Annotated in this window: 169 protein-coding genes, 3 pseudogenes and 1 riboswitch (2 of these 173 only partly in view); of the genes and pseudogenes, 82 read left to right on the top strand and 90 right to left on the bottom strand. The window is 72.3% G+C overall.

Annotated features, from left to right (window positions below; genetic code table 11):
* The 11 genes from GA0070618_RS24200 to GA0070618_RS24150 all read right to left on the bottom strand — a co-directional run.
* Positions 1–859, bottom strand: partial view of an RNA ligase RtcB family protein gene (locus GA0070618_RS24200; RefSeq protein WP_088985795.1) — the 5' portion only. 326 nt of this gene lie to the left of the window's left edge; 859 of the gene's 1,185 nt are visible here — the first part of the coding sequence; its start codon is at positions 857–859; the stop codon falls past the left edge of the window.
* 239 nt (positions 860–1,098) lie between these two features.
* Positions 1,099–1,626: a P-loop NTPase family protein gene (locus tag GA0070618_RS24195; RefSeq protein WP_088985794.1), complete on the bottom strand. Its 528-nt coding sequence runs from the start codon at positions 1,624–1,626 to the stop codon at positions 1,099–1,101.
* A 79-nt stretch (positions 1,627–1,705) separates the two neighbouring features.
* Entirely contained in the window at positions 1,706–2,530 is an 825-nt protein-coding gene (locus tag GA0070618_RS24190) for an ABC transporter ATP-binding protein (protein ID WP_088983671.1), read from the bottom strand.
* On the bottom strand, positions 2,527–3,636 hold the full coding sequence (locus tag GA0070618_RS24185; RefSeq protein WP_231931435.1) for a FecCD family ABC transporter permease: 1,110 nt from the start codon (positions 3,634–3,636) through the stop codon (positions 2,527–2,529). Before GA0070618_RS24185 ends, GA0070618_RS24190 begins: the two co-directional genes overlap by 4 nt.
* Positions 3,633–4,787 carry an ABC transporter substrate-binding protein gene (locus tag GA0070618_RS24180; protein WP_088983670.1) on the bottom strand — a complete coding sequence of 385 codons (1,155 nt, stop codon included), beginning with the start codon at positions 4,785–4,787 and terminating at the stop codon, positions 3,633–3,635. The genes GA0070618_RS24185 and GA0070618_RS24180 overlap by 4 nt, the downstream gene beginning before the upstream one ends.
* Positions 4,788–4,812: 25 nt before the next feature.
* Positions 4,813–6,141 carry an MFS transporter gene (locus tag GA0070618_RS24175; protein ID WP_088983669.1) on the bottom strand — a complete coding sequence of 443 codons (1,329 nt, stop codon included), beginning with the start codon at positions 6,139–6,141 and terminating at the stop codon, positions 4,813–4,815.
* Positions 6,142–6,199: 58 nt separating this feature from the next.
* Entirely contained in the window at positions 6,200–7,510 is a 1,311-nt protein-coding gene (locus GA0070618_RS24170) for an ATP-grasp domain-containing protein (RefSeq protein ID WP_231931434.1), read from the bottom strand.
* A 9-nt stretch (positions 7,511–7,519) separates the two neighbouring features.
* Positions 7,520–8,818 carry an aminotransferase class V-fold PLP-dependent enzyme gene (locus GA0070618_RS24165; protein ID WP_088983668.1) on the bottom strand — a complete coding sequence of 433 codons (1,299 nt, stop codon included), beginning with the start codon at positions 8,816–8,818 and terminating at the stop codon, positions 7,520–7,522.
* The gene (locus tag GA0070618_RS24160) at positions 8,818–10,164 is read right to left on the bottom strand and encodes a pyridoxal-phosphate dependent enzyme (RefSeq protein ID WP_088983667.1); all 1,347 of its coding nucleotides are present in this window, start codon (positions 10,162–10,164) and stop codon (positions 8,818–8,820) included. Before GA0070618_RS24160 ends, GA0070618_RS24165 begins: the two co-directional genes overlap by 1 nt.
* Complete coding sequence (locus GA0070618_RS24155) at positions 10,161–11,705, bottom strand: type III PLP-dependent enzyme domain-containing protein (protein WP_088985791.1); 1,545 nt, start codon at positions 11,703–11,705, stop codon at positions 10,161–10,163. The genes GA0070618_RS24160 and GA0070618_RS24155 overlap by 4 nt, the downstream gene beginning before the upstream one ends.
* Before the next feature lie 168 nt (positions 11,706–11,873).
* Positions 11,874–12,812 carry an ATP-binding protein gene (locus GA0070618_RS24150; protein ID WP_088983666.1) on the bottom strand — a complete coding sequence of 313 codons (939 nt, stop codon included), beginning with the start codon at positions 12,810–12,812 and terminating at the stop codon, positions 11,874–11,876.
* A 199-nt stretch (positions 12,813–13,011) separates the two neighbouring features.
* On the opposite strand from GA0070618_RS24150, the gene GA0070618_RS24145 reads away from it, so the two are divergent.
* Positions 13,012–13,740, top strand: a complete 729-nt coding sequence (locus GA0070618_RS24145) for a SanA/YdcF family protein (protein ID WP_231931433.1) — start codon at positions 13,012–13,014, stop codon at positions 13,738–13,740.
* 10 nt (positions 13,741–13,750) lie between these two features.
* Here GA0070618_RS24145 and GA0070618_RS24140 read toward each other — a convergent pair whose 3' ends face one another.
* Positions 13,751–14,515: a sulfite exporter TauE/SafE family protein gene (locus GA0070618_RS24140; RefSeq protein ID WP_088983664.1), complete on the bottom strand. Its 765-nt coding sequence runs from the start codon at positions 14,513–14,515 to the stop codon at positions 13,751–13,753.
* 170 nt (positions 14,516–14,685) lie between these two features.
* On the opposite strand from GA0070618_RS24140, the gene GA0070618_RS24135 reads away from it, so the two are divergent.
* The 5 genes from GA0070618_RS24135 to GA0070618_RS24115 all read left to right on the top strand — a co-directional run bounded on the left by GA0070618_RS24135 (position 14,686) and on the right by GA0070618_RS24115 (position 21,078).
* Positions 14,686–15,054, top strand: a complete 369-nt coding sequence (locus tag GA0070618_RS24135) for an SCP2 sterol-binding domain-containing protein (RefSeq protein ID WP_088983663.1) — start codon at positions 14,686–14,688, stop codon at positions 15,052–15,054.
* Positions 15,047–17,134: an amylo-alpha-1,6-glucosidase gene (locus tag GA0070618_RS24130; protein ID WP_088985790.1), complete on the top strand. Its 2,088-nt coding sequence runs from the start codon at positions 15,047–15,049 to the stop codon at positions 17,132–17,134. The genes GA0070618_RS24135 and GA0070618_RS24130 overlap by 8 nt, the downstream gene beginning before the upstream one ends.
* A gap of 10 nt (positions 17,135–17,144) precedes the next feature.
* Positions 17,145–17,747, top strand: coding sequence for a cysteine hydrolase family protein (locus GA0070618_RS24125; protein WP_088983662.1), 603 nt, complete (start codon positions 17,145–17,147; stop codon positions 17,745–17,747).
* Between the two features lie 210 nt (positions 17,748–17,957).
* Complete coding sequence (locus tag GA0070618_RS24120) at positions 17,958–19,313, top strand: PP2C family protein-serine/threonine phosphatase (protein WP_197701623.1); 1,356 nt, start codon at positions 17,958–17,960, stop codon at positions 19,311–19,313.
* A 91-nt stretch (positions 19,314–19,404) separates the two neighbouring features.
* Positions 19,405–21,078: a PP2C family protein-serine/threonine phosphatase gene (locus tag GA0070618_RS24115; RefSeq protein ID WP_088983661.1), complete on the top strand. Its 1,674-nt coding sequence runs from the start codon at positions 19,405–19,407 to the stop codon at positions 21,076–21,078.
* A 123-nt stretch (positions 21,079–21,201) separates the two neighbouring features.
* Here GA0070618_RS24115 and GA0070618_RS24110 read toward each other — a convergent pair whose 3' ends face one another.
* From GA0070618_RS24110 to aceA, 3 genes are all read right to left on the bottom strand, one after another.
* Positions 21,202–22,584, bottom strand: a complete 1,383-nt coding sequence (locus GA0070618_RS24110) for a glycosyltransferase family 2 protein (protein WP_088983660.1) — start codon at positions 22,582–22,584, stop codon at positions 21,202–21,204.
* Between the two features lie 341 nt (positions 22,585–22,925).
* Entirely contained in the window at positions 22,926–24,527 is a 1,602-nt protein-coding gene (gene aceB, locus GA0070618_RS24105) for a malate synthase A (RefSeq protein ID WP_088983659.1), read from the bottom strand.
* Positions 24,524–25,795, bottom strand: a complete 1,272-nt coding sequence (gene aceA / locus GA0070618_RS24100) for an isocitrate lyase (RefSeq protein WP_088983658.1) — start codon at positions 25,793–25,795, stop codon at positions 24,524–24,526. Before aceA ends, aceB begins: the two co-directional genes overlap by 4 nt.
* Before the next feature lie 184 nt (positions 25,796–25,979).
* Between aceA and GA0070618_RS24095 the strand changes: the two genes are divergently transcribed.
* On the top strand, positions 25,980–27,374 hold the full coding sequence (locus tag GA0070618_RS24095; protein ID WP_197701622.1) for a short-chain fatty acyl-CoA regulator family protein: 1,395 nt from the start codon (positions 25,980–25,982) through the stop codon (positions 27,372–27,374).
* A 57-nt stretch (positions 27,375–27,431) separates the two neighbouring features.
* Here the strand turns inward: GA0070618_RS24095 and GA0070618_RS24090 are convergent, their stop codons facing one another.
* The gene (locus tag GA0070618_RS24090; protein ID WP_088983657.1) at positions 27,432–28,811 is read right to left on the bottom strand and encodes a M23 family metallopeptidase; all 1,380 of its coding nucleotides are present in this window, start codon (positions 28,809–28,811) and stop codon (positions 27,432–27,434) included.
* 290 nt (positions 28,812–29,101) lie between these two features.
* Here GA0070618_RS24090 and GA0070618_RS24085 point away from each other — a divergent pair, with 290 nt between their 5' ends.
* A complete protein-coding gene (locus GA0070618_RS24085) occupies positions 29,102–31,465 on the top strand; it encodes a helix-turn-helix domain-containing protein (protein ID WP_088983656.1) in 2,364 nt (787 codons plus the stop codon).
* Between the two features lie 50 nt (positions 31,466–31,515).
* Here GA0070618_RS24085 and GA0070618_RS24080 read toward each other — a convergent pair whose 3' ends face one another.
* The 6 genes from GA0070618_RS24080 to GA0070618_RS24055 form a co-directional block, all read right to left on the bottom strand.
* Positions 31,516–34,761, bottom strand: a complete 3,246-nt coding sequence (locus GA0070618_RS24080) for a S8 family serine peptidase (protein ID WP_088983655.1) — start codon at positions 34,759–34,761, stop codon at positions 31,516–31,518.
* A 319-nt stretch (positions 34,762–35,080) separates the two neighbouring features.
* Positions 35,081–36,541, bottom strand: coding sequence for an FGGY-family carbohydrate kinase (locus GA0070618_RS24075; RefSeq protein WP_088983654.1), 1,461 nt, complete (start codon positions 36,539–36,541; stop codon positions 35,081–35,083).
* A gap of 63 nt (positions 36,542–36,604) precedes the next feature.
* Positions 36,605–36,808 (bottom strand): ferredoxin, encoded by a 204-nt coding sequence (locus tag GA0070618_RS24070; RefSeq protein WP_088983653.1) that lies wholly within the window; start codon positions 36,806–36,808, stop codon positions 36,605–36,607.
* Between the two features lie 8 nt (positions 36,809–36,816).
* A complete protein-coding gene (locus GA0070618_RS24065; RefSeq protein ID WP_231931432.1) occupies positions 36,817–37,974 on the bottom strand; it encodes a cytochrome P450 in 1,158 nt (385 codons plus the stop codon).
* Positions 37,975–38,292: 318 nt separating this feature from the next.
* Complete coding sequence (locus tag GA0070618_RS24060; RefSeq protein ID WP_088983651.1) at positions 38,293–40,917, bottom strand: discoidin domain-containing protein; 2,625 nt, start codon at positions 40,915–40,917, stop codon at positions 38,293–38,295.
* Between the two features lie 167 nt (positions 40,918–41,084).
* Complete coding sequence (locus GA0070618_RS24055; protein ID WP_088983650.1) at positions 41,085–42,311, bottom strand: ROK family transcriptional regulator; 1,227 nt, start codon at positions 42,309–42,311, stop codon at positions 41,085–41,087.
* A gap of 295 nt (positions 42,312–42,606) precedes the next feature.
* Between GA0070618_RS24055 and GA0070618_RS24050 the strand changes: the two genes are divergently transcribed.
* The 3 genes from GA0070618_RS24050 (at position 42,607) to GA0070618_RS24040 (ending at position 45,758) form a co-directional block, all read left to right on the top strand.
* Positions 42,607–43,902 carry an ABC transporter substrate-binding protein gene (locus GA0070618_RS24050; protein ID WP_197701620.1) on the top strand — a complete coding sequence of 432 codons (1,296 nt, stop codon included), beginning with the start codon at positions 42,607–42,609 and terminating at the stop codon, positions 43,900–43,902.
* 64 nt (positions 43,903–43,966) lie between these two features.
* Positions 43,967–44,926 (top strand): carbohydrate ABC transporter permease, encoded by a 960-nt coding sequence (locus GA0070618_RS24045; RefSeq protein WP_088983649.1) that lies wholly within the window; start codon positions 43,967–43,969, stop codon positions 44,924–44,926.
* The gene (locus tag GA0070618_RS24040) at positions 44,919–45,758 is read left to right on the top strand and encodes a carbohydrate ABC transporter permease (protein ID WP_088983648.1); all 840 of its coding nucleotides are present in this window, start codon (positions 44,919–44,921) and stop codon (positions 45,756–45,758) included. Before GA0070618_RS24045 ends, GA0070618_RS24040 begins: the two co-directional genes overlap by 8 nt.
* Positions 45,759–45,950: 192 nt before the next feature.
* Here the strand turns inward: GA0070618_RS24040 and GA0070618_RS24035 are convergent, their stop codons facing one another.
* A complete protein-coding gene (locus tag GA0070618_RS24035) occupies positions 45,951–46,892 on the bottom strand; it encodes an NADP-dependent oxidoreductase (RefSeq protein WP_331253091.1) in 942 nt (313 codons plus the stop codon).
* A 102-nt stretch (positions 46,893–46,994) separates the two neighbouring features.
* Between GA0070618_RS24035 and GA0070618_RS24030 the strand changes: the two genes are divergently transcribed.
* On the top strand, positions 46,995–47,978 hold the full coding sequence (locus tag GA0070618_RS24030) for a GlxA family transcriptional regulator (protein WP_088983647.1): 984 nt from the start codon (positions 46,995–46,997) through the stop codon (positions 47,976–47,978).
* A 146-nt stretch (positions 47,979–48,124) separates the two neighbouring features.
* Positions 48,125–48,718, top strand: a complete 594-nt coding sequence (locus GA0070618_RS24025; RefSeq protein ID WP_157748998.1) for an RDD family protein — start codon at positions 48,125–48,127, stop codon at positions 48,716–48,718.
* A 5-nt stretch (positions 48,719–48,723) separates the two neighbouring features.
* On the opposite strand, the gene GA0070618_RS24020 is transcribed toward GA0070618_RS24025, so the two are convergent.
* The 5 genes from GA0070618_RS24020 to GA0070618_RS24000 form a co-directional block, all read right to left on the bottom strand.
* Positions 48,724–49,365 carry a hypothetical protein gene (locus GA0070618_RS24020; protein WP_088983645.1) on the bottom strand — a complete coding sequence of 214 codons (642 nt, stop codon included), beginning with the start codon at positions 49,363–49,365 and terminating at the stop codon, positions 48,724–48,726.
* Positions 49,362–51,737: an FHA domain-containing protein gene (locus tag GA0070618_RS24015; protein WP_088983644.1), complete on the bottom strand. Its 2,376-nt coding sequence runs from the start codon at positions 51,735–51,737 to the stop codon at positions 49,362–49,364. The genes GA0070618_RS24020 and GA0070618_RS24015 overlap by 4 nt, the downstream gene beginning before the upstream one ends.
* 22 nt (positions 51,738–51,759) lie before the next feature.
* Entirely contained in the window at positions 51,760–53,628 is a 1,869-nt protein-coding gene (locus GA0070618_RS24010) for a serine/threonine protein kinase (protein WP_170107878.1), read from the bottom strand.
* 93 nt (positions 53,629–53,721) lie between these two features.
* On the bottom strand, positions 53,722–55,251 hold the full coding sequence (locus GA0070618_RS24005) for a hypothetical protein (RefSeq protein WP_088983642.1): 1,530 nt from the start codon (positions 55,249–55,251) through the stop codon (positions 53,722–53,724).
* A 141-nt stretch (positions 55,252–55,392) separates the two neighbouring features.
* Positions 55,393–55,782 (bottom strand): hypothetical protein, encoded by a 390-nt coding sequence (locus GA0070618_RS24000; protein ID WP_088983641.1) that lies wholly within the window; start codon positions 55,780–55,782, stop codon positions 55,393–55,395.
* A 311-nt stretch (positions 55,783–56,093) separates the two neighbouring features.
* Between GA0070618_RS24000 and GA0070618_RS23995 the strand changes: the two genes are divergently transcribed.
* Positions 56,094–57,815 carry a class I adenylate-forming enzyme family protein gene (locus GA0070618_RS23995; RefSeq protein WP_197701619.1) on the top strand — a complete coding sequence of 574 codons (1,722 nt, stop codon included), beginning with the start codon at positions 56,094–56,096 and terminating at the stop codon, positions 57,813–57,815.
* Between the two features lie 83 nt (positions 57,816–57,898).
* The gene (locus GA0070618_RS23990) at positions 57,899–60,049 is read left to right on the top strand and encodes an MMPL family transporter (protein ID WP_231931431.1); all 2,151 of its coding nucleotides are present in this window, start codon (positions 57,899–57,901) and stop codon (positions 60,047–60,049) included.
* Positions 60,050–60,122: 73 nt separating this feature from the next.
* Here GA0070618_RS23990 and GA0070618_RS35375 read toward each other — a convergent pair whose 3' ends face one another.
* Positions 60,123–62,612 carry a hypothetical protein gene (locus GA0070618_RS35375; protein WP_331253090.1) on the bottom strand — a complete coding sequence of 830 codons (2,490 nt, stop codon included), beginning with the start codon at positions 62,610–62,612 and terminating at the stop codon, positions 60,123–60,125.
* 38 nt (positions 62,613–62,650) lie between these two features.
* Complete coding sequence (locus GA0070618_RS23975) at positions 62,651–64,294, bottom strand: fatty acyl-AMP ligase (protein ID WP_088983638.1); 1,644 nt, start codon at positions 64,292–64,294, stop codon at positions 62,651–62,653.
* Between the two features lie 214 nt (positions 64,295–64,508).
* On the opposite strand from GA0070618_RS23975, the pseudogene GA0070618_RS23970 reads away from it, so the two are divergent.
* Together GA0070618_RS23970 and GA0070618_RS33645 are read left to right on the top strand one after the other, a co-directional pair.
* Positions 64,509–70,109 (top strand): annotated as a pseudogene (locus tag GA0070618_RS23970) (SDR family NAD(P)-dependent oxidoreductase); the annotation flags it as partial.
* An 80-nt stretch (positions 70,110–70,189) separates the two neighbouring features.
* The gene (locus tag GA0070618_RS33645; protein WP_143740363.1) at positions 70,190–70,384 is read left to right on the top strand and encodes a hypothetical protein; all 195 of its coding nucleotides are present in this window, start codon (positions 70,190–70,192) and stop codon (positions 70,382–70,384) included.
* An 8-nt stretch (positions 70,385–70,392) separates the two neighbouring features.
* Here the strand turns inward: GA0070618_RS33645 and GA0070618_RS23965 are convergent, their stop codons facing one another.
* The 3 genes from GA0070618_RS23965 to GA0070618_RS23955 are packed head-to-tail and all read right to left on the bottom strand — an operon-like array spanning position 70,393 to position 73,159.
* Positions 70,393–70,863 carry a type II toxin-antitoxin system RatA family toxin gene (locus GA0070618_RS23965; protein WP_088983636.1) on the bottom strand — a complete coding sequence of 157 codons (471 nt, stop codon included), beginning with the start codon at positions 70,861–70,863 and terminating at the stop codon, positions 70,393–70,395.
* A gap of 29 nt (positions 70,864–70,892) precedes the next feature.
* Positions 70,893–71,918: an SDR family oxidoreductase gene (locus GA0070618_RS23960; protein ID WP_088983635.1), complete on the bottom strand. Its 1,026-nt coding sequence runs from the start codon at positions 71,916–71,918 to the stop codon at positions 70,893–70,895.
* Complete coding sequence (locus tag GA0070618_RS23955) at positions 71,915–73,159, bottom strand: aspartate aminotransferase family protein (RefSeq protein ID WP_231931430.1); 1,245 nt, start codon at positions 73,157–73,159, stop codon at positions 71,915–71,917. Before GA0070618_RS23955 ends, GA0070618_RS23960 begins: the two co-directional genes overlap by 4 nt.
* Before the next feature lie 128 nt (positions 73,160–73,287).
* Between GA0070618_RS23955 and GA0070618_RS23950 the strand changes: the two genes are divergently transcribed.
* Positions 73,288–74,121, top strand: a complete 834-nt coding sequence (locus tag GA0070618_RS23950; protein ID WP_088983634.1) for an enoyl-CoA hydratase-related protein — start codon at positions 73,288–73,290, stop codon at positions 74,119–74,121.
* Between the two features lie 16 nt (positions 74,122–74,137).
* Complete coding sequence (locus GA0070618_RS23945; protein WP_170107879.1) at positions 74,138–74,620, top strand: SRPBCC family protein; 483 nt, start codon at positions 74,138–74,140, stop codon at positions 74,618–74,620.
* 84 nt (positions 74,621–74,704) lie between these two features.
* Here the strand turns inward: GA0070618_RS23945 and GA0070618_RS23940 are convergent, their stop codons facing one another.
* Genes GA0070618_RS23940 through GA0070618_RS23920 form a run of 5 tightly spaced genes read right to left on the bottom strand, consistent with a single transcriptional unit; the run spans position 74,705 to position 79,255 of the window.
* Entirely contained in the window at positions 74,705–75,439 is a 735-nt protein-coding gene (locus GA0070618_RS23940) for an ABC transporter ATP-binding protein (RefSeq protein WP_197701618.1), read from the bottom strand.
* Positions 75,429–76,184, bottom strand: a complete 756-nt coding sequence (locus tag GA0070618_RS23935; protein WP_088983633.1) for an ABC transporter ATP-binding protein — start codon at positions 76,182–76,184, stop codon at positions 75,429–75,431. Before GA0070618_RS23935 ends, GA0070618_RS23940 begins: the two co-directional genes overlap by 11 nt.
* The gene (locus GA0070618_RS23930; RefSeq protein ID WP_143740364.1) at positions 76,181–77,242 is read right to left on the bottom strand and encodes a branched-chain amino acid ABC transporter permease; all 1,062 of its coding nucleotides are present in this window, start codon (positions 77,240–77,242) and stop codon (positions 76,181–76,183) included. The genes GA0070618_RS23935 and GA0070618_RS23930 overlap by 4 nt, the downstream gene beginning before the upstream one ends.
* Positions 77,239–78,108 (bottom strand): branched-chain amino acid ABC transporter permease, encoded by an 870-nt coding sequence (locus GA0070618_RS23925; protein ID WP_088983631.1) that lies wholly within the window; start codon positions 78,106–78,108, stop codon positions 77,239–77,241. The genes GA0070618_RS23930 and GA0070618_RS23925 overlap by 4 nt, the downstream gene beginning before the upstream one ends.
* Before the next feature lie 13 nt (positions 78,109–78,121).
* Entirely contained in the window at positions 78,122–79,255 is a 1,134-nt protein-coding gene (locus tag GA0070618_RS23920; protein WP_157748997.1) for an ABC transporter substrate-binding protein, read from the bottom strand.
* A gap of 470 nt (positions 79,256–79,725) precedes the next feature.
* Between GA0070618_RS23920 and GA0070618_RS23915 the strand changes: the two genes are divergently transcribed.
* The 9 genes from GA0070618_RS23915 to GA0070618_RS23875 all read left to right on the top strand — a co-directional run bounded on the left by GA0070618_RS23915 (position 79,726) and on the right by GA0070618_RS23875 (position 92,090).
* Entirely contained in the window at positions 79,726–85,182 is a 5,457-nt protein-coding gene (locus GA0070618_RS23915) for an ATP-binding protein (RefSeq protein WP_088983629.1), read from the top strand.
* Between the two features lie 143 nt (positions 85,183–85,325).
* Complete coding sequence (locus GA0070618_RS23910; protein ID WP_143740366.1) at positions 85,326–85,604, top strand: hypothetical protein; 279 nt, start codon at positions 85,326–85,328, stop codon at positions 85,602–85,604.
* Positions 85,601–86,767, top strand: coding sequence for a sensor histidine kinase (locus GA0070618_RS23905; RefSeq protein WP_088983627.1), 1,167 nt, complete (start codon positions 85,601–85,603; stop codon positions 86,765–86,767). Before GA0070618_RS23910 ends, GA0070618_RS23905 begins: the two co-directional genes overlap by 4 nt.
* Positions 86,764–87,417 carry a response regulator transcription factor gene (locus GA0070618_RS23900; RefSeq protein WP_088983626.1) on the top strand — a complete coding sequence of 218 codons (654 nt, stop codon included), beginning with the start codon at positions 86,764–86,766 and terminating at the stop codon, positions 87,415–87,417. Before GA0070618_RS23905 ends, GA0070618_RS23900 begins: the two co-directional genes overlap by 4 nt.
* A 155-nt stretch (positions 87,418–87,572) precedes the next feature.
* Positions 87,573–88,619 (top strand): FecCD family ABC transporter permease, encoded by a 1,047-nt coding sequence (locus tag GA0070618_RS23895; RefSeq protein WP_088983625.1) that lies wholly within the window; start codon positions 87,573–87,575, stop codon positions 88,617–88,619.
* On the top strand, positions 88,616–89,701 hold the full coding sequence (locus tag GA0070618_RS23890; RefSeq protein WP_231931429.1) for a FecCD family ABC transporter permease: 1,086 nt from the start codon (positions 88,616–88,618) through the stop codon (positions 89,699–89,701). The genes GA0070618_RS23895 and GA0070618_RS23890 overlap by 4 nt, the downstream gene beginning before the upstream one ends.
* A 58-nt stretch (positions 89,702–89,759) precedes the next feature.
* Positions 89,760–90,641 carry an ABC transporter ATP-binding protein gene (locus GA0070618_RS23885; RefSeq protein ID WP_088983624.1) on the top strand — a complete coding sequence of 294 codons (882 nt, stop codon included), beginning with the start codon at positions 89,760–89,762 and terminating at the stop codon, positions 90,639–90,641.
* A complete protein-coding gene (locus GA0070618_RS23880) occupies positions 90,641–91,585 on the top strand; it encodes an ABC transporter substrate-binding protein (RefSeq protein WP_088983623.1) in 945 nt (314 codons plus the stop codon). The genes GA0070618_RS23885 and GA0070618_RS23880 overlap by 1 nt, the downstream gene beginning before the upstream one ends.
* Positions 91,586–91,721: 136 nt before the next feature.
* Entirely contained in the window at positions 91,722–92,090 is a 369-nt protein-coding gene (locus tag GA0070618_RS23875; RefSeq protein WP_088983622.1) for a hypothetical protein, read from the top strand.
* Positions 92,091–92,146: 56 nt separating this feature from the next.
* Here the strand turns inward: GA0070618_RS23875 and GA0070618_RS23870 are convergent, their stop codons facing one another.
* On the bottom strand, positions 92,147–92,890 hold the full coding sequence (locus GA0070618_RS23870; protein ID WP_088983621.1) for a MerR family transcriptional regulator: 744 nt from the start codon (positions 92,888–92,890) through the stop codon (positions 92,147–92,149).
* Complete coding sequence (locus tag GA0070618_RS23865; RefSeq protein ID WP_088983620.1) at positions 92,887–94,182, bottom strand: MFS transporter; 1,296 nt, start codon at positions 94,180–94,182, stop codon at positions 92,887–92,889. Before GA0070618_RS23865 ends, GA0070618_RS23870 begins: the two co-directional genes overlap by 4 nt.
* 302 nt (positions 94,183–94,484) lie before the next feature.
* On the opposite strand from GA0070618_RS23865, the gene GA0070618_RS23860 reads away from it, so the two are divergent.
* Positions 94,485–96,047, top strand: coding sequence for a pectate lyase family protein (locus GA0070618_RS23860; protein ID WP_088983619.1), 1,563 nt, complete (start codon positions 94,485–94,487; stop codon positions 96,045–96,047).
* Positions 96,048–96,105: 58 nt separating this feature from the next.
* Here the strand turns inward: GA0070618_RS23860 and GA0070618_RS23855 are convergent, their stop codons facing one another.
* Together GA0070618_RS23855 and GA0070618_RS23850 are read right to left on the bottom strand one after the other, a co-directional pair.
* Complete coding sequence (locus tag GA0070618_RS23855; RefSeq protein WP_143740367.1) at positions 96,106–97,023, bottom strand: aminoglycoside phosphotransferase family protein; 918 nt, start codon at positions 97,021–97,023, stop codon at positions 96,106–96,108.
* Positions 97,024–97,123: 100 nt separating this feature from the next.
* Positions 97,124–98,527 (bottom strand): aminotransferase-like domain-containing protein, encoded by a 1,404-nt coding sequence (locus GA0070618_RS23850; protein ID WP_088983617.1) that lies wholly within the window; start codon positions 98,525–98,527, stop codon positions 97,124–97,126.
* Between GA0070618_RS23850 and GA0070618_RS23845 the strand changes: the two genes are divergently transcribed.
* Both GA0070618_RS23845 and GA0070618_RS23840 read left to right on the top strand, forming a co-directional pair.
* Entirely contained in the window at positions 98,526–99,443 is a 918-nt protein-coding gene (locus GA0070618_RS23845) for a DMT family transporter (protein ID WP_088983616.1), read from the top strand. The two genes, GA0070618_RS23850 and GA0070618_RS23845, sit on opposite strands and share 2 nt — an antisense overlap.
* 101 nt (positions 99,444–99,544) lie before the next feature.
* On the top strand, positions 99,545–100,885 hold the full coding sequence (locus GA0070618_RS23840; RefSeq protein ID WP_088983615.1) for a sensor histidine kinase: 1,341 nt from the start codon (positions 99,545–99,547) through the stop codon (positions 100,883–100,885).
* A 13-nt stretch (positions 100,886–100,898) separates the two neighbouring features.
* Here GA0070618_RS23840 and GA0070618_RS23835 read toward each other — a convergent pair whose 3' ends face one another.
* A complete protein-coding gene (locus GA0070618_RS23835; RefSeq protein ID WP_197701617.1) occupies positions 100,899–102,092 on the bottom strand; it encodes an RNA-guided endonuclease InsQ/TnpB family protein in 1,194 nt (397 codons plus the stop codon).
* Between the two features lie 168 nt (positions 102,093–102,260).
* Here GA0070618_RS23835 and GA0070618_RS23830 point away from each other — a divergent pair, with 168 nt between their 5' ends.
* From GA0070618_RS23830 to GA0070618_RS23820, 3 genes are all read left to right on the top strand, one after another.
* The gene (locus tag GA0070618_RS23830; protein WP_088983613.1) at positions 102,261–102,926 is read left to right on the top strand and encodes a response regulator; all 666 of its coding nucleotides are present in this window, start codon (positions 102,261–102,263) and stop codon (positions 102,924–102,926) included.
* 208 nt (positions 102,927–103,134) lie between these two features.
* Entirely contained in the window at positions 103,135–103,872 is a 738-nt protein-coding gene (locus tag GA0070618_RS23825; protein WP_414467610.1) for an ABC transporter ATP-binding protein, read from the top strand.
* Position 103,873: 1 nt separating this feature from the next.
* On the top strand, positions 103,874–106,354 hold the full coding sequence (locus tag GA0070618_RS23820; RefSeq protein ID WP_088983611.1) for an ABC transporter permease: 2,481 nt from the start codon (positions 103,874–103,876) through the stop codon (positions 106,352–106,354).
* A 126-nt stretch (positions 106,355–106,480) separates the two neighbouring features.
* On the opposite strand, the gene GA0070618_RS23815 is transcribed toward GA0070618_RS23820, so the two are convergent.
* Entirely contained in the window at positions 106,481–107,311 is an 831-nt protein-coding gene (locus tag GA0070618_RS23815) for a MerR family transcriptional regulator (protein WP_088983610.1), read from the bottom strand.
* Positions 107,312–107,370: 59 nt separating this feature from the next.
* Between GA0070618_RS23815 and GA0070618_RS23810 the strand changes: the two genes are divergently transcribed.
* Entirely contained in the window at positions 107,371–108,528 is a 1,158-nt protein-coding gene (locus GA0070618_RS23810) for a GlxA family transcriptional regulator (RefSeq protein ID WP_231931428.1), read from the top strand.
* Here the strand turns inward: GA0070618_RS23810 and GA0070618_RS23805 are convergent.
* Together GA0070618_RS23805 and GA0070618_RS23800 are read right to left on the bottom strand one after the other, a co-directional pair.
* A complete protein-coding gene (locus GA0070618_RS23805) occupies positions 108,473–114,121 on the bottom strand; it encodes an RHS repeat domain-containing protein (RefSeq protein WP_088983609.1) in 5,649 nt (1,882 codons plus the stop codon). The genes GA0070618_RS23810 and GA0070618_RS23805 overlap by 56 nt on opposite strands.
* 14 nt (positions 114,122–114,135) lie before the next feature.
* Positions 114,136–120,138 carry a LamG-like jellyroll fold domain-containing protein gene (locus tag GA0070618_RS23800; RefSeq protein ID WP_088983608.1) on the bottom strand — a complete coding sequence of 2,001 codons (6,003 nt, stop codon included), beginning with the start codon at positions 120,136–120,138 and terminating at the stop codon, positions 114,136–114,138.
* Between the two features lie 386 nt (positions 120,139–120,524).
* On the opposite strand from GA0070618_RS23800, the gene GA0070618_RS23795 reads away from it, so the two are divergent.
* From GA0070618_RS23795 to GA0070618_RS23765, 7 genes are all read left to right on the top strand, one after another.
* The gene (locus GA0070618_RS23795) at positions 120,525–121,211 is read left to right on the top strand and encodes a hypothetical protein (RefSeq protein ID WP_197701616.1); all 687 of its coding nucleotides are present in this window, start codon (positions 120,525–120,527) and stop codon (positions 121,209–121,211) included.
* Positions 121,212–121,220: 9 nt separating this feature from the next.
* Entirely contained in the window at positions 121,221–121,805 is a 585-nt protein-coding gene (locus GA0070618_RS23790) for a MauE/DoxX family redox-associated membrane protein (protein WP_088983606.1), read from the top strand.
* Positions 121,802–122,356 (top strand): TlpA family protein disulfide reductase, encoded by a 555-nt coding sequence (locus GA0070618_RS23785; protein WP_197701615.1) that lies wholly within the window; start codon positions 121,802–121,804, stop codon positions 122,354–122,356. Before GA0070618_RS23790 ends, GA0070618_RS23785 begins: the two co-directional genes overlap by 4 nt.
* Positions 122,353–123,285: a peptidoglycan-binding domain-containing protein gene (locus tag GA0070618_RS23780; RefSeq protein WP_088983605.1), complete on the top strand. Its 933-nt coding sequence runs from the start codon at positions 122,353–122,355 to the stop codon at positions 123,283–123,285. The genes GA0070618_RS23785 and GA0070618_RS23780 overlap by 4 nt, the downstream gene beginning before the upstream one ends.
* Positions 123,282–123,464 (top strand): hypothetical protein, encoded by a 183-nt coding sequence (locus GA0070618_RS23775; RefSeq protein WP_088983604.1) that lies wholly within the window; start codon positions 123,282–123,284, stop codon positions 123,462–123,464. The genes GA0070618_RS23780 and GA0070618_RS23775 overlap by 4 nt, the downstream gene beginning before the upstream one ends.
* 114 nt (positions 123,465–123,578) lie before the next feature.
* Positions 123,579–124,049 (top strand): hypothetical protein, encoded by a 471-nt coding sequence (locus GA0070618_RS23770; protein ID WP_197701614.1) that lies wholly within the window; start codon positions 123,579–123,581, stop codon positions 124,047–124,049.
* Between the two features lie 79 nt (positions 124,050–124,128).
* Positions 124,129–125,445 carry a TIGR04013 family B12-binding domain/radical SAM domain-containing protein gene (locus GA0070618_RS23765; protein WP_088983603.1) on the top strand — a complete coding sequence of 439 codons (1,317 nt, stop codon included), beginning with the start codon at positions 124,129–124,131 and terminating at the stop codon, positions 125,443–125,445.
* Between the two features lie 67 nt (positions 125,446–125,512).
* Here GA0070618_RS23765 and GA0070618_RS23760 read toward each other — a convergent pair whose 3' ends face one another.
* The 3 genes from GA0070618_RS23760 to gdhA form a co-directional block, all read right to left on the bottom strand.
* On the bottom strand, positions 125,513–126,703 hold the full coding sequence (locus GA0070618_RS23760) for a hypothetical protein (RefSeq protein ID WP_088983602.1): 1,191 nt from the start codon (positions 126,701–126,703) through the stop codon (positions 125,513–125,515).
* 176 nt (positions 126,704–126,879) lie between these two features.
* Complete coding sequence (locus tag GA0070618_RS23755; protein WP_088983601.1) at positions 126,880–128,496, bottom strand: right-handed parallel beta-helix repeat-containing protein; 1,617 nt, start codon at positions 128,494–128,496, stop codon at positions 126,880–126,882.
* Positions 128,497–128,749: 253 nt separating this feature from the next.
* Complete coding sequence (gene gdhA, locus GA0070618_RS23750) at positions 128,750–130,093, bottom strand: NADP-specific glutamate dehydrogenase (protein ID WP_088983600.1); 1,344 nt, start codon at positions 130,091–130,093, stop codon at positions 128,750–128,752.
* A gap of 274 nt (positions 130,094–130,367) precedes the next feature.
* On the opposite strand from gdhA, the gene GA0070618_RS23745 reads away from it, so the two are divergent.
* Complete coding sequence (locus GA0070618_RS23745; protein ID WP_094978030.1) at positions 130,368–130,586, top strand: hypothetical protein; 219 nt, start codon at positions 130,368–130,370, stop codon at positions 130,584–130,586.
* A 32-nt stretch (positions 130,587–130,618) separates the two neighbouring features.
* Here the strand turns inward: GA0070618_RS23745 and GA0070618_RS23740 are convergent, their stop codons facing one another.
* Entirely contained in the window at positions 130,619–131,224 is a 606-nt protein-coding gene (locus tag GA0070618_RS23740; protein WP_088983598.1) for a hypothetical protein, read from the bottom strand.
* A gap of 377 nt (positions 131,225–131,601) precedes the next feature.
* Here GA0070618_RS23740 and GA0070618_RS23735 point away from each other — a divergent pair, with 377 nt between their 5' ends.
* Genes GA0070618_RS23735 through GA0070618_RS23725 form a run of 3 tightly spaced genes read left to right on the top strand, consistent with a single transcriptional unit; the run spans position 131,602 to position 134,803 of the window.
* Positions 131,602–132,549 (top strand): carbohydrate ABC transporter permease, encoded by a 948-nt coding sequence (locus tag GA0070618_RS23735; RefSeq protein ID WP_197701613.1) that lies wholly within the window; start codon positions 131,602–131,604, stop codon positions 132,547–132,549.
* Complete coding sequence (locus GA0070618_RS23730) at positions 132,546–133,379, top strand: carbohydrate ABC transporter permease (protein ID WP_088983597.1); 834 nt, start codon at positions 132,546–132,548, stop codon at positions 133,377–133,379. Before GA0070618_RS23735 ends, GA0070618_RS23730 begins: the two co-directional genes overlap by 4 nt.
* A gap of 20 nt (positions 133,380–133,399) precedes the next feature.
* On the top strand, positions 133,400–134,803 hold the full coding sequence (locus GA0070618_RS23725) for an ABC transporter substrate-binding protein (protein WP_088983596.1): 1,404 nt from the start codon (positions 133,400–133,402) through the stop codon (positions 134,801–134,803).
* Between the two features lie 63 nt (positions 134,804–134,866).
* Here the strand turns inward: GA0070618_RS23725 and GA0070618_RS23720 are convergent, their stop codons facing one another.
* Positions 134,867–135,757 (bottom strand): hypothetical protein, encoded by an 891-nt coding sequence (locus GA0070618_RS23720; RefSeq protein ID WP_088983595.1) that lies wholly within the window; start codon positions 135,755–135,757, stop codon positions 134,867–134,869.
* Positions 135,758–135,880: 123 nt separating this feature from the next.
* On the opposite strand from GA0070618_RS23720, the gene GA0070618_RS23715 reads away from it, so the two are divergent.
* Entirely contained in the window at positions 135,881–136,927 is a 1,047-nt protein-coding gene (locus GA0070618_RS23715; RefSeq protein WP_231931427.1) for a hypothetical protein, read from the top strand.
* An 815-nt stretch (positions 136,928–137,742) separates the two neighbouring features.
* Positions 137,743–138,924, top strand: a complete 1,182-nt coding sequence (locus GA0070618_RS23705) for a macrolide family glycosyltransferase (protein ID WP_170107937.1) — start codon at positions 137,743–137,745, stop codon at positions 138,922–138,924.
* 130 nt (positions 138,925–139,054) lie between these two features.
* On the opposite strand, the gene GA0070618_RS23700 is transcribed toward GA0070618_RS23705, so the two are convergent.
* Together GA0070618_RS23700 and GA0070618_RS23695 are read right to left on the bottom strand one after the other, a co-directional pair.
* Entirely contained in the window at positions 139,055–140,329 is a 1,275-nt protein-coding gene (locus GA0070618_RS23700) for an aminotransferase class V-fold PLP-dependent enzyme (protein WP_088983593.1), read from the bottom strand.
* 44 nt (positions 140,330–140,373) lie between these two features.
* Positions 140,374–140,494: riboswitch (SAM riboswitch) on the bottom strand.
* A gap of 166 nt (positions 140,495–140,660) precedes the next feature.
* Complete coding sequence (locus GA0070618_RS23695; protein WP_088983592.1) at positions 140,661–141,611, bottom strand: sulfite exporter TauE/SafE family protein; 951 nt, start codon at positions 141,609–141,611, stop codon at positions 140,661–140,663.
* Between the two features lie 381 nt (positions 141,612–141,992).
* Here GA0070618_RS23695 and GA0070618_RS23690 point away from each other — a divergent pair, with 381 nt between their 5' ends.
* The 3 genes from GA0070618_RS23690 to GA0070618_RS23680 all read left to right on the top strand — a co-directional run bounded on the left by GA0070618_RS23690 (position 141,993) and on the right by GA0070618_RS23680 (position 146,281).
* A complete protein-coding gene (locus GA0070618_RS23690) occupies positions 141,993–143,576 on the top strand; it encodes a low temperature requirement protein A (protein WP_088983591.1) in 1,584 nt (527 codons plus the stop codon).
* Positions 143,577–143,708: 132 nt separating this feature from the next.
* Entirely contained in the window at positions 143,709–144,152 is a 444-nt protein-coding gene (locus GA0070618_RS23685; RefSeq protein ID WP_197701611.1) for a hypothetical protein, read from the top strand.
* Between the two features lie 74 nt (positions 144,153–144,226).
* Complete coding sequence (locus GA0070618_RS23680) at positions 144,227–146,281, top strand: tetratricopeptide repeat protein (protein WP_088983590.1); 2,055 nt, start codon at positions 144,227–144,229, stop codon at positions 146,279–146,281.
* Between the two features lie 96 nt (positions 146,282–146,377).
* Here the strand turns inward: GA0070618_RS23680 and GA0070618_RS23675 are convergent, their stop codons facing one another.
* Positions 146,378–148,192, bottom strand: coding sequence for a putative bifunctional diguanylate cyclase/phosphodiesterase (locus GA0070618_RS23675; protein WP_231931426.1), 1,815 nt, complete (start codon positions 148,190–148,192; stop codon positions 146,378–146,380).
* Entirely contained in the window at positions 148,189–148,995 is an 807-nt protein-coding gene (locus GA0070618_RS23670) for an SAM-dependent methyltransferase (RefSeq protein ID WP_088983588.1), read from the bottom strand. Before GA0070618_RS23670 ends, GA0070618_RS23675 begins: the two co-directional genes overlap by 4 nt.
* Before the next feature lie 478 nt (positions 148,996–149,473).
* Here GA0070618_RS23670 and GA0070618_RS23665 point away from each other — a divergent pair, with 478 nt between their 5' ends.
* Complete coding sequence (locus tag GA0070618_RS23665) at positions 149,474–150,067, top strand: hypothetical protein (RefSeq protein WP_088980942.1); 594 nt, start codon at positions 149,474–149,476, stop codon at positions 150,065–150,067.
* Between the two features lie 222 nt (positions 150,068–150,289).
* On the opposite strand, the gene GA0070618_RS23660 is transcribed toward GA0070618_RS23665, so the two are convergent.
* Entirely contained in the window at positions 150,290–151,309 is a 1,020-nt protein-coding gene (locus GA0070618_RS23660; protein WP_231931425.1) for an acetylserotonin O-methyltransferase, read from the bottom strand.
* A gap of 966 nt (positions 151,310–152,275) precedes the next feature.
* On the bottom strand, positions 152,276–153,070 hold the full coding sequence (locus GA0070618_RS23655; protein WP_170107888.1) for an IclR family transcriptional regulator: 795 nt from the start codon (positions 153,068–153,070) through the stop codon (positions 152,276–152,278).
* 300 nt (positions 153,071–153,370) lie between these two features.
* On the opposite strand from GA0070618_RS23655, the pseudogene GA0070618_RS23650 reads away from it, so the two are divergent.
* From GA0070618_RS23650 to GA0070618_RS23620, 7 genes and pseudogenes are all read left to right on the top strand, one after another.
* Positions 153,371–153,630 (top strand): annotated as a pseudogene (locus tag GA0070618_RS23650) (IS110 family transposase); the annotation flags it as partial.
* Between the two features lie 319 nt (positions 153,631–153,949).
* A complete protein-coding gene (locus tag GA0070618_RS23645; RefSeq protein WP_143740386.1) occupies positions 153,950–155,071 on the top strand; it encodes an ABC transporter substrate-binding protein in 1,122 nt (373 codons plus the stop codon).
* A gap of 25 nt (positions 155,072–155,096) precedes the next feature.
* Positions 155,097–156,425, top strand: coding sequence for an amidohydrolase family protein (locus GA0070618_RS23640; protein ID WP_088983584.1), 1,329 nt, complete (start codon positions 155,097–155,099; stop codon positions 156,423–156,425).
* Positions 156,422–157,240 (top strand): ABC transporter ATP-binding protein, encoded by an 819-nt coding sequence (locus GA0070618_RS23635; protein WP_088983583.1) that lies wholly within the window; start codon positions 156,422–156,424, stop codon positions 157,238–157,240. The genes GA0070618_RS23640 and GA0070618_RS23635 overlap by 4 nt, the downstream gene beginning before the upstream one ends.
* The gene (locus tag GA0070618_RS23630; RefSeq protein WP_088983582.1) at positions 157,233–158,072 is read left to right on the top strand and encodes an ABC transporter permease; all 840 of its coding nucleotides are present in this window, start codon (positions 157,233–157,235) and stop codon (positions 158,070–158,072) included. The genes GA0070618_RS23635 and GA0070618_RS23630 overlap by 8 nt, the downstream gene beginning before the upstream one ends.
* A 179-nt stretch (positions 158,073–158,251) precedes the next feature.
* The gene (locus GA0070618_RS23625; RefSeq protein ID WP_157748996.1) at positions 158,252–159,520 is read left to right on the top strand and encodes an amidase; all 1,269 of its coding nucleotides are present in this window, start codon (positions 158,252–158,254) and stop codon (positions 159,518–159,520) included.
* Positions 159,521–159,603: 83 nt separating this feature from the next.
* A complete protein-coding gene (locus GA0070618_RS23620; RefSeq protein ID WP_170107887.1) occupies positions 159,604–161,109 on the top strand; it encodes a CoA-acylating methylmalonate-semialdehyde dehydrogenase in 1,506 nt (501 codons plus the stop codon).
* Between the two features lie 166 nt (positions 161,110–161,275).
* On the opposite strand, the gene GA0070618_RS23615 is transcribed toward GA0070618_RS23620, so the two are convergent.
* From GA0070618_RS23615 to GA0070618_RS23585, 7 genes are all read right to left on the bottom strand, one after another.
* On the bottom strand, positions 161,276–161,986 hold the full coding sequence (locus GA0070618_RS23615) for an AroM family protein (protein ID WP_088983579.1): 711 nt from the start codon (positions 161,984–161,986) through the stop codon (positions 161,276–161,278).
* On the bottom strand, positions 161,986–163,758 hold the full coding sequence (locus tag GA0070618_RS23610) for an ABC transporter ATP-binding protein (RefSeq protein WP_088983578.1): 1,773 nt from the start codon (positions 163,756–163,758) through the stop codon (positions 161,986–161,988). Before GA0070618_RS23610 ends, GA0070618_RS23615 begins: the two co-directional genes overlap by 1 nt.
* Before the next feature lie 46 nt (positions 163,759–163,804).
* Positions 163,805–164,761: a DUF1177 domain-containing protein gene (locus GA0070618_RS23605; RefSeq protein ID WP_231931424.1), complete on the bottom strand. Its 957-nt coding sequence runs from the start codon at positions 164,759–164,761 to the stop codon at positions 163,805–163,807.
* Positions 164,758–166,083: a M20 family metallopeptidase gene (locus GA0070618_RS23600; RefSeq protein ID WP_088983577.1), complete on the bottom strand. Its 1,326-nt coding sequence runs from the start codon at positions 166,081–166,083 to the stop codon at positions 164,758–164,760. Before GA0070618_RS23600 ends, GA0070618_RS23605 begins: the two co-directional genes overlap by 4 nt.
* 106 nt (positions 166,084–166,189) lie before the next feature.
* Positions 166,190–167,767: an ABC transporter substrate-binding protein gene (locus GA0070618_RS23595; RefSeq protein ID WP_197701610.1), complete on the bottom strand. Its 1,578-nt coding sequence runs from the start codon at positions 167,765–167,767 to the stop codon at positions 166,190–166,192.
* 74 nt (positions 167,768–167,841) lie between these two features.
* Positions 167,842–168,750 carry an ABC transporter permease gene (locus tag GA0070618_RS23590; protein ID WP_088983575.1) on the bottom strand — a complete coding sequence of 303 codons (909 nt, stop codon included), beginning with the start codon at positions 168,748–168,750 and terminating at the stop codon, positions 167,842–167,844.
* A complete protein-coding gene (locus tag GA0070618_RS23585) occupies positions 168,743–169,750 on the bottom strand; it encodes an ABC transporter permease (protein WP_197701609.1) in 1,008 nt (335 codons plus the stop codon). The genes GA0070618_RS23590 and GA0070618_RS23585 overlap by 8 nt, the downstream gene beginning before the upstream one ends.
* Positions 169,751–169,916: 166 nt before the next feature.
* On the opposite strand from GA0070618_RS23585, the gene GA0070618_RS23580 reads away from it, so the two are divergent.
* Both GA0070618_RS23580 and pepE read left to right on the top strand, forming a co-directional pair.
* Positions 169,917–170,744 carry an IclR family transcriptional regulator gene (locus GA0070618_RS23580; RefSeq protein ID WP_088983574.1) on the top strand — a complete coding sequence of 276 codons (828 nt, stop codon included), beginning with the start codon at positions 169,917–169,919 and terminating at the stop codon, positions 170,742–170,744.
* 43 nt (positions 170,745–170,787) lie between these two features.
* The gene (gene pepE, locus GA0070618_RS23575) at positions 170,788–171,534 is read left to right on the top strand and encodes a dipeptidase PepE (RefSeq protein WP_088983573.1); all 747 of its coding nucleotides are present in this window, start codon (positions 170,788–170,790) and stop codon (positions 171,532–171,534) included.
* A gap of 88 nt (positions 171,535–171,622) precedes the next feature.
* Here pepE and GA0070618_RS35235 read toward each other — a convergent pair whose 3' ends face one another.
* Entirely contained in the window at positions 171,623–173,851 is a 2,229-nt protein-coding gene (locus GA0070618_RS35235) for a S8 family peptidase (protein WP_269148436.1), read from the bottom strand.
* 134 nt (positions 173,852–173,985) lie between these two features.
* Complete coding sequence (locus GA0070618_RS23565; RefSeq protein ID WP_088983571.1) at positions 173,986–174,660, bottom strand: flavin reductase family protein; 675 nt, start codon at positions 174,658–174,660, stop codon at positions 173,986–173,988.
* A 65-nt stretch (positions 174,661–174,725) separates the two neighbouring features.
* Here GA0070618_RS23565 and GA0070618_RS23560 point away from each other — a divergent pair, with 65 nt between their 5' ends.
* The gene (locus GA0070618_RS23560; protein ID WP_088985775.1) at positions 174,726–175,571 is read left to right on the top strand and encodes an ArsR/SmtB family transcription factor; all 846 of its coding nucleotides are present in this window, start codon (positions 174,726–174,728) and stop codon (positions 175,569–175,571) included.
* Positions 175,572–175,786: 215 nt separating this feature from the next.
* Here the strand turns inward: GA0070618_RS23560 and GA0070618_RS23555 are convergent, their stop codons facing one another.
* From GA0070618_RS23555 to GA0070618_RS23515, 9 genes are all read right to left on the bottom strand, one after another.
* The gene (locus GA0070618_RS23555; RefSeq protein WP_088983570.1) at positions 175,787–178,252 is read right to left on the bottom strand and encodes a M14 family metallopeptidase; all 2,466 of its coding nucleotides are present in this window, start codon (positions 178,250–178,252) and stop codon (positions 175,787–175,789) included.
* Between the two features lie 491 nt (positions 178,253–178,743).
* Positions 178,744–180,663: a hypothetical protein gene (locus GA0070618_RS23550; RefSeq protein WP_197701608.1), complete on the bottom strand. Its 1,920-nt coding sequence runs from the start codon at positions 180,661–180,663 to the stop codon at positions 178,744–178,746.
* The gene (locus GA0070618_RS34850) at positions 180,660–184,346 is read right to left on the bottom strand and encodes a vWA domain-containing protein (RefSeq protein WP_231931423.1); all 3,687 of its coding nucleotides are present in this window, start codon (positions 184,344–184,346) and stop codon (positions 180,660–180,662) included. Before GA0070618_RS34850 ends, GA0070618_RS23550 begins: the two co-directional genes overlap by 4 nt.
* Entirely contained in the window at positions 184,343–185,533 is a 1,191-nt protein-coding gene (locus tag GA0070618_RS23540; protein WP_172900323.1) for an ATP-binding protein, read from the bottom strand. Before GA0070618_RS23540 ends, GA0070618_RS34850 begins: the two co-directional genes overlap by 4 nt.
* Before the next feature lie 55 nt (positions 185,534–185,588).
* Positions 185,589–190,631, bottom strand: coding sequence for a DNA-binding protein (locus GA0070618_RS23535; protein WP_088985772.1), 5,043 nt, complete (start codon positions 190,629–190,631; stop codon positions 185,589–185,591).
* A gap of 5 nt (positions 190,632–190,636) precedes the next feature.
* Positions 190,637–191,494 carry a DUF4132 domain-containing protein gene (locus tag GA0070618_RS23530; RefSeq protein ID WP_088983568.1) on the bottom strand — a complete coding sequence of 286 codons (858 nt, stop codon included), beginning with the start codon at positions 191,492–191,494 and terminating at the stop codon, positions 190,637–190,639.
* Between the two features lie 389 nt (positions 191,495–191,883).
* Positions 191,884–192,306, bottom strand: a complete 423-nt coding sequence (locus tag GA0070618_RS23525) for a pyridoxamine 5'-phosphate oxidase family protein (protein ID WP_088983567.1) — start codon at positions 192,304–192,306, stop codon at positions 191,884–191,886.
* A gap of 188 nt (positions 192,307–192,494) precedes the next feature.
* Positions 192,495–192,893, bottom strand: coding sequence for a (R)-mandelonitrile lyase (locus GA0070618_RS23520; RefSeq protein ID WP_088983566.1), 399 nt, complete (start codon positions 192,891–192,893; stop codon positions 192,495–192,497).
* Between the two features lie 162 nt (positions 192,894–193,055).
* Positions 193,056–194,606: an MFS transporter gene (locus GA0070618_RS23515; protein WP_088983565.1), complete on the bottom strand. Its 1,551-nt coding sequence runs from the start codon at positions 194,604–194,606 to the stop codon at positions 193,056–193,058.
* A 109-nt stretch (positions 194,607–194,715) separates the two neighbouring features.
* Between GA0070618_RS23515 and GA0070618_RS23510 the strand changes: the two genes are divergently transcribed.
* Entirely contained in the window at positions 194,716–195,300 is a 585-nt protein-coding gene (locus tag GA0070618_RS23510) for a TetR/AcrR family transcriptional regulator (RefSeq protein ID WP_088983564.1), read from the top strand.
* A gap of 136 nt (positions 195,301–195,436) precedes the next feature.
* Here the strand turns inward: GA0070618_RS23510 and GA0070618_RS23505 are convergent, their stop codons facing one another.
* From GA0070618_RS23505 to GA0070618_RS23490, 3 genes are all read right to left on the bottom strand, one after another.
* The gene (locus GA0070618_RS23505; protein ID WP_088983563.1) at positions 195,437–197,311 is read right to left on the bottom strand and encodes an adenylyl cyclase; all 1,875 of its coding nucleotides are present in this window, start codon (positions 197,309–197,311) and stop codon (positions 195,437–195,439) included.
* 456 nt (positions 197,312–197,767) lie between these two features.
* Positions 197,768–198,961: an NAD(P)/FAD-dependent oxidoreductase gene (locus tag GA0070618_RS23495; RefSeq protein WP_088983562.1), complete on the bottom strand. Its 1,194-nt coding sequence runs from the start codon at positions 198,959–198,961 to the stop codon at positions 197,768–197,770.
* Positions 198,962–199,101: 140 nt separating this feature from the next.
* Entirely contained in the window at positions 199,102–200,895 is a 1,794-nt protein-coding gene (locus tag GA0070618_RS23490) for an ABC transporter ATP-binding protein (protein WP_088983561.1), read from the bottom strand.
* A gap of 79 nt (positions 200,896–200,974) precedes the next feature.
* Here GA0070618_RS23490 and GA0070618_RS23485 point away from each other — a divergent pair, with 79 nt between their 5' ends.
* Complete coding sequence (locus tag GA0070618_RS23485; RefSeq protein ID WP_231931422.1) at positions 200,975–201,400, top strand: MarR family winged helix-turn-helix transcriptional regulator; 426 nt, start codon at positions 200,975–200,977, stop codon at positions 201,398–201,400.
* Between the two features lie 107 nt (positions 201,401–201,507).
* Here GA0070618_RS23485 and GA0070618_RS23480 read toward each other — a convergent pair whose 3' ends face one another.
* From GA0070618_RS23480 to GA0070618_RS23470, 3 genes and pseudogenes are all read right to left on the bottom strand, one after another.
* Positions 201,508–202,044 (bottom strand): peptidase associated/transthyretin-like domain-containing protein, encoded by a 537-nt coding sequence (locus tag GA0070618_RS23480; RefSeq protein ID WP_088983559.1) that lies wholly within the window; start codon positions 202,042–202,044, stop codon positions 201,508–201,510.
* Positions 202,045–202,269: 225 nt separating this feature from the next.
* Positions 202,270–202,683, bottom strand: a pseudogene (locus tag GA0070618_RS23475) (ABC transporter ATP-binding protein); the annotation flags it as partial.
* A gap of 134 nt (positions 202,684–202,817) precedes the next feature.
* Positions 202,818–203,522 (bottom strand): VOC family protein, encoded by a 705-nt coding sequence (locus GA0070618_RS23470; RefSeq protein ID WP_088983558.1) that lies wholly within the window; start codon positions 203,520–203,522, stop codon positions 202,818–202,820.
* A gap of 95 nt (positions 203,523–203,617) precedes the next feature.
* Here GA0070618_RS23470 and GA0070618_RS23465 point away from each other — a divergent pair, with 95 nt between their 5' ends.
* Positions 203,618–204,472, top strand: a complete 855-nt coding sequence (locus tag GA0070618_RS23465; RefSeq protein WP_088985770.1) for a GNAT family N-acetyltransferase — start codon at positions 203,618–203,620, stop codon at positions 204,470–204,472.
* 171 nt (positions 204,473–204,643) lie between these two features.
* Here GA0070618_RS23465 and GA0070618_RS23460 read toward each other — a convergent pair whose 3' ends face one another.
* Positions 204,644–205,468: an SDR family oxidoreductase gene (locus GA0070618_RS23460; protein ID WP_088983557.1), complete on the bottom strand. Its 825-nt coding sequence runs from the start codon at positions 205,466–205,468 to the stop codon at positions 204,644–204,646.
* 90 nt (positions 205,469–205,558) lie between these two features.
* On the opposite strand from GA0070618_RS23460, the gene GA0070618_RS23455 reads away from it, so the two are divergent.
* The 3 genes from GA0070618_RS23455 (at position 205,559) to GA0070618_RS23445 (ending at position 207,812) form a co-directional block, all read left to right on the top strand.
* Positions 205,559–206,515 (top strand): helix-turn-helix transcriptional regulator, encoded by a 957-nt coding sequence (locus tag GA0070618_RS23455; RefSeq protein WP_088983556.1) that lies wholly within the window; start codon positions 205,559–205,561, stop codon positions 206,513–206,515.
* A gap of 228 nt (positions 206,516–206,743) precedes the next feature.
* Positions 206,744–207,625: a helix-turn-helix domain-containing protein gene (locus tag GA0070618_RS23450; protein ID WP_088983555.1), complete on the top strand. Its 882-nt coding sequence runs from the start codon at positions 206,744–206,746 to the stop codon at positions 207,623–207,625.
* The gene (locus GA0070618_RS23445; RefSeq protein WP_231931421.1) at positions 207,618–207,812 is read left to right on the top strand and encodes a DUF397 domain-containing protein; all 195 of its coding nucleotides are present in this window, start codon (positions 207,618–207,620) and stop codon (positions 207,810–207,812) included. Before GA0070618_RS23450 ends, GA0070618_RS23445 begins: the two co-directional genes overlap by 8 nt.
* Positions 207,813–207,956: 144 nt before the next feature.
* Here GA0070618_RS23445 and GA0070618_RS23440 read toward each other — a convergent pair whose 3' ends face one another.
* Positions 207,957–209,189 carry a trypsin-like serine peptidase gene (locus GA0070618_RS23440; protein WP_088983553.1) on the bottom strand — a complete coding sequence of 411 codons (1,233 nt, stop codon included), beginning with the start codon at positions 209,187–209,189 and terminating at the stop codon, positions 207,957–207,959.
* Positions 209,190–209,423: 234 nt separating this feature from the next.
* On the opposite strand from GA0070618_RS23440, the gene GA0070618_RS23435 reads away from it, so the two are divergent.
* Positions 209,424–210,209: a hypothetical protein gene (locus GA0070618_RS23435; RefSeq protein WP_088983552.1), complete on the top strand. Its 786-nt coding sequence runs from the start codon at positions 209,424–209,426 to the stop codon at positions 210,207–210,209.
* A 17-nt stretch (positions 210,210–210,226) separates the two neighbouring features.
* Here the strand turns inward: GA0070618_RS23435 and GA0070618_RS23430 are convergent, their stop codons facing one another.
* The 3 genes from GA0070618_RS23430 to GA0070618_RS23420 all read right to left on the bottom strand — a co-directional run bounded on the left by GA0070618_RS23430 (position 210,227) and on the right by GA0070618_RS23420 (position 212,124).
* Positions 210,227–210,982, bottom strand: coding sequence for a HEAT repeat domain-containing protein (locus GA0070618_RS23430; protein ID WP_143740384.1), 756 nt, complete (start codon positions 210,980–210,982; stop codon positions 210,227–210,229).
* A 43-nt stretch (positions 210,983–211,025) separates the two neighbouring features.
* Positions 211,026–211,415, bottom strand: coding sequence for an MmcQ/YjbR family DNA-binding protein (locus GA0070618_RS23425; protein WP_088983550.1), 390 nt, complete (start codon positions 211,413–211,415; stop codon positions 211,026–211,028).
* Between the two features lie 187 nt (positions 211,416–211,602).
* The gene (locus tag GA0070618_RS23420) at positions 211,603–212,124 is read right to left on the bottom strand and encodes a hypothetical protein (protein ID WP_088983549.1); all 522 of its coding nucleotides are present in this window, start codon (positions 212,122–212,124) and stop codon (positions 211,603–211,605) included.
* A 180-nt stretch (positions 212,125–212,304) separates the two neighbouring features.
* Between GA0070618_RS23420 and GA0070618_RS23415 the strand changes: the two genes are divergently transcribed.
* Positions 212,305–213,027: a TOPRIM nucleotidyl transferase/hydrolase domain-containing protein gene (locus GA0070618_RS23415; protein ID WP_231931420.1), complete on the top strand. Its 723-nt coding sequence runs from the start codon at positions 212,305–212,307 to the stop codon at positions 213,025–213,027.
* Between the two features lie 245 nt (positions 213,028–213,272).
* Positions 213,273–215,000, top strand: coding sequence for an alpha-lytic protease prodomain-containing protein (locus GA0070618_RS23410; RefSeq protein WP_143740383.1), 1,728 nt, complete (start codon positions 213,273–213,275; stop codon positions 214,998–215,000).
* Between the two features lie 129 nt (positions 215,001–215,129).
* Here GA0070618_RS23410 and GA0070618_RS23405 read toward each other — a convergent pair whose 3' ends face one another.
* From GA0070618_RS23405 to GA0070618_RS23390, 4 genes are read right to left on the bottom strand one after another with little or no spacing between them, the layout of a single operon-like run.
* Entirely contained in the window at positions 215,130–215,792 is a 663-nt protein-coding gene (locus tag GA0070618_RS23405; protein WP_088983547.1) for an amino acid ABC transporter permease, read from the bottom strand.
* Positions 215,792–216,496, bottom strand: coding sequence for an amino acid ABC transporter permease (locus GA0070618_RS23400; protein WP_088983546.1), 705 nt, complete (start codon positions 216,494–216,496; stop codon positions 215,792–215,794). The genes GA0070618_RS23405 and GA0070618_RS23400 overlap by 1 nt, the downstream gene beginning before the upstream one ends.
* 20 nt (positions 216,497–216,516) lie before the next feature.
* The gene (locus tag GA0070618_RS23395; RefSeq protein WP_088983545.1) at positions 216,517–217,392 is read right to left on the bottom strand and encodes a substrate-binding periplasmic protein; all 876 of its coding nucleotides are present in this window, start codon (positions 217,390–217,392) and stop codon (positions 216,517–216,519) included.
* Between the two features lie 53 nt (positions 217,393–217,445).
* Entirely contained in the window at positions 217,446–218,225 is a 780-nt protein-coding gene (locus GA0070618_RS23390; RefSeq protein ID WP_088983544.1) for an amino acid ABC transporter ATP-binding protein, read from the bottom strand.
* A 321-nt stretch (positions 218,226–218,546) separates the two neighbouring features.
* On the opposite strand from GA0070618_RS23390, the gene GA0070618_RS23385 reads away from it, so the two are divergent.
* From GA0070618_RS23385 to GA0070618_RS23335, 11 genes are all read left to right on the top strand, one after another.
* Positions 218,547–218,999: a cupin domain-containing protein gene (locus GA0070618_RS23385; RefSeq protein ID WP_157748994.1), complete on the top strand. Its 453-nt coding sequence runs from the start codon at positions 218,547–218,549 to the stop codon at positions 218,997–218,999.
* Positions 218,996–219,988, top strand: coding sequence for a flavin reductase (locus tag GA0070618_RS23380; protein ID WP_088983542.1), 993 nt, complete (start codon positions 218,996–218,998; stop codon positions 219,986–219,988). The genes GA0070618_RS23385 and GA0070618_RS23380 overlap by 4 nt, the downstream gene beginning before the upstream one ends.
* 102 nt (positions 219,989–220,090) lie before the next feature.
* Positions 220,091–221,128, top strand: a complete 1,038-nt coding sequence (locus GA0070618_RS23375) for an LLM class flavin-dependent oxidoreductase (RefSeq protein WP_088983541.1) — start codon at positions 220,091–220,093, stop codon at positions 221,126–221,128.
* Entirely contained in the window at positions 221,128–222,597 is a 1,470-nt protein-coding gene (locus GA0070618_RS23370; RefSeq protein ID WP_088983540.1) for an aldehyde dehydrogenase family protein, read from the top strand. The genes GA0070618_RS23375 and GA0070618_RS23370 overlap by 1 nt, the downstream gene beginning before the upstream one ends.
* Positions 222,594–224,228 carry an amidohydrolase gene (locus GA0070618_RS23365; RefSeq protein ID WP_088983539.1) on the top strand — a complete coding sequence of 545 codons (1,635 nt, stop codon included), beginning with the start codon at positions 222,594–222,596 and terminating at the stop codon, positions 224,226–224,228. The genes GA0070618_RS23370 and GA0070618_RS23365 overlap by 4 nt, the downstream gene beginning before the upstream one ends.
* The gene (locus tag GA0070618_RS23360) at positions 224,225–224,512 is read left to right on the top strand and encodes an NIPSNAP family protein (RefSeq protein ID WP_088983538.1); all 288 of its coding nucleotides are present in this window, start codon (positions 224,225–224,227) and stop codon (positions 224,510–224,512) included. Before GA0070618_RS23365 ends, GA0070618_RS23360 begins: the two co-directional genes overlap by 4 nt.
* A gap of 14 nt (positions 224,513–224,526) precedes the next feature.
* Positions 224,527–226,365, top strand: coding sequence for a helix-turn-helix domain-containing protein (locus GA0070618_RS23355; RefSeq protein ID WP_094977981.1), 1,839 nt, complete (start codon positions 224,527–224,529; stop codon positions 226,363–226,365).
* A gap of 29 nt (positions 226,366–226,394) precedes the next feature.
* Positions 226,395–226,793 carry a hypothetical protein gene (locus tag GA0070618_RS23350; RefSeq protein WP_143740382.1) on the top strand — a complete coding sequence of 133 codons (399 nt, stop codon included), beginning with the start codon at positions 226,395–226,397 and terminating at the stop codon, positions 226,791–226,793.
* Between the two features lie 239 nt (positions 226,794–227,032).
* Positions 227,033–227,860 (top strand): peptidoglycan-binding domain-containing protein, encoded by an 828-nt coding sequence (locus GA0070618_RS23345; RefSeq protein WP_088983535.1) that lies wholly within the window; start codon positions 227,033–227,035, stop codon positions 227,858–227,860.
* 49 nt (positions 227,861–227,909) lie between these two features.
* Entirely contained in the window at positions 227,910–228,872 is a 963-nt protein-coding gene (locus GA0070618_RS23340) for an exonuclease/endonuclease/phosphatase family protein (RefSeq protein WP_143740381.1), read from the top strand.
* A 221-nt stretch (positions 228,873–229,093) separates the two neighbouring features.
* A protein-coding gene (locus tag GA0070618_RS23335; protein ID WP_088983533.1) for an AfsR/SARP family transcriptional regulator crosses the window boundary here: on the top strand, positions 229,094–230,686 show its 5' portion. Its footprint extends 1,179 nt past the window's final position; 1,593 of the gene's 2,772 nt are visible here — the first part of the coding sequence; it begins with the start codon at positions 229,094–229,096; its stop codon lies off the right edge, out of view.

The raw sequence follows: 230,686 nt of genomic DNA, 5'->3' as shown, positions 1-230,686 counted from the left end.
CCGACCAGTTGGCATCCGGCCCGGCGTGGGCGGCCACCAGGTAGGAGCAGGTGCCCCGGGTGCCGGCGACCAGGACGTCCCGGCCGTCACCCGGGGCTGCGCCCTTGCGGTGCAGGTAGACCCCGTCGCGGATCTCGACGAGGTTGTGGCACTGGTCGACGATCGGGGCGGTCGGCCGGGCGCCCAGGGCGTGCGCGACCCGGGCGGCGATCAGCCGACGGTTGACCGAACCCCAGCGCACCGCGGCGTCGTGCCGGGCCAGGTACGCGGCGGGGTCGGCGGCGGGACCCGCGCCGTGCCGCTCGGTGTGCGCCCGCAGGATCCGCTCCCCCAATCCCCGGGATCCGCTGTGCACGATCAGGACGGCCTGGCCGGCGGCGAGCCCGAGGCGGGCGGCGTGCCCCGGGTCGAGGACGTCCCGGACCCGGGCCAGCTCGACGAAGTGGTTGCCCCGCCCCACCGTCCCCAGTCCCTCGACGTATCCGGCGGGGATGTCGCCGTCCACGACGGACCAGGCCGGGTCGTCGGCGTCCCGGCCGGGGTCGAGGGCGTGGTCGAGGTCGGGGAACCGGTTGGCGAGCTGCTCGGGTACGACGCGCTTCAGGTCGACGGGGAAGACGGCGATGCCGCAGCCGATGTCGGAGCCCACCAGGTGCGGGTACAACACGGTCGACGCCATCGCCGCGCCGATCGGGGCACCCTTGCCGGGGTGCAGGTCCGGCATGCCGGCGACGTGGATCATGCCGTCGAAGGCCGCCACCTGGTGGCACTGCGTGACGGCGTCGGACTCGATCCAGCTCTGGGGGCCGGCGAAGACGGTGACGGTGGCGGTTCCCGGGGTCGGGACGGACGACGGCAGGGACCCCTGCCGGGGCTGGTGCTGGGACAAGGTGACGCTCTCTCGTTCGCGAGGAGGGGACGGACGGCACGACGGCTCTCCCGAAGGCGCGGTTCGGCGCGGCGGGAGCGTCGGCTCGACGAGATGGTGTCCGTCAGTACGTCATGCCCCCACGGTGGCGCAGCCCGCCCCACCCGGCAAGTGGTTTTCCCCGCCCGGCCGGTCGACCACAGGTGGCGACGACAGGAGCGGCTGAAGGGCTACCGGGGCAGGTCGGCCAGCCAACGGTCCAGAGCTGCTGGGGACCGGAACAGCAGCACCGGCGGTCCGGACGGGTCGGCCTGCCAGGCACGCATCCGTCGCCGGGCCCGGCCGAACGCGGTCACGTGCCAGGCCAGGACCGAGTCCCGGGAGAGCACACTGCCCAGCGATTCCCGGTTGCCGTTGCAGATCTCCTCCCCGCTGGACAGCCGACGCAGGGTGCGGCGCAGCAGCCGCCAGAAGGAGAGCCAACGCGGGTAGTCCAGGCCGACGACCAGGTCGGCGCGGGCCAGCGGCACGTCCCGCCACCCGTGGTACGCCCCGTCGAGGATCCACCGATCCCGCCGGCAGATCGCCTCGATCCGGCTGCGCTGCTGCGGGACCGGCACCTCCACCCAGCCGGGCTGCCAGAGCAGATCGTCGACCGGATACCACGGCAGCCCGAGCCGGTCGGCCAGCCGGGCGGCGAGCGTGGACTTGCCGGCCCCGTACACGCCGTAGACCAGGATGCGGGCCGGTGGGCTCATCGCGGCAGCGTACGGCACCCGGGCCAGCGGCCCCGGGACGACGAGCCCGGGGCCGGGTCGGCCCCGACGCGGACGCGCGTCAGGGTCGGACGGACGCGGGCGGACGGTGAGCGGGCAGGACCCGGTCGGTGACCGGCGCGTGCGTGTCGGCGGGGGCGACGGTGACGTCGGTGCTGGTGGTGAGCGCCCCCACCGAGGGGTACAGCCTGGTCACCAGGTCGGTGGTGACCACCTCCCGGGGCGTGCCGTCGGCCAGGAGCCGACCCTGGCGGCCCAGGGCCACCACCCGGTCGCAGAACCACAGCACGTGGTTGGGCTCGTGGGTGCAGACCAGCACCGCCCGTCCGGCGCGGGCCAGGTCGCGCACGGTTCGCCAGACCCACATCTGGTTGCCGAAGTCGAGGCTGGCGGTGGGTTCGTCCAGCAGCAGCACGTCACAGTCCTGCGCCAGGGCGCGGGCGATCAGCACGAGCTGGCGCTGCCCGCCGCTGAGGGTGTGGTAGTGCCGGTCCCGGTCGGCGGCCAGACCGACCTGCTCCAGCACCCGATCGCAGGCCTCGACGTCACGCCGCCGGGGGCCGAACACCCCGCCGAGGTGCGGGGTACGGCCCATCAGCACCATGTCCAGCACGGTGAACGGGAACGGGTTGGTGTGCTGCTGCGGCACGTACGACACCCGGCGGGCGACCTCGGCGGGGCGCAGCCGGCCCAGATCGGTGCCGTCGAGGGTGACGGTGCCGCCGTGGCGCAGGTGCCCGAGGAGGCACCGGTACAGGGTGGATTTGCCGCTGCCGTTCGGGCCGAAGAGCGCGCACAGTTCGCCGGCCCGCAGGTCGAGGTCGATGCCGTCGAGCACCGGCCGGTCGCCGTAGGCGAAGGAGAGTCCCCGTACCCGCAGGGTCACGACTGCGCTCCCAGGAAGGTGGACCGGGTGCGCAGCAGGTAGACCAGGTACGGCGCCCCGAGGATGGAGGTGATGATGGTGATCGGCACCTCGCCGGAGTGGATGGTCCGGGCGATGTCGTCGCAGACCATGACGAAGACCGCGCCCAGGGTGGCCGACAGCGGGACGACGAAGCGGTGGTCCGGTCCGACGAGCAGCCGGGCGGCGTGCGGGACGAGCAGCCCCACCCAGGCGATGATGCCGGAGACCGAGACGGCCAGCGCGGTCAGCGCGGTGGCCAGGACGATCACCCACCGGCGCAGCGGTTCGGGGTCGACGCCGAGGGACCGCGCCTCGTCGTCGCCGAGGCTGAGGATGTTCATCCGCCAGCCGGTCCGCCAGAGCAGCAGGCACCCGAGCACCGAGGCCGGCACGACCACGGCGACGTCGCTCCAGGTGGCCCGGTAGAAGCCGCCCATGATCCAGAAGACCAGGCGGCGGAGCTGCTCGTCGGTGCCGACGTACTGGAAGAGGGAGAAGATCGCGGAGAAGAACGAGCCGACCACCACCCCGGCGAGGATCAGGGTGACGGTGGGGCGTTCCCCGCGTACCCGGGAGAGGCTGTAGGTCAGTCCGACCGCGACCATGCCGAAGACGAAGGCCATCACCTGCATCGACAGCGGCAGGTCCACCATGACGGACACGCCCGCGCCGAAGGCCGCACCGGCGCTGACGCCGAGGATGAACGGCTCCACCAGGGGGTTGCGGAAGGTGCCCTGGTAGGCCGCTCCGCTACAGGCGAGGGCCGCGCCGACGGCCCCGGCGAGCAGCACCCGGGTCAGCCGCAGGTCCCACACCACGGCGTCGTGCAGGTTGTTGGTGTCGTCGGTCAGTCCGACCCGGGCGGCGAGCACGGCCAGCACGTCGCCGACCGGGACGACGTACGCGCCGACCATGATGGAGACCACCGCCACCACGCCGACGAGCACGGTCGTGGTCGCCAGCAGCAGGATGCGGACGCGGTTGCCACGCGCGGCGGTGCCCTCGCGCGGCGGGCCGCCGCCCTCTCCCGGGGCCGGCGGGCCGGGCACCGGGGAGAGGGCGGCGCGGGATACGGACGGGGTCACTTGACCTCCAGGTCCCCGACGTACTTCTGCGCCTCGATGGCCTCCCGGGCCCGCTGCTCGTCCATGCCGTAGACCTCGCGGTAGAAGGCGACCTCCTCGGCGGCGACGTCGACGTCGGCGAAGCGGTCGGGGTACGCCAGCTTCGCCATCTTCAGCAGGGCGATCGGGGTCTCCACGGTGGCCCGCCACTCGTCGTAGCCGAGCGCGACGAGGCGCTTGTTCCGGATGGCCCGCATCTCGCCGAGGTTGGCCCAGTTCAGGCCGGCGTGCCGCCCGGCATGGATCAGGGCCGGGTCGAGGTAGCCCTCGTGTCCGGCGACCACCATGGCCTCCGGGTCGAGGGCGAGCAGCTTCTCCTCGGAGACGGTGACGAAGGTGCCCGCGCCGGCCACGTTGCGGGCCCCGACGATCTCGGTGAGCAGGTACGACTGGATGCTCTTCGTCCCCATCACGTTGTTGATCGTGGCGAAGTACGCCACTGGGGTGCGCTCGGCCTCCGGGATGTCGCGGGTCCGGGCGGTGACCTTGTCGAGGCCGGCCTGGAGCCGTCCGACGAGCTTCGCGGCCTCCGCCTGCTTGCCGAAGACCGCACCGGTGATGGTGATGTGTTCCCAGGCGGTCCGGATGTCGGGCTGGTCGAAGTTGGACGGCGAGAGGAGGACCACCACGGGGACGCCGAGGGACTCGATCTTGTCGACCACCTCCTGGTGCAGGGTCCGGTTCTCCTCGCTGGCCACCCAGGCTTCCAGGAACACGACGTCGGGCTTGAGGCCGACGAGGCGCTCGTAGTTGACCCCGCTCCACGGGGAGCCGAGCGCCTCGGCCCGGTCGATGCTGGGTACGAGCTTGGCGCGGTAGCCCATCTTCTTCGTGGCGGTGTCGACGCCGACCAGGGTGTCCTCGACACCGAAGATCCGCATGGACTTGGTGATCAGACCTTCCCACTCCAGCACCACGACGCGCTTCGGGTTGGCCGGCACCTCGACGGTGCGCTTCCAGTGGTCGGTGACGGTGACCGGCTTCGCGGTCGACCCGGCCGAGGTGGCCGCGCTGTCGGAGCCGCACCCGGTGAGGGTGAGGCCGAGGACGAGCGCCAGCAGCCCGGCGAGTGCCGCACGGGGACGGCGACGGGCGATGTTCGGGGCGTTCATCGGTACCTTTCGGAGAAACGGAAATTCAGGGGACCTGCACCGGGTCGGCCGGTTGGTCGACCACCTCGCGGACACGACGCGGGGCCAGCACCCCCGGCCAGGCAGCCAGCACGGCCGCCGCCGCGGCGGCCCCGGCGCAGGCCAGGAAGCCACCGGCCGCCCCGGCCGGTCCGTCGACGATCGCGCCGGTCACCGCGGAGCCGAGCGCGGCCAGCGACAGGTTGACGGTGGTCAGCCAGGTGTACGCCTCGGTGAGCATCGACGCCGGGGCGATCCGGGCCATCAGTCCGGCCTGCACGGTCATCGCCGGGGCGATCACCGCCCCGCTGAGCAGCAGCACCCCGCCGAGCACGGTGCTGTTGGGCGACAACGCCCAGGCCGCGTAGCCGGCTGAGAGACCGGCCAGCAGCCAGGTCAACTGCCGGGTCAGCGGGGTCTGCCAGGTCCGGGCGCCGTACCAGAGCCCGGCGGCGGCGCTGCCGAGGCTCCAGACGGCGATCAGCACACCGGTGACCGCCTCGGCGCGGTCGCCGTCGTGCTCGGTGGCGAAGGCGGCCACCGCGACCGGCGACGCGCCGAAGGAGAAGGCGACACCGGCGGCGCAGAGCAGCAGCGCCGGCATCCGGGGCGAGCGCAGCGGCCCGAGCCCCCGGGTCGGGGTGCCTCCATGCGGGCGTAGCTGCCGCAGCGCCCGGCCCCGGGCGAGCACCGCCGTGCCGCCGCCGGCACAGACGGCGGCCAGGACGATCGCGGCGGCAGGGCCGGCGATCCCGGACCGGGAGCCGGTCAGCGCGGCGAGCGGGTCGGCGACGAGCATCGCCGCCGACAGCAGCAGCGGGCCGACGACGAAGACCAGTTCGAAGAGCGTCGACTCGGCCGCCATCGCGGTGCTGCGGACGTCCTCGCGGCCGGTGCCCTGTCCGGTCAGCACGGTCCAGGCCGCGCGCAGTGCCGGGCTGATGGCCGGGAAGACCGCCCCGGACAGCGCGGCGAGGACGCAGAGCAGGGGCACCGGCTGCCGGGTCAGGGTGGCCGCCAGCAGCAGCAGTTGGGCGGTGGCGTAGGCCGCGCCGTAGAGCGGCAGCACCCGGTGCGCGCCGAAGCGGTCGGCCAGCCGCCCCCCGATCGGCGCGGTGACCGCCGTGGCCAGCGACACCGACGCCCCGACCAGTGCCGCGTCGGCGAACGAGCCGGTGGTCTCACGGACCAGGAGGATCCAGGCGAGCACGGTGACCCCCTGGCCGAGCCGGGCCACCACCCCGCCGACGAGCAGCAGCGGCGCTCCCGGCACCCGCCACAGTCGCGCGTAGCGGGAGGCTGGCCGGCTTCGGGCTGGCGCGGACGGCGCGGTCATCGGGGACCTCCGGCAAGCGCTCCGGTCGCCGTCCGCCGGGGCCGCGCCGTCACCGCGTTCACGCGGCGCTCGCGGTGGTCTCGGGCTCCAGGTCGTAGAAGCCGTACCCGTCCAGCCAGCCCACCGTGGCCAGGTCGCGTTCGACCACCTCGGCGCGGGGGTGGGCGAGGACGACCATCATCGGTTCGGTGGTGTCGTCCACGGTCAACGGCAGCCGCTGGCCGGGGTGCACCCCGATCTGGATCTCGTGCAGGCTCTCCAGCTCGCGGACCCGTTCCAGCAGCGGGTAGCCGCGCAGGGTTCCGGTGACCGGGGCGGTGAGGAAGGCCATCGCCACGTGCCGGCGCAGTTGCTGGGGGTCGTCCACGGCGGCCAGGAAACCGGCCGGGTCGAGGTAGGCCTGGACGGTGCGTTCGACCTGGGACTCGCCGAGGGCCAGCAACGCCTGGGCGGCGGTGTCCGCGCCGCACAGCCGCACCCCGACCTCGACGAGGCGGGGCCCGTCGGCGGTGAGCATGATCTCGTGGTGTGCCGGGCCGTGCCGCACGTCGAGGGCGTCGAGGACGTCGGCGGCGTACCGGACCAGGGTGTCCCGCACCGGCGCGTCGGGCGCCACCAGGACCGCGCCGCTGATCCGGTCGCGGACCCCGTTGGCGGAGATCTTGGTGTACCGCCAGACGTCGGTGGCCCGGTGCCGGCCGTCACGGCTGACGGTGTTGACCACGTACTCGGTGCCGGTGAGGTACTCCTGGGCGACCACGGCGTCGTTGGGCAGGGAGAAGATGTTGCGGGCCCCGGCCACCGCCCGGTAGGCGGCCACCGACTCGGCCGGGGTGTCGCAGAAGGCCACCCCGTCGTTGCCGGCACTGCGCACCGGCTTGACCACCACGCGGGCGCCCAGGTCGCGGTGCCAGTCGGCCAGTTCGTCGGCGTCGGTAACGAGCAGCTGGCGGGCGGTGGGCAGCCCGGCCGCCCGGACGGCCTCGATCTGGCGGTACTTGTCCCGCCGGGCCGCGCTGTGACGCGTCCCGTTGCTGGTCAGGCCGAGCGTCTCGCTCAGCCGGTCGGCCAGTTCGACGCCCAGTTCACCGCCGGTCACGACGGCGACCGGGTCGTGGTCGGCGACCGCCTTGCCGGTCGACTCGACGTCGCCGGAGTGGACGATGGTGTCGACGAAGAGCGCCTCGGCGGCCGGGTCGGCGTGCCCGGCGTACACGGCGGGGATCTCCGGGGTGCTGCGCACCCGGACGACGGCGCAGCCGGCGTCGGCGAAGGCCCGGGCCAGCCGCATGGTCGGCGCGTACACGTCGACCATCACCACGGTACGGGTGCCGGTCGGCGGTGGCGGGTTCTGCACGGACGAGGTCAATGGTGCTCCTCAGTGGTGGGACGGGGTGGTCAGGGCGGTGTCGAGGCGGGCCAGCACGTCGAGGAGCCGGTCCACCTCCTCGACGGTGTTGTAGGCGTGCAGGCTGACCCGTACCGAGTTCTCCCGTTCCCCCGCCGGGCCCTGGCAGTGGGCGTTGGCACGCACCATCAGCCCGTGGTCGGCCAGCACGAACCCGAGGTCGGCGGCGCTGATCCCCGGGTGTCGGAAGGTCACCGGGCCGTGCCGGCGCTGCACGGTCGAGTCCAGGGTCAGGCTGTCCTGGCAGCCGAGGACACGGACGTCGCGCAGCCGGCTCAGCCCGTCGGTCAGCCGGGCGCCGAGGGCCACCGTCCAGCGGGCGATCCGCGCCACGTCGGTCGCCTCGAACCAGTCCACGGCCGCCGCCAGGCTCACCGCGCCGACGGTGTGCGGGCTGCCCGGCCAGCCCCGGTGCTCGTAGCGGGGACCACGGCGGTTGCGGGCCCAGAGCACCCCGATGCCGGGCAGCGCCATCGCCTTGTGCCCGGAGAACGCCAGGAAGTCGACGTCCAGGTCGGTCACCGAGACCGGCAGGTGTCCGACGCTCTGCGCGGCGTCCAGGCAGATCACCACGTCGTCGCCGACGAGCCGGCGGATCCGGTGCACGTTCATGTCCACCCCGTAGACGTGGTGGACGTGGGTGACCGCGACCAGGCGGGTCCGTTCCCCGACCAGCGGGGCGAGCGCGGCGACGTCGTAGTCGCCGGAGGGTTCGTACGGCATCTCCACCAGGCGTACGGTGACGCCACGGCGGGCCGCCGCGTCCCGTGCCTCCTGCCAGGGGATCACGTTGGCCAGGTGGTCGGCGGCCGGCACGACGATCTCGTCGCCGTCGGCCAGGGTGTCGACGAGCCAGTCCAGGGCCACCCGGCGCAGCGCCTCGGTGGTGCCGCCGACCAGGTGCACGCCGGACCGTTCCGGGTCGGGGTCGTCGATCAGGTCGCCGACCCGCTCCCGGCACCGGTGCAGCAGCGCGGTGGTCCGGTTGGCCCACCGGTAGGTGCCGCGCCCGGCGTTGGCGTTCTCGCCGGTCAGGTAGCGCTGCACGGCGTCGAGCACCACCTGCGGCTTCTGGGCGGTGGCGGCGCTGTCCAGGTACGCCTCGTCGGTGCCGGTCAGGATGGGGAACTGGGCGCGGACGGCGCGCTGCCAGTCGGCCAGTTCGGCGAGCACCCGGTCCGGGTGCCCGCCGGGCAGCGTCGCCGGGGCGGCACCGGTGCCCCCCGCCGGCGCGCCGGAGGTGCTCGGAGTGGTCGTCGGGGCGGCCATCAGGCGCGCACCAGGGGGGCGTCGGCGTCCCGCCAGGCCACCACCCCGCCGTCGAGGCTGCGGGCGTCGGTGTGTCCCATCCGGGTCAGCAGGGCCGCGTACCGGCGGGACTTCTCCCCCACCGGGCAGGCCAGCAGGACCGGCCGGCCCCGGTCGAACGGCAGGCCCCCGCGCAGCAGCTCGTCGAGGAGCTCGTCGACGATGTTGACCGAGCCCTCGATGTGCGCGGCGGTGTAGGCGAAGGTGCCCCGCAGGTCGACCACGAGCGGCTGCGCCTCGGCGATCCACCTCCGGGCGGCGGGTACGTCCACGGTGCGGGCCGCGTCCGCCTCGGCGTCGGTGACCGTGGCGACGGCACCGACCAGGGCGGGCTGGTGGAGCAGTTCCGGCCGGCGGCGGCGGATGTAGCTGAGGTAGCTCTCCACCCGGTCGCAGACGATGAACACGGCGCTGCGGCGGCGGGGTTCCCGCCCGGCCGCGGCCTCGGCGGCGAGCGCGGCGTCGACCCGCCGCAGGTGCCGCACCGCCCCGGTGTACGCGCCACCTCCGGTCGGCCCGGCCAGCACCCCGCAGCGGCGGTTGAGCGTCAGCAGGCCGTCGATCGCCTCGTCGGCGGAGACCGACTCGATGGTGTCGTAGGTGTCCGGGTCGAACAGACCCACCTCGTGGACCTCGTCGATGTTGCGGATGCCGGGGATGAAGTCGGACTTGGCGGCGACCAGGCCGACCACGGTGACCGACGGGTCGTGCTCACGCAGCACCCGGGCCACGCCGGTGGACGATCCGGCGGTGCCCACGCAGGCGACGAAGTAGTCCGGCACGCGCCCGTCGAGATCCTTGACGATCTCCGGCCCGGTGCCCTCGACGTGTGCCTGGGTGTTGCGGGGGTTGTAGTACTGGTCGGTGTGCAGGTACGCCGAGCCGGACTCGCTGATCGTGCGGTGGATCCGGGTCAGCGGGTCCTCGGTGTTCGTCGGGTCGAGGCACTCGGCCTGCCCGGGCAGTTCCTCGATGGTGGCGCCGAGAAGGAGGAGCAGGTCCTTGATCTCGGGGACCTTCATCCGGTTGGTGATGCTGGTGAACGGCAGCCCGTGCATGCCGGCGATCACCGCCAGGGCCTTCGCGGTGTTGCCGCTGGAGAGTTCGACCACGGTGGCGCCGGCCTCGCGGGCCTCGGCCAGCCGGGGCGCGGCCATCGTCCAGGCGGCCCGGTCCTTGACCGATCCGAACGGGTTGAGCAGCTCCAGCTTGGCGTAGAGGTCGACGTGGGCGAGCCCGTGCACGGCGGGGTCGATGCGGAGCAGCGGGGTGTTGCCGATGGCGTCGGTGATGGTGTCGTATCTCATGCGGCTGCGGTCTCCTGGCGACGCGGACCGGGGATGGACCGGCCGGCCGTGGTGGTGGGGGTCGACTCGTGGCTGGACGGTCGCCGCCCGGTGTCGAGGGGCCAGTACTGCTCGTCGAGGCACCAGCGCCACGTGCCGGCGTCCTGCCAGGCGGCCACCATCCGGGCCACCGGCTGGTGCAGGGCGTGGTCGGCGCTGAAGTCCATGAAGTAGCCGGCGGTGTTGGCGAAGGCGAGCAGGTCGCCGGTGCGGGGCAGGGTGGGCAGGAAGACCATGCGCCGGGTGATCAGGTCGGCTTCCAGGCAGAGGTTGCCCAGCAGGTAGACCGGATGGCCGTGCGGCGCGGCGTCGCCGGACGCGACCGGGTCCGCCGGCAGCAGCACCGGGTCCATCATCACGCCGTGTTCCTCCAGGCTGACGTCCCCGGCGTTGAGGTCGAGCCGGACGAGGTGACAGCCGGCGGCGGTGGGCCGCACCTCCAGCACCCGGGCGAGCACGACGCCGCACTGGTCCACCAGCGCGCGGCCCGGCTCGACCCACAGGTCGTGCAGGTGTTCCTGGAGCAGCGTGGCGAGGGTGCGTCCGCCGAGGCCGGTGGCGCTGGTGTCGAGCAGCTCCGCCAGGTAGCGGTGGCCGGAGGAGGGCCGGTGCGCCGGGTAGAGGCCCAGGGCGCCGCGCAGCGTGCCCGCCTCGGCCCGCCAGCCGTAGCCGTGGCCGCCCCAGGTCAGCTCCGGGCGACGGCCGAGCACGGCCAGGGCCAGCTCGCTGGTCCACCGCTCCCACTGCGCGCCGTCGGCGAGGTAGTCCACGCCGAAGCCGCCGCCGACGTCGACGATCCGGGGGCGCAGGCCGTGCCGGTGCGCGTCGGCGAGGACGGTCAGGCACGCCTGGAGGGCGACCGCCTTCTCGGCCACGCCGATGGTGTCGAGGTGGTACGCGACCCCGACCAGTTCGACCGCGTCGCGCGTCTCGGCGAGGCGGGCCAGCAGCCGGTCGGCCTCGGCCAGCGGGGTGCCGAACCGGCTCGGTCGGGACAGGATGGTCGCCCCGGCCGAGCCGAACGCCGACAGGCGCGCCAGGACGCGGACCGGCGGCAGTCCGTGCCGGCGGACGAGGGCGACGAGGTCGTCCAGTTCGGCGGGGGAGTCCAGGTTGACGGTGATGCCGCAGCGGGCGGCGAGCCACAGGAACTCGCGGGTCTTGGGGCCGGTGGCCATCACCCGCCCGGGGGTGAAGCCCGCGCCGAGCGCGTGCTGCAACTCCCCCAGGCTCGCCACGTCGATGCCGGCGGGTGTCGCCGCCAGCCGGCGCAGCAGGGCCGAGGAGCGGTTGGCCTTGTGGGCGAAGAACACCTCGCCGCGCAGGTGGTGTCGCCGGTGCACGGCGCCGAACGCCTCGACGTTGTCGGCGATCTGGTCGGGCAGCACGACGTTGAGCGGTGAGCCCAGCGCCCGGACCAGGTCGTGCAGCAGGCGTGGCTGGTCCAGCAGCTGTTCCAGTCGGCCGTCGACCCGCGGACGCAGGTACAGCGGGGAGTCCATCGGCACATCCCTCCAATCAATACTCGGAGATGATAATCGTTATCAACACCGAGGGGAAGTCCCGATGGGAACGACACGCGGCCCTCCGGTGGGCAGACGCGGAACCGGGTGCCCCGCCCGCCCACCGTGGCGCTCACCGCCGGCGGCGGCCCCGGGCACGCGGAAGGGTCACGCCGGCACCGGGCCGAGCTGGGTGGTGACGTCGCCATGGGCGCTGCGGACCCAGTTCTGACCGGCGAGACGCAGGTGCAGGGCGCGCAGCATGGCCTCCCGCCGCTCCGGAGCCATCGGACGGGCCCGGGCACGCTCGGCAACGCGCGCCAGCGGGGTGACGTCGTCGAGGTCCCCCAGGCTCGGGCACGCGCCGGCCTGCCGAGCCCGGCGCAGGCCGACCTGGACGGAGAGCGCCGCCAGCGGGGTGACACCGAGTTCCCGGGCCAGGTAGTCGCGATCGACCTCGTCGACCACCTTGTTGCCCACCACGGCCAACAGGTCCGCCACCCCGGCCGCCGCCGCCAGCTCCCGGTAGCGCCGGGCGACCGAGACGGACTCCGGGGTCGGCTCGGCGACCACCACGATCACGTCGAACTGGGCGTGCAGCGAGTTGGCGAAGGCGTCCGTTCCGGCGACCATGTCGCAGACCACCCAGTCGCCGGCGTCGAGCCGCAGGTGGGACAGGAGGTTCTCCAGGACCGCCAGGTGCCCGTGGTAGCAGCCCGCGCCGATGTCGTCGGGTTCGTACGTGCCGACGTGCAGCACGTGCGTACGCGGATCGAGCGCTGCCGCGTGGCGGACCAGGACCGGGTCGTCGGCGTCCAGGGTGACCAGCCGCGAGCCGGGGCCGGGTGGAGTGGTCGGCACGAAGTGCTCGACGCCGGCCACCCTCGGGTTGCTGCCGAGCAGGTGACGCCGCACCCGCCGGGCGTTGTCCGGGTGGGACAGCGCGCCCTCCGGGCCGGCCTCGACCCCGAGCAGGGGCGCGAGGTGCACGTTCACGTCCGCGTCGACGGCGAGCACCCGGTGCCCGGCCGCGCGCAGGTATCCCACGAAGAGGGCGGCGAGGGTGCTCTTTCCGCTCCCGCCCTTCCCAGTAAAAGCGATTCTCATTTTCATTACGGTAGGCGACGCGCCACCCGGGCCACAAGGACGACGCGCCGGGCGGCGCGGCCCAGAGCGCGCCCACCCGCCACCACCCGGCGACGACTTCATGGCAATGCTAACCAATTTCATTAGATGGTCGGTGTCCCCCGGGAAGGACGGGCCCCGCCTACGATGGGCCGGTCGTCGACCGGAGAGGACAGTCGGGGTGGATACGGAAGACCCTGCCGGGGCGGCACCCGCCGGCACGGGGAGCGACCGGTCGCCGCGCCGCTCCCGGCGCCGTCGACGACTCACCCGCCTGGCCGCCGCCGGTGTTGCGGCGCTGCTCCTCGCCAGTGCCCCCTGGGCGTGGACGAAGGTCGCCGCACACGGTCACCTGCACCCCGAGGCCACCGCTCCGGCTGTGGACGTCGTCATCGTCCTCGGCACCGGGGTGGCCCCGGACCGACAGCAACCGGGCGAACGGCTGGCCGGCCGCCTCCAGACCGCCGCCGCGCTCGTGCGCGCCGGACGCGCCCGCGTCGTCCTCGTGTCCGGCGACGGCAACGGCGCGTCGGGCGACGAACCGACGGTGATGACGTCGTACCTGGCCGGACTCGGCGTGGATCCGCAGCGGGTGGTGGCCGACCCGTTCGGGCTGGACACCTACGACACCTGCGCCCGAGCACGTCAGGTGTACGGGGTGACCCGGGCGCTGATCGTCACCCAGTCCTACCACCTGTCGCGGGCGGTGACACTGTGCCGGCACCTCGGTGTCGACGTCGACGGAGTGCCCGCCCGCTGCGCCGGATGCCCGCCCACCCTCCTCGCCGGCAAGGCGGTCCGCGACTACCTCGCCAGCCCCAAGGCGGCGTGGGACGCGGCCCGCCGCAGACCTCCGGCGGTGCGCTCACCGGAGAACACGGACATCCGGGACGCGCTGCGCGGCACCTGAGGGCCGGCGGTCACGGCTGCCGGAGGTTCTGCCAGAGCAGCACCAACCCGAAGGACGTCCCGAACACGACGATGACCACCCTGGCCAGCTTCTCCGGGAGCCTCCGGACGAGCCGCGCACCGCCGTAGCCGCCCACGATCGTGGCCGGCACCAGCAACGCCACCGCCGACCACTCGACGTGCCCGAGAACGACGAAGAGCACCACCGCCGTGAAGGACACGGCGGCCAGGAGCAGGTTCTTGACCGCGACGGTCCGGGCGAGCGCCTCGTCCTGGAGGAACGCCAGGCTCGCGAGCAGGACGATGCCGAAGCTGGCACCGACGTAACCGCCGTACACCCCGCCCACGGCGACGAGCGCCTGCCGGGCCGCCGGATGCCGTCGGCGGTGGCCGGCGGTACGGGCGACCCACCCCGCCAGCCGGCTCCGCAGCGCGAGGACGGCCGAGGCGGCGAGGACGAGGAACGGCACGATCAGCTCGAAGACACCGGTGGGTGTCAGCAGGAGCAGCACCGATCCGAGGACGCCACCGAGCAGCGCCGCCGGCAGGATACGGACGGCCTCCCGCCGGGCCGGCAGGTCCCGGTAGCCACCCGCGACGCTCGCCACGTTCCCGGGGAACACGGCGACCGTGTTGGTCATCTTGGCGGTGAGCGGCGGTATCCCCACCCCGATCAGCGCCGAGAAGGCGATCAGGGACCCCCCACCGGCCAACGCGTTGAGAGCCCCCGTGAGGAGACCGGCGGCGAGGAGCAGCGTGGCCTGGATGGGATCCATCAGATGTCAGGCTAGTGCCGTCGACTACCCCGCGTGACGGTGTCCGGTGGGCAGCAGACCGGGTGTGACCTGCGGGTAGAGGATCCGGCCCGGCGAGGGGAAGTTCACCCCCTCCGGGTGAGGCGGAGACGTCTCGTCGGAGCGCAGAGTGGCCCTGAGGAGGGTTCGCCATGGCTGACGCCACCCGGGATTTCTTCCACAGCCTGGCCCGGCGGGGGCACGATCCCCGGCTGAAGGCGATCGGCGCGGGCAGTGTCCGTTTCGACGTCAGCCGGGCCGGGCAGGTCGACCACTGGCTGGTCTCCATCGGCGACGGCGACGTCACCGTCGCCGAGGAGCCCACCGGAGGGGACGCCGTCGTCCGGGCGGACCGGGCGGTCTTCGACCGGATCGCCAGCGGGGAGGCGTACTTCCTGACGACCGTCCTGCGCGGCGAGGCGACCGTGGAGGGCAGCCCCCGGATCTTCGCGGTGATCCGCCGGCTGTTTCCGCCACCACCCCCGTCCGGGGCGCGACGGCGAGGAGGTGGCGATGCCTGAGGACCACATCGGCATCCTGGACGGCACGACCTTCCTCGTGTGCGACGAGGCGGGCGACATCCTGGCCTCGCCCGACGAGCCGGTCGGCCTGTTCGCCCACGACACGCGGCTGCTGTCGAAGTGGGTGCTGACGGTCGACGGCGCCCGACTCAGCACCCTCTCCATCGACGACATCCACTACTTCGAGAACAAGTTCTACCTGGTCCCGGGCCACCAGGACGTCTACGTGAACAGCACCCTGTCGGTGGTGCGCCGACACACGCTCAGCACCGGCCTACAGGAGGACCTGACCATCATCAACCACGGCGGCCAACCGGTCGACCTCACCGTCCGGGTCGACGTGGACGCCGACTTCGCGGACCTCTTCCAGGTCAAGGACGCGACACCGGACCGGAAGGGACGCCACTACCGCCGGGTCGACGACGATCGGCTCGTCCTCGGCTACGAACGGGAACGGTTCCGGCGGGAGACGATCGTCTCGGTCACGAGCCCCGCACACCTGGACGAGGCCGGGGTGACCATCGAGGTCCACATCGAGCCGCACAGCACGTGGCACACCCGGCTCAGCGCCCTGCCGGACCTGCCCGTACCCAGAGGCCTGGACCGGCTGGTCATCCCCCGTCGGGAGGCACGGGACCCGGTGGACAAGGAACACCGGCTCATGGAGTGGCTGAACCAGGCGCCACGGCTCCAGTCGGACTGGGAGCCCCTCAACGAGACGTACCGGCAGAGCCTGATCGACCTGGCCGCGCTGCGTTTCAGCCCCTTCCTCGCCGAGGACAAGAGCGTGCCCGCCGCCGGTCTGCCCTGGTTCATGTGCCTCTTCGGGCGGGACAGCATCCTCACCAGCCTCCAGGCACTGCCGTTCGCCCCCGACCTGGCCGCCACCACCCTGAAGGTGCTCGCCTTCCGCCAGGGCAGCCGGGTCGACGACTTCCGGGAGGAGCAACCCGGGCGGATCCTGCACGAGATGCGCTACGGCGAACTCACCGCCTTCGACGAGACCCCGCACAGTCCCTACTTCGGCAGCGCGGACGCCACTCCCCTCTTCCTCGTGCTGCTCGACGAGTACGAACGGTGGACCGGCGACGTCGAGTTCGTCCGCTCCGTCGAACAGGAGGCCCGGGCGGCGATCGACTGGATCGACGACTACGCCGACCTGACCGGCCGCGGCTACATCTCCTACCAGCGGCGCAACACCGAGAACGGGCTGGAGAACCAGTGCTGGAAGGACTCGTGGGACGGCATCTGCCACCGCGACGGCCGGCTGCCCACCTTCCCCCGGGCGACCTGCGAGTTGCAGGGGTACGCGTACGACGCGAAGCGGCGCACCGCCCGGCTGGCCCGACGCCTGTGGGGCGACCCCGCCTACGCCAACCGGCTGGAACGGGAGGCGGCCGAACTCAAACAGCGTTTCAACCGCGACTTCTGGGTCGCCGACGGCGAGTACATGGCCCTCGCCCTCGACGGCGACGGCCGCCAGGTGGACGCCCTGTCGTCGAACATCGGACACCTGCTGTGGAGCGGCATCGTCGAGGAACAGAAGGCCCCCGCCCTGGTCCGCCACCTGATGTCACCCGCCCTCTTCAGCGGCTGGGGGGTCCGCACCCTGGCCGAGGACCAGGGCCGCTACAACCCGATCGGCTACCACGTCGGGACCATCTGGCCGTTCGACAACTCGTTCATCGCCTGGGGCCTGCGGCGTTACGGGTACGCCGACGAGGCGGCCCGGATCGCCGCCGGCATCCTCGACGCCGCGACCTTCTACGACGGCCGGCTGCCCGAGGCGTTCGCGGGATACAGCCGGAGCAGCACCAAGTACCCGGTCAACTACCCCACGGCGTGCAGCCCGCAGGCATGGTCCGCCGGGGCGACGCTGCTGCTCCTGCGGACCATGCTCGGCCTCCAGCCGGTGGGCGAGGATCTCGTGATCAGACCGGCACTTCCGGCTAACCTCGCTTACATGGCCTTGCTCGACATACCCGGACGGTGGGGACGTCTCGACGCCTTCGGGAGGGGTTCGGCCGCGACGGAGGGGCGACGGTACCAAGCCGCGCCCCATCAGATCTCCGCTCCGTGACGGAGGGACCATGCCCGATCTCGACCCGGCCCGCACCGCCGTCGTCAACATCCACTGGCAGCACGAGGTCGTCAGCCCGGAAGGGACGTTCGGCCCCTTCTTCGCCGAACAGGTCATCCGGCGCCGCGTCGCGTCGTACGCCGCCCGGCTCGTCGCGGCTGCCCGGTCCCGGGGCAGCCTGATCGTCTACACCCAGACCGTCCACCGACCCGGCTACCCCGACCTGATCGCCAACACCCCCCTCTTCGCGATGATCGCCGAGCACCAGGCCTTCCTCGGCGGCACCCCGCAGGCCCAGATCATCGACGAGCTCGCGCCCGAACCCGAGGACGTCCTCATCCACCAGGTGCGGCTCAGCGGCTTCTTCGGCACCGAGCTGGACACGGTCCTGCGGGGCAGGGGCATGCAGACGCTCCTGTTCACGGGTGTGGCCACCAACCTCGCGGTGACCCACACCGTGTTCGACGCGATCAACCTCGGGTACCGACCGGTGATCGTCTCCGACGCGTGCACCGCCGCCAGCGACCAGGCGCACCAGGCGAGCCTGGAAACCCTGGGGCTGCTCTGCCCGGTGCTCGACACCGAGGGCGTCCTCCGACAACTGCCGGGCTGACGCGCCCCCGCCCGCCGACCCGGACCGCACCCACCCGACCCCGACCCGAGCACCGAACCCGCACGATCACCCTCCGTAGCCATCCGGCGTGCAGTTGCTGGGCGACAAACAATGCGGTCAGAATGGCCAGGTGATGGTGGCCGAGACGAGTGAAAACACGCCTCCGCAGCGATCCACGCCCGGGCGCTACCGGCCCGCCGGCCCGCCACGGTGACCCCACCGACGAGGCCGCAACCCCGGCAACCCCTCAGCGACGACACGGCCCCGGACCGCCCGCCCCTGCCGACGGCCGTCTCCGACCCCGCCCGGCTGGCCGCCGTACGGCGCACGGGCCTGCTGGACACCGCCCCGGAGGAACCCTTCGACCGGCTGACCCGACTGGCGGCGTCCCTGCTCGGCACGCCGTTCGTATTCGTGACCGTCGTCGACGCCACCCGCTCCTTCTGGAAGAGCTCCACCGGCTTCGACGACATCGACCCCGAAAAGCGGCAGACCCCCGTCGAGCAGTCGTTCTGCCGGTACGTCATCGATGCCGACGCCGAACTGGTCGTCACCGACGCCCGCGCCGACCCCCGCACCCACGACAACCCGTCCATCGAACTGACGGGCGTCGCGGCCTGGGCCGGCTTCCCGGTGCACTCCGTCGACGGCCACGTGCTCGGCACCTTCTCCGCCATGGCCACCGCGCCCCGGGAGTGGACCCCCCGCGACATCGAGGTGCTGCGCACCCTGTCCCACGCGGCCGCCGGTGAGATCGCGCTCCGCGACGCCCTGCACGAGGCACGGGCCGCCACCCAACGCGCCGAACACGCCGCCACGCAGGCCTCCACGCTCGCCCTCACCCTCCAGGAGAGCCTCCTGCCCGCCCGCCTCCCCCAGATCCCCGGCGTGCGGGTCGCCGCCCGGTACCGTCGCGGCGTCGGCGGCGACGAGGTCCTCGGCGACTTCTACGACGTCTTCCCCTCCACCCGCAGCGCCTGGGCCGCGGTCGTCGGCGACGTCTCCGGCAAGGGCCCCCGGGCCGCGAAGACGACCGCGCTGGCCCGCTACACGCTGCGCGCCGCCGCCGCACGCAGCTCCATCCCCAGCCACAACCTCGCCACCCTGAACACCGCGCTGCGGGAGTGGTACACCGACGACAGCCAGTACCTGACCGCCGTCTACGCCACCCTGCGCGTCAACGACACCGGCGTCAACGTCCAGGTCAGCTGCGGCGGTCACGACCCGGCTCTCGTCCGCCGCGCCGACGGCACCATCGAGACCCTCGGCCGGTACGGACTCGTCCTCGGCTGGCTGCCCGAGCCGCCGCTGCGCGACCAACGCGTCCAACTGCACCCGGGCGACAGCCTGCTGCTCTACACCGACGGTGTCACCGAGGCCCGCCGCCCCACCGACCGCGCGCTGTTCGGCATCGACCGGCTCCGTCAGGTCCTCGCCGACACGACCGACGCCGACGCCGAGCAGCTCGCCGCGGCGGTCGAGACGGCGGTGCTCGACTTCACCGGGCACCAGCCCGGCGACGACACGGCGATCCTGGCCCTGCACGTCCCGGCCCTGCCGGACTGATCCACGTCGGCCCGGCAGGCATGCTGACCTGCGAGAAGGCGATCACCGGTGCAGTCCGGCGACGGTCCACCAGCAGGGCTATCGTCGGCCCGTGGACGAACTCTTCGACGCGGCGGGGTCGCTGCGGTCGGCCTACGCGCGGGTCGACTGGGCAGCGACCTCGCTCGGCCCGGTGCCCGGCTGGAGCCGGACGCTGCGCGCCGCCGTCGACATCACCCTGCACACCCGGTTCCCGGTGACCCTGTTCTGGGGTCAGGAGTTCGTCATGCTGTACAACGAGGCCTACGTCGACCTGATCGGGAAAAAGCACCCGGCGGCCCTCGGGGCGCCGGCGGCCCAGGTGTTTCCGGAGATCTGGGACGAGATCGGGCCGATGCTGGCGTCGGTCCGCACGACCCAGCGGGCGACCTGGACCCGGAACATGCGGCTGTTGATGGACCGGCACGGCTACCCGGAGGAGTGCTTCTTCACCTTCTCCTACTCCGCCGTCCTCGGGGCCGGCGGGCAGGTCGAGGGTGTCGTCGACATCGCGTCGGAGACCACGGAGCAGGTGCTGTCCCAGCGGCGGCTGATCCTGCTCGCCGAACTCACCGACGCCCTCGGGGAGCTGGACGAACCCGACCAGATCCTCGACCGGACGGTGACCGTGCTCCGCCGGGATCCCCACGACCTGCCGGACGTGGACGTCCTCCTGCCCCGCGCGGCCGGCCGGTCGTCGCCGGTCGTGCCGTCGGCCCTGTTCGACGCGGGCGACGTCGTGGTCGACGACTCGGCCGGGATCGCGGTGGTCTGGGTTCGGCTGCCCGACGCGTCCGGGACCGCCGACGACGCGGTACTCGTGGCGCAGTTGAGTCAGCACCTGCCGGTCGACGAGAGTTACGTGCGGTTCGTACGGCTGGTCGGCGCGGCGGTGACGCAGGCGCTCCACCGGGCACAGACCCGCCAGGCCGAACGCCGGGTGGCGAGCCTGGAGCGGGAGCTGTCCGAGAAGCTGCAACGCAGCCTGCTGACCCCGCCCGCCCAACGCGAGGGCCTGGAGGTGGCCGTGCGGTACCGGCCGGCGACCGAGCGCGCCCGCCTCGGCGGCGACTGGTACGACTCCTTCCTGCAACCCGACGGATCTCTCGCCCTGGTCATCGGCGACGTCGCCGGCCACGACCGGCAGGCCGCCGCGACCATGGCACAGATTCGGAACCTGCTGCGCGGGGTGGCGTACGGCACTCGGGAGTCCCCGGCAGCCGTACTGGCCGATCTCGACACCGCGATGAGCGGCCTGCGGGTCGACGCCTTCGCCACGGCGATCCTGGCCCGCGTCACGCAGGACGAGCCGCAGAACCAACCCGGCCGGCACCTCCTGGTCTGGGCCAACGCCGGCCACCTGCCACCCGTGCTGGTCGCCCCCGACGGAACCGCCGGCCTGCTTCAGGCGCCGCCGGAGATCCTGCTCGGCATGGACAGCGGCGGCGTCGTGCGTCGTGACCACCGCGTCACCCTTGCCCCGGGCAGCACCGTCGTCCTCTACACCGACGGCCTGATCGAGCGGCGCGGCAGCCTCCTGGACGAGGGCCTCGCCCATCTGGTCGGCGCCCTGACCGACCGGCACGGGATGACCGCCGAGCAGGTGTGCGACCACCTGCTCGACCGCTTCCCGGCCAGCGGCGACGACGACGTCGCCCTGGTGGTGCTGCGGGTTCTGCCGGCACCGGCCGAGGCCAGCCCGATCGCCCGGACGAGGGCACGGAACGGCGCCGACTCCCACCGTTGACGTACGGGCCATCGACCGGGCCGGTGGTGCCAGGTGTGCTGCCGGCACGACGCGCGGCGCACACCCCGTAGAGCATCCTAGGCAGCTAGCCGACATGCGGTCCCCCGCCCGGAGGCCGTCCACTCAGAACCGTCGGCGTCGCCGCGCCCCGGCACCGGCACCGGCACGCAGGTGCAGCGCCCAGCACCCGTCGGGCTGATCGGCCTCCAGCACGCTGACCTCGAAGCTGTGTCGAAACGCCCGGGTCAGGTACCGCACCTGCTCCGGACCGGGCGGCGGGCCGGCCGAGAGGTGCGTGTCCGTGCCGACCAGGTAGACCTCCGCGCCCAGACGGACCGACGAGCCCACGAACGAACAGAGTTCCTGCCAGTGCAGGTAACGCCAGAAGTCGACGCTGACGACCGCGTCCAGACTGCCCGGCGTGAAGGGCGGGTCGATCCCGACGAGGTGGTAGTTCCGGCCTCCGGCCGGAACGCCGTAGTCGAACGTCACGGCCCGGTCCCCGAGGGGCACCTCGGCGCTGCCCGTGCCGACCCACAACACCCGGGGACCGGGCAGCCGGTCCCGCAGCCAACGCCACGCGGGCGCGACCCGGCATGCCTGCCGGTCCACACAGTCCGCGATGGCCTCCCGGTACCGGGCGAGGATCTCCGCCGAGTAGATCGTGTCGACGATGCCGACGAACTCCCAGTCGATGGTCGGGTACTTGGCCAGCACCATCTTGCGGTTGCCGGTGTAGTCCTGGAGGTTCTGCAGCATGTTGCGGTAGTGCGGCAGGTGGTAGACCAACGCGTCGGGGTCGTACCGGAACGCCCGCTTCTCCGGGCCGAGGTGGCGGTCGATCCGGTAGAACAACTCGGTGTCCTCCCACCCCCAGCGGGTGCCGAAGTCCTCGTCGAACCCGCCGACCGCGGTCACCACCTCGCGTGGCGCGGAGATGTTGTGGCCGTGCGCGAACATCCACATGGCACCGAGCCAGTGGTCCCCCGTCGGCAGTCCGTTGGGGAAGCGCGTGTCTCCCCCGTCGTCGGCGCGCACGTCGGAGTCCGGCGTGACCGGCCCACCGGCGAGCACCGCGTCGAGGTGCCGCCGGCCGAGTTCGTTGCGCCGGCCGATCAACACGTGGGGCGTGCCCGAGGCGGCGTGGAAGGCCACGTGTCGTTCGAGGAGGGTCGGAGTCGCGTACGAGTCACTGTCGAGGAACAGGATGGTGTCCGCAGTGGCACGTCGGATCCCCTCGTTGCGCGCCACGGACCGCCCACCACGGGCCGGAAGCGCGACCATCTGGAGATCGAGGGACTTGCCGTGGTCCGCCACGGCGGTGTAGTCCTCGGCCCCCTCGGCTCCACCGTCGCGCACCACGATCACCTCGAACCGGTCGGCCGGTAGTGACTGCCGACTCAGCGAGCGCAGGGTCAGCTCAAGGCTCTGGGCGTCCTTGAAGGTCGGTATGACGACGCTGAGCGATGGCGCGTGCCCGCCGGTCTGCGACGTCGGCGTAACCATGATCTGCGGTGTCCTTCCAGCTCGTTGGTGCCGGCGATGGCCGTCGTCCCGCCGGGCCACGAACCGACCCCCTGCCCCGGTCGTTGTCGTACCGGGGGCGGGAGGTGGCCCGCCAGGGCTGGGGCTCGGTGGGAGGGGTTGCGGTCCCTCCGTGTCGAGCTGACGTCCCTTGTGCGCGGTCGCACGGCGGCAATCTAGCTACCCACCCCGACGAAATGAAATTCCTTCATTTGAATCTTGGCGAAAACTTGACCTGCCGAGGCGGGATCGGGCCGCCGTCCGCAGACGCGGAGCCGGGGAGGGCGATGCCCTCCCCGGCTCCCTGTCGGTCGGGTTCGCGGTCAGGCACCGGTCCGGTGGGACGGTCCGAGGTGCCGGGCGTACGCGTCGGTGGTGAAGAACGCCGGCAGGTCCTCGCCGAGCGCGGTGTCCTCGATGATCCGCGCCGCCGCCTCGGCGCGCGCCCGTCCGGCGTCGTCCCGTCCCTCGACCAGGGCGGCCAGTTCCTCGGTGAGGATCGACCGGACCAGGTCCCCGGTGACGCAGCCGCCGTCGGCCAGCGGCGTGCCGTGGTGCGTCCACTGCCACACCTGGCAGCGGGCGATCTCGGCGGTCGCCGCGTCCTCCATCAGGTTCCACAGTGCCACCGCGCCGGTGCCGCCGAGCCAGGCGTCGACGTACCGCAGCGCCACCGCGACGTTGGACCGCAGCCCGGCGGCGGTGACCTGGCCCGGGGTCTTGTCGACGGCCAGCAGGTCGGCCGTGGTGACCTGCACGTCCTCGCGGAGGCGGTCGAGCTGGTGCGGGTGGTCACCGAGCGCCCCGTCGAACACCTCACGGCACACCCCGACCAGGCCCGGATGGGCCACCCAGGAACCATCGAATCCGGCGTCGGCCTCGCGCTGCTTGTCGGCCCGCACCCGGGTCAGGGCGGTCTCGTTGACCGCCGGGTCACGGCTGGGGATGAACGCGGCCATCCCGCCGATGGCGTGCGCGCCCCGCTTGTGGCAGGTCCGCACCAGCAGCTCGGTGTACGCGCGCATGAACGGCACGGTCATGGTGACCTCGGACCGGTCCGGCAGGACGAAGTCCGGCCACTGCCCGAAGTTCTTGATCACGCTGAAGATGTAGTCCCACCGGCCCGCGTTCAGTCCCGCCGAGTGTTCGCGCAGCTCGTAGAGGATCTCCTCCATCTCGAACGCGGCGGTGATCGTCTCGATCAGGGTGGTGGCCCGGATCGTCCCGACCGGCAGGCCCAGGTAGTGCTGGGCGAAGACGAAGATGTCGTTCCAGAGCCGCGCCTCCCGGTGGGTCTCCAGCTTCGGCAGGTAGAAGTACGGGCCGGCCCCGGCGTCGAGTTGCCGGCGCGCGCAGTGGAAGAGGTAGAGCCCGAAGTCGACCAGGCTGGCCGAGACCGGTCGCCCGTCGACCGCGATCCCCTTCTCCACGAGGTGCCAGCCACGCGGTCGGACCACGATCGTCGCCAGGTCCTCGCCGAGGGCGTACCGCTTGCCGCGCGCGTCGGTGAAGTCGATCCGCCGGTCCAGGGCGTCGATCAGGCTGAGCTGGCCGCCGATGACGTTGTCCCAGGTGGGGGCGGTGGCATCCTCGAAGTCGGCGAGCCACACCCGGGCCCCGGAGTTCAGCGCGTTCACGGTCATCTTGCGGTCGGTCGGCCCGGTGATCTCCACCCGCCGGTCGACCAGCCCCGGGGCGGGCGGGGCCACCCGCCAGGTGGGATCGGCGCGGACGTGCGCGGTCTCCGGAAGGAAGTCGGGCAACTGGCCGGTGGCGTACCGGGCCCGGCGGGCCCGCCGGGTGTCCAGCAGCGCCACCCGGCGGGCGGCGAACTCGCTGTCCAGCGCGACCAGAAACTCCAGCGCCTCGGCGGTGAGGACCTCGTCGAAGCGGTCCGCCAGCGGACCGATGATCTCGTATCTCACGCGAACTGCTCCTCTTCGGTGGAGCCGCGCAGGGCGGTGGTCTCGGCGGCCGGGTTGAGCACGGTGCTGATCAGGTCGAAGTAGCCGGTGCCCACCTCACGCTGGTGCTTGACCGCGGTGTAGCCGGCCGCCTCGGCGGCGAACTCCCGCTCCTGGAGCCCGACGTAGGCGGGCATGCCGTCGGCGGCGTAGCCGCGCGCCAGGTCGAACATCGAGTAGTTCAGGGCGTGGAAACCGGCCAGGGTGATGAACTGGAACTTGTACCCCATGTGCCCGAGCTCCCGCTGGAACTTGGCGATGGTCGCGTCGTCGAGGTGCTTGCGCCAGTTGAACGACGGCGAGCAGTTGTAGGCGAGGAGCTGGTCCGGGTACTGGTCCTTGATCGCCTCGGCGAAGCGGCGGGCGACCTCCAGGTCCGGGGTGCTGGTCTCCATCCAGAGCAGGTCGGCATGCGGGGCGTACGCCAGCCCCCGGGCGACGCACGGCTCGATGCCGTTGCGGACCCGGTAGAAGCCCTCGGCGGTCCGGTCGCCGGTGACGAAGGGCCGGTCCCGCTCGTCCACGTCGGTGGTGAGCAGCGTGGCGGCCTGCGCGTCGGTCCGGGCGATGACGACGGTCGGCACCCCGGCCACGTCGGCGGCGAGCCGCGCCGCCTCCAGGGTGCGGATGTGCTGCCCGGTGGGGACGAGCACCTTGCCGCCCAGATGGCCGCACTTCTTTTCGGCGGCGAGCTGGTCCTCCCAGTGCACGCCGGCGGCGCCGGCCGCGATCATCGCGGTCATCAGCTCGTACGCGTTGAGCGGGCCACCGAAGCCGGCCTCGGCGTCGGCGACGATGGGGGCCAGCCAGTCGGTTCCGGCGGTGTCCCCCTCGGCGGTGGTGATCTGGGCGGCCCGGAGCAGCGCGTTGTTGATCCGCCGCACCACCGCCGGGACCGAGTTGGCCGGGTAGAGGCTCTGGTCGGGGTAGGTGTGTCCGGCGAGGTTGGCGTCCGCCGCCACCTGCCAGCCGGAGAGGTAGATGGCCTTCAGGCCGGCCCGGACCATCTGCACCGCCTGGTTGCCGGTGAGCGCGCCGAGCGCGTGGACGTAGTCCTCGCTGTGCAGCAGGCGCCACAGACGTTCCGCGCCGTGCCGGGCCAGGGTGTGCTCCTCCTGGATCGCGCCGCGCAGCCGGACCACGTCCTCGGCGCGGTAGCTGCGCCGCACTCCCTGCCAGCGCTGGTCGTTCTCCCAAACGTGTCGCAACTGCTCGACCGCGGTCTGCATGGTCCTCGCTCCCCTCGGGTGCCGGTGTATCGGTGTGCCGCCCACGGTCACACGGGTCCGGCGGGTGGGTCGAGGGACGGAAGAAGCCAATTATTGAAAAGTAGGAGCGCCGTTTTGCCAACGTGCGAAGACCCATCTTTACAGCGGTGTTAATGTCGACGGACCAGGCCCGACGTAGGGGGAGGTGAGGGCGATCACCAAGACCTTCGGCGGCGCCCGGCTGCGCCGGATGCGCCAGGACCGCGCGCTGAGTCAGGCGGATCTCGCCCGGCTGTTGAACATCTCGCCGAGCTACCTCAACCAGATCGAGCACGACTCCCGGCCACTGACGGTCCCGGTGCTCATGCGCATCACCGAGGTCTTCGGCGTCGACCCGACCGTCTTCGCCCCGCACGACACGCCCCGGCTGGTCGCCGGGCTGCGGGAGGCGCTGGGCGGCCGGGTCGGCATCGCCGACCTCACCGAGCTGGCCAACCGGCTGCCCGAGGCGGCCGAGGCGGTGCTCGAACTGCACCGTCGTCACCAGCAGCTCGACGAACAGCTCGCCGAGCTGGTCGGCGACCGGGACCTGGTCGGCCGCAGCCCGCACGACCAGGTCACCGAGTTCTTCTACCGGCGGCAGAACTACGTACCCGACCTGGACGAGGCGGCGGAGCAGTTGGCCACGCGGATCGGGCTGCGCCGGGGCGAGGTCCGCGCCGTCCTGCGGGACCGGTTGGCGCAGCGGCACGGGATCCGGATCTCCCGCGAGGAGGCCGGCCAACTCGGCGGTGAACTGCACCGGTACCGACCGCAGACCCAGACCCTGCACCTGTCCACGTCGCTGCGCGGCGGGCAGGAGGCGATGCGGATGGCCGCGCAGATCGCGCTGCTGGAGTACGCCGACGTGATCGACGAGATCGTCGAGGAGGAACGGTTCGACGACACCCAGACCCAGATCCTCACCCGGGTCGGCCTGGCGAACTACTTCGCCGCGGCGCTGATCCTGCCGTACGGGCAGTTCCTGGCCGCCGCCGAGCGCCGCCGGTACGACATCGACCTGCTCACCGAGCACTTCGCGATGGGGTGGGAGACGGTCTGCCACCGGCTGAGCACACTGCAGCGGCCCCGGGCCCGGGGCGTGCCGTTCTCGTTCGTCCGGGTCGACCGGGCCGGCAACATGTCGAAACGGCAGTCCGCCACCGGCTTCCCGTTCTCCCGCACCGGCGGGACCTGTCCGCTGTGGAACGTCTACGAGGCGTTCAGCTCACCGGGCCGGGTGGTCACGCAGGTCGCCGCCATGCCGGACGGGCAGCGCTACCTGTGGATCGCCCGCACGATCACCCGCCACCACGGCGGCTACGGCCAGCCCGGCAAGGCCTACGCGATCGGGTTGGGGTGCGAGATCCGACACGCCGGCCGGCTGGTCTACTCGGCCGGGATGGACCTGCACGCCGCCGAGGCCGCGACGCCGATCGGGCCGGGCTGCAAGACCTGCGAGCGGATGAGCTGCCCCCAGCGGGCCGCGCCGCCGATCAGCCGGCGGCTCGACCTGGACGAGAACCGCAGCACCTTCATCCCGTACCCGCTGCGGGACTGAACGGGCGACGGCCAGACGGGCGGGGTCGTGCGCCGACCCCGCCCGACCGACCCGCCGTCAGGCGGCGTAGAGGATCTTCACGCCGTTCAACGTCAGGGCGGAGACGGTCGAACCGCGTACGCCGGAGTTGAGGTTGCGCCAGCCGTTGTCGCTGGCCGCCTCGTGCACCGCACCACCGATCACGGTGTAGACGTGCTTCACGCCGTTCACGCTGATCGCCGCCAACGCCGAACCACTCACCCCGGAAATCCCCGAGTTCAAATTCCGCCAGCCGTTGGCGCTGTGGGCCTCGTGCACCACGCCACCGACCACCGTGTACACGTACTTCACACCATTCACCGCGATCGCCGCCAACGCCGAACCACTCACCCCGGAAATCCCCGAGTTCAAATTCCGCCAGCCGTTGGCGCTGTGGGCCTCGTGCACCACACCGCCGACCACCGTGTACACGTACTTCACACCATTCACCGCGATCGCCGCCAACGCCGAACCACTCACCCCGGAAATCCCGGAATTCAGATTCCGCCAACCATTCGCACTCGACGCCTCATGCACCCAACCACCGACCACCGTGTACACGTACTTCACACCATCCACGGCGATCGCCGCCAACGCCGAGTTGCTCACCCCGGAGATGCCGGTCCAGAGATTGCGCCAACCGGTGTTGCTGGCCGCCTCGTACACCCGGCCGTCCTGCACCGTGTAGACGATCTTCACGCCGTTCAGCTCGATCGCGGCGGTGGCCGAGCCGACGACCGGCCCGGCCGCGCCGCTGACCGGCAGCGCCCGCCAGCCGGCGTTACTGGCCGCCTCCCACACCTGCCGGGCCGCCGCACCACAGTTGTTGCTGACCACGCTGCGGGGAGCCGACACGGGCCCGGAGACGTAGAGCGGTCCGGTGTGCGGGCTCCCGTCCGAGGTGATGCCGGACGGGACTCCGTTGAACCACGCCTCGGTCTTGACCCCGTCCCGCGTCTGCTCGTAGTGCAGGTGCGGGCCGGTGGAGTTGCCGGTGCTGCCGACCCGGCCGATCTGCTGGCCGGTAGCGACCCACTGGCCGGCCCGCACCGGCGGCGCCTCGATCATGTGCAGGTAGGACGTCCGCCAACCGGCACCGTGGTCGAGGACGACGTACCAGCCACCGCCGTTGCCCCAGCCGGCGAAGGCCACCGTGCCGCTGTAAGAGGCGAGGATCGGCCGACCGCTGCTGGCGCCACCGTTCCAGGTCATGTCGATGTCGTAGTCGTCGTGGCCGTAGTAGGTGGCCAACCGCCACGACTCCCCGCAGGGGAACGGCAGTTGGAAGTCCGGCCGTGGGCCCGCCGCCTGGGCCGCCGTGCCGAGCACGGCCGGGCCGACCGCGGGCACCACCGGCACCGCGACGACGGCGAGCGCCAGGCCCGCCACCGCGAGGACACGGGCAACGATGCTCCTCATGGAGCTCCCTTCCGGGCTGGTCAGAGAGATCGAGACAGACGCCGACCATACCGCTGGACGATCATCGTCGATATAGACGACCTTCCCGGCGGCCCGGCACCGCCGGCGCCGACGCCCCGGCCCGACGGGGCCGCCGAGCCCGCCGGGCCGGCCGGAGAGGTCGCAGATTCCCTGCTCGTCTCAGGTGACGTGCGGCGCGGGAGGCATGGCATGATCGGGCACGTGCCGCAGGTGATCGACTCGTCCCGCACGGAGCGCCGTGCCCACGAGGCGATCCTGCCGCCCGTCTGATGGGCTCCCCCGGCGGTGGCCCACCGCCCGACGCCGACGCGGAGGCGACACCACGCCATCCGGCCGCACCGGGCCGGCCCGACCCGCCGGCCGCCGAGCCGAACCGGTTCGGCCTGCTGCTGCGCCGGCACCGCACCGACACCGGCCTGACCATCGAGGAGTTGGCCGCCGCGTCGCGGATCAGCGTCCGGGCGATCAGCGACATGGAACGGGGACGCAGCCGGGTGCCGCAACGCCGTACCGTCGAGGCGCTCGTCCGGGCGCTGGACCTGCCGGACGGCGCGGCCACCGCGCTGCGGGAGACGGCCCGTGCCGGCCGGCGCGTCACCCGGACGGCCCCGGCGCTGGCCCCGCCCCGGACCGTCGCCGACTTCACCGGCCGACACGACGAACTGCGCTGGTTGGGCGATCTCGTCGCCCGCAGCGCCGAACCGCCCGACCGGCCGGGCACCCCGGTGGTGGCGGTCGTGTCCGGGCCACCCGGTCTGGGCAAGACGGCGCTCATGGTGCAGGCCGCGGCCCGGTACGCCGAGTCGTTCCCGGACGGTGTGCTCTTCGTCGACCTGCGCGGCCTCGACGCCGACCCGCCACGCCCGGACGACCTGCTGCTCCGGCTGCTGACCGCGCTCGGCGTGGAGGAGACCGGGGTGCCGGGCGACGAGCACGCACGCAGCGCCCGGTACCGGGCGCTGCTGCGGGACCGGCGCATCCTGCTGCTGCTCGACAACGCGGCCGACGAGGCACAGGTCCGCCCGCTGTTGCCGGGTGCCGGCGGCACGATGACGATCGTCACCAGCCGGCGTGCCCTGGCCGGCCTGGAGGCGGTCGAGCGGCGCACCCTGCCCACCCTCACCGGGGGCGAGGCGGTCGCCCTGCTGCACCGGATCATCGGAGCGGACCGCGCCGCCGCCGAGCCGGACGCCATGCTGCTCGGCCTCGTGCGGGCCTGCGGTCACCTGCCGCTGGCGCTGCGGATCGCCGGCAACCGTCTGCTCAGCCGTCCGGACTGGAGTGTGGCGTACCTGTTGCGCCGGCTGGCCGACCAGGACGACCGGCTCGACCTGCTGGTCGCCGGGGACCTCCAGATCGCGGCCCCGTTCATGCTCTCCTACCGGCAGTTGTCCGTCGCCGCCGCCCGTACGTTCCGGCGGTTGTCCCTGATCCCCGGCCCGGACGCCGGCCTGGACCTAGCCGCGCAGGCCGCCGGCCTGGGCGTCCGGGCGACCGAGACGGCCCTGGAGGAACTGGCGGAACTCGGGCTGCTCCAGCCGGCCACCGACGGCCGCTACCGGTTCCACGACCTGATGCGGCTCTTCGCCCGGGCCCGGCTGGCCGCCGAGGAGAGCGCGCAGGCGCGACGGGAGAGCGAGGACCGCGTGGTCACCTGGCTGCTCGACACCGCGGTGGCCGCCGGGCGGTGGTTCGAGCCGGGCCACACCGGCGGGACCGGTCACGGCCCGGCCTCGGCCGAGGAGGCCGGCCGCTGGATCGAGCAGGAGAGCCGGAACTGGCTCGGCGCGCTGCGCACGGCCTTCGGGGCGGGACGGCACGCCGAGGTGATGGCGGTCGCCGACGCCATGCACTGGTTCTCCGACCGGTGGACGCACTGGCGGAACTGGCTGGAGGTGTACCAGATGTCGGCGGCCTCGGCCGAGGCGCTCGGCGATCCTCGCGGCCAGGCCGTCCACCTGAACTACGTGTCGTGGGCGTACAGCACCTGCGCGCTGCGTCCCGACCTGGCCGAGGCGCCGGCCCGGGAGGCGCTGCGCCTGGCCACCACCGTGGCCGACCTCGACCAGCAGGGCTGGGCGTGGACCTACCTCGGCACCGCCGCCAGACGTCGGGGCGACGCCACCGAGGCGCAGGCGGCGGCCGGGCGGGCGCTGCCGTTCCTGGACGCCGCCGGGGACCGGGACGGCTACGCGCAGGCGCTGTCGCTGCTGGCCGGCAGCCTCGCCCAGGCCGGCCGGCACCGGGAGGCCATCGCGCACTACCGGCGGCTGGAGGCGCTGCTGACCGATCCGGGTCGGGCACCGTCCCCGCAGGTCGGTGACCTGACCGCCGGCCACCTGCACCTGAACGTCGGGCTGAGCCTGCTGGCACTGCGCCGCTGGGCCGCCGCGGCCACCAGTCTCCGGGTGGCGCTGCCCCTGCTGCAACGGGCCGGGGTACGGCAGAGCGAGGCCCGGTGCCGGTACGGGCTGGGTGGCGCGCTCGCCCGGCTGGGCCGGGTGGACGAGGCGCGCGGCGAGCTGCGGCGGGCCGTCCGTATCGCCCGGCAGGTCGGGCCGGCGGACCTGGTGGACCAGGCCCTCGGCCGGCTCGCGGAACTCGGCTCGCCGCCCGGTCGACGGGTCTCCTGAGCCACGCGGGGCCGGGCCCGGACCGCCCGGCCCCGCGTGCCTCACACCGGTCACCTGACCTGGTAGGCCCGGTAGACGGTGGTGGTGACGGTGTTCCCCGCGCTGTCGACGGCGGTGGCACGCAGCGACACGAACCCGGAGCTGTCCCTCGGATGCCGCACGGTGGCGGTGTACGTCCCGTGCTTCTCCGCCGTCGGCGCCGCCGTCCAGGTGCGGCCGTCGTCGAACGACACCGACACCGTCGCCGACGTCACCCGCCCTGCGGTCGCCTGCTGGGCGAACGTCAGCGGGACGGTCAGTCGGCTGCCCGCCCGGACGCTGTTGTCCAGCGCCAGCGCCGGCCGGAACCCGATCGACGTGAGCGGCAGCGCGCCCTGCTGCGCGGCGGAGGTGGTGAAGGTCCACTCCGTCTCCAGCCGCCGGGACAGCCGGTAGGGTTCGGGCAGGTCGAACGCGTACCGCATGCGGTAGGTGGTCGGTTCCGGGGCGACCTGCCACGAGCCGTACAGGTAGGTGTGCTCGCCGACCAGCCGGTCGCCCTGGTGCAGGGTGAACCGGTGGTTGGTCATCGAGTACGGCAGACCCACGTGGCCGGCCCCGTCGGTGTAGCCGGTGAGCGCGGCCTGGATCGAGTCGCCCTGCCGCGCGACGGCCGGTGAGCCGCCGTTCTGCGGGATCAGGGTGGTGTTGAGCGCCGTGCCGTTCCAGCGCTCGACGTAGCGGCGGCCGGGCCGGTAGGTGACCGGCTCCGTGGTCGCCAGGTTGAGGATCAACAGGCCGCCGTCGACGGTCTCCTCCTGGACGTCGGTCAGCCACGGCACGTCACCGTTGTAGTACTCGGTACGGCGTCCCGGCGTCGCCACGGCCGGCAGTTGACTGGTCAGCATGAGCCCGCCACCGCCGGAGTCCGGGTCGGGGCTGCCGTTGATGCGCCACGCCGCTACGCCGGTCGCGTTCTGCGCGTACTCGGCCTGCACGGTGGCCAGGTCCTCGCGCGAGACGTGCCGGACCAGGCCGGTGACGAAGGAGCCCCGGATGCGCCAGCCCAACTGGTAGACGTCGGGGGCGCTGTCCCGGCGGGCGGGGCCCTGGAAGACCGCGTGCACCTGGGTGGTCACGCCCGGCAGGTCGGTGGGACCGACGTCGGCGGTGAGGATCTTGTCCAGATCGCCGGTGACACCGGCGTACGTGACCAGCCGGTCGCCGCCGCGCAGTACCATGACCGAGGCGTCCTGCGCCCGCGCCCGGCGGTCCGGGACGGTGATGTCGAGCGGTCGCGCCTTCCGCGCGTCGAGCACCACCTTCCGGTCGGTGCCGGCGACGAGACGGTTGTCGGTCAGCAGGGAGACCGTGCCGTCGGCCTCCTCGATGTACGCGGACAGCCGCCAGGAGCTGTTCAGCGGCACCCGCAGCGACGCGCTCGACGTGTAGAACGTATGGCTGGCGTAGTTCTGCGGGTCGGGGTTGACCAGCTCGACCAGCACCGTGGCGGGGGCACCGCCGTCCCGGCCGATGGCGTCGATGGTGAGACCCGCCGCCGGTTCCTCGTGGTAGACGCTGAACGGCGTCCGGAGGGTGACGTCACCGGCGGTGGCCACCAGTCGCCCGCTGTAGAGGCCGTACGAGGTGCTCGCCCGTTCGTCCACGGTGACCTGGACGGTCGCGTCGCCGCCGGCCGGCACGGTCAGGGTGGTCGCGCTCAGCGTCAGCAGGCCCGGCGGCGCGGTGCCGTCGAGGGCCAGGTCGAGCGTCACCGGCCGGTCACCGCGGTTGTGGTAGGTCATGGTCCGCGCGGTGGGCGCCTCGGTGTGCGGCCACTCGAGCACCCCGAGGCTGAGCGACGCCGGGCTGACGGTGACCGGCTGGCGCAGCGCCTTGTCGACGTCGACGAAGCCGGCGCCCTGCGCGAAGACGTCGTACGCCAGGTTCGGTGCCGCCGTGGCCATCAGCGCCTCCTTGAGCTGCGTGGCCTTCCAGTCCGGGTGGGCCTGGGTCAGCAGGGCGGCGGCGCCGGCCACGTGCGGGGCGGCCATGGAGGTGCCGGTGGCGGCGAAGTACGACCCGGTCGGCAGGTGGCCGAGCGCGCTCGGCGAGCGGGCGGCGGTGATCTCGGTGCCCGGCCCGCCGATGTCCGGCTTGACGCCGTAGTCGCCGATCCGGGGTCCGCGCAGCGACGACCAGTTCAGTTCCCCGGCCCGGTCGACGTTCGCCACCGACAGCGCCGCGTCCGCCGTGGACGGCGAACCGACCCGGAACTGCCAGCCGTTGTAGTTGCCGGCGGCGACGACGAAGAGGGTGCCGTACTCGGCGGTGAGGTCGTTGACCGCCTGTTCCAGCGGGTCGACACCGACGGCGTCCTGGCCGCCCAGGCTCATGTTGACGATCGTCGCGCCGGATTCGGCCGCCCACTGCATGGCGGCGAGGATCGCCGAGTCGGAGCAGTTGCCCCGGCCCTCGGCGTTCCAGCACACCTTGCCGTCGAGCAGGGTCGCGCCGGGCGCCACCCCCCTGTACCTCCCGCCCGACGCGGCCCCGCTGCCGACGATCGTCGACGACACGTGGGTGCCGTGTCCGTTGAGGTCCAGGGCGGTCTCGATCTCGGGCACAAAGTTGCGGCGCGCCACCACCTTCCCGGCGAGATCGGGGTGGCTGTCGTCGATGCCGCTGTCGAGCACCGCGACCTTCACCCCGGTGCCGTCGTACCCGGCCGCCCAGGCCGCCGGGGCACCGGTCATCGGCACGCTGGTCTCCAGCTTGGACTGGCGGACACCGTCGGCCCAGACCTTGCCGCGCGTCAGTGACGTGCGGGTGGTCTGCCAGGTCTTCGCCAGGTCGGCCAGCGGCACCCGGGTGGCGAACCCGTCGACCGCCTCCAGTTCACGCCCGGTGTCCAGGCCGCGCACGGCGGTCGCGTCGGAGACCACCAGGGGCAGGTACGACAGCTCGTCGAAGCCGAACTCGAGCAGGGCGGTGACGTTGAACAGCCGCTCGTCCAGCCGGTCGGCCCGCAGCAGCGGGATGGCGTCGGACGGGATGACGTAGTCGGCCCGGTCCCGCTGGAGGCGGACGAAGTGGACACCGTCGCGGGGGGCGACGGTCACCTCCCGGCCTCGCACGGTGACCCGGTCGCCGGTGAACAGGGTCAGCCTCCGGGTGGGCTCCGCGTCACCGACGGTGGGAGCCGACGGAGCCGACGGGGCCGGCGTGGGTTGGGCGGTGGCGGGGGTGACTCCGACCAGCAGAGTCGCCAGCGTGGCGCCGAGCGCGCCGTACGCCAGAAGACGGCGTTGTCGCATGAGGGGGTCGTCTCCACTTCGGGTGGGTCGATCGGCGTCACTGCGCGATCGGGGTACGGGTGTCCGGAATCAGGTCACCCGCACGTTTCGTAGCGGCGGCGAAAGGGTGCCGCAATGGTTTCGCCGGCGAGGGCAACCACCGGGAGCGACGACGTCTCCGCAGGTCAACGCCAGCATCCGGGGAACTGTTTGTGACGTTCGCCATGCCCGGGAGCGCGTCTTCCGCACGAGGTTCTGCCGGTCGTTCTGCCGGACCGGCCGTGCCGGAACGCCGAGGCCGCAGCCAGCGACGTCGCGTTGCAACGGCACCGGCGTTTCGTCAACTGCCAGGTGGGGCGGGGGTGGTGACCAACGGTAGGAACCGGGAGCGGTACGCCGTCTCCCACGCCGCGTCGGGCGGGGCGGCGGGCCGGGGCGGTGGTGAGGTGGGCGTACGGTCCTGGACGCCGATCGCCCGGCCGGCGAGTTGCGCGGCGCCGAGCACGGCGGACCGGTGCTCGGGCAGCACCACCACGGGCACCGGCATGACCGCGGCCTTGATCCGCATCCAGGCGGGGCTGGCGGTGGGGCCGCCGAAGACTGCCACCGTCTCGGGGCGCTGGCCGCTGATCGTGGCCTGGCTCTCCAGCATCCAGCGCACCTGCATGCAGAGCCCTTCGAGGACCGCACGGCCGATGTCGGCGAGGTGGTGCTCCGGCCGGATGCCGTGGAACGACAGGGTGCGGTGCGGGTCCGGCTGGGGACTGGCCCGCCCGTGCAGGTACGGCTGCACGACGATGCCGGTGGGTTCGGGGTCAGTGGTGGTGCCGAGAAGGTCGGTGAACCAGCGGTACCGGTCCGGGCAGCCGGGCGGCGCGAAGCGCTCCAGCCACCAGTCGACCAGGCCGCCGCTGCTGGACAGGCCACTGATGAGGCAGTAGGAGCGGCCGTCGAGGAAGGGGCCGACCGAGATGCCGGTGGGCGCGGCGGGCATCGCCGGCACCGCCGCGACCGGGGTGAGCACCGTCTCGGCGGTGCCCATCGAGTCCGCCGTCCGGCCCGGCCCCCGGACTCCGGCGGCCCAGGCGGCGGCGAGGTGGTCGTGGCCGGCGAGGACGACCGGAGTGCCGGCCGGCAGACCGGTGCGGGTCGCCACCGCGCGCGTGGTCCGCCCGGCGACCCGGTTGGCGGCGACCACCGGGGGCAGTTGATCGGGCCGCAGTCCGGCCAGGTCGAGCAGGTCCGGCGCGTACGCCATGGCGCGGATGTCGAAGGCGCCGGTGCGGGCGGCCAGGGTGGGGCTGGTGGCGAGGGTGCCGGTGAGGGCGGCCAGCACCAGGTCCGCGCTGCTCGCCCAGCGGGCCATCCGCCGGGTCCGGTCGGGATCGTGGTGGCGGAGCCAGATCCAGCGGGCCAGCGGCAGCTTCGCGCTCGGGTGCAGGCCGGTCGCGGCGAAGAACGGCGCCCGGCCGACCGTCTCGCCGATCTGGTGGGCCTCCCGGTGGGCGCGGCGGTCCCGCCAGTGCAGCAGGTCACCGATCGGGTCACCGTCGGCGTCCAGCGGCACCCCGGTCTCCGCCATGCTCGACACCCCGACGGCCAGCGGCGGTGCCGGCGCGGCCGAGACGCACTCGGCGAGCAGCCGCAGCGCGGTGGCCCGCAACCCGTCGGCGTCGGACGGGGTGGCCGCCTGTCGCTGCGCCACGGGTGTGCCGTCCGGCCGGTAGACCCCGGCCTTGGTGTGTGTGGTGCCGATGTCCACCCCGGCCAGCAACGTCGGCCCGTCCGCTCCCCCCACCATCGGTGTCACTCTGTGGGTGTGAGCGAAGGATGTCAATCGTCACGGCCGGGTGGCGGAGCCGCGTCAGGTCCCGGGTTCGTCGAGGGTCAGCGCCCGGCCGGGGCAGATGTGGACGGCCTCCCGCACTCGGGACATCGTCGCGTCGTCCGCGGGGCGGTCGTCGAGGACAACGACCGTGCCGTCGTCGTCCTGGCCGAACACCGTGGGCTCGGTGAGTACGCACTGGCCGGCACCGACGCAGCGGGTCGGGTCCGCGGTCACCTGCATCGTGTCTCCTACCAGGTGACGGGGAGGGAGTAGAGGCCATAGACGCCGGCGTCGTCCTTGAACGGCAGGTCCTCGACAGACGCCGCGAGTGCGAGGCCGGGGACCCGGGCGAAGAGGGTGTCGAAGACGATCTGGAGTTCGATCCGGGCGAGGTTCTGCCCAAGGCACTGATGAGGACCGAAGCCGAACGCGACGTGGTGACGGGCCCCGCGCCCGATGTCGAGGGTGTCGCCGTGGGCGAACGCGGCCGGGTCGCGGTTCGCGGTGTTGGCGAGCGTGATGACGCCCTCGCCGGCGCGGATCAGGACGCCGCCGACCTCGACGTCCTCCCGCGCGACCCGGTTGGTGGCGAATTCGGCGATCGTGAAGTAGCGGAGCAGTTCCTCGACGGCCCGGGGCGTGACGGCGGGATCGTCCTTCAGCGCGGCCAGCGCCTCTGGCTGTTCCAGCAGCGCCATCGTGCCCAGCGAGATCATGTTGGCGGTGGTCTCGTGCCCGGCGATAAGCAACAGGAATCCGAGGCCCGCCAGCTCCTCCGGGTCCGCGCCCCGGGCGATCTGGCGGCCGAGCAGGTCGTCGGGCGGCGTCCGCGTCTTCTCGGCGATGAGTCCCGCCATGTACTCACGAACCTCGGTGGCCGCCGCACGACGCTCGACGGTCGGGATGGAGCGACGCAGCAGCGTGGCGGAGCGGCTCTGGAAGAACTCGTGATCGGCGTAGGGCACACCGAGCAGCTCGCAGATGACCAGCGACGGCACCGGCATCGACAGCGCTGACACGAGGTCGGCCGGGCACGGCCCGGCGAGCATGGCGTCGATGCATTCGTCGACGATCTGCTGGATGCGGGGACGCAGGGCGTTCATCCGGCGGACGGTGAACTCCCCGACGACCGCCCGTCGCGCCACCCCGTGTTCCGGCGGATCGAGCCCGATCATGGACGGTCGCTCGGAGGAGAACGCGGCGCGCATTTCGGCGGTGACCAGCGGGTACCCCTCCCGCCGGCGGTCGGAACTGAACCGCGGATCGGTCAAGACCGCACGGATGTCGTCGAGTCGGCTCAGCGCCCACGCCCACGATCCGTCCGGCAGCGTCACCCGGGCCACGGGTGCGTCCCGTTGCAGTTGGACGTGCTCGGCCGGCGGGGCGTAGGGACAGGTGCGTTCCATCGGAAGCAGTCGAGAAGTGGTCATCCTGTGCCTCTCCACCTGAAGAATGATCAAACGGATGAAGCTCGCTCCAAGGGCAAAGCCTACTACCGGAGTGAAGGGTTTCCGTCCACTTGGGAGGCAATTGCGCCAGTGTGCGCAGTTGTGCGCCTCATGCCCGTCCCGGCAGCCCGCCCCCGGCCACCTGGGCAGCATCCGGGACACATCACCGCCCTGTCCCGGTGTCCCCGTGACCCACGGCCTCCGGATCCCACCGGTCCCACCCGGTCCTGCCCGTCCAGCTCGACGGTCTGGACGGGCAGGACCAACGCATGGCGGTTACGGGTAGTTGGTCAGGTAGACCACCTGGTTGGCGGTGTTGGCGGTGCCGCCGGTGGTGTTGACCACCCGGTTGATGGTGCCGACCCCGCCGAGGGAGACGGTGACCATGTTGGTGAACCGGACGTTCGGGTTGGTCGGCGCCTCGATGGCCCGGTCCGCGACCACCGACGGGTCGACGTTGAAGTAGCAGTAGCTGCCCAGTCCCCACGCCTGGTGGCTGGTCACCTGGTCGGCCACCTTGTAGGCGGCGTAACCCCGGGTCGCCCCGTTCATCCAGGCGGCCTGGTTCGGCGGGTCGTACGGCATCTCGTTCTGGTAGAAGTACGTCCGGCCGCCGTTGCCGTTCCAGACGGTCTGGTACTTCTGGTAGTGCTCGACGAAGAGGCCGTACGTGGTCACGTCGTCGCCGTTGACGGTCAGGCCGGTGTCGGCGGTGTTCACCGTCCACCCGACCCCGTCGCCGTGGTCGGCGCGCCACAGCCACATGTGGTCGCCGATGACGTCGTCGCTGTTGATGGTGAGGGTGTTGGTGGCCCGGCCGACGCCCGGTCCGCCGATGCGGAAGAAGACGTCGTGCAGCGAGACCGGGTTGGCCGCGTGGTCGGCCGACGAGCCGGGCGGGCCGACCTCCATGAGCACCGGCGAGGTGGTCTGTCCGGCCTCGAACATGATGCCGGCCACCTTCACCCCGTCGACGTCGGCGACCCGCATGGCGACGGTGCCGTTGTCGGCCTGGATGGTGGCCAGACCGAGACCGAGGATCACCGTGTCGGCGCGGTCGACCCGGATCGGTTCGGTGACGTGGTGCACGCCGGGGGTGAAGAGCAGGTGCCGGCCCTGGGCGAGCGCGGCGTTGACGGTGGCCGCGCTGGTGCCCGGTCGGACCACGTAGAACTGGCTCAGCGAGATCGACGAGCCGGCCGGGGTCCTGCCGTACCAGCTGGTGCCGGTGGAGTTGGTGCGCAGCGCCGGGACGAACACCCGGTACTCGCCGGTGCCGTCGACGTAGAGGAACGGCTTCTCGCGGATCTTCGGCGTCTGGGCGATGACGGTGTGCGAAGGGTTGGGGAAGTGCGGCGGGGGCGCGCCGGCCACCCCCTGGAAGACCATGTTCCACACCGAACCGGTCCAGCCGTTGCCGAACTCGCTGTTGCGTGAGTACCACTGCTGCTGGGAGCCGGAGACGACCAGGCCGTCGATGCGGGTGTCGGCCATCAGGCCGCCGCTGGACCAGCCGTCGCCGCCGTTCCAGAGCTGGATCTGGTTCTGCGCGCCGCGCAGGTGCATCCGGCGGTACGGCGCGGCCTGGGAGACCGCCCAGCGTTCGACGACCACCCCGGCGGGCAGCGTCACCGACAGGTTCTCCGCCGCGCGCCAGAAGTTCTGCGTCGCGTTGCCGCCGAACCAGTCCGCCTCGACCCGGACGTGGCCGTTGAGGTTGACGTCGTCGGGGCTCATTCCGAGGCCGGCGACCTGGGTGAAGAAGCCGAGGTTGACGTCGGCGGTGTAGCTGCCGGGCTTGAACAGCACGGCGTACCGCTGGGGGCCGAACTGGTTGGTCTCCTGCTGCTCGAAGAGGCTGTCCAGCCGGCTCTGGATGGTGGCGGTCGGCGTGGACGGGTCGAAGACGTAGGTGTTGGGACCGAGGTTCGGGTTGCGCGGGTCGGTGGGCTCCACCGGGTCCACGGCGCCACCGTCGGTGGTGTTGACCTGGAACTCCCACAGGGAGTAGCCGTAGCCGGTGGCGCGGGCGGTGCCGTACATCCGCACGTACCGGCCACTGCCGGAGACGGCGAGCGTCTGCGTGCCGCCGGTGCCGGCGGTGGTGCTCCACACGGTGCGCCACGTGCTGCCGTCGTCGGAGGTCTGGATCTGGAACGCCCGCGCGTACGCGGCCTCCCAGCTGAGCACCACCCGGCAGAGGGTGCGGACGCCGCCCAGGTCGACGCGGAGCCACTGCGGGTCGGCGGCGACGCTGGCCCACCGGGTGCCGGGGTCGCCGTCCACAGCCGCCGAGGCGGGCAGGCCGGCGTTCTCCACTGAGGAGGCGGTGGCCGGGCGGCCCTGGGCGGCGTTGGTGGCGCCGCAGGTGGGTGCCGCGCCGGTCTCGCCGTAGACCTGGAACTCCCACAGGGAGTAGCCGTAGCCGCTGGCCCGCGCCGTGCCGTACATCCGCACGTACCGGCCGCTGCCGGAGACGGTGAGCGTCTGCGTGCCGCCGGTGCCGGCGGTGGTGCTCCACACGGTGCGCCACGTGCTGCCGTCGTCGGAGGTCTGGATCTGGAACGCCCGCGCGTACGCGCCCTCCCAGGCCAGGGTGACCTGGTTCAGGGTGGCGCGGGTGCCCAGGTCGACCTGGAGCCACTGGGGATCACTGAAGGCACTGGACCAGCGGGTGCCGGTGTCGCCGTCGACGGCCGCCCCGGCGGGGGTGCCGGCGTTCTCGGTGGACGAGGCGGTGGCCGGTCGCCCCTGGGACAGCAGCACCGGCGCGGCCTGCGCCGGCGGGGTCAGGGCGGTCGGGGTCAGGGCCGCGACGAGCGCGACGACCAGGCCGAAAAGGATACGGGGATGAGGTCGTCGGGCGGTTCTCGGGCGTACGGGACGAGCGCGAGTTGTCATCACTTCGCCTGTCGGTAGAGGGCTGCGGACGCCGGCGCGACGGGGCGCGGGGACGGCCGGGGTGTCGGGATGGGTCCCGTCGGGATGGCACGTGGCCGGGGAGCGCTCTCTGGTGAGTGTCACGGCGGCGGGACACCGGAGTCAAGACATCGATCTTTGTCAATGTTTTATTTCCGACGCGGCCGGTCGGCACGGGCGGGGCGCACCCCACCGGCGGCGAGCAACCGGGCGATCGGCAGGGTGGCCGCGCCGAGCGCCACCGCGTCCACACCGAGGCGGCACAGCTCGATCGACGCCTGCTCGTACGGCTGGCGCAGCGCCTGCCGGCCGGCCGCCGAGCGCACGGCGGGCAGCAGGTCGCCGAGCGCCATCGCCGCCCAGCCACCCAGCACCACCCGCTCGGGGTTGAAGAGGTTGATCAGGTTGGCCACCCCGGCACCGAGATAGCCGGCCGTCTCGTCGAGCACCCGGCGAGCGGTGGCCGACTCGGCAGCCGCCTCGACCAGGGCGGCGAGCTGGGACTCCTCGTCCGCGCCCGGCACCGCCCGACCACCCCGGGCCTCCCGGTACCGGTCGATGACCGCTTCCGCGCCCACGTACGCCTCCAGGCAGCCCCGGGCCCCGCACCGGCAGGACCGGCCCCCGTAGACCAGCGTGGTGTGCCCCCACTCCCCCGCGCTGCTGGACGCCCCCCGGTAGGCGGCCCCGTCGGTCACCACGGCCGCCCCCACGCCGGACCCGACCAGCGCGAAGACGGCATGGCGCGCGCCCCGGCCGGCACCGAACCACATCTCGGCCTGGCCGAGGGTGTTCGCGCCGTTGTCGATGTGCAGCGGCAGGTCGGTGCCGGCGCGGATGAGCCGCTCCAACGGCACCCGACCCCAGCCGAGGGCCTGGGCGTGCACCACGGCCTCGGCGCCCTGCTCCACCACGCCCGAGACGCCGATGCCGACCCCGAGCACGTCGGCCGGGGCGACCCGGGCCCGGGCGGTGACCGTGTCGATGCCGGCCAGCACGTGCCCGGCGACCGCCGACGGCTCGGTGCGCGCCGGGTCCAGCGGGTACTCCACGCTGGACAGCAGGGTCATCGCGAAGTCGAACAGCTCGACCCGGATCCGGGTCTCGCCGACGTCCACGCCGACGACGAAGGCGTACCGGGGCGCGACCCGCAGCATCATGCCCGGCCGGCCGCCGTCCGACTCGGCCACGCCGGCTTCGGCGACGAGCCCCTCGTCGATGAGGTCGGCCACCACGTTGCTGACGGCGGGCTGACTGAGACCGGTGCTGCGCATCAGGTGCTGGCGGGTCAACGGGCCGTCGAGGAAGAGCCTGGACAACAGCGCCGACCGGTTCCGCAGCCGGACGGTCCGATTCGTCGCTCGCGCCAACTCCACACGCCACCTCGATCCCCGGGCCGCCCGGGGCGACGGCACAGCCCCGTACTTGACGCCCCACGCATCGAACTACTTTAATGGCAACATTCATTAAGTAGTGATGCAACTACCGTCCGGCCCGGTGCGGCACGTCGCCCCCGCCCTGCCGCACCACGCGTTCCCGGCACCACGCGCACCGCCGCCCCACGCACCACGTGCCCCGGCAGCACCGCCCCGGGGCCGTCGCCCCGCCGCCGTCCGACCCCTCCGCGCCACCGGGGCCGGCGCCCCACCACTCGCACCGGAAGGGCCGATCGTGTCGAGACGTCTCCTCGCGACACTCGCCGCCGCCGTCCTCGTGGCCGCCTCGCTGACCGCCTGCGGCGGCTCGGACGACCCCGGCGGGTCCGGCAAGACCCTCACCTACTGGGCCAGCAACCAGGGCGGCAGCCTGGAGGCCGACAAGAAGATCCTCCAACCCGAGCTGGACCGGTTCGAGCAGCAGACCGGCATCAAGGTCACCGTCGAGGTGGTGCCCTGGTCGGACCTGCTCAACCGGCTGCTGACCGCCGCCACCTCCGGACAGGGCCCGGACGTGGTCAACATCGGTAACACCTGGTCGGCGTCGTTGCAGGCGACCGGCGCGCTTGTCGAGTTCGACGACGCCACCCTGGAGCGGATCGGTGGCCGGGAGCGGTTCGTCCCGGCCGCGCTGGCCGCCGCCGGCGCTCCCGGCAAGCCTCCCGCCGCCGTGCCGCTCTACAGCCTCGCCTACGCCCTGTACTACAACAGGAAGGCGTTCGCCGACGCCGGGATCACCGCCCCGCCGACCACCTGGGAGCAGGTTGCCGACGTCGGCCGACGGTTGACCGGCAACGGTCGGTGGGGCCTCGCCGTCGAAGGGGCCAACCCCTCGGAGAACGCGCACCACGCCTTCACCTTCAGCCAGCAGTACGGCGGCGAGTGGTTCGACTCCGCCGGCAAGCCGACCTTCGACACGCCGCAGAACGTCGCCGCGGTGAAACGGTACGTCGACCTGATGGCCGTCGACCGGATCGTCAACCCGAGCAACGCGGAGTACGCGCAGAACCAGTCGGTCTCCGACTTCGCCAACGGCCGGGCGGCGATGCTGCTCTGGCAGGCCGCTGGCGCGAACCTGACGTCGCAGAACATGGCCGCCGACGCGTACGGCGTGGCGCCGGTGCCGTTCCTCGCCGCCCCGCCGCCCGGCGGCAAGAAGGTCAACAGCATGGTCGCCGGGATCAACATCGCGGTGTTCAAGCACACCAGGAACCGGGACGCCGCGCTGGACTTCGTCAAGTTCATGACCAGCGACGCCGCGCAGGTCACGCTCAACCGGACGTACGGCTCGCTGCCGCCGGTGACGTCGGTCGCCGACGACCCCGCGTTCGCCGCCGCAGAGCAGACGGTGCTCCGGGAGACCCTCGCCACCACCGCGGCCCCGCTGCCGCAGGTGCCCGACGAGAGCACGTTCGAGACGCTGGTCGGCACCGCCATCAAGGAACTCTTCGCCGACGCGGCCCGGGGCAGGCCGGTCACCGAGGAGAGCGTCCGACAGAAGCTCGGCACGGCCCAGCAGCAGATGCGCTGACCGGTTGGGCCGGTGGCCGTCGACGGGAGGTCCCGTCGACGGCCACCGGAGCGAGAGGACCCCGATGGCAACCCGTACCGTCCGCGACGTCCCCGCACCGGCACCCCGGGCCGGGGCCACCCGCCCCCGACGACCGCTCCTGCCGTACCTGCTGCTCGCCCCGGCGATCGTGCTGGAACTGGCGATCCACGTGGTGCCGATGCTGGTCGGCGCCGGGATGAGCCTGCTGGAGCTGACCCAGTTCCACATCCGTGACTGGTCCACCGCCCCGTTCGTGGGGTGGGACAACTACCGTCTGGTGCTCGACGTCGACTCCGCCGCCGGGGCCGCGCTGCTGCGCTCGTTCCGGGTGACCCTGGTCTTCACGGTCGCCTCGGTCGGGATCTCCTGGGTGCTCGGCACCACCGCCGCCGTCCTGCTGCACCGTCCGTTCCGGGGCCGGGGACTGCTGCGCGCGCTCTTCCTCACCCCGTACGCCCTGCCGGTCTACACCGCGGTGATCACCTGGAGCTTCCTGTTCCAGCGGGACACCGGTCTGGTCAACCACGTCCTGGTCGACCAACTGCATCTGCTCGGCGACCGGCCGTTCTGGCTCATCGGGGAGAACAGCTTCGTCGCGTTGCTGGTCGTGTCGATCTGGCGGACCTGGCCGTTCGCCTTCCTGTGCGTCATGGCGGGCCTGCAGAACATTCCCGGCGACCTGTACGAGGCCGCCGCCATGGACGGCGCGGGCTTCTGGCGGCGGCTGCGCTCGGTGACGCTGCCCATGCTGCGCCCGGTCAACCTGGTCCTGCTGCTGGTGCTGTTCCTGTGGACCTTCAACGATTTCAACACCCCGTACGTCCTCTTCGGCGGCTCCGCGCCCGAGCAGGCCGACCTGATCTCCATCCACATCTACCGCAGCTCGTTCGAGACCTGGGACTTCGGCTCCGGCTCGGCGATGTCGGTGGCGCTGCTGCTCTTCCTGCTCCTGGTCACCTCCGGGTACCTGCTGCTCACCAACCGCCGGAGGAACGATGCGTGAGACCACCGCCGAGCGCTGCTCCCGTCGGGTCGTGCTGACCCTGCTCGCGGTCTTCGTGCTCGCCCCGCTCTACGTGATGGTCAGCTCGTCGCTCAAGCCGTTGCAGGACGTGCAGAGCGCGTTCACCTGGTGGCCGCGCCGGCCGACCGCGCAGGCGTTCGTGGACATGTGGTCGACCGTGCCGCTGGGCCGCTACCTGGTCAACAGCCTGGTCGTCTCCTCGGTGGCGGCGGTCTTCTCGGTCACCGTGGCGATCTTCGCGGCGTTCGCGGTCAGCCGCTACCGGTTCCGGGGCCGGGGGCTGTTCTCGGTGACCGTGCTGTCCACCCAGATGTTCCCCGGCATCCTGTTCCTCCTGCCGCTCTTCCTGATCTACGTCAACCTGGGCAACGCCACCGGCGTCCAGCTGTACGCCAGCCGGACCGGCCTGATCGTCACGTACCTCACCTTCTCGCTGCCGTTCTCCATCTGGATGCTGGTCGGCTACTTCGACTCCATCCCGCGTGGCCTGGACGAGGCCGCGCAGGTCGACGGCGCGGGGCCGCTGCGGACCCTGTTCCAGGTGGTGCTGCCGGCGGCGGTGCCCGGGGTGGTCGCGGTCGCCGTGTACGCGTTCATGACCGCCTGGGGCGAGGTGCTCTTCGCCTCGGTGATGACCGACGAGTCCAGCCGCACCCTGGCCGTCGGCCTCCAGGGCTACTCCACCCAGTTCAACGTCTACTGGAACCAGGTCATGGCGGCCTCCCTGGTGGTCAGCGTCCCGGTCGTGGCCGGCTTCCTGGCGTTGCAGCGCTACTTCGTCGCCGGCCTCACCGCCGGCGCGGTCAAGTGACCCGTCCTCCCCGCCCGTCGCCGGTCCTGACGGGGGACGCCACCGGTCCGCCCCTGGCCTGACCTTCGTCAGGTTTCGGCGCTGTCGACGAGGTCGGGTGTCGGGGCCGGCGGAAGGAGACCGGTCAGAGGCGATGCGCCTGTGGACAGCCGCTGCCCCCCTTCCGCCGGCAGGAGCGGGAGCCGGTTCCAGTCAGTCGACGACGGTAAGGACGATCTTGCCGGTCGTACGGCCGGCCTGGGCGATCTCGTGGGCCTTGGCGACCTGGTCGAGCGGCAGCACCACGGCGACCTCGGGGCGCAACTGCCCGGCTTCGACGAGCGCCGCGATCGCCTTCATCCCCGCATGGTCGGGTTCGACGATCGTAAAGCCGGCCCGTACGCCCAGGTCGCACGCCTCCACCGCCAGGCGGGCCTCGGCTGGCGAGGCGAGCGACACCACGATGCCGCCGGTGCGCAGGGTCCGGAGTGAGCGCGGCCCGTAGTCACCCCCGATGGTGTCGATCACGATGTCGACGTCGCTCACCGCCGACGCGAAGTCGACCCGGGTGTAGTCGATGACCTCGTCGGCGCCGACACCACGCACGAAGGCGTGCTTGGCCGCGCGGGCGGTGCCGACGACGTGGGCGCCGTGCGCCTTGGCGATCTGGACGGCGAGGTGGCCGACGCCGCCGGCCGCGGCATGGACCAGCACCCGCTGGCCGGGGCGCACCCCGGCGGTGTCGACCAACGACTGGTACGCGGTGAGCGCCGCGAGCGGGAGCGCGGCGGCCTCCACGTGGGAGAGCGCCGCAGGCTTGCGGGCCAGGTGCCGCGCCGGGGAGGTCACGTACTCCGCGTACGTGCCCGCCGGTTGCGGTAGCCGGGGCATGCCGAACACCTCGTCGCCCGGTCGGAACATCGTGACGCCGAGCCCGACCGCCTCGACGACGCCGGACACGTCCCAGCCCAGCCTGACCGGCGTCTCGCCGAGCAGCCCGCCGGTGGCCCGGTGCCACAGGTCGGTCGGGTTGACACCGGCGGCGTGGACCCGGACGAGAACCTCCGAGATCCCGGGTTCCGGGCGGTCCACCTCCACCACCCGCAACACCTCGGGTCCCCCGAGCGAGTCCTGGCTGACAGCACGCATGATCATTTCTCTGCTCCGTACGGTCGGTGACTGACGCACGAGCAACACTGCGGGAGACGGGACCGCCCGACGAGTGGCCGGATCGCCAACATGTGAAAGGATCTGGCCATGCACCGCGTCGTCGTCCTGGCCCTCGAGGGGGTCTACCCGTTCGAACTGAGCATCCCGGTCCGGATCTTCGGCACCGCGACGGGCGCGGACGGTGGCCCGCTCTACGAGGTGGTCACGTGCAGCCTCGACGGCGGCCCGGTCCGGACCAGCGCGGACTTCGCCCTCGCGGTGGAGCACGGAGCCGAGGCCCTCGACGCGGCGGACACCCTGGTGATCCCGCCGTTCGCCTGCGACCCGTCCGAGGACCGTAGCTGGCTTCCCGACGAGCTGGCCGAGGCGCTCGCCCGCCTCCGGCCGGGTGCCCGGATCGTGTCGATCTGCACCGCGTCGTACGTCCTCGCCGCCGCAGGTCTGCTCGATGGTCGCGCGGCGACGACGCACTGGAACGAGGCCGACCGGTTCCAACGGATGTTCCCGCAGGTCAAGCTCGATCCGGACGTACTGTTCGTCGACGACGGGGACGTGCTCACGGCGGCGGGGGTGGCCGCCGGACTCGACCTGTGCATGCACCTCGTACGCCGTGACCACGGCAGCGAGGTCGCCAACCGGGTCGCACGCCGATGCGTCATCCCGCCCTGGCGCGAAGGCGGTCAGGCGCAGTTCATCGAACGTCCGGTGCCCGAGCCCTCGGCGGCCACCACGTCCACGACCCGCGACTGGGCACTCGGCCAGCTCCATCGACCACTCCCCCTTTCCGAGCTGGCCGAGCACGCACGGATGAGCGTGCGGACGTTCTCCCGGCGCTTCCGGGACGAGGTCGGCATGACCCCCGGCCAGTGGTTGACCCAGCAACGCGTCGAACACGCCCGTCGGCTGCTGGAGTCGACCGACCTCCCGGTCGACCGCGTCGCCGGCGAGGCGGGATTCGGAACGGCCGCCTCGTTGCGTCAACACCTGACCGCCGCGATCGGCGTGCCGCCGACGGCCTACCGCCACACGTTCCGCGCCGGCCGCCCCGCGACGGCCGGCGAACCGCTCTGATCGACCTTCCCGGCCGACCGCGCGCGGCGGTCCCGACGCTCCGCCGTGTTCCACGCCGCATGGGCACCGAGGTCGCGCCCCGGGCGAGCACCGACGATGTACCGTCCAGGTCCACGTCGCCAGTCGAGCCGACCGGGAAGGGCACCATGAGCAACTCCACACCGCCGTCCGTCACCGGGCTGATCGACAGCGTGACCGGGCGACCGGTACGTCGGCACCCGGACACCGGCGTCCGGTACGTCCGCAAGGCCGGTTGGTCGCACTTCTGGGGCCGGACCCTGGACGCTCTCGTGGTGATGGTGGTGGCCGGGGTCCTGATGGGCGCGGTCCACGCGGCCAACCAGGGCTTCGCCCTCGGCCGGTTGGGCACGGCCATGTCCGCCAGCACCGGCGTGTACGTCGCCGTCATGGCCGCCGTCTGGTTCGTGGTGGTCGTCGCGTACGGCATGATCTGGGGCTCGGTCGGTAGCCTCGGGGACGTCGTCGCCGGCATGCGCTCCGTCAGGATCTCCGACGGGAGGCGGTCCGGCGCCTGGCGGGGAGGCTGGCGGGCCTTCTGGTGGTCCTTCGCCCCGTTCTACCTGCTGGTGGCCATCGCCGCCGCCTTCGAGGGCAGCGGTGGGGACACCTTCGACTCCAGGTACACCGCCGTCGACCTCCGTTCCGGCCTAGCCCGGGGCCACGACCCCGTTCCCGACGCGACGGCACCCCGTCCGGCCGCGCCCACCCGGGTGGCCTGAGCCGGTCAGGGCTGCCCGTCCACGACCTCGCCGGTGATGGCGCGGGAGCGCTGCGCGACGGACGCGCTGACCGGGGCCAGCGCCGGAAGCTGAAGGCCCTGCGGGCCGAAGATCAGCCAGGCGACGGCCACCGCGTACCACGGCGCCGCCGGCCCGTGCAGCATCAACGGGTTGCCCTCCTGGTAGCGGAGGATGAACGACCACTGGGTCAGGTCGGCGGTGAGCTCGACCACCCCGTTGTGCCAGAAACTCAGCAGGTTGCCCTGGTAGTCCCCGAGCAGCCGCTGGTTGGTCAGGATCATCCGCACCTGCGCCTGGTCCCGCCACTGCGCCGCCGCCATCGCCTGGGCCCGGCTGCGGGCACTGGCGTTGCTGATCGCGTCACCCGCCATGCCGGCCAGCACGAAGCCCGTCGAGCCGAACCAGAAGTTGCTGCTCTCCCGGTACTGGACGGTGGTGCCGTAGAAGCGTGCGTAACCCAGCGGCGTGTCGCTGAAGATCACCTCGTTCGGGCTCAGCCGCAGGCCGCTGGGGGGCAGGGCGACCAGTTGGCCACCACGCGCCAGGTGCTCGTACAGCTGACAGGCACTGCTCCAGCCGTCGCGCAGCACGGCTTCGAGGGCGGCGGCCGAGTCTTTGCGGTTCACGTGCGCTTCCTCCGGCTTTCCAGTGCGGGCTCGTGGCGGCGTAGCGCCCACCGCACCGCCACGGTCAGCCAGACGGTCTGGCCGGCCAGGACGGCCATCGCCCAGCTCCAGGCGCCGGTGGTGTGCGCCCAGAGCGCGTCCGGCGTGGGCTTCAGCATAATCGCGCGCAGATCCACGGTGGACGCGGCGGCGGCGTAGCCCCAGCGGGCCGGGGCGAGCCAGGAGAGCTGTTCGATGCCGGCACGCCCGACCACGGCGAACAGCCCGCCGCAGAGCACGAGCTGCGCCATCACCAGCCCGACCAGCACCGGCATCGTCTGCTCACTGGTCGACACGTACACGCTCACCAGCAGCCCCAGGACGGTGGCGGCCAGCGTGGTCAGCCAGACCACCACGATCAGCTCGACCAACGGCCCGCCCAGGACGACCGCCTCGGACGGCGCCGGCCGCCCGAACAGGCCGAGCAGGACGAACAGGGTCGCCTGGAACGCGTTCAGCACCGCGAACACGGCGAGCTTCGCGCTGAGGTAGGCCCCGGGCGCCAGGCCCACCGCCCGTTCCCGGCGGTAGATGGCACCCTCCCCGACGAACTCCCGGATCCCACCGGCCAGCCCGATGAAGATCGCCCCGGTGATCAGGATGACCAGCAGCTCGGCGGCCTCGGTGCTACGTCCGGGCGGTTGGGCGGGCACGCCGAGACCGTCGGACCCGGGGACCACGTGCAGCAGGGCGGCGAGACCCACCGGCAGGCCCAGGGAGAGGGCCGCGTACAACCGGTCGGCGAGGGTGACGGCGACCGTGCGGCGGGTCAGGATCGCCATCTGCCGCCACCAGCCCTGGCGCGGCGGCGGCGCGGTGGCCACCGCCCGCTCGGTCGGCGGGGCGGCCACGGCCGGCGCGCGGGTGGCCGCGAACCGGGCGGCCCAGACGTCCGGCTCGGCGGCGACCGCGGTGAACACGTCGGCGTACTCGGCCGCCCCGAAGAAGTCGAGCAGCTCGTCCGGCGGGCCGAAGTAGGCGACCTTGCCGCCCCGGGCGAGGACGAGCACCCGGTCGCACACGTTCAGGTGCAGCGGGCTGTGCGTCACCACCACGACGGTCCGGCCCCGGTCGGCCAGCTCGCGCAGGCCGTGCATCACGTCACGGTCCAGCGCCGGGTCGAGCCCCGAGGTCGGCTCGTCGAGGAAGAGCAGCGACGGCTCGGTGAGCAGTTCCAGGGCCACCGAGGTGCGCTTGCGCTGTCCGCCGGAGAGCGTGTCGATCCGCTGGTCGGCGTGCGCGGTGAGGGCGAGTTGGTCGAGCACCTCGTCGATGCGCCGGTCCCGCTCCGCAGGCGTCACGTCGGCACCGAAGCGCAGCCCGGCCGCGTAGCGCATCGCCCGGCGTACGGTCAGCTGCCGGTGCAGGATGTCGTCCTGCGGCACCAGGCCGATGCGGTGACGCAGGTCGGCGTACTCGGCGTAGAGGTCGCGGTCCTGGTAACGGACCGTGCCCGCCTGCGCCGGGCGGTTGCCGGTCAGCGCCCCCAGCAGCGTCGACTTGCCGGCACCGCTCGGCCCGACCACCGCGAGCAGACTGCACTCGTCCAGCGCGAACGAGACGTCCGCGAGCAGGTTCCGCGCGCCGACCGTGACCCGCAGCCCCTCGGCGCGCAGCGACACCCGGCCGGTGTCGACGTAGTCGTGCAGGGCGATGCCGTCGAACACCATCTGGTGGTGCCCGAACGAGAGGAGGTCGCCGTCGGAGAGCGCCGCCTGCTCGACCTGCCGCCCGTTGACGTACGTGCCGTTGCGCGTACCCAGGTCGACGACGCGGAACCCGGTGCCGTCCCGGACGAGGTCGGCGTGGTAGCGGGAGACCAGCAGATCGTCGAGGACGATGTCGTTGTCCGGCGCCCGTCCGACGCGGATCCGCTCCCCGGTCGGATAGCTGGCCGAGGGTGTCCGGCCCGCCGCGAACCGCGCGCCGCAGGGCGGCTCGACCCCCGGTCCGCCGCTGTCCGGCCCCACCTCGGTCGGCGGGCCCGGCCGCGCCGGATCGGTCCCCGTCGGCACGACGGCGGGGGCTCCTTCCGGCCGGAAGGTGAGCACCGGACCGTCGACGGCGTCGCCGATCCGCACCGCGCAGGCGGCCGTGATCTCCAACTCGTGCACCTGACGGCCGTCGACGAACGTGCCGTTGCGGCTGGCGAGGTCACGCAGGTGCCATCGTCCGCCCCGGTGGGTGAGTTCCAGGTGCTCCCGGGAGGCCCGCGAGTCGTCCAGGACGATCGAACAGAGCGGGTCACGGCCGATCCGCATCGGTCCGCCGGCTGCCGTGAACCGGCGTTCCCCGCCCTCGCCGGGCACGCCGACCAGCAGGTTGGCGCTCACGCCGGCACCGACCCCGGGGTGGTCACCGACCCGCCTTGGGCTTCGGCAGCCGTTTGGCCATCGACGTCGCCATCTTGATCAGGTCACTCTGGTGGGTGCCGCCCTCGTAGTCGTTCTGGATCGCGACCTGGAGGAGCACCTGGCCCGAGCGGACGAAGATCATCGCGTAGACGCCGTTGGAGCCGCTGACGGTGATTCCGAACGACTCCTGACCCAGCTTCGGTACCGTGAACGGCCGCCACCCGCACCGCTCGGCCGACCTGCGGACGGCGTCGAGGAACGGGTCGGCCGCGTCGCCGTAGAAGCCGGCGACCGCCGAGCCGAGGTACGGGTACTGGCCGGTGGTCACCCAGTAGCCGTTACTGCTGTGCGCGCCGATCGCGTCGCCGCGCACGGTGCCGTCCGCACAGAGCGTGAGCCTGGTCAGGCCGTTCTGCAGCACGTCGGTGGTCGTACTCGACTTGACCGAGTCACGATCGATCTTCATCGCGGACGCGACATCGGCCACCGACAGCAGCACGGGCTCCAGTGCGGTCACCGCCGGCGGCGGGGAGGCACGGTCGACGCTCGGGGTCGGACTCGGATCGAGGCCGCCGGGCAGGTTGCCCTGAGCGAGGTTCCACACCGACGGTACGCAGCAGGCGGCGACGAGGACCGCCGCCACGATTCCGATCACCAACGGGAGCTTGGACTTCTTCCGGGCGGGCGCCCCGGGGAAGCCCGCCGGTCCCGGGCCGGGCGGCAGGGGGTACGCCGACGGGCCGGGCGCCCCCACCGGCCGGGGTCCGGGTGGCAGCGGGTAGTTCGACGCCGCCGGGCTGCCCGACGGCGGGGAACCGGGGGGCCCGGAGGTGGGCGGCAGCGACCGGTTCGGCGGCCCGGAGGTGGGCGGCAGCGGAGAACCGGGCGGCAGCGGGTAGCCGGACGGCGCGGAGGTGGGCGGTCCGGACGTGGGCGGCAGCGGGTGATGCGGCGGTCCGGAGGTCGGCCGCGGAGACGCCGGTGGGGCCCCGCCGACCGAGGTTTCCGGCGGTGCGGTACGCAGTGCCCTGACCCAGGACGCCGCAGCCGCCGGCCGCCGCTCGGCGGTCACCGCGACCATCGACAGGATCCCGCGGACCGTCCGGTCCTGCCCCGCCCCGAGCGACGCGGTGAGCTGCCGGGTCATGCCGTCGGTGTCGCCGGGGACCGGCACCTCGCCGGTCAGCGCGTAGATGACGGTCGCGCCGAGGGCGTAGCGGTCCGTGGCCGGGGTGTACTCGCCCCGCGCCAGGGACTCCGGTGCCATGAACGGTGCCGTGCCGTACACCCGGGCGGTACCGCTGGTGCTGCGCAGCCGGACCAGCCCGAAGTCGACGAGGTAGGCCCGTCCGCTACCGGAGACGAGGATGTTGGCCGGCTTGATGTCCCGGTGCAGGACCGGTATGCCGTCGGTGTCCTGGCCGCTGTGCAGGTAGTCGACGGCCTCGGCGATCGGTTCGAGCGGCCCGAGGACGTCCAGCCCACGCACCGCACCGCTCTCCAGCATCTCCTGGAGGCTGCGGCCCTCGATCCACTTCATCACGAAGTACAGTCGCGGCGCGCTGTCCGTGGTGGCCGTCCCGGCCGGGTGCGGCGACGGGCCGACGAAGACCTCCTTGACCTTCACCAGCGCTGGGTGTTCGAGCTGGGTCGCCAGCGCCGCCTGGAGCCGGAGACCCTCCAGGCCGCGATCGGTCTGGTCCTCCGCCGGCACCCGGAGAATCTTCACCGCGTACGAGAACGCCACGTCCCCGTGGTGCTCACGAGCCCGCCAGACCTCGCCCTCTCCACCGGCGGCGCGCCGCTCGATCAGCTCGTACCGGTCCGGCGCGTCCGGCGGTCCCACGTAGTTGTCCTGCCCATCCGACACGGCGGTCATCCTGCCAGCGCCGTACCGGCTGGCACAAAACCGCGTCCGCGCCGCCGACGACCGTCCGAACGGGTCGGTGACGGCGCCGGGGGGCTAACGCTCCTTGAGGCGGCGGTTGACCTCTTCGGAGAGTCGTCGGTTCAGTTCGGCCAACTGCTCGTCGGTGTACCGGGTCAGGTCGACCGGGCCGGTGCCACCGTTCGGCGGCTGCTCCTGTTGCTTCTGCTGCTCCCGGCGTTGCAGTTCCCGCTCCTCGGGCGAACCGGGGGCGGCGTACGCACAGCGGACCAGCGTGCCGTCGGCGTTCTTCAGGCAGGTCGCCTCACGGCCGTTGATCTGGCCCCGGCCCTCCACCCGGTAGCGGATGCTCTGCTCACTGCCGAGCGTGGCCGTCCACGTGGTGCCACCGGTGGGCACCACCTCGAACACCTGGTCGTCGTTCCAGCAGCAGACGTCCCGGTACTCCGCCTTGATCAGGGCGGCGAGCGCCTGCGGCGAGGACCAGGTCGGGCTGAGCCGGTGCACGGTCAACGGGGCGAGACCGGTGCCGACGTGCCGGGTCGGCACCACCGACACCGCCACCACCGAACTGGCCTCGCCCTGTGGCGTGAGCGGGGTGACGTACCCGCTGCGAGCACTGCCGTCGCGGTAGCGCAGGGTGAACTCCGACTCGTTTCCCTCGTTGGCCCCGTCCTCGGAGGCGTCCCAGCCGCTGCGCTCGAACCACCAGTCGGCGAAGCCGCCCACCGCGGCGGTGCCCTCCCGCTGTCGGGCGGCGAGACTGATCGGATAGGACGGTCCGGGAACCTCCGTGGTGGCGTCGGTGACGGTGACCTTCCCGGTCGCACCGTCATACAGCGCCACCCCGGCCGGCCGTTCCGTCACCACCAGAACGCCGGTCTGCCGCTTCAGCGGCACCACCACGACCGGGGTGTCGCCCTGGCAGTGGACGTACGCGTCCTCCTCGGAGAACCGCGCCCCGCGCCGCTCGGCGGCGATCTTCCGACCCAGGTTGTGGGTGAACCAGCCGCCGATCCGCGCGGACGCCGACTCGTCGAACCGGCACCGCTGCTGCGCCCGGCTGTTGCCGCCGAGCGGCACCTCCTGCACCAGGCCGACCTCGTAACCGGTCAGCCAACCGCGCCGCTGGACCAGGACGGCGAACCGGTCGGAGTCGGGCAGGTAGCTGACGTCGCTGATCTCACCGGTCACGTCGCCCAGGTTCGGCGCGGCCTGCGCCTCGCCGACCACGTACGGCGCGCGGGCGGCCAGTTCCGGCACCGGATCGGTCACCACCCGCATGGTGGTCGCGTACGCCCGGTCCTGGAGGTACTCGCCGTAGACCAGCCCGAGCGCGCCGAGGCCCAGCCCGACGGCGACCCCCAGCCAGCCGAGGACGGCGCTGCCGCCGGCCGCGCCCTTGCCGCCACGTCGACGGGTGAGCAGCCGCACCAGGGCCGGCGCTCCACCGAGGAGGGCCGCCAGGGCCGCCGCCAGCAGCCACGGCAGGAGTTTGCGCAGTTCCCAGACGAGAACGGTGGTGGCGTACGAGGCGTACCACCCGAGCGCGCCGAGCAGGAGGAGCAGGAGAACCGGCGTACCGACCCGCAGCCTTCGCCCCATCGACAGTCCTCCCTACGGATCCGACCGGGTCCGATCCTAGTCGGGAGGGTCGAGTCCGCAGCCGTGGACGCCGCCCCGTACCGCCACCGTCGCTCGTCGGGCGGAAGGACCCCCACCGTGGCCCCGCCCGAGGGAATCAGGTCAGCAGCTGACCGAGGCCGGGGAGTACGCGACGAGCGTGTCGAAGCTGGCCTTCGCGCGGCACTGTCCCCGCTCGGCGGGGTCCATGAAGTAGGCGGTGGCGGCCGTACCGTCGGCGGCCTGCTGGAGGTAGTAGAGCGCCTCCGGCTCCTCCTGGTACGGACCGGCGGCAGTCGCCGCCCGTTCGAGGGTGATGTCGATCGGGCCGCTGCATCCGCCGGTGAGCTTGGCGAAGGCGGTCTGCATCCCGATCGAGTAGTAGAGGTTGGTGACCGTCAGGGAGCACGACGTGCGCTGTGCGGGCGCCACGGTGGCCGCCGTGGCCGGGGTCGCCGTGGCGATCAGGCCCCCGGCGAGCAGGGCCGCGCTGGCGAGACTGCGGATACGCATGGGTTTGTCCTCCCGTGTGGAGCGTCTGTAGGAAAGTTTTACCGACACTAGGATCCTGGCAAAGAAATGCCGAGCGGGGAAGCCCCCGGCGGCGGAGCGGACAACCAGCGCGACGGCCGGAACCACCTGGCCCGGGGCCAGCGCGCCACATTGGTCGATCGGCCCGGAGGTCGGACGTATCGGAAACAGATCGTCACCCGTCCAGACATGGCCTACGCAGAACGATGTCGATATGGTTAGCGATCATCTTCCGGCCGACGAGAGTCGATCGCCGGCCGGCCTCCCCACCCCCGAGAACGGAGGACCCGCTCGTGGCTCCACCCGCCGACACGACGGCCGCCGAAGACGTCGAGCCGCAGCGGCCCATCCCGCGGTTCCTGACCGAGTTCACCCCCACCCGGTTCCGCCGCCGGCTCAGTCCGTTCTCGCGTGTACCGAAGCACTCGAAGATGGGCGAGACCTGGCACGTGGCGGCGCGGACCGCGCCGGACGAACTGGTCATCGTGGACCGCCCGGCCGACATCGACCCCGACGGCCCCGAGGTCCGGACCTACACCCAGTGGGCGGAGCTGGTCGACCGGGCCGCCGCCTGGCTACACAAGGCCGGCGTCCGGCCGTGGGACCGGGTGGCCGTCCTCAAGGCGAACCACCTGGACATCGTCGTCCTCGGGTGCGCGATCGCCCGGATCGGCGCGATCCCCTGCATGTTCTCCGGCTCCTACGGCCCGGAGGCGATGATCCCCATGTTGGAGCGGCTGGAACGGCCGTTCCTGCTGACCGACCGGAAGCACCTCGACAAGTGCGGCATCACGCCGCAGGTGGTGGCGGACCTGACCGTCAAGACGATCAGCGTGGACGCGGTCGAGGACCGCCCGGACGTGCTGCGCCTGGACGACTTCAAGGACGCGCCGCCGGTCCAGCCCACCATGCGCGAGTTCGCCGAGCCGGTGGTCATCACCCACACCTCCGGCACCACCGGGGTGCCGAAGCTGGTCATGCACTCCGCCGAGTCGATCTACGCGATGGCGATCGTGGAGACCGAGCGCTGGCCCCGGTTCGGGCTACGGCGCAGCGACACCGTGGCGTTCTGCGACCCGTACACGCACGAGCGGCTCACCACGATGCAGCTGGCGATGGCCGCGGTCGGCCCGCGCATCATCTACCTCTCCGACCCGCTCTCCCCCCGGGTCCGGGAGCTGCTGGCGGAGCACAAGCCGACCCTGGTCGAGGCGCTGCCGAACATCTACCTCGCCTGGGAGCCGCTGGCCCGCGACCCGGCCGGCCTGTTCAGCAACGTCCGCGAGTACGTCAACTCCTTCGACGCCATCCACACCCGCACCATCCGGACCTTCATGGCCGCCACGAAGCGCAAGTTCCCGATCTGGGTCCAGTCCTGGAGCCAGAGCGAGAACGGCGCGCTGTGCATCCGGCCGTTCTTCCGGTTCGTGGTGCGACGCAAGGGGCACCGGCCGCCGCCCACCCAGCTGATCGGCTGGCCCATCCCGTTCCACGCCAAGATGCGGGCGGTCAACCCGGAGACCGGGCAGGAGGTCCCGCGCGGGCAGGTCGGCATGATCGAGATCGACCAGCCCGGACGGTGCCTCGCCTACGTCGGCGAGCAGGACCGGCACGACCTGAAGTGCACCGGCCGGTGGTGGAGCACCGGCGACCTCGGCATCATCAACAAGTGGGGCGCCGTCCGGATCGTGGACCGGGAGATCGACCGGATCCCCAACGGCAGCGCGATCGAGTTCGAGGACCTGATCCTCGACCGGATCGACTACACCACCGAGGTCGTCGTCCTCCCGGTCGCCGGTGGGCTGCCGGTGCCGGTGGTGAGCACCACGGACGACGTGCCCCTGGACAAGGGCGACTGGGCGCGGGCGGTCGCCGACCTCGCTCCGATGGCCGATCCGATCCAGATCAGGTGGGACGAGTTCCCGCGCACCGGCACCTGGAAGATCCGTCGGGTGGCGCTGCGGGAACAACTGCTCGACGGCGCCAAGGCGATCGGCATCGGACGCTGGACCTGACCGGCGTCGTCCGCTGACCGCGCCGCTGCGGCACCGTCCCACCCGGGCCGGTGCCGCAGCGGGTCACGGCCCACCGCCGGTGGATGGAAGGGAAGACTGCGATGTTGGACGTCCTCGGCCGGCTCACGCACCGGGTGCGCTGGTGGGTGATCGCCGGGGCCGTGGTGTTCCTCGCCGCGGCCGGCGCCTGGGGCGCCAACGCCTTCGACGACCTGGCCGCCGGCGGCTTCACCTACGCGGCGAGCGAGAGCTCCCGGGCCGAGGAGGTCGAACGGGACCGGCTCGGACGCAACGACGCGGACGTCGTCGTGCTCTTCGGCCACGACCGGTGGACGGTCGAGGATCCCGCGTACCGCGACGCTGCCCGGCAGGTCCTCGACCGGCTCCCGGCCGACCGGATCGAGGGCGTCACCGACTACTGGCGGACCAACGCGTCCGCCCTGGTCAGCACCGATCGGCGGGAGACGTTCGCGGCGGTGCAGATCGCCGGCGCCACCGAGAACGACCGACTCACCAACTACCTGGCCGTCCGGGAGAGCCTCACCAGTCCGGACCTCGACGTCACGGTCGGCGGCCCGCTGGCGCTGATCGACGACGTCAACACGCAGAGCAAGGCGGACCTGACCCGCGCCGAGGCGTTGGCCCTGCCCATCCTGTTCCTGCTGCTCGTCCTCATCTTCCGCAACGTGCTGGCGGCGCTGCTGCCGGTGCTGGTCGGGGTGCTGGCGATCGTGGGCTCGTTGGCCGGTCTACGGCTGCTGGCACAGTTCACCGACGTCTCGATCTTCGCCGTCAACGTGGTCACCCTGCTCGGCCTCGGACTGGCCGTCGACTACAGCCTCTTCATGGTGAGCCGGTTCCGGGAGGAGCTCGGTGCGGGCCACCCGGTGCCGCAGGCGCTGCGGCGGACCATGGTCACCGCCGGCCGGACGATCGTCGTGTCCGCGGTGACCGTCGCGCTCGCCCTGGCCAGCCTGGCCGTCTTCCCCCAGGTGTTCCTGCGGTCCATCGCCGTCGGCGGGGTCGCTGCGGTGCTGCTGGCCGGGTTCTTCTCCCTGACCGTGATGGCCGCGATGCTCGCCCTGCTCGGTCCCCGCCTGCGGGAGCGGCGTCGCCGGTCGGGCGACGCCGACCCGGACTCCGGCGCGTGGGCGCGGATCGCCCGGACGGTGATGCGCCGCCCCGTCCTGGTCGGGGGCGCGGTCATCGCCGTGCTGGTGCTGCTCGGCCTGCCGTTCCTGCGCATCTCCTACGGCTGGTTGGACACCCGGGTCCTGCCCGCCACGGCGGAGAGCCGGCAGGTCCAGGACACCCTGGCGGAGTCGTTCCCGGAGAGCGTGACCCGGCCGATCGACGCCGTCGTCACGCTGGACGGCCCGGCGGCCGAACCCGCCGGGCGGGCGGAACTCGCCGCCTACGTGGACCGGGTGGCCGCGCTGCCCGACGTGCGGCACGCGGACGTCACCGGCCTCTCCGGCGACACCGCGCGGGTCACCGTACGGTTCGACGTGGAGCCGATCTCCGCGCAGGGACGGGAACTGGTCGACGCGGTACGCGCCGTCGAACCGCCCACCGGCGGCACGGTGCTGGTCGGCGGTGACGCCGCCGGCTTCGCCGACCTGATGGACATGCTCACCTCCCGGCTGCCGTGGATGGCGCTGCTGGTGCTGGTCACCACGTTCGCGCTGCTGTTCTTCTCGTTCGGCTCGCTGGTGCTGCCGGTCAAGGCGATCCTGATGAACGTGCTGAGCCTGACGGCGGCGTTCGGCGCGGTGGTGTGGATCTTCCAGGACGGCCACCTCGACGGACTGCTCCGGTTCACCTCCACCGGCAACATCGACGTGGTGCAACCGATCCTGATCTTCGCGGTCGCGTTCGGACTGTCCATGGACTACGAGGTGTTCCTGCTTTCCCGCATCCGCGAGCACTACGACCTGGTCGGGGAGAACACCGAGGCGGTCGCCGTCGGCCTGCAACGCTCGGGTCGGATCATCACCAGCGCGGCCCTGCTGCTGGTGGTGGTGATCGTGTCGTTCGCGACGTCGAGCGTGCTGGTCGTGAAGATCATCGGCGTCGGGCTGGCCATCGCCGTCGTCGTCGACGCCACCATCGTGCGGGCGCTGCTGATGCCCGCCACCATGCGGCTGCTCGGCCGGCTCAACTGGTGGGTGCCGGGGCCCCTGCGACCGCTCTACAACCGGTGGGGCATCCGCGAGGGCGGTCCGGCCGACTGAGCGGCGGCCCCTCTCCCCCGCTGCGCGGGGTGCGGGTGGGTCGGCACGACGCCCGCCCACCCGCACCGACCGGTCAGAAGATCAGCGCCCGGCCGAGCCCCATGTCGGTGAGCCGGGTGGAGTGCACGATGCTGGTGACCTCCAGGGCCTTCTGGATCCGCTCCTCCGGGGTGGTGTCCACCAGCCGGCGTCCGTCCCAGATCTCGTAGTCACCGATCGCCGCCACGTGCGGCGCGATGCCCTCCTGGAACCAGTTCTCCCAGCGGTTGAGCTGGTCGGCCACGGGCAGCTGCTCCCACAGCCGCATACCGCCCCGGATCAGCTCGACGAGTCGTTCCTTCTCGTCGGGGTGCCGTTGCAGGTGCTCGCGGATGATCGAGGTGCCGACGGCCAGGTGGCGTACCTCGTCGATGCCGGCGCCCTTCTCCATGTCCGCCATCCGGGGGTCGAGAGGTCGCCACTTGCGCTCGCTGAGTTCGAACGACGGAGCGAGGAACCCCTCCACCAGGATCGTCAACAGCACCACGCCACCGACGAAGTCCCGTTGGTCCCGCACGATCGGCATACCGAGCTCCTCCAGCGGGTCGAGGATGCCCGCCTGGTCGGCCGCGGTCTGCTGGGCGATGACGTCCGCGACGTCCCCCTCGTCGACGCCGAGGTTCCGCAGGTGGTTCCGGAAGATCATGGCGTGCCGGGTCTCGTCCATCAGCTGGGTGGCGTAGAACTCCATCGTCGTGGAGTCCGGCGCGCACGCCACGATGTACCCGATCGCGCGGGCGGCCCGTTCCTCGGCCAGCGCCCGGAACGCGACCTCCTGGATCAGCGCGTCCCGCAGCGGGCCCGGCTCGCGGAGGAAGTCCGGGGTCACCAGCCCCGGCGCGTAGCCGACGACGTTGCCGCGCAGCGTCCGCTCCGGGACGTTGGCGAACCAGTACCGCAGGTCGCAGTCGCGTGCGGTGAGCCGGAGTCCCTCCGCCCCGTCGAACAGGGAGGTCGCGTTGTCCCAGTCGGCGGCGTCGTCCGCCGTCATCGTCGACGGGCCGGCGACACGGGGCGTCTCGGGCGGGGCGACGACGTACGGGGCGGCGGGGCGGGCGAGCGACGCGGGCTTGGCGGTCGGGGCGGAGCCGCTCGGCGCGGTCGGGGCGGGGGCCGGCGACCCGGGGACCGGAGCCGACCTGGCGGCGGGAGCCGTCGCGACGACGGGGGGTGTGGTCCCGTTCGCCGCCGGGACGGGCGCGTCGGCGGTCGGCGTCGGGGCGGCCGGTGTGGTGGCCGTCGACGTCGGGGCGGTCGGCGCGGTGACGGTCGACGTCGAAACCGCGGTGGCGGCGTTCGGAGCGGCGACCGGCGGTGCGGGGCTTCCCGGCGTGGCCGGTGCGGGCTGCGGCGGCGGGGCCGGCGTGGCGGGGGTCGGAGCGGCGTCGGACATCAGGAACGGACCGCTCCCGTCGAGGTAGTCGACCATCGCCGCCGCGATGCTGGCCCGCGACGGCGGGTGGAACGCGACGCACTGGCACGCCGCGATCAGGTACGCCACGTCGGGCGAGCCGATGAACGACATCCCGCCGAGCATCTCGACCGCCTGCCGGGCGGCGTCGGCGATGGCGTCCTGCGCGCCGTACCGGGCCATCAGCACGCGGGCCAACGCGTCGTTGTCCGTCTCGCCGGCCATCATGGCGCGGGCCGCGCCCTCCAGGAGCTGCGTCGCCGTCTCCAACCGGGTGCCCAGGGCGGCCCGGTCGGTGATCGCGGCACGCCGGGCGGCCAGGGCGCGTTCCACCAGCGCGCTCGCCATGCCCAGGTACGAGGCGGTGATGAGCAGCTCGAACCAGATGAACCCGGTGGTCTGAAGGTCGTCGAGCATCCCGTCCGGACCGTTCTCGGTCGGGATGACCAGCTCCTCCTCGATGTAGACGTCGGCCAGGCGGACCTCGTCGCTCTCCGCGCCGGCCAGCACGCTGCTGCCCCAGAACGGGTGCCGCGTGATGCCCCGCAGCGTGGCCGGCATGAGCAGGAACGCGGTCTGCTGCCCGCCGTCCGAGGACGGCACCGCCACGCTGGCCGTGAGCAGGTCCATCGAGTGGCTCAGGCTGCACGGCTTCTTCGACCCGTTGATCCGGTAACCGCCCGGGGCCGGGGTGGCCGTCATCGTGGGGGCGAGGATCCCCTGGGCCGGACGTCCCTCGGCGAACCCGGACGAGACGAGCAGGTTACGGCTGGTGATCGCCTCCAGCAGGGCCCACTCCATGCCGGAGTTCTTGATGCTCTCGGCGAAGGTGAACAGCGTCGCCACCGAGAAGTGGTGCATCGTGGTCCCCACCGCCAGCGACGGCGCGTGCGCGCCGATCGCCCGCATGACCCGTACCGCGTCCAACGGGGTGGCCCCGAGCCCGCCGTAGTCCTTCGGGATCACCAGGCCGGGGCCTCCGCTGGCCCGGAACACCGGCAGCGTGGCGCCGCCGGACGACTCCCGCTGCTCGAAGGGGAGCGCCGACAGCCCGTCGATCAGCCCCGGCAGGTAGGACTCGCACAGGGCACGCGCCTGGTCAAGTGAACGCATCGGGGTTCCTCCAGCGGCGGGACGGTCGGTGGTGGTGGTCAGCCCGGGACGAGCGCGCGGGCCGCCGCACGACGCAGCTTGCCGGACGGGGTCTTCGGGAGGGAGCCCGGCGGCAGGACGACGACCGACGCGGGACGGGCGTCGATCTCGGCGACGACCCGGTGGACGACGGCGTCACGCAGCGCCTTTTCGGCGGCCGGGTCACCGGCGCGCCGCGACTCGACCAGCACCGCGAACGACTCCCGTGCCACGCCGTCGCCGGCCATCAGCCGCACCGCCGCGACGTTGCCGTCCCGGACGCCGTCGACCGAGGCGGCCGCGCGTTCGATGTCGGTGGGGTAGATGTTCCGGCCCCCCATGATGATGACGTCCTTCTCGCGTCCGCAGACGACGATCTGGCCGTCGACCAGGTAGCCCTCGTCGCCGATGTCCAGCCAGCCGTCGTCGTCCAGGGCGGCGACCGGCCCCTGTTCGGTGAGGTAACCCCGGGTCACCGAGTCCCCGCGCAGTTGCAGCCGGCCGACCTCGCGGTCACCCAGCTCGGCGCCGGAGTCGTCGACCACGCGGACGGCGACACTTCCGAAGGGGACACCGAGCAGCGGCAGCCGGCGCACCCCGGTCGTCCGGCCGTCCGACACCGGCACCGCCCGCCGATTCTTCTCCAGTTCCAGGGCGTCGACGGTGTCGAGGAGCATCGGGTCGGACAGATCCGACAGCGAGATCACCAGGGCGCTCTCCGCCGCGCCGTAGCAGCAGTTGATCGCCTGGGGCCGCAGGCCGAACCGCGATCCCGCCGCGACGAACGCCTCCACCGTCGACGGGTCGATCGGCTCCGCGCCGTTGCACGCGGACTTCATCCGGGACAGGTCGAGCGAGCCGGCCTCGGTGCGGGCGAGCTGTCGGGTCAAGATGGCGTACGCGAAGTTGGGCGCGGCCGTGATCGTGCCGCCGTACCGGCTCATCAGCTCGGCCCACACCAGCGGACGGCCGAGGAACTCCGCAGGAGTGACGCTGACCAGCTCGGCGCCGCTGAACATCGGGAGCAGCAGGCAGCCGACCATGCCCATGTCGTGGAAGAGCGGCAACCAGCTGACCACCACGTCGGAATCGCCGCACTCCAGGCGGGCCACAGTGTCCACGAGGTTCGCACAGAGGTTGCGGTGGGTGATCTGGACCGCCTTCGGCTCGGCGGTCGAGCCACTGGTCAGCTGGAGCAGCGCGGTGTCGTCCTCGGCGGCCGGCACGACGGTGAACTCCCGGTCGCTGTCCAGGTCGGCGATGATCCGGTGGGCGATGCCCTGCTCGCGGAGCACCTCGGCCATCGCCTCGAACGGCGCGCCCACCAGCACCAGGCGCGCGTCGATCATGCGAAGGACACGCAGCGTGTCGTCCCGCCAGACGGCCAGATCGGTGCGCGCGGTGGGCTGGTGCAACATGGTCACGCTGCCGCCGGCCAGCCAGACACCCTGGACGACCTGCGCGACCTGACCGGGGTCGCCGGCCAGGACCGCGACCGCCTCACGGGCGCGCAGTCCACTCTCGACCAGCGCCGCCGCGGTGCGTCGGGCGGCGGCGTGCAGATCGCCCCAGCTCCGCCGCACCGGGTGGGTGGGAGCGCCGGTGACCATACCGCGCGTCGAGCGGGCGGCGGTGCCGACGACGGTGTCGACGAAACGACTCATGACAGTCGCGCCTGGATCATGGGCCACAGGATAGGCCAGCCGTACCGACGGTGACCATAGGCGACCGAGGCGGGATTGCCGGCGGCCGTATGTTGTGCCGATCGCCGCCCCCGATGGAGGATGGGCGCCACTCGGTGGGTGGGTCGCCGAGGCGTGGTGGGTGACGTGCGCGGAAAGGCGGCGACCGGTGGGGGACCCCGACAAGCAGTGGTGGTTGGACGTCGTTCGCACCGAGGCGGCCGCGGTACTGGGTCGCCCGCGTGACGACGTTCCGCCCGACGGGGCGTTCGCCGACATGGGCTTCGACTCGCTGAGCGCGCTCGAACTGACCGAGCGACTGGCCGACGCGAGTGGACTGCCGCTCTCCGGCACGCTCGCCTTCGACTACCCCAACCCGTCGGCCCTCGCCGCTTACCTGGCCGAACAGTCCGGCCCGGCCGGACCCACGACCGCCGTCACGGTCCGTCCGGCCGGCGAAGAGCCGGACGTCCCCACCGACGATCCGATCGCGATCGTGGCGATGGCCTGCCGCTTCCCCGGCGGGGTGTCCACTCCGGACGCGTTCTGGGCCGACCTGGTCGACGGGCGGGACCGGATCGGCCCGTTCCCCACCGACCGGGGCTGGGACCCGGACCTGTTCCACCCCGACCCGGACCAGCCCGGCTCCACGTACGCCCGGCACGGCGGTTTCCTCTACGACGCGGGTGACTTCGACGCCGGTTTCTTCGGGCTGTCGCCCCGGGAAGCGCTGGCCACCGACCCGCAGCAGCGGCTGATGCTGGAGATCTCCTGGGAGGCGCTGGAGCGGGCCGGCATCGACCCGCGCGCGCTGCGGGGCAGCCGCACCGGCGTGTTCACCGGGGTCATCGGCAACGACTACGCGCCGCCCCTCGGCGCCGTCCCGCCGGACGTCGGCGGCTTCCTGCTCGCCGGCAACGCGTCGAGCGTCGTCTCCGGTCGGGTCTCGTACACGCTGGGCCTGGAGGGGCCGTCGCTGTCGGTGGACACGGCCTGTTCGTCGTCGCTCGTCGCCCTGCATCTGGCGGCCCGGTCGCTGCGTGCCGGGGAGTGCGCCCTCGCGCTGGCCGGCGGGGTGACCGTGCTCGGGACACCGCTGGTCTTCACCGAGTTCAGCCGCCAGCGCGGCCTCTCCCCCGACGGACGGTGCCGGTCGTTCGCGGCGGCGGCCGACGGGACCGGGTGGGCCGAGGGCGCCGGGGTGCTGGTCCTCGAACGTCTCGCCGACGCCCGCCGGAACGGTCGGCGGGTCCTAGCGGTCCTGCGGGGCAGCGCGGTCAACTCCGACGGTGCGTCCAACGGGCTGACCGCGCCGAACGGTCCGTCGCAGCAGCGACTGATCGCCGACGCCCTCGCCGACGCGCGACTCGCGCCGTCCGACGTGGACGCGGTCGAGGCGCACGGCACCGGAACCCGGCTCGGCGACCCAATCGAGGCCAAGGCGTTGCTCGCCGCGTACGGCACCGGACGGCAGGACCCGCTCTGGCTCGGGTCGGTCAAGTCCAACATCGGTCACACCCAGGCGGCGGCCGGCGTGGCCGGCGTGATCAAGATGGTGCTCGCGCTACGGCACGGTCGGCTGCCCCGCACGCTGCACGTCGACGAGCCGACGCCGTACGTGGACTGGTCGGCCGGCCCGCTGCGCCTGCTCACCGAGGAGCAGCCCTGGCCAGCCGGGACCGCGCCGCGCCGTGCGGCGGTCTCCTCGTTCGGGATCAGCGGCACCAACGCCCACGTGATCCTGGAGGAGACGCCGGACGAGCACGACCTGGGGGTCGAGCCGGGCCGCGCGCCGGTACCGACCGGCGGCTCGGCGACGGCCGGGCCGCTGGTGGTCTCCGCGCGGACCGAGGCCGCCCTCCACGAGCAGGCCGGACGGCTCGACACCCTCCTGTCCGACCGGCCGGACCTGCCGTTCGGCGCGGTGGCGGCGGCCGCCGCCGCGCGTACCCGATTCGAGCGGCGCGCCATCGTGCTCGACCGCGACGGCCTCGCCGCGCTCGCCGCCGGACGGGACGCCCCGACGGTGGTCACCGGCACGGCCACCGAGGGCAGGCTGGCCCTGGTCTTCTCCGGGCAGGGGTCGCAGCGGGCGGCGACGGGACGGGAACTGGCCGCCGCCGAGCCACGCTTCGCGGCGGCCCTCGACGAGGTCTGCGCCGCGCTGGACCGACACCTGGACCGTCCCGTCCGGACGGTCCTCGACGACGCGGACCTGCTGGACCAGACCGGGTACACCCAGCCGGCCCTGTTCGCCGTGGAGGTGGCGCTGTACCACCTGCTGCGGCACTGGGGGGTCCGGCCGGACGTCGTCCTCGGCCACTCGGTCGGCGAGATCACCGCCGCGCACGTGGCGGGCGCGCTGTCGCTGGAGGACGCCGCCCGGCTGGTCGTCGCCCGGGGCCGGATGATGCAGGAGCTGCCCGCCGGCGGCGTGATGGTCGCGATCCAGGCCACCCCGGACGAGGTCGAGCCGCTGATCGCCGACCCGGCGGCGCGGGTCGGTCTCGCCGCCGTCAACGGCCCGGCCTCGGTCGTGGTCGCCGGCCCGCAGGACGCGGTCCAGGCGGTGGCCGACGCGTTCGCCGCCCGGGGCCGCAAGACCACCCGCCTGCGGGTCAGCCACGCGTTCCACTCCCCGCTGATGGACCCGATGCTGGCGGAGTTCGGCGCGCTGGAGGCGGAACTCACCCACCGGCCGCTGGAGATCGCCCTGGTCGCCAACGAGACGGGGCAGACGGTCGACGCGATCGCCCCGGGGCACTGGACCCGGCACGTACGGCGACCGGTGCGGTTCGCCGAGAGCGTGCGCCGGCTCCGCGACCAGGGGGTCACCCGGTTCCTGGAGGTCGGCCCCGGGGGCGTGCTGTCCGCCATGGTCCTCGACTGCGTCGACGACCTGGACGCCGCCGACCCCACCGGCGGCCGGACGGTCGCCGTACCGCTGCTGCGCACCGGACGCGACGAGGCAGACTCGGTGCGGGAGGCGCTGGCCCGCCTCTTCGTCGCGGGCGTGGACGTCGACTGGACCACGGTGGTCGGCGGGACCGGCCCGCACGTGGAGTTGCCCACCTATCCGTTCCAGCGTCGGCGGTACTGGCTGACGCCGTCGGTCCGGCCACTGCTCGGGGAACCGGTCGAGGTGCCGGCGGCGTCGGGCCGTGGCGGGCTGTTGCTGACCGGTGAGCTGTCGGTCGCCGCGCAGCCGTGGCTCGCCGACCACCGGATCGGTGGCGCCGTCGTCGTGCCGGGCGCGCTGCTGGCGGAACTGGCGGCGCGGGCCGGTGACCACGCCGGCTGCCCCGAGGTGGTCGAACTGCTGTTGCAGGCCCCGCTGGTGCTCCCGGAGGGCGGCGTCGTCGAGACCCGGGTGGTCCTCGCCGAACCGGAGGTCGACGGGACGCGTCCGCTGACGATCCACGCGCGCCACCCCGACGGGCCGTGGACCCCGCACGCGACCGGGGCGGTCGCGCCGGTGCGGACCAGTGACGCCACCCGGCTGAGGATCTGGCCGCCGCCGGGCGCGACACCGCTGGACACGGCAGGCCTCTACGACCGCCTGCGCGCCGCCGGCTACGACTACGGTCCGGTCTTCCAGGGACTCGGACGGGCGTGGCGGCGGGGCGACGAGGTCTTCGCCGACGTGACGTTGCCCGCCGGGGCGGCCGGCACGGACGGGTTCCTGCTGCACCCCGCCCTGCTCGACGCGTCGCTGCACGCGCTCGGCCTGGTCGACGACGCCGACCCGGAGGGCGGGATCGCGGTGCCGTTCACGTGGACCGGCCTTCAGGTCCACGCCCACGGCGCCTCGACGTTGCGGGTCCGGCTGACCCGCGTGGCGGACGGCGTCGACGTCGTCCTCGCCGACGCCTCCGGCGCCCCGGTCGCTACGGTCCGGCAGGTCGCCCTGCGGCCCGTCGCCGCCGACCAGCTCCCCGGCGGGTCGGCCGCGCACGGCGGATCGTACGAGCTGCGGTGGGTGCCGGTGGACCCGCCCCGGTCCGAGGCCCCGGTGGTGTGGCTCGACGACCTGACGCCGTCCGACCCGGTCCCCGACGTGGTCTTCGCCGAACTCCCGGCGGGTGGCGACGACCCGCACGGCGTGGTCCCGGCCGCGCTGGGGCTGGTCCACCGCTGGTTGGCCGAGCCCCGGTACGCCGCGGCCCGGTTGGCGGTGGTGACCCGGGGCGCGGTCGGTGACCCCCCGCGGGACCTGGCCCAGGCGGCGGCGTGGGGGCTGCTGCGGTCGGCGCAGTCCGAGCATCCCGGGCGGTTCGTCCTGGTGGACCTGGACGACGCGCCGCAGTCGCGGTCGGCGTTGGCCACGGCGGGCGCCAGCGGTGAGCCGCAGGTCGTCGTCGACGCGGGTGGCCTCCTGGTGCCCCGGCTCCACCGGGCGGTCGAGGCCGCGTCCGGCACCCCGGAAGCATCCGCCCCCCGCCCGTGGAACCCGGACGGCACGGTCCTGCTCACCGGCGCGACCGGCGCCCTCGGTCACCTCGTGGCACGACACCTGGTCGAGCGGGGCCGGGCCCGGCACCTGCTGCTCACCTCCCGGCGCGGGCCGGACGCCCCCGGCACCGCCGACCTGGTCGGCGAGCTAGAAAAGGCGGGCGCCGAGTCGGTACGCGTCGTCGCGTGCGACGTCGCCGACCCGACGGCCCTGGCCGAACTGCTCGGGTCGGTGCCCGTCGCGCATCCGCTCACCGCGGTGCTGCACCTGGCCGGCGTGTTGGACGACGGCGTCGTCGAGGCGCAGACCGCGAAGCGGGTGGCGGCGGTGCTGCGGCCGAAGGTGGACGGCGCACGGCACCTGCACGAGCAGACCCGGGAGTGCGACCTGGCGGCGTTCGTGCTGTTCTCCTCCGCCGCCGGGCTGCTCGGGTCGCCGGGACAGTCGGGTTACGCGGCGGCCAACGCCTACCTCGACGCCCTCGCGCAGCACCGGCGCGCGAACGGGTTGCCGGCGCAGTCGCTGGCGTGGGGCCTCTGGGAGCTACCGGCCGGCATGGCCGAGCAGGTGAGCGCCGCCGGGCTGCGCCGGATGCGGGAGATCGGGCTGGCTCCGCTGTCGGCGGAGCGCGGGCTGGACCTGCTGGAGGACGCGCTCGACTCGGACGCGACGACGCGGGTCCTCGCCGAGGTCGACGCCGCGCTGCTGGGCCGGCACGACCGGCGGGCGGTTCCCGCCGTACTGCACGGTCTGCTCGCCACGGGTGGCGCGCCCGGCTCCGGCGCTGCGGCACCGGCCACCGGCCCGGTCGGCCACGGCGTCACCGGCGGGACCGGGTCGGCCGGCGGTGGCGGGGCCCGGCCGGGCGGCGCGGACCTTGCCCGCACCCTGCCCGGACTTCCCCCCGCCGAACAGGACCGGGTGTTGCGGGAGTTGGTGCTCGCCGAGATCGCCCGGGTCCTCGGCCACGCGTCCGGCGACGAGCTGGACAGCTCGCGGTCGCTGACCGACCTCGGGTTCGACTCGCTGACCGCCGTGGAGCTGCGCAACCGTCTGGCCACCGCGACCGGCCTCACGCTGCCGGCCACGCTGGTCCTCGACTATCCGAACGTCCGAGAGCTGGTCGGGTACCTGCGGGGCGAGCTGATGCCCGAGCGGGCGACCACGGCGCTCGGGGTGCTCGAGGACCTGACCCGGCTGGAGTCCGACCTGGCGAGCCTCACCCTGGACGCGGTGGCCCGCAAGCGGCTCGCCGACGCCCTCGGCCGGCTCATGTCGAGCGTGGACGCCGGCTCGGACAAGGTCGACGCGACGGGAAACGACTTCTTCGACCTTCTCGACTAGGACGCACCGTGACATCCCAGGCGACGACGGGGCGGTGTGACCTGCCGCCGGTAGTGCCGGGGCACGCCTAGGCTGTCGACATGAGACACCTGGAGCCGAGCGGCGCCGCGCTCGCCTGGGCCGCCCGACAGGTCGACGAGAACGCGAGAGCGGTCGTGGTCAGCGGGCTGCGCGACGGCGGCAACCCGCGCGGCGGCTGCCGCGCTCTACGCCGTCACCGCCGCGCCCGCACCGGACCTGCCGGTACGCACTGTCGACTGGGACATGGCCGGTGACCCCGGACTCAGGCCACCGGGGCGGCCTCCACCGCGTGGACCTCGATGCCGGAGCCGAACAGCCCGAGCAGGATGTCCCGGACCGCGTCGCGCAGGGCCGCGCACGCCACCGGGTCGATCAGGCTGGCCAGCGAGGCGATGCCGAGGTCGAACCGGGACGCGAACTCCACCCGCACGTCGTCGCCGACCTCGACGACCAGCCACGAGCCGGTGAACATGGCGAAGTCACCGGTCAACTGGTCGAAGGCGATCCGGCGTCCGACCGGGTCGATCTCGTCACGTTCGGTCCAGACCAGAATGCCCTTGCGGAAGTTCACCTCCCAGGTGGACTCCACCTCGGTCGGGCTGACCTGGGTCACCCCGACCGTCCGTACCGTGTCGGTGAAGTTCGGGTAGGCGGCGAAGTCGGCCAGCCGGTCGAACGACTCCTTGGCATCCGCCCCGGGCAGCAGGGCGTGCACGACGACCGAGCACTCCATCAGTTGGCCTCCTCAGCTCGGGTTGACGATCATGACTTCAACCCCTGGACAAGATGGTGCAGGGACACCCGCCACGCCTCCTCGACCTCGGCGGCGGTCATCGCGGCCGGCCCGTGGGGAATCGTCCCGAACGACGTCGGCAGCAGCTCGGGAATGATCACCAGTCCGCAGACCGCCACCACGCCGTCCAACCGGGCCAGGTCCTCGGCGGCGAGGACGTCGGCGAACGCGGGACGCACCAGCCGGTCCACGATCGACGGATCCGCGAGCCGGGGCGTGGGCATGTCGATTCCGCTGTCCCGGCCGATCTCGGTGACCAGGTCGAGGTAGCGCTCCACCGGCATGCCGGCCGGCCCGGCGGTCAGCCAGTACTCGCCGTCGCGCAGGTCGGCGTCGATCACCGCGCGGATGCCCCGGGCGACCATGTCCTGCGGCACGAGGTCGAAGAAGGTGCCGGGGTGTGCCGGAATGAACGGCAGCTTCCCGGTCAGCAGGTACTCGGCGAGCTGGTGGACGCCCTGCTTCTGCCGGATCACGCCGGTGCGGGAGTCGCCCATGACGATCGCCGGACGGACGATGACCGCGTCGATGCCGCTGTCGCGGACCATCCGCTCGCCGAGGTACTTCGACGTCACGTACTCGTCCGTCCGGGCGGCGGTCTTCTCCGTACCCAGCCGGCCGCCGCCACCGGTCCGGCCGTGCCGGGACACGTAGGCGGTGCTGACGTGGACCAGGACGGCGTCCGCCTCGGCGGCGAACTCGATCACCCGGCCGAGGCCCTCGATGTTGAGCCGGTCGACCTCGGCCTGGTCGGCCGAGAAGTTGACGATGGCGGCGGAGTGGACCACCACGTCGACCTCCGCGCACAACTCCCGGTAGGCACGGCGGTCGAGCCCCAGCGACGGGGCGTGCAGGTCCAGCCGGACGACCCGGTCCGAGCCGGCCGGCAGGCGCCGGAACACCCCGGCGATCACGTCGTGCCCGGCCAGTTCGGCCAGCACGGCGGTGCCCACGACGCCGCTCGCGCCGGTGACCAGGACGGTGCGTGCCGTCATGCCGCGGGGCCGGTCGTCGCGGCGGGGAAACGTGCGGCCAGGGCGGCACAGGCACGCGCGAACGAGGCGACCAGCCGGGCCTCCTCGGCCGGCGTCATGGTCGCCGGCGGGGTCAGCCGGAGCACCGGGTGCGCGTTCATCGAGTGGTTCACCACCACGTCGTTGTCGAGCAGGTCCATCAGGAACTCCGCGGCGTGGTGACCGGCCCGGAACTCGACGCCGATGAGCAGCCCGACCCCACGGACCTCGGCCACCAGGTGCCCGATCACGCCCGCCGCCTCGGTCAATGCCGCCAGCAGCCGCGCCCCCAGGGCGCCCGCACGGTCGACCAGGCCCTCGTCCCGGATCACCCCGACCGTCGCCCGGACCGCGGCCATCGCGATGGGGGCCGCGGAGAAGGTGGACGTGTGCAGGTAGGGGTCCTTGTCGAGCGGCGCGAAGGCCGCCGCGGTCGCCAGGGTCGCCGCGACCGGCACCAGGCCTCCGCTGAGCGCCTTGCCGACCAGCAGGATGTCCGGCCGCACCCCGTCGCGGTCCGCTCCCCACCAGGTCCCGAGGCGTCCGAGGCCGGTCATCACCTCGTCGAGCACCAGCATCGCGCCCCGGTCGCGGCAGAGCTCCTCGACCGCCTTGAGGTAGCCGGGCGCCGGGATGATCACCCCGCCCTCGCTCTGCACCGGCTCCACGACCACGCAGACGTCCCGGTCGACGACGGCGGCCAGCTCGTCCAGGTCACCGAAGCGGACGTGGACGACCTCCGGCAACAGTGGACGAAAGGGGTCCTGGTAGAGCGACCGGGCGGTGAGCGACAGCGCCCCGGTGGTCTTGCCGTGGTAGCCGCTGTGCATGGAGACCAGCCGGTGCCGCCCGTTCGCTCGGGCGATCTTGATGGCGGTCTCCACCGCCTCCGCGCCCGAGGTGGAGAAGTGCACCTTGACCAGGCCCTCCGGGGCCACCGAGGTCAGCGCCTCGGCGGCCCGCGCCGCCGGTTCGTTCAGCAGCACCCGGGTGGACAGCGCCTGCCGGTCGATCTGCTCGTGCACGGCCGCGCGCACGGCCGGGTGGCCGGCCCCGACGAGGAACACGCCGTAGCCGGCGCAGTTCACCAGCTGGCGGCCGTCGGCGGTGTGCACGACCGCGCCCGTGGCGCCGACTTCCAGCGGCGTGTTGAGCATGGCCGCGACCCGACCCAGCCCCTCGCCCAGGTGCCGGCGGTACAGGTCGAAGACATCGGAGGACACCGCGGAAGTGTGCCCGACGGGCCGCTACCGATCAAGGGCGAGCCGGACGACGCTCGCGTCCGGACGGTCGGCCGGGCCGTGGAGACGGAGGATTGCTGCGCAAACTGAAGTTGATCTAAGGTGCCCACGTGGACGCGTATCGCGAGATCACCTATGCCGTTGCCGACCAGACCGCCACGATCTCGCTCAACCGTCCGGAGGAGCGCAACGGCTACACCGTGCGGATGGCCGACGAGCTCGCCCACGCGTTCGACCGCGCCGACTCCGACGACGACGTGCGGGTGGTCATCCTGACCGGAGCGGGCGAGCACTTCTGCGCCGGGCTGGACCTGTCCACGTCGGAGCTGGACACGCCCGACGATCCCGACGCGGCCTGGGCGGAGCCCGCCGGCCGCTGCTCGATGCGGATCTTCGCGATGAACAAGCCGGTCATCGCCGCGGTCCGGGGCGCGGCCGTCGGCGCCGGCGCGACCATCATCCTGCCGGCCGACTACCGGCTCGCGGCCACCGACGCCCGGTTCGGGTACGTGTTCAGCCGGCGCGGCATCTACGCCGAGGGCGCGTCCGCCTGGTTCCTCCCCCGTCTGGTCGGGATGGGAACCGCCCTGGACTGGATGGTCAGCGGACGGGCCTTCGACGCCGCCGAGGCGCTCTCCGCCGGCCTGGTGCACAGTGTCCACGAGCCGGAGCAGCTGCTCGACAAGGCGCACCAGCTCGCCCGGACCCTCATCGCCACGACCGCGCCGGTGTCGGTGGCGGTCATCCGGCAGATGCTCTACCGGATGAGCGCGTTGGACTCGCCGTATCCGGCGCACCACCTGGACTCCCGGCTCTCGGCCGAGGCGGTGGACAGTCCCGACGCCCAGGAGGGGTTCGCCTCGTTCCGGCAGCGGCGCAGCCCCGCCTTCCCCGGCCGGGTCAGCAAGGACCTCCCGGACTACCTTCCCTGGCTCCACGAGTGACCCCTATGCTGGCCCGGTGACGCCGCAGTCGACCGGGGCGGGCCCGGAGATCACCGAACGGATCACCGTGGCGGCGCCGGCGCAGACGGTGTACGCCGCCGTCGCCGACGTCCGACGGATGGCCCGGTGGAGCCCGGAGTGTGTCGCGGTCTGGGTCACCCGACGCGACAGTGGACGGCCGGAGCGCTTCGTCGGCTGGAACCGTCGCGGCCCGTTCCTCTGGTTCACCACCTGCCGGGTCGTCACCGCGACGCCGGGCGAGGAGTTCGCCTTCGACGTCACCACGTTCGGCCAGCCGGTGGCCCGCTGGGGATACCGCTTCGCGGAGACCGGCGACGGCACCGACGTGACCGAGTACTGGCAGGACCGCCGCAACAGCGCGGCACGCCTGCTCGGTCGGGTCTTCACGGGTAAGGCCGCGACCGAGCGTCCGGTGGTCAACCGGGACGGCATGCGCGAGACGCTGCGCCGGTTGAAGCGGGAACTGGAAACCGCCTGAGCCGTCCCGGTCCCGGCGCCGGCCCGTGACGGGCGGTCCACGAGGGCGTCCTGCGGTGCGGGCCGGGCGACCGGTCGGGACGGGTCAGGCGGGCAGGCCCAGGTAGGCGCGTCGGACCTCGGGGTCGTCGAGCATGTCCGGTCCGGTTCCCGACTTCGCGACCCGGCCCAGCTCGACCACGAGGCCACGGTCGGCGACCGTCAGGGCCTGCACCGCGTTCTGCTCGACCAGCAGCACGCCCACCTGCTGCGTGGCCAGCGTATGGAGCGCGGCGAAGACGTGGTGCCGCATCCGGGGTGACAGCCCCAGCGACGGTTCGTCGATGAGCACCACCTTCGGGTCGAGCATCAGCGCCATGGCCATCTCCAGGAGCTGCTGCTCGCCGCCGGAGAGGTTGCCGGCCGCCTGGCCACGCCGTTCGCCGAGCACCGGAAAGGTCTGGTACGCCCGGTCGATCCCGGCCGCGACCGCGCTCCGGGGCAGCGTGTAGCCGCCCATCCGCAGGTTCTCCTCGACGCTCATCCGGGGGAAGTTGCACCGCCCCTGCGGCACGAGGACGACGCCCCGGGCCAGCCGGGCCCGGGTGGAGTCGCGGCTCACCTCGACGCCGTCGACCCGGATCGAACCGGACCGCGTGGCCACCATGCCGAACACCGTCTTCAGCAGGGTGGACTTTCCGGCCCCGTTCGCGCCGACCACGCACACCGTCTCGCCCCGGCGCACGTCCAGGTCGATGCCACGGAGGATCTCGACGTCCTGGTAGCCGGCGTGCACGTCGCGCAGGGCCAGCACCGGGGTCCCGGAGGGGTCAGCCGCCAAGGTACGCCTCCTGGACGTCGTCGCGGGCGATGACCTCGCCGGGTCTCCCCTGGGCCAGGGTGCGACCCTGGTCGAGCACGACCACCCGGTGGCAGAGGCCGACCACCAGGTCGATGTTGTGTTCGACCAGGAGCACGGTGGTGCCGGCGGCGTTCAGGTCCCGGATCCGGTCCCGGATGAGGTTGCCGATGGTCGGGTTGACCGCCGCCACCGGCTCGTCGAGCAGCAGGACCCGGGGCGGCAGCACGCAGGCCGCGGCGAACTCGATCAGCTTGCGCTGCCCGTAGGAGACCTGTCCGGCGGGTTGGTGGGCGACCGGGCCGAGGGCGAAGGTGTCGACGAGTTCGTCGAGGCGGGCGCGCAGCGCCTTGTCCTCACGGTCGGGTCGGACCAGGTCGGCCAGCCGCCGGGAGCGCGGCCGGCGGCCGAGGGCGGCCACCCGGAGGTTGTGCCGGACGGTCAGCGACTCGAACGTGCGCACCTGCTGGAACGTCCGTACCAGCCCGTGGTGGGCCAGCCGGTCGGGTCGCCATCCGGTGATGTCGCGGCCGTCGAGTTCGACCGTGCCGGTGTCGGGCCGCTGGAGGCCGGTGACGCAGTCGATCGCGGTGGTCTTGCCCGATCCGTTGGGGCCGATGAGCCCGACGATCTCACCGGCGGGGACCGCGATCGACACGTCGTCCAGGGCCCGCACCCCGGCGTACGCCTTGCCGAGCCCGCGTACCGCCAGTTCCCCGCCGCTCACCGGGTCGCCTTCTCGCGCGTCGCCGGTGGGGCCGTCGCCGGTGGTGGCGGGGGCGGTGGTGGCCGCCGGAGCCGACCGGCCGCCTGGAACGCCCGTTCCAGGCCGTCCGGGACCGCGATGACCACCCCGAGCAGGACCAGCCCGTAGATGACCATCCGCCACTCCTCGGCGAGGTGCAGCAGTTGCGGCAGCACGGTGAAGAGCAGGGCCGCCGACACCACGCCGCGCAGGCTGCCCCGTCCCCCGACGAACACCATGATCAGTAGTGCGGTCATGTAGGACATGTCCAGGTTCTCCGGGCACACCACCGACTGGAAGTAGGCGTTGAAGACGCCCACCGTCGCCGAGAGCGCGGCCGAGAGGCCGAAGGCGGTGAGCCGGAACGCGGTCGGCGACAGACCCCGGGCGGCGGCCAGCACCGGATCGTCCCGGACCGCCGTGAGGGCGAGGCCGAGCCGGCTGCGGGAGACGCCGAAGGCGACCCCGACGGTGAGCGCCGCCAAACCCAGGACGACGTAGTACTGCGCGGCCAGCGAGGTGAGTTCGACGCCGAACAGGGTCATCGCCGGCACGCCGGTGGTGCAGAGCGGTCCACCGGTGAGGCCGACCCAGTTCTTGGCGAGCAGCACCGCGATGGTCGCGAAGCCGAGGGTGGCGATCGCGAAGGCGTGCAGCGACAGCCGGAACGACGGGACGCCGATGGCCAGGGCCACGCCGACGGCGGCCAGCGCGGCCACGGCCAGGGTCGGCCCGAACGACCAGCCGTGCCGGGTGCTCAGGATCGCCGCCGCGTACGAGCCGAAGCCGAAGAAGACCGGCTGGCACAGGCTGAGCGCGCCGATCCGGCCGACCACCAGGTCGAAGGAGACCGCCAGGGCGACGAACATGAGGGCGGTGATCGCGGTGGAGAGGTGGTACGGCACCGGCAGGACCAGCGGCAGCACGGCCGCGAAGGCCGCCCCGAGCGACCAGACCACCGGCTCGACGCGTGGTCTCCCCCGCCCGGCCCGCCGCGCCGTCCGGCCGAGCCCGGTGGTGGCCGCGCCGGTTGGTCTCACGCGCGCACCACCCGCCCGAACAGCCCGTTCGGGCGGACCAGCAACACCACGATCATGACGGAGAAGACGATCACGTCGGCGTACGCGCTGGAGAGGTAGCCGATGGCCAGGGCCTCGCTGACGCCGAGGACGAAGCCGCCGACCACCGCGCCGCTGACGTTGCCGAAGCCGCCCATGATGACGGCGGCGAACGCCTTGACGGCCAGCAGCGTCCCCATCGTCGGCGAGGCGCTGTACAGCGGCGTGACGGTGACCGCGGCGACACCCGCCAGGGCGGCGGCGGTCGCCACCGTCACCAGCCCGATCCGCGCGGCCGGCAGGCCCACCACGACGGCCGCCTCACGGTTCTGGGCGAGCGCCCGCATCGCCCGCCCGGTGCGGGTGTGGCGCAGGAACACCACGAGCGCGGCGAAGGTGGCCGCGGTGGCCCCGAGCACGACCAGCCGTTGCACCGCGACGGGGGTCCCGGCGAGGTCCACAGTGCGCAGGCTCTGCTCGCTGTAGACCGTCTTGGGCAGCGAGCCCTCGACCACGATCGCCAGGTTCACCAGGACGATCGACACGGCGAGCGTGGCGACGAGCTGGACCTGCCAGCCCCGGTGCAGGATCCGGTGCACCACGGCCAGGTAGAACCCGATCCCGACGACCACCATCCCGACGACCGTGGCGAGCGCGGCGACCGGGTACGGCAGCCCCAGGTACGCGGAGCCCGCGTACAGCAGGTAGGCGCCGACCATCACCAGCTCGCCGTGCGCGAAGTTGACGATCTCCAGGACGCCGAAGACGAGCGCCAGCCCGGCCGCCACGAGGGCGTACTGGGAGCCGAGCGTCAGACCGTTGACGAGCTGGTCGAGGAGTCCGCCCACCTGGCCGTGCCGTTCACTTGCCCGTGTCGACGACGTCGAGGACTTTGATCTTCCCGCCCTCGATGCGGAGGATGAACATGTTCGGGTGGGCCTGGTGGTGCTCGTCGAACCTGATCGGCCCGATGCCGGTGGTGAAGTCCACCTTCTTCAGCCCGGCCAGGATGCCCGCCCGGTCGGTCCCGCCGTGCCGGACCGCCTCGGCGAGGGTCAGCATCCCGTAGTACGCCAGCGCCGCGTTGTACGGCGGCACGTCCTGGCCGTACCGGGCCCGGTACCCGTCGAGCAGCGGCCGTTGCGCCTCGGAGGCCGTCCAGTAGGTGGCCTCCTGGACGCCCTCGGCCAGGGCCGGGTCACCGGTGAGCCGGATCCCCTCGGCGGTGGCGCAGCCGCCGCGCCCGTACACCGGGACCGTCATGCCCGTCTCGCGCATCTGGCGCAGCATCTGGGCGCAGTCGGGCGGTTCGGCGAAGGTGACGAACGCGTCCGGGTTCGCGGCGCGGACCTTCGCCAGTTGGGCCCGCAGGTCGCTGGCGCCCAGGTCGTAGAACTCGGTGGCGACGAGTTCCACACCCGCCTCGGGCAGCAGCTTCCGGTAGAGGTCGGCTGCTCCGCGACCGAAGTCGTTGTTGGCCGCCAGGATGGCGGCGCGTGTGCGGCCGGCGTCGGCGATGTACCGGGTCCAGTACCTGCCCATGATCGAGTCGTCGATGTTCATGCGCCACATGTACGGGTTGCCGCCCACGCCGGACTGCTCGCTGATCTTGGCGTTGGTGGACCCGAAGGTCATCGCCGGGGTCTTGCTCCGGGCGAGGGTCGGCATGCCGCCGAGGGTGCCGGAGGAGCAGGGCGATCCGAGGATGGCGTCCACCCGGTCGACGTCGGCCAGCCGGCGGAAGGCGGCGGCGCCGCCCTGGGGCGAGCACTCGTCGTCGGCGGTGACCAGCTGGAAGGTGACCTCGGGCATGCTCTGCCCGAGGTGCTCGATGGCCAGTTCGATGCCCTTCTCGGCGTCCTGGCCGTAGTAGGCGGACTTCCCGCTGAACGCGGCGGAGAGGCCGACCTTGACGGTCCTGCCGTCGTCCTCCGTTCCGGCCGGCGCGCAGGCACCGGCGCCACCGGCCAGCGCCAGGAGGGCCGCGAGCGACACCACGCGGAGGGTCGGAGGTCTCATACTGGGCACGCATTGACGTTAATGGATCGATCATCTGGGGACAAGGATGTCTGCACGCACCCGTGCGGCCCGGGGAGGCCGCGCCCGGGACGGCTTCCGCCCGCGCCCCGGCGGACCGGCGTCCCTCGAGCACCCTTCGAGCCGCAGGGCGGATCGTCGGGGCCGTGGACCGGACCGCGAACGCGCCGCGCCTCCCGTACGGACCCCCGCCGGGGGTCGCGTCAGGCACCCTGGCGCGCCTCACGGCCGACCAGCGGGCAGCGGCCGACGGCGGACACGAGTGCCCGTCAGATGAGCCCCGATGTCTAAGCTGGGGGAGTTTCAACTCGGGCGCAGGAGACGAGAGGCGGTTGCTGCGCAGGGTTGGCGAGTCAATACTATGAGCGACGAAAGTCGATGTAAAGGTGCCGATTCGCCCAACGGGCGCTGAGAAGGAGTTCGGTCGGATGTTCAGTCGTGTCGCCATCGTCAACCGCGGCGAGGCCGCAATGCGGCTCATCCATGCCGTACGGGATATCGCCGCGGAGACCGGAACACGGATCGAGACCGTCGCCCTGTACACCGACGTCGACCGGACGGCCACCTTCGTCCGTGAGGCGGACCTGTCCTACGACCTCGGCCCGGCCTCCGCGCGGCCGTACCTCAACCTGGAGGTGCTGGAGCGCGCGCTGCGGGAGACCGGGGCGGACGCCGCGTGGGTCGGCTGGGGCTTCGTCGCGGAGGACCCGGCGTTCGCGGAGCTGTGCGAGCGGATCGGCGTCACCTTCGTCGGACCGAGCCCGGACGCGATGCGCAAGCTCGGCGACAAGATCGGCGCGAAGCTGATCGCCGAGGAGGTCGGCGTGCCGGTCGCGCCGTGGAGCCGTGGCGCGGTCGAGACCCTCGACGCCGCCCTGGCCGCGGCGGCCGGGATCGGCTACCCGCTGATGCTCAAGGCGACCGCGGGCGGCGGCGGGCGGGGCATCCGCGTGATCACCAACGAGGCCGAACTGGCCGACGCCTACGAGCGCACCAGCCAGGAGGCTGCGCGGGCGTTCGGCAGTGGCGTCGTGTTCCTGGAGCGCCTGGTCACCGGCGCCCGGCACGTCGAGGTCCAGGTGATCGCCGACGGCGAGGGCACCGCGTGGGCGCTCGGTGTCCGCGACTGCTCGGTCCAGCGGCGCAACCAGAAGGTCATCGAGGAGTCGGCGTCGCCGGTGCTCAGCCCGGCGCAGGCGGCCGAACTCAAGGCGTCGGCCGAGCGGCTGGCCGTCGCGGTCGGCTACCGGGGCGCGGCGACCGTCGAGTTCCTCTACCACCCCGGCGACCAGTTGTTCGCGTTCCTCGAGGTCAACACCCGCCTCCAGGTCGAGCACCCGATCACCGAGGCCACCACCGGGTTCGACCTGGTCAAGGCGCAACTGCACGTGGCCTCGGGCGGACGCCTCGTCGGTCAGCCGCCGGCGGAGCGCGGGCACGCCATCGAGGCCCGGCTCAACGCCGAGGACCCCGACCGCGACTTCGCGCCCTCCCCCGGCCGCATCGCACGGCTGGACCTGCCCGCCGGGCCGGGCATCCGGGTGGACACCGGCGTCAGCGAGGGCGACACCATCCCCGCCGACTTCGACTCGATGATCGCGAAGATCATCGCCTACGGCCGCGACCGGGACGAGGCGCTCGGCCGGCTGCGTCGCGCGATGGCGCAGACGACCGTGATCATCGAGGGCGGCGCCACGAACAAGAGCTTCGTGCTCGACCTGCTCGACCAGCCCGAGGTGATCGACGCCAGCGCGGACACCGGCTGGATCGACCGGGTCCGGGGCGAGGGCCGGCTCGTCTCGCACCGGCACTCCGCCGTCGCGCTGGCCGCCGCCGCCATCGAGGCGTACGAGGAGGAGGAACGCGCCGAGCGCGAGCGGCTGCTCTCGACCGCCTTCGGCGGACGCCCGCAGGTGCAGCACGAGAGCGGCCGGCCGCTGGACCTCAAGCTGCGCGGCGTCGGCTACCGCGTGCGCGTCGCGCGGGTCGGCGCGCACCGGTTCCGCGTCGGCATCGAAGCGGGTGACGACGCCCGCACCGCCGACGTCGAGCTGGACCGCTTCGACCGGCACACCGGGCAGATCGTCGTCAACGGCGTCCGGTACCGCCTGCTCACCGGCACGCACGGGCCGGTCCACCTGGTCGAGGTGGACGGCGTGACGCACCGGGTCAGCCGTGACGAGGGCGGCGTCGTGCGGTCACCCTCCCCCGCGCTGGTCGTCGCCACGCCGCTGAAGGTCGGCGCCGAGGTCGAGGCGGGCGCGCCGGTGCTGGTGCTGGAGAGCATGAAGATGGAGACGGTGCTGCGTGCGCCGTTCAAGGCGCGGCTGAAGGAATGCGTCGTCTCCGTGGGCAGCCAGGTGGAGGCCGGCGCGCCGCTGGTGCGACTGGAGCCGCTCGCCGACGACGCGGCCGAGGACACCTCGGCCACCGAGTCCGTCGAACTGGACCTGCCCGCCGCGCCGGGGTCGCTCCCCGCGCGGGCGCGCACCACCCGCGGCCAGGAGGACCTGCGCAGCCTGCTGCTGGGCTTCGACGTCGACCCGCACGACGAACGCCGGGTGCTCGACGACTACCTCGCCGCCCGCCGGGCGGCCATCGCGGACGGCCACCGGCCGCTGGCCGAGGAACTCGAACTCGTGGACGTCTTCGCCGACCTGGCCGAGCTGAGCCGCAACCGGCCGAGCGGCGAGGACGGCGGCGGTGACGGCCACGTGCACAGCGCCCGCGAGTACTTCCACACCTACCTCCAGTGCCTCGACGTGGAACGGGCCGCGCTGCCGCAGGCGTTCCAGGCCAAGCTCGCCAAGGCGCTCGGGCACTACGGTGTCACCGACCTGGAGCGCTCCCCCGAGCTCGAAGCCGCCGTGTTCCGGATCTTCCTCGCCCAGCAGCGGTCGTCCGTCGACGCCATGGTCGTCACGGCGTTGCTGCGCGCGTGGCTCCAGGAGTCCCCGCCGGACGAGGCGCAGCGGGAGCCGGCCGGTCTCGTGCTGGAACGGCTGGTGGCCGCGACGCAGGTCCGCTTCCCCGTGATCGCCGACCTCGCACGCGGCGTGGTGTTCTCCTGGTTCGCCCAGCCGCTGCTGCGCCGTAACCGCGCCCGGGTCTACGCCAACGTCCGCAAGCACCTGAGCCACCTGGACGCGCACCCGGACGCGCCGGACCGCGCCGAGCGGATCGCCGAGATGGTCCGCAGCACCGAACCGCTGGTGCGTCTGCTCGGGCAGCGGCTGGGCCGCGCCGACCTGGACAACGTGGTGATGCTGGAGGTGCTGACCCGGCGGTACTACGGCAACAAGGGGCTGCTCGGCGTCCGCACCAGCGAGAACGCGGGCTGCACGTTCGTGGTCGCCAAGCGGGCGGACTCGTGCGTGGTCTCCGCCGCGGTCAGCTTCGACGCGCTGGGCGACGCGTTGCGCGGGCTCGCCGAGCTGGCCAGCGGCGAGGGCGCCATCGACGCCGACATCTACCTCGCCTGGGAGAACCAGCCGGAGGACTCCGCCGCGATGGCGGCGGCGCTCCAGGAGGTCGTCAGCGCGTACCCGCTGCCGAGCGAGGTCAGCCGACTCACCACGACGGTGGCCGGGCGCAGCGGCGCGGTGATGCACCACCACTTCACGTTCCGCCCGTCGACCGCCGGGATGACCGAGGAGCGGCTGGTCCGGGGCCTGCACCCGTACATCGCCCAGCGGATGCAGCTGGAGCGGCTGAGCAAGTTCGACCTCACCCGACTGCCGTCGTCGGACGAGGAGGTCTACCTCTTCCAGTGCGTGGCCCGGGAGAACCCGTCGGACGACCGCCTCGTCGCGTTCGCGCAGGTGCGCGACCTGACCGCGTTGCGGGACCACGACGGCCGGCTGGTCGCGCTGCCGACGGCCGAGGACACCATCGCCGCCTGTCTCGACTCGATCCGCCGCGAGCGGTCCCGGCGGCCGTCGACGAAGCGCGTCAACACCAACCGGGTCGTGGTCTACGTCTGGCCGCCGAGCGACCTCACCCGCGCCGAGCTGGAGATGATCGCCGGGCGCGTGCTGCCGACGACGGCCGGCGCCGGGCTGGAGGAGATCCTGTTCATCGGGCGGCAGCAAGACCGGGAGACCGGTGAGCTGGCCAAGGTCGCGGTGCGGGTCTCCTTCGACGCCGCCGGGGGCACCGAGCTGACCATCGGCGAGCCGTCCGACGAGCCGGTCGAGCCGCTGGACAGCTACCGGCAGAAGGTGCTCCGGGCGGCCAGCCGCAACACGGTGTACCCGTACGAGCTGACCGGCCTGCTCGGCGACTTCGTCGAGCACGACCTCGACGAGCAGCACGCGCTGGTGCCCGTCGCGCGGCCGAAGGGACGCAACAGCGCCGCGATCGTGGCCGGTGTGGTCACCACGCCGACCCCGCGGCACCCGCAGGGCGTCACCCGGGTCGTGCTGCTCGGCGACCCGACGAAGTCGCTCGGCGCGCTGTCCGAGCCGGAGTGCCGCCGGGTGATCGCCGCGCTGGACCTGGCCGAGCGGATGGGGGTGCCGCTGGAGTGGTACGCGCTCTCCGCCGGGGCCCGGATCTCGATGGAGTCCGGCACGGAGAACATGGACTGGGTGGCCGCGGCGCTCAAGCGGATCGTCGAGTTCACCCAGGACGGCGGCGAGATCAACATCGTGGTCGCGGGCATCACCGTCGGCGCGCAGCCGTACTGGAACGCCGAGGCGACGATGCTGATGCACACCAAGGGCGTCCTGGTGATGACGCCGGACTCGGCGATGGTGCTCACCGGCAAGCAGTCGCTCGACTTCTCCGGTGGCGTGTCGGCCGAGGACAACTTCGGCATCGGCGGCTACGACCGGGTGATGGGCCCGAACGGGCAGGCGCAGTACTGGGCGCCGAACCTGGCCGCCGCCCGGGACGTGCTGATGCTGCACTACGACCACACGTACGTCGCGCCCGGCGAGCAGACGCCCCGGCGGGCGACGACCACGGACCCCGTCGACCGGGACGTCTCCGACTTCCCGCACGCGGTGGAGGGCAGCGACTTCACCACCGTCGGCGAGATCTTCTCGGTCGAGGCCAACCCGGACCGGAAGAAGCCGTTCGACATCCGCACCGTGATGCGGGCGCTCTCCGACCAGGACCACCCGGTGCTGGAACGCTGGGCGGGCATGGCCGACGCGGAGACCGCGGTGGTGCAGGACGTCCACCTCGGCGGCATGCCGGTGTGCCTGCTCGGCATCGAGTCCCGGTCGGTTCCCCGGCGGGGCTTCCCGCCCACCGACGGCCCGGACACCTACACCGCGGGCACCCTCTTCCCGCGCTCGTCGAAGAAGGCCGCGCGGGCGATCAACGCGGCCAGCGGGAACCGTCCGCTGGTGGTGCTGGCGAACCTGTCGGGCTTCGACGGCTCGCCGGAGTCGATGCGCAAGCTCCAGCTGGAGTACGGCGCCGAGATCGGCCGCGCAATCGTGAACTTCCGGGGACCGATCGTGTTCTGCGTGATCTCGCGCTACCACGGCGGCGCGTTCGTGGTGTTCTCCAAGGCGCTGAACCCGAACATGACCGTGCTCGCGCTGGAGGGCTCGTTCGCCTCGGTGCTCGGCGGCGCCCCCGCCGCCGCGGTGGTGTTCTCCGGCGAGGTCAACGCCCGCACGGCGGCCGACCCGCGCGTGCGGGACCTGGAGGCCCGCGTCGCGAGCGCCTCCGGCACCGACCGCGCCACGCTGACCGCCGAGCTCGACGAGCTGCGCGCGTCGGTCCGCGCGGAGAAGCTCGGTGAGGTGGCGGCGGAGTTCGACCGCGTGCACAACATCCAGCGCGCGGTCGAGGTCGGCTCGGTCGACGCCGTCATCCGGGCCGCCGAGCTCCGCCCCCGCATCATCGAGGCCATCGAGGCCCGCCTGTAGTAGTTCCGACCCTCCGCCCGACGCTCAGGGCCCGCCCACGGCGGGCCCTGAGCGCTTCCCGGGGGCTCCTCCGGGCGGCTCCACCCTGATCTCCACCCTCCGATGGTGCCGGTCCACCCGCTCCCGCTCGTAGCGTGCCGGTCATGACCGAACGGAAGCGCAGTACGGAGAACCGGGACGACCGTCGCGGCACCGTCGTCCGTACCGCGAACTATCTGCTGACCGGCGACCGCAACGGCAGCCGGGGCACCCGGCTGGTCGGTGCCGTCATCGACCGGGTGCTCGAACGGGAGGGAGGCAGGATGACCGGCCGTGTGGTGGTGGCGATCCTGGTGGTGCTCGGACTGGTGGGACTCGCGTTCGTCGCCTACCGTCTGCTGGTGCTCGACCTGATTCTGACCCTGGTACGGGAGCGCGATTGACCCTGGTCACGGGACTGCGCCGGTTGACCCGCCGGGGCGTACGGTTGCTGCGGGCCGACGACCCGGAGACCGGCTGGCTGGTCCGGATCGTGGTCAGCGCGCTGCTGGTCTGGGCGCTGGTGTACCTCACCCCGGTGGACGCCGTGGTGCGGGCGGTGCTCGCCGCCAGTCTCGCCTGCTGGTTCCTCTTCGTGGCCGCCGACATCCGGTGGCCCCGGCTCGCCCGTGCCGGTCTGGCCCTCGCGACACTGCTGCCGGCCACCGTCGCGGGCGTGCCGGAGAACGCCTCGGCGCCGCTGTACCTCTACGCCGCGCTGTTCACCTTCGTGCTGCTGCCACGAACCCCGACGTGGGCCATCCTCGCCCTCACCGGGGCGGTCATCGCGGTCCTGTTGACCGGCTTCTGGCTCGCCGGACGCGGGGCGACGGCGATACTGACCCAGCCCACGCTGATCATCATCCTGGTGCTGTTCAGCCTGCACCGACGGGAGTACCGGTTGCGGGCCGAGCAGACCGCGCTGCTGCTGGAGCAGACCTCGCGTACCCAGCAGGCCCAGGCCCGGGCGGCGGCCCTGGACGAGCGGGCCCGCATCGCCCGGGAGCTGCACGACGTGCTGGCCCACTCGCTGGGCGCGCTCGGGGTGCAGCTGGAGGTCGCCGAGGCCCAGCTGACCGAGCGGGGCGACGTCACAGCCGCCGCCGCCCGGATCCGCCGGGCGCGCCGGCTGGCCAGCGACGGGCTGGTCGAGGCCCGCTCGGCGGTCGCGGCGCTGCGGGCCGACGTGCCACCGCTGTCCCGCGCGCTCGGCGACCTCGTCGCCGCCCACCGGGCGGACCACCTGGCCACGGTCACCCTGCGCACCGAGGGGAGCCCCCGTGGCCTGCCGTCCGGGGCCGAGGTGTCGTTGTTGCGGACCGCGCGCGAGGCGCTGACCAACGCGGCCCGGCACGCTCCGGGCGCTCCGGTCGCCGTCACCCTCGACTACCGGGGGCCGACCGTGCGGCTCAGCGTGGACAATCCGGCCCCGGCCCGGCCCGTCGGCGACGGGGCGGGCGGATACGGGCTGACCGGGGCCCGGGAACGGATCGCGCTCGTCGGTGGCACCCTGGAGGCGGGCGTCGTCGACGGCGCGTGGCGAGTCACCGTGGAGGTGCCGGCATGACCGACGGGCCGCTGCGGGTGCTGGTCGTCGACGACCAGCAACTCGTCCGGGAGGGGCTGACCGCCCTGCTGGAACTCACCGACGGGGTCACCGTCGTCGGGGCGGCCGGCGACGGCGCGCGGGCGCTCGACCTCGTCGCCGACCGGAAACCGGACGTCGTCCTGATGGACCTGCGGATGCCCGTCCTCGACGGGGTGACCGCGACCGGGATGATCCGGGAGCGGTTCCCGGACGTCGCGGTGGTGGTGCTGACCACGTACGCCGACGACGAGTCGATCGCCGGGGCGCTCGCGGCCGGGGCCCGCGGCTACCTGACCAAGGACGCCGGCCGGGCCGAGATCGGCATGGCGCTGCGGGCGGCGGTCACCGGGCACGCCGTGTTCGACCCGGTGGTCTCCGCCCGGCTCGTCGACGCGATGACCCGGCCGGCGCAGCCGCCGACCCGGGACCGGTTGCCGGACGGGCTGACCCAGCGCGAGGCGGAGGTGCTCGGCCAGCTGGCCCAGGGGCGGACCAACGCCGAGATCGCGGCGGCCCTCTTCGTCGCCGAGACGACCGTGAAGACCCACATCAACAACGCGTTCGCGAAGATCGGCGCCCGGAACCGCGTTGAGGCGGCCCGCTACGCGACCCGGCACCGGCTCGGCTGACCGCGGGACGCGGCGCGCGGCGGCGCGGCGACGCCCCCGAGCGCCCGCCCGACCATCCACGCAGCTCAACGAGGGTCGATCGGCGACCGCAGGTAAGGTTCACCGGATCCCGCCCGCTAAGGTAAGGCGACCCTAATCTCGCTCGTGGGAGACCCGTGACCGCCCTCGTCAGCCCGCCGGCCGCCGCCGGCCACCGCACCGGTGCCCGGAGTGGCCGCCGTCTCGCGGTCACCCTCGTGGCCGCCGTCGTGCTGCTCGTCGCCGTGCTGGTCAGTTTCGCCCTCGGCAGCCGCCCGCTCGGCGTGGACCAGGTGTGGCACGCGCTGGTCGCCCCGGACGGCGGCGAGGCGAGCACCATCGTCCGCGAGCTGCGCATGCCGCGTACCGCGCTCGGCCTCGCCGTCGGCCTGGCGCTCGCGGTGGCCGGGGTGCTCCTCCAGGCCCTCACCCGTAACCCGCTCGCCGAACCCCGGATCCTCGGCATCAGCGCCGGCGCGTCGTTCGGCGTGGTGCTGGCCATCTCCGTGTTCGGTGTCGGCACGCTGGCCGGGTACGTGTGGTTCGGCATCGGCGGCGCGGTCCTCGCCGGGTTGCTGGTCCTCGCCGTGGCGGCCCGCGCCCGGGAGGGCGCCAGCCCGGTCACCCTGGCGCTGGTCGGCGCGGCCCTGGACGCGAGTCTCGCCTCCGTGGTGTACGCGCTGCTCAGCATCGACGCCCGGACCTTCGAGGAGTACCGGTTCTGGGTGGTCGGCGGGCTGGCCGGGCGGGACCTCTCCGTCGCCGCGCAGGTCCTTCCGTTCGTGCTGGCCGGGCTGGCGCTGGCGGCCCTGGTCGCCCGGGGCCTGGACGCGCTCGCCCTCGGCGACGACGTGGCCCGGGGCCTGGGCCACCGGATCGGCCTGGTCCGCGTCGGCGGAGGCGCGGCCGCCGTGCTGCTGACCGGGGCCGCCGTCGCGGCCGCCGGGCCGATCGCGTTCGTCGGGTTGGCCGTGCCGCACCTGGCCCGTGCCCTGGTGGGCGCCGACCACCGGTGGACCCTCGCGGTCTCCGCGCTGCTCGGGCCGGCGTTGCTGCTCGGTGCCGACGTCGTCGGCCGGCTGGTCGCCCCGCCCGGGGAGATACCCGCCGGCATCGTCACCGCCCTGATCGGCGCGCCCCTGCTCGCCGTCCTGGTCCGCCGTGCCCGGTTGGTGACCGCGTGACCGCTGCCGCCGAGCGCGCCGGGCGGGGCTCCGCCGCGCCGGACGTTACCCGCAGGCTGCCCGGCCGCTGGCTGCTGCGGGCCGGGCCGGTGGGGGTGCAGGTCCGACGCCGCTCGGTGCTGGTCGCCGCCGCGTTGACCGCGCTGCTGGCGGTCGCCATGCTGCTGAGCCTCTCCGTCGGCACCCCGTACGTCGCCGCGCCTGACGTCCTGCGGGCGCTCGCCGGCGCCGGCACCCCGTACGACCTGGTCGTCCTGGAGCTGCGGCTGCCCCGACTCGTGCTGGCGGCGGTGGCCGGCGCGGCGTTCGGGGTGGCCGGCACGCTGATCCAGAGCGTCTCCCGCAACCCCCTCGCGAGTCCGGACGTCATCGGCATCACCCAGGGGGCGGGGCTCGCCGCGACCATCGCCCTGACCGGTGGCGCCGCCGCCGTGCTGGTCGCCCCGGCGGCGCTGACCGGCGGCCTGGTCGCCGCCGCCCTGGTGCTCGCCCTCGGCGCCCGGCACGGACTCGCCGCCCAGCGGTTCGTGCTGGCCGGCGTGGCGGTCGCCTTCGCCCTGCGGGCGCTGACCGAGGTGGTCATGCTCACCGCCGACCCGATCGACGGGCTGCGGGCGCAGGTCTGGCTGATCGGCACGCTCGCCGGCCGGGGCTGGACGGAGACCGCCTGGATCGCCGCCACGCTGCTCGTCCTGCTGCCGGTGCTGCTCTGGGCCGGCTGGGCACTGAACAGCACCTCGCTGGACGACGACACCGCCCGGGGCATCGGGCTGCGTCCGGTGGCCCGCCGGATCGGGCTCGCCGGCACCGGTGTGCTCTGCGCCGCGATGGTCACCGCCCAGGTCGGCGCGGTCGACTTCGTCGCCCTGGTCGCGCCGCAGGTGGCGCGGCGGCTGGTGCGGGCGGACCGGCCCCCGCTGCTGTGTTCCGCGCTGTTCGGGGCCCTGCTGCTGGTGCTGGCCGACCTGGCGGCCCGGCGGCTCTTCGCGCCGACCCAGCTGCCGGCCGGTGTGCTGACCGCCGCGATCGGCGGCCCCTACCTGATCTACATGCTGCTGCGGGGCCACCGGAGGTCGCGGTGAGCACCGCTGGTGACCGACGTCCCGCCACACCCCCTGTCGATCCCCACGAGGAGGCGTGATGCTCTCCACCCGCGACCTGGTCGCCGGCTACGACGAGCGGACCGTGCTGGACGGGCTGGACCTGGACCTGCCCGCCAACGCCTTCACGGTCGTCGTCGGGCCGAACGCCTGCGGCAAGTCGACCCTGCTGCGGACGATGGCCCGGCTGCTCACGCCACGGCGGGGCACCGTGCTGCTGGACGGCGCGGCCATCCGGGAGCTGCCCACGAGAGAGGTGGCCCGCCGACTCGGTGTGCTGCCGCAGAGCCCGCTGGTGCCGGAGGGTGTCACCGTGGCCGACCTGGTCGGTCGCGGACGGCAGCCGTACCAGCGCTGGTGGCGGCAGTGGTCGGAGCAGGACGCCGCCGCGGTGGACCGGGCGATGGCGTTGGCCAACGTCGCCGACCTCGCGACCCGGCCGGTGGACTCCCTCTCCGGCGGCCAGCGGCAACGGGCATGGATCGCGATGACCCTCGCCCAGGACACCGAGGCGCTGCTGCTGGACGAGCCGACCACCTTCCTCGACCTGGCTCACCAGGTGGAGGTCCTGGACCTGCTGCACCGGCTGCGCGTCGAGCGTGGCCGCACCGTCGTCGCCGTGCTGCACGACCTCAACCAGGCCGCCCGCTACGCCGATCATCTGATCGCGATGCGGTCCGGTGCCGTGGTGGCGGCCGGACCACCACGGGAGATCCTCACCGCCGACCTGGTCCGCGACGTGTTCGGGCTCGACTGTGTGGTCGTGCCCTGTCCGGTGACCGGCGCTCCGCTGGTGGTGCCCGCCCTGACCACTCCCACGCTGGCCGTCGGTGCCGGCACCTCGGCCGCCGGATCGTCCGGCGCCGTACCCGTCGCCGGCGAGGAGGCTCTCGCCGGCTCGTACCCCTCGGAAGGAACCTGATGCGTCGTCTCGTCGCCGCTCTCGCCGCGGCCGCCGCCCTCGGCGTCGGACTCACCGCCTGTGGTGAGAGCGACCCGGTCGCCGACACCGCCGGCGGCCAGACCCGGGAGATCACCCACGTCATGGGCACCACCAAGGTCCCGGTCGAACCCAAGCGGGTCGTCGTCCTCGACACAGACAAGATCGACACCGCGTTGACACTCGGTGTCACACCGGTCGGCGCGGCCACCGCCGGTGAGGCGAGGAGTTGGCCGACCTACTTCGGCGAGGAGAAGCTCGCCGGCATCAAGGAGGTCGGTGTCCTCACCGAGCCCGACCTGGAGGCGATCACCGCGCTCAAGCCCGACCTCATCCTCGGCAGCAAGTTCCGCCAGGAGAAGTTCTACGACGAGCTGAGCGCCATCGCGCCGACGGTCTTCACCGAGATGGTCGGCATCACCTGGAAGGAGAACTTCCTCTTCGACGGCGCGGCGCTCGGCAAGGAGCAGCAGGCCAAGGATCTGCTCGCGCAGTACGAGGCGCGGGCCGAGAAGTTCGGCGCCGACCTCGGTGACGCCGCCACCCGCCGGATCTCCATCGTCCGGTTCATGCCGACCGAGATCCGGGTGTACGGACCCGACTCGTTCTCCGGCATCGTCATCGGCGACACCGGCCTGGGCCGGCCCGAGCGGCAGCTGCTCGCCGGCAAGGAGGACAAGCGGATGGACCGGGTGAGCCCCGAGCGGGTCAGCGAGGTCGACGGTGACGTCATCTTCGTGACCGCGTACGGCCAGAAGGGCACCACCGAGCAGACCAAGATCACCGGCGGTACGCTCTGGAAGGGCCTGTCGGCCGTCAAGGCCGGCAAGACGTACGTGGTCTCCGACGAGGTCTGGATGACCGGCATCGGCGTCGGCGCCGCCAACGCGATCCTCGACGACCTCCAGAAGCACCTGGCTGCCTGACCCTAGTTCCACGTACCGCCCGTGGTGGCCCTCCGGTTCCCGGTGCCGGCCGGGCCACCACGGCTGTGTCCCGGCCCCGGTGGTCCGGCGGGAATTCCGCTACCGCGCCGACGGCGCGACTGCCTCCCCTCGCACCATGGCCAGGACCCGCCAGCGGAGGATCCACGTCGACGGTGTCGACTACCGATGGGTCGTCCGTCATCTCGACCCCGGCCACGTCGTCGTCCGGGTCTGGCACACCGTGACCCGGCGGGGCGCCCCGTTGGAGGTCCGGGTGGCCTTCGACGATCCGTGGCTGAACTTCGGCCCGATCGTCACCGCGCCCCCGGGCCGGGTGGCCGAGGTGTTCTCCCTGACCCCGGTCACCCCGCAACTGGTCGCGGAGCTGGTCCGGGCGGCACGCGACGCGGGCTGGCAGGTCGACGGCGTCGACGGGCCGCGCCGCTTCCGGCTCACCCCCGGCCGTGAACGGCTGGAGCCCCTGCCCGGGGCCGCGACCCGCTGACCGGCACGGACCACGACCACACGAACACGGCGGCGCGGCACTGCCGGCCGGCGGGGTCACGCGGTGTCGGCCGGTCCATGGGTGAAGCGCGCGACGAAGGCGCGCTGGGTGTCGTTGAAGCCGGGGTTCTGGTAGTCCGCGAAGAGCGCACCGAGCCGGGACGCCTCGGAGGAGGCGAAGCGGCTGTCCTCCAGGTGCCCGAACGTGCGCTGGTAGTCCGCGAAGAGCTGGTCGACCTCGGCCTGCGGCGTCTCGGCGTCGAGCGCGCCGAACCGGTTCGCCAGGGAGGTGGCCGCCGGTAGCAGGTCGGGGTGGACGAGCGCCGTGGCGAACTCCGTCAGGGCCCGCCTGCCGTCCTCGTCGAGGGTGTGGTGCACGAGCGTCATCAGCTCCCGGTCCTGCTGGGCGGCGGCCGGTGTCACGCCCGGCTGGGCGCTCGTGATCGCGACGAGAGCGGCCAGTTCCGGTGGTGTGTCCGGGCTCGCTCCCGCCGCGCGGAGCCGGGCGATGGCCTCCCGGCGGGCGGTGAGCCGCTCGATCTGCGCGGCCAGCTCACCGTCCAATTGGTCGAGGACGGAGCCGGCGCGGTCGGGGGAGGCGAGCAGCGGCGGGATCTCGTCGAGCGACAGGCCGAGATCGGTCAGGCGGCGGATGCGCAGCAGCAGGATCAGGTCGTGGACGGTGTACTCGCGGTAGCCGTTCGCGCGCCTCCTGGGCTCGGGGAGCACGCCGACCCGGTGGTAGTGCCGCAGGGTGCGGACGCTGACTCCGGCCAATCGCGCGATCTCACTGCTGCTCACGGTGCGGCTTCCTCCGCTTCCAGACTACGCGGCTGGCTGCCGCTGAGCTCCCCCTGGCCCGCGCCCACCAGGTGCCCCTCGACGACCTCCTCGCCGGAGTTCGGTCGTTCCAGGTCGCGCAGGGGCCTCGCCCACAGCGCGACGACACCGGTGGTGATCCACACGGCGGCGAGGGCGGTCGCGGCCGTGCCCGCCCCGGCCGTCTCGGTGAGGATCGCGGCAGCGCCGATGCCCAGGGCGGGCGCGAGGGTGAGGATCGCGTTCTGGGTGCCCAGGACGCGACCCTGCATGCCCTCCGGGATCCGCTCGACCATGAGCACGCCCAGCAGGCTGCCGCAGAGACCGTTGCCGAGACCGACCACGGCCACGGCGGCGAGGACGACCCACGGGGTGGCGAGAGACGCCATCGCGGCGGCCCCGGCGACAGTGAGGGCGACACCCGCGAGGAACCAGGTCCTCCGACGGCCGTGGCTTCCGACTGCGGCGTACAGTCCCCCGCCGGCCAGGAGGCCGAGAGCGAGCGCGCTGAGCACGAACCCGAGCAGCTCCGGTCGGGCGATCACGGTGAAGTGGACCGGCAGCACCAGGGCCTGGAAGCCGCTCAGCACCAGCACCAGGACCGCGCTGACGGCGGTGGTTGCCAGGAGGAAGGGTGACCGGGCCAGCGTGTGCCATCCGTCCCGCAGGCGCACCCGGCCGGTCCCTCGGGTGGGGGCGGCGGTCGCGCCGATCTCGCGCGGAATGGTCGCCGTGACGAGGGCGGCCGCCGCGGACGTCGCCGCGGTGACCCATAGGACCGCCGGCCCGTCAATGATCGCGATCATCGCGCCGGCCACCGCGGGGCCGACCAGCAGGACCACCGCGCCGAGGGCCTCCCGGAGGCCCAGCAGCCGTTCGACGCTCATCCCGCCGGCCTGGGTGACCGCCGGGAGCATCGCCTCCCGCGCGGTGAGGCCGGGCACGTCGCCGAACGACCCGACGACGGCGAACAGGACGAACCACCCCAGGGCCAGTCCCACCGTCGAGTCCAGCACCGGCAGCGCGGCGACCGACAGCGCGGAGACCAGGTCGGTGAGCACCGACGCCGTCCGCCGGTTGATCCGGTCGACCACCACGCCCATGACCAGGCCGGCGAGCGCCGCGGGCAGCGCGGAGGCCACCGCGACGGTCCCGGCGGCCAGGGCACTTCCGGTGCTCTCCAGGACGATCAGCGGCAGGGCGACGGCGGCGATGGAGTTGCCGAGCAACGACAGGACATACGAGGCGAGATACGCCGACGACGTGCGGTTCACCCGGCCATCGGAAACCATGACGTCGCGTCGGGGTCAACCACCGCCCGCGCGGCCCCGCTCCTGCGCCGCAAGGTGGCGCGGGATGCGTGCCTACCGCACCCGTGGCGCGGGACGCGTTCCTATCGCGCAGGTGGTGCCGGTTCCAGCCGTCCTCTTGCCATATCAACAATCACCTCTTTATTCTCGCTCACAAGGAAAGCGCTTTCCGATGCACACGGATCGTCCCATCCGCGTGCCGAGCGCGACATCTGCGACACCTGCGGCACCTGCACGCACCACCACCACGACAAAGGCGAGGCGAGATGAGACGACCAGTCGCACTGCGACTTTCCGCGGCATTGGCCACCACGGCCGTCGGGGCCGCGATCTGCGTGGCCCTACCGATCCCCCAGGCATCGGCGGCGACCGGCAGCGCCACCGGGTTCGCGACCCAGAACGGTGGGACCACCGGCGGCACGGGCGGCCAGACGGTACGGGCCACCACGGGCACCGCGATCCACACGGCCCTGTGCACCCGGCCCAGCAGCAGCACCCCGATCATCATCCAGGTCGAGGGGACCATCAACCACGGCAACACCAGCAAGGTGTCGGGCGACAGCTGCAACACCGCCGACGGCGTGATCGAGCTCAAGCAGATCAGCAACGTCACGATCATCGGCGTCGGCAGCGGCGCGATCTTCGACCAGCTGGGTATCCACATCCGCGACTCCAGCAACATCGTGATCCAGAACGTGACCATCCGGAACGTGAAGAAGTCCGGTTCGCCCACGTCCAACGGCGGCGACGCCATCGGCATGGAGAGCACCGTCCGCAACGTCTGGGTCGACCACGTCACGCTGGAGGCCTCGGGCGGCGAGGACGAGGGCTTCGACGGCCTCTTCGACATGAAGGACAACGTCCAGTACGTGACCCTGTCCTACAGCATCCTGCGCAACTCCGGCCGGGGCGGCCTGGTCGGCTCCAGTGAGAGCGACCGCTCGAACGGCTTCATCACGTACCACCACAACCTGTACGAGAACATCGACTCCCGTACGCCCCTGCTACGCGGCGGCATCGCCCACATCTACAACAACCACTACGTGAACCTCTACGAGTCCGGCATCAACTCCCGGGCCGGGGCGCGCGCCAAGGTGGACAACAACTACTTCAAGAACTCGAAGGACGTGCTGGGCACCTTCTACACCAGCGAGCGCGGCTACTGGCAGGTCAGCGGCAACACCTTCGACAACGTGACCTGGTCCAGCCCCGGCACCGACAACTACCCGGCCGGCCCCAACCCGCAGTCCAACACCACCGTCAGCATCCCGTACTCCTACCGGCTCGACGGGGCCAACTGCGTGCCGGACGTCGTGCGGCAGACGGCCGGCGCCAACAAGGGCCTTCGGGTGTCGGACGGCAACTGCACGCCGCAGACCCCGACGCCCGGACCGACCAGCCCGACGCCCGGCCCGACCAGCCCCACCCCGGGCCCGACCAGCCCCACGCCCGGACCGACCAGCGGGACCAACCTCAGTATCGGCGCCGGCTCCGACGGCTCCAGCAAGGCCGACGGGACCAGCTACGGCAACGTGCGGGACGGCAGCCTGAGCACCTACTGGTCGCCGGCCGGCGCGACCGGCTCCATCTCGATCAAGTGGGGTTCCGCCACCCGGGTCGCCCGGGTCGTCATCCGGGAACCCTCCGGCACCCAGGGCAGCATCGGCTCCTGGCAGCTCGTCAACCACGACACCGGCGCTGTCCTGGCCTCCGGCAGCGGTGCGGGGACGATCACCTTCTCCCCGACCTCGCTGACCAAGATCACCTTCAAGATCAACAGCTCGTCCGGCGCCCCGCGCATCGCCGAGTTCGAGACCTACGCCGGATAACGGCAGGGTCCGCTGTCCGGCGGGGGCGTCGTCCCCGCCGGACAGCGACCGGCCCGGCCTACGGCCGCCCGTCGAGGAACATCCGCAGTCGGACCAGGGTCTGCCGGTCGTCCCCGGGGACGTGCCCGTTGACGGCACGGCAGACCCAACCGAGGCGGAGCGCCACCCGGACCGCGGCCACCAGGTCACCGGCGAAGCGCTCGGCGTACGGCCGGAGGTAGGCGTCCCGGAACGGCGCGATGTCGACCGAGTCCTGGATGTCCTCCAGGCCCCACGCCACCCCACCCTCCAGCGTGACGGAAAGGCTGAAGAAGGGGTGCGACACACAGGCGTCGCCCCAGTCCATCACCAGGTGGCGGCCGTCGCGCACGAAGACCTGGGCGTCGTGCAGATCGTCGTGCTGGAGCAGCTCCGGCAACCCGTACCCGGCGAGTTCGTCGCACAGGTCGGCCACCATCGGCACCGCGTCGTGGAAGCGCCGGTCCGCGCCGACCTCGTCGAGCAGCCTCGCGTACGCCTTGGGCAGGGTGGCCAGGCGCAGGTCGGGCACCCCGAGCGCGAGCAGGTCGTCGACCTCGTCCGCGAGGTCCAACTGGACGCCGGCGTAGAGCGGCAGGACGGCGTGCCACCGGTCCAGGCTCTGCTCGCGCTGCGTCACCACCCGCAGGGTCTCCCCCGCGTCCGGCATCAGCATCCACCCGGTCGCGGTGTCGGCCGCCAGCAGCGGCGGCACCACGTCGGGACGGCGGGCGGCGATCCGCTGCACGAGGGCGGCCTCGTGCCGCAGCGACTCGCTGTTGGCCTTGAACCAGACGTCGCCCTGATCCGTCGGTAAGCGCAGCACGGTCGACCACGGGTAGACGTGCGGCTGGGCGGCGGGGCCCCTCCGCGACACGCCCAGTTCCCCGAGCCGATCGTCGATCCACTCCCCCACCTCGGCCAGCCACACCGGGTCACGCCACCGTCTGTCGTCCACGGGCCGATGCTAGTGAGCCGTCCGCGCCGGGCGGCACTCCTTTTTCCGCCCTGAACGCCCAGCCGGACAGCGTCGATCGTCGCGCGGCGACCGACGCCGGCTAGCGTGCCGTTCCTCCGTCGAGGGCACGGGCGAGGCGACGGACGGCCTCGTCCATGAGGTCGGGTGGGGCGGCGGCGTAGGTGAGACGCAGGTGCGGGGCCGGGGGTTCGGCGGCGTACCAGGGGCGACCAGGGAAGACGACGACACCTTCGGCGGCTGCGGCGGTGGCGAGCGCGACGTCGTCGGTCCCTTCGGGCAGGCGGACCCAGAGGTGCAGGCCACCACGCGGGGCCGACGGCACGACGACGTCCGGGAGGTGCCGGCGGAGCGCGGCCAGGAGCGCCTCGCGGCGGGCCCGTAACGCGGTCCGCAGGGCACGGCGGTGACGTGCCCAGGCCGGGGCGGTGACGAGTTCCAGTGTGGCCTGTTGCAGCGGACCGGCGACGAAGAAGTCGTCGAGCAGTCGGGCCGCACGCAGCCGGGCACCGGCCGGGCCGCGCGCCCCGATCGCGGCGACGCGCAGCCCGGGAGCCGCCGACTTGGTCAGTGAGCGCAGGTAGACGACGTGTCCGTCGGGGTCGTCGGCGGCCAGTGGGGGTGGTGGCTCCCCGTCGATGGTGAGGTCCCGGGCGTAGTCGTCCTCGATCAGGAACGCCCCGGCGTCGCGTAGGGCCTCGGCGACCCGGGCGCGACGGTGACCCGCCAGCGTCGCGCCGTGCGGGTTGGCGTGGAGCGGCTGGCAGTAGAAGAGCCGGGCGCCGGTCCGGGCGAGGGCCGCGACGAGGTGGTCCGGTCGTACGCCGTCGGCGTCGGCGGGCACGGGCACCACCCGCAGTCCGGCCGCCTGAGCGGCGGCCAGCGCGCCCAGGTAGGTCGGCGACTCGACGAGCAGGGTGTCGCCGGGCGCGGCGAGGGCGCGCAGCGCCGTCGACAGCGCGGCCTGCCCTCCCGGGCAGATCACCATGTCGTCGGCGCGCAACCCGGTCCCGGTCTCGCGGGCGAACCAGGCGCGCAGGTCCGCACGCCCCTCGGCCGGTCCGCGCTGCCAGGAGGCGGGCTGCCGGGCGGCGCGGGTGAGCGCGGCGCCGAGCGCGGCGGCAGGTTGCAGGTCCGCGTCCAGGTAGCCGCCGGACAGCGGGATCGCCCCCGCCGGCGGTAACGCCAGTAACGCCTGCATGTGCTCCTCGCCGGGCCGGCGAGGGCCGAGCGTCACGGTCTGCCAGGACAGGTCGGGGACGCGCCGCTCGTCCGGCGGGGTGGCCACGAAGGTGCCCCGGCCGGACCGCGCCTCGATCAGCCCCTCCGCGACCAGCTGCCGGATCGCCTCAGCGACGGTCACCGGCGACGCCTGGTGTCGGGCGGTCAACTGGCGCACCGACGGCAGGCGGGCGCCCGGAGCCGCAGCAGCCGCGAGCCCACGCAGATCTTGGACAACGCGGTCGGCAGCGCTACTGTGATTCATGAAGCACCAGAGTAGCGCTACGCTCGCCACCACGGTAACACCGGACCGGCTGGTCGGCCTCCTCCTCGGCACGCTGGGCGTGCTCGCCTTCAGCATGTCGCTACCGGCCACCCGCGTCGCCGTGCAGCACCTCGACCCGTGGTTCGTCGCCTTCGGCCGGTCCGCCGCCGCGGCGCTGCTGGCCTGGGCGTACCTGCGGTTCACCGGCGCGCCCCGACCGACCCGCGGGCAGTGGCGGCGGTTGTCGGTCGTCGCCCTCGGCGTGGTGGTCGGCTTCCCGCTCTTCACCTCGTTGGCGCTCGTCACCCAGACCGCCGCGCACGGCGCGGTCGTCATCACCGTGCTGCCCGCCATGACCGCCGTGTTCGCGGTGTCCCGGGCCGGTGAGCGTCCACCGCCGCTGTTCTGGGTCGCGAGCGCCGGTGGGCTGCTGGCGGTCCTCGCCTTCCTCGGCGCCAGCGGCGCGGTCCACGGTGCGCTGTCCCCGGCCGACCTGTTCCTGCTCGCGGCGGTCGTGCTCTGCGGCCTCGGGTACGCCGAGGGCGGCGCGCTCGCCCGGGAACTGGGCGGCGCCCGGACGATCTGCTGGGCGTTGCTGCTCTCGCTGCCGGTCACCGTGCCCGTCACGGTCGTCGCCGCCGTGACCAGCCCTCCGTCCGCCGACGCCGCCGCCTGGTCGGCGTTCGGTTACCTGACCGCGATCTCCATGTTCCTGGGCTTCTTCGCCTGGTACGCGGGCCTGGCCCGGGGCGGGGTCGCGCAGGTCGGCCAGGTCCAGCTCGCGCAGCCGGTGCTCACCCTGCTCTGGTCGGTGCTGCTGCTCGGCGAGACCGTCACCGCGGCCTCGGTCGCGGCGGCGCTGGTGGTGCTGGCCTGCGTCGTACTGATCCAACACACCCACGACCGGGCGCGGTAGACGGGTACGGGGACACCCGCACCCGACCGCGGGGGGACCGGGGTCACGGGATGCGCCCGCCCGCCGTCCGGGGACCGGGGCGACTCGTACGCTGGACGACGATGACACGGAGGATCCTGGGGCAGCCGGTGCGCAGCGTCGTCTTCGACGTGGCCGTCGCGGGCGTGGTGGCGCTCCTCGCGGTCGCCGCCGCGCCCACGGCGGGCGGCTGGGGGGCTGGCGTCGTCGGCCTGGCCATGGCGGTGGTCCTGGTGTGGCGTCGGGTCCGGCCCGTGGCGGTCACCGCCGTGGTGGCGGTGCTGGCGTTCAGCCAGGTCGTGTACGGCTGGGGGCCGATGCCGTACGACGTGGCGGTGCTGGTCGCCCTGTACAGCGTGGTCAAGTACGCCGACCGGCTGCGCGACGGGATCGTCGCCGGAATCGTCGCCGCGGTCGGGGTGGTCCTCGCCGCCGTGCAGAGCCCGTCGCAGGTCGCCTGGTACTTCCCGGCCATCTACTACGGGCTGGTCACCGGGGCGGTGTGGCTGGTGGCGCTGAACGTGCGCACCCGGCGGCTGTACGTGCTGAGCCTGGAGGAGCGGGCGGCGACCCTGGAGCGGGAACGGGAGGCCGAGGCGCGGGCGGCGGTGGCCGAGGAACGCACCCGGATCGCCCGCGAGCTGCACGACGTGGTGGCGCACAGCATGGCGGTCATGATCGTCCAAGCGGACGGGGCCCGATTCATGATCGACCAGAGTCCGGAGACCGCCCGTAACGCGGTCCGGATCGTGGCGGACACCGGCCGGCAGGCGCTGGAGGACATGCGCCGCCTGGTGGGCGTGCTGCGCGAGCCCGGCCCGGCCGGGCCGGAGGCCGGTGTCGAGGCCGGGCCGGCGGCCGCTGTCGGGCCGGGTGCCGGGGCCGCCACCGGGGCCGGCCGCACGGGCGGCGCCGGACCCGGCGGGCGGGTCGGCGGCAGCGACCGGGCGGGGACGGCCGGCGGTCCGGGTCCCGAGGTGCTGGCCGACGAGCCGGCGCGCCGACGGCCGTCGGTGGCCGAGCTGCCGGCCCTGCTGGACCGGTTCCGCGCCGCCGGGTTGCGGGTGCGGTTCGCGGCCACCGGCACGTCGGGGACGCTGCCGCAGGCCCTGGAACTGACCGTGTACCGGCTGGTGCAGGAGGCGCTGACCAACGCGCTCAAGCACGCCGGGGTCGGCGCCACCGTGGAGGTCACCCTCGCGCACGGCGCGGACGCCGTCGTGCTCGACGTGGTCGACGACGGCCGGGGACGTCCGGCGGTCACCCCGACGCCGTCCGGTGGGCACGGCCTGGTCGGCATGCGCGAACGGGTGTCGGTGTACGACGGCAGCCTCGCCGCCGGGCCCCGGCTGGCCGGGGGGTGGCAGGTGCGGGCGCGACTGCCGCTACCGTCGACCCCCGCGACGGAGGTGACGACGGTTTGACATCCTCCCCGCCCTAAAGGGCGAGGATTCCCTTGGTCGCCCGTGGGTTTTCCTGCTTCGCAGACGACCGCCCCGTCCGAGAGGACTCTCGTTGAGGTCTTACACCGCCTCCACAGGCAATCACGGAGAGCCCCTCCGCGAGAATGTTGCGGGCCGCGTTGACATCCCGGTCATGGGTCTGCCCGCATCGGCAGGTCCACGACCGGACGTTCAGCGGCATCCGCTGCGCGAGCGCACCACACGCCGAGCACAGCTTGGACGACGGAAACCAGCGGTCCACCACCACGAGGTCGCGGCCATACCAGTCCGCCTTGTACTCGAGCAGGGTGCGGAACTGCCGCCACGCCGCGTCGCTGACAGCGCGGGCCAAGCGGTGGTTCTTGACCATGTTACGCACGGCCAGGTCCTCGATCACGATCGCTTGGTTCTCACGAACGAGTCGAGTGGTCAGCTTGTGCAGGTGATCCCTGCGCCGGTCGGTGATCCGGGCGTACACGCGGGCGACCGTGTGTCGGGCCTTGGCCCGGTTCGCCGACCCTTTCTCCTTCTTCGCCACGGCGCGCTGAGCGCGAGCCAACCGCGCCCGGTCCCGGCGCTCATACTTCGGGTTGACGATCTTCTCTCCGGTGGAGAGAGTCAGCAGGCTGTCGATCCCCGCGTCAACACCCACCATGCCCGAAGCCGGAACCTGCTCGATCACGTCGTCGCAGAGCAGCGACACAAACCAGCGTCCGGCCGGATCCTGCGACACGGTGACCGTGGACGGCGACGCACCCTCGGGAAGCGGCCGCGACCACACGATGTCCAACGGCTCGGTCATCTTCGCCAGGGTGAGCCGGCCACCTCGCCAGCGGAACGCGCTGGTGGTGTACTCCGCCGACCGGCGCGACTTCTTCCTGCTCTTGAAGCTGGGATACCGGGCACGTCTGGCGAAGAAGTTGGTGAACGCGACCTGCAGATGCCGCAGCGCCTGCTGCAACGGCACCGACGACACCTCATTGAGGAATGCCAGTTCGTCGGTCTTCTTCCAGGCGGTCAGCAGTGCCAAGGTGGTGTGGTAGTTGATTCGTTCCTGGCGCAGCGTCCACGCTTCGGTGCGGGCGACCAACGCGAGGTTGTAGACCTTTCGGACACACCCGAACGTGCGGGCAAGCTCAGCGGCCTGCGAATCAGTCGGGTAGAAGCGGTACTTGAACGCCCGCTTCACAGCCCTGGACATACCTCACAAACTAGCACAATAATCAGTGAGACTTCCGGTTGGGGTGGGGGGGACGCCTATCCGCCTTGACGTCGAATTGGCTATTCCTGCCCTGCTCCGCAGGTGTTCCGTTTCCTCCCCCGCCTGAGGGCGAGGGTATCCACGAAAGAAGAACCGATGACGGTCCGGGTGGTGATCGTGGACGACCAGGCGCTGGTCCGCGCCGGGTTCCGGATGGTGCTGGACTCCCAGCCCGACCTGGAGGTGGTCGGCGAGGCGATCGACGGCGCGGACGCGCTGCGGGTGCTGTCCCGGGTCGAGGCGGACGTGGTGGTGATGGACGTCCGGATGCCGACCATGGACGGGGTGGAGGCCACCCGGCGGCTCTGCGCCGACCGCCCGGCCGGGTCGCCCCGGGTGCTGGTGCTGACGACCTTCGACACCGAGGCCGACGCGTTCGCCGCGCTGCGCGCCGGGGCCAGCGGCTTCCTGCTCAAGAACGTCCCGCCGGAGGAGCTGCTCGCCGCGATCCGGGTGGTGGCCCAGGGCGACTCGGTGGTCGCCCCGTCGATCACGCGGCGGCTGCTCGACCGGTTCGCCGGGCAGCTCGGCGCCGGCCCCACCGAGGATCCCCGGCTGGCCCAGCTCACCGAGCGGGAACGGGAGATCCTGCTGCTGGTGGCGCAGGGCCTGTCCAACGCGGAGATCGCCGCCCGGGTGCACGTGGCCGAGGCGACGGTGAAGACCCATGTCGGCCGGATCCTGGCCAAGCTCCAGCTCCGCGACCGGGTGCAGGCGGTGGTGCTGGCGTACGAGAGCGGTCTGGTCACCCCCGGCGGATGACCCGGCGTACGACCTGGGTCGTACGGCCCCGCCGGGCGGGGACGACCCGGGGCGTACCGGAGTCGAGCGTGCGGGTTGATCTCGACGGGCGGGTGCCGGCCATAGCGTCGGAGACGTCCGAGAGACCTTCCATCCGTACGGGGAGCACCACGTGTCCGTCGCACCACCCGTCCACGCCTCCGCCGGGGTCGCCGTCACCGCCCGAGGGCTGACCAAGCGCTACGGCACCGGCCAGGCCGCCGTCGTCGCCCTCGACGCCGTCGACGTCGACTTCGCCGCCGGCCGGTTCACCGCGATCATGGGGCCGTCCGGCTCCGGCAAGTCGACGCTGATGCACTGCCTGGCCGGCCTGGACCGGCCCACCGCCGGGTCGGTGCGGATCGGCGACGCCGACCTGGACCGCCTGGACGACCGCCGGCTCACCCTGCTGCGCCGCGACCGGGTCGGCTTCGTGTTCCAGAAGTTCAACCTGCTGCCGGCGCTCACCGCCGAGGAGAACATCGTGCTGCCGCTGGCCATCGCCGGCCGGCGTCCCGAACCGGCGTGGCTGCGGCAGGTGGTCGCGGCGGTCGGGCTGACCGAACGGCTGCGGCACCGCCCGGCGGAACTCTCCGGCGGACAGCAGCAGCGGGTCGCCGTGGCCCGCGCGCTGGTCACCAAGCCGTGGGTGATCTTCGCCGACGAGCCCACCGGCAACCTGGACTCCCGGGCCGGCGCGGAGGTGCTGCGGCTGCTGCGCGAGGCGGTGGACACCCTCGGCCAGACGGTGGTGATGGTGACCCACGACCCGGTCGCCGCCGCCCACGCCGACCGGGTGGTCTTCCTCGCCGACGGCCGGCTGGTGCGGGAGCTGACCGCGCCGACCGCCGAGCGGGTCCTCGACGCGCTGGCCCACCTCGACCCGGCCACCGCTCCGGCCGGCGTCGGCGACGCGCGGGGGTGGTGAGGTGTTCCGCCTGACCCTGCGCTCGCTGCGCGCCGAGGCGCTGCGGATGCTGCTCTCCGCCCTGGCCGTGGTGCTCGGCGTGGCCTTCATCGCCGGCACGTTGATCTTCATCGACGGTATGCGCGCCGGCACGTACGAGCGGGCCGGCACCTTCGACCGGCACACCGACGTCGGCGTCTACGCCGAGCAGGACCCGATCCCGGCCGCCCTGGTCGAGAAGGTGCGCGCCGTCGACGGCGTGCGCGCGGCCGAGGGGGAACTGACCGGCACCGCCGGGGTGGTCGGCGCCGACGGCCGACCGGTGCTCGGCTTCGGTTTCCTCGCCGCCGTCCCCACCGACCCGGCCCTCCAGTCGTACGACGTGGTGGCCGGTCGGCTCCCGGCGCGCCCCGGCGAGGTGGTGCTCGACGAGGAGACCGTCACCGACGAGGGGTTCCGCCTCGGCACGCCGGTGCGCGTCGGTGGCGCCAGTGGAGCCGCGCGTGCGTACACGCTGGTCGGCACGGTCGACGTGGCCAACACGGCGCGGGACGTCGGCGGGCCGTTCATCGGCCTGGTCGGCGCCGACGCGCTCGCCGTCACCGACCTCGGCGGGTACGGCCGGATCATGGTGGCGGCCGAGCCGGGCGTCGCCGACACCGTGCTGGCGGACCGGCTCGCCGAGGTGGCCGGCTCCGGCACCACGGTGCGCACCCGTACCCAGATCCTCGACGCCGCCGTCGCCGACGCCGTCCGCGACCTGCGTCAGTTCAACCTGGTGCTGCTGACCTTCGCCGGAGTGGCGGTGGTGGTGGCCGCGTTCGTCATCGCCAACACCTTCACCATCGTGCTCGCCCAGCGCGCCCGCCGCACCGCGCTGCTGCGCCTGGTCGGCGCCACCCGGGGTCAGGTGTTCCGGGCGACCCTGCTGGAGTCGGCGCTGGTCGGACTGGTCGCCTCGGCGCTCGGGGTGCTGGCCGGCGCCGGTCTGGCGGCGGGGATGACCGCGCTGATGGCCGCGCTGGACACGCCCCTGTCCGGCACCCTCACCGTGACCCCGGCGACGGTGCTGGGCTGCCTGCTCGCCGGCACCGTGCTCACCGTCGGCGCGGCCTGCGTACCGGCCTGGCAGGGCACCCGGGTCGCTCCGGTGGCCGCGCTGACCGACGCCGCCGTGCAGGTCACCCGTCCCGCCGGCCGGGTACGCCTGGCGGTCGGCGCGGTGGTCCTCGCCGCCGGGGTGGCGGCGCTGGCCGGGGCCGCCTCGGTCGGCCAGATCCTGCTGGTGGCCCTCGGCGGGGTGCTGAGCTTCCTGGGTATCGTCCTGTTCGGCCCGGTGCTGGTGCCGGCGCTGGTCCGGGTGATCGGCGCGCCCGCCCGCCGGGTCTTCGGCACCACCACCGCGCTGGCGGTGGCCAACGCGGTCCGCAACCCCCGGCGGGTCGCCGCCACCGCGACCGCCCTGGTCATCGGCATCGGTCTGGTGACGTCGTTCGTGGTCGGCGCGCAGAGCACCAAGACGGCCATCGAACGCAGCGTGGACGCCCAGGTCGGGGTGGACTTCCTGGTCACCGGGATCGGTGGGGAGCTGCCCGCCGGGCTGGTCGACGAGTTGACCGGCCGCCCCGAGTTGGGAGTGGTGCACGAGCGGCGCAGCGAGGTGGCCGACGACGTCGAGTTCCGGGCCGCCCACCCGGCGCTGGTCGGCCGGACCCTGACCGGGGTGGACTCCGGGCAGGTCGACCGGCTGGGACCGGGCCGGGTGCTGGTGCACCGCGAGCTGGCCCGGGAACGGGACTGGTCGGCCGGCGACCGGGTCACCTTGCGTGGCCGGTCGTTCGAGGTGGCCGCCGTGGTCACCGCCGATGAGTCCGTCGAGGGCAACGGTCCGGTGCCGGCCGGGCACGTGGTCGAGGTGACCTCCGCTGATCTCACCCGCCTCTTCCCCGCCGCCCGGGGCTACCTGGCCGAGGTCGACCCGGCCGAGGGGGTCGACGCGTCCGCCGCGCGGGCCGCGGTCGAGTCGGTGCTGGCCCGGTACCCGACGGTGAACCTGATGGACCAGGCGGCGTACAAGCGGATGCTCACCGGCACGGTGGACATGCTGCTCGCCTTCGTGGTGGCCCTGCTCGGCCTGGCGGTGGTGATCGCCCTGGTCGGGGTGGCCAACACGCTGAGCCTGTCGGTGGTGGAGCGGACCCGGGAGAACGCGGTGCTGCGGGCCGTCGGGCTGACCCGGGGCCGGATGCGCGCCATGCTCGCCGCCGAGGCGGTGCTCACCGCCCTGGTCGGCGCGGTGCTCGGGGTGGCCCTGGGCATCGGGGTGAGCGCGGGGGCGATGGCCTTCCTCGCCGAACTGGCCGGCGACTTCACCCTGGTGCTGCCGTGGGGGCAGCTCGGCGGCATCCTCGCCGTCGCGGCGCTGGCCGCGCTGGCCGCGTCGGTGCTGCCGGCCCGGCGGGCGTTGTCCCGGCCGGTGGTGGAGGCGCTGGGCGCGGAGTGAGCGCGCGGGCGGTCGGGGTGTCGGTCCCCGGCCGCCCGTGCCGGTCGGGCCCGGCGCTCCGGCTCCTCGACGAACCCGCCGGGCGCTCCGACCAGGGCGGCGCACCGGGAGCGCGTCCGGACACCGTCACGCCGGTGCGGGCTCGTAGGGGAAGGCGACGTCGACGCAGTGTTCGTCCGGCGCGGCGGTGGCCCAGTTGGGGTAGTAGATCTCCCGCACCGAGGCGGATGCCCGGTGGCCGTGTTCTCGGAGCCACGCACCGATCGTGTCGTACGCCTGGAGGATCGCCGGGTAGGTCGCCTGCGCCCTGGTGAGGGGCACCCATGCCGCCCGGTGCGCCGGCTCGATGCGGACCCCGACGGGTCCGTCCGGCGAGCCGGTGCCCCGGATCGGCGCGCACACCTCCACCGGGCCGTCGGAGTCCTCGCTCACCAGGCCGTGATAGGCCGCGAACACCGGCCCGGCCAGCTCCTCGCCGTGCCGGATCAGGTGGTCGAAGAGCGTCCGGGTGGTGTGGGACAGGACGTCCGGAAGGCGATCGACGGTGACGTGCCGCTGGACGAAGAGCACCTTCTGCGGGTCGACGTCACGTTGCCGCACCTCGTGGGGGGTCTCCACGCCGCCCTCGGTCCGCAGCAGCGCGACCAGGTGGTCGACGAGGGAGCCGCGGGCGGCGTGCGCGGTCCGGGCCGCGTCCCAGTACGACCGCACCCGCTCGGCCGCCTGCGGACCGGGCAGGTCGAGCACGTCGGCGACGTCCGCCAACGGCATCCCGATCCCGCGCAGCAGGAAGATCCGGCGGGCCCGGTCGAGTTCCGCCTCCCCGTAGTACCGGTAACCGGTGTGGCTGTCGGTCCGGGCCGGTTTCAGGAGCCCCCGCTCGTCGTAGAGCCGCAACGCCTTGGCACTGAGTCGTGACCGTCGCAGGAAGTCGCCGCTGGTCAGCCATGGTTCCATGACGCGAGTCTGGACCTCGCCCCTGGGGCGGGGTCAACCCGACCGGGATCAGGGAATCGGTGTCCGACAGGGGCGGCTGGGTCGCGTACGGTGAGGAGATGCGGGAGCGGGTGGTCCTCGTCGTCGGGTACGACGGTGCGGAACTCATCGACATCGCCTGCGTCAGTTCCAGCCTGGACTTCGCCAACCGCATCGGCGCGAAGCCGCCGTACCGGTCCGTGCTGGCCACGCCGGGCGGGCACAGCATCACCTGCGACTCCGGACTGCGACTGCACGGGCAGGAGAGCCTGGAGCGGTGGCATGCCCCGGTCGACACCGTCCTCGTCTCCGGTGGACTGGGTCACGAGCTGGCGGCGGCGAATCCGCTCCTGGTCGGGCACGTGCGACGCCTGGCCGCACTGGCTCGCCGGGTCGCGTCGGTCTGCACCGGGGCGACGGTGCTCGCCGAGGCCGGTCTGCTGGCCAACCGCCGGGCGACCAGCCACTGGATGTACGCCGAGCAACTCGCCAGCAGCTATCCCGACGTCCTCGTCGACCCGGAGCCGATCTACATCCGCGACGGGGACGTCGCGACCTCGGGTGGCGTGACCAGCGCCCTCGACCTGACCCTCTCCTTCATCGAGGAGGATCACGGCATGGCCCTGGCGCGGGGAGTCGCGCTGGGCATGGTCGCGTACCTGCAACGTCCCGGCACCCAGGCGCAGATGAGCATGTTCCTGACCCGGTGTTCGTCCGACGACCTCGTCGTGCGCCGCCTCACCAACCACATCGCCGGTCACCTGGCCGACGATCTCGGCGCCGCCGCCCTGGCCCGCCTCTCCGGAGTCAGCGAGCGGCACCTGTCGCGGCTGTTCCTCACGTACCTGGACGCGACGCCCGCGCAGTACGTGCGTCAGGTCCGCACCGAGGCCGCCGCGCATCTGCTCACCTCGACCACGCTGCCCCTGTCGGCGGTGGCGCGGCGCTGCGGCTTCGGTTCCACCGAGTCGTTGCGGCAGGCGTTCCTCGCCCGCTACGCCGTGCCGCCCTCCCACTTCCGGGCCGAGCGTCGGATCCCTCTCCCCCGCCAGGCCACCCCCGGCGCGACGCGCCCCGACGCCGACCAGGGGTCCCGCACGTCGGACGACGACGTGCGGAACCCCCCGATCCCGGGTCCTGCGGCTACCGCGGGGGCTCGTCCCACCGGACGCGGTACCCGGAGTTCTCGGCGTACGTGACGGTCATCAGCGAGCCGACCGAGGCGCCGGCGCCCACCCCGAGCTTCAGGGCCATCGAGCCGGCGTTGTCGTTCGGCACCGGGAACTTCTGCTCGTGCTCCAGACCCCCGTACGGGCCGAGCCCACCCTCGTTGGCGACACTGATCACCTTCCCGCCGCTCGAGCTGGCCACGCCCGCGGCGCTCGAGTGGTTCAGCCGGAAGACCGCGGTGGCGTGCACCTCCGCCCCGACGACCCACCCCCACTTCTCCGACTGGCTGAACGTGATCCCCACCGAGTCGAAGTTCACGCACCCCTCGGTGACGAAGCCGTAGACGACCGCACCGCTGAACTCCAGGCAGATGGACGCGGACCACTCGGGATTCGCGGCGACCTGGTCCGCCGCCGCGCGGATCTGCTCGTCGTCCACGTCGGCGCCGATCCCGGCATCCTTCAGGTCGCCCAGCAGCTTGTCGACCTCGTCGGTGATCCGGCCCGCCGTCCGGTCCTGCGCCCTGAGCTTGTTGATCCGGTCGCTCTCGGCGAACACGGTCGGCCGGTGCCGGGGATCGATCCGGGGCCGGTTCCAGGGGCTCCGGGTGCCGTCCCGGCGGGAGTGGAACTCGCAGCTGTCACAGAACGACCTCCGCTTGGGCTCGGGCGTCCACGCGCTGTACTCGCCCTTGGTGTGTGCGTAGAAGTCACAGCTGTCGCAGTAGAGGCCGGTCGGATCGCTGAACGTGACGGGATTGTTGTTGCTGTAGCCGTAGCCGTTCATCAGCTGCGGCTCGTTGCCCAGGACCGGGTCGACCGAGATGAACCGGCCGTGCTCGGGGTCGTACTCCCGGGCGCCGAGATGGGTCAGGTCGGTGCTGTCGTCGATCGTGCCGCCGACGAAGCCCCGCTCGTCCGGCCAGGCCGGCCGGGTGCCGCGCGGGTTACCGAACGGGTCGAAGCGGCGCTTCGTCACCGTCAGCCGGGTCGCGTCGATCGACACCTGGGCGGTGCCCTGCTGATCGCCGGCGAGCCAGTGCAGACCGGCCGTGGTCCGTACGGCGACCGTCGTGCCGCCGTGGGTGTAGTGCCGGGTCCCGGTCAGCGCGCCGGTGGCGTGGTCGAGCCGTACCTCCTGATCGCCCAGGTAGAGGGTGGTGGCGGTGGGATCGCGGCGGATGAGGCGCTGGCCGGTCGCGTCGTAGACGAAACTGGTGGTCCGGTCGTTCTCGGTGGCCTCGGCCAGCCGACCGAGCGCGTCCCAGGTGAGCCGCTGGTCGCCCCGCACGGTGGTGTTGCCGGCGGCGTCGTACGCGTACGTCTGCGCGCCGGCGCCGGTGACGGCGGTCGGCGCGTGTGGCCGGTCGCCGCCCGGGGCCGGGTACGTGTAGCCGGTGGTGACGTCGCCGGCGGCGGTGTGCGCGGTCTTGCCGAGCCGGTTGCCCACCAGGTCGTAGCGGAACGACTGCCAGTACGGCGCCGGCCCGGCCAGTCCGGCCGCCGTCGGGTCGGCGGCGCAGTCCCCACCCGGCGTCCACGCCTCGGTGAGCCGGCGCAGGTGGTCGTAGCGGAAGCACTGCACGTCGGCCGGCTGCTCCAGCGGGGTGTCCGCGACGGAGGTGACGTTGCCCATGTCGTCATAGCGGTAGTGGACGTCCGACTGCATGGGTCGGGGCAGCTCGGCGTCGACGATGGTGCGGTCCAGCCGCCGGGTGTGCGCGTCGAAGTAGCGCGACAGCCAGACCCGCTTGCTGCCGGTGCCCAGTTGCAGGCGCTGCATCTCGCCGTAGCGGGTGTACTGCGTGCCGGCCGCGTAGGTGACGGTCTGCCCGTCCGGCCCGCCGTACGTGGTCAGCGGCCGGCCGCTGTCGTCGTAGGTGTGCAGGACCTCCTCCTCGAAGAGGCCACCCACGCCGGGATGGCTCACCCCGGCGAGGCTGCCGTCGGGGTGGTACGACACGTACGAGGTGTACGTGCCGGCGAGCACCCCCTGTGCGGCCGGGATGGTGATCGCGGTCTTCCGGTGCTGGTACCGCGCGGTGTAGGCGAGCACGGCGCTGGTGTACGCGTTGCCGTCGGCGTCGTAGCTGGTCGAGCTGGCCGGCTGGCCCTTCACCACCCCGCCGAAGCCGTCCGGCACGGTGTCGTAGGTCCAGGCGGCGAGCAGCGGCCCGTCGTCGCCGGTGCGGACCCGTAGCGGCCGGCCCCGGTCGTCGTAGGCGTAGCTGATGGTCCGGCCACGGGCGTCGGTGACGGTGCGGAGCTGCCCGGCGGCGTCGTACGTCATGCGGGTCTCACCCCGGTCGGGGTGGTCGGTCCGGATCTGCCGGCCCCGCTGGTCGTACCGGTAGCTCCAGCTGTTGCCGGCGGGGTCGGTGATCGTGGTGAGCCGCCCGGCCGGGTCGTACGCGTACCGGGTGACGTCGGACGGTCCGTCGGTGGTGCCGCCCCGGTACTGGTGCAGGGCGACGGTGCGACCCCGGGCGTCGGTGACGGTGGTGGTCGCGGTGCCACCGGCGCGCGGCGTGACGTGGGTCCGGTCGCCGCCGTAGCGGGTGGTGGTGCGCCACGTCGCCACCGCGCCGCTCTTGAAGATCGCCTCGACCGCCCGGCCGGCACCGTCGAACCTGGCCTCGGTGAGCCCGGGAACCTCGACATCCGACGCCCGCCACAGATTGTCGTCGATCGGCGCGTCGTTGAAGTACGCGGACGTGACCTTGTACGCCCGCCCCTGCGAGTCGTACCGGGTGTCGGTCAGCAGTCGACCGCCGCCGACCGCGGGCTCCTGCGTCTGCCGGAGCCGCAGCTGCCCGTCGTAGGTCTCCTTGTGGCTGACGTAGGTGCCGTTCGGGCCGATCCGGGTGCTGGTCACCACGGTCGGCGCGTCCCGTCGGACCAGGTAGGAGAACCGGTGGCTGGCCTCGACGCCCGGCCCGCGCGGTCGGTCCGGGGTCCAGACCGCGACGACCCGGCCCAGCGGGTCGTACGCGGTGTCGGTGCGCCGGCCGTTGACGTCGGTGACGGTGACCGGCTGCCCGGCGGCCGGGTCCAGGGCGGTGGTCGTGGTGAACCCCATCGGATCGGTCGCCACCGTCGCCGTGGTCGGCCCGCCGGTCGTCGGCGTGTACGCGGTGCGGGTCCGCCGACCGAGCGCGTCGGCGGTCTCGGTGGCACGGCCGTGGGCGTCGTAGCCGGCGGTGGACTCGGTCACGTAGACCGGCTGGTCGTCGTCGAACCGGTCCAGTGTCTCCAGCCGGGTCGGGTTGCCCGCCGTCGGGGCGGCTCCCCGGGCCTGCCCGTCGTAGGACGTGTACCGGTCGGTGACGGTGTGGGTGGGCAGCGACGGCGTCGCCGCGCAGCGCACCGAGAGCGTCTGCGTCCGCGACGGCAGCGACAGCAGCCACCGCGTCGGGTTGCGCGCGTAGGTGACCCGGGTGCACAGGTCGTCGGTGGCGGTGTCGACGTCACCGAGGTCGTCGACCGTCGTGGCCAGGCCCCGGTCGTCGTAGCCGGTGACCACCTTCGTCTCCCGCCGGCCGTTCTCCAGCGTGGTGAAGGTGCGTTCGGTGCCGGGCCGGACGAGGTAGGCGTGGAAGGCCCTCCGGGAGGCGGTCGGGCCCTGCCAGACGGGGTCGGTGAGGGTCTTGGCCGCCACCGTCGCGCTGTCGCCGAGGTACGTGATCGTCTCCCGCTCCAGGCCCCGCAACCAGTCGTGGTCGGTGTGGTCGGTGCGCTCCGAGTCGGTGACGGTCACCGACCGGGTGCCGCCGCCGGGCTGTGGGTCCCCGTGCATACCCCGGTAGAACCGCTGCTCGGAGAGGCTGACCGGGCCGGCCGGATCGTTGCTCGCGCCGGTGCGGACCCGGACCCGGGCGAAGCCCCGGAACTCGTTCCAGGTCCGCCTGTCGGGCGGCGTGAACTCGGAGGTGTCCTGGTGCCAGGCCGCGCCGTCGAGGTACTCGTAGGTGAACACCTGGTCGGTGCTGCTGCTGATCCGGTCGCCGACGGTGACGGTCTCCACCACGTACTTGTGGAACCAGTCGGTCCGCTCGGCGTGGCCCGGCCGGCTCCACGTCACCGGGAAGCAGCGGTGGGTGTTGCGGTGGGCCTCGGTGGGCATGGAGGTGCCCGGCACGCAGTCCGGGTCGGCGTAGTTGACCGAGATGAGCCCGCCGGACTCGGCGACGATCCCGGTGAGCCGGTAGCGCAGCAGCGGCGACAGGTGGTCGGCCTGGTGGACCCGGTTCGGTAGCGCGGCGCCCTCGAAGGTCACCGGCGGCAGGGCCGCCGAGCCGCCGACCAGACCGGTGTGGGTGACGGAGCGCAGCCAGAGGGCCGCCGACGGCTCCCCGTCGCCGGGTTTCGGGTACGCCTGTTCGAGGGTCCACCGGTCGACGTCGGCCAGGACGCCGTCCCGCCGTACCTGGGTGGTGACGCTGGCCAGCCGCTTGGTCGACCAGAACGTCGGGGAGTGTTTGCCCGGGCAGGTGGCGGCGACGCACCGCTGGTTGAGCGGGGTGTCCGGCCAGTTCTCGGGGCGTTCGACCACGCAGGTGCTGCCCGGCACGCACCGGTCGGCCACGGCGAACACCACCTGCGCGGCCGGCGTGCCCGCCGCCGTGGCGTGCAGCCCGTACTCGATGCGCTCCAGCCAGCCGCCGCGCACGTAGGAGACGGCGGTGTCGGTGAGGTTGACCCCGTAGGCGTTGGTCTCGGTCTGGTAGCTGAACAGCATCATGTTGCCGTTGCGGTCGACGACCTTGTCGAGGTTCCACCGCCACGCCTGGGGGCAGCGCGAGGCGGCGAAGCTCGCGCCGTGGCAGGGCTCGCCCGCGTCGTCGCCGAAGACCGGCGCCGTCCAGGTGGATTTCGCCTCCGGACGGGAGCCGAAGAAGTACTGGAGCCCGTCCACGGTGGTGATCTTCCAGTACTCGCCGTCGTCGTCACCGTTACCGGCGCCGTCGAGCCGCTCGATGCGGGAGCCGTCGTCGCTGACGGTCCGCCACCGGTCGTCGGAGTCGCAGCAGACGAGCAGGCCGCCCCCGCCGCCGTACGCGGCGGTGGCGTTGTCGCTGCGCCAGCAGAGGTCGCCGGTGGTCGGCGGGGTGGTGCCGCCCGCCTTGTCGTCCGCGCAGGCGCCGTAGGAACGTTCCACGAAGCCGGGGTTCAGGTGCCAGCCGTCCCCCACCCAGGAGGGCTGGTTGTTGGCGGCGCTGGTCCGGCCATCCACGGTGGACGACTGGTAGGACAGGGACAGGTCCGGGGTCAGGTCGCCCGGCACGGGCGGCACCCGCAGCGGGTACGACCACTGGAAGTCACCGGACTGCGCCGCGACGGCCCACGTCGCCGACGGCGACAGGGGCGTGGCGGTCGGGGTACCGCCGCCGTCCGGCGCTCCGCTGCCGGCCGGCTGGTTGCCGTGCAGGGCCTGGCTGGTCGCCGGGTCGGTGGGGCGGGCGGACATCGCCTCCTGGGTCACCGGCACCGACGGGATGCCCGGCAGGCCCACCGACGGGCCGGCGGCCGTGGCCGGCGACGGCTGCACCGCCACCGCCAGCGCGGCGGTGACCAGCACGGTGACGGCGGACGCCAGCCACCGGCGCGGGGTCGGGTACGACATGCTTCCTCCTCCGGTCAGGCGCGGGTGGCCCGCTGGGCGATCTGGCTGTCCGGCACGATCCCGAGGTCGACGCGCACCTCGTCGATTTCGCCGGTCAGGTGCTGCGCGGGGGCGCCGCGGAGTGTGCCGCGGCCGATCGCGAGCCCGCCGGTCGCCGGCCACAGGGTGACGGCGTCCCGGCTGCCGGCCAGTTCCCCGTTCACGTACAGGCGGAGCTGCCCGGCGGCGTGGTCGTACACGCCGGTCAGGTGCGTCCACTCCCCCAGCACGGCCGGCGCGCGGGAGCGGGCGTGGGTGAACTCGGCGGCGTCCGCGTCCTGGGTCCACGTCCCGAACACCCAGGTGTCCAGCTCCGGGCGGTACTGGAGGGCGAAACCGCTCATCCGGGTGCCGTCCTGGGCCACCACCGTCTGCACCGCCGGCTCGTGGGTCAGCCGGACCCACGCCGAGACGGTGAAGCTGGTGGCCAGCGGCACCACCGCCGGGCGCTCGCTGGTCGCGGCGGCCGTGCCGGCGAGCGCCAGCGCCTTGCCCACCGCCCCGTCGACGTACGAGACGGTGCCGGTCGTGGTCGTCGGGTTGGCCCGCCACGACGAGTCGCGCACGGTCTGGTCGTCGAACGTCCAGTTGCCGAGCATCGTGGGGGCGGTGTCGTCGTACACCCGGCTCATCTCGCCGTCGCGCAACGCCGTGCCGAACGCGCGCACGTCGTCGACGGCCCCTGGGAAGTGCTGGCCGTCGCTGCCGCCCCAGCGGCCCCGCGCGACGGTCAACGGCCCGGTGGCGGCCCACGTCGTCACGCCGGTCTGGGCGGCCGAGAGGCGGCCGTTGACGTACAGCCGGAGCTGCTGCACGCCTGCGTCGTGGACCAGCCCGAGGTGGGTCCACTGCCCGGGCCAGACGCGTTCGGTCGACAGGGCGGTGACCAGCGTCGGCGTGGCCGAGTCGCCCGTGGTCACGGCCGCCGCCCACCGGCCGCCCGCCTCCTGGTAGAGGTAGAACGGGCTGGCCTGGGTACCGGACTGGGCGAGGATCACCCGGTTCGTGGTGGGGCTGCCGGTGCTCGCGGACACCCAGGCCGAGATCGAGAAGCTGCCGGTGGTGTCCAGCACCGGCCCGGCGGTCTGCGCGTGCCCGGTCACCCCGTCGAACCGGCCGGCGGCGGTGATCCGGCCACCGGTCCAGTCCGCCCCGCCGCCCAGGGTGGCGGTCAGCCCCCGGCCGGAGGAGTCTGCGGCGGTGGTGCCGCTGTTCTCGTCGAAGCGCCACCGCCCGGCTCCGGCGGTGGGCAGCGCGCAGGGCTTCGGGTCCGCGACGGTGCCGCACTGCACCGGGTAGGAGGTGTACAGGTTGCCGATCCGGCCGTCGTCCAGCGCGCCGCTGTACAGCCGCACGTCGTCGACCATGCCCGGGAAGTACTGGCCGGCGACGCCGGCCGCGTCCCGACCCCGGCCGATCTGCACGCCACCCGTGGTGGTCCAGGGCTGGCTGAGGGTGCCGTCGCCCTTGCGGGTGCCGTTGACGTAGAGCCACAGCTTCCCGGTGGCCCGCTCGTAGACCCCGGCCAGGTGCACCCAGGTGTCGAAGTCCGACGGCCGGACCGGCACGGCCGCCTTGGTGATCCGGCCGTCGGGCTCCGGCATCTCGAACACCCAGACGCCCTCGGCGTGCTGGTCGCGGTCGCGCCAGTGTCCGAGCCGGAACTTGCTGGCCCCGCCGGCGGCGCCGTCCAGGCTCACCGCGACCAGCTTGCACTCCGTCTGATCGGCGCCGATCGGGCAGGTGCTGCCCAGGTGCACCCAGGCGGCCACGGTGAAGTCGGCGTCGGCGCGGACGTCGACCCCGCCGGTGGCGAGCCGGCCGTCCGTGCCGTCGAGCCGCACGGCGTTACCCAGCCGGCCCGGTACCCGGGTGACCCCGCCGGTCGCGGTGGCGGTGTGCCGGCCCACGGCGTCCGCGGCCTGCGTGCCGCTGCCCTCGTCGAGTCGCCAGTTGTGGGCGAGGGTCAGGTCGCGGCCGGCCATCGCCCGGATCTCCTCGGCGAAGAGCGTCCGGCCGTAGACGGCGACGTCGTCGACCGCGCCGACGAACCGGTTCAGCCGGGTGCCGTTCCCCAGACCGGCCCCGATCTGCAGCCCGCCGGCGGCGTGGTCCCAGCTCTGGTGGTGCGCCTTCGTGCCGGCCCGGACCCCGTTGACGTAGAGGGAGAGCTGCCGGGCCGGGGCGTCGTACACCCCGACCAGGTGGGTCCAGACGCCCACCTGGACCGCCGGGCCGTCAACCCGGTCCACGACGCTGCCGCCGGCGTCGGCGCTCGGCATCGAGAACGACCAGCGACCCGCCGGGATCGCCTGGAGTTGGACGGCGCTGACCTGGCTGCCGTCCTGGGAGACCACGGTCGCGGTACCGCCGACCTGGTCCAGCTTCGCCCAGGCGGCCACCGAGAAGCTCTGCCGGACGTCGACGGTGTGCGGCAGGCTGACGTGGTCGTCGCCGCTGAGCCGGACCGCCAGGTCGGTCGGGTCCGGGGCGTCGCTCTGCCCGCCCGTCCAGGACGGGGTGCCGGTCAGGACGCCGGCCGGGCCGCCGGTGGCCGCGTCGGCGTTGCCGTCCAGCCGCCACTCACCGAGCGCCACGTCGTCGCGGCTGACCACCGCCTGGATCTCGGCGGCGCTCAACGCCCGGCTGTAGGCCCGGACCTCGTCCACCCAGCCCGTCCAGTACGCCCCCGGCGTGCCGTCGTGGCCCCGCCCGATCGCCAGCGCGCCGGTGGCGTCGAAGCCGCCGGTCCGGTTCGCGGTGCCGACGAGCACGCCGTCGACGTACAGCCGGATGACCGGCGGATCGGTGGTGACGGCGGGATCGGGGTCCGGGTCGTACACGGCCGCCAGGTGCGTGGGTGTGCCGGTCTGCCCGGCGGACTGCACCAGCGGGTCGGTCGGGCGTTGGCCGTCGGGCGCGTCCGCCGACGGCGTGCGGAACTCCCAGACGCCGCCGGAGGCGAGGCTCCGGTAGCCGAGGGAGAAGCCGCTGACGGCCGTGCCGTCCTGGGACACCGCGGTGGCGGCCTGCCCGACCGGCGGGGCCTGACCCAGCCGGACCCAGGTGGCGACCGTGAAGGCCTGGTCGGTGTGGACGGCGGGGCCGCTGGTGGCCGCGTGGTCGCCGTCCCCGTCCAGGAGCAGCGCGCCGCCGACCGCGCCGCCGTCGGGCAGGCCGTCGCCGTCGCCGTCACCGGTGAACGCGGCGTCGCCGTGCAACGCGACCATCTCGCCGCCGGCCGCCTCGTTCCGGCCGGTCGTGCCGGACAGCTCGTCGAGCTTCCAGTGGCCGGCCCGCACGTCGTCGGTGCCGACCGCGGCCCGCACCTCCTCGGCGCTCACCACCCGGTCGTGGACCTTCACCTCGTCGAGCAGGCCCGCCCAGTGGTCGACGCCGGGGCTGCCGTTCCACATCGTGCGGCCGATCTGGATCCGGCCGGCGGCGTTCGTGTCGGCCACCGTCCGGGCGGCGGTGCCGGCCTGCACCCCGTCGACGTACAGCCGCAGCACCCGCTGGCCGGCGTCGTAGACCCCGGTCAGGTGCGTCCACGCCCCGGTCCGCGCCGGCTGCGCCGAGGTCGCCAGGTCGGTGCCCTGGTAGCTGGTGTCCGATCTGGGCATCCCGAACGCCCAGTGGCCGCCGTTCTCCGGCCGGTACCAGAGCACGAAGCCGGCGAAGGTGGTGCCACTCTGGCTCACCACGGCCCGCGCGGCGCCGGCGCTGTCCAGCCTGACCCACGCCGACACGGAGAAGCTGGCGTCGGTGCGGACCGTGTTCTCCGGCGTCACGTAGGTGGTCGCCCCGTCGAACCGGGCCGCCTGGCCGACCGCGCCGGGCGCGTACGTCACGCCGCCCACCACCACGCCGTCGCGGTCGCCGAGGAACGCGGTGTCCTCGGCGTTGCCGTCCAGGGACCACTGGGCCAGCGGCCCGCTGCCGGCCCGGACGTAGAAGTGGTGCTGCCGGGTGGGGCTGGGATGCCCGGCGCGGTCGACGCTGCGCACGAAGAGGTCCCGGGGGCCGTCCCCGGGCGGGACGAGGTCCAGGGTGGCCGTGCCGCCCAGCGCGTTGGCGGCGACCTTGTTGGTGGGTGGGTCCGTCCACCCCCACAGGTAGTGGTCGACGTCGTTGACGCCGTTGTCGTTGACGCCGCCGGACTCGAGGACGAACCGGCCCGGCACGTTCACCCCGCCGTGCCAGCGGTTGTCCGCCTGGTACAGCCCGGCCCGCACCACGGGTTTCACCGTCGGCGCGTTCCGGTCGATCACGAACCGGGTGCCGTGCGCCCAGTCACCGCCGTGTCCGACGGTGTCCTCCGCCTTCACCGCCCACTCGACGGCCTTGCCGTGCCGGCCGTCGGTGCCGACGGTGTACGAGTGCACCTCGCCGGAGTTCTTGAAGGCGCTCCGCGACTGGTACACGGTGCCGCCGACGTTCACGTTCCACAGCGACTGCATCTGGTCGCCGTCCTGGTCGACCAGCTTGGCCATCAGCCGCACGTTGTCGTCGCCGACGTACCGCACGCCGCCGCACCACTGGCACGGCGCCGCCAGCGGCGGATCGGTGCCCAGGTTGGTCGGCACGTCCGGCACCCGGTTGAAGTTGACCGTGAGCTTGGCGTTGTTGTCGTACTTGCGCCAGGCCAGCTGGTCGTTCTCGTCGGCGGCCCGAACCTGGAAGGTGGTGGTGCCGCCCCGGTTGACCAGCCCGCCCACCCCGACGCCGACCTCCTTGTATCCCGCGCAGCCGTGGTACACGGCGGGTGCGGTGAAGTCGACCGCCGTGCCGGTCTGGCCAGGCTGGTTGTTCCAGGTGGTGCCGGAGTTGATCGCGGCAGGGGCCAGGTACACCCGGTGGGTACGGGTGCCGCAGCTCGGGCTGAGCACGGCGGTGAGCCGCAGGTCGGCCGAGACCACCAGCCGGCCGGCGAGGAAGCTGGTGTCGAACTGCCAGTAGGTGCGGGCGACGCCGATGCCGTTGCAGGTCCCGTCCTCGTAGCACCGGCCGACCTGGGCCCACGGCGGGCTTCCGCTGCTGTTCCAGTACGCCGTCCCCGGGTTGCCGGAGAGCACCGACGTCCAGGACTGCTTGTCGGCGGTGTGCCAGAGCGGGTCGATGGTGACCGGGTACCGGGTGGCCCGGTCGGCCAGCAACGACCGGTCCGGCCGCAGCACCAGCGCGCCCCGCTCGACCGCGACGCCCACCGTGGCCTCCCGGCGGGGTGCGCCCGCGTCCCACATCCGGGACACCGGGGCGGCGAGGCGCACGGTCCCCCCGCCGTCCCGGGCCTCCAGGCCGCCGGCCCGGTTCGTCCGCACGGTCACCCCCGTGGTCCGCAGACCCAGCCGTACGGTCCGCAGCGCCGGGTTCGCCGCCGCCGCCCGGTCCCGAACCACCAGGTACTGGGCGTACCCGTCGGCCTCGGCGCGCAGTTGCAGGTCGACGCCGGGCAGGACGTCGGGGTACGTCGCGGTGTCCCCGGCCAGCCTCGGCGTCGGCAGCGGTCCGGGCCAGGACAGCTCGATCCGGCGCTTCGGGTCGCCGTACCGGACCAGCGGCCCGCCCGTGCCGCCGCCGGAGAACGACAGGGGCACGGTCGCCGCCTTCGGGCCGACCGTGCCGTCCGGGCGGCGCGCCAGCGTGGTGTCGACCGGGGACCAGCGGCCGTCCGGCAGCTTCGCCCGGACCGGCCGGGCGGTCACCTCGGCGGTCATCGTGCCGTCCGGCTCGGCGTAGACCGCCCGGGTCGGGCTGCGCAGCGCCACCGCCTCCACCCGGCTGCCCTGCGCCCGCGCCACCCGCAGCGCCGTGCCCGGGTCCGGTGCTTCCGACATCCGCGCCGCCCGGGCAGCGCCCGCCGGCTCCTGCCGCTGCATGCCCGCCGTGCCGGACGAGACCGCCACCAGCACCGCCGCTGCCACGGCTGACACCACCCGCCACGCCCGGCCCGACCGGCCCCCCGTGATCCGCCCCATGTCGCGTCCTTCCTGATGCCGAACCGAGAGCCGGGCACAGTCGGCTCGGCTCACTTCTGCCACCCCACGCGGCCGGGCCGAACGACACCGTCCACGTCAGACCAGCGCCCTCCGGCGGCCCGGCATCCGGACGTCCCGGCCGCCACCCGGCGGCATGGCCGCTGTCGATGCCTCACGGAACCTAGGCCGCCCGTCGACTGCCAGCACCAGCCCGCTTCGATCGTGTCCGGAACCGTGGGGACCGGGTCCGGATTCCTGTCGTCGGAGGCCTCCGACCCGATGAAATGATCGATCTTGCGCAATATCGATCTACATGCATATGATGCCGGCTGCACAGTCGTCGGCACCGAGCGGAGGTCGGTCGGATGGCAACCGCAGGAGCGCCGGTGACACATCGGGCGGTCGACGGGTCCCGTTTCCTGCTCGACGGTTCCCTCGATCTCAGCGCGCCGTCGACGTCGGTGGCCGACGTGACGATCAACGGCCGACTCCACGAGTTCACGACCGGCACGATCGGGCTCGCGGACGACGTCGTCCGGGCGCTCGGCGTCGACCGGTTCGACGAGGAACTCTCCTACCAGGGCGGCCGGCTGTGGACCGCCCGCACCCGCCCCTACGACCCCCAGATCCGGCTGACCGAGGACCGGCTCGTGGCGGTCTGGCGGGGGCGACGCCACTCCTTCTTCACCGAGATCTACGGCGCGGCGACCACCCAGCTCCTCGGGGTGCTGCGGACCCTGCGCATCGAGGAACACGACGACGGCCTGACCCTGCGCCCGGTTCCGAAGGGCGGCGCCGAGTTCGCCGCGCCGGCCACGGTGCTCAAACAGGTTCCCGGACTCGGTCTGCTGGAGATGACCACGCTCACCAGGGAGCGCGCGGAACGCCTGCCGTCGTGGCAGGGGCTGCGGACCCGGGCGGGCGAGCTCTACCGGGACACCCTCTCCGACGGGAAGCCCTACTTCGTACTGGCCACGGCGGACACCTGGCTCAGCGTGGTGCCGCTCGGCGACACCGACCTCGAGCAGGTGCCCACCCTGGTGGACCGGCTCCGCGTCCAGAGGGCCCGGTAGGTCGCGCCGATGTCCGCACTGCTGGCCAGCGTGGCGACGTACACCGTGGTGTTCACGCTGCTGGCCGCCACCGCCGAGCACCTGTCGCAGCCGGGCGCGCTCGCCCGCGCGTTGGCCGCGCACCGGGTGGTCGCCGCGCCGACCCCCGTCGCCGTCCTCGTCATCGCGGCCGAGGGGGTGCTCGCCGGTGCCGGCATCGTGGCGCTGCGCGCCGAGGGCGACCAGGGCCTGCGTACGGCTGTCCTGCTCGGTAGCGCCGTGCTCCTCGGCCTGTACGCCGCCTACGGCCTGCACCTGCGGTCGACCGGCCGCACCGGCCCGTGCGGCTGCTCCCGGCTGGAGCTGCCGATGACCGGTTGGGTGGTGGCGCGGGCGGCGGTCCTGGCCGGTCTGGCACTGGTCGGCCTGTCGCTGTCCGGCGCGGTCGTCGGGTGGGAGCGGGCCGACGCCTCCCTCGCCGTCGTGCTGCTGGCCTCCGCCACCTTCGCCACCCTGCTGTGGCATGTCCCGTCCGCGATGTACTACCCGGCCGGGGCCGCCGACCAGACGGTCGGACGGCCCGCGCCCGGGACAGAGGGAGGCCGACCCGGATGAGCTTCCAGACCAGCGCGCTGATCCTGAGCTGGATCGCGATCCTCCTGCTGGCTCTCGTGGTGTCGGGCCTGGTACGCCAGGTGCACGCGCTGTCGAGCGGGATGGTCCAGCGTCGCCCCGAGTCGGTCGGCCTGCCGGCGGGCACCCCGGCCCCCGGATTCGCCGGGTTGGCCCCGGTGCCCCCGGCGGGGCCGCTGGTGCTGCTCTTCCTCGACCCCGACTGCGGGACCTGCGCCCAGGTCCTGGCCGAGGCGGCCGACCGGGTCGGCCGGAGCGGGCTGGAGTTCCGGGTCCTCTACCGCGACGACGCCCCGGCGCGGGCCGCCGGACTGCCGGTCACCGTGCTCGCCGGGCAGGCGGAGCTGTTCGACCGGTACGACGCCGTCGCCACCCCGTTCGCCACCGTGGTCGACCGGTCCGGACGGGTGCTCCGCGCCGAGCCGCTCGGATCCCGGGCGGCGCTGCGGCGCCTGCTCGACGAGTTTGACAGCTCATCACCCGGCGGCCTGGGACCGGCCGTCGCCACGGACCGCCAGGGAGGCCGGGCATGACCACTCTCGACGCCGTGCCCGCGTTGCGCGGCACCGACCCCGGCACCGGAACCGCGGTCCGACGCCCGCCGGCGCGTACGGGACGCGCCCGCACCGCCTGGACGCTGTCCCGACGTGCCGTGTTCCGGGCGGGCACCGCCGTCGGGATGGCCGCGCTCAGCGTCTTCCCGGCCGCCCGGCGGGCGTACGCCGACGGCTACACGATCTACGCCGGGTGCCCCAGCTACGCCAGTGACCACAACTGCTCGCCGGGCTGCGGACCGAGCGCGATCTTCGCCGACGCCTGCAACACCAGCGGGACCTACACCGGGTTCCACAAGAACGACGGCGTCACCTGGATCCTGCGGCCGAACGAGTGCTACTCCGGGACGTACGACGGCTGGCTCTGGCGCTTCCAGGGGGCGTGCGGCGCCTGCGCGTGCTCGGTCGAGCGCCGTTGCCACGACGGATACCGCAAGACCAGCTCGGGATGGGTCCGGTCGATCTGCCGGTGGAACACCGAGTGCGGCTGCCTCGGCAAGGTCCTCTGGCCCAGCGTCCGACGGAGCGCCACCGGGGTCGACGTCTACACCGTGCAGCACCTGTTGACCAACCGTGGCCACTTGACCACGGTCGACGGGATCTTCGGCGCCGACACCGAGGCGAAGGTGAAGGCCTTCCAGACGGCGGCCGGCCTCGCGGCCACCGGTGTCGTCGACGCCACCACCTGGCCGGCCCTCGTGGTCGTCGTCCGCTCCGGGAACAGCAGCCACGCCGTCCGGGGCGCGCAGCGCCAACTCAACGCGCACGGCCACGGGCTGTCGGTCGACGGGGTCTTCGGACCGGCCACCGACGCCGCGGTACGGGACTTCCAGCGGCAGAACGGGCTCACCGCCGACGGCATCGTCGGGGAGAACACCTGGCGGACCCTGACCGGCGCCCCGGTATGACCGGCCGGGAACCGACGCCGGTGCGGCCCGCCCGGGTCGCCCGCCGGTGGGTCACCGCGCCACTCGTGCCCGCGGTGCTGCTCGCCGTCGGCGCCCTCGGCGCGGCCGCGTCCGGGCACGTGCTCACCTGGGCGGTGATCGGCGCGCTCACCGGCTACACGCTCTCCGGTTCGGTTTGAACGCACAACAGCGCGTACGCGCTGGCCTCGCCCGGGTGGCGGGATCGAGATCGGCAGGGCGTCCTGCTCGCCCTGTTCAGCACGGGACTGGTCGCCGGTGGCCTGCTCAGCGCGGTGGCGCTGGGGTTGCTCTCCGGGCTGTCCGCTCCCCTGCCCGCGTCGGTGCGGTACGCGGCCGTCGTGGCGGTGGCCGTGCTGGGGTTGCTCCGGGAACTCGGCCTGGTGTCGCTCCGGCTGCCGCAGAACGCCCGCCAGGTGCCGCAGGACGTGCTCCAGCGCAACCCGCGACGCGGGGCGTTGCAGTTCGGCTTCGAGATGGGCACCGGCGTCCGCACCTACGTCTCGTCGAGCGCCCCGTACGTGCTGGCCGCCGCGCTCCTCCTCGTCGGCCAGCGCCTGGACGTCGTGGTGCTCGCCGGGGTCGGGTTCGGCGTCGGGCGGGCGCTCACCCCGCTGACCCGCCGCGCCGCCGGCAGCGGCGACCGGTGGGACACGGACCTGCGGGTACGGCTCCGGACGATCACCGTCACCGGGTGCGCCGTGCTGGTGGTCGCCTTTGGCCTGCTGGCCGTCCGGCACTGGTGACCGGCGCCCCAGGAGGGGTAGGCGGCGCGCGGGCGGTGCACGGATCGGGCGTCGCGCCCCGCCTGGCACAATCGCCGCCATGGACGCTCCCGCTCTGGTGCTGGTGCTGCGCTACCGCAAGGCGGTGACGTATGGATTCCACGTCCTGCTCGGCGCGTTGGAGGAGCACCGCACCAGCACGCCGTACGAGGTCCGGTTCGGCGAGACCCCGGAGGCGACGGCGACCCACGTCCGGACCGCGCTCGACGGTGGGGCGCAGCGGGTCCTGGTGCTCTGGTCGTTCTACTCGCCGGACGCCGAGGCAATGGCGGGCGAGCTGGCACTGATCCGTGGGCTGGTCGACGCCCCGAACGTGGCGCACGTCGCCGGGGGCGTACACGCCACCGCCGAACCCGTGCAGACCCTGGACGCGGGCTGGGACGTCGCCGCGGTCGGGGAGGGCGAGACGACGCTGCTGCGCCTGGTGGACGCGGCCGGCGACCCGACCGGGATCCCGGGCCTCGCGTACCGGGACGCCACCGGCGCGATCGTCCGGACCCGGCGTCCGGAACGGCGACCGCTCGACGAGTTCCGGGGTTTCTCGCTCCGGTGGCACCGGTTCAACGCGTTGGAGATCACGCGCGGCTGCGTCTTCTCCTGCCGGTTCTGCCAGACCCCGTTCATGTTCTCGGCGAAGTTCCGGCACCGCAGTGTGGCCAACGTCCGCTGGCACGTCGACGCCATGCGCGAGCGCGGGCTACGGGACGTCCGGTTCATCACCCCGACCGCGCTGTCGTACGGCAGCCAGACCGACGAGGCGAACCTCGACGCGGTCGAGGAACTCCTCGCCTCCTGCCGGGAGGGGATCGGCCCGGACGGCCGGGTCTTCTTCGGTTCCTTCCCCAGCGAGATCCGGCCCGAGCACATCACCCGCGAGGCGTTGCGCCTGGTCCGGAAGTACTGCGCCAACACCAACATCATCGTCGGGGCGCAGTCCGGCTCGGACCGGATCCTGGACGCCGCCAAGCGCGGGCACGGCGTCGAGGAGGTGCGCCGGGCGGTACGCGTCGGCGTCGAGGAGGGCTTCCGGATCAACGTCGACATGATCTTCGGCATGCCCGGCGAGGACCGGGCCGACGTCGAGGCGTCCCTGGGTCTCGCCCGGGAGCTGGCCGACCTCGGCGCCCGGATCCACGCGCACACGTTCATGCCGCTGCCCGGCACCCCGTGGCGGGAGGCGCCGCCCGGGGACGTGGCCCCGGAGACCATCCGGGAGGTGGACCGGCTCTCCCAGCGCGGCGCCCTGTACGGCCACTGGCAGAAGCAGCGCGACCACGCGGTACGGCTGGCCGCCGCCGCCGACGCACATCCACGGCCCGGCCGGAGCCGCACCATCCTGCCCGTCGTGGACCGGTGACCTCCGGCGCCGGTCCCGTCGGGATCGTCCCCGGACCCCGGCCGGGTCAGCGGAGGAGCCGGTGCGGTCACACCGTCCCGACCGGACGCTGGTGCGCCCCGGTGATGTCGGTGCCCACGAGGTGCGGCGTCGAGCCGGTGACGAACAAGCGGTAACCGTCGTGGTAGCCGACGTAGGAGCCACGCTGGTGGTGGGTGACGGTCAGTTTCAGTCGCGTGCCGGCGGCCACCTGGACCTGGATCGTGTCGGCCAGCTCGACGGAGTCCGACACGGCGAGCACCCGCCCGGTGTCGTCGGTCAGGCGCAGGTCGAAGTCGTCGACGAGCGCCGTTCCGCGGGCCGCGCCGGCCGGATAGTTCAGCCGGTTCCCCGCGGCGCTGGTCACGTACGCCGACACCGTGGCGAGGTCGTAGCGCATCCACATCGGGACGACGTTGACGGTGACCCACTGGGTGTGGCGGGAGGTGAACGAGTACTCGACCGCGCTGCCGGACGCCAGGTGGCTCCGCTCCACCATGAACGAGGTGTCGTTGTCGTATCCGAGGTCGCGGGCGTACTGGTCGCCGTAGGACTCGTACAGCTCGTACCTGCGGGTGCCGGAACCGTACGGCACGTCCACGTTCCGCTGCACCGAGCCGCCGCTGGTGACGTACGCGCCGGTGGAGTTGCGTCCGAAGCCGTGCGCGCCGACCGGCCCGAGTGGCCCCAGCGGGCCGAGCGCGCCGAGGGGGCCCACCGGCCACAGCACGCCCCACACGCCGCCCGCCTGCACCTGCTTGCTGAAGTCGCCGAGGCCGGGCAGCGTCTGGTGGTACGCCTGGTCGGAGAGCGGCCCGTCGGGACCGAGCGGCCCCCAGTCGCTCATCGGCCCGCCGTACCACCCGAGCATGCCGGCCCAGTCGTCCCAGACCGTTCCGGTGATCCAGTTCGCGGGGTGCCAGACGGCGTCGCCGATCGGACCGGCGACCCCGAGCGGTCCCCAGGGACCGATCAGCCCGTAGTGGCCCAACGGGCCCATCGGCTTGAGGTAGTCGGCGGCACGCAACGGGTCTCCCGGGTAGGTGGTCCGCACCGCCGGGCCGACCGTGGACAGGTCACCGCCCAACGCCTCCACCGAGGTCGCCGACACGTACCCGGGCACCGCGGCCTGGGCGGGAGCCGCCATCGTGACCACGGTCGCCGCCGCCACGAGCACCGCGGCGAGGCGACGCCGTCGGGCGGAGGCCGCCGGACGGGATGACACCCCGGTCGTCTGCATGGTCCGCCTCTCACGTCACCGGCCCGTGGATCTGTCCGGCGCTCGCCGCCGACCCGGCCGCGCACCGCACCTGACCCGTCAGCCGGAATGCTAGGTCCGGACCGGACACCGGCGCCGGCCCGCGGCAGTGCCTGTGCCGACCGTCACGCTCTCCACGTCGCGCCGGCCGACCGGCGTCACTGGTCGCTGTGGTTGCTGCGCCAGTGGCCGCCGACGGCCGGGGTGTCGGCCTGGACGGGGGTGCGGTTGCCGTCGAGGTCGTTGTCGACGACCCGGCAGTTGAGGCAGCCGCCCCGGTCGGTGATCCAGAGGCCGTGGGTCTGCGTGCCGGGGCCGTTGTCCCGGATCAGGTTGCCGCGGATGGTGATCGAGTCGACGGTGGCGTTGATCGTGATTCCGGCGCGGTTCGGGGGCGGGGCCGGCAGTTCGTACGCGGTGCCGGGCGCGGGTGTGTCGGCCGACCAGGCGCTGGCGGCACCGGGACGGATGGGGGCGAGGGTGAGGGTGTTCCCGTCGTTGGCCGCCACGACGGCGTACCGGTCGCCCACCCGCAGCACCTTGCCCCGGTGTCCGTCCTCCGGCCACGCGGCCTGACGGTCGACGAGGGTGGTGTCGCCGTAGCCGACGGAATCGCCACCGCCGGACGCGGCGGGGGCACGTTGCCGGCCGTTGTTGCGGATCCGGTTGTTGATGACGACGGTGTCGCGCAGCGGACGGTCGACCCGGATCCCGTCGAGGCTGTTGCCCCAGATGTCGTTGCTCTCGATGACGATCTCCTCGGCGGCGGTGCCGTCGCTGTGCCCCAGGTCGTGGTGGTGGTAGCCGTAGCGACCGTTACCGGTGATCCGGTTGCCCCGCACGGTGTAGGGGCCCCGGGTGTTGCCGATACTGACGCCGTCGCGCAGGTTGCCGTCGATGACGCAGTCGGTGAGCAGCCCACCCCGGCCGGGGATGCCACTGGTGCCCTTGGCGGAGACCTGGAAGCCGGCCTCGAGGTTGCCGGTCATCGTGCATCCGGTGACGATGAGCCCGTCGGCGCCCCAGTCGGCGATGCCGAACCGGTTGCCCTGGGCATGGCAGTTGACGACCCGGATCCCCCGCGGCTGGGGCCGGTCCGGGTGCTGCATCTCCAGGAAGATCCCGTTGGTGGCGTTGCCCACCGCGCTGCAGTGGGCGATGGTCAACCGCTCCACCGCGCCCCACGCGCCGATGCCGACGCCGATGCCGGCGCCGCCCATCTCCAGGCCGTTGTCCATCCGGCCGCATCCGACGACCCGTACCGCCTCGACCAGGGTGTCCTGGAGGAAGTCGCAGCCGAAGCCGGTGGCGGCGGTGTGGTGGATGAACAGGTTGCGAAACAGCCCGCCGATCACGTACTGCAACCCGAGGCCCTTGGCCAGGGGGTTGTAGTCGGCCGACGCCACGCCCGACCCGTCGATCTCCAGGTCGGCGAAGGTGCAGTACGCGAGGTGCCGGTCGGGGCTCGCGCCGTGCAGTTCGGCGGTGTGGAAGGCCAGGGGTACGGGCTCGGCCCGGTTGCCCTCGTTGCTCAGCAGGAAGCGGGTGGCACCCGGTCCCGCGCCCACCAGCGAGACTCCGCTGCGCCAGACGGTGCCGGCGTCCCGGATCGCGTACACGCCGGGCGGGCAGTAGATGATCCGGGCCCGCCCGTCCGCGACGAACCCGTCACCGAGCCGGTCCACCAGGGCGGCGAGGGCCGGTTGGTCGTTCGTCCGCCCGTCCCCGGCCAGCCCGTACTCGCGGGCGTCGCACAGCAGCGGCGTCCCCGCCATCGGGTACGGGGGCGTCCCCGCGAGGGTCGGCGGCGTCTGGCGCGGCACCGGACTTCCCTCCTGTCTGGCGCCCGGAACTCCTGGGCCCGCCCACACCCGTCACCCACCGGGGCGGGCCACGACGTGTCCGCCCCGTCGGCGCGGGACCGGTCGGCCCGACCTGACGCTACGGCGACGCCATCGGGTGAGGGGACGGAACGGTGGAATTGGGAGTCGCCTGGGGGCGGACGTCCGGCGTGACGGTCGGCCCGGTTCAGATGAGCCCGTGGGCGAGCATCGCCTCGGCGACCCTGCGGAAGCCGTCGATGTTCGCACCGGCCGCGTAGTTACCCGGCATGCCGTACTCCTCCGCGGTGGCGTGGCAGCGGGCGTGGATGTCGCGCATGATCTCCCGCAGCCGCTGTTCCGAGTACGCGAACGTCCACGAGTCACGGCTGGCGTTCTGCTGCATCTCCAGGGCGCTGGCGGCGACACCGCCGGCGTTGGCGGCCTTGCCCGGCGCGAACCGGACACCGGCCTCGGCGAAAGTGCGGATCGCCTGCGGGCTGGTCGGCATGTTCGCGCCCTCCGCGACGATCGTGCAGCCGCCCCTGACGAGCGCGGTGGCGTCGTCCTCGCTGATCTCGTTCTGCGTCGCGCACGGCACGGCGACCTGGCACGGCACCTCCCAGACGGTGCGACCCGCGACGAAGGCGGCGTGTGGCCGGTCCACGACGTACGCGTCGATGCGGGCCCGCCGGACCTCCTTCACGTCCTTGAGCAGTTCGACGTCGATGCCCTTGTCGTCACGGACGTAGCCGGAGGAGTCCGAACAGGCGACGACGGTGCCGCCGAGCTGGTGCACCTTCTCGATGGCGTAGATCGCCACGTTGCCCGATCCGGAGACCACCACCCGTTTGCCGTCGAGACTGTCGCCGGCGGCGCGCAGCATCTCCTCGGCGAAGAACACGGTGCCGTAACCGGTCGCCTCCCGGCGCACCTGGGCGCCCCCGTAGCTGAGCCCCTTCCCGGTCAGGACGCCGGACTCGTAGCGGTTCGTGATGCGCTTGTACTGGCCGAAGAGGTAGCCGATCTCCCGCGCGCCGACGCCGACGTCCCCGGCCGGCACGTCGGTGTACTCGCCGACGTGCCGGTACAGCTCGGTCATGAACGACTGGCAGAACCGCATCACCTCGCGGTCCGAGCGGCCCTTCGGGTCGAAGTCCGATCCGCCCTTGCCACCACCGATCGGCATGCCGGTCAGGGCGTTCTTGAACAACTGCTCGAACCCGAGGAACTTCACGATGCCGAGGTACACCGACGGGTGGAACCGCAGGCCACCCTTGTAGGGGCCGAGCGCGCTGTTGAACTCCACCCGGAACCCGCGGTTGATGTGCACCACGCCGTGGTCGTCCTCCCAGGGAACCCGGAAGATGATCTGCCGCTCCGGCTCGCAGATCCGCTCGATGATCTTCGCGTCGGCGTACTCGGGATGCCGGGCGAGCGCGGGCACCACGCTGTCAAGCACCTCCCGTACGGCCTGGTGGAACTCCGCCTCACCGGGGTTGCGCCGTACCACGTCGGCGAAGATCGTCTCGATCCTGTCTGGTGCGGTCACGAGGGTCCTCCCGGGTACGAGGCGGGTTCGTCACCCGCCGGCGGCGCTGGCGCCAGCAACGTCGCCCACGTCGCTGTGGACCTGCTCGACGGTCGACTGGCCGGCACGAGAGGGCCGGTGACCGACAGTTACGCCTGGACGGGTCACCGCACGGCGGCGCTCCCGCCCAGAGCCTACGACACCGCCCGGACGGGGACGCCTGCCCGTCCGATCCCCATGGCGAGAACCCCCTGCTGGTGGACCAGCCAGCGGGGCGGACGACAGGATGGTTCCCGTGGCCGTCGATCCCGCAGTGCTCGCCGACGTTCTCGACCGGTTACGACCGCAGCTCCCCGGCATCGAGGTGGACCGGTGGGCACCGTCGGTGCAGGGCGCGGTGGGCCAGGTCGTCGGCGTACGCGACGGGAACGGGTCACCGTACGTGGTGAAGGTCTATCCCACGACCACCCCGCCGGCTGGTCCGAGTCGATGGCCGTGCTGGACGCCTTCCTGACCGGCCGCACCTGACCCGACCGTGTGTGGCGGTCAGACGATGACCGAGTCGACGCCGCGCCAGGCGATGTTGTTGTGGTACCGGACGTTGGTCATGATGTCCGGCCCCAGCAGCGGCAGCGGATCGTTCACGGAGTCCCACACGGCGAGCAGCTCGAAGTGGCCGGGACCGGGCACGCCGATCCACGGGACGAGCACCGTCGTCACGCCGGGCGGGACGACGACGGTCACCGAGGTGACCGGCGTCCAGGCTGTCGGCCAGACCAGGCCACCACCCGGGTCGGTGCGGTAGAAGCGCAGGATGCCGGTGTCGGTGCCGGAGCCGTACGGCCCGGGGTTCCGCAACTGGACCTTGATGTAGTTGGTCGCGCCGACGACCGGGTTGGCGCTGACGTCGCACGGCACCGGCGTCCGGCAGACCCGCACGTCGGGGCTGGCCCAGATCGGGTTGCCCCAGTGCGGTTGGAGGCCGACGTCGGTGGCGACGTCCCGCATCCAGACGTCCGTGACGGACCGGATCCGATCCGGCGGGGCGTCCACCGGGGCGGCGACCGCGGTTCCGCCCACCAGGGCGGTCAGGGCGGCGCAGCTGAGCAGAGCCAGTGCCGCACGGCGAGCGCGGCGGCCCGAAATGGCCATGACAGGGTCTCCCATCGACGCCGGGTGCCGACGTGGCTACCACGTCGACGTTCTCAGGTTCAGGGAGACGGGCGGCGGCGGGAAAATACCTCGGTCCGGCGACGACGTTTGCCAGATGACGCCAGATCTCAACAAATCGGACACCATGGATGTCGTCGCGCCACCCGGCGGATCGACCGCCTCTGGCGTACGTCAATGCCGCGTACGATTCGCCGGCACCGTTCCACCATCTCGGGCCATCGACCAGCGTTTACCACTCCTAACTCGGCAAACGGACGGCCGAGGGAACCGGAAGCCGGAGGCGTGAAGGTTGCTGTCAGGTAACGCAGGGGTGTCTGGAGCATTTCTTCAACCGGAACCGTTGGTAGGGTGCGGCGGTGCCTCCCCCCTCGGTTGCCGAAGACGCCGAAGCCACGGCGGCCACGGCCAGCGGTTCCCCCGCGTCCGGCCGGCCACGTGGCGAGCGTGGCCTGGCCTGGCTACTGCTCCTGCCATCGGTCGCGGTCTTCGCCCTGTTCATCTTCTGGCCCCTCGGCCGGACCCTCTACCTGTCGACACACGGCAATGACATCTTCGGCGCACCGAGCGCCTACGTGGGCTTCGCCCACTACGCCGAGATGCTGTCCGGTGAATTCCTCGGAGTGCTCGCCACCACCGCGATCTTCACCCTGATCAGCGTCCTGCCGGCGGTGTTCGGCGCGCTGCTGGTGGTCCTGCTGCTGGAGTCGCGGATCCGGGGCGTACGCGCGTTGCGCACCGCCTTCGCCCTGCCGTTCGCCTTCTCGGTGGCCACCGCGTCCGTGGTCTTCGCGGTGATCTACAACCCGGCCATCGGCATCGCCAACGGGCTGCTCGGCGCGGTCGGCGTCGACCGGGTCAACTGGCTCACCGACCCGTCCATCGCCCTGCCGGCGGTCGGCGTCGCCACCGTCTGGATGAACCTCGGCTACAACGTGCTGGTGCTCTCCGCCGGAGTGGCGGCCATTCCGCAGGAGGTGGTCGAGGCGGCCCGGCTCGACGGCGCGACCGGCTGGCGGCTCGCCCGGAACGTCACCATCCCGTTGCTCTCCCCGCAGCTGTTCTTCCTCGTCGTGGTCTCCACGATCCACGCGCTCCAGAGCTTCGGCCAGATCCACATTCTCACCAAGGGTGGACCGGACGACGCCACCACCACCCTGGTCTACTCCATCTACGAGAAGGCGTTCGCGTTCGGCTCCGCCGACTTCGGCGCGGCGAGCGCCCAGGCGGTCGTGCTGCTGCTGATCATGTTGATCTGCACGGGCATCCAGTTCGGCATTCTGGAACGGCGGGTGCACTACCGATGAAACGACGTGTCTCCCCCGGCCGGATCGTCGTCTACGTCGTCCTCGGGCTGGCGCTGATCCCGGTGCTGTTCCCGGTCTACTACGCGTTCGCCGGCGCCGTGATGGGCCCCGGCGACCTGGCCACCTATCCCCCGGCGCTGGTGCCGGGCGACCTGCACTGGCAGAACTTCGGCGACGTGTTCGACGCCGTGCCGCTCGGCCGGTTCTACGTCAACTCCGCCGTGCAGGCCGGTGTGATCACCCTCGCCCAGGTGGTGACCAGCATCCTCGCCGCGTACGCGTTCGCGTTCCTGCGGATGCCGGCGAAGGCGGCGACCTTCGCGCTCTTCCTCGCCACGCTGATGGTGCCGTGGGAGAGCATCATCATCCCCAACTACCTGGCCATCTCGGACTGGGGGCTGACCCGGGGTGGGCTGACCTACCTCGGACTGGTGCTGCCGTTCCTCGCCTCGGCGTTCGGCACCTTCCTGCTGCGCCAGGCGTTCCTCCAGTTCCCGGGCGAGCTGCGCGACGCGGCCGTGATCGACGGTTGCGGGCACTGGCGGCTGCTCTGGCGGGTGGTGGTGCCCCTCTCCAAGCCGTCCATCGCGGCGGTCGGGGTGTATGTCTTCCTCTCCGCGTGGAACCAGTACTTCTGGCCGCTGATCCTGATCCGGGACCCCGAGTACCAGACCCTCCAGATCGGCATCTCCCAGCTCAACGACGCCGAGGCGGCCCAGCCGGGGCTGATCCTGGCCGGCGTCGCGCTCTCCCTGCTCCCCACCCTGGCCGTCGTGATCTTCGGCCAGCGGTACATCGTCCGTGGTCTGACCGCGGGCGCGCTGCGTTGAACCCCCACCGAGGAGAGGCAATGGCACTTCCCCGACCACGCCGTACCGGCGCAGTCATTCTCGCCCTGCTCACCGCCGCCGCGCTGGTCGCCGGTTGCGGCGCCGACTCCGGCGGCGAGGCGTCCGACGCCCTGGACGCGCCAGGCGCCGAGGCGCTCGAGAACGCCGACGGGAAGACGACGGTCGAGTTCTGGCACTCGATGAAGGGCGCGAACGCCACCGCCGTGGACAAGCTGGTCGCCGACTTCAACGCCGCCAACGGCGGCAAGGTCGAAGTCAAGGCGGTCTACCAGGGCAGCTACGACGAGACCATCGCGAAGTACAAGGCGTCGGTGCAGCAGAAGAGCACCCCGGCCCTGGTCCAGGTGTACGACATCGGCACCCGCTTCATGGTCGACTCCAAGCAGGTCGTCCCGGTGCACCGGTTCATCGAGAAGGACAAGTTCGACGCCGCCGAGATCGAGCCGAACATCGCCAGCTACTACTCGGTCGAGGGCAAGCTCTGGTCGATGCCGTTCAACACCTCCACCCCGCTGCTGTACCTGAACAAGGAGGCGTTCGAGTCCGCCAAGCTCGACCCGAACCAGCCGCCGAAGACCCTGGCCGAGCTGGGCGAGCTGGCCAAGAAGCTCACCGTGAAGGACGCCAGCGGCAAGACCACCCGGTACGGCTTCGGCGCGGCCATCTACGGCTGGCTGCTCGAACAACTCCTCGCCACCGACGGCAAGGAGTACTGCGACAACGGCAACGGCCGCCAGAAGCTCGCCACCCGGGTGCAGTTCGACCAGCCGGCGGCGGTGCAGGTCGCCCAGTGGTGGGCGGACCTGGTCCGCAACGGCTACGCCACGAACACCGGCCGGAAGACCGACGACGCCCAGGCTGCCTTCAAGGCCGGCACGGTCGCCATGCACCTGGAGTCGACGAGTGTGCTGCGCGGCTACGTCGACGCGGCGGCGGGCCGGTTCACCGTCCTCACCGCCCCGTACCCGAAGGTGTCGGACTCCTCCACCGGCGGGCCGATCATCGGTGGCGCGTCGCTCTGGATCAGCGGGGTCGGTCACAGCGCGGCCGAGAAGCGGGCCGCCTGGGAGTTCGCGAAGTTCTCCGCCGGCGCCACCCCGCAGGCCCAGTGGCACACCGGCACCGGCTACGTGCCGATCAACGTGCGGGCCCTGGACCAGGTCGACAAGGCCTGGACGACGAAGTACCCCCAGTTCCGTACCGCCGTGGACCAGTTGCACGCGCTGCCGCCGTCGGTCGCCTCGGCCGGCTGCCTGCTCGGCGTGATGCCGCAGGCCCGTAAGGCGGCCGAGGACGGGCTGGAGGCGGCCATCGTCGGCACCAAGCCCGCCGAGCAGGCCATGAAGGACGCCGCCGCGAGCGTCCAGTCGGCGATCGAAAGCTACAACACGTCGGTGAGCTGACCGACGCTCCGCTGGCCCACCGACACCGGCGGTGGGCCAGCGGACACCGGCGGCGGTCCGACGTCAGGGCCGCGACCCGGCCGGCTCCACCGGTGCGGCGTCCGTCGGCCGGCGCGCACCGGTCAGGCCGGCGACGAGCAGCAGGTACGCGGTCAGTTCCACCGCCGCCGTGAGCGCCGCGACGGGGTGCGGCATCGACAGGCTGGGCGCGTAGGCGGGCCAGGCGAACGCGGCGCTGCGCACCTCCCCCGCGTGCAGCGGCAGCGGCACCGCCCCGATGCTCGCGTCCAGGTGCGGCAGCGCGACCAGGGCCAGTAGCACCGCGCCGGCCGAGGCGAGCCACCGGCCGTGCCTGGCCAGTGCCGTGGCGAGCGCCAGCGCGGTCACCCCGAGCGCCACCGCCGGCAGCACGGCCAGCCCCACGGCGGCCACCCTGTCGTCGGCCACGTCGGCGCCGCCCGCGTACGGCCGCTGTTCGGCTCGGGTGGCGAGCCAGATGCCGACCACCCGGACGACCGCGTACCCGACGACCAGCGTCGCCGCCACCGCCGCCACGCCCACCGTCCGTCGACGCCAGCCAGCCCGGTGGCGGACCGCGAGCAGGACCACCACCACGATCGACGACGCCCAGCAGAGCATGAGTCCCGACTCGAAGCCGGCCCAGATGTCCACGTCGGTGGGGCCCGGCCGGAGGATCTGCCAGCCGTAGGGTCCGGTGTCCGGGTCGGCCGGCATCGTCCGGACCGCGTCGACGAGCAGCGCCGTGAGGGCCGCCGGCACCGCCCAGCGGGGCTGCGGCAGCCCACTGACCACGGCGTAGGCGAGCAGCAGAGCCAGGCTCAGCACCTCGGCGTACCGCCAGAGCGGATCGGCCACCAGGATGCCCGCGGCATGCGCCACGGCGCAGACCGCCACCGCGACCAGAAGAGGTTTCCCCGAACGCACGGTGCGCATCCTGTCACGGTGCTCCCCCGAACTCCGCATCGCGGCGCGCTGCCCGGGGTCGCCCTTCCCGGGCCGGGCACATACATTGAGCATTATTGATCACCTGGGTGGGTGGTCGTCGGGAGGAACGTGATGGGTGGGAGTGCCGTGGCGACGAAGGGCGGATTGTCCAGGCTGATGGCGGGGGTCGTGCTCGCGGCCACCGCGTTCGCGCCGCTGCCGGCGGTCGCCGGGGCGACGGGAACGGCGGACGGGGCCCTGGCCGTGGACCGCACCCTGCGGGTCTACAACAACAACATCGAGAACCTCGTGGTGAACAACGCCGACGGCACGTGTACGCGGATCTCCGGACCGGACCACCTGACCTCGATGCTGGTCGACGCCGACGGCCGGACCGGCACGGCCGGGGTGCAGGCACCCGACCTGCTGATCGTCCAGCAGGTACGCGGCACCGGACAGGCCCAGGCGTACGCCGACCAGCTCTCGGCGAAGTTCGGGTACGCGGCGGGGACGTACCGCGCGATCGTGGCCTGGGACGACCCCGAGGAGTGGGGCAGCACGCACCGGTGCAGTGACCAGTCGCTGGGCAACCTGAAGAAGAGGCAGACCAACGGCATCGTCTACAACACCCGACGGCTGAGCCTGGCGAGCGGGGACATCTCGAAGTACTGGAGCGCGGGCTGGCTGAAGCCCGGCACGGCGTACGACGGCGGCGCGGGCTGCACGCTCTACAAGCCACCGAACAACGACGACGCCTCGGTGAACGAGTGGAAGTGGAAGCGCACCAGCGCCATCGCGGCGCGGTTCACCATCAGGGAGACCGGCACCACGGTCTTCGCCGCGACCATGCACCTTCCCCAGGAGAACCGGTCCAACGCCTGCGCGGGTGACGGGTACACCGGGATCGGCGGGACCGGCATCCACCTCGGCGCCGACGCCACCAGCCTGATGAACGCCTCGACGATCCGGGTCGTCGGCATCGACGCCAACCGCACCGGCATCCCGGCGGGCACGCTCAGCGGCCACGGCATGACCGGCTACGGAACGAAGGCCACCCACGGCTCCAGCAAGATCGACTACCTCTTCGTCCGGGGCACCGTGCAGCCGTCACCCGTCGGGCACACGGTGAGCGGCACCAGGTCCAACCACCTGGCGCTGTACGCGTTCATCAGTTTCTGAGGTCGTCGTCGGCTGCCGAGGTCGTCGTCGGCGCGTCACGTGCGGTGGCGCTCCGACGCGTCGACCCCGACGGCCGGCAGGATCGCCTGGTCGACGATGGCGGCCAGCATGTCGTCGTCGGGTAGCCGGCCGGTGTCCGCGCTGTGCTTGAGCACCAGCGCCTCTGGCGGGGGCCGGTGCCCGACTGGCGACCTGGTCGGCGCTGGCGCCGATGCTGGCCCTGGACGTGGTCGCCCCGTTCCTGCTCGGCATGTGGGCGGCCCGGCGCCGGCTGCTCGACGAACCCGGCCGGCACCGCACGCTCCTGACCCGCGTCGCACTGGTCGGCACCACGGTCACGGTCGTCGGCGGCGCCCCTCGCCCTGATCGACGCACGGCTCTGGACGGACTGGTCCGCCGCCGCTGCCGTGCCCGCGTACGCCCTGCACAACGTGACGGGGATCGCCGGAGGTCTCGGGTACGCGGCCGAAACGCTGCTGTGCCGGCTCAGCTACCGACCGGTCCGATCCCGCCCGCAGACCTGAGTCGGGGCAGTCGGGGGAGTTCGGCCGGCGGGGCCGCGTCGGGTCGCCGGCCACGCACCGGGGCGGGTAACTGGTTTGTCCGCTCCGGCGCGGGCCGGCTAGCATTCCGGGCATGATCATCGCTTACATGCGCCTGCGCTCCGCCTGAGGCGGTACGGCGCGTCGGTCACCCATCGACCGACCCCTGGTCGACCTGGCCGATCCCCCGCTCGCGTCGAGCGGCCCAGGTCACGTCCGCGTCGTGTCGCCGCCGGATGGCATCTTCCCTCCGACTCGACAGGACCCTTTCACATGCGCAAACCAGCTCATATCGCCATGGTCGGCAGCACCGCGCCGAGCCATGTCTACCCGTCTCTGGGCCTGATCCGGGAACTGGTCGACCGGGGCCACCGGGTGACCTACGCGATCGGCGAACCGCTCACCGGCCTGGTCACGCCGACCGGGGCGGAACCGGTCACCCACCCGTCGATCCTGCCGCAGGGCGACACCGCCTGGCCGGAGGACCCCGGTGAGGCGATGCGGGTGTTCCTCGACGAGGGCATCGCGGTGCTCCCGCTCCTGACCGCCCGCTACGACACGGACCGGCCGGACCTCGTGCTCTACGACATCGGCGGGCTGGCCGGGCCACTGCTGGCCGCCCGGTACGACGTGCCGGCGGTGCAGTTGTCACCAGCGATGGTCGCGTGGAACGGCTACGAGGAGGACATGGCGGAGATCCTCACCGCCCTGTACGAGTCGGAGTCCGGACGCGACTACTACGCCACCCTCGGCGCGTGGCTGGCCGACAACGGCATCCGGCGGGAACCGCGACACTTCCTGACCCACCCGGACCGGGTGCTGTCGCTGATCCCCCGGGTGATGCAGCCGAACGCCGACCGGGTCCCGGACTCGGTGCGGTTCGTCGGCCCGTGTCTCGACCCGGCCCGGCTCACCGACCCGACCTGGACACCGCCCACCGACGGACGGCGGGTCCTGCTGGTCTCCTTCGGCACGGCCTACAACGACCAGTTGCCGGTGTACCGGGCCTGCCTGCGCGGTTTCGCCGACTCGCCGTGGCACGTCGTGCTGGCCGTCGGACACAAGGTGGACCCGGCCGACCTAGGCCCGCTGCCGGACAACGTGGAGGTGCACCGCAGCGTGCCGCAGCTGGCGGTGCTGGCCCACGCGTCGGCCTTCGTCACCCATGCCGGCATGGGAGGCTGCACCGAGGCGCTCTGGTTCGGCGTGCCCACGGTCGCGATCCCGCAGGCGGTGGACCAGTTCGGCAACGCCGACCGGCTCGTCGACGCCGGTGTCGGCCGGCGGCTGCCGGCCGAGGAGGTCAGCGCGGAGACGCTACGCGCGGCGGTGGACGCGGTCGCCGACGATCCGCGGCTGCGGCGCCGGCTGGCCGAGATCCGGTCCGAGGTACGCGCGAACGGCGGGCTGCGGCACGCGGCGGACGCGGTGGAGACGTTCCTCGCCGGGCGCTGACCGCGCACCGGTGGGCCGTCCGATCGGAACGCGGTCGGGCGGCCCACCGCGTGTCCCGCCGTGGGCAGCGGTCGTCGCCTTCGGTGCAGGAAGGATCAGCCGCCCGGTGATCCGTCGTGCCCGGACCGGGTCAAGCGAGCGCGGCGAGGGCGGTGAGCAGGCGCTCCACGTGCTCGTCGGTGCTGCCCAGGCCGAGGCTGGCCCGCAGGGCGGTGGGCGGCAGGTCGCGGCGGCCACTGCGCGCGGCGGCCTCGGCGAGCAACCGTCGGGCCAACGGGTGGGCGCAGAACAGCCCGTCGCGTAGCCCGATCCGGTGCTCGGTGGCGAGGATGGCGGCCACGTCGGCGGAGTCCCGGCCGGCGACCACGAAGGACACGATGCCGACCCGGTCGGCCGTGGGGCCGAAGGTCCGCAGCTCGACGACGTGCGGCAGCGCTTCGATACCGGTGCGCAACCGGGTCAGCAGCGCCTGCTCCCGGACGTGCAGGGCGGCACGGTCCGCGGTGGTGAGCGCGGTACAGACCGCCGCCAGGGCCACCGCGCCGAGCAGGTTCGGCGTCCCGGCCTCGTGCCGGCCGGGGCCGGTGGTCCAGCGCACGTCGTGGGTCGCCGTCCCGACGTACTGGGTGGCCCCGCCGCCGGCCAGGTACGGCGGTGCGGCGTCCAGCCAGTCCGCCCGCCCGACGAGCACGCCGGCCCCGAACGGGGCGTACAGCTTGTGTCCGGACGCGGCGAGGTAGTCCACGTCGAGCGCGGCCAGGTCGACGGGGGCGTGCGGGGCCAGTTGGGCGGCGTCCAGCACGACGCGGGCGCCGTGCCGGTGGGCCACCCGGGTGAGCTCCGCGACCGGCCAGCACTCCCCGGTGACGTTGCTCGCGCCGGTCACCGCGACCAGGATCGGCGTGCTGGCGTCGGTCCCCCGGCGCAGTTCGCGCAGGGCGGCGGCGAGCGCGCGTACCGCCGCGTTCGGCGAGTCGGGTACCGGTAGCCGGAGGGTCCCGGCCGGCCAGGGCAGCAGGTTCGCGTGGTGTTCGCCGGCGAACGTGACGACCTTGGTGTCGGCGGGGAGCGCGTGGGCGAGCAGGTTGAGCGCGTCCGTGGTGTTCCGGGTGAAGATGACGTGATCGTCGGGGCGGACGGAGAAGAAGTCGCCAACGGTCTGCCGGGCCTGTTCGTAGGCGAGGGTGCAGCGCCGGGAGAGGGCACCGGCGCCCCGGTGCACGCTGGCGTACCAGGGCAGCAGCTCGGCCACCGCGTCGGCGGCGGCACGGGCGCAGGGCGCGGAGGCGGCGTAGTCGAGGTTGATCTCACCGGGCACGCCGAGCACCTGGAGCGGCTGGTACGGCGGTCGTGGCGCCGGACGATTCCCGGCACGGACGGGCGAGGGTACGAGGGCAGTGGTCATGCCAGACCTCCGGCATCCAGGGACCCCGGTACGGCAGGGGACGGGGCCCGCGCTTGCCCAGCACCTGGTCGTGCTGGGCCCGGTCATCACCCGGGGCACCCCACCGCGAACCTCGACGAGGGTTGCCGGCCAGCAAGCCGGGGCTTGTCGCTGGCACTCATGACCTGAGCCGCAGCATAGCCGCGGCAGGTGGCCCGGCCAACCCGGGAAGGTGGGCCACCCGGCCGGCGGGACGAGCGACCGCCGTCCCGACAACCGTTGGCCGGAAAGGCGATCAGCCCCGCCGTTGCCAGCAGAGCTGATCGCCTTCCTCCCGTGTCGGTGTCGCGAATCACACGGTCGGGGCGGCGCTCTTCTCGTTCGGCCCGTCGGCTGCCGCGGCGGCCTCGCTCTCGGCGATGATGCGGCGTTCCTCGTCCCGGTTGGCCCGGTACTGACGGACGGAGTACGCCAGAGCGGCGGCCCAGACGACGTAGATGACGGCGTAGAAGGCGTAGCGGACACCGTCGGACGCGTCGATCCAGTCACTGCGCAGCAGCGTGCGGGTGTTGGTCAGGATGATGACTCCGCCGACGGCCGAGCCGAGCACGCGCGGCGGGATGTGCCGGACCAGCCAGGCCGCGATCGGCGCGGCGATGGTGCCGCCGATCAGGAGCACGGCGACCCAGGCGAAGTTCACGCCCTCGGAACCGATCCCGACGATGAAGCCGACGCTCGCGGCGACGGCGACGAGGAACTCGCTGGTGTCGATCGAGCCGATGGTCTTGCGCGGCTCCAGCCGACCGCTGGCCAGGATCGCCGGGGTGCCGACCGGCCCCCAGCCGCCGCCACCGGTGGCGTCGACGAAGCCGGCCACCACGCCCAGCGGGGCGAGGAAACGCTTCCGCAGCGGCTTACCGAGGTTGCCCTTGGGCAGACCCACCGCAGTGAACCGGATCAGGATGTAGAGCCCCAGCGTGAGCAGGATGATCGACATCAACGGCGCGGCGGTCTCGGTCGACAGGTTCGACAGGAAGGTGGCACCGGCGAAAGCACCGAGCGCGCCGGGGATACCGATCTTCCAGACGACCTTCCAGTCGACGTTCCCGAACCGCCAGTGGGAGGCGCCGGAGACGAGGGTGGTGCCGATCTCGGCAAGGTGAACGGTCGCCGACGCCGCCGCGGGATTGGTGCCGATGGCGAGCAGCAGCGTCGTCGAGGTGACTCCGTACGCCATGCCGAGACTGCCGTCGACGAGTTGGGCACCCAGGCCCACCAGGGCGAGGAGGATGAGTTTTCGCATGTCTACCGCCAGTCGTGAAGGGGTGGCAGGTCGACCGGACCTTGTTGTCCGCCGAGTCAACCAGTCAGGGGTGGTGTGGTCCGCCGCCTCCGCGATCGCCGTACCCACGGTCCGGCATCACCCGGACCGGCGGGCGGCTAGGCCGCCGAAGGCGATCTGCGCCGGGGGCAGTCCTCGCACGGTGCCCGGCGAACCGTTCGGTACGCGTCGACGTCCGCATCGCGTAGCTCCTCCGCGTGCCGCCCGGGGCCCTGGCCGAGGGGACGTGACGCCCCACGTGACTCACCGGTCTCCCACATTCCCGACTAGTTCGATGGAGAATACGATGTATCCCGGTCCGGCGACAACCCCCACCCCTCCCGACGTCCGACGCATTGGTATATGTCGCTGCCACCCGGACGAAGGCGACGGCCCTCCCTCGACCTCGACCTCGACCTCGACCTCGACCTCGACCTCGACCGGCGCATCGTCGCCGCACGTTCCGGGCTGGGAGCGGCCGGCACGGTCGAGAACCTGGCACCGGCCACGCCCTCCGCCGGGCGTTTGCCGGGAGAGCCAACGGGTACCCGCGCCGGGCAGACCGCCAGGGCGGAGGGGGGAGCCGGTGACCGCACGGCGCTCGGACGAGTCCGCGCGTCCACGCCGGCGCTGACCTGCCCGGCCATGACGCGGCGACTGCGCCCGGGGCTGCGCCCGGTGACCGAGCACACCCAGGTCACCACCGCCGAACTGTTCTTCGACGTGGTTTTCGTCTTTGCGTTCATCCAGGTCAATGCCCTGATGGTGAAGGAGACGGAGCCGCTGCGGATCGCCCACGGGCTTCTCGTGTTCACCATGCTGTGGTGGTCGTGGTCGCTCTTCGCCTGGCTGGGCAACCGGGTCCGGGCGAACTACGGCCTGTCACGGCTGACGGTCCTCGTCGTCACCCCGGTCATGTTCGTCCTGGCGGTCACCATCCCGGAGGCATTCCAGGATCTCGCCGGCGGGGTGAACACCGCGCTGTGGTTCGTCGCCTGCTTCGTGCTGGTACGCGTGCTGTACCTGGCCCTGCGGCTCTACGCCTCGTCCGGGCTGACCGGCCGCGACCTCACGGCGCTCGTCGTGCCGATGGCCGTCGCCTCGGTGCTGCTGCTGGTGGCGGCACTGCTTCCCCGGTCCGCGCTCGACCCCGGCCGGGTGCAACTCGGGCAGGTCACGCTCTGGGCAGTCGCGGTGGCGGTCGACTACGGCTTCGGGATGGCGCTGCCGGTGCCCGCCCGGGTCATCTCCTCCGTCCGGCACTGGACCGAGCGACACAACCTGATCGTCATCATCGCGCTCGGCGAGGTGCTGGTCTCCATCGGCGCCGCCGGCACCAACCTGCCCGGTTCACCCGGCCTGTTCGCCGCCTCCGCGCTGGCGGTGGTGATCGCCGGGGCACTGGAGTGGATCTACTTCGACCTGTCGACGCTCGCCGGCGAACACGCGTTGCGCGCCGCCGGGCCGGCCCAGCGGGTGGCCCTGGCCCGGGATGGGTACAGCTACCTGCACCTGCCGATGATCGCCGGAGTCATCCTGCTGGCGCTCGGGCTCAAGCACGTACCCGCGCTGGTCGGGAACACCGACGCCTACCGGCGCGGTGATCCCCTCGACGATGTCGGCCGCTGGGCGATGTACGGCGGCGTGGCCCTGTTCCTGGTGGCACACGCGGCCTTCCAGTGGCGGCTGAGTCCGACGGTCGCCCGCAGCGTCGTCTGGCCACGGCTGACCGGGGCGGCGATCGTCCTGGCCCTGCTGCCGGTCACCGCGGCGATCTCCGCGCTGCGCTCGTTGGCGTGGCTCGCGGCGGTCTGCCTGTTCACGTCCGTGACGGAGGTCGTCGTCAGCCGGGGACACCGGCGTCGACTGCGCCGGGCGCTGGCCGACGAGGCGGAGGCGACGACGCCGGGCACGGGCGAACCGGGACCTGGCCTCTCCCCCTTCTGACCGCCTCGTCCCCGCCGAGGCGGTCAGGTGATCGGCCGCTGTGCCTCCGCGACCACCGCCGGGAGAGCCGACGCGGTTCCCTGGGCGCCCGGTGACACAATCGGCTGGTGTCCTCAAGGGAGGGTGGTCGCGATGACCGGTGTTGAGTTGATCGTGGCGGCACTGGCTGCGGGTGCGGGTGCGGGTACCAGCGCCGCGGCGGTGGACGCCTATGTCGGACTGCGCGATGCGCTACGGCGTCGACTGGCGGGGCGTGGTCAGCCCGAGCAGATCCTGCACGAGGACACCGGTTCGACGGTGTGGGAGCAGCGCATCGCCATGGAACTGGCCGACTCCGGGGCCGACCGGGACGAGCTGGTCCTGGCCGCCGCCAGCCGCCTCCTTGAGCTGGTGGACCCGGACCGCTCGCGGACGGGTGAGCACACGGTGAGTCTGCACGGAGCGCGGGGTGTGCAGGTCGGCGACGGCACCCTGCATGTGGAGACCGCCTACGGGCCGACGGCGGCGACCATGACCGGCCCGGTCAGTGTCAGCTACGGACAGTTGCCGGACCCCCCGCCACGGCCGGAGGCGTAGCGGGGTCGTCCGCCTCCGGCAGCGGTCCCCCTGACCCACCCGCCCCGGTACGTGTCGCCGCCGCCTACGGTCCCGTGGGCCAGTTCCACGCCCCGGTGACGATCAACACGGCTCGGGTCGTGCGGTGGCCGCACCACGTCGGGGTGGTTCCGACGGTGGTCGACGGGTTCCAGCAGCGGCAGCACATCATCGACCTGAAGCGGATGGACGGTGGGACAGCGGCGCACACGCAGGTGTTGTGCGGATTGGGCGGGGTGGGCAAGACCCAGCTGGCTGCCGCGTACGCCGACCAGGCATTCGCACGGAGGCAGATCGACCTCCTGGTGTGGGTCACCGCCGCCACCCGGCACGGCATCGTCGCCGCCTACGCGCAAGCCGCCTACGCGGTCCTCGACCACGCTGACCCGGAGACGCGGAAGGCTGCGGCGCAGTTCCTGGCGTGGCTGGCGACGAGCGACCGGCGGTGGCTGATCGTGCTCGACGACCTCCAGACCCCGGCCGACCTGAACGGTCTGTGGCCACCCGCCACGCCGACGGGCAGGGTACTGGTGACCACCCGCCGCCGTGACGCCGCACTCGCCGACGGCCGACGCCGGGTCCTCGATCTCGGCGTGTTCACCGCCGACGAGGCGGTCGCATACCTTCGGCACAAGCTGCCCCACGAGCCCGTCGACCAACTCCACCAACTCGCCGCCGGTCTCGGCCACCTTCCGCTCGCGCTGGCTCAGGCCACCGCGTACCTCACCGACCGGGGACTGGACTGCGCCGGGTACCGGGCTCGCCTGACCGATCGCCGACGGGCTCTCGCTCATCTGCTGCCCGAGCCCGAGGCGCTGCCCGACGAGCACCGGGCGACGGTCGCCGCGACCTGGTGGCTGTCGATCGTCGCCGCCGACCGGCTCCCACCGCGCGGACTGGCTCGCCCCCTGTTGGACCTGGCCGCGCTTCTGGACCCCAACGGCATCCCGGTCCACCTCTTCACCACCTCGGCGGTCACCGACCACCTCCGCAGTCTCGACCGCGGCGACGACGCCGCGCCGGTCGACCAGGACGCCGTCGCCGACGCCCTGCGCAACCTGCACCGCCTCAGTCTCGTCACGCACGGCGGGAGCCACCTTCGGGTGCACGCCCTCGTCCAGCGGGCCGCCCGAGACCGACTCACCCCGCAACAGCTCGACACCGCCGCCCGCATCGCCGCCGACGCGCTGCTGCAGATCTGGCCGGTCCCGGGACGAGAGTCCTCGACCAGCCACCAGGCCCTGTACGCGAACACCGCAGCGCTGTACGAGCATCGCCGTCAGGCCTTGCTTGTTCCCCATGGTCACCCGGTGCTGCGCCGCGCGGGCCGCAGTCTCGGCGACACCGGCCATCCCGCCGACGCCATGGGCTTCTTCGCCGATCTGCACACCGACTGCCTGCGAGTGCTCGGTCCGGACCACCCGCACACCCTGGCCACCCTTCACGACGTCGCCGAGTGGCGGGGCGAGGCCGGTGATCCGGCCGGCGCGGTGGAGACCTTCCGGCAGGTCCTGGCCGACCGATCACGAGTACTGGGCCCCGACCACCCCGACACCCTGACCACCCGCAACAACCTGGCCTACAGCCAGGGCCGCGCCGGTGACCCCACCGGCGCGGTCGCGGCCTTCCGGCAGGTCCTGACCGACCGATCACGAGTACTGGGCCCCGACCACCCCGACACCCTGACCACCCGCAACAACCTGGCCTACTGGCGGGGGCGGGCCGGCGACCCCACCGGCGCGGTGGAAGCACTCCAGCAGGTGCTCGCCGACCGGTTACGGGTGCTCGGCCCCGACCATCGCCACACGTTGAGCACCAGCAGCAACCTGGCCTACTGGCGGGGGCGGGCCGGCGACCCCACCGGCGCGGTGGAAGCACTCCAGCAGGTACTGGCCGACTACGTACGCGTCCTCGGCCCGGACCACCCGCACACCCTGACCACTCGGCGCAACCTGGCCTACTGGCAGGCCGAGTCCGGTGACCGCGCCGGTGCCGTAGCGGCGACCGAGCGTGTGCTCGACGACCAGCTTCGCGTGCTCGGACCCGGCCACCCGGACGCGCTCACCACTCGAAGGAACCTCGCCAGGTGGCGGGACGACGGTGCCGGTTGACGACCGGAGCCGGCAGAGGCTCGACGGGCGGCCCGGGCAGCCGGTGCGGGTCGTTGGCATCCCGGCACGACCGGACCACTGGCCCCGGCCCCGGTCCTACATGGTGAGCATCGAGTGGTTCTGCGCCACGATGGCGTCGGTGATCTCGTCGGGGGGCACCGGTCGGCCGAAGTACCAGCCCTGCCCGTTGTCGCAGCCGGTGGCGGTGAGACGGTGGGCCTGCTCGGTGGTCTCGATACCTTCGGCGGTCACGGTGAGGCCGAGCTTGTGACCGAGCGACACGACGGTGGTGAGGAAGTCGTCATCCGTGCTGGGGTGGTATGCCGCCGCCTGCCGGAACGCCGGTGCCGACGGGCGGGTCAGGCTGGCGTCGAGCTTGAGACCGTGCAGCGGCAGGGCGCGGAGGTTGGCCAGGTTCGCGTAGCCGACACCGAAGTCGTCGATGACGAGTCGGACGCCGAGTTTCATCAGCGCGGTGAGGGTGTCCATCACGACGCCGCTCAGTTCGATCACGGCCTGCTCGGTGACCTCCAGCTGGAGCAGGCTCGGTGGCAGGCCGGTCCGGTCGAGGACCTGCGCGACGGCGGCGGCCATGCCGTCCTGTTGGAGCTGACGCACCGACACGTTCACGCTCACGTACAGTCCGGGCTGGACACGCTGCCAACGGCTGGCCTGGCGGCACGCCTGCTCGAGCAGGTGGTTGCCCAGGGGCACGACGAGGCTGGTGCGTTCGGCGAGCTCGATGAACCGTGCGGCGGTCAGGAGACCGAGACGGGGGTGGCGCCAGCGGGCAAGCGCTTCCACCCCGGCCAGCCGTCCGGATCGGAGATCGGCGATGGGTTGGTAGGCGAGGGTGAACTCGCCCCGCCGTAGGGCCGCCGGCATCGCCGCCGAGAGTCGGTACCGCGCGGCGTCGGCGTTGCTGCGGTCCCGGTCGAACTGTCGCCAGGTCGCCTTCCCGTCCGCCTTGGCCCAGTGCAACGCGATCTCGCTCGCGCGCAGCAGCTTCGCGCCGCTGCCGTCGCGGACCGGCCCCTCGGCGACTCCCACGCTCGCCGTCAGGGGCACCTCGGTGCCGGCGACGTGGAACGGGGCGGCCAGCGCGGCGAGCACCCGGTCAGCGATCTTGGCGGTGTCCTCGGCGCAGGTGGTGCCGACCATCAGGATCGCGAACCGGTCACTGTCCAGTCGGGCCACCAGGTCGATCCGCCGGTCGGTGATCGCGCCGAGCCGGCCGGCGATGTCCCGGAGCAGCAGATTGCCCACCCGATGCCCGAGCACGTCGTTGACCGCCGCGAAGTCGTCGATGTCGAGGCAGCAGACGCCGGCCCGGTCGACCGTCTCACCGGCAGCGGACATCCGTCCCAGGCGTTCGGTGAACAACGTCAGGTTGGGCAGTCCGGTCAGCTGGTCGTGGGTGGCGAAGCGGCGGAACCGCGCCTCGCTGACCCGCAACGCCTCCTCGGCCCGGGTGTGCGCCGCCAACGCGGCCAGCCGGACCAGGTCCTGTGCCTGCAGGCTGCGGTCGTGCGCGGCCGACGCGAAGCCGATCGCCAGCTCGGCCAACAGCCCGGTCAGCCGGGCGTCGAGCGCGGGGTCCGGAGGCAGCCGCAGGTCGGCGATCAGCCGCGAGCCGATGATCGCGATCGTCCGACCGAGCGCCTCCGGTGACCCGAAGCCCGCCGCCACGAGATCGGCGCCGATCCGCTGGCCGGCGCCGGGGTCAGCCGGTTCGGTGAGGACACCGGCAACCAGACGGTCCGTTAGTCCGGCGACGATCTCGTGCCGCTCACCGGCGCTGATCGGCACGTAGTGGGCCCGGTGCAACGCTGCGGCCCACACCCTGGCGAACTCCTCGACACCCGGACGGCGCCGATCGTCGGCCCCGGGGATGTCGGGCCGATCGTTCACCTGCGGCATCCGACCCCGACGTAGAAACTCATCCGCTCGGGATGCTCTCCGACGTCGCCGGGAGTCTCGGGACGCCACAGCGGTGACCAGACCACACCGGGTTCCACCAGGTCGAGGCCGGAGAAGAAGTCCTCCACCTGGGACCGGGTGCGGGCGGTGACGGGCGTGCTCGTCCGGCCGCTGAGCCGGGTGCCCTCTCCCATCTCGTCCGGACGGCTGTCGGTGGTGACATGGCTGATCGCCACGCAACTGCCCGGGGCCAGCGCCGTCCACAGTCGCTTGACTAGCCCGTACGGGTCGTCCTCGTCCGGCACGGCGTGCACGACCGACACCAGCAGCAGGCCGACCGGCCGGTCGAGGTCCAACAGCCGGCGGGTCTCCGGATGGTCGAGGATGGCCTCCGGGTGACGCAGGTCTTCGAGCAGGGCGACCGCGTTCGGTTGGCCGGCGAGGATCTGGGTGCTGTGCGCCACCGCCACCGGGTCGATGTCCACGTAGACCACACGGGCGTCCGGATCGACCTGCTGGGCGATCTCGTGCACGTTGCCGACCGTCGGGATACCCGATCCGATGTCCAAGAACTGCCGGATCCCCTGGTCGAGCATGAACCGCACCGCCCGGTGCAGGAACTCACGGTTCGCCCGCGCCACCAGGCGAAGGTCCGGCACCGCCGCCAGCGCCTGGCGGGCGAACTCCCGGTCGACCTCGAAGTTGTGCGAACCGCCCAACCAGTAGTCGTACGCCCGGGCGACGCTCGGCCGACTAAGGTCAACATCCTCTGGTGCCCACTCCGGCCGTTCCATGGTCGCCCTTCCTCGCCGAGACGGTGACGTATCCCGTGCCACCGCTACCATGGGAATTTTCCGGTAGATGACCCGCATCGGGATCGCGAACGGTTAATAGTAACGAACCCTTCTCTTCTTCGCGATCACGGCTGCGGCCCGTGCGGGACCGCCGGGTCGGGGTGGCGGGGAATGGTGGCGGGGGCGGGGTGGTTGTATCCCCCGTGCGGCCGTGACCCGCTGCCGGTCAGCGCGGCGGGTGGCCGGGTGGCCCCGGGAATGGGGGCGGCCGGTCGGTCGTTACACCATGTCGACGCCGATGGAGCAGCCCGCATCGCGGGCCTGGCGGATCCCCCGGGTCCCCCTGCCGGCGCGACGGAAATCCCCCGGAACGTCTCTCAGAGCGCCCTTGCGTGTGGTGCTTACGCCCTGTCCCGTCACCGCCCGGTTGGGCGGTTTGTCGGGATGGGCGCGTCAACCCCCGAACGGAGCTTTGACCATGAACAAGCTTATCCAGCGTGGTGTGCTGTCCATCGCCGGTCTGACCGCCGTGGCGGGAATCGCCGCCGGTCCCGGCCTGTCCGCCGACACGACCCCGGCGGTCACGGTGAAGCCGGTGGCGGCGACCCAGTCGGCCGACACGCCGGTGTCGATGGACAAGCTCCTGCCCAACGGGGTGCCGGCCGGACAGTCGACCGTGCCGCTCTCCGGTGAGCAGAAGGACAACGCCAAGGCCATCATCGAGGCCACCAAGAAGGCCGGCATGGACGAGCGGGCCGCCGTGGTCGCCATCGCCACCAGCCTCCAGGAGTCGAAGCTGGAGAACCTGGGGCACCTGGGTGACCGCAACGACCACGACTCGCAGGGCCTGTTCCAGCAGCGCCCGTCGTCCGGGTGGGGCACGGTCGAGCAGATCACCGACCCCGAGTACTCCACGACCGCGTTCCTGAAGGGCCTCAAGCAGGTCGACGGCTGGAAGGACATGCCGCTGACCCAGGCCGCCCAGACGGTGCAGGTGTCGGCGTACCCCGACCACTACGCCCAGTGGGAGAAGCAGGCCGCCGACCTGGTCGCCGAACTCTGGAACAAGTGACACCACACAGGACCAACGAGAGCCCCTTCCCGGCCACGGGAAGGGGCTCTCGCTCGTGGGTGCACGCACGACGGCGGCTCGCTTCCCGGCGCGGGAAGCGAGCCGCCGCTACCGGAGGACTGTCGGCCGGGCGGCGCCAGTCGACTGGCGCGAGGCGGTCCGGGTAGGGCCCGGGGGGCGGGCGGGACCCCCGGGCCCTACCCGACTGTCGCCCCGGTCCGGTCAGTTCTTGACGCCGATGACGACACCGTTCGCGCCGGCCGCGACGAACGGCAGGGTGCGGACGTCGGAGAACTTGGCATCCTGTAGCCAGGTCATGTACTCGGTCTCGGAGTAGTTCTTGCCGGCCGTGGTCTCGATGAGCATGTTCATGCCCATCAGGGCGGCCTCGGCGGGGCCGGTGCGGTCGGCATTGAGCATCAGTTCGCTGATGATGACCACACCGCCGGGCGCCAGTGCCTCATAGGCGCGTCGCAGCAGTTCCCGGTCGGTGTCCTCACCCCAGTCGTGCATGATCATGCTGTACAGGATCACGTCGTAGCCCGCCGGCAGCGCGGCGTCGCGCAGGAAGTCCCCGGCCACCGTGGTGATCCGTCCGCTCAGTCCAGCGTCGGCGATCTTCGCATCAGCGATCGGGCACACGTGGGGCAGGTCGTACACCGTCGCCGACAGGTTCGCGTAGTGGCGGCACAGCTCGATCGGGAACGCTCCGGAGCCACCCCCCACATCCAGCAGACGGGAGTGTCTGCCGAAGTCGTAGACCTCACCGAGAGCACGGGCGGTGAACGTCGAGATGCAGTGCATCGCGTCCCAGAACAACTGCAGCATCTGCGAGTCCTCGGCCACGAACGGAGAGTCCTGGACCTCCGGGTCCCAGGCGGTCGGCTTGTCCGACCGAAGCGCCTCGAGAACACGACCCCATGCCGGGTACTCGCGCTTGTCGTAGAACCGCACCAACCCACCGAAATAGTAGGGGCGCCCTTCGACCAGGAACATCTCGGCGAGTGCGGTGTTTCCGTACCCGTCACCACGCCTCTCCAGCAGTCCCAGCGAGGCGCAAGCAGTGAGCAGCAGATCCGCCGGGCGATGCGGCAGTCCGAACTCGACAGACGCCTCCGTCACGCTCATCGTCCGACCATCGGCGAGCCGGGTGAACAGACTCAGCTCCACTGCGGCGGCGAAGGTCTTGAAGCTCGAGAAACCACTGCTCAGTTGCAGCAATGGCAGGGGTGTCAGGTTCACTTCATCTACTACCGTCATTTTCAGTCCGGAGCGCGGGACGTACTGGTCCGCACCCCCCTCCTTTCGCATACCGTATTTGCGTCATCTTCGCACGCGGCGCGCCGATGATCTTAGGGCCACCGCTGCGCCGTCCACGGATGTCGGACAGCACCTCGGGGCCCGGCTCGTTGAACCAGGACCAGTCGGGCTAGGGGCAGTAGTTGGCGCACGATCCGTGACCTCCCCAACGGAAGGACACATTTCGCCGGACGGAACGACAGTGAATTCAGTCGCAAGGAGAGAAAAAATCCCAAGAAAAAGAAGTGGGTTGCAATTCCGGTAGCGGCATTGGAAAAGATACCACCAAACGGGCACCATCAAGGCGGCAACTAGCCGCCGACAGCACCGAAAAGCAGATGGCAAACAGTGACTTGACGGTCAGCGAAAGCTACGCAGAAACGCATCCCGGTCGCCTTCCGTCATGGACGTTAACGACTTGATCCTTTATGTTGGCTGTCACCGTACACTGCCCTCGGAGTTGCTCACAAGACTCATTGAACAAAATCCTACGATCGACCCGACCGGCCCTTCCGTCCCGCTGGAGCACCAGCCGGAACGCGCACCCACGTCCGGTCAGGACGGTGACGAACCGCTCGAGAGGCCGACCGGTTTCGACGGCACCGAGCGGCGGGTGGCGCCGGAGAGTCCCGACGCGGGTCGCTGGCGTTCGGCGCGGAGTCGAAAGCCCCGTTCCACACCGCCATCACCGGCGGATACGGGTCAAGGGCATGTGGCACGCCCTCGGCGCCGGCGCCAAACAGACCGCCTACGTCCCCCGTTCGTCGGCGACATCGAGCAGGGCGATGTAGGCGGTCTCGGCGAAGTACGCCGCTCACCGTTGCGGCCCAGGTGGGTCAGGGCGCGTCGGATCAGCGACGTCGCCGGCCGGGTTGTCACCGCAAGGATTCGCAACCATGCAGGAGGTCGTCAGGCGGGCAATGCAGCAGCCTCCCGAACTGCCGCCGCGTACGAACGACAACCGAGGGCCCCGGACACGTCGGTAGCCGCCTGGATCACGAGTGTCCGCGTGCGCTCGGCCATGTCGTCGACGACCGACGGGACGGGACCAGCGACCGAGATCGCGGCTTTGAACTCATGTTTCTGATCGAAGATGGGCGCTCCGACGGCGGCGATCCCCGGCACGACGTCATCGACCGAGACGCAGTACCCGTTGCCCCGGATCTTCACGAGTTCGTCTCGTAGAGCGTCGGCGGCGGGGGTCGACGGCGTGAACACGTCGAGCGATGGCTGGCTGAGGAATTCCTGCTGGATGTGCGGATCCGCGTAGGCGAGGAGGACGCGCGCGCCTGAGCCGCCGTGGAGCGGAACGGACCCCCCTCGAGGCAGGATCATCACCTGGATCTGTTGTCCGTCGAGTCGCTCAAGGCACACGGCTCGCAGTCCCCGTCGCACGGTGAGAAAAACCGTCTGTCCGGTCTCGCGGCTCAGGCGTTCCATCGCGGGTCTGGCACTGGACTGAAGGTCCGCGAAGCGAGCCGCGACGATTGTGCCGAGCTCGAAGAGGCGTCCGCCGAGATGGAACGCGCTTCCGTCCGCGGTCGGCTCGAGATAACCGTATTGCACGAGGTTGCGGATCAGGCGGTAGACCGTGCCGCGTGGTTCGTCGATCGCCGCAGAGATCTCCGCCGGCGTGGCCTGCCCCGTGTCGGCGAGATGGTCCAGGACCGCCACCGCCTTGTCGAGCACCTTGATGGAAGTCATTGGCATGCGTCTCCGGAACCCCGAGCGCTTTTGGCGCTATGTAGACAGCGTGCCCACATCGTAACACCCCTACCTTCTTGGTCGCCCCCCAGCCGGGGACCCCTCGGCCGCCCGGCCCGGTATGACTTACCGCCCCTGTCGTACGGATGATCCGGGGGTGTTGTCGCCGGGCCGGGTGGCGTCGGCGGACCGCTGATAGGGACACGGCCACCCTGCGGGTAGGTCTCTTCGTAACGTGGCTGCCGCAGTCGACGCCTGGACCAGCGGCCGAGGCGGGTGTCACGGGTGACGAGGCATGGGGTGCACGGCGACTACGGCGTGTTCCTCGGGTTGGACGTCGGCAAGGAAGGCCATCACACGGTCGGGCTGGCTCCGGACGGCAAGCGGCTGCACGACGGGCCGCTGCCCAACACCGAGGCCAGGCTGCGGCAGTTGTTCGACTCGGTCACCATGGCCGGGTTCCGGTGGTGGTCGACCAGCCCGCCTCGATCGGCGCCCTGCCGATCGCGGTCGCCCGGGTCTGTGGTCATGAGGTGGCCCACCTGCCCGGCCTGGCGATCACGCCCCAACCGCGCCGATCGCTGCTTGACGAAACCCATAGGGACACCCCGGAGGTGGGGGTGGCGGCGGTGCCAACCACCCGCCCGGCCCGGCCCGGATCGGTACGCGCTTCTGATGGGCGACCCGCGTCTCGCGCGGTTGACCGGGGCCCCACAGCCAGGAGGGCAGGTAGCACTGACGCACCACCCCTGGTCAAGACCTTGATCAAGTTGTTGACACCTCTCCGACACGGCCTTAGGGTCGCTCTTGCCACGATGTAGACACAGTGTTCACATCGTGAAACATGCCAGAAGTCCGAGCCGAGCAAAGGTGGCCAGGATGCCAATCACGCGCCGGAAACGAGCCTTAGCCGCTGCTTTCCTCAGTTCACTGTTGACCGTGTCGCTTGCCGGCTGCATCGCTCCCCCCAATGGCTCCCGCGGGGCCGACGGGGCCAAGGGACTCAAACAGATCTCGGTCGGTGTGCCCACGATCATGGGGCCGAACAACAGCCCGATCGCTGTCGCGCAGGGCCTGGGCTACTTCGCCGACGAGGGCCTCGACGTCACGTTCGTCACGACCGGCGGTAGTGCGGAGAGCGTACAGAGCACCCTGACCGGACAAATCGACATCGGCAGTTCCACGTCGGAACCAATCTACCAGTTGGCCGAGCGCGGTAAGTCTGGCGAGGAGCTGGTGATGGTCTACAACTATCTCCGGGCTCCCACCGGGAGCATCGCCGTTCCCGCCGACTCACCGATCCGGGACCTCGGTGACTTCGCCGGCACCACGATCGGCGCCGACAGCCTGGGCAGTGGCAACGTGCTACTCGCCGAGGGAATCCTCCAGCTCGGCGGGGTCGACGTCGGCGACGTCGACTTCGTGGCCACGGGAACCGGGGCGCCGGCACTGCAGGCCCTGAGCTCGGGGAAGGTCGACGCCCTCTCGCTGTGGGACACCGAGTACGCGGCGATGGAGAAATCCGGCATGAAACTGCGGTTCTTCAGCCACGACAAGATCGACCCGCTGTTCTCCACGACCTTCTTCGTCACGCCGGACTTCCTCAAGAGCGAGTCCAAGACCGTGGCGAGCTTCGGCAGGGCCATGGCCAAGGCTACGGTCTTCGCATCGGAGAATCCGGCCGCCGCCCTTCAGGTGATGTATTCGGAATATCCCGAGACACGGGTAGCAGGCAAGTCACTCAAGGATCAACTCGACACCGATCTGACGGCATTCCGCGCACGACTCGAGCGGCTGACCGCCGGTGATCCGGCGGCCAATTCGAACTGGGGGCAATACCCCGACGGGGCGGTTCAGGCCTGGCTGGACTTCGCGCTAACGGCCGGCATCGTGAAGAAGAAACTCGATCCCACGCCGCTCTACGCGAACGATCTCGTGTCGGAGTACAACGACTTCGACGCGCAGACCGTGGTGAAAGAGGCGCAGACGTGGAAGCCGTGATCCGGACCCACGAAGGGACCAGGCCATGACCATCCTCGATGACCTTCAGGCAATCCCCGTCGTCGATCACCACTGCCATATCGGCATGGACACCTATCAGGATTCCCAGGGCCGCCTTCGTGACGCCGACAGTCACGAGAAGGCGTACGCCCGCGGTTACGTCGAGGGCCGGATCGGTCCCGATGCGTACACACGCTGGCTCGACGCCGAGCGCCGCCGGGACGCGGCCGAGTTGGCGGACCTCGAAGAGACGTACGGGATCAGCGGCATGCTCCAGCGCGCCCTGCGGTACCGGGAGACCACGGTCTTCGCGGCGAGCCTCGCCGATGGACACCGGTTCCTGGACGCCCAGGTCGGCTTCGACTACCGCTCGCCCCGCGCACGGAGCGACGTCCGCGCGCTCTTCGACCAGACGCTCGACCTGGTCAACTGTCCCGTCGTTCTGACCGACGTACGAGCTCTGCCCGAGGAACTCGCCGACTCACCGCGCTACCGGTGGGTGATGCGGATCGACGGGTACCTCTACCCCTTTCCCCTCGGACGAACCGGACGACGCGGCGAGGAGGTCGAGTCCTTCACCGCACGGTTCCGGGCCGATCTGCAGGCGCGACTGGACGAGCTCGGGCTGGACCACGCTCCCACGTCTTTCGCTGCCTACCTGGAGTTCCTGACCTCGTCGATCAAGCACGTCGTCGCCAACGGCGCCGTCGGCTTCAAGATCGCCTCTGCGTACACGCGGAGCCTCGCGTTCGTGCCGCGCGGATACCGGGAGGCTGAGTCCGCCTGGAACCGCGCCGTCGCCGGTTCCTTCGAGGACCGGGCACTCTACGAGGACTACATCGCCTTCCACGTGTTGCGCCAGATCGCGACGTGGCGGCTCCCCGTACAGATCCATGTCGGGTCGGGACACGGCGAACCCGGCATGGCCTACGCGGGGGCCCGCCCCCGGCTGCTCCAGTCCGTGTTCGATCAACGCGAGCTCTTCGGTATCCCGTTCGTGCTGATCCACGGCGGCTATCCCTACTGCGGCGAGACCGCGATCATGGCGCACACCTACGGCAACGTCTACCTGGACTTCTCCTGGATGCCGTACCTGCACCGCACGCACCTCGTGAGCCGACTCAACGAGTGGCTCGAGTTCCTGCCCGCGAACAAGGTCATCTTCGGTACCGACACCGGGCTGCCCGAGATGCACGTGGCCGCTGTCCGCAACGGACGGTGGGCCGTCGCCAGGGCGCTCGAGCGCGGCCGATCGAACAACCTGTGGGCGGGCGAGCAGGCCATCTGGCTAGCCGAACGTGTGCTCAAGGACAACGCACTCGAGATCTATTCCGAACTGGGGGTAGCAGCATGAGCACGACGGCACAGCGCCTGCCGGCGAACGGAGAAAACGTGCCCACCCGGCCGCTCATCTCGATTCGAGATCTGGGCAAACGGTACGAGACGAGAAAGGGCGCCACGGTGGCGCTCGACGGGATCGACCTGGACATCGCCGAGGGCGAGTTCGTGTCGGTCGTCGGACCGAGCGGATGCGGCAAGACCACGCTGCTGAAGATTCTGGCCGGCCTGGAAGAGCGCACCACTGGCGACGCTCTACTGGGCGGAACGCCCATCACGGGCCCGCGCAACGACATCGGCATCGCGTTCCAGGGATCGGTGATGCTCCCCTGGCGCAGGATCATCGAGAACGTGCTGCTTCCCGTCGAGCTCAACGAGAAGCCGACGCCGGCGCACCGGGAGCGGGCCCACGCGTTGCTCGCGCTCGTGGGGCTCGGCGAGTTCGGGGACTCCTATCCCAACGAACTATCCGGGGGAATGCAGCAGCGCGCCGCGATCTGCCGTGCCCTGGTGCACGACCCGTCCCTGCTGTTGCTGGACGAGCCGTTCGGGGCTCTGGACGCCCTCACCAGGGATCAGCTGAACGTCCAGCTCAATTCGGTGTGGGAGCAGAGCGGAAAGACAGCCCTGCTGATCACCCACAGCATCTCGGAGGCGGTGTACCTGTCCCAGCGGGTGGTGGTCATGAGCCCGCGCCCCGGACGCATCGTGGACGTCATCGAGGTGCCGTTCGGCCGCAAGCGCGGCACGGAGATCCTCACCGATCCGACGTTCGGCGAGGTCGCAGACAAGATCAGGCAGCACTTCAACGGGGAGCGAAAGAATGGCTAGCACCACTACGGCCCGCGTGGTGACACCCTCCCGCGCCCACGGATCCGCCAAGAAGCGTGGGCTCGCGTCCCGGCGGCACCTTCCACCGCTCGCCTTTCTGGTGGTGCTCCTCGCGGCCTGGGAGTACGTGCCCCGGGCACTCGACATCCCATCGTTCGTCTTTCCGCCGCTCAGTGAGGTTCTCCAGGCGTTGACCGATCCCGGCGCGACGAGGAGCTTCCTCTACCACACCCAGGTCACGCTCATCGAGGCGTTCAGCGGGCTGGCGATCGGAACCGTGCTCGGCCTGGTGCTCGGGGTCGTACTGGTCGAGGTCGACATCCTGCACCGCATGATCTACCCGTACATCGTCGCCATCCAGTCGATCCCCAAGGTCGCCATCGCGCCCCTGTTCGTCATCTGGTTCGGGTTCGGGATCACCTCGAAGGTCGTCGTGGTCGCGCTGCTCGCGTTCTTCCCGGTGCTCCTCGGCACGATGTCGGGGATCAGAAGTGTCAGCGCCGAGCACATCGCGCTGTTCAAGGTGCACCGGGCCACCCGGGGACAGATCCGGCGCAAGCTGTTGCTTCCCAGCGCCCTGCCCAGCATCTTCACGGGCTTCGAGATGGCCGTGGTCTTCTCCACCCTCGGCGCGATCGTCGGGGAGTTCGTCGGTGCACAGGCCGGCCTCGGAGTGCTCATCCTCCAGGCGCAGTACCGAATGAACACCGGTGCCGTCTTCGCCTGCCTGCTGATCCTGTGCGCGGTCGGCATCACGCTGAACGTGATCGTCCGACTTGTGCGTCGCCGCATCCTCTACTGGGTTCCCGGCGAGAAGTCCCTGAAGGTCTGAGCACCGGAAACCCTTACACGGAAAGGCTGAAGCCGATTACTGTCAAAGTGCCTCGAGGAGCGTCAGGGCCTCGACGGTCGACGCCTGTTGCCGCGGCTGGATGCGTCAAACCCGGCTCAGGGGAGAGCCACCAGGGCATCGTCGAGTCGGCACGGAGGCTGCGCGCGGGATCCGTGACAGTGACCGAACTCGTGGAGACCTCGCTCGACCGTTGCGCGCTGATCGAGCGGCACGTCCACGCGTTCGCCCACATCGACACCGCGCGGGCCAGGGCGCGAGCGGCCGAACTCGACGCCATGCTGGACGCCGGGTACCAGCCCCGCTCACCGCTGTTCGGTATCCCCCTCGCCGTCAAGGACGTCATCGACGTGGCGGGAATGCCGACCCGGGCAGGGTCGCGTCTGTTCAGCGGCGCACCGGAAGCGGATCACGACGCGACGGTGGTAGCTACCCTGCGTGCCGCCGGAGCGGTCCTGATCGGCAAGACGCACACCCACGAGATGGCCATGGGAACCGTCACGCCGACGACGCGTAATCCCCACGACCTCACCCGCATCGCGGGCGGTTCCAGCGGAGGATCCGCGGCCGCGGTCGCCGCCGGGGAGGTCCTGGGAGCACTCGGCACCGACACCGGGGGGTCGATCCGGATCCCCGCGGCGCTCTGCGGCGTCGCCGGACTGAAGCCGCGTACCCACTCGGTCGACATGGCCGGCCAGATCCCGCTGTCGCCGATAGCCGACTCGTGCGGCCCCCTGGCGGCGAACGTGCGGGACCTGTCAGTCCTCTGGTCCGCTATGTCGGGGCGACCGGCGACCGCCGTCGACGTGCACCGCCTCGGCGTCCTGTCCCCGGCGGACCTCGGCGACGTGGAGTCCGCGGTCGGCATCGCCTACGAACAACTCGGCGAGAGCCTGGCGCGACACAGCCGGGTGTCGTCGGTGACGGTCCAGGTCCCGGCGTTCGACGAGTGGTATCCCGTCCGGCTGGTCCCGCTCTTCGCCGATGCCTATCAGGCTCACCGCGCAGCCGGCTGGTACCCGGCTGGACGGGGACTCTACAGCCGTGGCCTCCGGGCCGTTCTCGACGCGGCGGCGAAGCACACAGCGGCTGACCTGCTGGCTGCGTGGAAGACCCTCACGCGCCTGACCGAGCGTCTGCTGGCGGCCTTCTCGGTCTGCGACGCGCTCGTGCTGCCGACCGTCCCGACCACCGCGCCGTTGCGTACTGCCGTCGCCGACGACTCGCGTCCCCGCTCCGAACTCACCGGTGCCAGCCGCCAACTGACCCGCTTCTGTGCACCCGTCAACTGGTCCCCGCTGGCCGCGGTCACGGTTCCCTTCGGGACCGACGACCGAGGACTCCCGGTCGGTATGCAGTGCGTGGCCCTGGACGAGGAACGAGCGCTGTCCGCCGCCCGGTTGGTCGAGGGTCTGGCCGGCACGTCATGAACACGACGCTCGCCCGAGGCGGGCCGACCGGCCCGAACGTCGGGCCGGCAACTCAATTTGCCAACCGAACTGGAGGATCGAACGTGAGTGACCTGAACAAGCCGACGCTCGGACATTGGATCAACGGACGTCGGGTGGTCGGCGAAACCGCGCGCCGGGCGGCGGTCTTCGACCCGGCGCTCGGGAAGGCCACGAAAGAGGTGGTTCTGGCCGACGCGACCGAAGCCGCTGCCGCGGTCGAGGCCGCCAGGCTCGCCTACGAGGGATGGTCTCAGCTCTCGGCCGCCCGACGGCAGACGGTGGTCTTCCGGTTCCGCGAGCTGCTGAACAGCCGTAAGGAGGAACTTGCGCGAATCATCACCGGTGAGCACGGCAAGGCCGTGTCCGACGCGGCGGCCGAGGTGCAGCGCGGACTTGAGGTCGTCGACCTCGCGACAGCGTTCCCACACCTGACCAGCGGACGTTACGCGCAGAACGTCTCCACCGGCGTCGACGTGCACTCCGTGCGGCAGCCACTCGGGGTGGTCGCTGTGATCAGCCCGTTCAACTTCCCGGCGATGGTGCCCCTGTGGTTCGCTCCCATCGCGATCGCCGTGGGCAACACGGTGGTGCTCAAGCCGAGTGAGCGGGTGCCGTCGGCTGCGATCTGGCTGGCCGAGCTCTGGAAGGCCGCCGGGCTCCCCGACGGGGTGTTCAACGTTCTCCAGGGCGACCGCGTCGCTGTCGAAACCCTGCTGAACCACCCAGACGTGCAGGCGGTTTCCTTCGTCGGGTCGACGCCGGTAGCGCGTTCGATCTACGAGTCCGCGGCCCGGGTCGGCAAGCGCGTCCAGGCCTTCGGTGGCGCGAAGAACCACATGCTCGTGCTCGCCGACGCCGACCTCGACGCCGCCGCCGACCAGGCGGTGTCCGGTGGCTTCGGGTCGGCGGGAGAACGGTGCATGGCCATCTCGGTCGTCCTTGCCGAGGAGTCGATCGCCGACGAGCTGAACGCGCGGATCCAGGAGCGGGCCGCGACGCTGCGCGTCGGCGACGGCCGCACCGATCCTGACCTGGGCCCGCTGATCACCCGCCAACACCGGGACCGGGTGGCCAGCTACATCGACATCGCCGAACGCGACGGCGCCACAGTGCTGGTGGACGGTCGCCACTGCCGGGTGGACGGCCACGAGAACGGCTTCTGGCTCGGCCCCACGCTCCTGGACCGGGTTCCGACGGCCTCGAAGGCGTACGAGGACGAGATCTTCGGCCCCGTGCTCGCGGTGGTCCGCGTGAAGGACCTCGACGAAGGGCTACGGCTCATCAACTCCAGCCAGTTCGGAAACGGAACGGCCATCTTCACCAACGACGGCCGCGCCGCCCGACGCTTCGAACGCGAGGTGCAGGTGGGAATGGTCGGAGTGAACGTCCCCGTTCCCGTGCCCGTCGCCTACTTCGCCTTCGGCGGTTGGAAGGACTCGCTGCTCGGCGACGCGCCCGCCTACGGTCCGGAAGGGTTCGCGTTCTTCACCCGGCACAAGGCGGTCACCTCACGGTGGGTCACCTCGACGACCGGCTCGCTGACCATGGCGTTCCCGGGGAACGACTGAAACGGCGACACGCACCGCCCGAACCGACCCGGTGGAGCCGCAGCGGACAATCGGGGGCGGGGGCGCACCGAGCCGGATCGATGGGCAGAGACTGGATCTGCGTCATGGCCCGGTGCGCCCCCGCTTCCTCGGCCGACCGTTCTCCTCCTGGTCCCGCACAGGCGCGTCAGGGAGAGAGGACGCGGTCCACCGCACCGGTCACGGCAAGGTGGCGGGCGGTCTCGGCGCGGACGCCCTCGGCGGCGAGGATGTCCCGCTGCTGGCCGGTGTAGCCGATGCAGTCGAGGAAGACCAGGTCGGCCCCCTCGGCGGCGACCTCGCGTCCGGCGGCCGCCACCTCGTCGGGGCCGGCCGTGTACGGGTCCACGGCCGCCGCGGCGACCGGGCGGCCCAGGCGTTCCTCCCACCGTTCCCGGATGTCGGCCAACTGCTCCGGCACGGGGCAGAGCACACCCAGGCGCCCCTCGCCGACAAGCCGCGCCACGAGGTCGTGGGCGAGGTCCTCCGCGTGGAGCACCGGCACCGACGCCGGGCCGTGCTCGACGCGGCCGGTGCACAGCACGAGGACGGCCGCGCAGCGGTCAGCCACACACCGCCGGATGGCGTCGTCGAGTGCCGGGGCGATGCTCGTCGCACCGAGCCGGGCGCGCGAGCCGTCCCGCAGGCGGGAGACCAGGGTACGTTCTCCGCCGCGCGGTTCGAGCCGGGCGATGCCGTCCGTGTCGAGGAGGTCCAGCGCGCCGTGCTCGATCCAGTCGACGCGGGAGAGGGCAACCTCGACGTCGGGGATGAGGTCGACGCGGGGTGCCTGGCCGATCGTGACGAGACCGAGCCTCGGCCGCCCGCGACGTACCTCTCCCCCGGCCGCTGCGGACATCACGCCGCCTCCTTCTCGGGCAGGTCGGCAGCGGCGACGCCCCGCTCGACGATGCGGCGCCGTACGGCCCGGTCGACCCGTGCGGTGGGGTCGGCGACCGGGATCGCGGCGAGCAACGCCTTGGTGTACGGGTGCTGGGGCTTGGTGAAGATCTCTTCGACGGTGCCCTGCTCGACGACGCGGCCCTGGCTCATGACGACGATCTCGTCGGCCATCATCTCGACGACGGAGAGATCGTGCGAGATGAAGACGTAGGTGAGCCCGAGGTCCTTCTGCAACCGCTTCATGAGGTCGAGCACCTGGGCCTGCACCGACACGTCGAGGGCCGACACGGGCTCGTCGCAGACGACCAGGCTCGGATTGAGGATGAGGGCCCGCGCGATGCCGATCCGCTGGCGCTGACCACCCGAGAACTCGTGCGGGAAACGGTCGACGGCGTCCTCTTGCAGGCCGACCGTTTCGAGGACCTCGACGATGCGGGCGCGGATCGCCCCGTCGTCGAGGTCGGTGTGCAGCCGCAGCGGCTCGGCGAGGGCCCGGTGGATCGTCCACCGGGGGTCGAGCGAGGCGTACGTGTCCTGGAAGACGATCTGCATCTCGGAACGGAGCCGGCGCAGCTCGTCGTCGCTCGCCGCGAGGAGGTCGGCCCCGTTGAAGATCACCGTCCCCGACGTCGGCTCGTGCAGGCGCAGCAGGGCCCGACCCGTCGTCGACTTGCCCGACCCGGACTCGCCCACGATGGCGAGCGTGCGGCCACGGCGTACCCGGAAGGAGACGCCGTCGACCGCCCGGACGGTGTCGGCCGGACGACCCAGCCGACGACGTCGCCCGCTGAAGACCTTCGTCAGGTCGGTGACCTCGAGCAGCACCGGCGCGTCGTCGTCGGGTGCCTCGGCACGAGGCTCGACGCGAACCGGCTCCGCGCCGTCGCGCGCCGTCCCGTCGTCGGCGAGCGCCTCGACCGCCTCGACGACCTGCGCGTTGGCCGAGGGGATGAAGCTGAGCAGCCGTTTCGTGTAGTCGGCCTGGGGCGTGGCGAAGAGCTGCTCGGTCGTCGCCGTCTCCTGCAGCTCACCGCCGTACATGACGGCGACCCGCTGGCAGGTCTGGGCGACGACCCCGAGGTCGTGCGTGATGAGCAGGACCGCCGTCCCGTGCTGCTCCTGCAGGTCCATGATGAGGTCGAGGATCTGCAACTGGGTCGTCACGTCGAGCGCGGTCGTCGGCTCGTCGGCGATGAGCAGCTTCGGCTCGCACGCCATGGCCATGGCGATCATGACCCGCTGGCGCATCCCGCCGGACAACTCGTGCGGGTACCCGGCGAGGACACGCGCGGTGTTGCGGATCCCCACCATGTCGAGCAGGTGCCCCGCCCGGTCCGCCGCCTGCCGTCGACCGAGCCGCATGTGCTGGCGCAACGGCTCGGTGAGCTGGTCGCGGACCGTGAAGACGGGGTTGAGCGCGGTCATCGGCTCCTGGAAGATCGTCGCGATGTCCTTGCCCCGGATGCCGCGCATCTGCCGGTCCGACAGCGCGGCGAGGTCGCGCCCGTCGAAACGGATGTGCCCGCCGGTGATCTGCGCCTGCCGCGCCGGCAGCAGTCCGGTGATCGACATGGCGGTGACGCTCTTGCCCGACCCCGACTCGCCGACCAGCCCGACCATCTCACCGCGCGCGATGGTCAGGTCGAGGTTCCGGACCGGATGGATCGGGCCACGGGACGTGTCGATGCGGATCGAGAGGTTCTCGATCGACAGCAGGGTCTCAGCCATGTCCGTGCTCCTTGTTCCGTGGGCCGCCGGGCCCGGTCGCGCCGGATCAGGCGCGACCGGGGACCGTTCCGGTCGTCTGCAGGTGGGTGGCCGGGCCGTAGAGGCTTTCCAGGAGCGCCGCCTGGGCCCCGTCGTAGAAGGACACCGTGCCCGAGGTGAAGCCCTTGGCGACCTCGACGGAGAAGCGGGCGGCGAGGGCGATGTCGACCTCGTGACTCGCGCCGGTCGCGCAGCCGGCGACGGGCGTCACCGTCGTGATGGCGACCCCGACGACCGGCGCGGCCGTCGCGACGGCCGGCTGGAGGATCGAGTTGAGGTGGTGGAGGCCGTTGCCGTACGGCGTGATGTCCTGCGTCGACAGCGCGAAGACGACGGCCGGCTCACCGGACACGGTCTCCAGGACGCTGACCAGGTCGGCGCTGGTGGGAAGGATGTAGCCGGCGCGGACCGTCGGGGAGATGGCGATGCCCCGGTGGTTGACGATGCGGTTGCCCTTCGTGGTGTCGATGGACAGGACGGCGTCCATCTCCGAGGTGACCTCGTGCTCGTTCATCGCGGTGATGTCGACGGGCGAGTCCATGAAGGGCACCGGGTCGTGGGGCCGGGTCGGCGCGTCGGGGCAGATGTGCGTCGAGATGACGACGTCGCCGGGCAGGATGTCGCCCCGGGCGTGCATGGCGAGCAGCTTGGCGGCCGTGGCGATGGCGGCGGTCGCCCCGTCACCGTCGGAGACGTAGCCGATGAGCTCCGGCCGGGCGCCGAGACCGCCGAGGCGGCCGACGACCCCGAGCGTCGGAGCGTCGCCGCCGGCGGTCTTGCCACGGCTGCCGGGGATGGTGACCTGGATGAAGTCGGTCGAACCCTGGTCGCCGGCCACCGTCTCGACGGTGATCGAGCAGGCGTCGTCGCCGAGGGCGCGCAGGTGCTCGGCGACGAGTTTGCCGGAGGCGTCGGGACGGTCGAGGAGGTCGAGGACGGTGAGGACGTGGGACAGCACGATCATTCGCTTTCGGCAGCGGTCTCGGCGACGCCGAGGTACCGGAGGGTGGTCAGGGCGTAGGTCTTCGCGGCGAGGACGACGTCGGCGACGGGTGCCCGCTCGTCGAAGCCGTGGATGGTGGCCAGCTCGGCCGGCCCGTACTGGAGCACCGGGATGCCGTGGCTGCGGAAGGTGCGGGCGTCGGAGGACGCCCACTGGAGCACCCCCTCCGCGGTGGGGTCACCGGTAAGTTCGCGCAGGGCCGCGACGAGTTCGGTGACCACCGGGTCGCTCGGCAGCGTCCAGTTGGGCTCGCTGCGGAAGCCGGTCGGCTCGATCGTCGCCTCGACGCCCGCCTCGGCGAGCAGCTCGTCGACCCGGGCGAGGACCTCGGCGCGCGACAAACCGATCGGCACCCGGGTGTCGACGTCGACGACGCACCGGTCCGCGACGACGTTGGAGGACGTGCCGCCGTGGATCGTGCCGATGTTGACGGTGACGTGCTCGAAGACGGCGCCGATGCCGGGACCGTAGCCCTCGCGCTCCTCGGCGAACGTCTTCGACCGTTCGATGAGGTCGACCACGTCCGCGGGCGGCGACGGCTTCATGTCCCAGAGCTGTTGCAGGGCGATGACGGCCTTGGCCGCGAGGAGGTTCGCGTTGACGCCGTGCAGCGGCTGGAGGCTGCCGTGCCCCGGCCGGCCGTCGATCGTCATCCGGAACCAGTTGCTGCCCTTCTGGCCGATCGTCGGGTGCGTGCGTTCGGCCGGCTCGGCGATGATCGCGCCGGTCGCGCCGTCGAGGACGCCCTGGTCGAGGAGCCAGTCCGCGCCGCGCGAACCGCCCTGCTCCTCGTCGGGGACGGCCGCGAGCGACAGCTTCCCGGCGAGCGGGACACCGAGGCGGTGCAGGACGACGAGCGTGTGGATGACCCCGGCGAGACCGGCCTTCATGTCGCTGGCCCCGCGACCGCGGAGGTAACCGTCGACGATGTCCCCCGCGAAGGGGGGAAACGTCCAACGGCTCAGGTCACCGACGGGGACGACGTCGGTGTGACCGGCGAGCACCAGGTGACGCGCCGAGTTGGAGTCGTCGTCCACCGCGGCGTTGCTCGCGGCACGGTGGACGACGACGCTGAGGCGACCGTCGCCCGCGTCGTGGACCTCGGGGTCGAGGCCCTGCGCGCGCAGGTGGTCGGCGATGAAGAGACCGACGTCCGTGCAGTCCCCCGGAGGGTTCTCGCTCGGGATCCGGATGAGGTCCCCGGCGAGCGTCAGCAGTTCGTCCCGGGTTCGCTCGATCTCGTCGAGGACCCGGGTCTCCCAGTCGGGAGGTGTGGTGGTCACGTCGGGCTCCAGGTGTCGTTGCGGGAGGGGTGGGTTCGCGGTGGCCTGGTGGCGGCGGCCGCCGGGCGCGTCGGGACGACGGCCCGGCGGCACGCCTGCCTCGGCGTCAGCCCTTGTTGCTCATCTGGAAGAAGCGGATGATCCCGTCGGGGTACGAGGTGTACCCCTGCACGCCCTCGCGCTGCGCGACGACGATGTTGTACTCGTAGAGGTACGCCCACGGCGCCTGGGTGTTGATGATCTCCTGCGCCTTGCCGTACAGGTCGTTGCGGACCTTCTGGTCCGGCTCGGTCGCGGCCCGCTTCCAGAGGTTGTCGACCTCGGTGTTGTGGAAGTTGGCGTAGTTGCTCGTGCCGTCGCTGGTCAGCAGCAGGCCAAGGTGGTAGCCCGGGTCGTTGACGAAGGACGTCCAGCGGGTGATGTAGCTCTGCACCTTCTTCGTCGCGAGCGCCTCGAGGAACTGCGGACGCGCCATGTTCTTGATGTTCATCGTCACGCCGATCTTCGCCAGCTCGGCCTGGATGAGCACGGCCGAGTCCGACCAGTCCTGGAAGCCGCTGCCGAGGGTGAAGTCGAAGCTGAAGCCGTTGGGGTGACCGGCCTCCGCGAGCAGCGCCTTGGCCTTGTCGAGGTCGTACGAGTAGCCGTTGCCGGCGTCGCTGAAGCCCGGGGTCGAGCTGGCCACCGACGAGCGCATCGGCGACGCCTGGCCCTTCATGACGTCGTTGAGGAGCTTGTCGTACGGAATCGCGTACGAGATGGCCTGCCGGACCTTCGGGTCGTCGAACGGCTTGATCGCGTTGTTCATCCCGAAGAAGAGGATCTTGTTGCTGGCCCGGGAGTCGATGGTGACGCCGGACTGCTTCGACAGGGCGTCGACATCCTTCGCCGGCACCTCGAGCGCGACGTCGACCTCGCCCTTGCTGAGCAGCTGGACGCGGTTGCTCGCCTCGCCGATGAACTTCGTGTTGACGGTACGCAGGGCGGGCTTCTCGCCCCAGTACGTGTCCTTACGCTCGAGCACGGCCTCGGTCGCCGGGTCCCACTTCTTCAGCCGGTACGGGCCGGAACCGGCGGTGTTCGTGTCGAGCCACTTGGCGCCACCCTCGGCGTTGACCTTGTCGATGTTGATGATCGAGAACGAGTACATCGGCAGGATCTGCAGGAAGAGGTGGTTCGGCGCGGTGAGGTCGATCTTCACGGTCTGCGGGTCGACCGCGGTCACGGTGCCGATGCCGGCCATGCCGTAGAGGAAGCTCGCCGAGCTCGACTTCTTGATGAAGTCGAACGTCTTCACGACGTCGTCGGAGTCCAGGGGCGAGCCGTCCTCGAACGTCACGCCCTGCCGCATCGTGAACGTGTAGCTCTTCGAGTCGGGGCTCACCTCCCACTTCTCCGCCAGCATCGGCACGATCGTGTCCGTCTTGGCGGTCGGCTTGCCGTCGACCGTCGTGCGGTCGTACGTGACCAGCTGGTCGTAGGCCGCGACGACGAACGTGTCGGAGGTGACGTCGTTCGCCTCGGCGGGGTTGAGGGTCTTGCCGCCCTCGGAATAGGCGACGACGAGGGTGTCCTTGCCGGCCCCGTCGGCCTGCGAGGAGCCGCCCTGGTTGGCGTTGGCTCCACAGGCGGCGGCGAGGAAGGTGGCGGCGACCGCGGCGGCCAGGGTGGCGCTGCGCTTCACGCTGTTCTCCTTCGGGTCAGGGTGGGGGGATGGATGGGCGGATGGGCTGGCGTCCGTGGCAGGTCCGCACCGGGTCATCGGCTCGTCCGCAGGCGCGGGTCGAGGACGTCGCGAAGGCCGTCGCCGATCAGGTTGAAGCCGAGAATCGAGGTGGCGATGGCGATGCCGGGAAAGAAGGTCATCCACCACTCGCCGCTGATGATGTAGCCACGGCCGTCCGAGATCATCACGCCCCACTCCGCCGTCGGCGGCTGCGCGCCGAGGCCGATGAAGCTGAGCGAGGCGGCCGTGAGGATCGCGTAGCCCATGCCGAGGGTCGACCGGACGAGGATCGGGGCGACGGTGTTCGGGACGATGTGGCGGATGAGGATCGTCCGATCCCGTAGCCCGATGGCACGTCCCGCCTCGACGAAGTCACGCTCCCGCAGCGAACGGGTCTGGCTGTAGACGATGCGGGCGAACTCGGGGATGCCGACGACGCCCACGGCGACCATCGCGCTGGCCAGGCCGGGCCCGAGGGCTGCGGCGATCGCCATGGCCAGCACGAGCGACGGGAAGGCGAGGAGCACGTCCATCACCCGCATGAGCACCGCGCTCACCGCGCCGCCGACGAAGCCGGAGATGGCACCGATCGGGACACCGATCAGGAGCGAGATCCCGACGGCGATGAGTCCGGTCCAGAGCGAGATCCGCCCGCCGGCGAGTACCCGGGCGAGGATGTCGCGGCCGAAGTTGTCCGTGCCGAAGGGGTGCGCGCTGGAGGGCGGTTCGAGGAGCCCGCCCGCTCCGGTCTCGGTGGGCGAGTACGGCAGCAGGCCCGACACGAGAGCCCCGATGGTCCAGATCGCGATGAAGACGAGGCCGACCATCGCCAGACGGTTGCGGGCCAGGAGGCGCCAGGCGGTCGTGGGTCGCGATCCTGCCCGGTCGGCCGACGCGACCCGGTGGCCCCCCGCGGTCGCGGTCACGGTGGTGTCAGGCATTCTCGATCCTCGGGTCCAGGCGGGCGTTGATCAGGTCGACGCAGAGGTTGACCGTCAGGTAGACGACCGCGGCGATCAGGGTGAAGGCCTGGACCGGCGCGTAGTCGGTGGCGAGCACGGACTGGACGACGTACTGGCCGATGCCCGGCCAGCTGAAGACCGTCTCGGTGATGACCGCGCCGCCGAGGAGCTGGCCGAACTGGAGGCCGACGACGGTCACGATGACCGGAGCGCCGTTCTTCAGCGCGTGCTTGAGGATGACCTTGGCCGGCGGCAGGCCCTTGGACCGGGCGGTGCGTACGTAGTCCTGGTTGATCACCTCGAGCATCTCGGACCGGGTCATCCGGGCGATGATCGCCGTGCTCCCGGTGGCGAGGCACATGGCCGGCCAGATGATGTGGGCCAGCGACGACTTCAGCGCGACGACGTCACCGGTCAGGAGCGAGTCGAACACGTAGAGCCCGGTGATCGAGGTCGGGGGGTTCACGTCCTGGGCGATGCGGCCCAGCGGGGCCGGCTCCCAGCCGAGCTTGTTGTAGAAGACGAAGATCACGAGGAGGGCGAGCCAGAAAAGCGGCATCGACGCCCCGACCAGCGAGAAGATGCGGCTGGCGTGGTCGATGGGTCGGTCGCGCCGCGTCGCGCTGACGACCCCGATCGGCACCCCGACGAGCAGCGAGATGAGGATCGCCACGACGGCGAGTTCCACCGTCGCCGGCAGCCGGGAGGCGAAGTCGGTGAGGACGGGCTGCCCGGTGTGCCACGCGAACCCGAGGTCCCCCGCGAAGAGGTCGCGCACGTAGGAGACGAACTGCGCGGCCAGCGGCTGGTCGAGGCCCATCTCGACGCGGATCTTCTCGACGGTCGCCGGGTCGGCCTGCTCCCCCGCGAGCGTCCGGGCCGGGTCACCGGGCAGGACGCGGGTGAGCAGGAAGATGCAGAGCACGACACCGAACAGTGCCGGGATCATCGCGAGCACCCGTCGCACCACGTGGTTCACGGCCACCTCCAATCTGCGCGTTGTTGGGCCTGACCTGGGCTTTGCGCCACCAAGGGTTCGCCCGCACGGCACCCCCGTGCAATACTTTCTCTCTATCTGAGAGGGCATCCCGAACTGGATCAGGGTGCGGTAGGTTCTGACACGTCCCGCCCAGCCCGGAGGACCCATGCCAGACAACGGCGTCGCCCGCCCCCGCTCGCCGCTCCAGACCGTGGACCGCGCCCTGGAGGTCCTCCTGTCGTTCACCGAACGACGTCGCGACTGGGGCGTCATGGAGCTCGCCGAGGCATTCGCCATCGACAAGTCGACCGCGCAGCGGATCCTCGCCGCGCTCGCCGCACGCGGCTTCCTCAGCGCCGACCCGGTCACCCGGCGCTACAGTCTCGGCCCGACCATGTGGCGGATGGCCGCCGTCTGGGAACGCGCGGGAGGGCTGGCCGCCCTGGCGCAGCGGGTGCTCGAGCCACTCGCCTTCCAGACCGACCGCACCGCGATCTTCGCCGTCCCGGACGGGCTCCATGTCCGCTGCGTCGCCGCCGTCGACGGCGGCGGACCGCTGCGGAGTCATCCGCTCGTCGGCGAGCTGTACCCGGCCAACGCGGGAGCCACCTCCCGCGGCTACTTCGCCTTCCTCGACAGCAACGAGCGCCGCGCCCTGATCTCCGGCCGGGTCTTCGCCACCTTCACCGGGCTGACGAAGGTCGACGAGCAGGAACTCGAACGGCTCTTCGTCGAGACCGTCGCGCAGGGCTACGCCTACTCGGAGGGCGAGTACGACTACGCCACCCGGGCGCTCGCCGTCCCGATCATCCTCCGGGGGCGGCCGGTCGGCTCGCTCAGCCTGGGCGAGAGCAAGTACCCGGCGCGCCCGGACGACGTCCGGGACCACCTGCCCGCGCTCCAGGCCGCGGCGGAGCAGCTCTCCGCCCTGCTCGACAACCGGGCGAACTCGGCCGCCGTAGCCCGGCAGACCAGGGTGACCCGAGCCCACTGACCGCCGCACCGACGAGCCGAACCGGCCGCACCGAGGAGACACCATGACCCAGGGCCATCCGAACCTCCTGCTCCTGTCCAACTCGGCAGCCCCGGGGCGGGCCTACCTGGAGCACGCGCACGACGTGATCCTCCAGGCACTCGACGGCCGGCGCTCCCTCGTGTTCGTCCCCTTCGCGCTGGCCGACCACGACGCTTACACCGACACGGTCCGCCGGGCCATGGAGCCACTCGGCATCACCGTCCGAGGCGCGCACGAGGGCACGCCGCGCGACCTGGTCGCCGACGCCGAGGCGGTCTTCGTCGGCGGCGGCAACACCTTCCGTCTCGTCAAGGCGATCCACGAACTCGACCTGATCGGCGTCGTGCGCGCCCGGGTGGCCGAGGGGATGCCGTACCTCGGGTCGAGCGCCGGCACCAACGTCGCGACGCCGAGCCTGCGGACGACGAACGACATGCCCATCGTCGCGCCGCCGTCCTTCGAGACCTTCGGCCTCGTGCCCTTCCAGATCAATCCGCACTACCTGGACCCGGACCCGACCTCGACGCACCAGGGCGAGACCCGCGAGGAGCGACTCGTCCAGTTCCTGGAGGAGAACGACGTCCCGGTGCTCGCCATGCGCGAGGGCACCTGGCTGCGGGTGGCCGACGGCGTGATGCGGCTCGACGGCGTGGCCACGGGCGGGCGGATATTCCGCCGGGGGGCCGAGCCGGTCGAGGTCGCCAGCGGCGCCGACGTGACCTGGCTCGTCGAGCGGGTGGGGTCCTTCGAGGTCGGCTCGGAAAGGTGACCCAGCGGCGAGTCCCCGGCCAGCCGGCCCTCCGCGTCGGGCGGAGGGGTCTGGCCGACCGGGGACGGGTCACCGGCGCCGAGGAGGGTTACAGGCCCAGCGTCCAGCTGTTGAGGTAGCCGACGTCACCGGAGGCGGCATCCTGCACCCGTAGGGTCCAGGTGCCGTTGCGGGCCTCCGACGACAGGTTGACGGAATAGGTCTGGTTGATGTTGTCGGCCGAGCCGCCCGTACGGTTGTGCAGCACGTACACGCTGCCGTCCGGAGCGACCAGGCTCACCACGAGGTCACCGATGTAGGTGTGCACGATCGCCACCTGCACGCTGCTGGTGGACGACGCGTTGCCGGAGCAGCCGGCGACCGCGATGGTGCTGGTGACCGTGGTGTTGTCGGCGATGGTCACGTCGGTGCCGTTGGTGCCGCCGCAGCTCGGGACGACCGGGGCGCCCAGGTTGAGCGTCCAGGTGTCGAGGTGGCCCACGTCACCGCTCGCCGCGTCCTGCACCCGCAGCCGCCAGGTGCCGTTGGACGTCTCCGACGACAGGTTGACGGAGTAGGTCTGGTTGATGTTGTCGGCCGAGCCGCCCGTACGGTTGTGCAGCACGTACGCGCTGCCGTCCGGAGCGACCAGGCTCACCACGAGGTCACCGATGTAGGTGTGCACGATCGCCACCTGCACCGTGCTGGACGCCGAGGCGGTGCCGGCGCAGCCCGAGATGGTGACCGTGCTCTCCACGGTGCTGTTGTCGGCGATCGTGGCGTCGGTGTTGTTGGTCTGCGCGCAGCCCGGCGGGCCGTTGACGGTCAGCGCGTACGACGTGCTCTGGGTGGTCACCGGCCCGGTGGCGGTGATGGTCACCTGGTAGGTGCCCGGCGCGGCGCTGCCGGTGGTGGCGATGGTCAGGGCGGCCGAGGCGCCGGTGCTGATCGACGCCGGGCTGAAGGTGGCGGTCGCGCCGGCCGGGAGGCCGCTGGCGGTGAGGCTGACCGTCTGCGGGCTGCCGACGGTGGTCGTGGTGGACACCGTGGCGGTCAGCGAGCCACCCGGGTTGACCGAGCCGGCGGCCGGGGTCACCGCGACGCTGAAGTCCTGGGTCGGCGGGACGACGTTGCCGGTGTAGAGCAGCTTGTTCGGCGAGCCGGCGCCGGGGTTGGTCACCACGTTGGCGGTGGCGTCGTTGACCAGCTTGTCGCGCACCTGCTGGGGCGTGTACGACGGGTTCGCCGCGAGCACCAGGGCGGCCGCGCCGGCCACGTGCGGGCTCGCCATCGACGTGCCGCTGATGGTGTTGGTGGCGGTGTCGCCGGTGTGCCAGGCCGAGGTGATCGCGCTGCCCGGGGCGAAGATGTCCAGGCAGGTGCCGATGTTGGAGTAGCCGGCCCGGGCGTCGGTGGACTCGGTCGCTCCGACGGTGATGGCGTTCGGGGTGCTGGCCGGCGAGACGTTGCAGGCGTTGGCGCTGTACTCGTTGCCCGCCGCGAGGGCGTAGCTGACGCCGTCGGCGATCGAGGCGGTGACCGCGTCGTTGGTGGCCTGGTCGAAGCCACCGCCGAGGCTCATGTTGGCCACCGCGCGCTCACCCGGGTCGTGGTCGCCGGTCACCCAGTCGATGCCCGCGATGACCTGGGCGTAGGTGCCGCTGCCACCGCAGTCCAGCACCCGGACGCCGACCAGCGTGACGCCCTTGGCCACCCCGTACGCCGTGCCGCCGACGGTCCCGGCGACGTGCGTGCCGTGCCCGTTGCAGTCGTCGGCCGAGCCGCCGTCGATGGCGTCGAAGCCGCTCACCGCGCGGGTGCCGAAGTCGCCGTGGCTGAACCGGATGCCGGTGTCGATGACGTACGCCCGCACGCCCGAGCCGTTGTTCGGGTAGGTGTACGAGTTGTTCAGCGGCAGGTTGCGCTGGTCGACACGGTCCAGGCCCCAGGAGGGGGTGGGCGACTGGGTGGCCGCGATGCTGACCCGGTGGTTCTGCTGGACGTACTGCACCGAGGGGTGGGCGGCGAGCCGGCGGGCCGCCGTCGCGGAGAGCCGGACCTCGAAGCCGCGGAGCGCGTGCTGGTAGGTGCGGGCGACCGCGCCGCCGTACTCCCGGGCGAGACTCCGGGCGGAGGCGTCGACCCCGGTGCGGGCGACGGATGTCTCCTTGAGCACCACGACGTACGAGTCGGCGACGGCGGTGTCGCCGCCGGCCTGGAGGATGGCACCTTCGGCGGGTGCCGCGGTTGCCGGGGCGGCGAAGGCCACCGCGGCGGACACCGCTGTGGTCACGACGCCGAGACGCCAGCGTTGCCTGGCGGAGGGCTTGAGAGCCATCTGGGCATGTCCTTCCATCACCGTGAGGCTTGATCGACAGAGATCGATCAGGTGAGGAGATGTTAGACGGCAGACATTCGGATGTAGATACACTTCTATTAACTGGCGGGTATCCGACTGACCGATTGGGCGCATTACTCCCGGTCAGCGCCCCGGCCACCGGTCTCGGACCGGAAGCTCTGTCCCAGTTCCGCCCCCAACCCGAAGTAATGTCGGAAGTTGTAGATCAAGGGACTCCAGGCAGCCGGATCGATGTGCTGGGTGCCGGGCACCACGATCCGCCGGTCCGCGTGCACCCGGCAGACCTCGGCCTCGACGATCACGAAGCCGCCGGTCGCGGCCGGGTGAATGCGGGTGGCCCGTGCCTCCAACTGGATCGGGCAGTCGGCCACCCGTGGTGGCCGGACCACCTGGGACGGCTCCGGCCGGAGTCCCGCCGTCGCGAACTTCGCCGGCTCGTACCGGAACGCGGCCCGCTTGGACTCGGGCACCGGGTCGCGTCCGGTCAACGGGGCCAGGCGCTCGACGGCGGCCCACTGGTGCGACGCCGGTAGGTTGATCACCACATCGGGTCGGTCCCGGAGGTTCCGCACCGTCTGCCCCTCCACCCCGAGCCCGAGGACGACCACCCACCCGAGCGCCCACGCCGAGGAGATGGGGGCGAGGTTGGCGGAACCGTCCTCGTTCTCGGTGCTCAACAGCACCACCGGAGTGCCGAAGTACAGGATCCGGGGCTGGATGGTCAGCTGCCCGTCCGGCCGGTCGGAGACGGGGTCGGGGATCGCGTTCCCGCAGGTGGCGTTGGTCATGGTGGGACCGTAACCACCCGACGTTTCGTTGCCGACCGAAGCTTTTCGCGGGCAGGATCGCCATGATGAGCAGCCAGAACACCGTCTTCGGCCAGCCCGGCCGGTCCGACTCCGGCCGCCGGTCCGACTCCGGCCGCCGGTCCGACTCCGGTCGTCGCAACGAGCCCGGCGGCCCCCGGGTGCACGAGGCCACGGCGGGGCTGGCCAGCCTGGCCGGCCTGCTCGCCGATCACACCCGAGCGGCGTTCTGCCTGGCGCTGCTGGACGGGCGGGCGTGGACGGCGACCGAGCTGGCCCGGCACGCCGGGGTGGCACCGTCGACCGCGACGGCCCACCTGCACCAGCTCGTCGCCGGTGGCCTGCTGGCCGAGGAACGGCAGGGCCGCCACCGTTACCTGCGGCTGGCAGATCCCGGCGTCGCCGAGCTGGTCGAGACGTTGACCGGCGCCGCACCGGTCGAGCCCGCGCCCGTCCGGTCGCTGTCGGCGGCCAGCCGACGCCGGGCACTGGCACATGCCCGTACCTGCTACGACCACCTCGCCGGAGCCCTCGGCGTGGCGGTCACCGACGCGATGACCGAACGCGGCTTCCTGAGCTGGGAACGCGGGCTGAGCCTGACCGACCGGGGCACGGCATGGCTGACCCGGCTCGGCATCGCGCCGGAGTCGACACCGCCGACCCGCCGGGCACCGGTCCGCTCCTGCCTGGACTGGACCGAGCGGCGACCCCACCTCGCCGGCACGATCGGTGCGGCGCTCTGCCGACACGCCCTGGACGCCGGCTGGGTCGTCCGGATCGGCACCGGTCGGGCGGTCGCCGTCACCGCCGAGGGCCGCCGCGCGTTCCGCGACCACCTCGACCTGCCCGACCGAATCCTCGGCCCGGAGCCGCGACCACCCGAGCAAGGCTGAGGCTCACCCGGGAACCCCGGAGTCGACCGTCGAGCCGGCGGTGTCGCCGTGCGGTGACGACGGCCGTTCGGCATAGGAGCAGGTCCACGAGGAGCTCGTCGCCGGACCGGCGGGGAACGAACGGGAGCGTCCGTCACCGGGTGACGACGGCCGACCGGACCGACCGGCTGGGGCCTGGCCCCAGCCGGTCGGTGTCGCCGAGGACGGTCTCCTCGCTACCCGCCGATGGTGACCGTCGCGCTGCGGTAGTTGTCGCGCCGGTCGCTCTTCGTCGGGTCGTAGTTCCGCTCGATGTTGCCGGCGGTGTCCACCGAGAACCACCGGAACGTGGTCGTCTCGGTCACGTGGAACACCTGTCCCGGCTCCCGGAACTCGGTCGCCTCGTAGCGCGGCGACTCGAGGGTGGGCCGGCTGCCGTCCGTCGTGTAGTAGATGGTGGCCGGCTCGCTCGTCTCGAAGCGCACGTCGACGGGGCCGCGGTACGTCCCGCCGCCGGGGACGAGTTCGGACGTCGGCTTCTTCTTGTCCTTGCCCCACTCCGCCGCGATCCGGAACATCTCCATGATCCCGTTGGCGTACTCCATCGTCTCGGCGTGGCCGCTGACGAGCGTCGGGTCACCCACCCACGGCGGCTGGAACGAGCCGCCCTGCCAGTTGCCGGTGGCCGGGTTGTAGACCGAGCCGCCGACCTCCCAGCCGAAGGAGTAGATCCCGTAGGTGTGGTACATGTCCTCGCGCACGTTGCCGGCCGAGGAGTAGAGGACGTCCGACGAGCCGCCCACGTTCTCCGGCGTGACGACGGTCTCCCGGTGCGCCTTGACCTGCGACAGGATCCGGCCGGCCGACTGCCAGTAGAACGCCTCGTCGCCGAGGGGCGGGCGCGGCGTGGTGATCCGTCCGTCCGCGATGTACGCGCCGGGCTGCCAGAACAACTGGCCGCCGTTGGAGTGCACCGACATCATGAACTTGATGTTCGAGTACTTCTCCACCAGCCAGACGACGTTCTTCGACTCCGGCTCGGACAGCTTCTCCGGCCCCTGGTAGGTGCCGCTGGTGCAGGTGGTCGACCCGCCCGCGTAGCCGTCGTGACCCGACCCGACCCGGTAGTTCCGGTTCAGGTCGACGCCCCAGGAGTTGCGCCGGGCCGGATCGGCGTTGGCGTCCTCGCAGTGGTTGGTCAGGTTCTTCCGCTGGGAGGCGTAGTTGTAGAAGCTGTAGTTCGCCCCGTCGGGGTTGTTGGACAGGATGAGGAAGATGTCCGTGTCCTGGACGATCTTCTTCGTCTCCTGGTCGGTCTTGTAGTTGCGCACCAGACGCTCGGCCGTCTCCAACGTGGTCGTCGCCGGCACCCACTCGCGGGCGTGGTCCTGCGCCTGGATCAGGACACCGGGGTTCCGGCCGTCACGGTGCTTGCCGATCCGCAGGACCGGGATGGAGGCCGGGCCGCGCGGCACCTCGCCCTCCGGCGCGCCGACCCGCTTCTCGTCGAGGAAGTCGGAGAGCGCGACCGGACCCGCCGTCGGCACGACGATGCCCGTACCCGTGTTGGTGCGGTACGGGTGCGCCCGGTCGATGAGGCCCTGGGACTGGCTCTCCAGTGCGGCGGCCACCTGCGCGGCGGTGCTCGCGAGCGCGCCGGAGGCGTCCTTGGCGAGCAGGACGCGAACCGCCTTGCCCGTCACCTCGACGGTGAGTGGGAGGTTGCCTCCCGGCCGGTCCACGAACTCGACGGTGACGTCGTTACCGCCCTCGTGGCCCCAGGCCGCCGAGCTGACGACGACCGCCTCCTGCCCGGTGCCGCCGATGGTGGCCTGCGCCTTGCGCTGGTAGCCGTTCGTCCGGTGCGGCAGGTAGACGATCTCGGCGATGTCCGGGTACTGCTGAGCGATCTCCTTGGCGCGGCTGAAGAGTTGCTGCGGGTGCCGGTAGCCGTCGACGAAGTCCGCCTGGTAACCCGGCCGCGCCGTCAACGGCGGCGGGGCGTCCTCGAGCCAGTTGGACACGGTGCCGGTGGTCACCCCACCGGTCGAGCTGGTGACCCGGATCTGGCTCGGGCGGGCGTCGAGCTTGAACAGGTTCCGGTGGAACATGTACTGCCCGGAGTCGACGAACCGGCTCATCGTCCGGGCGAAGCCGAACGGGGTGCCCTGGCCCGAGTCGTTCTCGAGCTGCATCGCGACGATCGGGCTCGCCTGCTGTCCCTCGGTGGTGCGCGCCTCGACGTAGAGGAAGCCCTGGCCCTTGGTGGTGAACCAGTCGGCGCGGACGACCCGGACCGTCTTCTCGTGGCTGAACGACGGAACGGCCCGCGCGCCGAGGGCCCGGAGGCCACCGTCGGCCTCCTCGCTCCACTCGAAGCCCTCGTCGTCGTCGAGGACCTGGACGCCCATCGCCTTGAGCGCGGCGACCTGCTCGGTGGTGACCACCGCTTCGCCCTCGATGCCGTCCGGCACGCGCCGGAGGCCGTGGTCGATGTCGAACCCGGCGGCGACCACCTTCTCCAGCATGTCGGCGCCGGTCATCTGGATACGTACGGAATTCGCCGAGTGTGGATGGTCGTGGGCCTGGTCGGCGCCCGTCCGGGCGGTCGGCTCCGCCCCGGCGGGCGCCGTCGCCACCAGGCTGCTCCCCACCAGGGCGGTCAGCGCGAGTAGCGTGATGGGCAGTCGCGATCGTCGCACTCTTCCTCCTTCTGCTTGTGCCGTGCGGTTCGGCCGGCGGCCGGCTCTGGTACGAGAGCGCACGAATCCACTGAGGACGGTCGTCGGGAACCCGTGCCCGGCACGGGGTACGTCGGGGGTGTGCTGTCGGGGGTGTGCTGTCGGCCGTGCGTTGTCGACCGAAAGGCCCGACGCCGGTCTCCCGACGCCAGGGGGCAGGTTCTGTCGCGACGGACGCCCTTGGAGCTGTCCCCCATCGCCACCTCGGTCGGTGGGTCCGCAGCGGCAGGAACCGGCTGGATCCGAGGTCAGCGTATGGACATCGGTGGCTGCCAGGGGTCCTGGGCACCGGATTTGAGGATTAATTGAGGATCTTCACACCGGGCGTTCCCACCGCAGGTGTCCAGGCCCGCGCATGCCCGCACGGGCCCGGACACCGGCCGGGGCGGTGGCGGGCGTGGTGGCCCGTCACCGCCCCGGCCGGCCCTCGACACCCCCGGTGCGCCGGCAGGTCAGCCGGCGGGTGGGGCGGTCCAGGAGGACCGGATCAGCTCCCGCTCGGTGGCGGCGAGGTGGGCGGCCGCGGCGAGCCAGGCCCAGGCGTACCGGTCCGGGTCGGGATCGGTGAGCCGACCGAAGGCGTCCCGGCCGCGCCGGTCGGACTCGTCGGCGAGCGCGGCGGCCACCGCGGCGGCGGTGGTGAAGCCGGCGCGGCGCAGCGGACCCGCCAGCCCGGCCCGCTCGCCGCGCGCCGCCTCGGCGACGGCACGACGACCGCCGGAGACGGCCAGCTCCACCAGTCGGCGGACCCGCCACAGCGGGGACTCCGCCACCGCGTCGACGCCGACGGCGAGAACCGGCTCGGTCGTCGCGGCCGGGTCGCGCGGCGGTAGGTGGCCGCCCTGGATCTGGTCGTAGCCGAGGTCTGCCCGGCCGTGCCAGTCCTCCGGCAGCCGCAGCGTCACGGTGGCGCCGGGCACCGCGCCGACCGCGAGGGGGCGCAGCGTGCTGGCCCGGTCCGGGTCCAGCCGACCGACCACCCGGATCCGCAGGCCGGGCCGGGAGGCGAGCCGCCGCAGGTTGGCCACATGGGACAACACCGGGTGGGAGTTGACCGGCACCAGCCGGATCAGCGGCCCGTCCGGCACCGGCACGCGGTCCCCTCCGGCCGGGTCGGCGGGGGCCAGCTCGCGGGCCAGCACCTGGTCACCGACGGCACCGACGACCACCAGGTCACCGCCGACCAGCGCGGTCCCGGCCCGGGCCGGGTCCTCCGGGTCGTCGGCGGCGAGCTGGGCGGTCACCACCTCGGCGAGCGGACGGGCGAACAGGTCCGCCAGCGGTCCGGTGGACCAGTCGGTCCCGGTCAGCGGGGTGGCCCGGACCCCCTTGCCGGCACCGAGTCGGCCGTCCGGGGAGACGGTGGTGCCGGTGATCCGCAGGCCGCCCCGGGCCAGCACCGCGTGGTTGACCGCGACCGCGCCCATCTCGGTGACCGCCCGCGCGCAGTCCCGGGCCCGGTCCGGGCCGCCCGGCTTCACGTCACCGAAGGAGAGCCGGCGTCCGTCGGCGGCGACCAGGTGGGTGACCACTCCGGCGTACCCGGTCGCGCTGATCACCGGTTCCCGACAGATGCCGTACACCTCCAGCGTGCCGTCCGGCTGGTAGGCCCGCCGGAGGGTGCCGACCAGCGCCGGGTCGGGGTCACCGGCGGCCAGCCGGCCGGCCACGTACAGCAGGTCGTGCAGCACCTCGACCAGCTCGGCCAGTCGGTGGCCGGCCTGTCGTCCCCGGTGGGCGCGCAGGCCACGCACCGCGCGCAGCGCGGCGCTCTCGGCGCGGGGCAGACCGGCCAGTCGGGCGCTGTGCGCGGCCCGCAACAACTCGGCCTGTGGAACCGCGCCGGCGGCCGGTACACCGGCCGCGAGCACCACGGCGGCGGCCCGCCACAGCGCGCCGGCAGCGGCCCGTTGCGCCTTCGTCGGCGCGGTGCCACGGCCGGCGGTCGTGCCGTCCGCGTCAGCCGCCTTCCCGGCACGTCCGTTCTTCCCGGTACGCCCGGTGCCCTCCGACGGGGACGGGGTGGCGACGGTGGACGCCGGATGGGTGGCCTGGTCGGCGACCGGGCAGGCGACCAGGACGGCGGTCCGGTGCAGGCAACGGGGCGTCAGCAGGCAGCTGCACCGCGCCTGCTCCGGATCGGTGACCGCGCCGGACGGTCCGGGCGTCAGGGTGACCAGGGCCTCGGGGCCGCAGTCGACCGACACCCCGCCCTCGGCCGGGGCGACCGGCACCCCGGCCACCCGTTCGACGGTGGCGTCCAGTCGTCGGTGCAGCCGGGGCGGCAGGGACGCCACCGCCGCGGCGACGACTCCCGGCAGCACCGGCGGCAACCGGTCGGTGTCCACGGCGGTGGCTGTGCGGTCCGTCAACGTGATCCTCCGCGGACACGGTCGCCCACCCAGCGGGCGAGTTCGAGCGGGCTGAGAGCAGCGACCGGCATCCCGGCCGCGACGAGCTGCTCGGCGACCGGCACCGAGTAGCAGGGCACTCCCCTGTCGTTCAGCGCGGCGCAGCCGAGCAGGTGCACCCCGGAACCGGCGAGCGCGCGGACCTCGCCGAGCAGCCCGGCCAGCGGGTAGCCCTCCTCGAAGTCGCTGACCACCGCGACGATGGTGCGGCTCGGCACGGTCACCAGCGAGCGGGCGTGGGCCAGTCCGGCGGCGATGTGCGTGCCGCCGCCGACGCGCACCTCCAGCAGCAGCGACAGCGGGTCGTCGACCCGGTCGGTCAGGTCGACCACCTCGGTGGAGAAGGCGAGGAAGTGAGTGGACAGGGTGGGCACCCCGGCCAGGACGGCAGCGGTCAACGCCGACCACACCACCGACGCCTCCATCGAGCCGGACACGTCGACCACCAGCACCAACCGCCAGTCGGCCTCGTTGCGGGTCCGGGTGTTGAAGACCGGGCGTTCCGGCACCACCACCGTCCGGCCGTCGCCGAGCCGCTGGGTGTGCGCCAGGTTCGCCCGCAACGTACGGGCGAGGTTGATCCGCCCGCCGGGGCGGCGGGACGGACGCGGGTTGGCCAGCCCGGTCAGCGCCGGGCGCACCTGCGTGGCCAACTGCCGGGTCAGCTCCTCGACCAGCCGCCGGACCAGGGGCCGCAGCTTGGCCAGTTGCCCCTCGGGCAGGCCACCGGCCAGGGACAGCACCGAGGTCAGCAGCTCCATCGAGGGGCGTACCGCCGCCGGGTCGAGTTCGGTGAGCACGTCGGTGCGGCCGTTCTCGGCCGCCCGGGCGATGACCTCCTCGCGTACCGAGGCGCCGAACAGCGCCTCGAGTTCGTCGGCCCACTCCCGGGCGGTCGGGAAGGAGGCTTCCTGGCCGCCGCCGGCCGCCTGACCGAGATCGGTGGCGCCCTCGCCCTGCCCGGCCCCGTACAGCTCGTCCAGCGCACGGGCGTAGCGGCGGGCGTCGGCCGGCAACCGGTCGGGTTGGCGGCCGAGCAGCAGCCGCCACCGGTCCGCGGGCGTGAGCCCGACGGTCGGGGTGTCCGGTCCGGACGCGGCGCCGACCGGCGCGTCGACCGAGCCGGTCGGCGTGCCCGGAATCGGGATGTGTCGGGAGACCAGGACGGCGCGACCGGCCGCGTCGGCGGCGGCCCAGCGGGCCAGCAGCTCGGGCGGAGCGGACAGGGCCAGGTCGAGCCGGTCGCCCAGCCGTTCGGTGACGGTGTGCAGCAGCCGCTCCCGGGCCGCCGGGGTGAGCACGTCGAACCCGCCGCGCAGCGCCGGCAGCCGGTCCAGGAACTCGGTGTCGGTGAGCCGCTCGATCCGTTCCAGCAGCGGGTCCAGCGCGGCCGGGGCGGACTGCAACAGCGGGTGCGCCGCCGTGAGCAGACCGCCGAGCAGCCGGTGCAGGTGCCGTCGGGTGTCCGGTCCGGTCGCCGCGTCGATCCAGCCGGCCACCCGGTTGCCCAGGGTCTCCAGGTCGGTGAGGTCGAGCAGGACCCGGGCGGCCAGGGCGGCGCCCTGGATCAGCGCCGAACCGGACCGGGCCAGGTGGCCGAGGGCCTCGTCCAGGCGCAGTCCGATCCGTTCCTCGCCGGCCCGCACCGCGAGGTCGACCAGCGCGGCGGCGTCGGCGGCGGTGTCGCTGCCGGCCAGGCCGGGCAGCCCGCGCACCGCCGCGTCCAGCAGCGCGACGGCCAACTCGGCCGCCCGGGCCCGGCTGTCGGCGGTGGTGCCGGGCAGGTGTTCCCGGCGCAGCGCCTCCAGCAGGTCCAGCGCGGCCAGCAGCTCGGGCAGGGTGCCGGTGCCCGGCAGCACCGTGGCGGCCAGGTCGAGCCGGTCGGTGACCAGCTCGGGCAGGTCGCACCGGGCGGTGTCGCGCAGCCCGGTGAGCAGTTGCCCGGCGGTGGGGCCGCCGTCGGCGACCTCCCGACGGAACCGCTCCCGCAGGGTGCCGGCCGCGGCCAGCGCCGCGGTCACCCCGCGTACGCCGACCAGGTCCAGTCGGGCCGCCACGGACGGCGTCCAGGCCAGTTGCCAGCGGGTGGTCAGGGCCGCGCCGTCGCCGGTGCCGGACACCGCGATCGCCTCGCCGTAGCCGACGCCGCAGACCTGGAGGCGTTGCAGCAGGATCTCCCGCCGTCCGTCCAGCTCGGTGCGCAGCGGGTCCAGCCGGACCTCGCGGGACTTCGGACTGTCCGGGTTGGGCAGCCGCAGCGCGGCGAGTTCCGCCTCGACCGCGGGGCCGAGCCCGGAGCGGGGCGTACCGGGGGCGGTCCGGCCCCGCTCGGCCCCGACCAGCACGGTCTCCAGCGCCCGGGCCAGCGCCCGGCCACGGCCGAGCAGTTCACCCTGGCCGAGCACGGTGGTCACCGCCTCCAGCACCTCGCCCCGTCCGGGGGCGGGCAGGTCCCGCAGCCGGGCCAGGTCGCCGGCGAGTCGTACCGTCTCGGCGGCCTCGCCGGTGCCGGCGGTGTGCCCGGCCGCGCGGAGTTCCCGGCACACGTCGGTGACCGCGCGGGCGGCGGCGGCCCGGATCCGTTCCGGGTCACCGGCGGCGGTGAAGACGGACTGCTGCCAGCGCGGGTCACGGATGCCGGCCGGGTAGCCGGACCGGGAGTCGAGCAGGTCGAACGCGTAGGGCACCAGCGAGGTGACCGCCGTGCCGCCGCCGTTGGCGGTGGCCGGTCCGGCCGGGGTCGTCACGGACCGGAGCGGGCCGGCCGGGGCCCCGCCGGGCCGGGTGGACGCGGCGGTGACCTCGTCGGTCGACGCGGTGGCGAGCAGGTTCGGGGCGTGGAAGGCGCCGACCACGGCGGCGACCCGCCGGCCGTCGGCGCCGGCCTCGGCCAGCACCCGGCGCATGTGCCGCTCGCGGGCCAGGTCCCGGGCCGGGACGCCGTCGCCGCTGGCGCTGTCGGTCCGCATCGCCCAGCCGACACCGAGGGCGGCCCGGCGGACCGCCTCGGGCGGGCAGCCCGGGGCCCGTACCTCGACCACCCGGTCCCACAGGTCGTCGCCGTCCCGGCCGGTGCCGCTGGCGCCGAGCGCGGCGGCGTAGCCGGACCGGCGCAGGCCGGGCACCGGCGCACCGGCGTCGGGATCACCGTCGGCGGTCGGCCCGGCGTCGACGGCCGGGTCCAGTTCGGCCGGGTCCGGGTCGGTGGTTCCGGCGGTCCAGCCGGGGTCGCCCAGCGGCAGGTCGCAGCAGACCACCTCGACGCCGCGCTGCCGGGCCCAGCGGATCGCGGCCAGTTCCGGGGAAAAGTCGGCGAACGGGTAGAAGCCCATCGGCCCGTCCGCGCCGTCGCTGCCCACCAGGGCCAACGGAGCGCGGGCGGCCGGGTCGGACAGGTACGGCAGCCAGTGCTGGAAGTCGGCCGGCAGCTCGACGCAGACCACCTCGGCCCCGGCGGCGTCCAGCAGTGCCGGGACCACCGCCGCCAGCGCCGGGCTGTGGTGCCGCACCCCGATCAGGTACGGCTGGACCGAGCCGGCGAGCGCGTCGACCACGGCGCGCGGGTCGGCCGTCGTCGGATCGACCGTCGACGGGTCGGCGGGCGGCCGGGCCGCACCGGTCGACGTGCGGGAGAGGATCGTCAACGCAGGTTCTCCCGCAGGTCCCAGAGCCGGCGCCACATCGCCGAGCCGTCCTCGGCCCGGCGGCGGACCGGGCCGTCCCAGTAGCCGAGCAGCCGCGCGTGGTCGTTCTGGTCGTCCTTGCGGACCACGCCGAGCAGGTGCCCGGGGACCAGGTCGAGCGCGTCCCCGCCGGGCAGGTACGCGGCGGCCAGGCCGAGCGACGCGGCCACCTGCACCGCCTCGGCGGTGGACATCACGGTGCCGGGCCGTTCCACGTCCCAGCCCTCGCCCGACCGGCCGGACCGCAGGTCACGGAACACGGTGACCAGGGCGTCCAGCACCGCGTCGTCCACCGTGTACGTCGCGCCGGCGCGCTGCACGGCGGCGGTGGCCTGCCGGCGGACCAGGTCGGTCTCGGTGTCCGCGTCGGAGATCGGGTGGATGGTCTCGAAGTTGAACCGCCGCTTGAGCGCCGAGGACATCTCCGACACGCCCCGGTCCCGCAGGTTGGCGGTGGCGATCACGGTGAACCCGGGCATCGCGCGGATCAGGCCGTCCTCGGTGCCGGAGAGCTCCGGCACGTTCATCCGCCGGTCGGACAGGATGGACACCAGCGCGTCCTGCACCTCGGGCAGGCAGCGGGTGACCTCCTCGATCCGGACCACCCGGCCGGTGCGCATCGCGGTCAGCACCGGCGAGTCGACCAGCGCCTGCGGGGTGGGACCCTGGGCGAGCAGCAGGGCGTAGTTCCAGCCGTACCGGAAGGCGTCCTCGGTGGTGCCGGCGGTGCCCTGCACGGTCAGCGCGCTGGTGCCGCAGACCGCGGCGGCCAGCAGCTCGGACAGCATCGACTTGGCGGTGCCGGGCTCGCCGACCAGCAGCAGGCCCCGCTCACCGGCCAGGGTGACCACGCACCGCTCGACCAGGCTCCGCTCCCCGACGAACTTCGGCGGGATGGTCATGGTGGCCGGCAGTTCGGTGCCGTCCGGACCGGTGCGCCGGCCGGCGGGCAGCGTCAACGCCTCGCCGTCGCTGCCCCGGATGAAGGTCACCACGGCGCGCGGGGTCAGCGCCCAGCCCGGCGGCCGGGCCCCGTCGTCGTACGCGGCCAGGAAGGCCAGCTCGTCGGCGTACCGCTGTTCGGCGGAGAGAACCTGGGCGGTGGTCTCCGGCGGCGCGGCGGGGCGGACGTGTTCCGTCACGGTCACGGGTGTTCCTCGATCTCTCGCTGGTGCGGATGGGGTTGGTTGTTCGGGACAGGGGTCAGCGGTGGGCGCCACGGGTGGGCAGGTTGTCGAACCGGGGCCGGTCGCCGTCGCGGAGGCGTCGCCAGGCCCGCCGGTAGAGGTCGGCGGCCGGTGCGAAGGGCACCGTCACGCCGAGCCCGGCCGTGCCGTCGGGCGCCAGGTCGAACAGGGCGACCTTCCAGCCCTCGATCGGCGCCTGCCCGCTGTCGCGCTCCAGCCACGGGCCGGGCAGGAACAGCGACCGGCCGGCCCGGGACCGGCTGGCCTCGACGACCAGGTCGGTGCCGGCGAGTTCGGCGCGGGCCGCCTTCAGCCGGGCCGGCTTCCAGCCGGTCCACTTCGCCGTGTTGCGGTCGGTCGGGTCCGGCATGGCCAGCAGCATCAGGTACACCGCCGCCGCGTCGACGCCCAGGCCGTGTTCCCCGGCCACCTCGGCGACCAGGTCGGGCACCGACCGGGTCGGATCCTGCGGCCACCAGGTCCCGTCCGCCGCCCGCGCGCCGCCGGTCGGCTCCCCCGGGTCGCCGAGCAGCGCCGCGAACCGCGGGTCGTGGATCAGGCGCAGCGCCACCTCCATCGGGTACGGCTTGGCCGCGTCCCGCCGCAGCGCCGGCAGGTACGGGTCGGTCCCCTCGGCGTCGAGCAGGTCCGGCCGCAGCGCGGGCGACGGCTGGCCGTCGTACGTGGCCAGGACGATGGCGCCGTACCGTTCCCAGCCCGCACCGGTCTCCGACGGGGTGCCCGCCACCTGGCGGAACGCGGGCAGCGGGACGTACTGGTTGACGTCGAGCAGCAGCCGGGGGTTGGCCAACCGGTCCCGGACCACGGCCAGCGCGGCCGGCAGCGCGGCCCGGCACGGGTCGCCGGCCGGCGTGTGGTGGGCGACCCAGGCCGCCAGGGCGACCGTGGAACACAGCACCTCACCGGTGAAGCCCGTCGCCCCGCTGTCGGACTGCCGGGCCCGGTCGCCCTTGATCTCGAAGGCCAGGTCGGTGCTCAGCTCCACCGAACGGCCGGGGTCGAGCAGGGCCGGCAACGCCTTCGCAGGACCCCAGCCGGATCGGACCGCGCGCACCGCCTCGGCGAGCAGTTGCTCGGGCACCACCACCCGGCGGCCCAGGGCGGCGTTCCAGACCGCCGCGGCGGCGTCCACGTCCGGACCGTCGGTCCACAGCCGGGCCGGCTCGTCCGGCAGCAGCGCCGAGACCACCGCCCGCCGGAGCTGCGGGCTGGCCTCGCGCAGCACCCCGAAGGCCAGCTTGACCTCGCCGACCTGCCGGATCCCGAGTGCCCTGCGCAGCTCGGTCGGCACGGTGCCCACCGAGTCCACGTACGGCAGGCCGGCCAGCACCAGCTTCGCGGCGGTCGGGGTGACGCCGGTCAGCTCGGCGAACCGCTCGGCCGCCTCCGGCCGCCAGGGCAGCGGACCCCGCGCGGCCCACTCGGTGAGGAAGCCGGCCAGCCAGCCGTCCGGCCGTTCGTCACCCACCGGCGTCGAGGACTGCGTGGTGTACGGCTCCGGCACGGCGAAGCCACCGGCCGGGTCGTGGTGCAGCGCGTCGAAGGAGTAGCCGGTGGCCGTGCCGCTGGAACTGCGGACGGCGATGAAGGCTCCGTCGGGCAACGGCAGGATGCCGGGCCGGCGGGGCCGACGGTTGCCGTCGGAGTCGTTCAGGTCGTCGTCCAGCAGGTGCAGGGTGACCCGGCGCCACCGGGTCGATCCGGTAGCCCCGCTCAGGCCGAGCCGGTCCAGCTCGGCGAGCAGGGCACGCAGCGTCTCCCGGTGGTCGTCGGGGGTGACCGCCACGGCGGCCCGGTAGGCGACGGCGGCGACCCCGCCGAGCACCGGCCACCAGTCCAGGGCCGCCGGCAGCGACGGTCCGTCGAGGTGCAGCCGTACGCCGGGGTCGCCCCCGGTGGCGGCGGACCGCTGGACGGCGAACGCCTGGAGCTGGGCGAAGGCGTGGACCGCCCGGTTCGCCCCGTAGGCCGAGCCACGCAGACCGTCCAGTGCCTGGTTGAGCTGCTCGTCGGTGGGTCCGGTCACGGTGGGCACCGGCGTCACCGCCGCCGGGGCGGACAGCGACCGGGTGAGCCGTTCGGTCACCGCGTCCAGGTCGGTGCGCACCCGGGCGGCCAGCCGCAGCATCCCGGCCACCCCGGCCAGCACCGCGTCGTGGCTGACCGCCGGCACCGTCGAGCGGACCAGCTCGACCAGCGGATCCCGGTCGTCGTCGCCGGTGGTCGACCCACCGGGGGCGCCGACCGGGGACGCCGGAACAGCGGCGGCCCGACTGGCGACGGCCGGCGTGGCCCGGGGCGGGGCGGACCGGGTCGCCGCCTGGGCTGCGGCCCGCGCGGCCGCTTCGGCCAGGGCGGCACGGCGTTCGTCGAGGGCGACGGCGAACAGCGCGGCGGCGGTGTCCCGGTCGATCCGGCGCAGCGCGGCAGATCCGGCCGGGTCGCGGGGCAGCAGGTTGCCGAGGAACTCCGGGCCCGGCAGCGGAAGGGAGCCGGGGGTGTAGTCCCGGCTGGACGGCGGTCCGGCGGCGGCCGACACCACCCCGTCCGGGTCGACCAGGACGAGACCCTTGAGGACGGCGCGCGGCCGGTCGTCGCCGGGCAGCACCAACGCCGCGATCGGTTCCTGTCCCGGGGCCACGGTGACCGAACGCCCCGCCAGGTCCTCGCCGCGTACCGAGCCGTCCGGCAGGGTGACCACCCGCCAGCCGAGCAGACCGTCCACCGGCGCGGCGGCCGGGGTGGCCCGGTCGGACAGGGCGGGCCGCAGCCAGCTGCCCGACTCCTGGAGGTGGCTCCCGGCGACCGGGAGGTCGGCCAGGAACCCGGGCAGGCTGCGCCGGCCGTGGGTGCCGCTGGCCGGGTCGTACTCGTGCCAGCCGCGGTCGCCGTCGTCCTCGCTGCGACGGTGCACCCAGTGGGAGATGCCGTCGGTGATGACCGGCCGCTCCGAGGGGACAGCGGTGTCACCGGCGTGCAGCACGCCGTCGCCGGTGGTCCGTCCGCCACCGGGCAGCGGCAGGGTGATCCGGTTCGTGCGGGGCTGGCTGCCGTGGTGGTCACCGGCGATCGGCTGCGGCTCGCCGGGCGACGAGTGCCAGTAGCCGCGCAGGTCGTAGCCGAGCGACTCGGAACGCCAGTAGACCAGCAGCTGGCCGTCGACGTAGTGGTAGCCGGCCTGGCCCCACATGTCACCGGCCGGGATGCGCAGGTCGTGGCGGAGCAGGATGCCCTCGGCGCCGAGCACGCGCACCGTGGTCGGCCCGCCCATGATCAGGTACGGCCAGGCTTCCTGCTGGGTCACCTCGACCCGGCGGTCGCCGCCGGTCACCTCCTGCCAGGCCAGTTCCCAGTCCGGCCAGCCCAGCTCGTCGAGGATTCCGCCGCGCAGGCTGCGGGCGACGTGCTCGGCGAGGTCGACGCCGAGGGCCGACCCGAGATCGCCGGCCCCGGCGGGGTCACCGGTCCGGTCGAGGCCGTCGAAGACCAGGCGCAGCGCCTCGACCGGGAGCCGGCCCAGCCAGTCCACCGACTCCGGCAGGTACGGCAGTCCGGTGGTGAACCGGTCCCGGATCCGGGCCCGCAGCCAGTCGGTGAGCAGCGGCCGGACGCCCGGCGTCCCGACCATCCGGCGCAGGGCGTTCGGCTTGTCGTCGAGCTGGTCGAGGCCCCGGCGCAGGGCTCCGGTGAACCGGTCGTCGCCGGCCACGGCGAGCAGGTCCCGCTCCCCGTCGACGGTCACCCACTGCGCCAGGTCCAGGGTCTCGCGCTCCTTCGGCGGGGCCACCGGCAGGTCGAGGGCGAGCAGCAGGTCGAGCAGGTCCAGGTCGCCGTCGGCGGAGAGGGCCTCGCCGCTGGTGGTCAGTTCGGCGCGCAGCCGGTCGGCCATCCGCTCGACGAGCGGGTACAGCGCCGGCAGCCGGCGACGACGGTAGCCGGAGTGGGCCAGACGCACGAAGCGGCGCAGCCAGCCGACCGAGCCGTCCTGCGGGCGGGCCGCCTCCGGCACGTCCGGGTCGGACAGTCCGGCGAGCGCACCGGTGTCGGTCAACAGGGCCAGCCACGGGACGAGGTTGTCCCGGTCGGTGGGCATCAGGTCGAGCAGGCTGCCCCGGATCGCCGGGTCGCCTCCGGCCAGGGCCGTCACCACCGGCCGGTGCGCCTTCCACCAGCCGGCCGGCGCCTCGGCGGTCACCGGCAGCCGGAGCAGCTCGGTCAGGTAGGCCGCCTCACGGTCGGCCACGGCGGCGGCGCCGGACCGGCCGGCGGCCTTGGCGGCGGTCCGGACCAGCCGGTTCACCGCGTTGGCCGACTGCGTGGACGGCGCGACGCCGGCCGCCGCGGCCCGCAGCGCCAGCCGGCAGAACCGGTCCAGCGCCTCGTCGGCCGGCAACTGGGCGGACAGTTCCTTCGCGTAACCGGCCAACGCGGTCGCGGAGACCACCTTGGCCGACGCGAACTCCACGTAGACCTCGTCCAGCCGGTTCAGGTCGACCGGCAGGCCGTGCTGCGCCTCGGCCTTGCGTGCCTTGTTGAACAGCTGCGTCGCGTAGGTGTCCTGCCCGGCGGCCAGGAACACCCGCGCCGCCTGCTCGAAGAACGTCGGCAGGAAGTGCGGCAGCGTACGGGCGAACCGGTCGGCGATCCCCTGGTGCCCGTCCAGGGCGGCCTTCGGTCGTGACCGGACCTGCTTGGCCAGCTTCTGCAACTCGGGGACCACCGCCAGGGCGTGCCGGCCGTCCGCCGGGTGGTGCACCAGCACCCACTCGGGGAAGGCCAACGGGCGACGCGGGCCCAGCCCGACGACGGCCGGCTCGGCGCCCGGCGTCAGGCCGAGGAACCCGACGGCGATGTCCTCGCCCTCGCCGAGGGCGGCGTCGACCAGGCGCACCACCGGCCGGTCGTCGAGGGCCGGATGCCGGTAGGTGCGGGCGGTCAGGGGCACCGCCCGGTCGCCGGCCCCGGCGGTGTCGGTCGGCAGCACCGCGCCGGCGGTCAACAGGCTCTCGGCCGAACCCTCGCCCGTCATGGTCGTCATCGCGGTCACGCCTGCTTCCCCGTTCCGGTCACGGCGCCGGACAGGGCCGTCGCCATCCGCATTCCTTCCGACCAGGCCACCGGCCCGACCTCGGTCAACCGCAGCGTCGGCCCGTCCACCACCGACCAGGAGAGGGTGCCCAGGGTCGCCTCGGAGTCCCAGTAGTCCTCCTCGAACCAGATGGCCGCCTCGACCGTGCGGCCGGCCTCCCAGACCCGGCACCGGACCTGCGAGCCGGAGACCCGGAAGCCGAGCGTGGCGGCCCGGGCGGCCAGCCGGTTCGGGACCGTGGTGCCCCGGAAGTCGGTGATCGCGGTGTCGCGGTCCTTCAGGTCGGCGGGCCTGTCCCAGGTGCCCCGGTGCAGTTGCTCGATCCGCTGGGTGGCGTCGATCTCGTCGGCGAACTCGCGCAGGTCGGCCAGCTCCGCCAGACGCACCGGGTGGGGAAGCGTGGCGCTGGCCGGCGAGAACCGGACGGTCTCCCCGTCGAGGTTGACCACACGCAGGTCACCGGTGTCGGTGACGTCCCGCAGGAAGCCCGGCGCGGCCGGGTCGTCGCCGAGCACCACCAGGTCACGCAACGCGTCCCGCCAGGCCGGGTCCGGCCAGACCCGGGCCAGCAGCCCGGTCGGCACCGGCAGCGAGGACACCACCCAGGCGTCGACCCGGGCCAGGCACTCGGCGGAGTGGCGGTCCAGCCACTGGGCGAGTTGGCGCAACCGGTCCACCTCGGGGCTGTCCCGCAGCACCTTCGGCAGGGTCTTCAGTGGACGGCCGGTGGCTCGCGGGCCCGAGGACCGGGCCGCCACCTTCCCGTCGACGAGAGAGATCTCGTACGAGTCTCCCACCGGTAGCCAACCCATCAGGAATACCCTCCGCAGTGGCAGAAAGCCATATTTCACAAGGAACCGCCATGATCGACGACGCAGCGCAGGCTAACAGTAGTGACCGACACAACCGGCCCGCGGCGGCGGTCACGGCGACGCGGATGTCCGTCGTGCTGGCGAATCCCCAACCGGTGTCCTCGCGGGGAGCGACGGCCGAGGAGACATGGTCAGCCGCACCCGGGCCGCCAAAGGCTGCGATCATCGGCCGCCACGGCACGTGCCGAGGAGCTCAGCCGGTGACCGGAGGCCGGCACGTCCCGGAGCGGGGCGCGGTGCCGGGGCGCCGTGCCGGGGGCGGGGTCGGGGTCGGAGGGTGTCCCTATGGGTTTTGCCAAGGTTCAGGGCGGATCAGAGATGTCGGCGGATCAGGCTTGGTAGCTGAGGTCCCTTGCGGTGATGAACGTGGGTCGTAGCCGTAGCCAGGTGGTTCCGCGTTCGGCGAGGTCGTCGTGCAGTTGGAAGCGGGTGTCCCAGACGGTTTCATCAGGGCCGAGATAGCGGCTGAGCTTGCGTCTTCCGCGTGGGGTGTCGAAGGGCAGCAGCTCGGCGCGTCCGCGGGCGATGACCTGTCGGACCAGGCCGGTAGCGATGTCGCAGGTGTCGACGGTGATGGCCAGGGCGGGGTCGGCTTGGACATGGTCGCGCAGCTTGCCCCAGGGGCCGGTGATGATCCAGAAGGCGTGGTCTTCCCACAGGTACCAGGTGGGCCGAACAGTGGGTCCGTTGGTGGCGACGCGAGCAGTGAGCGGCTGAGCGAGGAAAGCGTCGATGTCGAAGTCAGCGGCCATGTGTTGATTGTGATCGCCTCATGCCGTCTGCAGCCGGTGGGAGGGTGATCAACGGGGTCCTGCGGGTTCTGTCAGGCGACGGCGGGCGCGCAGCGGGACAGCAACTCCAGGACGGCCTTGTTCCCTGTCGACGGAAAGTGTCCAAGATCCGCGTTGCCGGAGGCGAGGGCCGCGAGGGCCGGGGCGGGTCAACGGGTGGCGTACTCCTCGTCGGTGACCAGGTCGCCCCACTCGGTCTCGGGGCCACCTCCCTCCGGCGCCTCCCACATGGCCAGGTGGGTCATGAAGTGGTCGGCGGTGGCGCCGTGCCAGTGCCACTCCCCCGGCGGCGTCCAGATCGTGTCGCCCGGACCGATCTCGACGACCTTGCCGCCACGGGACTGCACGAGCCCACGGCCCTCGGTCACGTGCAGGGTCTGGCCAACGGCGTGCCGGTGCCACGCGTTGCGCGCGCCAGGGGCGAAGCGGACCACGTTGACCCGCATGCGCGACGGCGTCTCGCCCTTCACGATCACGTCGTACCAGGCGTCGCCGGTGAACGTCTCCGCCGGCGCCTTGACCGTCGGCGGCTGGTGCAGGATGTCCATGCCGTCAATCCCATCGATCGGGTACCGACCTGCCGGCTTCCCCGGCGGTGCCGATTCATTCGTCCGGCGCCCCGCCCGGCCGAGGTCACGCACCGCTGAACGGTGTGTGCGCTCGCCCTCGCCAGGGCCCGGTGCCCGGATCAGGGGTCCGGGCGGTGGAGGTCAGGAGCGCCGGCCGGAGGGGATGACCTTCCACGCGATCAGTGCGGCCACCACCAGCAGGACCGCGGCGATGACCGAGGTGATCTGCATCCCGTGGGCGAAGGCGTCGCGGGCGGCGGCCAGGACCTGGGCGCCCTGCTCGCCGGTGCCGGCCAGGGCCTGGGTGCCGGCGGCCAGCGAGTCGGTGACCGCCTCGCGGGCGGGGACGGCCAGACCGGACAGATCGGGCAGGCCGGCGCGGTACAGCGCCATGTGCAGGGTTCCGAGCAGGGCGATGCCGAGTGCGACGCCCAGCTCGTAGGACATCTCGGAGATCGCCGAGGCGGCTCCGGCGCGTTCCCGGGGCACCGCGCTCAGGATGGCGTCGGTGGAGGCGGTGAACGCCATCCCGATCCCCAGCCCGACCAGGATCAGCCCGGCGGCCAGGCCGGCGTAACCGGACGCGCCTTCGGTGATCGCCAGCACGCCCAGCCCCGCCGCGGCCACCAGCAGCGACGCGGCCAGGGCCCGTCCGACACCGAGCCGGGCGATGATCCGGACGGCGACGACGACCACGGCGATGGACGCCAGCGTGGCGGGCAACTCCCGCAGGCCGGCCTCCAGAGGTGAGTGACCACGGACCAACTGAAGGTACTGGGAGAAGAAGAACAGCAGCCCGCTGAACGCGAAGATGGTGATCAGCGAGACGAGGATGGTGCCGGTGAACGCCGGCCGGGCGAAGAGGGTGACGTCCACCAGGGGCGTCCGGAGCGTGCGCTGACGGCGTACGAACACCAGTGCGGCGCCCACGCTGAGCGCAGCGGCCAGCAGGCCGGCCGGGTCGATGCCGCTCTTGGCGGTGTGTTTGACCGCCCAGACCAGCGGCACGATCGCGGCCACCGACAGCACGGCGCTGACCAGGTCGAACCGGGCGGCTGCGGGGTTGCGCGACTCGGGCACCAGCAGCGCGACGCTGATCAGCACCAGCAGCATGATCGGCAGGTTGATGACGAAGACCGACCCCCACCAGTAGTGCTCCAGCAGGACGCCGCCGACCAGCGGGCCCAGCGCCGCGCCGCCGGAGGCGCCGGCCGACCACACCGCGATGGCGCGGGTGCGCTGGGCCGGGTCGGTGAACACGTTACGCACGATCGACAGCGTCGACGGCATCAACGTCGCCCCGGCCACGCCCAGCAGGACCCGGGCGGCGATCAGCCAGCCGGCGGTCGGCGCGAAGGCCGCCACCAGCGAGGCGGAGCCGAAACCGGCGACGCCGATCAGCAGCAGCCGCCGGCGGCCGATGCGGTCGGCCAGCGTTCCCATGCTGATCAGCAGGCCGGCCAGGGCGAAGGAGTAGGCGTCACCGATCCACAGCACCTCGGTGGAGGTCGCCCCCAGGTCGGCGGTGAGGGCGGGCATCGCCAACGCGAGCACGGTGCCGTCCACGGCCAACAGGGTCACCGCCAGGGTGAGCGCGCCCAGCGCGGCCCACTGCCGGGCTCCGGCCCGGACCGGGCGGTGGGGTGTGTCGGGCGTGGCACCGACCGACGGGGAGGGCGTCGTGGACGTCATTCCCTCAAGCTACCGACCATATGGTCGGTTGTGCAAACCATTTGGTCGGCTCCTAGGATCGATGAAGCGGTGAAGCGGTCTCGCCGCGCGGAACGAGCCGGAGGCTGTGATGCAGGGTCGGGAACGCGACACGGTGAGAACCCGCCGGGTGGTGCTGGACGCCGCCGCGAAGGTGGTCGGCACACACGGCTCGGGCGCCAGCGTGGACGCGATCGCCCGGGAGGCCGGGGTCTCGAAGAGCGGCCTGCTGCACCACTTCCGCTCCCGCGACCAGTTGCTGCTCGCCCTGGCCGAGGACATCGCCGAGCAGTTCGCCGCCACCGTGTACGCGGCGGTCGATCCCCGCGACCACGCCCCCGGACGCCTGGTGCGCGGCTACGTCAACGCCACCTTCGACGACCTCCTCGACGGATCCACCGTCCCCGAGCAGGCCATGCTGGCCGCCACCCTGTCCACCGTCCCCGGCGTCGCCGAGGTGCTGCAACGCGACAAGCAGCGGTGGCGGGAGGCGTTCGACGCCGACGGGCTGCACCCGCAACGAGCCCTGCTCATCGTCCGCGCGGCCGACGGCGTGGCCGTCGCCGGCCTGTACGAGGGGGACAGCGATCCCGAGGAGCTGCGGCAGACCCGACGACTGCTCCTGGCCCTCAGCCGCCAGGACGGCCCCCTCGTCGACCTCCCCGAGGTCGGCTGACCGGCGGCCCGCCACGGGGACCTGCGCGTCGGCGCCCTCGCGGAGCCGCCGCCGACCCCGGAGGATGCGGCGGCGGGTGGGCCGGACCCCACCGTGTCCCGCAGGACGGGGTCCGGCCCTCGTCGGTGGTGCTCCGTCAGCTCGCCGGGTAGCGGACCAGGTAGACCGGTGCGCCGGTCCGGGTCGTGTCGGCCGGCTCGCCCACGCCGTTGACCACGTGGTCGATCGTGCCGGCGCTGAGGTTCACGGTCATCACGTGGTGCAGCCGGACGCCCGGCGTCACGGGGACCTCGAAGCCGTTCTCGGTGTGGATCGAGGGATTGTTCTGGTTGAAGACGTAGACACCGCCGCCGTGGAGCGTGTGGTGGCGTACCCGGTCACCGACCTTGTAGCCCGCCCAGCCCTCGACGTCGCCGTTCATCCAGTCGGCCTGCGTCGGCGGGTCGTACGGCAGCTCGTTCTGGTAGAGGACCGTGGTGCCGTGCTCACCGTTCCAGACGGTGTTGTACCGCTGGAAGTGCTCGACGAACAGGCCGGTGGCGGTCACGTGGTCGCCGTTGATGACGGCCCCGTAGCGGCCGGTGTTGGTCCGCCACCGGTCGGTGTCGCCGTTCACGCCCTCGGTGAACCCCTCGACGCCGTGGTCGCCGCGCCACACCCAGGTGTGGTCGATGAGGACGTGGTCGCTGTTGACCTCCAACGCGATGTGCGTCCTGCCGATGTGCGGACCGCCGACGCGGAAGTAGACGTCGGAGAGCGTCGTCGGGTTGCGGGGGTCGCTGCGGTCGGGTCCGTGCTTGCGGCCCACCCGCAACAGGACCGGCGACTCGGTGAGCCCGGCGTCGATCGTCACGCCGGCCACGACCACGCCGGGAACACCGGCGACGTCCAGGGGGATGGCGCCGTCCACGGCGGTCAACGTGGCGTGCCCGATGCCGAGGACCACCGTGTCCGGCCGCCGGACCTCGATGCTGCGCGCGATGTCGTACACACCCGGGGTGAGCAGCAGGTGCCGGCCACGGGCGAGTTCCCGGTTGATCACGTGGACCGGGTCGGAAGGTCGGGCGACGAAGAAGTCGCCGATGGGGATGGTCCGGCCGGGGGTCAGGCCGTCGGCCCAGGTGACGCCCCGGGTGTCGCGCCGCGCGACGGGCACGCGGACCTGGTACCGGCCCTTGGCGTCGACGAACAGGTACGGCTTCTCCCGGCTCAGCGGGGTGGTGTCGAGCGTGGTGTAGGGCGGGTCGGGGAAACCGGCGTCGTCGGGCGCGCCGACGACGCCCGCGAAGACCTGGTTCCACACCCCGTTGGACCAGCTCTCGACCTCGCTGTTGCGGGTCAGCCACTGCTGCTGCGACCCGTTGGTGGTGGCCGGCAGCCGGGAGTCGGCGATGAAGCCGCCGCTGGCGAACTGCGGGCCGGCGGTGCAGTAGTCCATCAGGGAGAGCCCGCCGCCGCTGATGTCGAGCCGCCGCATCGACACCGCCTGGGACACCGCCCAGAAGTTCGCCGTGGAGCGACAGCCATCATGGCCCGTGGCGTTGATGCGGAGCGACAGGTTGGACACCGTGCGCCAGAAGTTGACCAACGCGATGCAGTTGGCGGTGCCGCCCTCGGTGAGGCAGCGGTTGTACGCCTCGATCTTGCCGTTGATGACGACGTCGGTGGGCGAGGCGCCCAGGCCGGAGATCTCGGTGTAGTAGCCGACCTTGATCTGTAGCGGCTGCTCGGCGGTGCCGTAGACCCCCGGTTTGAACAGGTAGGCGAACCGCCTGGTCCCCATCTCGTCGTTGACCTGCGCGGCGTGCGTCGCGTCGAGCTTCGCCTGGATCTCGCTGACCGGCATGCTCGGGTCGAAGACCGTGACGTGGGATCCGAAGTTCGGGGTGTCGGGTCGGGGCGGGCCGGCGGCGGCGGGGCTGCTCGCCGTGGTGGCGGCGAGGGCCAGCGCGAGCCCGAACGTGAGCGTCCGGCCGAGCCGTACCCGGAGGTGGGTGGGCGGGATCGTCAAGGGTTCGTCCTATCGACGAGGCGGTGGGGGCGCCCGGTTCCGGCGGAGCGGTCCCGCCGAGAGAGCGCTCTCTCATCCTGTCGGAGATCTCGCGCTTTGTGAAGAGCCGTCCGGGCCGACGCGGCGAACTCGACCTCCTCGGCCACGTCCGGCTCGGTGAACAGCGGCTCGGGCGGCCAGGGGCCGACGTACGCCTCCGTCCGGCGGCAGATCCGAGCAGCTCGTACGCGACGGTGAAGAGCAGGTTGCGGTGGGCGACGAAGGCCTCGGTCGCCGCGTCGGTGGCGTGCTCGCCCATGTCTCGGCCCCACTCCCCTTCCGCCGACGGCCCGTTGCCGACCGGACCGTCGGTCGCCGCACGCCTGCGTGCGGCGGCGTCCCGCGACAAGGGCGTCGCCGCACGACAGGCGTCCCGATCCGCCACCGGTCGAACCGGCCACGGATGCCGGGACCGGCCTACCGCTCGGCGGTCGCCAGGTTCTCGTCGCGCGTGGCCCGCAGCAGGTGCTGGCGCTGGCCATCCTTGAACCACAGGTTGCGGGCACCGGGCGTGCGCGCCTCGGACGCCAGCTGCCTGACGGTCTGCCTGACCACGAGTTCCTTGATCTTCCCGGCGGAGCGGCCGGCGAGGTGAAGCCCGGTCGCGGTGTCGTTCCGGCGGGCGAGCTGGACGATGCCGGCCTGACGCCCCAGGCTGATGCACTGGCCGACGAACCCCACGTCGACCGGCGCGGGCTGCTCGCCCGCGATCCGGCTGAGCACCGTCTCGGCGGCCTGCGGGCCCAGCTGCACCGCGGACTGACACCCCATGCGGTACGGCAGGCCCGACGGCGCCGCCGAATCGCCGGCCGCGACGACGCGTACGTCGTCCACGCTCGTCAGCGTCTCGTCGGTGATCAGGCGGCCCAGGGCGTCGGTGCTCAGCCCGCTGCGGCTCGCCAGGTCCGGCACGCCGAACCCGGCGGTCCAGATGGTCACGTCGCTCACCAGCCCACGGCCGTCACCGAGCCGCACGCTGTCGCGAGTCACCGCCGTCACCGTCGCGCCGGGGCCCTCGACCACCGTCACGCCGAGTTCGGCGAGTCGCCTGGCCACCGCGCGCCGACCCCGGGGGTGCAGGTACGGGCCGAGCACTCCACCGCAGACCAACGTCACGGTACGGCCCCCCTCCGCCAGCTCGGCGGCGGTCTCGATGCCGGTCGGGCCGGCTCCGACGACCGTCAACGTGGCCGTCGCCGGTGCGGCGTCGACGACCGGCCGCAGCCGCTGCGCGTCCTCCAGGCTGGCGATCGGGTAGGCGAACTCGGCGGCTCCGGGCACCTGCGGGTCGGCGCTGCCGCTGCCCACCGCGTAGATCAGGTAGTCGTAGCCGAGCGTGCCGCCGGACGCCAACGTCACGCCGCGCCCGGCGGCGTCGATCCGGGTCACGGTGTCCACGAGCAGCCGGACGTCCCGGCCCAGGATGTCCCGGTAGTCCACGAGCGCGTCGTGGGATCCGCCCACCAGTTGGTGCAGGCGGAGCCGCTCCACGAAGCTCGGACGCGGGTTGACCAGAGTCACGGTCACGTCGTCGCGTCGCGTCAGGCGATTGGCCGCCATCACGCCGGCGTAGCCGCCGCCGACCACGATCACGTCGGTCTTCGTTGCCATGGTGTCTCCTTCGTCAGAGGGTTCGACCTCAAGACACCGTGCGACCGAGCGTTGTGACAGTACGTGACGCAGTTCACTCCGCCGCGTGGGATCGGCATGCGGAGCCCGCCCGTGCGGAACTGACGCTCCGGGGACAGTCGTCAGGCGGCGAGGGCGGCGTAGCGGCCGGCCCGCTCCAGCAGGCCGTCGTGACTGCCGGACTCGACGATCCGCCCGTGGTCGAGCACGGCGATCTGGTCCGCGTCGCGGACGGTGGAGAGCCGGTGGGCGATGGTGATGGTGGTGCGGCCCCGGGCCACCTCATCGAACGCCCGCTGCACGGCGCGCTCGGTCTCGGTGTCCAGCGCGCTCGTCGCCTCGTCGAGGATCAGGATGCGCGGGTCGCGCAGCAGCGTACGGGCGATGGCGAGGCGCTGCTTCTCGCCGCCGGAGAAGCGGTGCCCCCGCGAGCCGACGACCGTGTCGTACCCGTCGGGCAGCCCGGCGATCAGGTCGTGGATCTGGGCGGCGCGGGCGGCGGCCTCGATGTCGGCGTCGGTGGCGTCCGGCCGGGCGTAGCGCAGGTTCTCCCGGACCGTGGTGTGCAGCAGGTAGGTCTCCTGGCTGACCACGCCGACGATCGCGGACAGGTCGGCCAGGCGCAGGTCGCGCAGGTCGATGCCGTCGACGGTGATCCGGCCGCTGGTCGGGTCGTACAGTCGGCTCACCAGCGCGGCCAGGGTGCTCTTGCCGGAGCCGGTCTCGCCGACCAGGGCCAGGCCCGTGCCGGCCGGCACGTCGAGGGTGATCCCGGCGACGGCGGCGGTGTCGCTGCCGGGATAGTGGAAGGTGACGTCGGTGAGGCGCAGGTCGCCCCGGACCCGACGGGGGTCGACGTCGACCGCCTCGGCGGGGTCGTCCACCTCGACCGGCAGGTCCAGGTACTCGAAGATTCGGGCAAACAGCGCCAGCGAGGCGGTCACCGAGACGCCCACGTTGAGCAGGCCCATCAGTGGACGGAACAGTCCGCCCTGCAACGCGGTGAAGGCGACCAGCGTGCCGATGCTGAGCGTGCCGGCGGTGCCGGGCAGACCTGCGCTGAGGTAGAGGACCGCCGGGATGGCGGCGAACACGATGCTCATCGTGGCCATCCGCCAGCGTCCGGCGAGTTCGGAGCGCAACTCCAGCTCGACCAGGCGGGCCGACGAGGCGGCGAAGCGCGCGGCCAGGGTGGGGCCGGTGCCGAGGGTCTTGGCCAGGTGCACGCCGCTGACCGACAGCCCCTCCTCGACGGTGACGTTCAGGTCGGCCAGCTCGCGCTGGCGGCGTGCGGTGATCTCGCGGCGCAGGTGGGCGACCCGGCGGGTCAGCCAGACGGCCGGCGGCAGCACGACGAGGGAGACCAGGGAGAGCCGCCAGGAGAGCGCGACCATGGCCGCCCCGGTGGCGATCACGGTGGTCAGGTTGGACGCGATCGAGGTGGCGGTCGAGGTGACCACGCTCTGCATGCCGCCGATGTCGTTGGTGATCCGGGACTGCACCTCGCCGGTGCGGGTGCGGGTGAAGAACGCCAGCGACTGCCGTTGCAGGTGGGTGAAGACGTCGGTGCGCAGCCGGTGCATGACCTGCTGCCCGACCCGGGTGGAGATCCAGGTCTGCGCCACGCCCAGAACCGAGGTCACGGCGGCGACCGCGACCATGCCGCCCACCAGCCAGACCAGCAGCGTCAGGTCGCGCTCGGGCAGGGCCCGGTCGATCACGGCGCGGAGCAGGAAGGGCGAGGCCATGGCGAGCACCGAGGACACCACGATGATGCCGGTGACCGTGGCGAGCGCGCCCCGGTGCCGGGCGAACAGCCGGCCGATGCGCCGCAGCGACACCTGGCGGGCCTGCGCCTTCTCGGCGGCGCTGACCGTGCGGGGGCCGCGGTCGCGGCCAGCTTGGGTGGGTTCCAAGGGGTACTTCCTTCCGTGGAGAATGCTGAGGTTGCCTCAACATGAGGGAGCAACAGCTTCTGCTGCTACCGTATTCCACGTGACGGCGGAGACCGACGAACCCGAGAACGGCCTCGCCGAGGCGTTCTGGGCGGTGACGCGGCGGCTGCGCCACCGCACCCGGGAGGCACTCGCGCCGTGGGACGTGACGCCCGCCCAGTCCCGGGCGCTCGGCGTGCTGATTCGGCACGGCGCGGTGCGGCTCAGCACGCTCGCCGAGCACCTGCGCATCGCCCCCCGCTCGGCCACCGAGGTGGTGGACGACCTGGAGGCACGCGGCCTCGTGGGGCGCCGGCCCGATCCGACCGACCGGCGCGCCACCCTGGTCGCACCGACCGAGGAGGGTACGCGGGTCGGGGCCGCCATCCAGGCCGCCCGCCGGGCCGCCGCCGAGGACCTCTTCGGGCGCCTACCGACGGCCGACCGGGAACAGCTCGCCCGCATCCTGCGTACGCTGCGCGACTGACCGGCCCGAGCCGCCACAGCCACGACCGAGGTGGGTGCCGGGCCGCACAGCCCCGGGGCCGCGAAGGGCCTCCGCCCCGTCGGGGAGGGCGCGGAGCCCGACCGGGCTCAACCGACTCCCCGACTGCCGGAGTCCGGGAACAGGTACAGGTCGAACGTCACACCCTGGCCGTCGAGCAGCAACTCCTGACTCCCCGAGAGGCTGGGCGGGCCGGCGTGCAGGCCGCTGAGGGTGTGGAGGCCCGGCTCCACGTCGAACTGGAAGTAGCCGTCGGCACCGGTGACGACCTCGCCCCCGCCCGGCTCCAGCCGGATCGTCGCCCCCGACACCGGCAGGAACGTGGTCGCGTCGAGCGCCCACCCCCTGAGATCCCAGACGACGGAGACCGTGAAGCGGGCCACGGAGAGGCCGCTGAGCCGGTCGTCGCCATTCACCGCGATCGCGTGCACGGTGTGCTCACCGGGCCAGCCCACGTCGACCAGCACGGACGCCGTACCGTCCGGCCCGACCGGGACCTCGCTGGTCGGATGCGCGCCGTCGACGGCGTACCGGAACCGGGTCACCGTCGTGTCGCCGTCGGCGTCGAATCTGACGGCGATCCGGCCACCTTCGGGAATGCTACTTCCGCCCGGAAAGCTGATCACTGGCCGGAGGGGTGCCGTGGTCTGCGTCGAACGGACGGCGAGTGCGGATGTCGGCGGCACAAGGATCACACCGGCAGCCAGCAGCACCGACGAGACCAACGCCAGGAGGCGGGGCCACCGGGTACGCGTACGTGCGGCAGGCCCGACGAACATCCCGACCCCCATCGACAGAGCGTGTTCCCGCCGTCAACCTAGGCGTGTAATCGATGAACGTCAACTCCATACGCCGTGCGCCATCGCCACGATGTGGTCGGCGAACCGGCACGCCTGGTTGATGTCGTGCATGACCGCGACGATGGTGCGACCCTCGCCGGGCAGCCGCGCGAAGAGGGCCAGCAGCTCGTACTGGTGGGTGATGTCGAGGAACGTGGTGGGCTCGTCGAACAGCAGGTACGGCGTCTCCTGCGCCAGCACCATCGTGATCCAGACCCGCTGCCGCTGACCGCCGGAGAGCTCCTCGACGGGCCGCTCCGCCAGGTCCGCGACGCCGGCCACCGTGGCCGACCACACGGCCTCCTCGTCAGCGACCGTTCCCGTGCCGAGCAGGGACTGGTGCGGGTAGCGGCCCCGGGCGACCAGCCGCCGGACGACGATGTGCTCCGGCGCGACCAGACCCTGCGGCAGGAAGCCGACCTGCCGGTCGCCGCCTTCGCCCGCGAGTACGGCTACACGCCGGACCGCGCTGTCACCCGACTCCACACCGATGAAGCCGCTGTTCCACGTCTTCCCCCAGCAGGGTGCCCTGATTCGCGGGCAGCGTCGCCGCGCTCCGGTCAGCTCCGTCTGACGGAAAACTCGTTGCCGTCCGGGTCGGCCAGCACGACAGCGCCGTCCGCACCGGTCTCCAGGCGGGTGGCCCCGAGGGCGACCAGCCGGTCGACCTCCGCCTGCTGGTCGCCACCGGCCGGAGCCAGGTCGAAGCGCTGCCGGTTCCGGCCCACCTTCGGGGCCACCGGTGGACCGCCCCACGCGACCTTCGTACCGCCGTACGGTGACTGGACAGCGGTCTCCTCGTCCTGGTCCCACACGAGCGGCCACCCCAGCGCCGCGCTCCAGAAGAGGCCGACCTCGCGGGTGCCGTCACAGGCGACCTCCCCGAGCAGCCCGCACCCGGCGAGGAAGTTGTTGCCCGCCTCGATCACGCAGAACTCGTAGCCCTCGGGATCGGCCAGGACGACGTGCCCCTCCTCGGGGCGCTGCCCGACGTCGACGTGGCCGCCGCCGAGCCGCAGCGCCGTCGCCACCGTCTCCTGCTGGTCGGCGTCGCTGGCGCTGGTCAGGTGCAGGTGCAGGCGGTTCGGCCGCGTCATCGCCGTGTCGCCGGGCGCGAACCGGAGACCGACCTGGGTGTCGTCGCCGGGCAGGAACGCGCCACCGGCGTCCTCCACGACCTCCCGGCCGAGCAGACCGGCCCAGAACCGCGCGAGGCGAGTCGGATCGTGCGCATCGAAGGTCACCGACAACAGTCGCAGAGGCATCACCGTACGGTAGGCACGGGCACGCAGGGCAACAAGGCAATATCCCGTTGAGCCCGGCGGGGCGGCGGTGTTTGGATCCGGGTGTGTCGGTCGTGATGAGCACGCCAGGAGTCGACGGGTTGGGCGAGGCCGTACGCGTGCTGCGCCGGTGGCAGCACGACGGGGCGCCGGTGCCACTGCATCCGGGGGATCTGGGCTGGCACTGGAGGTTCGGCGCGGAGGAGACGGCCCGCGCGGTCCGGACGTGGAGCCGCGACGGCACGATCCTCGCCGTCGGGCTGGTGGACAGTCCCGGGCTGGTGCGGATCGGGTTCGCCCCTGACGCTGGACGGGACGAGGAGCTGGCTCGCCAGATGGCCGACGACCTGACGCGGCCGGAGCGCGGCGTCCTCCCGCCGGGGAGCGTCGGCGTCGAGTCGCGGAGTGACGGTGTGTTCCGTGAGCTGCTGCTCGCCAGCGGTTGGGACCTCGACGAGCCGTGGACACCGCTTCGGCGTGACCTCACGGAGCCCGTGGCGGACTGCGGCGTACGGGTCGAGACGATCGGTCCGGAGCAGGTCCACGTGCGGGTAGCCGTGCAACGCGCGGCGTTCGACGGGTCGACCTTCACGGACGAACGGTGGCACGCGATGGCGACCGGACCGGCGTACGCCGACGCCCGGTGCCTGGTCGCCTACGACGACCACGGGGTCGCGGTGGCGGCCGCGACGGTGTGGTCGGCCGGTCCGGGGCGGCCCGGGTTGCTCGAACCGATGGGCGTGCACCGCGACCATCGCGGCCACGGCTACGGCACGGCGATCACCGTCGCGGCGGCGGCGACCCTGCGCGGGATGGGCTCGTCGAGCGCGATCGTGTGCACCCCGAGCGCCAACGTCGGCGCCGTCGCCACCTACCGCTCGGCCGGCTTTTACCAGCTCCCCGACGTACTCGACCTGCGCCGGAACGCCTGAAGAACGAGCCCGGAATCCCGGCGTGCCCACCTCGCCCGTCGATCATGGAGTTCGGGCACCCACCAGAACCCCACAAAAGCCACTGGTCGGGCGCCACAACTCCATGATCGACGGGGCAGACCGCGGGCCAGCCTCGGCCCCGGGTCGCGCGGCCGGCCGTGTGTTGGGGGGTCAGGGGGTGGCGCGGAACCGTCCTGCGTGTTCCTGTGCCCACTGGGTGAAGGTTCGGGCGGGATGCCCGGTGACCTCCTCGACGGTGGGCAGGACCACGCCGGCGGCGTCCGGAGGGTTGGTGGCCAGCTGGATCCCGAACTCCACGTAGTCGTCGTCGTAGCCGTAACCACGCAGCCGGGCGCGTTCGCCGTCCTCGGTGAGCTGCACGAAGGCGATGTCCTGACCGGTGGCCTCGGCGAGGATCCGGGTTCGCTCCCGTGGGGTGAGCGCCTCGGGTCCGGTGAGCGGGTAGGAGCGTCCCTCGTGGCCGTCCTCGGTGAGCGCGGTCGCGGCGACGCTGGCGATGTCGGCTTCGTGCACTATGGCGCTGGGGTAGGCGGCGAGCATGGAGACGGTGCGACTGGCACGGATCTCCTCGGCCCATTCGAGGGCGTTGCCCATGAACTCCACCGGTTGCAGGATGCTCCACTGGATGGTGCTGGACATGAGGGCGTTCTCGACACTGGTGGGAGACCAACCACCGAGTACGGTGGCGCGACCGATGCCATGCTGCTCGGCCAGGTCGATGATCTCCGAGCCGTTGGTCAGATCGTCGAAGCCATCGCCGCCGAAGGTGATCAGGTGGATCCCTTCCACTCCTTCGAAGGCGGGTCCGAGCGTGGCGGTGTCGGTGAGGTCGCCGGCCACCACCCGAACGCCGGGCGGCAGGTCGGCCTTTGCGGGATCGCGGGTCAGTGCTCGGACGTCGTGCCCGGCCTCGTGCAGTTGGGCGACGAGGTGACGCCCGACCTGACCGGTTGCTCCGGTGACGAGAATGCGCATGCTCGTAGGTCCTTTCGGTTCCAAGGCACTTCCCATCCTCGCCAGACTTGTGGCCGCTATGTGGCCACAAGGAGGCGCTAGAGTCAGGCCATGTCGAGCGGCACCCGGGTTCTCGAACTCCTCGGACTGCTTCAGAACCGGCGTCACTGGCCCGGCGACGAACTCGCCCGTCGACTCGGTGTCAGTCAGCGCACGCTCCGCCGTGACGTCGACGGCCTACAGGAACTCGGGTATCCGATCACCACGACGAGAGGCACCGGCGGTGGCTACCAGCTCAGTCCCGGGGCTTCCCTCCCGCCCCTGGTGCTCAGCGAGGAGGAGGCTGCCGCCGTCGTCATGGGGCTCAAGGAGATCGCCTCCCGCGCCCACCCGATGTCCGGGGATGCCGCGCTCAGCGCAATGGCCAAGATCGTCCAGGTGCTTCCCGTACGCATCCGCCGCCGCATCGACAGCCTCCGCGCCGTCGCCGTCCCGGCGCCGGGCACCGAGCAGCATGCCGCCATCACCGATGTCGCCTCGTTGACGACCGTCGCCCTGGCCTGCCGAGATGCGGAGACGCTGGAGTTCACCTATCGGACGCGAACCGGTCAGGCCGCCAGCAGGACGATCGACCCGCACCGGATCGTCAGCGTCGAGAACCGCCTCTACCTCGTCGCCTGGGACCAAGGGCGGGGCGACTGGCGCTCCTTCCGGGTCGACCGGATCGATGGCCCACGCCGTACCGGGAAGAGGTTCGCGCCACGACCGCTCCCTGCCGACGATCCCGTCGAGTACGTGCGCGCTCAGATCAGATCGATGCCCGGCAGGTATCCCGTCCATGCCACCGTCCAGGCCCCCGCCGAGCGGGTGCGGGACGAGATCGGGCACTACGGCACCGTGGAACCCGTCGACGACTCGTCGTGTCGGGTGCACATCGCCGCCGACTCCCTCGGTTGGGCCACCTTCTGCATCGGAGCACTCGAAGCCCCGTTCGTCGTGCACGGACCACCGGAGGCCGTCGAGTACATGCGCGACTGGGGGCGACGTCTCACCGCCGGCACCCGCTGAGGCAGCCGCCGGCTGGCCACACCGCCGGGAACCGCACCCGGAAATGGTACGCGAATTGCGCGTACGGGAATTGCGCGCACATGGCTGTTGTCGGCGGATTCCGGTAGGGTCCGATACCTAATAGCCATTGCGTGGACGGCAACGGGGAAACCATTTCCTCAGCGACAGGTCGACGTTTCACCGGTGGCGTAGCGATGTAACAAAATGCAACGCGGGAAGGGGTGACGGATGGCCGACGACATGGGATCGACCGTCCCGAGACGGCAGCTCGGGCGGGCGCTACGGGAGCTACGCACCGAGGCGCAGATGACCCTCGACGGCGCGGCGGACGCGCTGCACTGTAGCCGGCAGAAGATGTGGCGCATCGAATCTGGTCTCGGCTCGGCCCGCGCCCTCGACGTCCGGGCCCTGTGCGAACTGTACGGCGCGACACCCGAACTGTCCCGCGCCCTCACCGCCCTGGCCCACGAGACCAGGGCCAAGGGCTGGTGGCACTCGTACGTCGACGCCATCCCCGAATGGTTCGAACTCTACGTCGGCCTGGAATCCGCCGCGTCGTCCATTCGCCGCTTCGACGAAGCACTGATCCCCGGCATGCTGCAAACGCGCGCCTACGCCTCAGCGGTCTACCAGCGCCGCCGCACTGTGACGGATGAGGAGCGCGAACGCCTGATCGAGGTGCGACTGCAACGACAGGCCCTTCTGCGCCGGAGACTGCCTCCGGCACCCAAAATGGAGGTGATCCTGGCCGAGGCAGCGCTCCTTCGCACGGTCGGCAGTGCAGCGACCATGGCTGATCAAATACGTCATCTCCTGGCGGTCGGTGAACTCCCCAACGTCTCTGTCCGAGTGTTTCCTCTCAGCGCCGGCCTGCACTTCGGCGCGGTCGCCGGCTCGTTCGTCATGCTTGACTTCCCGATCCGGAACCGGATCGAGCCCGAGCCGTCGGTCATCTACAAGGAGTCGTTGACCGGAGCGCTCTACCTCGACCGCAAGGAAGAACTCGCCATCTACGACGAAGCATGGGCGAGCCTCGATGACCTGGCGCTCGATGAGGCACAATCAAGGCAACTGGTTAACAAGATCATCGGGGAGGTTCACCGTGGCTGAAGTGGCCGGCGCTCAGTGGCGCAAGAGCACTCGCAGCGGCGACAACGGGGGTGACTGTGTGGAGGTCGCCGACAATCTGCCCGGCCTCGTCGCCGTACGCGACAGCAAAGATCCGTCCGGCCCGGCCCTGAGCTTCTCCCCCGCCGCGTGGGCCAGCTTCGTCCGCTCCGTCAAGCCCGCGCACTGACCGGTGTCCACGACGCCCACTATGCGATCTCAATCGGCCTGAGACGCAAGCCCGGACCCGGGGACGAGGGACACCGGGTGATCGCGCAGACCACGGGCCGCCGGGGGCGCGTCGCGCACCCCAGCGGCCCGTGGTCGACCGTGGTCAGCCGTTGTTGTCGATCAGGCTGGCGATCTCGTTGTAGATCAGGTGCGCCTTCGCACCCTGGTTCGACGGGCAACCGCCGAGGTGGTGCAGGGCGATCACCCGGTGGCTGCCGTTCAGCACCGGCGAGCCCGAGTTGCCGCCGGAGGTGTCACAGCTGTAGCTGATGTTCCAGGTGTTGTAGTTGGCGTTCTTGACGGTGCAGTTCGCGCCGTTCTGGGCGTCCTCGAAGATCGACAGTCGCTTCGGGCTGCCGTCACCGTGCCCGGGGATGTACATCCGGGTGCCGGTGGTGGTGGCGGTCGTCGCCAGGTACAGCGTGCCGAACCCCTGGATGCTGGTGAAGTTGTTCACCGAGTACAGGGCGTAGTCGAGCTCGCCGGAACCGCCGGTGCTCACCTTGTAGAGGGTGGCGCCGCTCACCTTGGTGCCGGCGCCCGGGTTCGAGCCGCCGCAGGTGGCGCACTGGTAGTTGAACTGCGTCTCGCTGGCGCTGACGGCGGCCTGCGTCGAGAAGCAGTGCTTGTTGGTCAGCAGGCGGTTGGTGTTGCCGACCCGCCAGGCGGTGCACATGCCACCGCCGCTCATCAGCAGCCGCGCCACCGCCCGGCCACGGGCGTACTCGGTGGGGTGGCTGGCCTGGTAGCAGACCACGTCGCGACGGGCGTCGGTGCTGCACACGGACTGCGTGGAGAAGTTGTACTGCTTGATCTCCGCGTGGTCGTAGCCGCGCCAGAACCGGTCGATGGTCGCGGCGTCACCCCGGCCGGAGCGGCTGCCGTGCAGCGTCACCACGGCGGTGTCACCCTCCACCGACATCGCCCAGAAACCCGGCTGGCCGTCGGTGGTGTAGTCCGAGCCGGTCGCCCGGTCCAGGTCGCGGTCGTACCGGTAGCTCTCCCGGCCGTCGGGGCTCGCCACGGTCACGTACTCGCCCTGGGCCAGTCGCAACGAGCTGAAGTGCACCTTGACGTACGACGCGCCGGGATGCCGGATGATCTGCGTCCGACTGTCCCGGGCCCGGGACAGCGAGCCGTCGACGGTACGGAGTTCCCCGACCGTGGTGACGCCCTCGACCGAGAACTGCTCCGACTCGGGTGCCCGCTCGGACTGCGGTGCGAGAGGCTGCACCGAGGCCGCCTCGGCGGCGGGCATCGACAGCAGGCTCAGCCCGAGTGTGCAGGCGCCGAGCGCGACCGCCGCCGTTCGCAGGCGGCGCAGGGTCTTCTTCATCGTCGCTCCTCCCCAGGAACCAGCACCAGACGTGCTTGCAGCCTTCATACACGAGTGAACAGAGACATGCAAATGTATCGATGACTGTAGGCGTGGGGATGCCGCACCGGGCCGGGCCGCACCGTTGAACAGCGCCGCCGCCCGGCATACCATCGCCGTCATCGGTGTCGCGACCCCGGCGGCGGCCACGGCCGTACGGGCTGAAACGTCGACTCTTCACGAAGGGACGACGGCATGCACCCGATGCTGCGCCGGCTGGACGAGCTCGCGACCCACCTCGCCACCCGGCCGGACACGGTGGCCCTCCTCGGCCTCGGTTCGGCGGGGAACGAACACGATCGGCTCGACGCGCACTCCGACCTCGACTTCTTCGTGGTCGTCGCCGACGGCGCCGTCTCCCGCTACGTCGACTCAATCGACTGGCTCGCGGCGCCCTGCCCGGTGGCGTACAGCTTCGTCAACGACCGCAACGCCCGCAAGGCGCTCTACGCCGACGGCATCTTCGTCGAGTACGCGGTCTTCACCGTCGACGAGGTGACCCGACTGCCGTTCGCCGGCGCCCGGATCATCTGGCAGCGTCCCGACGCGCCCGCCGGGCTCGCCGAGGGCCGGAATCGTCCGGCGGGCCCACCCCACGACACGCCCGCCTTCCACCTGAACGAGGCGCTGACCAACCTCTACGTCGGCCTGCACCGCGAGCTGCGCGGCGAGCACCTGTCCGCGTCGCGGTTCATCCAGTCGTACGCCGTGGACCGGGTGCTCGCCCTGCTCCGGCTCACCTCCCCCGACGTCACCCACCGACGCGACCCGTTCGATCCCGCCCGACGGGTGGAGCAGGCGTATCCGCCCGGGGCACTGCCACTGGCCGCGATGGTGCCCGGCTACCGGGCGAACCGTGCCGCCGCCCAGGTCGTCCTCGAATGGCTGGAGGAACGGTTCCCCGTGGATCCGGTGATCGCAGCCGCCATTCGGCACCTGCTGGAGACCGAGTCCGACCGTCACCCGGAAGTCCTCACGTGACCGGGTCGACGGGCCGCTCAGCAGCTCTTCGACGTTGACGCCGACACCTCGGTGAGCTGTAGACGCGCGCGAAGCCGTCGCGCCTCGCGACCCCGGTACGCACGCAGGGCGTCATTGAGAGTGTCGCGTACGTGCGGATCGGGATGGTCTACCAGGTACGCCAATTCCTCGGCGCCACCGCGCCGGCCACGACCCAGCTCCCACAGCACGTCGATGATCTCGTCAGCGGTGCCTGCCGTCCGTAGCTGGGCCATCAGCTCGCCCTTTGGCCTGGGCGGGTCGTTGTACGGGAACCGGCGACGCAGCCTCGCGACGTTGCGGGCTCCGCGCGGCAGGCAGGCTGGACACGGGCAGGGCCGCCGGCCGTGAGCGCCCGGCAGGTACCGCCAACCGACTCCCTGTGGGACGTCCCGGATCCGGCGTACCTCGGCGGTGGTGACCGCGCGGGGCACGAACACCTCGCAGCCGCGCGGGTCGTCCAGCCGACGCACCGCCGCGACCGCCTGCGCGGCGGTCACCGCACGTGGTGGGGCACCGTAGTGCCCGACGGTCACCGGCTCGTCGTCGGGCAGCCGCAGATGCACCGCGACCAGTACGCCGGAATGCCAGCGCCGCAGCTCACGCACCCACTGGTAGGTGAGGGTGAACGAGGGCAACACCGGCATGCAGTAAACGCCCCGTCCGCCGGCGTGCCCGGCGCTGCGCGCCGCGATTCCCGAACGCTGGATGCGTCGAGCCGACCGTGCTCGGGTGATGTGCACGAAGTCCGCCATCGCCACGGATGGTAGCCGGCTGCCGGACGACCGTGGTCACGATCTATCCGGGACTCGACGAACCTGTGGCGACGTCGAGGTCGGCGACGAGCGAGTCCGGGGCACGCATGTGCCACGCGTCGGTGACGAGTTCCGCCAGGCGGTCGACGTCCACCCGTGCCAGCCGCAGCATGACCAGGGGCAGCCCGTCGTACGCGGGCGTCGTGAAGAAGACCTCGGGCTCCCCGAGGAGCAGAGCCTGCTTCTCCGCTTCGTCGCCGACGTAGAGCACGGCGATGTCGGTGCGGATGAGGCGCGACGTGCCGGGTCTGCGTTCGGGGTAGGACCAGACGAACCCCTTGTCGGCGACCCGGAAGTCGAAGCCGTCACTGTCGATCTCGGCCACGTGAGGCAGCGCCAACGCCAGGCGACGGACGTCGTCGGCGTCAGCCATCGAGGTTGCTCCAGAACACCGCTTTCCGCACGCGCAAAGGCTACATTCCGCCACCGACATCGCTCGACACCCGCATCCGAACGGGGGCGGTCTCGCGGGTCGGCGGTTCACCGGGGCTGCCGCAGGCCAGGTCGGCCCCGAGGGCCTGATCGGTCAGCGAGGCGAGACGGCCTTCCCTCCTCGTCGATCAACCCTCGACAAGGCCGTCGAGACGACGCAGTACCGCCTGGGGTAACTCATGCGCCTCCAGGCGGTAACCCCGCCAACGATCCTTCGAGTCGTCCTTCATGGAGGCGCTGAAGCGGTACCGACCGCGGCTGTTGGGGGCACCGAGTGTGGCCTCATAATCCCTGCTGGGAATGAGCCATGCTTTCATCACCGCGCCGTGAACAACGTCGATCGCGACGAACAGCATGTCCAGGTTCGGCCGGGGAGCGAAGGTCTGGGACCGGACGAACGCAACGAATCCTTCGGACTGGACGCGTTTGCTGTCCGACATCCGCGCCTTGACCTGCACAGCGAGCGTCGCAGTGGACCCACGGCGGTGGAACACCAGGTCGACGCCCTCGTCATCGACGAGTGAGGTCGAGACGTTCAGGACGCCCCGGGTCGCCAGGATGCAGAAGGCGGCGATGAGATGCTCGGCGGCCTTTCCCATCCGGCTGGCGTCAGCCGACTTCGCCGTGTAGTCGTCCTCCTCCGGTTCCATACCGCACACGGTAACGAGGACGGCCGGCGGCGTACGGCCGCCTCCCGCCGCCGACCACAGGCGGGACTGGGCGCATCGGATCGCACGGGCCGCCCGGCGGTACGGGTACCGGGCCTGTCGCCGAGATGTGCCCCGGAAATCCCTGGTTGGCGAGCATCCCCATCACCGATGATGGCAGCCATGGCTACGCTCGACGGGCGGACAGGACGCCAGGGCAAGTCACCCGCCGGACCAGCAACCGCCATGGTCACCGACCGCCGTGAGCTTGTCCGCAGGTCGCTCGACGGCTACGTCAGCGGCCCCGACGCCCCGACCCTGGCGACGGCCCGCGCCCTGGCGAAGGTCGACGACGCGGTGGCCGTGGTGCTCGTCGAGGGCATCAGCGACCAGATCGCCGTGGAGACAGCCGCTGTGGGTCGCGGCCGGGACCTCGCGGCGGAGCGGATCGTGGTCGTGCCGATCGGCGGGGCGCACGCGATCGGCCGCTTCCTGACGAGGTCGGGCCCGCTGGGCGCCCGGGTACGGCTCGCCGGCCTGTGCGACCTGCGTGAGGAGGATCTGTTCCGCCGCGGTATCGCCGCCCGGGTCGGCGCGACCCCCACCCGCGCCGAGATGGAACGCCTCGGGTTCCACGTCTGCGTCGACGATCTGGAGGACGAGCTGATCCGCGCCGTGGGCGCCGCCGAGGTCGAAGCACTCTTCGACTCGCAGGGCGACCTCGGGTCGTTCCGCTCGTTGCAGAGCCAGCCGGCCTGGCGCGGCCGGCGGCCCGAGGCGCAGATGCGGCGGTTCCTGGGCAGTGGCTCGCGTCGCAAGCTGCGCTACGCGCGACTGCTCGTCGAGGCGGCGGTCGGCCGGGATGCCTTGCCTCGGCCGCTCGACGCACTGCTCACCGCCGTGTGACCTGCCCGGTCGTCCGGCCCTCGACCGGTCCGTCATCCGGCCGGATCGACACCGCCGGGCACCGGTGCCGCCGGATCGTAGGGCGCCCGGGGTCCGCTCCCACCATGGGCCGGGCGGCTCGGCGACGAGCCTGATGGATCGGCCGGGACGGGAACCCGACAAGATCTGTCCACTGCCACCGTCGAAAGGTTTTCATTGCCGGGCGCCGGGTCACCGCCCGGCGCGTCTTGGCGAGGAGGCCTTGGGTGCGGAGGATCGCGGTGGGGTGGCTGGCGGCGTTGAGCGTCGCGGGCACGATGCTGGTGGGCGCGCCGGCGGCGGCACAGTCGGTGCCGGACGGCGCGGCGCTGGAGGGGATGAAGGTCCGGCTGGACCGTGCCGCCAGCGTTCCGGACGAGGTGACCGGCTGGTACGCCGACGTGGACGGACAATCACTGGTGGTACAGGCGCTGCCGGGTGGAGCCGCGACAGCCCGGCGGTTCGTCGAGAACAACGGGACGCCGAAGCGCGCGGTGCGCGTCGTCGAGGCTGCCGGGCGCCCGCAACAGGAGTCGGACCGGCTGGGCGCCGGCCACGGTTACCTGATCGGCGGGACCGCCGGCTGCACGACCGGGTTCGCGGTGACGGAGAACCTCACCGGTGACGCCGGGTTCCTCACCGCCGGGCACTGCGCGCTCGAGACGCCTCCGGGGGCGCTCACCGCGGATGGCCGGCCGCTGGGCGTCTGGGGCGGCTACTCCTTCCCGTACGTCGACATGGCCTGGGTACGCACCTACACCGACTGGCGCCCGACCGCCGAGGTGCTCGGCCTCGGCCCGGTCGACGGCGACGAACCCGCTTCCGAGGGCACCACGGTCTGCCGTAGCGGCGTCACGACCGGCGTGCGGTGCGGGACCATCCTGGCCAAGAACGTCACCGTCATCTACCACGGCACGAACGGCGGCCCGGACAAGGTGATGACCGGCCTGACGATGACCGACGCCTGCTCCGAGCCGGGCGACTCCGGTGCCCCGTACGTCGCCGGCGACCAGGCCCAGGGCATCCACTCCGGCGGCACCGACCTGTTGTGCGACGACGAGGACGACCGGTCGTACTTCCAGCCGATCCGCCCGATCCTGCACACCTTCGGTCTCAGCCTGACCCGCTACTGGCAGGGCTGGAACGAGGTGCCCGGCGGGCAACTCGTCGCCTCGAGCCCGGCGGTGACGACCTTGGCCGGCGCCGAGCACGTCTTCGCCCGCCGCGCCGACGGCCAGATCATCCAGAACGTCCGCACGGGCACCCAGTGGTCGGGCTGGTCACCGGTGCCGGGCGGCCGCACCACCCCCAGCGCGCCGACGGTCACCGTCCACAACAACATGCTGTATCTCTTCGTACGTGACACCGCCGGCCGCATCTACGTCAACACGTCCACCGGCACGGCGTGGTCCGGCTGGGCCGAGATACCCGGCGGCGGCACCACCCCGAGCGCCCCCACCGCCGCCGTCGTCGGCGGGGAGCTGCACCTCATCGTGCGGGCCGGCAACGACAAGCTCGTCGAGAACGTCCACAGCACCACCGGCTGGTCCGGCTGGAACGTGCTGCCCGGCAACGGCAGCACCCCCGACGCGCCCGCCGTGACCGAGTACAACGGCACGCTGCGCCTGGCCGTACGCGCCGTCAACAACCTGATCTACCTCAACACCTACGCGGCCGGGGCCTGGACCGGCTGGATCCCGGTGCCCGGTAACGGCTGGACCGCCAGCCCACTCGGCCTGGCCAGTTACGACGGCCTGCTGCGCCTGTTCGCTCGGGGCGGCAACGACCAGCTGTTCACCATCGCCTCCCACGGCACCACCTTCAACCGCTGGACCGAGCTGTCCGGCAACCGCCCGACCCCGAGCGGCCCGGCCGCCAACGTCTACGACGGCGACCTGCACCTGTTCGTCCGCGGGCTGGACAACAAGGTCTACGTCAACACCGGGCGGGCCTGACGTCGCGGGGCCGTTGCCGCCGGCTCCGTTCCCCGTCTCCCCGGGCATGCGGTCACGACCCCGTCGGCAACGGCCCCGCCGGACCCGGCGATGCCCCCGTCCGGGTGGACGGGGGCATCGCGCACCGTGCTACGAGAACACCGGCATGGTCTGCCGGGCCGTACGCTTGCGCCACCGGTCCTCGGCCGCCTTGACCAGGAAGGTCAGCGGGACGGTGAGCATCAGGTAGGTGACGGCCAGCGCGACGACCACCGGCAGCACGTCGTACGTGCGGTCCATCACCGAGCGGCCGGTGTGCAGCAGTTCGGGCAGGCCCACCGCGGCGGCGATCGCGGTCAGCTTGGTCAGCGCGACGAACATGTTCAGGCTGGGCGAGGTCAGCGCCGACACCAGCTGGGGGAAGATCACCTTCCGGTACGTCTGGCTGGTCGTCAGCCCCAGCGAGTAGGCGGCCTCGAACTGGCGCGGGCCCACCACCTGGACGCCCGCCCGGACGGACTCGGCCCAGAAGCCGGCCTGGGTGACGCCCAGCGCGAGGACGGTCGCGGTGAACGGGGTCAGTTCCACCCCGTGCGCGGTGATGCCGTAGAACAGCAGGTAGATCGCCAGCAGCTCCGGCAGGCTACGCAGGACGGTGCTGACGAAGAACTGCGTCTCCCGCAGCCAGCGACGCCGGCTGAGGCCGGCCATCCCGAGCCCGGTGCCGAGGACGGTGCCCAGCAGCCAGGCCGCCGCGCTGACGGCGATCGTCACCGGCAGTGCCTCGGTGACGAGGCGGACGTACAGGTCCATCAGCCACCCACCCCCGTCGCGGCCGATTCGGCGGCGGGTCGGGCCCGGTCCGTCCGCGACCGCCTCCGGCGCTGGCCCGGGCCGCCCTCGGCGAGCCGTGCCAGGTAGGACACCGGGATGTTGATGGCGAGGTAGATGACCCCGACGAGCGCGTACACCTCGAGGGGGCGAAACGTGTCGATCATGAGCTGGTTCGCGTGCAGTGTCAGCTCCGGGACGGTGATGATGGAGGCCAATGCGCTGCCCTTGACGATGTAGATGAACCCGTTGACGGCGTGCGGCACGGACGGCCGTCGGATCCGGGGCAGGATCACCAGGCGCAGTGCCTGCCGGCGCCGCATCCCGAGGCTCGCCGCCGCCTGCCACTGCCCGATGGGTACGGACTGCAGGAGGCCCTTGAGGACCTCGGCGACGTACGCGGCCTCGTTGACGACGATGGCGATCACCGCCAGCTTGAAGGCGTCCAGGCCGAGCCCCGAGAGCGCGGGTCCGAACCCGAAGTACAGCGCCGCCAGGAGCACCGGCAGTGGGATGCTGCGGAACACCTCGACAAAGGTCCCGGACAGCCAGCGGACCCACCGGCGCGGGCTGATCCGCGCCACGGCGAGCGGTACGGCGATGACGATGGTCAGCACCGTGCTCAGGGCGACCAGTTGGAGGGTCGTCCAGAGACCCTCCAACAGGAAGTCGAGCCATTCAGCCATCAGCGGAGGCCCGTCAGCCGTCAGGAGCAGTGCTGGGTCGGGCGCTCGGCCGGGGGCACGTACTCGGCACCACCGACGCCCCACTGCTCGAGCTGCTTCTGCCACTCCCCGGAGTCGACCAGCTCCTGGTAGACCTGGTCGATCGCGTCGGCCAGCCCCGGGTTGTCGCAGTTGACGTACTCGTAGGTGGCGGACTTCGACACGTTCGCGGGCAGCGAGAAGTCACCGTCGGCGAACGTGTGCAGGTTCAGCTCGGGGTGCGACTTGATGATGCCGGGTGCGGTCCCGGTCGAGCCCATGAAGGCCACCACCTGGCCGCCCAGCACCGCCTGGGACGCCTCGGCGTACGACGGGAAGAGCTTGACGTTGTTCTTCCCGTAGTAGGTGAAGAGGTACTCGTTGTACGAGAAGCCGTTCACCGAGGCGATCGGCTTGCCCTTGAGGCTGTCCACGTTCTCGTACGCCGTGGTCTTCAGGGTCAGCGCGCCGAGCCGGTCGGTGATGTTCGGGCGGGTGTAGAAGACCTGCTTGGCCCGCTCCTCGGTGTAGTAGATCCCGGTGCCGACGTCCGCCCGCCCCTGCCGTACGGACAGGATCTGCGAGGCGAACTCGGTGGGCATCGGGGCCAGCTTCAGGTTGTACTTCTCGGCGACCTTGGTGAGCAGGAAGCCCTCGTACCCCTCCAGGGTGCCGTTGTCGCCGGAGGCGATCTTCGGTAGGTAGCTCTCGGAGTAGGTGACCGTGAGGTGACCGGGCTTGATCAGGTCGAACGGCAGGTCGCTCGCGCCGGCCTCGTCGTCGGATCCGCCGCAGGCCGATACCGCCAGCAACCCGGCGAGCGCGACCACGGCGCCCAGCCGCCGCGCGCGGCGGGCCACACTGATTGTGATGCTCATCGATTCGTCAACTCCCTGGTGTGGTACCGGTCAGTTCTCTGGAACGACATCCGTCAGACCGCATAGCCGGAGCGCGACAGGGCCTGGAGGAACCGCTGGGTCCGAACGTGTCGTGGACGTTCGAAGACCTCGTCCGGGGTGCCGGTTTCGACGATCTGTCCGTGGTCCATGACCACCACCCGGGTTGCCACCTCGCGCGCGAAGCGCATCTCGTGCGTGACGACCAGCATGGTCGCCCCGGACAACGCCAGCTCGCGCATGATCTCCAGCACCTCGCCGACCATCTCCGGGTCCAACGCCGAGGTGGGCTCGTCGAAGAGCAGTACTTCCGGCTCCATGGCCAGCGCACGGGCGATCGAGACCCGCTGCGCCTGACCACCGGAGAGCGTCGAGGGCCGGGCCGAGGTGAAGTCGCGCAGGCCGACCCGTTCAAGCAGCGACCGGGCGCTCTCGTTGGCGGTCGCCCGGCTCACCCCCCGGACCTGGACTGGGGCCAGCGCGACGTTGTCGATGGCGGACAGGTGGGGGAAGAGCTCGAAGCTCTGGAACACCATCGCCGTGCGGGTGCGCAGCCCGCGAAGCGACTCCGATCGTGCCCTCGCCCGCGCTGCCAGAGGGAAGTACCGCGTCCCGCCGACGTCGAGCGTCCCGGCGTCGGGCAGTTCGAGCAGGTTGCAGCAGCGCAGCAGGGTGGACTTGCCGGATCCGCTGGGGCCGATGATGCACACGGTCTCGCCCGCGTCGACCGACAGGGACACGTCGTTCAGGGCGACGAACGACCCGTACGACTTACGGATGCCCGTGAGGGTGACGACCGCCTGCGTCTGCTCCATACGCTCCCGCCTCATCGCTCGCCCGGCGTGCCGCCCGGCGTGTCGCGGCTCTTGATAGGGGGCGAGTTTAGGTGAGGGGGACGTCCCCGCACCTCGCTGTAAGACAGGACACATCAGGGCCGGTTTCCTACCATCCGCAGGAACGTAGGGACCGGTGTACATCTCTGTCCGGAATCGGCTGAAGGAGCGTTGACCTGCCCTCTATAAGAGCGGACGGAGTGGGGCGGGCTCCGTACGGTTCCTATGAAGCCCCGGCCTTTCTTACCTCCTAACGTGGGTGCTCGCCCGCTGACGGCGGCGACAGGCAAGGGGAGGCAACGGATGGTGGGACCGACGGTCGACGACGTGGGCCGGGATCTGGCGGTCTTCCGTCGCGTCACCGCAGATCTGCGTCCGAGCGGCAACGAGATCTTCGAGGGTGGCCGCGTCGTCTCCTGCGACGTCGACCAGATCGCCGCATCCATCGCGGCGATGCAGACGACGCCGGTCCGGTCGGCCCTCGTGCATTTCGATCCCGGTGCCCGGACCCGGCTGCACACCCATGCCGGCGACCAGATCCTGATCGTCACCGAGGGACCGGGGCACGTCGGCCGGCCGGGCCGGGACCTCCGAGTGGACGTCGGCGACGTCGTGGTCGTACCGGCCGGCCTCCTGCACTACCACGGCGCCGGCCGCGACACACCCATGGCGCACCTGACGGTGCTCTTCGGAGTGGGCACCGAGCTGGCCGACGGACATCCGCACTGGCCACCGGCCGAAGGAGATGACTCGTGAACGACCCCCTACTCTTCCGGCGGACCATGGGCCGCTTCCCCACCGGCGTCACGGTCGTCACCACCCGCGACGCCGACGGGCGGCCGTGGGGAATGACCGCGAACTCGTTCACGTCGGTCTCGCTGACCCCGCCGCTGATCTCACTCTGCATCGACCGGAGGGCCGGCAGTTTCTCCGCTTTCTCGGGCTGCCGGACGTTCGGCGTCAGCATCCTCGGCGAGCACCAACAGGATCTCGCGGTCCGGTTCGCCACGCCGCTCGACGACAAGTTCACCGGGCTCGCCACCCGGGAGGACCACCCCGGCGCGATCCTGATGTCCGGATCGGCCGCCACCCTGGTCTGTTCCGTACACACCCGGGTCGACATCGGCGACCATGTCATGCTCGTCGGCGCGGTGCAGGAGTGCACGCTCGGACCGAGCGCCCCGCTCGGCTACTGCGACGGGTCCTTCTTCACCCCCAACGGCGGCACCGCCCCCGACGGCGTCGACACGCCGCTGAACGAGACGCGGCCGGGCCGGCAGATCCTCGTCGGTTGGCTCGTCGAGTACGAGTCCCGGATCCTGCTGTCCCGGGACAGGGCCACCGGCACGTGGCGCCTGCCGGTGGGGCCACTGCAGGCCGGGCCGACCATGTCCGAGGCCCTGATCGGTACGTCCCGCGCCGTGATGGGTCAGGTCATCGAGCCGGAGTTCCTCTACTCGGCGATCGACCTCAGCAAGTCCGAGACCTGCCACGTCTACCGGGCCCGGCCGAGTGTCGTGCCCCGGCAGACGCCGGACCTGCGCCTGTTCGCCGAGGGCGACATCCCGTGGGCCGACCTGTCCCACTCGTCGATGGAGGTGATCCTGCGCCGGTACTTCGAGGAACGCGTCAGTGACCGATTCGGCATCTTCCTGAACCTGGGCGCCGGCCGCATCGCCAAGATCGAGCACGAGTCCCCGTGGACCGACGACCACGCCGGGGAGTACGAGCGCTCCGCATCGTAGGTACTACACGAGCGGAAGGCTTCATATTCCGATGACTGAGCCGAAGAGAAGCACTCGCAACGCTCCTAGGCTCGCAGGAAAGCTACTAGAGATCGGACCGGCATGGACCTCGGACTCTTCCTTTCGTACCAGGCGAACAACGACGAGCAGTACTCGGGAATCTACGACCGCATGCTGGCGTACGCCGTCGCGGCGGACCGGGCGGGCTTCTCCCGTATCTGGGTCCCGGAGCACCATCTGGTCCAGTTCATGCCGGCCCCCTCGGCGCTGATCCAGGCCGCCGCCATCGCCCAGCACGTCGAGTGCCGGGTGGGCACGGCGGTGGTGGTGCTGCCGTACCACGCGCCGATCCAACTCGCCGCCGAGGTCGCGGCGACCGACCACCTGGTGAACGGACGGCTGGACTTCGGCGTGGCGCGTGGCGCGTACAAGTACGAGTTCGACGTCTTCGGCATCGACTTCGCCAGCAGCCTGCCCCGCTTCATCGAGGTGCTGGACTCGGTACGCGCGCTCTGGCTCAACGACGAGACCGGCACCTCGTTCACGGGCGAGTACGTCACCTTCGAGGACGCGTACGTCTGGCCGCGCCCCCGTCAGCTCCCCCACCCGCCGATCTGGCTCGGCGCCCAGGCCCCCGCAGCCGTCGAGGACGCCGCCGGGCGGGGCTACAACGTCCTCAACTCGCTCTTCCTCTGGGACGACGCCCACGCGTCGAAGGTCGTCGAGGCCTTCCGACGCGGGCAGGCGAAGGCGGGCCTGACCGGCCAGACCCAGCTCGGCCTGACCCGGTACGCCTTCGTCGTCGACGACGAGGCCGAGGTCGAGCACCGGCTCCGGGAGATCCTGGAGGGCTGGCGCATCCACCGACAGCTGCACGACTTCACCCAGAACGCCGACCCGCGCGGGGTGGTCCGGCCGGTGACCGGCCCGGACGAGCCGAGCCTGGACGACCTGCGGCGGGTCCTGCTGGTCGGCACCCCCGACCAGGTACGGGAAAAGCTGCGGTTCTACCGCGACGCGGGGGTCGACATCCTGAACCTGAACCTGACCTTCGGCGCCCCGCAGGACCTGACCCTGCGGTCGATCGAACTGTTCGGGGAGATCGCCGCATCGCTGGTCGAGGCCGGGGCGGCGGTCTGATGCGGCTCCACTCGCACCTGCCCGAGCACCTGCTCAGCCGGCTGATCCTCGGCTCCGAACTGGTCGACGTCGACCGCACCGACCTCGCCGAGATCACCGGCCCGGCGGGGGCGGCCACCTGGCCGGTCGCGGTCGCCTCGCCGGAGCACGCCCGCCGCGCCCTGGACGCGGCAGCCGCCGCCCAGTCGAGCTGGGCACGGACCTCCCTGGCCGAGCGGGCCAGTGTGGTGCGCGGCTACCGGGCCTTCCTCGACGCCGAGGCCGAGGCGCTGGCCATGCTGATCGTGCTGGAGAGCGGCAAGACCATCACCGACGCCCGGCTCGAGGTGGCGGTCGCCGGTGCCGTGGTGGACGAGTTGCTGGCCTGTGCCCCGACGGCCGTCGGAGCACACGAGGACGGCGACCGGACCGTACGGGTCACCACCCTCCGCGCGCCGGTCGGGCCGTCGCTGCTCATCACGCCGTGGAACTTCCCGCTCACCATGGCCAGCCGCAAGGTGGTGTCCGCGCTGCTGGCCGGCTGCACCTTCGTCCTCAAGCCGTCCGAGCGCACCCCGCTGACCGCGATGTACCTGGTGGACGCGCTGTGCCGGGCGGGACTGCCCACCGGGGTCGGCTCGGTCGTACCGTCGCACCGGTCCGCCGAGATCCTGGCCGGGCTGACCGGCGACCCCCGGTTGCGCAAGATCTCGTTCACCGGATCGACCGCGGTGGGCCGCGCCATCCTGCGGGCCAGCACCACGCACTTCCAGCGGGTGGGCCTGGAACTGGGCGGCAACGCGCCGGCGGTCATCTGCCCGGGAGCCGACCTGGAGGCGGCCGTCACCACCATCTGGCAGGCCAAGCTCTACAACAACGGGCAGGCTTGCACCGCACCCAACCGGGTGCTGGTGCCCGAGTCCGCCGCAGCCGATGTCTTCGCGCTCTTCCGCGCCGCCGCCACCGGCACCGCCGTCGCCGACCCGTGGACGGAGTCGGCCCGACTCGGTCCGGTGATCAGCGAGGCAGCCGCCGACCGGCTGCGGCGGCTGGTCGAGGCGCCGCACGGCGGCACCGTGGTCACCGGCGGCGTCGAGCCCGGCACGCCCGGCGCCAGCGTCCCCGCGACCGTCGTGCTCGCGCCCGACCCCGGCGCGGGGGTCTGCGTCGAGGAGCTCTTCGGCCCGGTGCTGCCGGTGGTCACCTACCCGGACGACGATCTCGGCGCGGCCCTGGCCCTGGCCAACTCCACCGAGTACGGACTCGCGTCCTACGTCTTCGGCGACGCCGCCCAGACCGATCTGGTCGCGGCCGGCCTCGACGTCGGCATGGTGGCGGTCAACCGGGGCAGCGTCTCGCACCCCAAGGCCGCCTTCGGCGGGGTGAAGCACTCCGGCTTCGGCCGGGAGAACGGCGTCGAGGGGATCGACGAGTTCCTCGAAACCCGGACGGTCCTGCGTCCCGTACCCGCACAGGAGTCCGCACGGTGAGCATCGCACCCGGCAACATGATCATTTCGTCCCGGCGGATCCTCACCATGGACGCCACGTCCCGCGTCGCGGCCGGGTCCGTCGTCGTCCGTGACGGCCGGATCAGCCAGGTCCTGCCGGCCGGCGCCGCGCTGCCCGCCGACCTGGCCGTGACCGACGTCGGTGACCGGCCGGTCCTGCCCGGCTTCGTCGACCCGCATGTCCACGTCGAGATGGCGGCGACCGCGATGTGGGGCGCCGTGGACTGCCACACCCCGCCCTGCGGAAGCATCGAGGAGCTGATCGAACAGCTCCGCACCCACGCCCACCTGCGTGAGCAGCGCGGCGGATGGCTGGTCGGCCAGGGCGGCCTGTTCGCCGGACGGCGCTTCGCCGAGCAGCGCCTGCCCACCCGCGAGGACCTCGACCGGATCAGCACGACCTTCCCGGTGGCGGTGCGCTTCGGCGCGCACGTGACCGTGGTCAACACGCACGCGCTGTCGCTGGTCGACGTGGACAGCCTGCCGGAGAGCGGTGACGCGTACATCGGCCGGGACGCCGCCGGGCGACCCACCGGCGAGTTGCACGAGCTGTTCTACGCCCTGCCGATCCCGGCCATGACCGACGCCGAGCTTTTCGAGGCCGTCGAGGAGACCGCCGAGCGGTACCTGACCCGGTACGGGGTGACCACGGCCGGCGAGATCACCAACACCATGACCGGCGTACGACGGCTGTCGGAGCTGGCGGGCACCGGCCGGCTGCCGGCGTCGGTGGACGCCTTCGTGTGGGCACCCGGCACGCTGCCCCTGGACGAGCTGTTCGTCCGGCGTCGCGCCGGTCGACTCGACGACCCGGCCAACCCGGCCTTCCGGTACCGGGGCATCAAGATCTTCGTCGACGGCGGGTTCTCCGCCGCCGGAGCCGCCGTCCTGCGGCCGTACGCGCAGCTACGGGACGGGGTGCCCCAGTCCGGCCGGATCGCGTACGACGCCGGGGACCTCGCCGACCTGATCCGGACCACCGACGACCTCGGCCTCCAGCTGACCGCGCACGTCAACGGCGAGCGCGCGCAGCGTGAACTGTGCCAGGCGGCGGTCCAGGCGCGCGGCGGCGCCGGGAACGGACAGCTGCCGGTCCGCCTGGAACACGCCGGGAACGTCCTCACCGACGACGTGACCCTGGACCACTGGCACCGAGCGGGTGCCGTACCCGTCCCCCAGGCCGGGTTCATCTACACGATGGGCAGCTTCATCCCCGAGTCGATGGGCGGGTACGCCCGGCCGGCCATGTTCCGCTTCCGCGACCTGATCGACCAGGGCTGGCGGGTCTGTTCCAGCTCGGACGGCGCCGGTTCCGAACTACTCCAGTTCAATCCGCTGTTCGGGGTGCAGTGCGCGGTCACCCGCCGCTCGTGTGTCGGGCAGGAGGTCAACCCCGACCAGCGGATCACGGTGCTGGAGGCCTTGGCGATGCACACCTCCTCCTCCGCCACCGCCATGGGCCTGGCCGACCGGGGCTCGATCGAGCCGGGCAAGCGGGCCGACCTGGTGGTGCTCGCCTCGGATCCACGGGACGTCGCGCCGGACGCGATCTCCACGATCGGGGTGGACACCGTCCTGGTCAACGGCACGGTGGTCCGGAGCTACCGGTGATCGCGGAGTTCCGCACCTACCGGTGCGCGGCAGCCGACCTCGACCGGCTGGCGGCGCGGCTGCACGCCGCCGCCGTACCGGTGCTGACCGATCTCGGCGCGGAGGTGCTCGGGCCGTGGAACCGGATCCGACCCGAGGGCGGCGAGCTGCGCTACGTGGTGCACTGGCGCGACGCGGCACACCAGGAACAGGGTTGGCTAGAGTTCGCCAGGGACCGCCGGTGGATCGAGGCCAGACGCAGTCCGATTGCCATCACGATCGACCGGGATGTCTGGTCCGTGTGACTCAGGAGGGTGCGGTGGCTTCGAGGAGCGCGGACGGCGGCACCGACACGGTGGAGCTGCTGCAGAGCCTGCGCCGGATGGCGACCAGCGTCAACTCCGACCTCAAGCTGGACAGCGTGCTGCAGACCGTGGTCGACGCCGTCTGCGACCTGACGCTGTGGCAGATCTGCTGGATCGACGTGGTGGACCTGGCCGCCAACCAGGCCGAGGTGGTCGCGCGGCGGGACAAGCTGGAGTACAGCGCCGCAGGCCGGCAGACCCGCTGGACGCTGGACGGCATTCCCGCCCTGGACGCGGTCACCAGCGGTGAGCCGGTCGTCATCGCCGACGCCCAGCAGCAGCAGCGGTATCCCGCGTACGCGGTGGACGCCCGGCACCGGGGCTACGTGTGCGGGGTGGTGCTGCCGCTGGCCGCTCAGGACGTCGACGGACGGCCGATGGTGCTCTGCGTCCAGAGCGACCACCACCTGACCGGGGACCCGCACCAGCTGCCGTTCCTGCGGACGGTGGCCGAGCTGGCGTCCCTGGCCGTGCGCAACGCGCGCCAGGCCGCCGCCGCCCAGGCCGCGATGAACACCATGGCGCGCGGCCAGGCCATGCAGGCGTCGGTGCTGGAGGCCCTGATCCGGGGCGAGAGCTCCGCCGCCGTGTACGACCTCGTCCAGTCCATGACCAACGAGTCCATGACCATCCTCGACGGCGACGCCCGGGTGGTCTACAGCGGCACCAGCCCCGCCCCGGAGCGGTACGACGCCGGCACCTGGGCCGGCGTGGTCGGTGACGTCACCCGGGCCGCCCTCGGCGCCATCGCCCTGGACGAGTACGAGCAGGCGGTGCCGCAGAGCCCGGTCCGGATCGACGCCCTCGGCGAACGGGACGTGTGGCTCCGCGTCACGCAGGTCGTCAGCGGGGCGAACGTGCTGGGCACCGCCGTGTTCCTGCGCACCTCGGCCGCGACGTACGAGCCGACCCACCCACCGCTGTCCCAACTCCGCTCGGCCGTCACGGCGGTGCTGATGCGGGACCTGGTCCGGCATCAGACCGAGCAGGACCTGGGGATCGGCATCATCGATCCGCTGCTGTCCGGCGAGTGGACCCGCCGGGAGGACCTGCTGGTACGCGCCTCGTCGCTGGGACTGCCGCTGGATCGGCCCATGCACCTGATCGCCGTACGGGCGCAGCCGGTGCCGACCGTCTCCGAGTGGGAGTCGCTCATCCGGTCGCTCCGACCGGTGACCGGCCAGTGGCGTGGGTCGTTGACGGTACGCGCCGGTGCCGGCCTGGCCGTGCTGGTGCCGGCCGACTCCGTCCCGGAGGGGCAGCGGCTCACCAACGGCCTGCACGCCCTGCGCGCGCGGGCGGAGCAGGTGCTCGGCAAGGAGGTGACGGTCGGCCGCGCGGGCCCGTGCGTCGAGCTGGAACAGTATCCACGGGCGTGGCGGGAGTGCGAGCTGGCGGTCGAGCTGGCCGAGCGGCTCCAGCAGTACGGCGTGGTCCACCTCGACGACTTCGGCGCGTACCGCTTCCTGCTCGCCGCCTCGGCCGCCGAGGACGTCAACGACTTCATCGACAAGATCATCGGCAGGCTGTTGGCGTACGACCGCGAGCACCGGACCCAGCTCCTGGACACTGCTGAACGGTTCGTGGGCTGCGGCGGCAAGTACCAGGAGACCTCGGTCAGGCTACACGTCCACGTCAGCACCCTGCGCTACCGACTGGAACGGATCACCGAACTAATCGGGCGCGACCTGAACGACGAGGAGGCACGGTTCGAGATCATCCTCGCGACGCGTCTGTACCGGTTGCGGTCGGCCGCGCTGCGCGCCCGCGCCACCGACCGACCCACCGCCTGATCGGGGCAGGTCCGCTCGTCGGACCACGGGTGACGCGCCTCGCCCCGGCTCCCGCTCTCGCCGACAGCGCGGTGGACAACGCCGCGTGGCGGGGACGACACGGCCAGGACGGTCCCCTGTGGCTGGCTCCCCGGGACGATCCGAACACGGGCGTCCGCCCGGTGGATCTCCCGTCCGACAGCGACGCCTACATCGACGTACCGGACATGTACGACGTCTTCCACGTGGAGCACCTGGGCGGCACCTGCATGTTCCCCGAGGGAGTACGCGACGGCCTGTCGCCCTGGTACATCGAGGTCAGCAGACTGGGTGGCATCAGCTTCGGCGGTGACCAGGACATCGCCCTGGACCTCGACGTCGACGCGTTCATCGGCGACCGGAGCACCGCCGTGCTCGTCCCGGGAGCCGGTACCCCGGACCCGGCATAGGGTCGACCGCGCCCCGACCGGGTGGTCCCGCGCTCCACCGCACGGCGCGGCGCACATTCCCGGCACATCCCGGGCCCATTATCGACGAGCGTCTTGACGGCCCTTCCGCACGCGCCGATAGTCGGGCGAAAGCGACTCCAGGCCTTCCCGGCGGAAGAGTCGCACGGCTCCGGCACCCGCAGCGTCCGCACGACGTTCCACGCTGCCGACCGTCCACATCGCTCACCCACGGAGAACTTGTGATCACGAGAAGAAGTCTGCTCGTCGCCGCCGGCGCCGCCGTGGCCGCCGCCGGGCCGTTGGCCCGCCCGGTCTCCGCCGCGTTGCCTGAGGTCAACATGGAGGCGCTGATCAAGGCGGCGCAGATCGACCCGCGCCGCGCGGACACCGCCCTCACCGAGGGCGCCAAGGACAGCGTCCTGCTGGTCGAGCGCGCCCTCCAGGCCAGGGGGCTGCTGTCCGCCACGTACGTGGACGGGCACTTCGGCACCAGCACGATCGCCGCCTACGCCGCATACCAGCGGTCCCTGGGCTACACCGGCCTCGACGCGACCGGGCTGCCCGGCCCAACGTCGCTACGGCTGCTCGGCGAGGGGCGCTACACCGTCGTCCGGGCGATCTCGCCCGGCACCATCGTGAGCCTGCGCGGCGTGCGCGTCAACACCCGGACCAGGTCCATGCTGTTCGAGGCCGAACGTCTGCTCGGACGCCAGCTCAGCATCACGCAGGGGTCGTACAACACCGGGGTCGGCGCGTCCGCGGGCACCCACGACGGCGGTGGCGCCCTCGACCTGTCGGTGAGCGGGCTCTCCTCGGCCACCCGGACCGACATCCTGCGCCGACTGCGCACGGTGGGCTTCGCCGCCTGGCTGCGTACCCCGAGCCAGGGGGACTGGGGCTACCACATCCACGCCATCGCGCTCGCCGACACCGACCAGTCGACGGGCGCGCAGAACCAGGCCGGCGACTACTACCTCGGCCGCAACGGACTGGCGAACCGGGGCCCCGACGACGGTCCGGCGGTCAGCCCCAAGCGGACCTGGGAGGAGTACCAGCGGACGCTCTGACAGCGCCCCGCGATCCGACCCCGGCAGCCCAGAGCGTTCAGGAGGAACCTTGCCCATCCGTACCAGCCGCATCGTGCGCAGTGTCGTCGCCGCGCTCACCACGGTCCTCGCGACCACGGTGGTCGGCCTCACCGGCGCCACCGCCGCACAGGCCGCCGTGAACACCTCACCGAACTATCTGGTGGTCTACAACAACAACATCGAGAACTGGCTGCCGGCCTCCTGCGCCGACGGCCTCATCTGGGACCGGCTGATCACCTACATCAAGGCCCGGCCGCTGAGCCCCGACATCTTCACCGTGCAGCAGGTCTCGAACCAGACGCAGCTCAACGCCTTGACCCAACGCCTCTCCGACGAGCTGCCCGGCACCTACGCCGGACAGATCGCGATCGCGGACCCCGGCTCGATGGGCTACACCAGCACCTGCGGCAAGATGAAGAACCAGCAGACCAACGCGGTCGTCTACCGTTCCGACCGGTTCACCTACGAGGCCGCCACCCGCTGGCGGTCCGACGCCCCGGAGGACTACGACGCGGGCACCGGCCCGTGCCGGAACCTGGAACCCACCAGGAGCAGCCAGGACCGGGTCCACAACATCGCCGTCCGGTTGCATGACAGGGTCGCCGGCCAGGACGTCTCGGTGGCGTCGATCCACTGGCCCACGGACACCTGGCACGCGTCGGAGTGCGCGGACGAGAACATCCGGGAGGCCGACGAGGCGATGGACCGCCTCGGCGGAGACCTGAAGATCGTCGCGGGTGACACCAACGCCGAGCCCGACACGGCGGGCTGGTGGAACGACGGCAAGGGGTACGGGTACCGCGACCCGATCGCCGAGAAGTGCGGCAGCCGTAACTGCTCCTCGGCGTACGACACCCTGAACAGCCGGCGGATCGACTTCCTGCTGGTCAAGAGCGGCAACGGGTTCAGTAACGTCGCCACCGTCACCGAGACGATGACGGGCGGCGCGTACTCCGACCACCGGGCCGTCACCGCCTACGTCAACTACTGACCACCGGCGTCGTCGGCTGTCCGTACCCGCTGGTCGGGTCCGGCCCCGGCCGGCAGGCCGACAGCCGACGTCCTCCCGGGCTCCCGCCGGCACGCACGCGTCCGCCGGCGGGAGTCCGGGCCGGACCCGGCGCCTCCCGACACGAGACCGAACGTCTAGGCTCACCGCGTCCATGGACGGATGGCGATCGGATCTCCAGGGATCGTGGGAGGTTCGCGGGTATGACGATCGAGTTCGGTCTGTTGGGGCCGGTGACCCTGCACGTCGACGGTGACCACGTCGCGCTGCCGGGCGGTCGGCCTCGACTCCTGCTGGCCGGGTTGCTCCTGGGTCGAGGCCGACGGGTGCCCGCCGACCGACTCCTGACCGGCCTGTGGGCCGATCCCCCACCGTCGGCGCAGGCCAACCTGCGGACCTACGTGACCCGGTTACGGGCGGCGCTGGGGCCGTACCGGGACCGGCTGACCTGGGTGAACTCCGGTTACGCGCTGGTGGTCGAGCCGGGTGAGCTGGACCTCGACCGGTTCGAGAGCGACGTGAAGGACGCCCTGGGTCCCGGCCACGTGACCCGACCGGAGCAGTGCGCGGACCTGCTCGCCGCCGCGCTCCGCCGGTGGCACGGCGAGGCGGCCGAGGGACTGCCCCACCACGGCGCGCTCGGCCGCAGCCTCGACGCGCTCGACGAGAGCCGGTGGATGGCGGTCGAACGGTACGCCCGGGCATGCGTCGAAGCCGGTCGGCATCAGCCCGCGGTGGCCGTCCTACGGTCGCTGCTCGCCGACCAGCCGGCGCGCGAGTCCGCCTGGGAACAGCTGGTCCAGGCACTGCTCTCCTCGGGTGACCGGGCCGAGGCCATGGCGGCCCTGACCGCGGCGGACGCCGCGCTGCTCGGCGCGGTCGGCCGGCGCGCCGGGAGGGTGCTCCGGGAGGTCGAGCGCGACCTGCTCGACGGGGCGTCCGGCCCGGCTCGCCGTCCGACGCCCGTGGTCCGTGACACGCCGCCGCCGGAGGGGGCGCCCTCCACCCTGCCGCCGTCGGTGGTCCTGGTCGGCCGGGAACGCCTGCTGGCCCGGGTCGAGGCCGAGCTCAGCAGGGCGAACATGATCGTGCTGCACGGGCCGGCGGGGGTGGGCAAGTCGGCGCTGGCCGGCGCCGTCGCCACTCGGCTGGCTCCGTCGTGTCCGGGTGGACAGCTCTACCTCGACCTCTGCGGCAGCAGTCCCGGCCTGGCCCCGATGACGGTCGAGGAGGCGATCGGCAGCCTGCTCCGCGCGCTCGGGGGTGACCGGTCCGGCGGTACGCCGGGCGCGGAGGCGGCCGAGCTGCGGGTACGAGCCGGCGAGCGCCGGGTGCTGGTGGTGCTGGACAACGTGGTCGACGCCGGTCAGGTACGACGGTTGTTGTCGCTCCTGAGCAGCGCCACGGTGATCGTGACCAGCCGGACGACGTTGTCGACGCTGGACGTCACCCACCTCGCCGTCGGCGCGCTGGACCCCGGGGAGTCGGTGACGCTGCTCGCCCGGCACGCGGGTCCGGAGCGGTTCACCGGTTCCCCCCGGCAGGCCGAGGCGCTGGCCGCGTTGTGCGGCCACCTTCCGCTCGCGCTGCGGATCGTCGGCGCCCGGCTCGCCAGCCATCCGGAGTGGACACTCGCCGCCATGGTTGCCCGGCTCGCCGACGAGCAGTACCGACTGGACGAGTTGAGCTGTGACGACCTGGCCGTACGGGCCAGCCTCGCGGTCACCTGCGACGTTCTCGCCGAACGGCCCGGAGGGCCGGAGTCCCTGGAGTTGTTCGACCGCTGGGGCATGGTC

Source organism: Micromonospora echinospora (assembly GCF_900091495.1).
Classification (GTDB): domain Bacteria; phylum Actinomycetota; class Actinomycetes; order Mycobacteriales; family Micromonosporaceae; genus Micromonospora; species Micromonospora echinospora.
Note: the sequence above shows the minus strand (reverse complement) of the source record. Positions and strands in the feature narration are given on the sequence as shown.

Bases quoted from the DNA above. Each gene is read 5' to 3' on its own strand.
- GA0070618_RS24195 (WP_088985794.1), bottom strand. From the start codon at position 1,626: ATGAGCCCACCGGCCCGCATCCTGGTCTACGGCGTGTACGGGGCCGGC.
- GA0070618_RS24180 (WP_088983670.1), bottom strand. From the start codon at position 4,787: ATGAACGCCCCGAACATCGCCCGTCGCCGTCCCCGTGCGGCACTCGCC.
- GA0070618_RS24175 (WP_088983669.1), bottom strand. From the start codon at position 6,141: ATGACCGCGCCGTCCGCGCCAGCCCGAAGCCGGCCAGCCTCCCGCTAC.
- GA0070618_RS24165 (WP_088983668.1), bottom strand. From the start codon at position 8,818: ATGGCCGCCCCGACGACCACTCCGAGCACCTCCGGCGCGCCGGCGGGG.
- GA0070618_RS24160 (WP_088983667.1), bottom strand. From the start codon at position 10,164: ATGAGATACGACACCATCACCGACGCCATCGGCAACACCCCGCTGCTC.
- GA0070618_RS24155 (WP_088985791.1), bottom strand. From the start codon at position 11,705: ATGGACTCCCCGCTGTACCTGCGTCCGCGGGTCGACGGCCGACTGGAA.
- GA0070618_RS24150 (WP_088983666.1), bottom strand. From the start codon at position 12,812: ATGAGAATCGCTTTTACTGGGAAGGGCGGGAGCGGAAAGAGCACCCTC.
- GA0070618_RS24140 (WP_088983664.1), bottom strand. From the start codon at position 14,515: ATGGATCCCATCCAGGCCACGCTGCTCCTCGCCGCCGGTCTCCTCACG.
- GA0070618_RS24135 (WP_088983663.1), top strand. From the start codon at position 14,686: ATGGCTGACGCCACCCGGGATTTCTTCCACAGCCTGGCCCGGCGGGGG.
- GA0070618_RS24130 (WP_088985790.1), top strand. From the start codon at position 15,047: ATGCCTGAGGACCACATCGGCATCCTGGACGGCACGACCTTCCTCGTG.
- GA0070618_RS24125 (WP_088983662.1), top strand. From the start codon at position 17,145: ATGCCCGATCTCGACCCGGCCCGCACCGCCGTCGTCAACATCCACTGG.
- GA0070618_RS24110 (WP_088983660.1), bottom strand. From the start codon at position 22,584: ATGGTTACGCCGACGTCGCAGACCGGCGGGCACGCGCCATCGCTCAGC.
- aceA (WP_088983658.1), bottom strand. From the start codon at position 25,795: ATGCAGACCGCGGTCGAGCAGTTGCGACACGTTTGGGAGAACGACCAG.
- GA0070618_RS24090 (WP_088983657.1), bottom strand. From the start codon at position 28,811: ATGAGGAGCATCGTTGCCCGTGTCCTCGCGGTGGCGGGCCTGGCGCTC.
- GA0070618_RS24085 (WP_088983656.1), top strand. From the start codon at position 29,102: ATGGGCTCCCCCGGCGGTGGCCCACCGCCCGACGCCGACGCGGAGGCG.
- GA0070618_RS24080 (WP_088983655.1), bottom strand. From the start codon at position 34,761: ATGCGACAACGCCGTCTTCTGGCGTACGGCGCGCTCGGCGCCACGCTG.
- GA0070618_RS24075 (WP_088983654.1), bottom strand. From the start codon at position 36,541: ATGGTGGGGGGAGCGGACGGGCCGACGTTGCTGGCCGGGGTGGACATC.
- GA0070618_RS24070 (WP_088983653.1), bottom strand. From the start codon at position 36,808: ATGCAGGTGACCGCGGACCCGACCCGCTGCGTCGGTGCCGGCCAGTGC.
- GA0070618_RS24065 (WP_231931432.1), bottom strand. From the start codon at position 37,974: ATGGAACGCACCTGTCCCTACGCCCCGCCGGCCGAGCACGTCCAACTG.
- GA0070618_RS24060 (WP_088983651.1), bottom strand. From the start codon at position 40,917: ATGACAACTCGCGCTCGTCCCGTACGCCCGAGAACCGCCCGACGACCT.
- GA0070618_RS24045 (WP_088983649.1), top strand. From the start codon at position 43,967: ATGGCAACCCGTACCGTCCGCGACGTCCCCGCACCGGCACCCCGGGCC.
- GA0070618_RS24040 (WP_088983648.1), top strand. From the start codon at position 44,919: ATGCGTGAGACCACCGCCGAGCGCTGCTCCCGTCGGGTCGTGCTGACC.
- GA0070618_RS24035 (WP_331253091.1), bottom strand. From the start codon at position 46,892: ATGATCATGCGTGCTGTCAGCCAGGACTCGCTCGGGGGACCCGAGGTG.
- GA0070618_RS24030 (WP_088983647.1), top strand. From the start codon at position 46,995: ATGCACCGCGTCGTCGTCCTGGCCCTCGAGGGGGTCTACCCGTTCGAA.
- GA0070618_RS24025 (WP_157748998.1), top strand. From the start codon at position 48,125: ATGAGCAACTCCACACCGCCGTCCGTCACCGGGCTGATCGACAGCGTG.
- GA0070618_RS24005 (WP_088983642.1), bottom strand. From the start codon at position 55,251: ATGGGGCGAAGGCTGCGGGTCGGTACGCCGGTTCTCCTGCTCCTCCTG.
- GA0070618_RS24000 (WP_088983641.1), bottom strand. From the start codon at position 55,782: ATGCGTATCCGCAGTCTCGCCAGCGCGGCCCTGCTCGCCGGGGGCCTG.
- GA0070618_RS23990 (WP_231931431.1), top strand. From the start codon at position 57,899: ATGGAAGGGAAGACTGCGATGTTGGACGTCCTCGGCCGGCTCACGCAC.
- GA0070618_RS35375 (WP_331253090.1), bottom strand. From the start codon at position 62,612: ATGCGTTCACTTGACCAGGCGCGTGCCCTGTGCGAGTCCTACCTGCCG.
- GA0070618_RS23975 (WP_088983638.1), bottom strand. From the start codon at position 64,294: ATGAGTCGTTTCGTCGACACCGTCGTCGGCACCGCCGCCCGCTCGACG.
- GA0070618_RS33645 (WP_143740363.1), top strand. From the start codon at position 70,190: ATGAGACACCTGGAGCCGAGCGGCGCCGCGCTCGCCTGGGCCGCCCGA.
- GA0070618_RS23965 (WP_088983636.1), bottom strand. From the start codon at position 70,863: ATGGAGTGCTCGGTCGTCGTGCACGCCCTGCTGCCCGGGGCGGATGCC.
- GA0070618_RS23960 (WP_088983635.1), bottom strand. From the start codon at position 71,918: ATGACGGCACGCACCGTCCTGGTCACCGGCGCGAGCGGCGTCGTGGGC.
- GA0070618_RS23915 (WP_088983629.1), top strand. From the start codon at position 79,726: ATGTTCAGTCGTGTCGCCATCGTCAACCGCGGCGAGGCCGCAATGCGG.
- GA0070618_RS23910 (WP_143740366.1), top strand. From the start codon at position 85,326: ATGACCGAACGGAAGCGCAGTACGGAGAACCGGGACGACCGTCGCGGC.
- GA0070618_RS23900 (WP_088983626.1), top strand. From the start codon at position 86,764: ATGACCGACGGGCCGCTGCGGGTGCTGGTCGTCGACGACCAGCAACTC.
- GA0070618_RS23885 (WP_088983624.1), top strand. From the start codon at position 89,760: ATGCTCTCCACCCGCGACCTGGTCGCCGGCTACGACGAGCGGACCGTG.
- GA0070618_RS23880 (WP_088983623.1), top strand. From the start codon at position 90,641: ATGCGTCGTCTCGTCGCCGCTCTCGCCGCGGCCGCCGCCCTCGGCGTC.
- GA0070618_RS23875 (WP_088983622.1), top strand. From the start codon at position 91,722: ATGGCCAGGACCCGCCAGCGGAGGATCCACGTCGACGGTGTCGACTAC.
- GA0070618_RS23860 (WP_088983619.1), top strand. From the start codon at position 94,485: ATGAGACGACCAGTCGCACTGCGACTTTCCGCGGCATTGGCCACCACG.
- GA0070618_RS23845 (WP_088983616.1), top strand. From the start codon at position 98,526: ATGAAGCACCAGAGTAGCGCTACGCTCGCCACCACGGTAACACCGGAC.
- GA0070618_RS23850 (WP_088983617.1), bottom strand. From the start codon at position 98,527: ATGAATCACAGTAGCGCTGCCGACCGCGTTGTCCAAGATCTGCGTGGG.
- GA0070618_RS23840 (WP_088983615.1), top strand. From the start codon at position 99,545: ATGACACGGAGGATCCTGGGGCAGCCGGTGCGCAGCGTCGTCTTCGAC.
- GA0070618_RS23830 (WP_088983613.1), top strand. From the start codon at position 102,261: ATGACGGTCCGGGTGGTGATCGTGGACGACCAGGCGCTGGTCCGCGCC.
- GA0070618_RS23815 (WP_088983610.1), bottom strand. From the start codon at position 107,311: ATGGAACCATGGCTGACCAGCGGCGACTTCCTGCGACGGTCACGACTC.
- GA0070618_RS23805 (WP_088983609.1), bottom strand. From the start codon at position 114,121: ATGTCGTACCCGACCCCGCGCCGGTGGCTGGCGTCCGCCGTCACCGTG.
- GA0070618_RS23800 (WP_088983608.1), bottom strand. From the start codon at position 120,138: ATGGGGCGGATCACGGGGGGCCGGTCGGGCCGGGCGTGGCGGGTGGTG.
- GA0070618_RS23790 (WP_088983606.1), top strand. From the start codon at position 121,221: ATGTCCGCACTGCTGGCCAGCGTGGCGACGTACACCGTGGTGTTCACG.
- GA0070618_RS23785 (WP_197701615.1), top strand. From the start codon at position 121,802: ATGAGCTTCCAGACCAGCGCGCTGATCCTGAGCTGGATCGCGATCCTC.
- GA0070618_RS23780 (WP_088983605.1), top strand. From the start codon at position 122,353: ATGACCACTCTCGACGCCGTGCCCGCGTTGCGCGGCACCGACCCCGGC.
- GA0070618_RS23775 (WP_088983604.1), top strand. From the start codon at position 123,282: ATGACCGGCCGGGAACCGACGCCGGTGCGGCCCGCCCGGGTCGCCCGC.
- GA0070618_RS23765 (WP_088983603.1), top strand. From the start codon at position 124,129: ATGGACGCTCCCGCTCTGGTGCTGGTGCTGCGCTACCGCAAGGCGGTG.
- GA0070618_RS23760 (WP_088983602.1), bottom strand. From the start codon at position 126,703: ATGCAGACGACCGGGGTGTCATCCCGTCCGGCGGCCTCCGCCCGACGG.
- GA0070618_RS23755 (WP_088983601.1), bottom strand. From the start codon at position 128,496: ATGGCGGGGACGCCGCTGCTGTGCGACGCCCGCGAGTACGGGCTGGCC.
- GA0070618_RS23740 (WP_088983598.1), bottom strand. From the start codon at position 131,224: ATGGCCATTTCGGGCCGCCGCGCTCGCCGTGCGGCACTGGCTCTGCTC.
- GA0070618_RS23730 (WP_088983597.1), top strand. From the start codon at position 132,546: ATGAAACGACGTGTCTCCCCCGGCCGGATCGTCGTCTACGTCGTCCTC.
- GA0070618_RS23725 (WP_088983596.1), top strand. From the start codon at position 133,400: ATGGCACTTCCCCGACCACGCCGTACCGGCGCAGTCATTCTCGCCCTG.
- GA0070618_RS23720 (WP_088983595.1), bottom strand. From the start codon at position 135,757: ATGCGCACCGTGCGTTCGGGGAAACCTCTTCTGGTCGCGGTGGCGGTC.
- GA0070618_RS23715 (WP_231931427.1), top strand. From the start codon at position 135,881: ATGGGTGGGAGTGCCGTGGCGACGAAGGGCGGATTGTCCAGGCTGATG.
- GA0070618_RS23705 (WP_170107937.1), top strand. From the start codon at position 137,743: ATGCGCAAACCAGCTCATATCGCCATGGTCGGCAGCACCGCGCCGAGC.
- GA0070618_RS23700 (WP_088983593.1), bottom strand. From the start codon at position 140,329: ATGACCACTGCCCTCGTACCCTCGCCCGTCCGTGCCGGGAATCGTCCG.
- GA0070618_RS23695 (WP_088983592.1), bottom strand. From the start codon at position 141,611: ATGCGAAAACTCATCCTCCTCGCCCTGGTGGGCCTGGGTGCCCAACTC.
- GA0070618_RS23690 (WP_088983591.1), top strand. From the start codon at position 141,993: ATGTCGCTGCCACCCGGACGAAGGCGACGGCCCTCCCTCGACCTCGAC.
- GA0070618_RS23685 (WP_197701611.1), top strand. From the start codon at position 143,709: ATGACCGGTGTTGAGTTGATCGTGGCGGCACTGGCTGCGGGTGCGGGT.
- GA0070618_RS23670 (WP_088983588.1), bottom strand. From the start codon at position 148,995: ATGGAACGGCCGGAGTGGGCACCAGAGGATGTTGACCTTAGTCGGCCG.
- GA0070618_RS23665 (WP_088980942.1), top strand. From the start codon at position 149,474: ATGAACAAGCTTATCCAGCGTGGTGTGCTGTCCATCGCCGGTCTGACC.
- GA0070618_RS23655 (WP_170107888.1), bottom strand. From the start codon at position 153,070: ATGACTTCCATCAAGGTGCTCGACAAGGCGGTGGCGGTCCTGGACCAT.
- GA0070618_RS23645 (WP_143740386.1), top strand. From the start codon at position 153,950: ATGCCAATCACGCGCCGGAAACGAGCCTTAGCCGCTGCTTTCCTCAGT.
- GA0070618_RS23640 (WP_088983584.1), top strand. From the start codon at position 155,097: ATGACCATCCTCGATGACCTTCAGGCAATCCCCGTCGTCGATCACCAC.
- GA0070618_RS23635 (WP_088983583.1), top strand. From the start codon at position 156,422: ATGAGCACGACGGCACAGCGCCTGCCGGCGAACGGAGAAAACGTGCCC.
- GA0070618_RS23630 (WP_088983582.1), top strand. From the start codon at position 157,233: ATGGCTAGCACCACTACGGCCCGCGTGGTGACACCCTCCCGCGCCCAC.
- GA0070618_RS23615 (WP_088983579.1), bottom strand. From the start codon at position 161,986: ATGTCCGCAGCGGCCGGGGGAGAGGTACGTCGCGGGCGGCCGAGGCTC.
- GA0070618_RS23610 (WP_088983578.1), bottom strand. From the start codon at position 163,758: ATGGCTGAGACCCTGCTGTCGATCGAGAACCTCTCGATCCGCATCGAC.
- GA0070618_RS23605 (WP_231931424.1), bottom strand. From the start codon at position 164,761: ATGATCGTGCTGTCCCACGTCCTCACCGTCCTCGACCTCCTCGACCGT.
- GA0070618_RS23590 (WP_088983575.1), bottom strand. From the start codon at position 168,750: ATGCCTGACACCACCGTGACCGCGACCGCGGGGGGCCACCGGGTCGCG.
- GA0070618_RS23580 (WP_088983574.1), top strand. From the start codon at position 169,917: ATGCCAGACAACGGCGTCGCCCGCCCCCGCTCGCCGCTCCAGACCGTG.
- pepE (WP_088983573.1), top strand. From the start codon at position 170,788: ATGACCCAGGGCCATCCGAACCTCCTGCTCCTGTCCAACTCGGCAGCC.
- GA0070618_RS35235 (WP_269148436.1), bottom strand. From the start codon at position 173,851: ATGGCTCTCAAGCCCTCCGCCAGGCAACGCTGGCGTCTCGGCGTCGTG.
- GA0070618_RS23565 (WP_088983571.1), bottom strand. From the start codon at position 174,660: ATGACCAACGCCACCTGCGGGAACGCGATCCCCGACCCCGTCTCCGAC.
- GA0070618_RS23560 (WP_088985775.1), top strand. From the start codon at position 174,726: ATGAGCAGCCAGAACACCGTCTTCGGCCAGCCCGGCCGGTCCGACTCC.
- GA0070618_RS23535 (WP_088985772.1), bottom strand. From the start codon at position 190,631: ATGACGACCATGACGGGCGAGGGTTCGGCCGAGAGCCTGTTGACCGCC.
- GA0070618_RS23530 (WP_088983568.1), bottom strand. From the start codon at position 191,494: ATGGGTTGGCTACCGGTGGGAGACTCGTACGAGATCTCTCTCGTCGAC.
- GA0070618_RS23525 (WP_088983567.1), bottom strand. From the start codon at position 192,306: ATGGCCGCTGACTTCGACATCGACGCTTTCCTCGCTCAGCCGCTCACT.
- GA0070618_RS23520 (WP_088983566.1), bottom strand. From the start codon at position 192,893: ATGGACATCCTGCACCAGCCGCCGACGGTCAAGGCGCCGGCGGAGACG.
- GA0070618_RS23515 (WP_088983565.1), bottom strand. From the start codon at position 194,606: ATGACGTCCACGACGCCCTCCCCGTCGGTCGGTGCCACGCCCGACACA.
- GA0070618_RS23510 (WP_088983564.1), top strand. From the start codon at position 194,716: ATGCAGGGTCGGGAACGCGACACGGTGAGAACCCGCCGGGTGGTGCTG.
- GA0070618_RS23495 (WP_088983562.1), bottom strand. From the start codon at position 198,961: ATGGCAACGAAGACCGACGTGATCGTGGTCGGCGGCGGCTACGCCGGC.
- GA0070618_RS23470 (WP_088983558.1), bottom strand. From the start codon at position 203,522: ATGCCTCTGCGACTGTTGTCGGTGACCTTCGATGCGCACGATCCGACT.
- GA0070618_RS23465 (WP_088985770.1), top strand. From the start codon at position 203,618: ATGAGCACGCCAGGAGTCGACGGGTTGGGCGAGGCCGTACGCGTGCTG.
- GA0070618_RS23460 (WP_088983557.1), bottom strand. From the start codon at position 205,468: ATGCGCATTCTCGTCACCGGAGCAACCGGTCAGGTCGGGCGTCACCTC.
- GA0070618_RS23455 (WP_088983556.1), top strand. From the start codon at position 205,559: ATGTCGAGCGGCACCCGGGTTCTCGAACTCCTCGGACTGCTTCAGAAC.
- GA0070618_RS23450 (WP_088983555.1), top strand. From the start codon at position 206,744: ATGGCCGACGACATGGGATCGACCGTCCCGAGACGGCAGCTCGGGCGG.
- GA0070618_RS23440 (WP_088983553.1), bottom strand. From the start codon at position 209,189: ATGAAGAAGACCCTGCGCCGCCTGCGAACGGCGGCGGTCGCGCTCGGC.
- GA0070618_RS23435 (WP_088983552.1), top strand. From the start codon at position 209,424: ATGCACCCGATGCTGCGCCGGCTGGACGAGCTCGCGACCCACCTCGCC.
- GA0070618_RS23430 (WP_143740384.1), bottom strand. From the start codon at position 210,982: ATGGCGGACTTCGTGCACATCACCCGAGCACGGTCGGCTCGACGCATC.
- GA0070618_RS23425 (WP_088983550.1), bottom strand. From the start codon at position 211,415: ATGGCTGACGCCGACGACGTCCGTCGCCTGGCGTTGGCGCTGCCTCAC.
- GA0070618_RS23420 (WP_088983549.1), bottom strand. From the start codon at position 212,124: ATGGAACCGGAGGAGGACGACTACACGGCGAAGTCGGCTGACGCCAGC.
- GA0070618_RS23415 (WP_231931420.1), top strand. From the start codon at position 212,305: ATGGCTACGCTCGACGGGCGGACAGGACGCCAGGGCAAGTCACCCGCC.
- GA0070618_RS23405 (WP_088983547.1), bottom strand. From the start codon at position 215,792: ATGGACCTGTACGTCCGCCTCGTCACCGAGGCACTGCCGGTGACGATC.
- GA0070618_RS23400 (WP_088983546.1), bottom strand. From the start codon at position 216,496: ATGGCTGAATGGCTCGACTTCCTGTTGGAGGGTCTCTGGACGACCCTC.
- GA0070618_RS23395 (WP_088983545.1), bottom strand. From the start codon at position 217,392: ATGAGCATCACAATCAGTGTGGCCCGCCGCGCGCGGCGGCTGGGCGCC.
- GA0070618_RS23390 (WP_088983544.1), bottom strand. From the start codon at position 218,225: ATGGAGCAGACGCAGGCGGTCGTCACCCTCACGGGCATCCGTAAGTCG.
- GA0070618_RS23385 (WP_157748994.1), top strand. From the start codon at position 218,547: ATGGTGGGACCGACGGTCGACGACGTGGGCCGGGATCTGGCGGTCTTC.
- GA0070618_RS23375 (WP_088983541.1), top strand. From the start codon at position 220,091: ATGGACCTCGGACTCTTCCTTTCGTACCAGGCGAACAACGACGAGCAG.
- GA0070618_RS23370 (WP_088983540.1), top strand. From the start codon at position 221,128: ATGCGGCTCCACTCGCACCTGCCCGAGCACCTGCTCAGCCGGCTGATC.